Raw genomic sequence first — 220,585 nt, forward strand, 5'->3', positions numbered from 1 at the left:
GCCGCTGTCGATGTCGAAGTCGAAGGTGGCGGGTTCGGCGGGCAGCATCCACGTCACCTGCTCGACGGGGCCGCGCGCCGCCGGTGTGCTGGGGCCGAACGGCAGATCCATGGCGGGGGTCGCGCTGGGTGCGGGGTCGCCGGCGGTGCAGCCGGTCAGCAGCAGGGCGCCAGCGGTCGCGATCGCGAGGATCGCGCCGCGGCTGCGGGTGGGGGTGGTCATCGGTGAGCCTCCATCGGCGTGGTGAGCAGGGGGGTGTGGCGGGAGCCCGGACCGTCGAAGACGTTCCAGGGCAGGATCTCGTACGGGTGGTCGCACGGCGTTCCGTTCGTGACGAAGTAGTCGCCGGTCGTGAGGTCGACGCAGCTGGAGAGCAGGGTCGACCACTGCCGCACCGCCGGACGTCGTTCGTCGGGGTGGGTGCAGACGGATTCGGGGTAGCCCAGGTGGTCGGACATGGCCGCGTGGATCCGTGCGAGCGCCTCGTCGCGCCCGGTTGCGGAGCGCACGTGCTCGAGGCCCTGCCGCGCCCGCGGCACGCGGAACAGGGAGTCGGCCGAGACGGGCCGGTAGCGGCCGGCGAGCTGGGGCGGCACGGAGGCCTGGTAGTGGTTGCCGTGCACCAGCAGACCCGCATCGGGGTAGACCCAGTCCACCCCGGCGGGCGTGATCTCGAGGTCGATCGAGAAGCCCGAGCGATCGGTCAGCAGTGCGTTGCTCGAGATGTGCGGCGTCGTGCGGACCAAGGTGTTGATCGCGTCGGGCAGTTCGCTCTGGTTGAGCGTCATGCGGCGGATGAAGGTCTGCGGGAGTCCGACCGTGCGGTCGAAGCGTCCGCCGAGGCCGTTGGCGTTCAGTGCGAGCCCGGCCGAGTTCACGCCATGTCGGCCGATCTGGCCGGCCTCCAGCTGCATGATGAGCGTCGGCAGCGGGTCCTGCACCACGCGCACCACGACGACGGTGGGTTGGGTGAGCGTCCGCCAGTCCCAGTTCTGCCCGGCGTAGACATGTCCGTCGCCCGAGGCATCCGCCGTGATCGAGAAGCTGGTGCAGCCGTCGGAGGCGTCGCGCTCGTCCTCTTCGGCGTCGGAGGCAGGCGTGCCGGTGGCCCGCTTCGACGAGGCCTGGTCGTAGATGATCTCGCCCCTGAGGTTCAGGACCATGAGGTCGAGCAGGTCGCGCCCGCTGCCCGCGGCGAGGCCTTCGAGCTCGGTGACGAGGTCGGGCGCGGCGTCGCGGCAGCGCGCGATCCAGGCCGTGGCGTGCTCGCGGGCGGCGGTCCAGGTGAGTCCGGCCTGCTGGCCGAACGCCTCCTCGTAGTAGCCGACGGCCTGGTCGATGAGGTCGGCGGCGCCCTCGCCGTACTGCGTGCCGCGCTCGAAGGGGGTGCCGCTCACCTCGAGGGTGCGGATGCTGGTGCTCGTCATCGGGCGACGTGGACCTCCCATGCCGGATACGATGAGCCCGGCTTCAGTGTCGGAATGTTTGTTACGAGTTAGGATGCTCGTGAAATGGATGATACGCAGAACGCACCCGCTGTAACAAGCGATACGCGAAATCCGGGCGTGATCGAACTGCGGACGCGTGTGCGCACCGCCTGGGACGGACTGTCCCGCGCCGAGCAGGCCGTCGGCGGCCTGCTCGCGGGCAGCACGGCCGAACGGATCCTCTTCGCCACGGCTGCCGAGCTCGGCACCGAGACCGGCACCAGCAATGCGACCGTGATCCGCACCCTGCAGAAGCTCGGCTACGCGGGCCTCGCCGAGGTCAAGCGACACGTCGCCGCCCCGTTCACCGAGGCGGTCGCCCCGGAAGAGCGGGTCAGGCAGCGACTCGACCGCGCGGGCGAGGATGTCGGCCGGATCGCCGAGAGCGTGTGGAACGAGGCCCACGACCAGCTCGAGCTGGCTCGCCGCTCGCTCCCGGTCGAGGACGCCACGGCCGCCGCCTCCCTCATCGCCCGGGCGGGACAGGTCTACACCTACGGCGTCGGCGCCTCGACGCTCGCCGCCGCGCATCTGGCGCTCCGACTCGGACGCGCCGGTCGCTCGGCGCGGCATCTGGACGCCGACGGCTTCCGGCTGGCCGATGGGCTGCTGCCCCTCCGCTCCGGCGACGTCGCCGTCGTGTTCGCGCCCGGGCGGGTCAATCCCGAGGTGGAGACCATCATCGGCCGCGCGCGCGAGGTCGGCGCGCAGGTGGTGCTCGTCACCGATGAGCTGCGCGATCGGCTCGGCTCCCGCGTGGCCGTCTCCCTGCACGCGCCGCACACGCCCACGGGGCTCACCGCCGAGGTGCTCGCCTCGATCCTGGTGGGCGACGTCCTCGCCCAGGTCGTGTCGGCGATGTCCCCGGAACTCGCCGTCGAGACGTCGCACACCCTCACGGTCCTCCGCAGCCGGCTCGGCTACTGACGGCGTCCACCTCTCCACACGCCGGCACGCCGGGGCGGTCGGCCGGGCCGCTCGCCCGCGGGCGGCGCCGTCGGCCCCCGTCGTTACACTCGAACGGATGACCCCCCGCGCCGATTCCGACCCGATCGACCCGCCATGGCTCGATTCCGGCGAGTGGGTGCCAGACGACCTCGTCCCGCCCGACGAGGACGACTGGGTTCCACCGCCCGACCCCGAGTTCCACCGGCCGGTCGCGAGCCGCGGCGGAGCGGGCGCGGCAACCGGGCAGGCCACCGGCGTCGCGCCCGCCCGGTTCGACGACCCGCTCGAGGCGCTCCGCACGGTCTTCGGCTACGACGCGTTCCGCGGCGACCAGGCCGAGATCATCGAGCATGTCGCGGCCGGCGGCGACGCCGTCGTGCTCATGCCGACGGGCGGCGGCAAGAGTCTCTGCTACCAGGTGCCCGCCCTCCTCCGCGAGGGCACCGGCATCGTGGTCTCACCGCTCATCGCGCTCATGCACGACCAGGTCGACGCGCTCGTGCGCAACGGCGTCCGCGCGGCGTACCTCAGCTCGAGCCAGCAGCCGGCCGAGCGCGCCGACGTCGAGCGGCGTTACCTCGCCGGCGAGCTCGACCTGCTGTACGTCGCGCCCGAGCGCCTGAACACCGAGTCGACGCTGCAGCTCATCGGTCGCGGGAAGGTCGCGCTCTTCGCCATCGACGAGGCGCACTGCGTGTCGCAGTGGGGGCACGACTTCCGCCCCGACTACCTCGCCCTCTCGGGCCTCGCCGAACGCTGGCCCGACGTGCCGCGCATCGCGCTCACCGCGACGGCGACCGAGGCCACGCACCGGGAGTTGACCGAGCGACTCTCGCTCGGCCGTGCCCGGCACTTCGTGGCGAGCTTCGACCGGCCGAACATCCAGTACCGCATCGCCCCGAAGCTCGAGGTCCGCAAGCAGCTGCTCGACTTCATCCGCACCGAGGGGCGCGACGCCGACGGTCGACCGGTCGCCGGCATCGTCTACGCGCTCTCGCGGGCGAGCACCGAGCGCATGGCCGACTACCTCCGGCAGCACGGCATCGACGCGGTCGCGTACCACGCCGGGCTCGACGCCGAGGTGCGCCGCAGCACGCAGGAGCGGTTCCTCCGTGAAGACGGCGTCGTCGTGGTCGCGACCATCGCCTTCGGCATGGGCATCGACAAGCCCGACGTGCGGTTCGTCGCGCACATCGACCTCCCGAAGTCCGTCGAGGGCTACTACCAGGAGACCGGCCGTGCGGGCCGCGACGGGCTGCCCGCCACGACGTGGCTCGCCTACGGCCTGCAAGACGTCGTGCAGCAGCGGCGCATGATCGACGAGAGTCCGGGCGACCTCGCGTTCCGGCGGCGGCTCGCGGCGCACCTCGACGCGATGCTGGCCCTCTGCGAGACGGTCGCGTGCCGCAGGCAGAACCTCCTCGCCTACTTCGGCCAGGCGAGCGAGCCCTGCGGAAACTGCGACACCTGCCTCGAGCCGCCGGCGTCGTGGGACGGCACGGTCGCGAGCCAGAAGCTGCTCTCGACGATCGTGCGGCTCCAGCGCGAGCGCAACCAGCGCTTCGGCGCCGGCCAGCTCATCGACATCCTCCGCGGGAAGCAGACGCCGCGCATCGAGCAGTACGGGCACGACCGGCTCGCGACGTTCGGCATCGGTCAAGAGCTGAGCGAGCCGCAATGGCGGGGCGTCGTCAGACAGCTGCTCGCCCAAGGGCTGCTGCAGTCGGTCGGCGAGTACGGCGTGCTGACGCTGACGGATGCCTCGGCCGAGGTGCTCACGGGCGCGCGCACCGTCGCCTTCCGCACCGAGCCCGATCGGCCCGTCCGGGGGTCGTCCCGCCGGTCGGCGGCGCCGGCATCCGCCGACCTCGAGCCGGCGCAGGCCGAGCTCTTCGAGGCGTTGCGCGCCTGGCGCGCCGCGGAGGCGAAGGAGCAGGGCGTTCCCGCCTACATCGTCTTCGGCGATGCGACCCTCCGCGCGGTCGCGGTGGCGAAGCCGACCGCGCTCGGAGAACTCGACGGCATCACCGGCATCGGGCAGAAGAAGCGCGAGGCCTACGGCGAGGCGCTGATCCGGGTGGTCGCCTCCGCTCGATAGCATGGCGCCACCGTCACCGGGAGGCGCCATGTCGCAGCAGTTCGGACCACAACGACCCATCGGCGTGACCATCGTCACCGCCCTCGTCTGGATCGGCGGCGTGCTCGACGTGCTCGCCGGCATCCTGTTGCTCGTGGCGTCGGCCGACGCTGCGGCGGCAGACGCCTTCGGCGGGACGGCAGGGCTCGTGACGGCGGCGATCGCCACCATCCTCGTCGGCGTGATCTCGATCGTGATCGGCTTCGGGCTGCTGCGGGTAACCCCGTCTCCCGAATCGCCGTCACGGTCATCGAGGCGATCTCGATCGCCATGTCCATCATGCTGGCGGTGATGCAGCCGGCGAGCCTGCTGAGCGAGCTCCTCAGTATCCTCGTCGCCGTCGCCGTGATCGCGCTGCTCTACACGCGGGAGTCCACGCGGTTCTTCAAGGATCTCGCGCCCGACGAGCCCGATGTCGACGCGCGCTGAGCCGGGCGCGCGGTTCTCGCCGCCCGGTGCCCGCACCCGCTAGCATCTGGCCAAGGGGGCGTCGCGCCGCGCGACGCGGGGGAGGATCCCATGGCTGATCGTTCGCTTCGTCCGGCCGGGGTGACGGTGGTCGCCGTCATCGCCTGGATCTCGGGCGCGCTCGACATGATCTCGGGCATCATCATGCTGTTCATGCTGCCGGTCGCGTCCGTCGTCGAGCAGTACGGCGGCAGCGGGCAGCTGCTCGCCGCGGCGATCGGCTCGATCATCGTGGGCCTCATCACCGTGATCGTGGCGGGGGGACTCCTGAACGGCAACCAGGCGGCCCGGATGATCGTCACCGTCCTGCAGGTGTTCTCGATCATCGGCTCGCTGTTCTTCGCGATCGCGTACCGCGAGACGCCGACGGCGTGGACCGAGTGGCTCGGCATCCTCGTCGCGGTGGTCGTGCTCATCCTGCTGTGGTCGCGGAAGGCGAGCGCGTTCTTCCGCAGCTGAGGCGCTCGGCCCGCCGCCCGGGCTTGTGGATCGTCCATGGTGCGGCTGTACCGGTTTTGTAGAGCCTCCACAGGCGTCAGCGATGACGTCCGAGGCCGGTTTGTAGGGCCGTGACCGACGTTTGCCGTGGCGTCGCACGCCCGTCCTACGTTGGAAGACGGCCACGAACGCTCATGGAGGACTTCCGATGGTAGACACGGCATCCCGTACCGAGACCGCCTCGCCGGAGGCGAGCGTCCCGCCCGTCCCCGGCAAGGCGGCGAGCGCACCGGTCCCCGCACCGCCGGCTTCGGCCCGTCCGTCGGGACCGACCGTCGATGTGGCGGCCCTCGGCCGCCAGCTGCTCGGCACGTGGGCCGATATCCGGCTCGAGGCGCGCGAGCGCGCGGCGAAGCCCGACCTGCAGCGCATCGAGGGCCAGACGATGGCCGAGCACCGCCAGCGGGTGTACGAGCAGCTGAAGATCCTCGTCGAGCACGGCGCCGTGCAGAAGGCCTTCCCCAAGTCCCTCGGCGGGCAGGACGACCACGGCGGCAACATCGCCGCGTTCGAGGAGCTCGTCATCGCCGACCCGAGCCTGCAGATCAAGTCGGGCGTGCAGTGGGGTCTGTTCGGTGCCGCCGTGCTCCACCTCGGCACCCAGACGCACCACGAGCGGTTCCTGCCGGCGATCATGTCGCTCGAGGTGCCCGGCGCGTTCGCGATGACGGAGACGGGGCACGGGTCGGATGTCGCGGCGATCGGCACCACCGCCACGTACGACGAGGCCACCCAGGAGTTCGTCATCAACACGCCCTTCCGCGGAGCATGGAAGGACTACCTCGGCAACGCAGCCGTCCACGGTCAGGACGCGGTCGTCTTCGCGCAGCTCATCACGAAGGGCGTGAACCACGGTGTGCACGCCTTCTATGTGCACCTGCGCGACGCGGACGGCGAGTTCCTGCCCGGCGTCGGCGGGGAGGACGACGGACTGAAGGGCGGCCTCAACGGCATCGACAACGGCCGGCTGCACTTCACCGACGTGCGCGTGCCGCGCGACTACCTGCTGAACCGCTACGGCGACGTCGCGCCCGACGGCACGTATTCCAGCCCGATCCAGAGCCCTGGCCGGCGCTTCTTCACGATGCTCGGCACGCTGGTGCAGGGCCGCGTCTCGCTCGACGGCGCCTCGACGGCCGCCGCGGCGATGGCGCTGACCATCGCGATCCGCTACGGCACGCAGCGCCGGCAGTTCAACGGCGCGAGCGAGACTGACGAGGAGGTGCTGCTCGATTACCAGCGGCACCAGCGGCGTCTGCTGCCGAAGCTCGCCACGGTGTACGCGCAGACCTTCGCGCACGACGAGTTCCTGGTGAAGTTCGACGCCGTCTTCTCGGGCAAGGCCGCGAGCGATGAAGACCGCGAAGACCTCGAGACCATCGCGGCGGCGCTGAAGCCCCTGTCGACCTGGCACGCGCTCGAGACGTTGCAGGAGGCGCGCGAGGCGTGCGGCGGCGCGGGCTTCCTCGCCGAGAACCGTCTGGTCGGCCTCCGGCAGGACCTCGACATCTACGTCACCTTCGAGGGCGACAACAACGTGCTGCTCCAGCTGGTCGCGAAGCGGCTGCTGACGGACTACTCCAAGCAGTTCAAGGAGGCGGGCTTCGGCGTGCTCGCGCGGTACGCCGTCGGGCAGGCCGCCGACAAGGCGCTGCACGGCGTGGGCCTCCGCCGGCTCGGCCAGAACCTCTCCGACCTCGGCTCGACGGCCCGCTCCGTGACCGGGCTGCGCGACGAGCAGACCCAGCACGAGCTGCTCGCCGACCGCGTCGAGACGATGATCGCCGAGATCGCCGGCCGCCTGCGCGAAGCGCGGAAGCTGCCGAAGGCCGATGCGGCCGCCGTGTTCAATCGCAACCAGAACGAGCTCATCGAGGCCGCCCGCGCCCACGCCGAACTGCTGCAGTGGGAGGCGTTCACCCGCGCGCTCGGCCGCACGACGGATCCCGGCACGAAGCAGGTCCTCACCTGGGTGCGCGACCTGTTCGGCCTCGGGCTCATCGAGAAGCACGCGGCGTGGTACCTCATCAACGGACGGCTCTCGCCGCAGCGGGCGCAGGCGGTGACGGCGTACATCGACCGCCTCCTCGAGCGGCTGCGTCCGTACGCGCTCGACCTGGTCGACGCGTTCGGGTACACCGACGAGCACCTGCGGGCGAAGATCGCCTCCGGTGCCGAGCAGGCGCGTCAAGACGAGGCCCGCGCCTACTACGCGGAGCAGCGCCGGGCGGGCACGCTCCCCGTCCCGGAGAAGAAGGCCAAGGCGAAGAAGTAGCGCGAGGCGGCGACCGGGGCGCGATGCGGCAGACTGAGGCCGTGTCGCGCCCTGTCCGTGTCCTCCTCGCCGTCCTCGGCGTGCTCGCGCTGCTGGTCGTCGTGTTCCTCGTCTACGCGCACACCGTGATGATGGGCGAGCGCCCCGCCGCGCTCCGCGCGTGGACGGACGACGCGGTCGAGATCACCTCGACCGAGACGGGCATCGTCATCGCGCCGGTCGAGGGCGACACGGGCGAAGGGCTCGTGTTCGTGCCGGGCGCGAAGGTCGACCCGTACGCGTACCTCGACAAGCTCGCCGGCGTCGCCGAGGCATCCGGACTCACCGTCGTGATCACGAAACCGACCCTCAATCTCGCGTTCTTCGACACGCGACCGCTCGCGGCGTTCACCGCGCTCGCACCCGAGGTCGACCGCTGGTACGTCGGCGGCCACTCCCTCGGCGGGGTGCGGGCCTGTCAGTTGGCGGCGGATGAGGAGGCTGTCGGGCTCATCCTGTTCGGCTCGTACTGCGCCACCGACCTCTCCGAGTCCGACCTCCGAGTGCTGAGCGTGTCGGGTACCGCCGACGGGCTCTCGACACCGGCGAAGATCGACGCCGCCAGCGGGCTCCTCCCGGCCGACGCCGTGTTCACCGAGCTCGAGGGCGTCAATCACGCGGACTTCGGCGATTACGGGGCGCAGCCCGGCGACGGCGCATCCGGCGTCGATGACGAGACGGCGCGCCGGCTCATCGCCGAGGCGGTCGCCGACTTCGTCGACTGAGACCTCCGCGGAGCGGAGCGTCGCGGCTACTCGGCGGGCGGCTTCATGATGGCGCCCGCCGCGACGCCGACGACGACGCCGGCCGGCAGCCACAGCCAGAACCCGGTCCAGAGGCTGATGCCGACGCCCACGAGCAGGCCGACGATCGCGCCGACGATGAGCTGCGTGCGTCGCGCCCGCGACATGGGTTCGGCCATGCCGACAGCCTACGCCGCGGCATCCCGTCAGATGAGGCCGAGCTCGCGCACCGCGTCGCGTTCGTCGGCGAGCTCGGCGACGGATGCCGCGATCCGGTCGCGCGCGAACGCGTCGAGCTCGAGCCCGGGGACGATCCGCCAGGCGCCGCCCTCGCTCGTCACCGGGAACGACGAGACGAGGCCCTCCGGCACACCGTACGAGCCGTCGGAGACGACGGCCGCGCTCGTCCAGCCGCGGTCGCCGGTGCCGAGCACCCAGTCGCGCACGTGATCGATCGTCGCCGAAGCGGCCGAGGCCACCGACGAGGAACCGCGGACCTCGATGATCTCCGCGCCGCGCTTCGCGACGCGCGGGATGAACTGCTCCTCGAGGTGACGCCTCGCCCCCTCGACGCCGCCGAACCGCTCGGCGAGCAGCTCCGGCACGGGCCGGCCGCCCGACGTGGCGTGCGAGACATCCGGGAACTGGGTCGCCGAGTGGTTGCCCCAGATCGCGACATCGCGGATGCCCCGGACCGGGGCGCCGAGCGCCGCGGCGAGCTGGCCGAGCGCGCGGTTGTGGTCGAGCCTCGTGAGCGCGGTGAACCGGTCGGCGGGGACATCCGGCGCGTTGGACCGCGCGATCAGCGCGTTGGTGTTCGCCGGGTTGCCGACCACGACGACGCGCACATCGGATGCCGCGTGGTCGTTGATCGCCCGGCCCTGCGGGCCGAAGATGCCGCCGTTCGCGGCGAGCAGGTCGCCCCGCTCCATGCCCGGTCCGCGGGGACGCGCGCCGACGAGCAGGGCGAGGTTCGCGCCGTCGAACGCGGTCGCGGCGTCGTCGGTGACGTCGACGGCGTCGAGCAGGTCGAACGCGCCGTCCTGCAGTTCGAGGGCCGCGCCCTCGGCCGCGCGCACGCCCTGCGGGATCTCGAGCAGGCGGAGGCGGACGGAGGTCTCCGGCCCGAACATCGCGCCTGACGCGATGCGGAACAGCAGCGCGTAGCCGATCTGGCCTCCGGCGCCGGTGATGGTGATCGTGACGGGTGCCTGGCTCATACCGCGAGCCTACGCCGGGCACTCCGAGGCGGCCTCTACCGTTGCGGCATGAGGGACCTCTATCCGGAGATCGAGCCGCTGGAAACCGGCATGCTCGATGTGGGCGACGGCCAGCACATCTACTGGGAGGTCTCGGGCAACCGCGACGGCAAGCCGGTCGTCTTCCTGCACGGCGGCCCCGGTGGCGGCACGACGCCCGAGCACCGCCGGCTGTTCGACCCCGAGCGCTACCGCATCGTGCTCTTCGACCAGCGCGGCTGCGGGTTCTCGATCCCGCACGCCTCCGAGCCGGCCGCCGACCTGTCCGCCAACACCACCTGGCACCTCGTCGCCGATATGGAGCGACTGCGCGACCACCTCGGCATCGAGCGGTGGCAGGTGTTCGGCGGGTCGTGGGGCAGCGCCCTCGCCCTCGCGTACGCCGAGACGCATCCCGAGCGGGTCACCGAGCTCGTGCTCCGCGGCATCTTCACCCTGCGCCGCTCGGAGCTCGACTGGTTCTACGAGGGCGGCGCCGCCGCGATCTACCCCGACCTCTGGGAGGACTTCGTCGCGCCCGTGCCGCTGCTCGAGCGCGCGCACCTGATCGAGGCGTACGGGCGGCTCCTGTCGGATCCCGACCCTGAGGTGCACCAGCCGGCGGCCATCGCCTGGTCCCGGTGGGAGTCGTCGACGATCACCCTGCTGCCCCAGGTCGAGAACATCGCGAAGTTCACCGCACCCGAGTACGCGACGGCGTTCGCTCGCATCGAGAACCACTACTTCCGGCACGGGGGCTGGTGGGACGAGGGGCAGCTGATCCGCGACGCCGAGCGGTTGCGCGGCATCCCGGCGGTGATCGTGCAGGGCCGGTACGACCTCTGCACGCCCGTCATGACCGCGTGGGACCTACATCGTGCCTGGCCGGAGGCGGAGCTTCGGATCATCGGCGACGCCGGCCACGCGTTCGACGAGCCCGGCATCCTCGACGCGCTGATCGAGGCGACCGACCGGTTCGCGGGCGGATACACCGGCGATGCGCGGCCCGCGGCTGCGACGGCCGCCTTCGGAGACCAGCGATTCGACGGTGACGCCGGCGATGAGGCGGATGATTCCGACGGGGCCGCGGACGATCTCGACGACGATGCGGATGACGCCGAGGCCGACGATGACGACGACGACGATGACGATGACGACGATGACGACGACGACGCCGGCGATGACGACGACGAGGATGACGACGCCGACGCCGCCGGCGACGACGACGATGACGATGACGACGATGACGATGACGACGACGACGACCTCGTCAAGGCCCGGCGCCGGGAGGACGACGACGAGTAGCGTCGTGGCATGACGTTCAACCCGAACTCCGACATCTCGGGCGGCAGGACGAGCCACCGGGGCCGGAACACGGGCCTCGCGCTCGGCGGCGGAGGACTCGGCGTGATCGCGCTGTTCGTGATCTCGCAGTTCCTCGGCGTCGACCTCACGGGGCTCGCCGGCGGCGGCGGTCAGCAGGCGGCGCCCGACACCGAGCTCGAGCAGTGCCTCACCGGCGAGGACGCGAACGAGCGCGTCGACTGCCGGATGAAGGGCGCGGCCGCGTCGCTCGAGGTCTACTGGTCGGCCGCGGCGCCCGAGCAGCTCGGCATCGCGTACCAGGCGCCGCAGCCGGTCGTGCTGTTCGACCAGTCGACGACGACGGGCTGCGGCGGTGCGACGAGCGCGACGGGGCCGTTCTACTGCCCGCCCGACCAGACGATCTACCTCGACGTGACGTTCTTCGACGAGCTCGAGAGCCGTTTCGGGGCGAGCGACGGACCGCTCGCCGAGATGTACGTGCTCGCCCACGAGTGGGGCCACCACGTGCAGAACCTCGCGGGTATCCTCGAGGCGGCGCAGGACGGCCAGACGGGCCCGACGTCGAACGGTGTGCGCGTCGAGCTGCAGGCCGACTGCTTCGCGGGCGCCTGGGTCGCGAACGCGGCCCAGACGACCGACGACCAGGGCGTGTCGTTCCTGCAGCCGCCCACGCAGGCGCAGATCGATCAGGCGCTGAGCGCGGCGGCGGCGGTCGGCGACGACCGGATCCAGGAGACGACGCAGGGCCAGGTGACGCCGCACACGTTCACGCACGGCACGAGCGAGCAGCGTCAGCGCTGGTTCTCGATCGGCTACGAGCAGGGTGCCGCGGCGTGCGACACCTTCCGCGTCGACGGCTCGGAGCTGTAGGCCGGGCCGTGCTCGCGGCGGCTATGCGGAAGGCAGCGCCGATGCGATCGCCTGACCGAGCTGCACGGGCTTGGTGAACTGCGGCCAGTGGCCGGTCGGCAGATCGATGTAGTCGACCTGTGCGACCCGCGCGAGTTCGGCGACCCAGGGTTGACCGGCCGCGATCGCCTCGATCACCATAGCGCTCGGGAACTCGCACGCGATGACGGTGACGGGTACCTCGAACCGGCGCTCGTCGGTGAGGCGCATCGGATCGCTCGCCACGCGAGCGGGCTCCGGGACGGCGCGGGCACGGAACGCGGCCCGGAGCTCGTCGTCGAGGTCGACGAGATCGGCGTCGTCGAAGACCGACCAGTCGGGCAGCGGCACCTCGCCGTCGACGACGGGAAGCGCATCGTTGATGGACTCGCCCTCACCGAGAGGGCCTGCGTCGACGTAGACGATCTTCGCGATGCGGTCGGGGCGGGCGTCGGCGACGCCGTGTGCCACGGGCCCTCCGCCCGAGTGGCCCACCAGCGCCACCGGCCCGTCGAGTCGGTCGACGAGATCGACGACCGCCGCGATGTGGTCGGCGAGCCCGATGCCCGAGCGGTCGGCGTCGACCGACTCGAGGCCGGGCAGGGTGACGGGGTGGAGCCGGTGACCGGTCTCGTCGAGGACCGGGGTCACCTGCTCCCACGAGGAGGCGTCGAGCCAGAAACCGGGGATGAGGATGACGTCCATGCGCCGACGCTATCCGGTTCTGCCGACACGGCGGACACCACCGGCCCGGGCACCGGCGGCTCGCCCGACGAAGGCGCCGAGACAGCCCGCCGCGGCGCCCCCGCGGCCAGCACCGCGATGCCCGCCGCGAGCACCGCGAGCCCGACCCACGCCGCGACCGGGAGCTGCTCACCGAGCAGGAGCACCCCGAGCAGTCCGGCGGTGAGGGGCTCGGCGAGCGTGAGGGTCGAGACCGTCGCGGGTGCGAGGCCGCGGAGGCCGGCACCGAAGAGCACGTAGGCGAGGGTCGTGGTGACCAGGCCGAGCCAGAGCGCCATGGCGATCCCCGGGCCGGTGCCGAGCCACGAGGCATCCGTCATCGCGAGCACGGGAGCGCTCGCGACCGCGGCGACGCCGAACAGGGCGCCCACGCTGCCCGTCGAGCTCCAGCCCCGGTCGATGAGCGTCTTCGCGGCGATCGTGTAGACCGCGTACGACGCGCCGGCGCCGACCGATGCGGCGAGACCGAGCGGATCGGCCGGGGCGCCGACGCCGTCGGTGGCGAGCGCAAGGATCAGGACCCCGGCGGTGGCGATCGCGGTGGCGACGAGCCACCGGGGTCCGGGGAATCGTCGGGAGAGCGCCCAGTCGAGCGCCCCGGTGAGGACGGGCGCGGAACCGAGGGCGACGACCGTGCCGACGGCCACGCCGTTCGCGGCCGTGCCGGCGAAGAACGCGGGCTGGTAGGCCACGACGCCCGCGCCGCCGACGGCCACGACGAGCCAGGTGGGGATGCGGCGGACGCCGCCGGGCGACGGCGCGGCGGGTGTCCCGTCCGCGCGGCGCCGTCGCCCGGCGACGAGCTGGAGGCCGGCGATGAGCGCGAGCGCGCCACCGCCGATGACGAGTCGCGCCGCGCCGATCGAGAGCGGATCGGCGTCGGGTCCGAGCGCCTGGGCCGTGCCCGTCGTGCCGAAGCACACGGACGCCAGCAGGACCGCGAGGACGAAGCGCATGCCGGGATTGTTACACAATCTGCGGCTGTCCGCACCGGCGCGCACTGTGCCACACTCGAATCCGGGGAACGATCGGGGGAATCGTGACGGATCCGCGCGCGCCGGAGATCCGGACCGCCGCGCCCCTCCGCCCCACGGGACTCACCGCCGACGAGGTCGCCGAACGCGTCGCCGACGGCCGGGTGAACACCGCGACGGATGCCTCGAGCCGCAGCATCTGGTCGATCCTCCGCGCGAACGTCTTCACCTTCTTCAACGCCATCGTCCTCGCGGGGTTCACGCTCCTCCTGGTGCTCGGCTACTGGCAGGATGCCCTGTTCGGGCTCGCCGCGATCGGCAACGCGGTCGTCGGCGTCGCCCAGGAGTACCGCGCGAAGCGCGCGCTCGACCGGCTCGCGCTCCTCCACGCGCCGCGGGCGCGGGTGGTCCGCGACGGCGTCATCCAGGAGATCGACGTGCGTCGCGTCGTGCTCGACGACGTGCTCGTCGTGCGGTCGGGCGACCAGGTCACGGCCGACGCCGCCGTGCTCGACTCGACCAGGCTCGAGGTCGACGAATCGCTCCTCACGGGCGAGTCGGAGCCGATCGACAAGGAGCCGGGCGATGCGCTCCTGTCGGGCTCCATCGTGGTCGGCGGCGAGGGCCTCGCGCGGGTCACGGCCGTCGGCGAGGCGGCGTTCGCCGCGCGGCTCACGGCCGAGGCGAAGCGGTTCTCGCTCGTGGCATCCGAGCTGCGCACCTCGATCGACCGCATCCTGAAGTGGATCACCTGGGCGATCCTGCCGATCATGCTCGTCGTCGTGAACGCGAACATGCAGGCGGCCGGCGGCTGGGAGCACGCGATCAGCACGGGGGAGTGGCGCGAGGCGGCCGTGGCGTCGGTCGCGGCGGTCATCGCGATGATCCCGCTCGGCCTCGTCCTCATGACGAGCATCGCCTTCGCCGTCGGTGCGATGAAGCTCGGTGCGCATCAGGTGCTCGTGCAGGAGCTGCCGGCCGTCGAGGGCCTCGCCCGCGTCGACGTGATCTGCCTCGACAAGACCGGCACGATCACGAGCGGCGAGGTGCGCTTCGACGGCGCGCACCCGCTCGGGCGCGACCTGCCGGCCGGTTGGGAGCTGGCCCTCGCGTGGTACGGCGCCGACCCCTCCGCGAATGCGACCGCGAGATGCCTCGCCGACGAGTACACGGATGCCCCGCCCCGGACGATCGAGCGGATCGAGTTCTCGTCCGCCCGGAAGTGGAGCGCCGTCGCGCTGGAGTCGCCCGCGAGCGGCACCTGGGTGCTCGGCGCCCCCGAGTTCGTCTTCACCGGCGCCGCAGCTGCGGGGGCGGAGGCATCCGCCGCGCTGGCCCTCGCGACGGAGCTCGCCGCCACCGGCCGGCGCACGTTAGTGCTCGCGCACTCGCCCGCTTCGCTCGACGCGGCGGCCGCAGAGGCGGCGGTGCTGCCCGCGGACCTCCGCCCCGCCGTGCTGCTGACCTTCCGCGAGGCGGTGCGCCCCGACGCGGCATCCACGCTCCGCTACTTCGCGCAGGAGGGCGTCGGCGTCCGCATCATCTCTGGCGACAACCCGCTCACCGTCGCCGCCGTCGCCCGCGATGTCGGCCTCGACGCAGGGCGCGGCTTCGACGCGCGCGACCTGCCGGACGATCCCGACGAGCTCGGCCGCGTGCTCGACGAGCACCTCGTCTTCGGCCGTGTGACGCCGTCGCAGAAGCGCGAGATGGTGACCGCCCTGCAAGGTCGAGGGCACACGGTCGCGATGACCGGCGACGGCGTCAACGACGCGCTCGCCATCAAGGAGGCCGACCTGGGCATCGCGATGGAGTCCGGCTCGGCCGCCACGAAGGCCGTCGCCCGCATCGTGCTGCTCGACAGCCGGTTCTCCCACCTGCCGGGTGTCGTCGTCGAGGGCCGCCGCGTCATCGCGAACATCGAGCGCGTCTCGATGCTCTTCCTTTCCAAGACCAGCTACGCCATCACCATGTCGGTGCTGTTCGGCATCCTGCTCTGGCCATTCCCGCTGCTGCCGCGGCAGCTCTCCGTCACCGACGGGCTCACCATCGGCATCCCGGCGTTCCTGCTCGCGCTGCTGCCGAACGCGCGCCGCTACGTCCCGGGGTTCCTGAAACGCTCGCTCTCGTTCGCGATCCCCGCCGGGCTCGTCGTCGCGGGGGCGATCGCGTACGTCTCGGGGCATGCGCGCGCCCTCGGCGAACCCGAGGAGGCGGTGCGCACCGCGAGCATGGTGACCCTCGCCCTCGTGGGGCTGTGGATCCTCACCGTGCTGTCGCGGCCGTTCACCTGGATCAAGGCGGGGGTCGTCCTCGCGATGGTCGCCGGTCTCGTGCTCGTGCTCACCGTGCCGATCGCGATCGAGTTCCTCGAGCTCGTGATGCCCGCGCCCGACACGCTCATCGACATGGCGATCGCGGTGCCCGTGTCGTGGGTGCTCATCGAGGCCATCGGATTCTGGCATCGCCGGCGGTTCGGGACGGCGTCGGAGATCGCCGAGCCCGAGCGGCGGCGGCGCGGCGACGGGCCCGGGGCCGCCGCGGGCAGCTGAGCGCCCGGGGCATCCGCTCGCCGCTCGTTCTGCGCCCGCATTCGGCACGGCGCCGCGTCATCCTCCATACTTTCGAGGGGCTGGTTTCCGGGGGCCTGAGCGAGGAGGAGCATGCGCGCGGTGCGCTACGCCGGGTTCGGCGCCGAACCCGAGGTCGTCGAGGTCGATCGCCCCACCTGCCCGCCGCGCGGCGCCGTCGTGCGCGTACGCGCTACGGGCCTCTGCCGGAGCGACTGGCACGCCTGGATGGGGCACGACGACACCGTGCGACTGCCGCACGTGCCGGGTCACGAGTTCGCCGGCGAGGTGATCGAACTCGGCTCGGAGGTCTCGCCCGACAGCGGGTGGGCGGTGGGCGACCGCGTCACCGCTCCCTTCATCAGCGCGTGCGGGCGCTGCTCGCAGTGCCGGTCGGGCAACGAGCAGGTCTGCGACGCGCAGGAGCAGCCCGGCTTCACGTACTGGGGTTCGTTCGCCGAAGAGGTCATCGTGCACGAGGCCGAGATCAACCTCGTCCGGCTGCCCGATGCGCTCGGCTTCGTCGAGGCCGCCTCCCTCGGCTGCCGGTTCGCGACCGCGTACCGCGCCGTGGTCACCCGCGGGCGGCTCCAGCCGGGCGAGCGCATCGCCGTGCACGGCTGCGGCGGCGTCGGGCTGTCGGCCATCATGATCGCCGTCGCCGCGGGCGTCGAGACCTACGGCGTGGATGTCTCGGATGCCGCGCTCCAGGCGGTCGAGAAGCTCGGGGCCATCCCGGTGCAGGGCGGTGAGGGCGCCGCCGAGCGGGTGCGCGAGGTCAGCGAGGGCGGCGTCGAGCTCTCGATCGACGCGTTCGGCAGCATCGAGACTTCGCTCGCCTCGGTGCGGAGCCTCCGCAAGCGCGGCCGGCACGTGCAGATCGGCCTCATGACCGGGGATGCCGCGCTCGCCGCGATGCCCATGGACGCCCTCATCGCCGGCGAGCTCGAACTGCTCGGCAGCCACGGCATGACGGTGCGCGAGTACCCCGAGATGCTGGGCGCCGTGGCGAGCGGCGCGTTCCGACCCATCGAACTGGTCGGGCGCACCATCCGCCTCGACGACGTGCCCGCCGCGCTGGCGGCGATGGGAACGGGCGGCGGCGGGTCGGGCATGACGGTCGTCGAACTCGTCTGAATCCACAGCCCGAGGAATTCACAGCCGCCCGGCATACCGCACCAGGTAGGCTGGCCCTATCTACAGCGGGCGGTCGCCCGTGAACACACCGGCTGGGAAGTCGCAAACAGGCCGGATATCGATCATCCCCCTCTCCACCGCCGGAGCCACCGGCACCCTCAGCACCACCGCAGCGGTGCTCGGATCAGTACGGGCGACGAAGCCCGGGTCCGGAGCGCCGAACCCCACGCAGAGCTACACCGCCCTCTCCCGCGTCGTCCGCGAGTCGGGTCTGCTGCGTCGCGCCCACTGGTTCTACCTCACGATCTTCTCCGTGCTCGTGCTGGCGCTCGCCGGCACCGTGGCCGGCATGGTGCTGCTCGGCGACAGCTGGTTCCAGCTGCTCATGGCCGCGGCGCTCGGCATCGTCTTCACTCAGTTCGCCTTCCTCGCGCACGAGGCATCCCACCGCGCGGTGTTCACCTCCGGCCCCGCGAACGACCGCGCCGGCCGGCTCCTCGCCGCGTTCGTCGGCATGAGCTACGCGTGGTGGATGCACAAGCACACCCGCCACCACGCCAACCCGAACCGCATCGGCAAAGACCCCGACATCGAGTTCGACACGATTTCGTTCACCGAGGAGTCCGCGGCGAAGCAGCGCGGCGTGATCGCCTGGATCACTCGCCGGCAGGGCTACCTGTTCTTCCCGCTCCTGCTGCTCGAGGGCGTGAACCTGCACGTCACGAGCGTGCGCACACTGTTCGCCAAGCGCCGCATCGACGGCCGCGCGCTCGAGCTCTCGGTCATCGGGGCCCGTTTCGCGGTGTACCTCGGCCTGGTGTTCTGGCTCATGCCGTTCGGCATGGCCTGCGCCTTCCTCGGCGTGCAGCTTGCCGTCTTCGGCGTGTACATGGGGGCCTCGTTCGCCCCGAACCACAAGGGCATGCCCATCGTGCCGGCCGACGTGAAGCTCGACTTCTTCCGCAAGCAGGTGCTCACCTCGCGCAACATCTCGGGCGGCGTGTGGGCGAACGCGCTCATGGGCGGGCTCAACTACCAGGTCGAGCACCACCTGTTCCCGAGCATGGCCCGGCCGTACCTCGGGCGCGCGCGCCAGATCGTCCGCGAGTACTGCCAGACGACCGGCACGCCCTACACCGAGACGACGCTCGTCGCCTCGTACGGCATCGTCATCCGCTACCTCAACCGGGTCGGCCTCGCCGCCCGCGACCCGTTCGACTGCCCCATGGTCGGACAGTTCCGCCGGACCTGATGGCCGGCGCCCAGAGACCTCCCCGGCGGGGCCCCGCCGGGGAGCAGCCGTGCCCACCCTCCGGGGCGGGTGCGACGGTTCCGCATCTCGCGGACCGAAGAACACGAAGGAAAACAACATGACCACCGGAACCGTCAAGTGGTTCAACGCCGACAAGGGCTTCGGCTTCATCACGCCGGACGACGGCACGAGCGATGTGTTCGCGCACTTCAGCGCGATCACGACGGGGGGCTTCCGCACCCTCGAGGAGAACCAGCGCGTCGAGTTCGACGTCGAGCAGAGCCCCAAGGGCCTGCAGGCTGCGAACATCCGCGTTCTGCCGTAAGTCGTGACCGGTCGGCCGGCGGAGCATCCGCCGGCCCACTCACGACTCGCATCGAAGGCCGGCCCATGTGGCCGGCCTTCGTCGTGCCGGCGGGTGCTACCGCAGCAGCGCGCCCGCGCTCGCGCCCGCGCTCAGCGCGAGGGCGCTCGTCGCGGCCGGTGCGGCCGCGGGTCGCCGGGCGGGGTAGGGCCCACCCGGCGCCATGGGGGTATGTCCGGGTGGGCGGCTTCGGTTCTTGCGTTCCCGATTTCGGCGCGCCGGTACCTCCCCGGAACGCGCCTGCGTTGCTATGGTGGGAAACGCCATCCGGAGCGGCGGCGGCTGGGATTCGGGTTCCCGAGCCACCTCGGTACCCTCACGGGTGGACGACGGAGATCGAAGGCGGGGGCGAAGCCTCGGTTTCCGCTACAGACGCGCGACCCAGAGGGCAACGCGCCATCGGCGTCATCCGCGACCCAACTCGCGCGGCCGCCGGTGGCCGGGCCGGTGATTCCCCTCACCGGCCCGGCGGCCCTCCACTGTGGTGCCGCGGGCGAGTTGCTAGCGGACGGGCGCGCTGCTCCGCCCCTGACGCGCGCCGCTCAGCTCCGCGTCGAGCGTCTCCTGGGCGACTCGCATGCCATCGGCGTACACCGGCTGCTGCAGCCGGGTCCACATCTCCGCCTCTTCGACGACCTCGACCTGCGTCTGCACCCACCAGATGTTGCCGAACGGATCCCGGACCCGCCCGCCGCGCTGCCCGAACGCATTGTCGCTCAGCGCGGTGATCACGGTGCCGCCCGCCGCGACCGCCCGCTCCACCGCCGCATCGGCGTCCGAAACCCAGACGCGCAGCAGACTCGGGAGCGCCGGCCATTCGGGCCGCCGGTCGAACGCGAGGACGACGGTGTCGCCGATGCGGATCTCGGCGTGCCCGATGCCGCCGTCCTCGGTTCGCACCCGGGCGAGCTCCGCGCCGTCGAAGACCTCGGCGATGAAGTCGAGGAGCGCCCCCGTGTCATCGGTGACCAGCCACGGTGCGACGGTCGTGTAGCCCTCGGGCTGGAAAGCGGTGCGTGCGTTCATCGAGCTCCTCCTGGGTGATCGTGTGTGCTCGTGCATCACGGTAGAAGCCGATTCGGACAGGTTTCGGCCGGAATGGCGGTCGGTGTGCCGCCGTGCGGCGGCAAGCTCGAATGTGGGGCGCGGTTGCCACGCACCTCTCTGCCCGGCTAGCCGACCTTCACGAGCATCTTGCCGATATTGGCGCCGGTGAGGACGCCGAGCAGCGCGACCGGCGCGTTCTCGATGCCGTCGACCACCGTTTCGCGGGTGCGGAGCGAGCGGTCGGCGAGCCATGGGATCGCCCGGCCCAGGTACTCCGGCAGCAGGTCGAAATGCGACGTGACGAGCATGCCCCGCAGCGTGACTTCCTTGGTGGACGCCTCGTAGAGGTTGTTCGGGCCGGTCGGTGATTGGGCGAGGTTGTACTGGCTCACCGCGCCGACCATCGCCACTCGGCCGTGCGGCCGCATCCGCCCGATTCCGGCTTCCAGTTGGGCTCCGCCCACGTTGTCGACGAACACATCGACGCCGCCGGGTGCGAGCTCGGCGAGGCGTTCGCGGACGTCATCCGCGCGGTAGTCGATCGCTGCGTCGTATCCGAAGTCCTCGACCAGGGCTTGTGACTTCGCCGCCCCACCCGCGGAGCCGATGACTTGTGCGGCGCCGAGGAGGCGAGCGAGCTGCCCGGCGACGCTGCCCACGGCTCCGGCAGCCCCCGAGACGAAGACGACGTCACCCTGGTGCACGGGGGCGATGCGGGTGAGCGCTGCGTAGGCGGTCAGGCCGGTGGTGCCGAGGGGGCCGAGGTACGCCGTCTCGGGAACGTCACCGACGTCGATCGGCGTCGCGTGGGCGCCGGGGAGCACCGAATGCTCACGCAGGCCGGCGAAATGGCTGACTCGGGTTCCCACGGGAAGCTCCACGGATCGGGATTGGATGATCTCGCCGACGGCACTGCCCTCGAGGGCCGCGTGCAGCGGGAAGGGGGCGATGTAGGAGGGCGTGTCGTTCATGCGGCCCCGCATGTACGGGTCGACGGACAGCCACGTGTTGCGCACGAGCACTTCGCCGGGCGCGAGGCTCGGAATCGGTGCGGACACGAGCGCGAAGTCGCGGTCGCTCGGCTCGCCGATCGGGCGGTTCACCAGGTGGAGCTGCCGGGTGTGAGGCGTCATGTCCGTGCCTTTCGTGTGCCGCACTGAGCGGCGATCAGGGTGTTCGTCAACTGCTTGAGTGGATCAAGTAATCACACGGAACCACAGTTGCTTGAGCAAATCAAGTAGTTCGCGTAATCTGGCAGCATGACGGGTTCCCTCACGCCGACGGCATCCGGTCTCGACGACGTGCTCTACGAATTCGTCGATTCCTATGACCGGGCCTACGAGGCGGCCGCGGCGAGCCAGCAGCTCAGCGTCGCTCAGGTCTGCGTGCTCATCCGGCTCGACGAGCGCCGCGGAATGAGCGGGCTCGCGAAGGAACTCGGGTGCGACGCATCCAACATCACTCAGATCGTCGCCCGTCTCGAGGCGCGCGGACTCGTCGTCCGGGAACCGGACCCCGCAGACGGCAGGGCGCGGCTGATCGCTCGCACGCCGGACGGCGATGCGGCCAGCGCGCAGTTCGACGCGGCCTTCGCCTTCGCGCGCGAAGCTCAGAGCCGGCTGACGGCAGACGAGCAGGACCACCTCGCGGTGCTGCTGCGCAAGGCCATGGGCGGCTGATCGCCCCGCGAGTCACCCGCGATCACTCAGCGGGGGAAGGCTGAAGGAGCTCCTCGCCGTGCTCGTGCGCCCACGATGCCAGGGCTTGCAACGGCCCGTCATGAAAGCTCTGCCCGAGCGGGGTGAGTTCGTACGACATGCCTGGCGGGTTCCGAACCTCACGGCGCACGATGAGATTCGCCTCGCTCAACCGCGTGAGCGCTTCGGTCAGAGGCTTGTCCCTGACCTGACCGATGGTCCTCAGCAGCTCCACGCGGCGACGCGGACCCGATCCGAGGGCAGCGAGCACGACGCCATCCCACCGATGGCTGAGCACATCCGTCGCCGCCCGGACGTGACAGTCGGCGACTCGGTCATCCCCGCGCGAAACCTCGGTCATGCTTCCATCCTGGCTGCCGAGGGCACACCGTTCGGTGCGTGGGCCGGTTCGTACCGTGGACCACATGACACACGCAGGACACTCGCAGCCCTCCACGCTCAAGATCGCCATTCTCGGCACGGGTAACGTGGCTCAGGCGCTCGGCGCGAAATGGGCAGCTCACGGCCACGAGATCACCATCGGCGGGCGATCCATCGAGAAGGCCCGGGCGGCAGCCGCCGCGATCGGGTGCGGGGTGGCACCGTCTCTAGTGGCGCCCGCGGTGGAGGGCGCGGACGTCGTCCTGCTCGCGGTTCCCTGGGCAGCGGTGGACGACGTGCTCGCGCAGGCCGGCGCGCCGACCGGGGCGCTGGCGTCTCAGACGATCATCGACCCGACCAACCCCGTCGCGCACGGTGTCGGTCGCCATCTGCTCGCAACCGGTTCCGCCGCCGAGCACATCGCTTCGCACGCCCCAGGAGCGCACGTGGTGAAAGCCTTCAATGTGCATCCCGCGACCTACTGGGATCAGGCGACCCCGCGCGATGTCGTCACGATTGCCGGAAGCAGTCGCGAGTCGCTCGAGCTTGCGGGCATGCTCGTGCGGCACGTCGGCGCGACTCCGCACCCGCTCGGCGGCCTCGATCGCGCGCGACAGCTCGAAGAGTTCGCAGCAACGGTGATCGCGCTGGCGTTCGGCGGCATCGATCCGAAGTCCTCAGTTCCCGGGAGCCACTGACCCGCCACCGTCGCGTGCGTCAGCGTGCCAACCTGTCGCTTGCCCCGCTGCCCCGCACCGAGTCGTCCGCGGCCGCCGCCGCCAGCACGGCGGCGAGGCCTTCACGCAGATCGTCGACGAAGAAGTCCGGTACCTCCAGCGAGGGGAAATGCCCTCCGGCGTCGGGCTCGCACCATCGGACGATGCCGCGGAAGCGCTGCTCCGCCCACGGACGTGGGACCTTCTCGATGTCTTCGGGGTAGATCGTGATCGCCGCCGGCACATCGACGACGAGCTCGGGATCGATCCTGTTGACTCCGCCGTGGCTTTCGGCATAGATCCGCGCGGCCGAGGCGCCGGTGCGTGTGAGCCAGTACAGCGTGACGTCGGCGAGCAGGGTGTCTTTGTCGATCCGCTCGAACGGCGACGCGTCGGTGTCACTCCACGCGGCGAACTTGTCGAGGATCCAGGCGAGCAAGCCCACGGGTGAGTCGACGAGCGAATACCCGATCGTCTGCGGTGCGGCCGCTTGCTGCTTCGCGTACGCCGCTTGGCCGCCACCCCAGAACGTGCCGGTCTCCTCGACCCACTCTCGTTCGACGTCGGTGAGTCCGTCCGTCGACAAGCCCGGAGGCGCCTGCGCCAGCGTGGTGTGGATGCCGAGGACGTGATCGGGATGCCTCGCGCCGAGCATGGTGGTGATCACTCCGCCCCAGTCGCCGCCGTGAGCGAGGAACCGGTCGTAGCCGAGGCGGCCCATGAGCGTCACCCAGGCGCCCGCGATCTTCTCCATTCCCCAGCCGGTGGTCGTCGGCCGCTCGCTGTACCCGAACCCGGGCAAGGATGGAGCGACGACGTGAAATGCCGGAGCGCTCGGGTCTTCGGGGTTCGCCAGGTCGTCCATGACGTGCAGGAACTCGAAGATGCTGCCCGGCCAGCCGTGCGTGAGGATCAGCGGGCGGGCATCCGGGCGCCGGGATCGATGGTGCAGGAAGTGGATGCCCAGCCCGTCGATGACGGTGCGGTACTGCCCGATCTCCGCGAGGCGCGCCTCGAACGGCCTCCAGTCGAACGCGGTCCGCCAGTAGTGCACGAGCTCGGTGAGATCGGCGAGCGGAACGCCTTGGCTCCACCGGGCAGAACCCGAGGTCTCCGGGTCGACGGTCTCCGCCTCCGGGAAGCGCGCGTTGGTCAAGCGGGTACGGAGGTCGTCGAGGTCCGCTTCCGGCGTGGTGGCTTCGAACCTCTGCACGCTGTCGTCCACGGGGCTCCTCTCGAGTTCGACCCGCGAGCAGGATGAGCTCGCGTGAGCTCGGCTCGCGTCGCGAGACCGGCTTCCCGGCGACGGTATCCGAGCCCGCCCGATCCGTTCCAGCCTCGGCGACCCGCTGGTGTGGTGTGAGATCATCATCGGATGCCGAGCGCACGGGACATCGTCACGTTCTCAGACAGTCCGCCGCCGCCCGGGGCGAGCCCATGGGTCGCGGGCGCGGAGGCGCGCGACGGCGACATCGCCATCGTCGAACCGGATGCCTCGTGGCCGGAGGCGTTCTCCCGCATCGCGGACCTCGTGCAGGACGCACTCGGCCCGCGGGCGTTGCAGATCGAGCACGTCGGGTCGACCTCGGTGCCGGGCCTGCCGGCGAAGCCGATCATCGACGTCGATGTGATCGTCGCGAACCCGGCTGACGAAGCCTCCTGGCTCCCCGCTCTTGAGGCCAAGGGCTTCGTGCTCACCGTGCGCGAGCCGTGGTGGCACGAGCACCGCTGCCTGCGGCACGCCGCCCCTCGCACGAACGTCCATGTGTTCGGGCCCGATGCGCCCGAGCCCTGGAAGCACCGGATCTTCCGCGATCACCTGCGGCGCGACACCGTCGACCGCGATCTGTACGCCGCGGTCAAACGCGAGACCGCCGCCGACGCCAACGCGCACGGCGAGACCGTGATGCAGTACAACGCCCGAAAGCAGGCCGTGATCCGTGAGATCTACGACCGTGCGTTCCGCGCCGCCGGTCTCGCGGGCGCAGGAAGCGTCTCGATCAGCTGATCGATCTCGCGGTCCGTGTTGAAGTAGTGCACGGAGGCGCGTACCACGGCGGGGAGGCCTCTGTGCTCGAGGTCGAGACGGGCGTATTCCATGACGGAGACGCTGGTGTTGATGCGCTGCTCAGTGAGCCGGCTCTGCACAGTGTGCGGGTCGATTCCGTCGATCGTGAATGTCACGATTCCGCAGGTCCGGTCACCGCGATCGTGGACCTGGATGCCGGGTAGCTCGGCCAATCGCTGTCGCAGGGTGTCGGCGAGCGTGCTGGCGCGTTCTTCGATGTCGGAGAGTCCCCAGGATCGCGCGTACGCGACGGCCTCGCCGAGCCCGATCTTCGCGGCGACGTTCGTCTCCCAGTTCTCGAACCGGCGTGCGTCCTCCCGGATGCGGTATCCATCCGGCGTCGTCCACGTGGCTGCGTGGAGGTCGAGGAACGGTGGTTCGAGCGCCGTGATGAAGTCGCGCCGAATGTACGCGAAACCCGTGCCCCGTGGGCCTCGGAGGAACTTCCGGCCCGTGGCGGTCAGGAAATCGCAGCCGATCTCGGTGACGTCGATGGGCATCTGTCCGACCGATTGGCACGCGTCCAGCAGGTAGGGCACACCGTATGCGCGCGCGAGGTCGCCGACCTCTTTCGCCGGATTGACGAGACCACCCTGGGTAGGGATGTGGGTGATCGCGATGAGTCGCACGGGTCCCGTGGTCGGTGCTTCCAGTCGTCGACGGAGATCGTCGATGCTGAGCTGACCGGTCTCGTCGTCGTCGACCGGTTCCACCACGACGCCAGTGCGGGCCGCGATCTGAAGGAATGCGATCACGTTGCTGGCGTACTCGGCCCGTGAGGTGAGGATGCGGTCGCCGGCTCGGAAGGTGGAGGCGAGGGCGTAGAAGACCATGTCCCAGGCACGGGTGGCGTTCTCGACGATGGCGATCTCATCGCGGTGGCATCCGATCAGCGCCGCGATCTCGTCGTAGGCCCGCTCGATCCTGGGGGACGCTTCTGCTGCAGCTTCGTATCCGCCGATCTCGCTCTCGCGGCGCAGGTGGTCGATGACGGCATCGGTGACCTGTCGCGGTGGAAGCGAGGACCCCGCGTTGTTGAAGTGGGCGACGTTCCGCACCCCGGGGGTGTCGACACGAGCGAGTGCGACATCGATGGCCATGCTGGTCTACTCCTGTCGTTCCGTTGGGGGTGGGGATGATTGTGCCGCCTTGAGTGCCGTCAGGTGAGCCCGGGTCAGGGCGGCGGCTCGGGCGGGATCTGCGTCGGCGATCGCCCGCACGATCTCTTCGTGCACCTCGTGATCTTCGCCCGGCACGCCGGCGTCGCAGGTCGTCGCGTTCGATGGCAGGTCGAGCATGTCGATCATGGCCTCGCGCATGCGTGGCGTGAAGCCGTCGAAGAACTCGAGCAGCACGGCGTTGTGGGCCGACGCCACGATGGCGCGGTGAACCACGCTGTCGGCGTCCACGTACTGGGCGGTCGTCTGCCCTGGCGTGATCCGCCGGGCGAGCGCCTCGTGCATCGCCCGGATGTCGGATGAGGTGCGCCGCTCCGCGGCGAGCGCAGCAGCCTCGGTCTCGATGGCGATGCGCCCCTCGATGACGGCGACGATGTCCGCTCTGCGCAGAAGGAGACCCCAGTTCTCACTCGCGTCAGCAGCCGCGACGAAGACTCCTGCTCCCTGCCGCGTCTGAAGCACGCCCCGGCCGGCCAGCTGTCGGATCGCCTCTCGAACAGTCGAGCGGCCGACGCCGAGCTGCGGTGCCAACGTCGTCTCACCCGGGAGCTTCCCACCGACCGGCCACTCGCCCGACGCGATCCGCTCGAGGAGCAGATCGGCGGCTTGATCCGCCAGTGACTTGCGTTGTACGGAGACCATGGCGGGCACCTCAGCCCGCCTCGTCGGTGACGTCCACGCTCGCCCGACCCGCGGCCCGCCTGTGTCCTGCGTGTCTCGAACCTTCCATGCCCGAGACACTACCTGTCTACTTGTCTGAGGTGTGCTAGTTTCTCGAGAAACAGCCTCGGCCTGCCCTCTCTGAGCCGAGCGGAGCGGAGACACTCTCATGAGCGGCCACACCTCGGATCGGCCCCGTCCGCCGGTGCAGTTCCGTGCCGCGGTGCCGGCCGATGCGGAGCGGATCGCACAGATCTGGGAGCCCGGCTGGCACGCCGGTCACGACGGCCACGTGCCCGAGTCGCTGAGCCTGCTGCGGACGTCGGCGTCGTTCCGCGAGCGAGCGGCGCGCATGATCGACTCGACACGTGTGGCGGTGGTAGACGACGAGATCGTCGGCTTCACGGTGTGCTCAGGCGACGAGATCGAGCAGGTCTACCTCGCCGAGGAGGCCCGCGGGAGCGGGATCGCCGGGCTGATGCTCGCCGACGCGGTGCGGGTGGTGCGCGCCGCCGGCCACGCCGAGCCGTGGCTCGCGGTGGCGAGCGGGAACGCGCGGGCCCGACGCTTCTACGAGCGGCAGGGCTGGCGCGACGCCGGCCCCTTTGCCTACGACGCGCAGACGGAGCACGGCACGGTGCCCGTCTCGTGCCACCGCTACGTGCTCCCGGCAGTCGTCACTCACTAGCGGGCCGGGTCGAGCGGCGGGATGCTCTCGATCGCGCACACGAGCATCGGCAGGTCGGGGTCGCCATCGGCGCTAGGGGCGTGAGCGCACGAGCCGGTGCATCCCCTCGCCCGACATCGGGCGGCCGAGCAGCCATCCCTGCCCGCGATCGCACCCGAGCCGGCGTACGCGCTCGAGTTGCTCCTCGGTCTCGATGCCCTCGGCGACCACCCGGATGCCCGACCGGTGCGCGACATCCACCGCGCGTGACATGGTCTTTAGCGCCTCGGGGGAGTCGTCGCCCACGAGGGTGCGATCGAGCTTGACCTCGGTGCCGTGCAAGCGGCGCAGCTGCGTAATGGATGCATGTCCGGTGCCGAGGTCGTCCACGGCGATGCCGACGCCGATCGCCCGGAGTGGGCCCAGGCGACGCAGCACCGGCGCGATGTCGGTGACGGCGCGCGACTCGGTGATCTCGAGCGTGAGCACGCCGCCCTGCCTCGTGTAGCGGCGCAGGCACTGCACGAGCCACTCGGTGAATTCGCGCGTCTCGAGCTGCACGGGGGACACGTTCACGGAGAGGTCGATCGGATCCTCCGGCGTGGACCACTCCGCCAGCGCCCGGCAGCACTGCTCCGCCATATAGCGGCCGATCTCGTCGATCAGGCCGGTGTCCTCGGCGACCGGGATGAACTCGTCCGGCGGGATCAGGCCCCATTCAGGATGCTTCCACCGGCACAGTGCCTCGGCGCCGACCACCCGGCCGGTGGCGAGGTCGACCTGCGGCTGGAAGACGGCGAAGATCTCGTCGCGGTCGACGGCGCCGCGGAGCGCGGACTCGAGACTTCGCACACCTCGAAACTACGGCACGCGAGTGCAGGGTTTCGCCGCTCGGTCGCGTGGCGTCGTCGGATCCATCACACGGAATTGACACCCGCACGCCGCCCGGCGATCATTCCTCCATGCCCAACCCCCAGAGTGCCTCCGCCCCTGAGGCACCAGCCCTTCCCCGGCTGACGTCGTGCGGGCTCATCGCGATCGATCCGCAGGGGGCGATCGTCGACACCAACCCCGTGCTCCTCGACTGGCTGGGCAGCGACCGCGCGGATGTCCTGGGGCGGCCGCTCGAGAGCATCCTCCAGTTGCGTATGCCGCTTGCTGGCGGTGACGGGATGGTGCCGACCGACGCGACCCTGCACGGCGCGTCGGGTATCGTCCGCCCGGTCGTGATCGGCGCCATCGAGGGTGTGGCGGCTGGCGGCGGAATGCAGATCGCTGTCTACGACGTGTCGGCGCGCTCCGCGTTCAGGCTCGGCTTCCGCGGCGCCGAGGCGAAGACCGAACGTGGTCGCCAGCGACTGCAGATCCTCCTGAACTCGTCGGTCGGGTTCGCCGAGACCCGTTCGGAGACCGATGCGGCCGAGCTCCTCGTCGATGTCGCGCAGCGTGCTTTCGCGGCGACCTTCGTGAGCGTCCACCTGCGCGAGCCCGACGGCATCGTCCAGGTGGCGGGCGTCAATCCGCTCGCCGGCAACTGGCCGAAGGACTTCCGCCCCGCCGGGACGGTCACGCTCCTCAATGGCGGCGTGCTCGTCGTCCGGACGCCCGACGACGCCGACGCCTATGTGCCCGGCGTCGGCATGAGCGACGTCTACCGCAGGTCTGGCATCGAAGCCGCGATCTCATCGCCGCTCCGGTACAAGGGCGACGCGCTCGGTTCGATGATCTGCTACTTCGACCACCCGCGCGAGTTCGACGACCAGGCCGCGCCGCTCGCCGAGGCCCTGTCTGGCCAGGCCGCTCAGGCGATCACGCGCATCCGGCTCGAGGAGACGCTCCGGCGCGCCGCCATGCACGACGAGGTGACGGGCCTGCCCAGCCGGCGGCTGTTCGAGGAAGACGTCAACCGGGCGCTGCTCAACGACTTCGCGGCGCTGGCCGTGCTCTTCATCGACCTCGACGGATTCAAGTCCGTGAACGACCGGATGGGACATGCATCCGGCGACTCGCTGCTCACCGAGGTCGGCGCGCGTCTGCGCGGAGTCATCCGCGAACGCGACGTGCTCGGCCGGTTCGGAGGCGACGAGTTCATCGCGGTCGCGGAGATCGATCGGCCTGAGGATGCGCTCGCGCTCGCCGAGCGCATCCGTGTCGCCGTCGCCGAGCCCTACGACGACCTGCCGGCCGACCTGCGCATCACCGCCAGCATCGGCGTGGTGACGATCGAGGGTTCCGGCGAGCCGATCGTCATCGACCAGCTCATTCGCACGGCTGACCACGCGATGTACGAGGCGAAGATGGCCGGCGGCGATCGGGTCGCCGCGCTCAATGTGCGGTCGGCGCGGCAGCGGGTCGAGTAGGGGCTGCTGCGTTCCTGCAGCTCTCGCCGTCTCTTGCGTTGTGCCGCCTGTGAGCGCGAGCGCGAACGACTGCGCGAAGTGTCCGTATCTGAGGATGCCGGCTCTGCCCGTTCGCTTTCGCGCATTTGATGGCACGTTGATGGCGCAGGTTTGGCACCGATGGGCCGTGAGCTATCTGCTGTCGCGAGCCCAAGCGGTGATGATTCCTGAGGCTCCGAGGGTCGACCCTTTGCTCACCCAGAATGCGATGTAGTCCGGATCGCCCCGTACGCCGGGCACACCCTCTGCGTCGATGATGCAGATCGCCGCGAAGGTCTCCTCGTCAACCGGGAGGGCGTCGGCCCAGCCCTCGACAGTCTGAACCTCAGTTCCCACCTGGCGCACTTCTGAGGCGGGCGATTCGATGGCAGCCAGCAAGCGGTGGCCTCCCAAAGTCGAGTTGCATTCGTCGACCGCGCGACGCTCAAGCGTGGCGTCGGCGAATGCTGAACGAAGCAGGTCTGACTCCATCGATTGAGCGGTGCAGCCTGCGAGACCGATGGCCGCGACTATCGCGATGGCCGCCAGTCGAGAGTGCTGCACCCCGCCAACGTACAGATAATTGACCCCGGGTATCACTATTCATGGAGGCTGAGCGCGCAGTGACAGAGTTGGTGCCGGCGCCAGGATGGCATGAAGACCCCGAGACGTCGGATGTAGAACGTTGGTGGGACGGCACGCGCTGGTCGGATACCGAGTTCCGTCCGAAGCCTGACCAACGCGGGACTGCCGGAAGCCGCTGGTGGCGAGGACCCCGTCCCTGCCGCGCGAGCTGCGCCGAGCCATCGGGTAGGCGCCGCCAAATGACCCCACCTTCGATGAACCCCTGCTGCCCTTCGGGCGGCGGGGGTTCTTCTTTTGCCAGTCTCATCTCCTCGGAGGGACGTTGACGCAGTGCCACCATACCGAAGGCTACGGGCCTAACCTTTGGTATACTCGAACCATGCCTTCAGATCCCGCCCGTCCGACCGAGCAGCCCACCTCGGCCGCGTGGCCGCCGCTCGACTACGAACAGCACCCCTGGGTACGCAGCGGAGATGAGCTCGGGTCGAGGCGGGCGCTGCGTGCAGCACGAGGGGACTACCTGGCGGCCGTCCCGCCGTTCGTCGCGGATGCTCGGGTCGCGCTCGAGGCAGAGACTCTTGCGCTGGCGGACGATGCGAGCCAGGAGCTCGCGCGCTTCGACGCAGAGGCCGGGATGATCGCAGCGCCCTTCGCGTCGATCCTTCTGCGCACGGAGTCGGCATCGAGCTCCGAGGTCGAGAACCTGACCTCGAGTGCGAAGCAGGTCGCCCTCGCGGAGATCGGCCAGGCGAGGTCTGAGAACGCGCGCCTCGTCGTCGCGAACGTGCGCGCCATGCGCGCCGCGATCAGCATGGCCGACCGCCTCGACGAAGCCTCGATCCTCGCGATGCACGACGCGCTGCTGCGCGAGAGCGCACCCGAGTACGTGGGGCGCTGGCGCGACGAGCAGGTCTGGATCGGAGGCGGCAGCATCTCGCCGCACGCGGCGACGTTCGTGCCGCCTCACCACGACCTGGTCCCCGCGCTCATGGGCGACCTCGTGGCGTTCGCCGCGCGCACGGACGTGCCGGTGCTCGTGCAGGCTGCGATCGCGCATGCGCAGTTCGAGACCATCCACCCGTTCCCCGACGGCAACGGCCGCACCGGGCGAGCGCTGCTACAGGGCATGCTGCGTCACGGCGGACTCACCCGGAACGTCGCCGTGCCCGTGTCAGCGGGTCTTCTGCGAGACACCGATGGCTACTTCGCTGCGCTCACTGCGTTCCGGGCCGGCGACCCCGACGCCATCGTCATCTCGGTCGCCAACGCGGTGTTCGGTGCGGTGCAGAACGGCCGCCGGCTCGTCGAGGACATCCAGGCGGCGGTGGCGGGCTGGGACGAGCGGGTGACCGCCCGCAGCGACTCCGCGGTGCACCGCGTGAAGCGCTACCTGCCGATGCAGCCGGTCGTGAACGCGAAGACTGTCGCCCAGGAACTCGGAATCAGCGACGTCGCAGCGCAGAACTCCATCGACCGGCTCGTCGACGCCGAGGTCCTCACGAAGATCAGCGAGGGCCGGCGCAACCGACTCTGGCAAGCAGGCGAGATCCTCGCTGCACTCGACGCCTTCGGTGAACGAGCACGACGCCGGCGCGGCTAGACCGTGTCTTCTAGCCGCCGACGCTAGAGGCCGGTCTCTCGGAGGATGACGCCACTACATGGCGTCGGCTCGCAGTGCGTCTTTACCGCCGGAGACGCGGACCGGGACAACGAAAGCGCCCCCTCTCCAGAAGGAGAGGGGGCGCTTTGACGTGGGGCCGGTTACAGCGAGGAGGTGCGTTCGTTGGCGCCGCGGATGACGAACGCGACGACGATGAGGCCTGCCGCGCCGGCGAGCATGAACACCGGTGAGGCGAGCCGGACGCGCTTGCACCCGCTCCGTGTCCGACGTTCGCGCTAGCGTCACCTCATGAGCAACCTGTGCCCAGACTGCGGCCGCGAGCGCGGCGCCGAGCAGGTGCATCTTGGCCGAGACCGCTTTGGCGCGCCGGTGCTTTCACCCGAGCGTCCGAGCCGGTGGTGCGAGCCGTGCCACATCGGCATCGACCCGGATTCGGAGTGGCCACGCCCGATGCGGCCAGAGTTCCAGGGCCTGCCTCTCACTACTTGCGGCTTCGCGATCCTTCCCGACGGCGAGCTCATCCCGCCACGGGAGCTGTACTGAGCGCCCGTACGATCGAGTCATGCGCCTCATCGGTACCATTCGCCCCACCGCCACGACCGAGCTCGCGTAGGCCTACGACTCGTCGGGGTCGTCCGGTTCCGCGACGAGCTGGAGACCATCACCGGCGTACCCCACCTCGGAAAGACGCTTGAGCCAGTTCCGGTTCAGTCGCGGAGTGCGGTTGCTCGCGTACTCGAACATCACCTGCACCGAAGGTCCGAAGATCATCGTCTTCTGCGCCCCATCGGCGCTCAGCGTCAAGCTGAACGTCTCACCCCTCCGAAGCTTGTCCACCATGACGGCCTGCAAATGCGCCAACGGTCGATCGGGAACATCGATCTTCCGTGCGCCGTAGATCAGTTTCCCCATGCCCGCACGCTACGCACGCGAACGAGTTGCGGTTACCCCCTTGACTTCGCCGAGCAAGGCCTCAGCAGAGTGAGGTGCGCCGGAGTCGACGGGCCATGGGCCTATGTCGCCCGTCACCTAGCTACTCCGTACTGGTGGTACGCGGGCGCTCTATTGAGCACATCGGAGAGCCTCGCGCCATCCCATGCTGATTCGTGCGCCGCACGTTCTTCAGGTTGATGTCGCTGAGTCAGGGGTTCGCCCGGCGGGCACGTTGTCGGATGATCCCGAAAATGAGAGTGCCGATGAACAGCACGATTCCGATGATGGCGAGCCACAGAAGGCCTTCGAAAACGAAGCCGACGATTGACAGCACCGCCCATGCCACGAGCAAGATTACGAGTACCGTCCACATGGGGCCGACGATACTCCGATCCGCTCCGAAATGTAGGAATTCTCAGATCCTGTGGGTTGAGTGACCGGAGTCAGGTGCCGGCGTAGGCTGCGAGCGTGCAGGTTCGGCACGCGGCAGTGGTGTACAACCCCGTCAAGGTGCGCCTTGGCGAGTTGCGGCGAGCGGTTCAACGGCACGAGAGCAGCGCAGGGTGGGCTCCCTCTCGCTGGTATGGGACTGCGGCCGACGACTCAGGGCGAGAGGCGGTCGAGGACGCCCTCGCGGGGGAACCTGCCGTGCTGATCGTCGCCGGTGGGGATGGAACCGTTCGGGTGGCGTGCGCTGCGGCCCATCCGCTGGGGGTGCCGGTGGCGCTGGTTCCGGCAGGGACGGGAAATCTCTTGGCGCGGAACCTCGGGGTTCCCCTGAACGATGTCCATGGGGCTGTCGCAGTCGCGTTTACCGGCACGATGCGCGAGGTGGATGTTGCCGTCGCTCTCCTCGAGGATGGGGAGGGCGGGCGCCGCACGGAGACGTTCATGGTGATGGCGGGTATTGGTCTGGATGCGGAGATGGCGGATAGCACCAGCGCGTGGGCGAAAAAGCGCATGGGGTGGGTTGCCTATGTGCCGCCTATCGCCCGCTCGATCGGCGCGCACCGACTGTTTCGGCTGCACTACCGGGTGGACCGCGGCCGCACGCGTTCCGCGAGCGCGCACACGGTCATCGTTGGCAACTGTGGCACCCTCACGGGCAATATGCTCCTGATCCCCGCGGCACGGGTCGATGATGGGCTGCTCGACGTTGTCCTGCTCAGCCCGAAGGGCAGATTCGGGTGGGCAGGCATCGGCGCACGTCTTGCTGCACAGGGTTTCGCGCGTGGGTCTCGTTTGGGAGCCAGGCTTCTCGAACTCGCGCCTGACGTTCAGGCTCTGAACTATGCGCAGGGCCAGCAGTTCGATGTCCGGTTCGACACGCCGCATGCCGTCGAGTTGGATGGCGACCGTTTCGGTCTCGTAGCTCGTGCTCGTATCACGGTGCGCCCGGGCGCACTGAAGCTCTGCGTCTCGGCGCAAGCACACGGACCGGAAACCGAGACCGCCGCGCCCTGAAACTGTGAGCGCGCACATGTTGGGCGACCATACTCTGAAAATGAAGAACAATCAGCAAGATTCGGTCGGCGACACAGCCACCGGTGCGGAGCCAACAGGTGTCCGTAACGCAGCATTCTGGGCGCATCTCGGCGCCAATCCGGAGGGCCCCGACCGATGGGCCAAGGCATCGCGCGTATCGTGGTCACCCCTCGGGACGCCGGTGTTCTCATGAACACCGCCGAGAGCCTCGCGCTCTCGCACGTCCTCGTGACGGAGCTTCCGGTCACTCTCGGGACCGTCGGCGCTCCCGCCCGGTACGACGTCGCGGCCGTGTTCACGAGGCGCCCAACGACGACGGAACTGCGCCTGCTCACCGAACCCTCCGTTGAAGCGAAGCTCGTCGAACGCGGCTACCCGACGGTGTCGCTCCGCGCCGCGGACCGCCGTCTCATCATCGGCAGCACCAGCCTCACCGAACTGAGCAACGGCCTCGGCCCACTGATCGGGCAGATCCTCAGCGACATCAGCTCCGAGGCGGCCGACGAGCAGGGGCACCGCGATGCGGAGGCCGCCACACTTCTCCAAGAGGAAGCCGCCCGCGCCGCCGCCATCGTTCACGCGGCCGAGCAAGTCGACTTCCGCCCTCACGCTTCGCAGTATCACTGAGCAGGCGATCACCATGTCGAAGCATCGAAAGACCCCCGAAGGCGCGCGAGCCGACCAGCGGTGGGAAACCGATGGCGGGGCCACCCCACCCGAACAGGTAGCGGACGCCGGACACACTCCGGGGAGTTCTGCGGCCGAGCGGCGGGAACGGCGGTGGCAGACCGCGAACGACGGGCACTGGCACCACGCTGGCTATAGCGACGACACGAAACGCCGTCAGATCAAGGACTGATCATGTCCGAAACGCGCACCACCCGAGCATCCGCACGAACCCCGAGCAGTGAGTTCACCGAACTCGCGCAACAGATCAGAGACGCCGGGCTCATGCGACGCCGCTACGGCTACTACTGGACCAAGCTCATCCTCGTTCCCGTCGTCATCGGCGCCGCGATTGTCGTGTTCATCTGGATCGGCGACAGCTGGTGGCAGATGTTCACCGCCGCGATCTTCGCCTTCCTCTTCACACAGACCGCGTTCCTCGGCCACGACGCCGCCCACCGGCAGATCTTCCGCTCCGGCCGCTGGAACGACTGGGTCAGCCTGATCATCGGCGACCTGTTCATCGGGATGAGCTACGGCTGGTGGCAGCACAAGCACACCCGCCACCACGCCAACCCGAACCGCATCGGGTCGGACCCCGACATCGAACTCCCCGTCGTCGCCTTCACCCCAGAACAAGCGACCCGTCCACGACCAGCGCTCATGCGCTGGGTAATCGCCCACCAAGGCGTGTTCTTCTTCCCGCTCCTCCTATTGGAGGGCCTCTCGCTGCACGCTTCGAGCGTGCACCGCGTCCTCATGCGCGAAAAAGTGCAGCGCAGGCCGGTCGAGATTGCGTTCCTGACCGTCCGCCTCCTCGGCTACCTCACGCTCGTCATCCTCGTACTCTCACCCGACAAGGCCGCCGTCTTCCTCGCGATCCAGCTCGGGCTATTCGGTGTCTACATGGGCATGTCGTTCGCGCCGAACCACAAGGGAATGCCGCTCGTGCCCGCGGGGTTGAAGCTCGACTTCCTCCGCCGCCAGGCCCTGATGAGCAGGAACATCCGAGGCACCCGCCTCCTCGACTTCGCGATGGGAGGACTGAACTACCAGATCGAACATCACCTGTTCCCCTCGATGCCCAGGCCCCACCTCCGACGTGCAGCACCCCTGATCTCGAAGTACCTGACCAGCCACGATGTCCCATACACGCAGACGACGCTCTGGCGGTCCTACGCCATCGTCTTCCACTACATCAACCGCGTCGGGCTCGGCGAACGCGACCCCTTCGAATGCCCCCTCCTCGCCCAACGCCAACACCTCGGCGCTTCCTAGACCGGGACCGGTCCAGCGATGCCCACGTTCGTGACTACGAAAGCGCCCCCTCTCCAGAAGGAGAGGGGGCGCTTTGACGTGGGGCCGGTTACAGCGAGGAGGTGCGTTCGTTGGCGCCGCGGATGACGAACGCGACGACGATGAGGCCTGCCGCGCCGGCGAGCATGAACACCGGGGAGGCGAGCGGGGCAAGCGGCCCGGCGGTGCCGTGCCCGACTGCGAAGGTCGAGAAGTCCCACAGGCCGTGGAGCACCATGGCCCAGATCAGGGTGCCGGTCGTGCGGCGGAGGATGTAGAACACGGTGCCGCCGAGGAACGCCATGCCGACCTGGGTCATCGTGAGGTCGAGGCCCTGTCCGCCGAGCGCGTTCGTGAGGTGCATGACCGCGAACGCTGCTGTGCTGATGAACCACACCCATCCCTCGTGGAGTCGGCTGCGCAGGCCGACGAGCAGCAGGCCGCGGGTCGCCATTTCCTCGGTGAAGCCGACCAGCAGCAGGACGATCGACGCGGCGAAGAAGCCGAGGTGATGAGTGGGATGACGAGCTGGAGGAAGAGGTCTTGAGGCGGATGGGGGAGTTGCGCGGTCGAACGCTTCCGCGCGCAGAGAAGGACGCGCACTTCGAGCAACTCCTGGACCAGTCGCAGATGCCTCCTGTGCCGACGGGGCGGATCCCCGCCGTCGGTGGTGCGGGCAGCTTGGCCGAGGAGCGGGCGGCGAAGAAGCTCGGGATCGGCGTCCCCGAACTTCGACGGCTGGCGCTCGGGCTCTGGTCGCGACCCCTCGAGGAGGAATCCTTCTGGCGGGCAGGTGTCGATAGCACGCCTCAGGCGCGTGGCCGAGTCACTCGCGTGCTTGTGAACGAGATCCGTGAATCTATGGGAAAGGAGCACTGATGGCTCGACCCAGGACAGCTATCGGGACGTACGGCATGATCAATGTGATCGAGGTGTCGCCCGGCAAATGGCGGGCGCGCACGCGATACCGATTCGCCGATGGAAAGGCCCGTCAGGTTGAGAAATACGGACCGAGCAGTGCGAAGGCGATCGCTGCGCTGAAGCAGGCGCTCACAACCGTCGAAGCGGATCGAGGTGGTGAGCTCAAGCCGACGACAACCCTGCGCGTCCTCGCGCAGATGTTCCTTGACGCGAAGCGCGATGTCGGGCGGTCGGAGGGCACCCTTGAGACCTACGGCTATGCCGTCACCGCGCACATCGTGCCAAGGATCGGCGACCCCACCGTCGCCGAAGCCAAGCCGGCCCGTCTGCAGCCCTTCCTCAACCGCGTTGAGAAGGAGAGTGGGGCCGGGGCGGCGAAGAACTGCCGCTCTACTCTGAGCGGGATGATGTCGATGGCTGTGGTCAATGGCGCGATCGAAAAGAACCCCGTGCGTGAGCTGGAGCGTATCTCCCGACCAAAGGGAAAGATGCGCGGTAGCGCGGCCATCCCGATCGATGAGCTGCCGAGCTTTCTCGCCAAGATCCGTTCTGACGCGGACCTCGAGAAATGGGACACCATCGAGCTGATCGAGTTCATGCTGTGCTCAGGCTGGCGCGTCGCGGAGGCGTGCGGCCTCGATATCGCCTCAGTGGACCTCGCCGCCGGCACTGCCGCCGTCGAAGCCATCAACGTCCGCGTCAAAGGCAAGGGGATCGTGCGCCAGGAGTTCCCAAAGACCGAGAAGTCCGCACGGGTCACCCCGCTGCCGGCGCAGACCGTGGAGCTGCTCCGGCGGCGACACGAGCGGCTGCGGGAGTTCACCACGCTGCTCTTCCCGACGCCCCTGATGCGCCTGCGCGACCCTTCGAACACGCAGCGTGAGATCCGAGACCGGCGCGAAGCACTCGGCTACCCCGAGCTCTCCACGCACTCGTTCCGCAAGACTGTGGCTACGATCCTTGACAAGGAAGGGCTGTCCGCCACCGAGATCGCCGATTACCTCGGCCACGAGAATCCGTCGATGACCCAAGACGTCTACATGAACACCCTGAAGGGATCCACGAAGGCTGCTGAGGTGATGGGGCGGCGGCTCGATGGGATGATTTGAATGTGCGGGGTTTGCGCGGAGTGTTCGACGGTTAGAAAACAAAAACCCCCGGTAAACCGGGGGTTAAGTGGCTCCGACCGGCATCGATCCGGTGACCTTTCGATTTTCAGTGAGCCTGGGCGGTTTTCGGCACTGTTCCTATGGTTGCGATATCGCGCTGATCAGGGATTCCGCGAAATCGTCACAGTTGGTTTCAGTTGCTTTTCGGGCCATTAATGGCCCTTTAATGGCCCAGACTTGGCGCGGATTCGGACGGCGGTCGACCCAAGCGAGCGATTCGGGCCGACCAGTCGAGCTGCATGCCGCGTCCGAGTGTCATCCCGATCCGGCATGCCCAATTCGGCTGCATCGATTGTCATCCGACACCGCTCGCCTCGTAGCCGTCGCGCGGCGGCGCGACCCGCACTACAACTGCCGCGGCTCACATTCCTCAAGCAGCAGAAAGTTGGAAATGTTTCCCTGGAGTATGGTGACGACACCATGACCAGACGACCAGCTCTGTCTGAGACGCATCCCGAACTTGCGGCGCAGTGGGACTACGAGGCGAACGGGTTCGGCCCGGACGCGGTCACGGCTGGCTCGAACATGAAGGCTTCTTGGGCGTGCGAAGTCGGGCCGTTGCACCGATGGCGCGAGTCCGTCTCGAACCGTTCCCGTGGCGGAGGCTGCCCGTACTGCTCTGGCCGACGCGCCCTCGCTGGCTTCAATGACCTGGCGACCACGCACTCCGGTCTTGTCGAGGAGTGGGATTTGGCTGTGAACGAGAAGGCGCCCACTGATGTGCGCCCTGGCTCGAAGTATGAGGCTGCGTGGGTTTGCCGCGTGCATGTGCAGCACCGGTGGCGGTCTCGGGTGAGCGCGCGAGCACTCCAGGGTCAGGGGTGCCCCGTCTGCGCGGGGAAGAAGGTCATCCGCGGTGTGAACGATCTTGCGGCCACGCACCCTCACCTCGCCGCAGAGTGGGCGGATGAGAACCCCTTACCCGCCACGCAGGTGGTCGCTGGCTCGAACCGTCGCTTCTCATGGGTTTGCTCAGTTGATCCTCGCCACCGCTGGGAGGCAACGCTGAACAACCGCAGTAGTGGTAGTGGCGGGGGTTGTCCGGTATGCGCGGGGAAGAAGGTCATGCCGGGCGTGAACGACCTTGCCACGAGCCGGCCGGACGTCGCCAAGCTATGGCACCCGTCCGCGAACTCTTCGGCACCGGAGGGCGTCACTGCGGGCTCGAGCAAGGTGGCGTGGTGGGTGTGCCCAAAGGATGCCCGCCACCGTTGGCAGCGACCTATCACGAGCCAAGTGCAATCCGGTGCGTACTGCCCGGTATGCGAGGGCCGTATCGCGATCGCCGGCGTCAACGACCTCGCGACCGCCCGCCCCGACCTCGCCGCGCAGTGGGATCCTTCCAACGCGCTCGCTCCCGAGGAGGTGACTACCGTGACGAGCAAGATAGTTGGCTGGGTGTGCCCGGCACACACCGAACATCGATGGCGGGCAAGAGTGGGCGATCGTGCCAAGGGTTACGGCTGCCCGATTTGCTCAGGCCGCCGCGCCTTCGCTGGTTTCAATGACCTCGCCTCCCGGAATCCTGGCTTGGCGGCCGAGTGGGACCCTGCGAACCCGATCCGGGCCGACCAAGTCACGTTCTCGTCCGCGCGGAAGGTGAACTGGATCTGCCCGAATGACGCGCGCCACAAGTGGCTGGCGAGCGTGAACAGCCGCAATAGCGGTGGCGGGCGCGGCTGCCCTTTCTGCGCCGGAAAGCGCATACACGTGGGCAGCATGGACCTTGCCACGACGCATCCGGACGTCGCTGCGGCGTGGGACCGGGAGAGGAACACGAGAACGCCCCAGCAGGTGACCGCGGGGTCCGGATATCGTGCCCACTGGGTGTGCGTCGTGGATCCCGAGCACCGCTGGCAGACGTCGGTTTCGAACCGAGCGCTCGGGGGGAACGAGTGCCCGGAGTGCTCGCGCCGTGTGGCATCCCGGATCGAGCGGGTCCTGTTTGAGGCGCTGGCCGATCATCTTGACGCTCCGGCGCACGGCCGGAAGGTGCCGGTGCCCTGGGGGCCGCAGACCGCAGCCGAGTTGGACATATCCGGCAGCTATCGAGGAGCACCGGTTGCGATCGAGTACGACGGACTCGCGTGGCACGAGAACCGTGCCGATGTGGACATCGCGAAGACGACCGCGATCCTTGAAGCCGGCTACTTCGTTGTGCGCATTCGGCAGGGCGAGCTCCCGCATCTTGAGCTCGAGCACCCGAGGCTCCTGCAATTGGACTATAGATACCGGTCCGGCACCGACGACAGGCTCGCGCTCTTTCTTCAGCCGACCGTCGCGACCATCCTCAAATGGCTGGAGGCGCAGACCACGCGTTCGCCGGAACCTTCGCCTACAGGCGATGTCGCCTCACCCGCCGATTTACCTCCCATGGGCGAGGCATGATTAGTCCTGTTAGGAACCCTGAGGCTCCGCCGGCAGCCACGCTTCCATACACTGATCCCGCACTCGACGCACTTGGTTGGGCTCGATGGTAGGCAGCACCGACAAACGGCACCACGTCCCAGCGGCGTGCATCGGCTACTTCTCGGAGACACCGAAAGCAATACGTCGAAAGAGCATGGTCGCCGTGCATCGATTCGTTCCCGATGTGAACTTCATGGCACGGGCCGAAAACGTCGGCTTCTCGCGTGACATCTATCGCGGCTCGCCGTTCCCCGAAGGAGGCTGGGATAACGACAATTACTTCGCCACCTTCGAGAAGATGGCACACAAAGAGGTCGATCGCATAGGGAGCAGCCCCAGCGGGGCCATCCCTGCTGATGACTGGATCCGAGTCGCTGCGTACGTGACCAGCCAATTCGCCAGGGCCCCCGACCTCGAACTCTCACTCGACGTTCTTGCCGAGGAAATGGGTATGTCTCGCGAGAACATGGATGTCGGCTACCTCATGAATCTCCCACGGGTCGGGAGCGCCGTGCTGCGAGCCCGATGGGAGTTCGTTCGCTCACCGAGCATCGATTTCATTCTGAACGATCGCGCTATTGCGGGCATCCGCTACGGCGATTGGGACTCGTTCGGGTATTTCGTACCCCTTCGCAAACGATTTGGCATTCGACTTGCAGGAGGCCCTTTTTCCAAGCGGATCACTCGGGTCAACGGCGAATGGAAGATCGAGATCCCGATTGTAGATCTCGAGGACTTTCAGGTCGAGCAACTCAACAGGTGGACATGGTGTGGAGGAGTCGCGGAGGTTTACGGGCCCTCCATCGAGCACCTTGACCATGTTCGTGCGCAGGTCAGCGCCGGCTCGATGTGGGATGACGTTCGTGAGATTGCCCGCAGAATTGAGGGTGCCTCGATGCTGACGCTGAGCAACAGCCAGCGTGTTGCGGATGAATGGCTACTCCCAAGTCTCATGGGAGGCATTAAGGAGCCGGAGCAAGGCATCGAGAACGTCCACCTCTCGGTGTAGGGCTCCAGATCGCCCGCTCCGGTAGCCCATTGCTGTCCTACTCGTGAGCGACCTGCTAGGGGAGCGCGTGCCCTACGGTTGTCGCATGGAAAGGCAAATGTGAACACAGAGGCGCTAGTCAAGTTGGTCAACCTCCAGCTCATCAACAACGACGCTGAGTTCGTGGCGGCTAACGAAATGCCCGTGGGACCCTTCGGCACTTCGGTGTTTGGGTCCATCAAGGGCTACCCGGTTCGGCTGGATTTCGTGATCAACCCTGCGAACGATCTGCGGGCAGTGCACCTCTTTGACCTAAGAACGAAAGCGCTTCTTGCTGAGCGGCTGATGTCTCGTACTTTTGACGAAGCGATCGAGGCGTATCCCTGGGCAGCGACAATTGCCACACTCGTTCTGACCTGACGTCAGTCCGATAGGGATCCGCTTCCGGCACACTCGCATGCCTGCCGCCCGCGGCCCGTTAGCGTCGAACCTACACCTCATCGGCTGAGGCCAACTTCCGGCATACGCCCGGCCGCGATGTTCCGATCGAATCCGGTACCGCCCGGCAGACGTGCCGTAGTGGTCGAGAGGCCGCGCACAGACTCGCGCGCAGCGGCCGTCGCGGTCGCGAGTCCGCGGTCGGCGCGATCGCGTTCCAGCGCGAGTACGAACTGTTCTCGCGCGTCATAGAGATCAGTCGCAATAACGTGCAGTCGGTTGGCATTACGTCCGCGAGTCATGCCTACATATACGCCCGCCGCATCCATGGCATCCTCGAGGATCGTGTGCGACTCGGGAACAGTCGCGCCTTGCATCCCGTAGGCGGTAGAGGCGTACGCCAGATGAGTGTGCTCGGCGACGTACTCCGACGGCAGACGCACAGTGCGTTGTCGCCGACAGCCGGAGCGTTCCTTCGCCCATACTGCGCCGTCGTCGCCCACGCCCTGGACGGTCCATGTCTGTCGATTCGCCACGGCTAGGTTGGAGTCGTTCTCCCGGGTTTGGATCACATCGCCGCGTCCGATTCTCAGACCGTCGCTGCCGGTCGCGGTGTGGTGGTCGTCGACGTGGCCGGTGAATACCTGTTCGTCGCGGATGCGCGCGTTCACGTCGCGCGCTTCGTCGATTGTCGCGACAGTCACCGCATCTCCGATACGCAACTCACGTGCGAGCGTTTCGCGTAGGGCATCCGGGCTTTCATGGATCACGACAAGGCCGAGCGCACGAAGACGGTCGAACAGGGATGCCGGATGCTCCCCGCGTCGCATCTGCACAGTGAGCGCGGCATACGCGGGGTCGCTGAAACGGTGCACGGCCATCATTCGGTGCACGCGCGGGAGCAATTGCGCTGCAATGTCGAGCACGCCGCCGCGACCCACCGCGGCGAGCTGCGCCCGATCGCCGACGAGCGCGAGCGTGGAGCCGTACTCGTCGGCGACGGTTAGGAGCGCGAGCGCGGTGTCCTGGTCGAGCATGCCGGCTTCGTCGACGACAATTCGCTCACCGCGGGCGAGCCGAGAGGATGCCGCGGGGCCTCCGTAGGGCGCACCGGTCTGTGGATCGCGCTCACCTATGGCGAGACGAGTCCAGACGCCGTCGCGATTCCAGCGCCAGCCGTGCTCGTGCACCAGCTTCGCGACGCTGTCGGCCGCAATCCCGAGTTCCTGGTGCGCGACATCCGCCGCCTTCTTCGTCGGCGTGACCACCCGCGTTGCACGACCCTGTGCAGCAGCCGTCGCGATCGCGGCGGCCAGCATCGTGGTCTTGCCCGCGCCCGCGGCGCCCTCCACGACAACGAGTGGGTCGGCGGACGCGACCGCGGCGGCGGCCCTCGCCTGCGCTGGATCCAGCCTCAGCCGTCGTACGATGCGGTGCACGTCGGGCGGACGGTTTCGAGACTTGGTTGCACGCGCACTCAGGAGATCGCGCAGCCGGGTCTCGCAGGCGATGACGCGCACGCTCGTCAGGTGAGCGACGTGCTCGGGGCGTGGGGCGTCCGGCGCAAGAACGGACAAGCAGTCCTCACTCGCCAACCGAGTCGCGAGCATGATCACCTCGCGCAACGGTCGCGGGGCGGATCGCACGCCTGCCTCCGTGATGATGCGCGTGACGTGGTCTTGGATGTCGTGCACCGTCCAGGTGGATGCGGCCGCAGCGCACCGGTCGAGTGCTCGGGATGCGACATCCTGAACGCGAAGCTCATCCAGCGCAATCGGCGGGCGCGCTGGCGCGCGCTCGAGATCGGAGCGGTATCCGGCATCCTAGAGTTCTGATCGCCAAGCCGACTCGCATCCGAGCTTGGTCGGCTTCTTGTGCGGCCGCCCGTGGTCCCACGCCATCGCGGTGAGACGCGCCAGCGCAGCCGGTCCGGGCTCCTCGTCGAGATGCGCGCGACGCCAGTCCTTCTCGAACTGCGAAAGGTTGCGCGCGACCTGCTCGGCTCGCTTGCTCATCACCGCATTGAACGGCTGCAACTCGGCGACCTCGCCGGTGACGGGATCGAGCGTGAGCCCGTGCGCGTCGAGGGCGGCCGCGAGCTGCGGATGTGCAGCGATGACCGCCGTGCCGAGCGAGCGGATCGCGCCCTGCTGTCGGAAGAGTGCCGCCGTGTCGAGGGCGCGCCACGCGGTTTCGGCCCACACCCTCGTGCCGACCTGGAAGTGGATGTGGCGGTGCGGATCGCCGGCGCGCGATGTCTTGTGCGAGACGGCGACGGTCTCGAATTGTTCGATCGGCACCACCCGCTGCGCGCCGCGCGGTCCGACCCGAGTGACGGAGTGCTGACCGAGCCAGGCGCGGATCTCTGCGACCGCGTCGCGCTGGGCGGCATCGAGCGCTTCGGATACCTCGTGGTGCAGTGCAGCCGCGATCGACAACGACTTGGGCGCATTCACGACCATCTCCGCGAACCGCGGCGAGCCATGACGACCGTCGCCGGGTAGGCGGGGCTTGCCCATCGACTCGCCGGTCAGTGGGTTGACCCAGTCGACCCACTGCGCGTACTCGTCGGGCGTCAGTGCGCCCTCGCCGATGACCTCGCCGGTACGGCCTACGACCGAGAACTCGGCGAGGGCTGTCCCGCCCTCGAGGTAGTACTCGTCAGCGCGCGATCGATCCGACTCGAGGTAGCGGCGCGCGTCTGCCCCGGAACCCCGGTACAGGATCACACCGCCCTTCATCGCCGCCCTCCGAGCTAGCTCAGGTTCTTGCAACTATCTACGGTAGCAAACGTCCATTCAGGAATGGCGGGCACGTAGCAAGGGAACGTATTTCTGAGCTGACGAAAGCGGAGCGGATCGTCCGGCTGGCCGCGCCCTGCGGTATCGACCGTGCAGTCAATCGTGCAGCGGTGGCCGCGGGAGGTAGGCGATGGCGATGCTCGCGGGCGGAGCCTACGGCCTCTACCCACCAGGCAGCCGCGAGCTCCTGGAACGAAGCGGAGACCTCGTCCTGCTCGATGGCGCTGATGCCGCACCGACCGAGTGGCGGTTCCTCGCTCGCGACCGTATCCGGGGGCGCCTTGTCCGGCGAAACGTCATCGTCGAAGCCGGCGGCCGTTCGAGCGCGCTCAACGTCGCTGCACGCGCCGCCCAGCTGGATCGGCGTGGTCGGAATGGTACCCGACCCCGTGACGAGCGCAGCAAGCGTCGGAAGCCACTGCCATTAGCGAAGACGTCGCCCCCGGGGTCGCTGACCCCCTGCTTGAACGGAGAAGGGCAGTTGAGCGCCCTGCAAAGGATCGCTTGTTCGACGTCTCGGCGCGCGCCAGAGCTTCCTTGTAGGTCCTCGCAGAACGGACTCGGGGTCCAAGGCGGTTCACCAATGATGCAGAGCGCACTCGGCAATTCGACGTAAGGGCCGCCAGGCCGGTCCGGCTAATGGTACGCGTTGGCCCACTTGGCTCGGGTACGTTGAACGACCTTACGAGCTCCACTCTGGTTCATCCTCCAGCGCGCGACGGCCAAGCTGACCTCATAGGCGTCTGCAGCCTGTTCGTCCGTCGCGTTCGCGCGGGCGAGGCGGAACGCTCCGTCGTACGGGATGAGTATCTCTCCGGAGAGCCAATCCGCTTCGGCTTCTTGGTCGCCGCCCAGTCCGCATTTTCTCTCGTCCGAGAAGGAGAGTCCGAACTGGTGTTCAAGGACGACATGAGCGAGCTCGTGACACATGGTGGTGCGCCTTCGTGTCTGGGGTTGCGCATCGTTCTCCAGAATCACGACGCCCCCGCCATGTGGAATGAGAGCCCCGGACAGAGCGCTCCCGTCCGCCTTCAGGAAGTGATCGCGCGCCGCGCCGTCGAGGGCGCTGAGCTGGACGACAGGGACTCCGTACTCAGAGGCGAAGGCGTACGGGTCAAACGGTGCGTATGCGTCGGTGCCGATTTCGGCTCGTAGCTCGAGCGCGAGGCGTCTGGCCTCAGCCTTGAATCCACGGCGCACGAGTCATCCCTGTGCCCGTGCGTGCCCGACAGCTAGACCGATGACCTGCTCCAAGTACTTGACGTCTGTCTCGCTGAGGTCCTTCCTTGCGCGCAGAAGGGGGGCAAGCTGGGCCATGAGGTCGGGCTCGCGCGAGTCAGCGGAGCTGTTGTCACTGTCACGGTCGAAGAACTGCTCGGCAGGGAGCCTGAGCCACGCGACGATCGTCGCGAATCCGTCGGTGTCGGGCTTCAACCCGTTGCCGAGCCTGGAGAGCAACGACGGACTTACGCCGATCTCACCTGCCAAGGCCCGCCAGGACAGCCCTCGCTCCTGACGGGCGGCGTCCAGTGCCGAGTGCAGCGCGGCCGTGTTGATCGTTGTCTTGGCCATGCCTCCAGTGTGTCACATCCGAAACGGTTCGTCGCCTATGACACGGGGTGTGTTAGAATTGAAACGCGGCGTCGGATGTGGAACGAAGGAGGTGCAGAATATGGCAGGCAAGCGAGGACGTAGCGCCATCCCGGGACGGTTCGTCAAGCAGTCCACGGTCAAGCGGCACTCCAAGATCACGACGAACGAGAGCACTGGCAAGGGCGGCAAGAAGAAGTAGAAGGAGAAAGTTGGCAATGAGACGCAAGTTTCGACCGGCAGCGATGTCGGCGGCGGTGGCTACTGTGATTCGCAATGGATGGCCCGACCAGGAGAACGATCATGAGCGTGACTGACGCCTTCAATACCTTCCAGGAGGTCGTGAACGCCGACATCACATCCGTCCGCGAGGCTCGCGCTCGACGCGACCTTTTCAAGAACGCCTTCGGCGCCGAGGACGACGTGAAGGAGGTCGTCGCGTCCGGATCGCTCGCGCGAGGGACGCACAAGGACCCGATCCACGACGTCGATGTGATCGTCGTCTTCGATCAGGACGCGCACCCCGATTGGGGAACGCCAGGAGACTCTGCCGCGGATGCGCTCAACTACACCCGCGAACGTGTGAATACGCTCCTCGGGTCAACCAACGGCACCTACGACAAGGCCGTCCGGCTGGCGCGATGGCGTAACCATGCAGTCAAGTGCTTCCTCGACGACCCTGACGATCCTAATGCGTTCACTGTTGACGCGATGCCGGCGCTCAGGCGCGACGGGAAGCTCTTGATCCCTGAGGCGCTCTCGGAGGACTGGGTTTCCTGCGACCCCGAGTTCCTTATCGCCGAGGTCGCGAAGAGGCACGCGGCGTGGAACAAGTTCGCTGGGACAGTTCGGATGCTCAAGTGGTGGGCTGCGGAACAAGATACAAAGATCAAGTCCCTCGTCATGGAAGTTCTCGCGCTCGACTTCCTGCCCACGGACGTCAATCAGCCCGCGGCGATCAAGCAGTTCTTCGTCAGCGCTTGCTACTACATCGAGGGCGGGAACGAGGTCGTCGATCCCGCCTACCTATGCGGGCCTATTCAGCCTGACGTCGACTACGGCGAGCTCGTCGAGTGCCTGCGGGCGGCACGAGACAATGCCATCAAGGCGTTCCAGGCTCAGGCGAACAACGACACTGGCTCCGCTATCAAGTATTGGGGGGAGGTCTTTGGTGACGACTTCCCGAAGCCCCCCGCCTCAACCGCGAACCCGGCACCTGCGATACTGCCGGCGACGCCTCGTCCAGTGAAGGACACCCCCCAGGGATGAATCGTGAGCCAGGACTGGACCGTGGTGCAAACACCGGGCCACTCGATCCCGTCCTCTGGATCGTCAGCGAGCCTGGCCGGCTAGCACGGGACCGGGACGAGATCCGTGCGTTCGCACCCCGGCTGGAGTACAAGAGCCCGACAAGCGATTTGCCACACGGTGGATGGATCGGCGCGCTTCCGCGTTGGCCCTTTGATCGGCCGCAGCCCGAAGGTCTCAATGAACTACTCGGCGACGATGCCTTCCATGTTCTCGTCGCCTATTCGGCAGCGCATCCAATGGTGCCCCCTGCCATCTACTCGCTTGACCCGGAGCCGACGATCTGGGAGCAGACACAATCGGCGTGGCATGTAGCGCCGGGCGGATCGCTTTGTCTGCTTCAGAGTGACGGCGGCTGGCAACCTGAAGCGAGCCTCACTGAGCTGTTAGCGAAGGCTTCCGGATGGCGGATCGAGTACGGCTTGATGAAGGCCGGGGTGATCGATCAGATGTCAGTGAATGGCATCGTGTCCGACCCTTCGTATGACCACCTCATCGTGCAGGCAGCCGCAGCAACGGGAGCAGCCGACGAGGGAGATTCTGATGCCCCAGCATGACCCATATATCGTGGTGCCACGAGACGCGATTGACAAGATCGCAGCATCCGCGCTTTCGGGCGGGGCGCTAGTCCTGCGCCGTGTTCCTGCGGACAATATGTACGTTGTCCGGACCGTGGAGACCGCCAAAGACATGCGGCTACCAGCAGACATTCCAGGCGAATACGTCGCGCTGCGTTCAGGGGATCCTCACCATGCTGCCCAATGGATCAGAGTGGCAGCGAACGATGCCCAGATTCACCATCTCTTCCTCTCCAGACGTCCCCAAGCTTTCATCGAATTCGCCAAGTTCAAGGAGATGGTGCCCGGTGTTTCCGACCCCGGAAACGGCCTTGGCATCGTTATTACTCACGACCCTGATCTTCCGCCGGAGCTTGTAGAAGCGGGCGCTTTGGAGTTCGCGGGATGGGCGGTCCGCCGAAGCGGCGTGCACCCGATCCATATCGAAGTCGAACCAGAAGTTATCGGATTGGAGCAGTTGACCGGCAAGTGGCCGATCGAACAACTCGCCGCTAACAGCGTCATGGTCGTGGGCTGCGGCAGCATTGGTAGCGCAGCAGCGGAGGCACTCGCCGGATTTGGAGTCGGGCGTGTAGAACTGCTCGATCCTGACCGGTTCCTCTGGCACAACATGCTGCGGCACGCCCTCGGAACTGAGAGCGTGGGGCGGTACAAGGTTGCGGCGATGAAGGATCACCTCGCCCGCCGTTGGCCGGAACAGACCGTAGTTGCCCACCAACTCGACGTTGTTGCCGATGCTCACTACGCTCGCCCCATCGTCGACAGAGTCGATCTAGTGCTCTGCGCTGCGGACGGCATCGCTCCCCGGCGCGTCGTCAGCCACCTCGCCCGTCGCGCGAACAAGCCAGCGATCTTGGCCTGCGTGCTTGACAACGGCTCGATCGGAGAAGTCATCCGGCTGCGTCCCACTCCCCGGTTCGGATGCCTCCTCTGTCTTCGCCAACACCTCGCAGCTCAAGGCGCTATGGACGCTGAGGCAGATCAAGAACTCGACTACGGAACCGGACGCGTACACCAGCCGATGGCCGCCGTTCCTCCCGATCTCCGGCAGGTCGGAACGTTTGCCGCGAAAGTGGCAGTCGCGACGCTACTCGAATCACTCCATGGCGATCACACTCAGAGGATTCCCGGTGAACACGCAGTCATCGGTCTCCGACCGACGGGCGACCTCGCAGCGCCGTTCAACGTTGGCGAAGTCGGAGACGTTCGCTGGTCGTCCATCCCTGGGCCACGACCGTCATGTGCGACCTGCTCTGCAGAATGAAAGTTCGAGGAATCGTGCCCGCTGTCTCCATTACTGACGCCGCACTGACCGCGATTACGCGCGAGGCCCCACGATCCCTTGACGGACTCGAAACTGGAGGGATCCTGCTCGGAACCGACACGGCGGACGGCGTCCTAATAAGGCACGCCGGCGATGCCGGGCCTAGCGCCGCACGCGGCGAACGCACATTCCTGCGCGACCTCGACCATGCTCGACAGTTCGCGGAATCAGCTTGGGTGGAAGATGGCAGCCAGTGGATAGGTGAATGGCACACCCATCCCACTGGAGAACTCGCCCCCAGCGATGTCGACCTCAACTCCTACATGCGGCATCTACACGACCCTGACCTGGGCTTTGACCAATTCGTCGCCATCATTGCTGGGCTCGACTCCTCTTCGCGCATCATTGTTTCAACGTGGCTGATCGAACGGAATCGGTTCCGGCCAGTGCCACTGATGCGGTTACTCGATGATTCTCCTGAACAGAGAAACACCACCATCGAGGCCACGACCGAGATTAACGCCAAGCCCTACGATCGTGAGGAAACGCTTTGATCTCCGACGCCGCTCGTCCAGAACCATCCGATCCAGTCTTCATCTCATATCGGCAGAAGGACGGGACGGACATCGCCGCGGAACTAGCGTGGCTCTTGCGGACCGCCGGAGTCCCTGTCTGGCGCGATCGAGACGATCTGCCCCCAGGCGACACCGAGGCCCGGCTCAAGCAAGCGATCGCTGCCGGTATTTCCGGCGGCGTCCTCGTAATTACACCCGATGTGGCGAACAGCAGAGTCGTCAAGACGCTGGAGGCACCCCATCTCCTCGCGCTACACGACAACCACGAGGTGTTCGCGCTCGGCATCGCAAACTCAGTCAAGACAGAAGACGGAACAACGGACTATGACGCGCCGGATGGACTCCTAGACCGTCGCCCCGGTACGTTGAGCGGCGTCGATCAGCACCCCGCTGACCGCGATGGCCTGCTTGTGTTGATACGAGGCTTGGTCTGGCATCGAATCGCCTCTCTTCGAGAGCAAATCCAGACTACCGACCAGACGTTCCACTTGAGCCTCCAGACCAGGAATACGCCGCAGGTCTATGACCGCACTGGTGATGAGCTTGATATCCGGCTCAGACCCTCTAGCCACGAGCGTCTTCCGAGCGCCGAAGGGCTTCGAGACCTCAAAGACACCATCGGGTTCCTTCCAGATGCTGTGACACGCTCAAGTGCGCATCGAATCCGTGTTCAAGGAGGCGCCCATCTCTCCGTAGCTTTCGCCGTGGGAGCAGCACTCCCATCGTCACGAATCGGGCACATGGACGTGATCGACCAACAGGGCGTCTCCTGGGCGAGCGATGGCGAATCCCGTTTCACCGCTCAGCCGCAAGTGCGGATCACAGCCGAGGGGAGCAATCCCTCAGCGATCACGTCGGGCCGCGCAGCCGTGGCTGTGTACGTGGATCTACTTCCGCAACGGAGCGATGCCGCGTTCGCTCGGTATCTCGAAGACAGAGCCCCGTTCCTCGCCGCCTGGCGCCACCTAACGAGCGCGAACGACACACTTATCGAACCTTCGGAGGCTGGCTTGATCGCCGCTGATGTTGCCGCCCACATCCGTGGGCTTTCCAACGACAACTCAAACGCGGAGATACACCTCCTCCTGCGTTGCCCGTTCTCGCTGGCGCTTCTCATCGGGCGGTTAACCAACACGCTCCGGTTCGTCGTCTACGAGTGGGACGACTCAGAGCCCACCGAGGGAGATGACTACCGCGCAAGGTACGTGCCGACACTTCGGGTTCGCACATCGGCCAGCGCAGGCGTCATCGAGGAGGTCTTGATCTAAGAGCAAGCTTGATAACTCTCTGGAAAGGTTCGCCGATCTCATCCGCTGCCCGAGGGCCCCTGTTGGGGTGCTCGTCGTCACTGCCTAGCGGCGGTGCACAACTCGTGTGCCAGTGATCCAGCGCCTCCACGCTTGCGGTGACTCATGCGCGCGAGAGTCCGCAAGTCGGCCGCCTGCCGTTCGTCTTCGCGATCCCTGGGTTCGCAGGAACCCAATAAATGGGCGGGTGGGCGTGGACCTGCACGGTGAAGTCGCGATCACGGTGGCGTCAACTGCAAAACTGAGCGCCGCCAGTACTGCACCGTGGCCTACCCAGCCCGTCCTCGCCGACCCGGGGGAAGTAGCCCGCGCTCTCTCGCCTTCGTCACCCACCCTTGTGCTGTCGACAGCGCCACTGTGTTCAGCGCCGCCATAGTCGCGCTCGGATTTGCATCGCCCTGCTGAGTCAGCCGGCCGTGCTGCAGTGCAACCAGCTCGTAGAAATCGGGCACCTTCTTCGGGTCGCCGAGCGGCTTGAGCAGATCGCGCTCGCTGACCTTCCGCCCCGACGGCAGAACGATCTTCCCCCCGGTGATCGTCTCGGTACGCTTCATCGCGAACAGGCGCTTGTTGATCGCGGCCTCGATGCGGGCAGTCGGCAGTTCGCGCAGGAGCTGGCTCGTGATGGGGTCGCCCGGGCGCCAGGGCAGGTAGATCACGCCGGTGATACGCACCTCTTCGGGTACGGCGAAGAGGTGCCGCTGCAAACGGATCATCACGCGGGTGTGCGTGGCCTCGTGCTCGAGGTAGCGCCAGCGGCCATCAGCGGTCTCGTTCTGATCGGAATCCTCCGGAGTGCCCTGGTCGTCGTACCCGAGCACCGCGTCGATCTGATCGCTCGCGTCGTCGTCTCGCTCGCCGGGGAACCGGTTCGGCAGGTACCAGCCCTCGGGCAGGTCGTCCTGCACGAGCAAGCCGTCGAAGGATTGATCGCCTGGACGCGCGACAGAGTTGCTCATACGGCAACTCTAGCCACGACCTCAGATAGTTGCCGAAACATGAGCCTTGATGGTAATCTCAGATACCTGCAAATAGCCGCGTTCCGAAGCGAGGCGCGGGGCTGGTTGGAAGGGGTTCGTCATGGTCGACACCGCTTGGAAGGTCCAGTACTTGAACCGCGCCGAGGCGGCCGAGCGGTGCCGCATCCCGGTCTCGAGCTTCGACAAGCTCAGGCGCGACGGCCTGATTCCCGAGCCCGACGCGCACATGGGCAAGCACTTGCTCTGGAGCGCCGACACCATCGACGAACTCCTCGCACGCGGCGGCACGGAGACCTGATGGCCGGTCGGCCGGGCAGGGACTCCCCGACGCGGTTCGATCCGCGCACGGGTCGGCCGCTGCCCGAGGGCATCCGCTGGCGCACCGACAGGCAGCGGTATCAGGTCCGCGTCGTTGGACCGGGCGTGGACGGGGGAGCGGCCGAGCGATCGCGGATGTTCCTCACCCTCGCCGAGGCCAAGCGAGAACTCGCGAAGATGGTCGCCGGTCGCAACCCGAACGGCTCCATGACGCTCGAGCAGTGGCACGAGAAGTACTGGCCGGCGATCGAGTCATCCGTTCGCCCGGCGACCGCGCGCGGCTACGGCGTGGCCTGGCGGCTGCGTGTGAAGCCGAGCCTCGGTCGGCAGCGGCTCGAGGACATCACGTCGCCGATGATCGAGTCGGCGATGGTCGCGTGGTCGGGCGGAGCATCCGCGAAGAACGACGCGCTCGCCGTGCTGTCGCGCCTCCTCGATGGTGCGCGTCGCTCTCGGTTCATCGACTACAACCCCGCGCGTGAGGTCAAGCGCCCGAGCATGCGCGAGTCGGTCTCGCCGATCTCGCGGGCGTTGACGCTCGACCAGGTTCGCACGCTGCTCGAGTTCGTACCCGAGGGTGCCTATCGCAACTATGTCGCCGCGCTCGTCTACACGGGGATGCGCGCCGGTGAAGCTACCGCGCTCCGCGTCGGCGACGTCGACTTCGAGCGCGGCATCATCCGCGTCAGCCGGTCGCTCAGCCCAGGGCAGCGCGGCGAACTGATCGAGCAGTCGCCGAAGAGTCACAATTCGCGCGAGGTCCCGCTGATCGACGCGCTGCGCCCGTACGCCGAGCAAGCCGCGCGCGGCAAGCAATTGAGCGACCTGCTGTTCTCTGGCCCCGATGGCGGACGGCTCACGAACCACAACGCCCGCCGCGGTGTCGACTGGGAGGCACTGCGCAAGGCGATCGGCCGGCCCGACCTCCGAGTCCACGACCTGCGGCACACATTCGCGACGATCCTGTTCGACGCCGGCGCCAGCGCGCCCGACGTGCAGGCGACGCTCGGCCACTCGAGCCTGCAGATCACCGAGCGGTACTCACGCGCTCGCGAGGGCGTCGCGCTGCGCGCCGGCGCAGCCCTCGACCAGATGCTCGGCGAGGCGGACACGGCTGACAAGAAGAAGGCATCCAAGACGAAGCAGCGCAAGACCACCGAAATGGCCCGCAGGCCGACCCACGCCGACCTTAATGGCCCATTAATGGCCCGCCCTCAGGACAGGCCCGACACGATCGGCCGATAGAACGAAAAACCCCCGGTCTCCCGGGGGTTTCGATTGTGGCTCCGACCGGCATCGATCCGGTGACCTTTCGATTTTCAGTCGAACGCTCTACCAACTGAGCTACAGAGCCTCGAGGCGTGAATGCCTCGTGTTAAGGAGAAAGCCCCTTCTCTCGAAAGGGCTTGTCGCCTGAGCGACCCTGACGGGACTTGAACCCGCGACCTCCGCCGTGACAGGGCGGCACGCTAACCAACTGCGCCACAGGGCCTCGTAATGAGACTGTTCAATTATATTCGCCGTTCAGCGTGACCCCAACGGGATTCGAACCCGTGCTGCCGCCGTGAAAGGGCGGTGTCCTAGGCCGCTAAACGATGGGGCCGGGGGTTTGTGACTCGCACAACCACCGAGAGCCAAGCATACGTGGTGCCCGCCGAGATTCCAAAACGAGGCCGCGGCCGTGCTGCGCCCGGGCGCGTCGCGCGCGTGAGCGGCAACGCGCGAGGCATCCGTGCGCTCTTCCGCCACGCCGGGGGAGTGGCCGCGGAATGCGTGCGTGTGCATGCGAGTGTGGGCTTCGAACGCCTGCTCGAGAGACGGCGCGGGGGCCCGACCCTGCGTGGACGGGGAACCATGGACCGAACCACTGCACACCGGCCGAACACGACCCGCCGACGGCGGCCTACGGGGCGCCGCCGGCTGATGCGGCGTGCCGTCGCGGGCATTGCCGCGGCCGCGCTGGCCGTCAGCCTGCCGCTGGCGCAGCCGGGCTCGCCGGCGGTCGCCGCCACGTATCCCAGCTGGGACGAGCTGCAGGCGGCCAAGGCGAACACCGCCGCCGGGGCGGCCGCGGTCGAGAACATCATCGCCCTCATCGGCCAGCTCGAGGTGAACGTCGAGACGACCCGCGCCGAGGCCGAGCGGCGCATGGTCGAGCTCATGGAGGCGCAGGACCGCTACGACGACGCGGTGCGGCGTGCCGACGAGATCCAGGCGCAGGCGGATGCCTCGGCCGCCGAGGCCGACACCGCGAAGCGCAACGCGGGCCAGGTGGCGGCGCAGCTGTACCAGACCGGCGGCAACGACCTCGGGGCGAGCCTCATGTTCGACTCGGGCAACGCGCAGTCGACCGACAAACTGCTGGCCAAGCTCGGCAGCATGGACAAGATGGTCGAGCGCACGTCGGCGATCTACCAGCGCGCGCAGGAGCAGGCGAACACGGCGAAGTCGCTCGGCGCCCAGGCCGAGCTCGCGCAGGCCGAACGCGAGAAGCTGCGCGTCGCCGCCGAGGAGGCGCTCGCGGCCGCGCAGGAGGCGCAGGCCGCGGCCGAGGCGGCGCTCGCGGAGTCGCAGGCGAAGAAGACCGAGCTCGAGGCGCAGCTAGCGTTCCTCCGCGACGTCGAGGCGAAGACCACCGCCGCCTACCAGGAGGGCGAGCGGATTCGCCAGGAGGAGGAGCGGAAGCGCCGCGAGGAGGCGATGCGCGCGGGTGCGCCGGGCGCGGTCGCGAGCTCCGGCTGGGCGCGCCCGGCGGCCGGTCGCATCACCGACGGCTTCGGCCCCCGCGAGGTCATCTGCGGCGGCGGCGGATGCTCCGGCGGCTATCACTACGGCTACGACATCGGCACCGGCTGTGGCGCGCCGATCTACGCGGCGAACAGCGGCGTGGTGACCATCGCCGGGTACACGGGCACGTACGGCAACTACGTGAAGATCAACCACGGCGGCGGCATCTCGACCGGCTATGCCCACATCCGCGAGGGCGGAATCCTCGTCGGCAACGGCCAGTGGGTCGATGCAGGACAGCACATCGCGTGGAGCGGCACGACCGGAGCATCCACGGGCTGCCACCTGCACTTCGAGGTCTGGAACGGCGGCACCCGGATCAACCCCGGACCGTTCATGGCCGACCGGGGGGTGGGCCTTGGCTGAGCACCGCACCCGCCCCGTCTCGCGCGTGAAGCCCGCGACGTTGTTCTCGAGCGTCGCGATCGGCGCCGTCACCGCCTCGGTGGCCGCCGCGGGCGGGCCCGCGTACGCCGCTCCCGACTACCCGTCGTGGTCGGAGATCGAGCAGGCGAAGCAGAACGAGCAGGCCAAGCAGGCCGAGATCGCGAAGATCGAGGAGCTGCTCGGCGGGCTTCGCGCGAGGGCGCAGGAGGCCACCGAGGCCTCGATGATCGCCGCCGAACAGCACCGCAACACCCTCCTCGAGCGTGACGAGGCGCAGGCGCGCGCGGAGCAGCTCGGGAAGCAGGCCGACGAGGCCGCCGCCGTCGCCGAGATCTCGCGCATGCGGGCGGGCCTCGTCGCGGCGCATCTCGCCAAGCGCGCCGACGGCGGGCTGACGAGCGAGCTGGCGTTCTCGGGCGACCCCGACGGACTGCTCAAGCAGCTCGGCACCGCCTCCAAGCTCGGCGAGCACTCGCAGGCGCTCTACGACCAGGCACTGGCCGACAAGAACTCGGCCGAGGCGCTCGGGCGGCAGGCCGAGAAGGCGACGGCCGAACGCGAGCGACTGGCGAAGCTCGCCGAGGAGCAGGCCGAGGCGTCGAGGGTTGCGGCCGAGGCATCCATGGCGGCGGTTGCGGAGCAGGAGCAGCGTTCGGCGCAGCTGTACGAACAGCTCGCACTCTTGAAGGACACCACGGCGGAGCTCGAGCGACAGCGCGCCGAAGGCCGCGCACTGGAGGCCGCCGAAGAGGCGATCCGCAACGCGCCCCCGGCTCCAGCCCCCGCGCCCGCCCCGGCACCCGCCCCGGGCGACGGCGGCGGCGCCCCGGCTCCGGCCCCGAATCCGCCGCCGAACCCCGCGCCGCCGAATCAGAACGCGGTCGAGACGGCGATCGCCTTCGCGAGCGCCCAGCTCGGCAAGCCCTACTCCTCGCCCGGCGACTCGTACAACACCTGGGACTGCTCGGGCCTCACGCTCGCCGCGTACCGCGCCGCCGGCATCTCCATCGGCACCCACTCGGCGACGAACCAGTACTACACGCTCGCCGGCCGGGGCAAGGCGATCTCTCCGAGGGACGTCCAGCGCGGCGACCTGCTCTTCTGGGGCGGGGGCGGCAGCTACTACCACGTGGCGATCTACCTCGGCGGGGGCAAGATCCTGGAGGCGCCGGACTACGGCAAGACGGTGCGCATCTGGCCGGTCTGGGGCTCGCCGTCGGCGGCGGCCCGCCCCGCGGGCTGACCCGCCAGTTGGATGACGAAGGGGCGCGAACCACACGGTTCGCGCCCCTTCGTCGTGTCGATCAGTGACCGGGGTACGCCTCGATCGCCTTCTGGATCAGCGCCTCGGCCTCGGCGGCGTTCGCCCAGCCCTCGGTCTTGACCCACTTGCCGGGCTCCAGGTCCTTGTAGTGCTCGAAGAAGTGCTCGATCTCCTTCTTCGTGTACTCGGGGATCGAGTCGACGTCCTGGATGTGGTTCCAGCGCGGGTCGCCCGCGGGCACCGCGATGACCTTGGCATCGCCGCCGCCGTCGTCGGTCATGTGGAAGACGCCGACGGGGCGCACCTTCACGCCGACGCCGGGGAAGAGCGGGTACTCGAGCAGCACGAGCACGTCGAGCGGGTCGCCGTCGTCGCCCAATGTGTTCTCGAAGAAGCCGTAGTCGGTCGGGTAGACGAAGCCGGTGTAGAGCACGCGGTCGAGGAAGACCCGGCCGGTCTCGTGGTCGACCTCGTACTTGTTGCGGCTCCCCTTCGGGATCTCGATGACGGCGGTGTACTCGCCCATGTGGTGCTCCTGTCGGTGAAGTCGGTGACGGTGACGTCGGGCCGGCCGCCCTGCGGGGGCGCGCGATCGGCGGAATAAGGTTACCGTGATGCCCTCAGACGACCAGACGGATGCCTCGCGCCGCCCACGGCTGACCCCGGCGATGGCCGACGTGCGGCGGGCCGTGCGGGCCGTGCTGCCGAGCGCCGCGCCTGCGTCCGCGCAACGCGCCGCAGCATCGGATGCCTCCGTCCCCGAGCCGCTCGTGCTCGTCGCGCTCTCCGGCGGGGCGGACTCGCTCGCGCTCGCCGCGGCGGCCGCGTTCGAGGCGCCGCGCGCGGGCTGGCGTGCCGGTGCGGTCGTCGTCGACCACGGCCTGCAGCCGGGCTCGGCGGATGCCGCCGAGCGGGCGGCGCAGGCCGCGCGTGGGCTTGGGCTCGCCCCGGTCGTCATCCGCCGGGTCGTGGTCGCGTCGGATGGTGACGGGCCCGAGGCATCCGCTCGTGCCGCCCGCTATGCGGCGCTCGACGCGGTCGCCACCGAGACGGGCGCCGCGATGGTGCTGCTCGGCCACACGCTCGACGACCAGGCGGAGACCGTGCTGCTCGGCCTGGCGCGCGGATCGGGCGGGCAGAGCCTCTCGGGCATGGCCTCGCGCTCGGGCCGGTACGCGCGGCCGCTGCTCGGCATCCGTCGCGCGACGACCTGGCAGGCGTGTCTCGATGCGGGCCTGGAGCCGTGGGACGACCCGCACAACGCCGACCCCGCGTACGCGCGCGTCCGCGTGCGCGCGCGTGTGCTGCCCGTCCTCGAGGCCGAGCTCGGCCCCGGCATCGCCGAGGCGCTCGCGCGCACGGCCGAGCAGCTGCGAGAAGACGAGCAGGCGTTCGACGCCCAGATCGAGGAGTTCATCGAGGAGGTGTGCGAACCCGCCGAGGCGGGCATCGCGGTCTCCGTCGGATGGCTCGCCGCGAACCCGGCGGCCCTCCGCCAGCGCGTGCTCCGCCACGTCGTCGGCAGCGAGTTCGGCGTCTCGCTCACCCGCGCGCAGACGCTCGAGGTCGCCCGGCTCGTCACCGACTGGCACGGTCAGGGGCCGATCGACCTGCCGGGCGGCATCCGCGCGACCCGGGCCGGACGGCACCTCGTCTTCTCCACCACCGGCTCGGCCGAGGTCCTCCCGCACGACCACTGAGACGCCCGAGCAGCGCGCCTGCGAGGAGACCGCGCACGGCCACCCCTTCGTCACGGCGTAGGCTCGTGGCATCCGTTCGCCGATCACGACAGGAGCACCGGATGTACGCGCGCGAGATCGAGGCCGACCTGACCGAGGTCCTCGTCACCGAGGCCGAGATCCACGCGAAGCTCGCCGAGCTCGCCCGCCGCATCGAAGCCGACTACGAGGGGCGCGACCTGCTGCTCGTCGGCGTGCTGAAGGGCGCCGTCATGGTCATGGCCGACCTCGCCCGCGAGCTCCGGCCGCACGTCAACATGGACTGGATGGCCGTCTCGAGCTACGGCACCGGCACGAAGTCCAGCGGCGTCGTGAAGATCCTGAAGGACCTCGACACCGACCTCACCGGCCGCGACGTGCTCATCGTCGAGGACATCATCGACTCGGGGCTCACCCTCAGCTGGCTGCGCGAGAACCTCGAGTCCCGCGGTGCGGCGAGCGTCGAGATCTGCGCGCTGCTGCGCAAGCCGGATGCCGCGAAGGTCGACGTCGATGTGCGCTACCTCGGCTTCGACATCCCGAACCAGTTCGTCGTCGGCTACGGCCTCGACTACGCCGAGCGGTACCGGAACCTCCGCGACGTCGCGATCCTCGCCCCGCACGTCTACTCCTGAGGCCGAACCGGCCCGTCGCCCGCACCGGCCGGGCGAGCTGAGGGGGCCTCGCGCCCACAGCGAACATACGGCCTGCGCCCAGCGCCGCGACGGTAGCCTTGCAGGACCATGAACATGAAGAAGATCCTGCGCGGGCCGATCATCTACATCCTGCTCGCGATCGTCGCCGTGTGGATCGGTTCGAGCCTCATCACCGCGTCGGGCTTCCGCCAGGTGTCGACCCAGGAGGGCCTCGACCTGCTGAACGACGGCAAGGTGGCCGCCGTGAAGATCGTCGACGGCGAGAACCGGGTCGACCTCACCCTGAAGAAGGCCGACGAAGAGCTCGGCTCGCAGGTGCAGTTCTACTACGTCACGCCCCGCGGCGCCGACGTGATCGAGGCGGTCAACGACGCCAAGCCGGCCGACGGGTTCAACGACGAGGTGCCCCAGCCGAACTGGTTCCTCTCGATGCTCGGCATCCTGCTGCCGCTGGTGCTCATCGGCCTGTTCTTCTGGATCATGCTCTCCGGCATGCAGGGCGGCGGAAACCGGGTCATGCAGTTCGGCAAGTCCCGCGCGAAGCTCGTCTCCAAGGAGAGCCCGAAGGTCACCTTCGACGACGTGGCCGGCTCCGACGAGGCCATCGAGGAGCTCCACGAGATCAAGGAGTTCCTGAAGGAGCCGGCGAAGTTCCAGGCCGTCGGCGCCCGGATCCCGAAGGGCGTGCTGCTGTACGGCCCTCCCGGCACCGGCAAGACGCTGCTCGCCCGCGCCGTCGCGGGAGAGGCGGGCGTGCCGTTCTACTCCATCTCGGGCTCCGACTTCGTCGAGATGTTCGTCGGCGTCGGCGCGAGCCGCGTGCGCGACCTGTTCGAGCAGGCCAAGCAGAACGCGCCCGCGATCATCTTCGTCGACGAGATCGACGCCGTTGGCCGGCACCGCGGTGCGGGCCTCGGCGGCGGCCACGACGAGCGCGAGCAGACGCTGAACCAGCTGCTCGTCGAGATGGACGGCTTCGACCCCAAGACGAACGTCATCCTCATCGCGGCGACCAACCGCCCCGACATCCTCGACCCGGCGCTGCTGCGCCCCGGCCGCTTCGACCGGCAGATCGGCGTCGACGCGCCCGACCTCAAGGGCCGGCAGAAGATCCTCGAGGTGCACGCCAAGGGCAAGCCGCTCGCGAAGGGCGTCGACCTCGAGGTGCTCGCACGGAAGACGCCGGGCTTCACCGGCGCCGACCTCGCGAACGTGCTGAACGAGGCCGCGCTGCTCACCGCCCGCTCGAACGCGCAGCTCATCGACAACCGCGCCCTCGACGAGGCGGTCGACCGCGTCATCGCCGGCCCGCAGCGGCGCTCGCGCGTCATGAAGGACAAGGAGAAGCTCATCACCGCGTACCACGAGGGCGGCCACGCCCTCGCCGCGGCGGCGATGAACTACACCGACCCCGTGACGAAGATCACGATCCTCCCGCGCGGCCGGGCCCTCGGCTACACGATGGTGCTGCCGCTCGAAGACAAGTACTCGGTCACCCGCAACGAGCTGCTCGACCAGCTCACCTACGCTATGGGCGGCCGCGTCGCCGAGGAGATCGTGTTCCACGACCCCTCGACGGGCGCCTCGAACGACATCGAGAAGGCCACGTCCACGGCGCGGAAGATGGTCACCGAGTACGGCATGTCGGCCAACGTCGGCGCCGTGAAGCTCGGCCAGTCGCAGGGCGAGGTGTTCCTCGGGCGCGACATGGGCCACCAGCGCGACTACTCCGAAGAGATCGCGGAGAAGGTCGACGCCGAGGTGCGGGTGCTCATCGAGCAGGCGCACGACGAGGCGTGGCAGGTGCTGAACGACAACCGCGACATCCTCGACAAGCTGGCCGCCGAGCTGCTCGAGCACGAGACGCTCGACCACAACCAGATCGCCGAGATCTTCAAGGACGTCAAGAAGCTGCCCGAGCGGCCCCTGTGGCTCTCGAGCGACAAGCGCCCCGTCTCCGACATCCCGCCGATCACCTTCCCGCAGGAGAAGATGCCGATCGACCAGGGTGCGGTCGACGGCGGCGTGGACTCCGGCGACACGCCCGTCGAGGAGCCGGCCCCCAAGCGCAAGCCGCGCTCGAACCCGCGCCCCGCGACGGCGTAGGCTTCCGACTCGACAGAAGGGTGCCATGGCCGAGGTCGACGCCGCCCGCATCGAGCGCGCGGTGCGTGAGATCCTGCTCGCGATCGGGGAGGACCCCGAGCGCGCCGGGCTCGCGCGCACGCCCGAGCGGGTCGCCGAGGCGTACGCCGACTTCTTCGGCGGCCTCGCGATCGACCCGGTCAGCCACCTCCGCGACGCCGTGCCGGTCGACTCGGCCCTCCGCGACGGCGGCGCCGACCATGGTGTGCCGGCGACGGGCGACGCGGTCGTGCTGCGTGACCTCGCGTTCCGGTCGGTGTGCGAGCACCACCTGCTGCCGTTCGTCGGTACCGCGCACGTGGCCTACCTGCCCGGCGACCGCGTCGTCGGGCTCGGACGCATCCCGGCCGTGGTCGACACCCTGGCGCGACGGCCCCAGCTGCAGGAGCGGCTCACCGAGGAGATCGCCGACGCGCTCGTCACGGGCCTCGACCCGCGCGGGGTCCTCGTGATCCTCGACGCGCAGCACCGCTGCGTGACCACGCGCGGGGCACGGCAGGAGCGCAGCTCGACCATCACGATCGCGAGTCGCGGGGCGCTCGCGGAGCCCGCCGCGCGCGCGGAGATCATCGCCCTCATCGGCGCCGGCGGCGCCGCGGGAGCCGCCGGGGCGCGCGATGCCTGAGCTGGGCATGACTGAACGGGCGCTGCCGCTCGTCATGGGCGTCGTGAACGTCACCCCCGACTCGTTCAGCGACGGCGGGCGCTGGTTCGACGCCGAGGCGGCGATCGCGCACGGCGTCGAGCTCGTCGCGCAGGGCGCCGACCTCGTCGACGTCGGCGGCGAGTCGACCCGCCCGGGCGCGGCCCGCGTCGAACCCGAGGAGGAGCTCCGCCGAGTGGTGCCCGTCATCCGGGAGCTCGCCGGCCGAGGCATCCGGGTGAGCGTCGACACGATGCGCGCCGCCACCGCAGCGGCGGCCGTGGAGGCGGGCGCCGAGATCATCAACGACGTGTCGGCGGGCCTCGCCGACGAGGCCATGGCCGAGATCGCTGCGGCGACCGGCGCCAGGTACGTGGCGATGCACTGGCGCGGCCACTCCGACCGGATGGATGCGCTCGCCGAGTACGCCGACGTGGCGCGCGAGGTGCGCGACGAACTGTCCGCACGCGTCGACGCCCTCGTCGCGGCGGGTGTCGCGGCCGACCGGCTCATCCTCGACCCCGGGCTCGGATTCGCCAAGCGCGGCGAGCAGAACTGGGAGCTGCTCGCCCGGCTCGACGAGCTGCAGGCGCTCGGGTTCCCCGTGCTGGTCGGCGCATCGCGCAAGCGATTCCTCGGTGCGATGCTGCCGGAGGGCGCCCCCGTCGAGGAGCGCGACCTGCCGACCGCGGTCGTGAGCGCCCTGTCCGCCGAGGCGGGGGCCTGGGCCGTGCGCGTGCACGATGTGGTCGCCACGCGACGCGCGCTCGACGTGGTCGGGGCATGGCAGAGTGGACGACGTGGCTGACCGGCGCGATCGCATCACCCTCACGGGGCTGCGGGCGAACGCGCACCACGGCGTGTTCGACTTCGAGCGCGAGCACGGCCAGGTGTTCGTGGTCGACGTCACGGCGTACCTCGACCTCTCACCGGCAGCGGCGGGAGACGATCTCGAGCGGACCGTGCACTACGGCGATCTTGCCGAGGCGGTCGTCGCCGCGGTCGAGCGCGACCCGGTCGACCTCATCGAGACGGTCGCGGAGCGAGTGGCGGCGGTCGTGCTCGGCTACGCCGCGGTGACCGAGACCGAGGTGACCGTGCACAAGCCGGATGCCCCGATCGCGGTGCCGTTCGGCGACGTCGCCGTCACCGTCGTGCGAGGCCGGTCATGACGCGGGCGATCGTCGCCTTCGGAGCGAACCTCGGCGACCGGGAGGCGACCATCGCCCAGGCGGTGCGCGACCTCGCGGAGACCGACGGCGTCGAACTGGTCGCGGTCTCGCCGGTCTACGAGACGCCCGCGATCAAGGATGCCGGCGTCGACCATGACGCACCCGGATACCTCAACGGCGTCGTCTCCGTCGAGACCGAGCTCGCGCCGCACGAGCTGCTCGACCGGCTCCTTGCGATCGAGCAGGCGCACGGCCGGGTGCGCACCGAGCACTGGGGCGATCGCACCCTCGACCTCGACCTCATCGACGTCGGCGGGCTCGTGCTCGCCGACGAGCGGCTGACGCTGCCGCACCCGCGCGCCTGGCAGCGCGCGTTCGTGCTCGCGCCGTGGCTCGACATCGAGCCCGAGGCAGAACTGCCGGGCTTCGGCCCGATCCGGGCGCTGCGCGAGCGAGCCGACGACGAGGTGCACCGGCGATGAGGCGCACGCATCCGTCGGCCGTCGTGGCGTGCCTCGTCGCGGGCGCGGTCGTGGGCTACCTCGGCGATCTCCTCCTCGTCACCTCCGGTGCGAACGCCCTCGTCCCGCCGCTGTCGCTGCCGATCACCCTCGTGGGCGTCGCGATCATCGTGGTGCTGCTCGCCTGGCCCATCCGGCGGGCCGTCACGGGCGCATCCAAAGCGAGGGTCGACCCGTTCCGCGCGATGCGCGTGGCGGTGCTCGCGAAGGCGTCGAGCCTCGCCGGCGGACTGCTCGCCGGCCTCGGCCTCGGCATCGCCCTGTTCCTCGCCACCCGGGCTGTCGTGCCCAACCCGGGAATGATCTGGCTCGCCCTCGCCACCGCGATCGGCGCAGCGCTGCTCCTCGCGGGCGGGCTCGTCGCGGAGTGGTTCTGCACCCTCCCGCCCGACGATCCCGACGCCGAGCGCGAGGAGCACGCCCGGGCGTGACCGGGGGCGCCGCTGCGTACGATGGGGACGTGACTGACGCAGCCGAGCGCGACCCCGGGGCCCCGACGATCGAGGAGCCGGAGGCCGCGGCATCCTCGCATGTCGACACGGACTGGCGGCGCGTCTCGCCGAAGTACGTCGTCGTCGAGGTCATCGGCTCGCTCATCGGCGCCGCGGTGCTCGTCGCGGTGATGCTGCTGGCCTACTTCCTGGCCGATCAGGAGTGGGCGCTATGGGTGGCCGTCGCTGGCGGCGCGATCGCGCTGGTGTCGATCGCCTTCGAACCGCGCCGGGTGCGCTCGATCGCGTACCGGCTGCGTGAGGACGACCTCGTCTTCCGTCGCGGCATCATGTTCCAGCGGCAGGTCGCGGTGCCGTACGGCCGCATGCAGCTGGTCGACATTACCCGCGGGCCGGTCGCGCGTGCGCTGGGCCTCGCGGACCTGAAGTTCGTGACCGCGGCTGCGGCGACGGCGGTCACGGTGCCCGGCCTCCCGGCCGAGGAGGCCGATCGGCTGCGCGACGAGCTCGTGGCGCTGGCCGAGACCCGGCGGGCCGGACTGTGAGCGCTCCGGCGCCCCAGCGACCGCCCTCGCCCGGCCCCGCTGCCGGCCCGCGGACGACCGACCTCGCCGACGGCGAGTGGCACCGGCTGCACCCGGCGAGCCCGTTGCTGCGCGGCGGCCTCGCGCTGCTCGCGATCCTCGGCTTCGTCATCGCGAACCTCCGCGAGCGGCTCGTCGAGATGTTCATCCCGGTCTTCGCGCCCGACCTCGGCGGCGAGTTCGATCGCGAGTTCGGCGAGTGGCAGGGCGACTGGGCGAACGACCCCATCGGCGGCATAGTGCTGAACGGGCTGGTCGGCTGGGCGCTCGCCGGTGTGGCGCTCGCGATCGTGCTCATCGTCGGCGGGTTCTGGCTCTCCTGGCGCATGCACACCTTCCGCATCACGGGTGAGGCGGTCGAGGTGCGCAGCGGCATCCTGTTCCGTTCGCACCGCAGCGCCCGCCTCGACCGCATCCAGGGCATCAACGTGCAGCGCCCGCTGTTCGCGCGACTCTTCGGCGCCGCGAAGCTCGAGGTGTCGGTGGCCGGGCAGTCGGGCAACGTCCAGCTCGCCTACCTCGGTTCCGCGCTCGCCGACGGGCTCCGGGCCGACATCCTCCGCCTCGCGTCGGGCGCACGCGCCGCGAAGGCCGCGGCCCTGCACCCGGGATCGGATGCCTCCGGCCCGGCCGCCGAGGTCGCCACGGAAGTCGGCGCCGGGGGCGGGCTTGGCGCCGAGACATCCGGGGCTGCGGCCGAGCCGCGCGGGCGCGTCTCCGAGCTCGTCGGGCGCCGCGTCGACGAGTTCCTCGCGCCCGAGCTCGACCCCGATCTCGCGCCGCCCGAGTCGGTCGTGCACATCCCGCTCGGCCGCATCATCGGCTCGACGGTGCTCGGCGGGGCGATGCTCTGGGCGCTCGTGCTCGTCGCCGTGCTGGTCGTCGGTGGTGCGACCGGCCAGTGGTGGGTGCTGTTCAGCTTCATCCCGGCCCTCATCGGCCTTGTGAGCTACGCCTGGTCGCGCATCACGAAGTCGCTGCGCTACTCCATCGCGGGCACCCCCGACGGCGTCCGCATCGGGCACGGGCTGCTCTCCACCGGCAACCAGACGCTGCCGCCGGGGCGGGTACACGCGATCGAGGCGACGCAGTGGCTGCTGTGGCGGCCGTTCGGCTGGTGGAGCGTGCGCATCAACGTCGCGGGCCAGTCGGTCTCGGCGGGCAATGACGCGGCGCAGCGGACGCTGGTGCTCCCGGTCGGCACCATCGAAGACGTCCGCCGGGTGCTCGGGCTGCTGCTGCCCGCGCATGCCGACGCGCTCTCGCACGAGTTCGCGGCGACCCTCACCGGTCGCGGTGCGGACGGCGGGTTCCTGCCCGCGCCGCGCCGGTCGGCGTGGCTGCACCCGTTCGCGTGGCGCCGCACCGGCTGGGCCGAGCGCGACGGGGTGGCGTGCATCCGACGCGGCGTGCTGCTGCGCGGCCTCGTGCTCGTGCCGCTGGCCCGGCTGCAGTCCGTCGCGATCCAGCGGGGGCCGGTGCGACGGATGCTCCGCCTCGCCTCGGTGCGGCTGCACACCGTCGCGGGGCCCGTCACCGCGACGCTGCCCGCCGTCGACGCGGCGGACGCGGAGCGGGTGTTCGAGTCGGTCGCGAGCGAGGCGGTGCGCCGGGCGGCGATCGACACGAGCGACCACTGGGGCGTGACGACGGGGGCCGAGCGTGGCTGACCGGCCCGGCCGGCTCGGGGTGGGCGTCATCGGCGCCGGCCGGGTCGGCGCGGTGCTCGCGGCGGCCCTCGGCGGGGCCGGTCATGCGATCACGGGTGTGGCCGCGGTGTCCGACGCGAGCCGGACGCGGGCGGACGCGATGCTGCCGGGCGTGCCCGTGCTCGCGGTGCCCGAGATCGTCGAGCGCAGCGAACTGGTGCTGCTCGCCGTGCCCGCCGATGAGCTCGAGGGGCTCGTCGCGGGTCTCGCGGCGGCAGGGGTGTGGCAGCCCGGCCAGCTCGTGCTGCACACGGCTGCGCGCTTCGGCACGGCCGTGCTGGAGCCGGCGCTCCGCGCGGGCGGCATCCCGCTCGCGGCGCATCCGGTCATGAGCTTCACGGGCACCTCGATCGACCTGGCCCGGCTGGCGGGCACGTGGTTCGCGGTCACGGCGCCCGCGCCGGTGCTCCCGATCGCGCAGGCGCTCGTCGTCGAGATGGGCGGCGAGCCCTTCCTCGTGGCCGAGCACGACCGTCCCGCGTATGCCGAAGCCATCGACACCGCCGTGTCGTTCTCGACCGCGATCGTCGATCAGGCGAGCGAGCTGCTCGGCGGCATCGGCGTCGGGCGGCCAGGCGCGGTGCTCGCGCCGCTCGTGCGCAGCGCCGTCGAGAACGCCCTCGCACGCCACGACGAGGGCCCCGGCCCCGACGGCGCGGGTACGATCGACGGGGCCGGGGTCGTGCGGCCGCCAGGAGGTGCCGAGTGATCGAGGCGGGTTCGGCCACCCGCGTGGTGGGCGCCATCGCCGAGCTGCGGGCGCTCCTCGCCGAGCGGCGTGCGGGCGGCGCATCCGTCGCCCTCGTGCCGACCATGGGGGCCCTGCACGACGGCCACCTCGCGCTCGTGCGACGCGCGAGCGAGCTCGCGGACGTCGTCGTGGTGTCGATCTTCGTGAACCCGCTGCAGTTCGGTCCCGGGGAAGACCTCGACCGGTACCCGCGCACGCTCGACGCCGACGTCGCCGCGCTCGAGGGCCTGCAGGTCGACGTCGTCTTCGCGCCGACCGTGGCCGAGATGTATCCGTCGGGGCCGACCTCGACCCGCGTCGTCGCGGGCGAGGTGGGGGCGCTGTACGAGGGCGCTTCCAGGCCGGGGCACTTCGACGGCATGCTCACCGTGGTGGCGAAGCTGTTCCACATCGTCCAGCCCGACGTCGCCTGCTTCGGCCAGAAGGACGCCCAGCAGGTGTTCCTCGTCTCGAGCATGGTCCGCGACCTCGACGTGCCGCTGTCGATCGAGGTGGTGCCGACGGTCCGCGAGGCCGACGGGCTCGCGCTCTCCAGCCGCAACCGCTACCTGTCCGCCGACGACCGGCGCGCGGCCCTGGCCCTCTCGGAGGCGCTGCGCGCCGCCGATGCCGCCGCCGCGCAGGGCGTCGACGAGGTGCTCGCCGAGGCCGAAGCCGCGTTCGGCGCGCACGAGGCCGTGCAGCCCGACTACCTCGTGGTGGTCGATCCCGCGACGTTCCTGCCGGTCGAGTCGGGCGCCACTGGCGACGCGATCGTGCTCGTCGCCGCGCGCGTCGGCAGCACCCGCCTCATCGACAACGCCCGCATCCGGCTCGGCTGAGGCGGGGGCGACCCGACGCGGCGCGATCGGCCGGAACGAGGCATCCGCCCGCACCGATCGGCCGCGCAGGCGGCGGCAAGTAGGCTGGTGACGCACGTTTCCGCCCGACGAGAGAGAACGATGGCCGACACGCAGACGGATGCCGCACCCGAGCCCACCGCGGAGGAGATCTCCGAGCAGAAGGCCGTGCGACTCGCCAAGCGCGACCGCCTCAACGACGGCGCCGACCTCGGCGGCGGCGCGTATCCGGTGAGCCTGCCCATCACCGCGACGATCCCCGAGGTCCGCGACCGGTTCGTCGGCCTCGGCGTCGACGAGGCGAGCGGCGAGACGGTCGGCCTCGCCGGCCGCGTGGTGCACCTGCGCAACACCGGCAAGCTGTGCTTCGCCGCACTGCAGTCGGGCGACGGCAGCCGCATCCAGGCCATGGTCTCCCTCGCGGAGGTGGGCGAGGAATCGCTCGCGGCGTGGAAGGAGCTCGTCGACCTCGGCGACCACGTGTTCGTCTCGGGTGAGGTCATCACGAGCCGCCGCGGCGAGCTGTCGATCATGGTGAAGGAGTGGCGCATCGCCGCGAAGGCCGTGCTGCCCCTGCCGAACCTGCACAGCGAGCTGTCCGAAGAGACCCGCGTGCGCAGCCGGTACCTCGATCTCATCGCCCGCGAGCAGGCCCGGCGCAACGTCGTCGACCGCGCCAAGGTGAACGCGAGCCTCCGCCAGACGTTCGCGGGCCGGGGCTACATCGAGGTCGAGACCCCGATGCTGCAGGTCATGCACGGCGGGGCATCCGCGCGCCCGTTCGTGACCCACTCGAACGCCTTCGACACCGAGCTCTACCTCCGCATCGCGCCCGAGCTGTACCTCAAGCGCGCCGTCGTCGGCGGCATCGAGCGGGTGTTCGAGATCAACCGCAACTTCCGCAACGAGGGCGCCGACTCCACGCACTCGCCCGAGTTCGCGATGCTCGAGGCGTACCAGGCGTACAGCGACTACCACGGCATGGCCGAGCTCACCCAGTCGCTCGTGCAGGACGCGGCGCTCGCCGTGTCGGGCTCGCACGTCGTCACCTGGGCCGACGGCACCGAGTACGACCTCGGCGGCGAATGGGCGCGGATCTCGATGTACGGCTCGCTCTCCGAGGCGGTCGGCGAGGAGGTCACCCCCGAGACGCCGATGTCGCGGCTGCGCGAGCTCGCCGACGACGCGGGCATCGAGATCGACCACCCGCTGCCAGGCAAGTTCGTCGAGGAGCTCTGGGAGCACCACGTGAAGCCCGGTCTGGTCGCGCCGACGTTCGTCATGGACTTCCCGCTCGACACGTCGCCGCTCGTGCGCTGGCACCGCGACGTCCCGGGCGTCGTGGAGAAGTGGGACCTCTACATCCGCGGGTTCGAGCTCGCCACGGGCTACTCCGAGCTGGTCGACCCCGTCGTGCAGCGCGACCGGTTCGTCGAGCAGGCGAAGCTCGCCGCGGGCGGCGACCCCGAGGCGATGCGCCTCGACGAGGAGTTCCTGCGCGCCCTCGAGTTCGGCATGCCGCCGACCGGCGGCATGGGCATGGGCATCGACCGCCTCCTGATGGCGATCACGGGGCTCGGCATCCGCGAGACGATCCTCTTCCCGCTGGTGAAGTGACGGATGCCTCGAACGAGCGGATGGCGCGCATGAACGACTACCTCCCCAAGAAGGAACTCGAACCCGACCCCGACCCGAGGCGTCCGTCGAACACGCGGCTCGCGATCTGGATCATCGTCGGGGCGATCGGGCTGTACCTGCTCGGTTCGGGGATCTGGGGCATCGTCACTGCCGGCTGACGGCGGCGGGGCATCCATCTGGCGGATTCGCAGGCCGACCCGGCTGTCCTGAGGGCATCCATCTGGCGGATTCGCAGGCCGACCCGGCTATCCTGAGGGGACTATGGACGATTTCTGGGCCAACGCGATCTGGTCGCTGGCGCCGACCGTGCTCATCGGGCTCCTCTTCTGGTTCATCATGCGCGCGATCCTGCGCGCCGACCGCACGGAGCGCGACGCCTACGCCCGGATCGAGGCCGAAGAGCGTGCCAAGCTCGGCCGGGAACGTCCGGCGAGCTAACCCGGCATGGGGCAGTCGGGGGCGGAGTGGGGGCTGATCCTCGCCGGCGTGCTCATCGCGATCGATCTCGTGATCCGCGTCGTCGCCGTCATCGTCGTGCCGCGGAACCGCCGGCCGACGGCGGGGATGGCGTGGCTGCTCGCGATCTTCTTCATCCCGTTCCTCGGGGTGCTGTTCTTCCTCCTCATCGGCAACCCGAAGCTGCCGAGGCATCGGCGTGAGAAGCAGGCCGAGGTCGACCGGTTCATCCGCGAGTCGACCCACGGTGTCGAGCGGGTGAGCGACAGCGCCTCGTGGCCGGCCTGGTTCGAGGGCGTCGTGCGCCTGAACCGCAACCTCGGCGCGATGCCGCTGATCGGTTCGAACAGCGCGAGTCTCATCGGCAGCTACCAGGGGTCGCTCGACGCGATGACCGACGCGATCCGCGACGCGAAGCGGTACGTCCACGTCGAGTTCTACATCCTCGCGCTCGACCGCACCACCGCGCCCTTCTTCGATGCCCTCGCCGACGCGGTGTCGCGCGGCGTGGAGGTGCGGGTGCTGCTCGACCACGTGGCATCCCTTCGGGTGAAGGGGTACCGGCGCACCCTGAAGCGGTTGAGCGAGATGGGCGCCGAGTGGCGGTTCATGCTGCCCGTGCAGCCGCTCAAGGGCAAGTATCAGCGGCCCGACCTCCGCAACCACCGGAAGATCCTCGTCGTCGACGGCGAGGTGGCGTTCATGGGCTCGCAGAACATCATCGACCGCAGCTACAACAAGCGGGGCAACCTCCGCCGCGGGTTGAAGTGGCAGGAGCTCGTGGTCCGGCTTGAGGGCCCCATCGTGACCGGCCTCGACGCGATCTTCGCCACCGACTGGTACCTCGAGACGGGCGACGCGCTCACCCGCGACGAGATCGTCGGCTTCGACCAGCCGGGGGAGGCGCAGAACCTCGACTGCCAGGTCGTGCCGAGCGGACCAGGCTTCCAGAACGAGAACAACCTCAAGCTCTTCCTCGCGCTGCTGTACGCGGCGAAGGAGCGCATCATCATCACGTCGCCGTACTTCGTGCCAGACGAGGCGATGCTGCGCGCCATCAGCGGAGCGACCCAGCGCGGCATCCACGTCGAACTGTTCGTCTCCGAGATCGGCGACCAGGCCCTCGTCTACCATGCCCAGCGCTCGTACTATGAGGCGCTGCTGCGCGCGGGGGTCAAGATCTTCATGTACCAGGCGCCGTACATCCTGCACGCCAAGCACTTCACGATCGACGACGACGTCGCCGTCATCGGGTCGAGCAACATGGACATCCGTTCGTTCGAGCTGAACATGGAGGTGTCGCTGCTCGTGCGGGGCGCCTCGTTCGTGCGCGAGATGCGCGAAGTGGAGGCCCGCTACCGGCGCGACAGCACCGAGCTCACGCTCGACGACTGGATGCGCCAGCCGCTGCGCTCGACCGTGCTCGACAACCTCGCGCGGCTCACCTCGGCACTGCAGTAGCGCGCTACGAGCGGGGCTTCAGCCGCACCGTCGGCAGCTCGGGCGCGGGCAGCGCCGATCCGTCGTACCCATCGACGGTGCCGAAGCGTCCGTCGGGGTTGTCGCGACCGATCACGTCGGCCTGCCATTCGCGGCGGAACGCCGCGACCTCGTCGTGCGTGCGGCCGATGAAGTTCCACCACATCACGAGCTCCTCGACGAACGGCACGCCGCCGAGGAGGATGACCCGCACCGGGGCATCCGTCGCCGTCAGCCGAACGCCCTCGTGACCGGTCGGGAGGTAGCCGAGCTCACTCCACGCGAGCGTCTCGGCGTGGCCGGTCTCGGCGAGCGGGTCGGCATCGTCGGGGCGGTCGTCGTCCTCGCCGTCGAGCGGCGGGACGGTGACGCGCACGGGTCCACGATCGACGAGCACGCCGTGCTCGAACGCGGGGTCGAGGTCGATCCACGCCTCGCCGCCCGCGGGCAGTTCGATCTGCGCGCCGACGAGCGGGGAGAACAGCGTGACGGATGCCTCGCCCCCGAGCCCGGGGAGGGAGCCCGCGAACACTCGCACGCGGGCGTCGTCGACCACGACCTCCTCGGTCTCGGCATGCTCGAAGAACGGCAGGGTTCCGCGCGAGGCGTCGGGAAGCGCGACCCACAGCTGCACGCCGTGCAGCCTGCGGGTGGCCGGGGTCGACACCTCCGAGTGCGAGATCCCGCGACCGGCGGTCATCAGGTTCACAGCGCCGGGGCGGACGAGCTCGACGCTGCCCGTGGAGTCGCGGTGCTCGATCTCGCCCTCGAAGAGCCAGCTCACCGTCTGCAGACCCGTGTGCGGGTGCGGTGGTACGACCATGCCGCCGGTCGCGGCGACGTCGTCTGGGCCGTAGTGGTCGGCGAAGCACCAGGCGCCGATCGTGGTGCGCCCGCGCTGGGGGAGCGTGCGGCGGACCTGCATCGCGCGGGGCCCGCCGAGGGGCACGTCGCGCGGCTGCAGCACGGCGATCATCGGCCGGCGCGCGACGTCCGGCGGGCAGAGCAGTTCGACGGGGTCGCGCTCGAGGTTGCTCATGCCCGAATCCTACGCGCGACGGGCACGGGCTCGGCCGGCCCGAACCGGTACGATTGCCGCATGGCTTCCACCTCGCTTCGTCGCGCCGTGCTCGCTGGTGCCGCGCTCACCTCCGTGTTCCTGCTCGCCGCGTGCGCGCCCCCGAAGTCTCTGGTGGAGAGCTACCCAGGCGAGCCTCGCGTCGAGCACGTCGTCGAGGAGGACGAGGAGGCCGCCGCGGAAGAAGACGAGCACCCCGCAGCCGACGGCGAGCCGTCGGCCGTGTGGCTCGGGCAGGGCGGCCAGCTGGCCGTCACCCTGTTCGGGTCGTCGACGTGCCCGCCGGTCGGCACGCGCATCAGCGTGGTCGAGCCGCTCAGCGAGGGCAACATCGTCGAGATCGAGACGAAGGACTACGGCGATGGCATGTGCACCGCCGACCTCGTGCCCTACACCTCCGTCTTCTGGACGCCGATGAACGTCGGCCCGACCTCGCCGCTCACCGTCCGCGTCGCGGGCACCGAGATCGAGGTCCCGGTCAAGTAGCCTCCGCCGCCCGACGGCGGACGAGCAGGTCGCCGACCTCGCAGTCGAGGGCGTCGCAGATCGCCTGCAGCGTCGAGAAGCGGATGGCTCGTGCCCGGTCGTTCTTCAGCACGCTGAGGTTCACCACCGTGACGCCGACGATCTCGCTGAGGCGCGCGAGCGTCATCCCGCGCTCGGCGAGCAGCTCGTCGAGCCGGCAGTGGATGTCGAGGCCCTCGTCGGCGTCGGCCGGGGCCATCAGACGAGCCCCTCGGTCTCGCGCTGGAGGCGCTCGCCGATCTCGAACGCCCCACCGATCGCGCCGAGCGCGAGGATGGCCCACAGCGCGGTGAAGTCGGTCGAGAAGATGATGCCGTCGTAGGTGTACTCGCTGACGGCCGAGAGCGCGCCGTTCACGCCCATGGTGGTGAACAGGCCGCCGACCGCCCAGCCGACGATGAGGGTGACCGCCGCGGCCAGCACGAGGCGCACGTTCGCGCGAGCGAACGCGCGGCCGCGCGCGACGTTCCAGGCGAAGAATGCCAGCAGCGCGATCGCGGCGATGCCTGTGGCGCCGGTGACGATCGGCTGGGCGACCAGCGCGAACTGCGTCGCGGCAGCGGGCTGCGGGACGGTGACGACGGCGCGGTCGACGTCCACCTCGACCGGGGCGCCGTCGGGGCCGATCGGCAGGGTGGCCTGCTCGCCGACGAACGGCACGAGCACCGGGACATCCGTACCCGGCAGCACCTCGATGAGGCGGGAGGTCGCCGCCCACGCGGTGACCGCGACGCCGATGGCGGCGATGACGACCGTGGCGTACATCGCCGCTCGGTCGCTCCGGCTGAGACGGGTCTCGGTGGTGAGGGACATCCTGGCTCCATATCGAAATTCGATACCAACGAATATCGATACGGTAGCGCTCGGCGACCTCCGAAGTCAACGAGCGCTGCGCCCACGGCGAACACGGGCCCACGGGGCATCCGACCTGTTTACGCTCGATGTAACGACGCCGCACCTACCCTGCGCGCAAGGAGTTGAGCATGTTCGAGAGATTCACCGACCGAGCCCGTCGGGTCGTCGTCTTGGCGCAGGAAGAAGCCAAGATGCTGAACCACAACTACATCGGCACCGAGCACATCCTGCTCGGTCTCATCCACGAGGGTGAGGGCGTCGCCGCGAAGGCGCTCGAGTCGCTCGGCATCTCGCTCGACGCCGTGCGCGAGCAGGTGCAGGACATCATCGGTCAGGGCCAGCAGCCGCCGACCGGGCACATCCCCTTCACGCCGCGCGCGAAGAAGGTGCTCGAGCTGTCGCTCCGCGAGGCCCTCCAGCTCGGCCACAACTACATCGGCACCGAGCACATCCTGCTCGGCCTCATCCGCGAGGGCGAGGGCGTCGCCGCCCAGGTGCTCGTCAAGCTGGGTGCCGACCTCAACCGCGTGCGGCAGCAGGTCATCCAGCTGCTCTCCGGCTACCAGGGCAAGGAGCAGGTGCAGGTCGGCGCGAACGACCAGGTCCAGCCGCAGGGCGGCTCGCAGATCCTCGACCAGTTCGGCCGCAACCTCACGCAGGCCGCGCGCGAGTCGAAGCTCGACCCGGTGATCGGGCGCGAGAAGGAGATCGAGCGGGTCATGCAGATCCTCTCCCGCCGGTCGAAGAACAACCCCGTCCTCATCGGCGAGCCCGGCGTCGGCAAGACCGCCGTCGTCGAGGGTCTCGCCCAGGCGATCGTCAAGGGCGAGGTGCCCGAGACCCTGAAGGACAAGCAGCTCTACTCGCTCGACCTCGGCTCGCTCATCGCGGGCAGCCGGTACCGCGGCGACTTCGAAGAGCGGCTGAAGAAGGTCACCAAGGAGATCCGCACGCGCGGCGACATCATCGTCTTCATCGACGAGATCCACACCCTCGTGGGTGCGGGCGCGGCCGAGGGCGCGATCGACGCGGCCAGCATCCTGAAGCCGCTGCTCGCCCGCGGCGAGCTGCAGACCATCGGCGCCACCACGCTCGACGAGTACCGCAAGCACTTCGAGAAGGACGCCGCGCTCGAGCGCCGGTTCCAGCCCATCCAGGTCGCCGAGCCGAGCCTGCCCCACGCGATCAACATCCTGAAGGGGCTGCGCGACCGCTACGAGGCGCACCACAAGGTATCGATCACCGACGGCGCCATCGTCGCTGCGGCGAACCTCGCCGACCGCTACATCAGCGACCGCTTCCTGCCCGACAAGGCCATCGACCTGATCGACGAGGCCGGCGCACGCCTGCGCCTGTCGATCCTCTCGTCGCCGCCCGAGCTGCGCGAATTCGACGAGAAGATCGCCGTGGTCCGCGCCGCGAAGGAGACGGCCATCGAGGAGCAGGACTTCGAGAAGGCCGCGTCGCTGCGCGACGAGGAGAAGAACCTGCTCGGCGAGCGGCTCCGCCTCGAGAAGCAGTGGAAGTCGGGCGACGTCAAGACGACCGCGGTCGTCGACGAGGGCCTGATCGCCGAGGTGCTCGCGCAGGCCACCGGCATCCCGGTGTTCAAGCTCACCGAGGAGGAGAGCTCGCGCCTGGTCTTCATGGAGAAGGCGCTGCACGAGCGCGTCATCGGCCAGGAAGAGGCGATCGCCGCCCTGTCGAAGACGATCCGCCGCACCCGCGCCGGCCTGAAGGACCCGAAGCGTCCGTCGGGGTCGTTCATCTTCGCCGGCCCCACTGGCGTCGGCAAGACCGAGCTGGCCAAGGCGCTCGCGGAGTTCCTCTTCGACGACGAGGCCGCGATGATCTCCCTCGACATGTCGGAGTACGGCGAGAAGCACACCGTCTCGCGACTGTTCGGCGCCCCTCCCGGGTTCGTCGGCTTCGAGGAGGGCGGCCAGCTCACCGAGAAGGTGCGGCGCAAGCCGTTCTCGGTCGTGCTGTTCGACGAGATCGAGAAGGCGCACCCCGACATCTTCAACTCGCTGCTCCAGATCCTGGAGGAGGGCCGCCTCACCGACGGCCAGGGCCGCGTGGTCGACTTCAAGAACACCGTCATCATCATGACGACGAACCTCGGCACGAAGGACATCTCGGGCGGGCCGGTCGGCTTCCAGGTCGAGGGCGACACCCGCACCGGGTACGACCTCATGCGCGCGAAGGTGAACGAGGAGCTGAAGAAGCACTTCAAGCCCGAGTTCCTGAACCGCGTCGACGAGATCATCGTCTTCCCGCAGCTCACGAAGGACGAGCTCCTGCAGATCGTCGACCTGTTCATCAAGCGGCTGAGCGAGCGCATGCTCGACCGCGACATGACGATCGAGCTCACGCAGGCGGCCAAGGAACGGCTCATCGAGGTCGGGTTCGACCCGGCGCTCGGCGCCCGACCGCTCCGCCGCGCGGTGCAGCACGAGGTCGAAGACCGCCTGTCGGAGAAGATCCTGCACGGCGAGCTCAACTCGGGCGACCACGTGCACGTCGACTTCCAGGGCGGCGAGTTCGTGTTCACGACCACGCAGCGCGCGCTGCCGGTCGGAGTCGGCGTCAACGCCGGCGCCGCGCTCGGCACGGGGTCGGCGACGCCCGACCTGGCTGCGGCGTCGGGCGAGTAGCACCGGTCAGCGACCACGAGAGGGGCGGATGCCGCGAGGCATCCGCCCCTCTTTCGTACCCGGCCGGCGAGCCGCGCCGGAGCCCGGCCCGCGCATACGATGGTCGGATGACCGGATTCCAGGTGCGCCGGGCGCGCACGAGCGACGTGGTGAAGATCGTCGACCTCGTGGAGCCGCTGGTGCAGCGACGAATCCTGCTCGGCAAGGAGCGCGTCGACCTCTACGGGTCGCTGCAGGAGTTCGTCGTCGCGGAGAGCGACGAGGGCGAGCTCATCGGCTGCGGCGCCCTGCACGTCATGTGGGAGGACCTCGGCGAGGTTCGCACCCTCGCCGTCGCCGACGGCTGGCTCGGGCGGGGCGTCGGGCATGCGCTGCTCGACGCGCTCGAACGCGACGCGCGGGAGCTCGGCCTCAGCCGGCTGTTCTGCCTGACGTTCGAGGTCGGCTTCTTCAGTCGGCACGGCTTCGAGGACATGGGTGCCGAGACCGTCGATCCCGAGGTGTACGCCGAGCTCGTCCGCTCGCACGACGAAGGCGTTGCCGAGTTCCTCGACCTCGCACGCGTGAAGCAGAACACCCTCGGCAACACCCGGATGCTGAAGCTGCTCTAGCGCGAATCCGAGCGCGAGCTGAGCGTTGCTCGGCACGCCGTCGCGATGCCACGGCCCGCGCCGACGGTGGACGTACCCTGTGCACATGTCGACGAACCGCACGCCACCCGGGCGGCTCTCGCCCGCGGTCTACCGCCGCAGACGGCTCGTCGTGCTGCTCGGCGTCGTGGCCGTCATCGTGGCGGTCGTGCTGATCATCGTGCGCCCGGGCGCGAGCCAGGGCGATGAGAAGGATGCCTCGCCGACGACGGCGCCGGAGACGACCGGACCGGCCTCGACAGGAGCGGCGACCACCGCCATCCCCACGGAGCCCGCGGCGGCCGACGGCGACGCCTGCACGGATGCCCAGGTGCTCGTGGAGGCCGTGACCGACAAGACCGAGTACGGCGCCGGCGAGCAGCCGCAGCTGTCGGTGACGATCACCAACACCGGGAAGAACGCCTGCGTGCTGAACGCCGGCACGAACGCCCAGGTCTTCACGATCACGAGCGGCGAGGAGGTCTACTGGACCTCCACCGACTGCCAGGTCGACGCGATCGATGCGGAGGTCCTCCTCACTCCCGGCACTCCGGTGTCCTCCAGCGTGCCGCTCATCTGGGACCGCACGCGCTCGAGCACCGAGACCTGCGACGGCGCGCGCGAGGCCGTCCCGGCCGGCGGGGCGTCGTACCACCTCGCGGTGACGGTCGACGGCTTCGAGTCCGCCGAGCGGAAGCAGTTCCTGCTGTACTAGCGAGGTCAAGCCCCTTGCCGCTTCCTGATCCGCCGAGGATGCTCCGGCGAAAGGGAGGTGGTTCCGATGACCACGAACGAATCGTCGATGCGAGACGCGTCGCGCCGGAACTCCTACGCGGAGAGCGCCGTTCAGAAAGCGGCGCTGATCGTGGGGATCGTGTTCCTCGTGGTGGGCATCGCGGGGTTCATTCCCGGGCTCACGACGAACATCGAGGAGCTCCAGTTCGCCGGGCATGCGTCGGGAGCGCTGCTGCTCGGCCTCTTCCAGGTGTCCGTGCTGCACAATCTCGTGCACCTGCTCTTCGGCATCGCCGGCGTCGCGTTCGCAGCGTCCTTCTCGGGCTCGCGGAACTACCTCATCTGGGGCGGTGTGATCTACGCCGTGCTGTGGGTGTACGGGCTGTTCCTCTCCGGCGACCACCCGGCGAACTTCGTGCCGTTGAACGCCGCGGACAACTGGCTGCACTTGGTGCTCGCGGTCGGCATGGTGCTGCTGGGCCTGCTCCTCGGACGCCGCACGACCGGCGCGGACGCCAGGGCCGCGGCCCGGTAGGCATCGGTCCGCGGACATCGCCCGTCGCCATCGCCCGTCGACACCGCCCGTCGCCGCCGCCCGGACGCGGCGGCGATAGGCTGGAGCCCATGGCAGGCAAGGCGCGAAAGAAGCCCTCGGAGCCCGTGGAGTTCCGTTCGCAGGCGCTGGCCGAGGCGCTGGAGCGCCAGGACATGGCCGCCGTCGCTCTGGCGCTGCGGCACGGGAACACCGTCGTGCCGCTGATCAAGCCCGGCCCCCGCGACCGGCCCCTCGACGGCGGCGAGGTGTGGACGTACCGCGACCCGAACACGGGCGAAGTGGCGCTGCTGCTCTTCAGCGACGCGGCCCACAAACCGGCGAACCTGCCGCCCGCGGTGGGCTTGCAGAGCCCCGCGTGGCTGAAGTCGTTCCTCAGGCGCTACGAGTCGACCATCACGACGGTGTTCCTCGACATCGCCGGGCCGCATCCGATGCAGGCGCCGCCGGCAGAGCTGCTGAAGGCGCTCGAGGCCTAGCCGCAGCCGCGCCTCAGAACGCGGCGTCGAGCTCGCGTTCGCGCGGGCTCGAGGCGGCGATCATGGCGTGGTCGACGGCAGCGCGCACGCTGCCCGCCTCGACATCGAGGATGGTCGAGTAGCCCAGTCGGGATGCCTCGGCCGTGCGCTGCTTGGCCGCGGCCACGGGCCGCACCTCGCCGGCGAGGCTGATCTCGCCGAAGGCGGCCAGTTCGTGCGGCACCGCGCGATCGCGGACCGCCGAGGCGATGGCCACGGCGATCGCGAGGTCGGCCGCGGGTTCGACGAGCCGCACGCCGCCGACCGTCGAGACGTACACGTCGTGCTCGGCGAGCTTGCGCAGCCCGGCGCGGCGCTCGAGGACGGCGAGGATCATCGCCACGCGCGAAGGGTCGACGCCGTTCACGACCCGGCGCGGCTGCGGCGCCTTGGACTCGACGACGAGCGCCTGGACCTCGACGGGCAGCGCCCGCCGGCCCTCGAGGGCGACCGTGACGCAAGTGCCGCTCACGGCCGCACGGGAGCGGCTGAGGAAGAGCCCGGAGGGGTCGGGGACCTCGGCGATGCCGTCACCGGTCATCTCGAAGCAGCCGACCTCGTCGGTCGGGCCGAACCGGTTCTTCAGCGCGCGGACGAATCGGAGGGCCGTCTGCCGATCGCCCTCGAACTGGCACACGACGTCGACGAGGTGCTCGAGCAGGCGCGGCCCGGCGATCGTGCCGTCTTTGGTGACGTGGCCGACGATGAGGACGGGGAGCTGGCGCTCCTTCGCGACGCGGATGAGGGTGGACGCCACCTCGCGCACCTGACTGGGCTGGCCCGGCAGACCGTCGGACAGGGAGCTCGAGACGGTCTGCACCGAGTCGACCACGAGCAGGTCGGGCGCGACCTCGTCGACCTGGCCGAGGATGGTCGCGAGATCGGTCTCCGCGGCGAGGTAGAGCTCGGGGGAGAGGGCGCCCGTGCGCCCGGCGCGGAGGCGCACCTGCGCGGCGGACTCCTCGGCGCTGACGTAGAGCACACGCCGTCCGCCCGCGGCCGCGCGGGCGGCGACCTCGAGGAGGAGCGTGGACTTGCCCACGCCCGGCTCGCCGGAGAGCAGGATCGCGGCGCCCGCGACGATGCCGCCGCCCAGCACCCGGTCGAACTCGCCGATGCCGCTCGGCCGATGGGCGGCGTCTTCGATCTCGACCTCGGCGATGGGCCTCGCCCGGCGCGCGCCCGTGGGGGCGACGGGCTTCAGCGCCCTGGTGAGCCCGGTGGGCTCGGCGACGTCGATGACGGTGCCCCACTGCTGGCACTCGCCGCACCGGCCGACCCACTTCACGGTGCTCCACCCGCATTCGCTGCAACGGAAGGAGGATGCGGGTTTGGCCATGCGCCGAGGCTACCGGGCGCCGCCGACACCCGAGGCCGGGTGTCCTGGCGTGGTCAGGCGGCGGCCGCCAGCGACGCCCGGAGAGCGACCTCATCCGCGCCGCGTTCCAGGAGCACGCGCTCCACCGCGGGACGGAACGCCTCCGCCCACACGCGGTAGCCGTCGTCGTTCGGGTGGAACATGTCGCGGGCGAACTGCGTGAGGATGCCGCGCAGGCCCTGCCGCCTCGTCAGCGCGTGCAAGGGTACGACCGTGAGGCCCCGTTCGCGCGCGGCGGCGCGGAGCATCCGGTTCGCGTGGGCCACCTTGCGCTCGTTGTGCGGCAGGTGGAAGCACGGCAGGTCGGCGACGATCGCGTGCGCGGGCACGGCGTCGAGGATGTCGCGGATGTTGCGCTCGAAGGCCGCCGGATTCCAGTCGGCGATGTCGTTCGCGCCGATCGAGACCGTGACGAGGTCGGGTTCGCGGCCGCCGAGGTCGAGCGCGGCGAGCCGCGGCAGCTGGTCGCGGACGGCGAGGGCCGTCGTGGCTCCGGAGACGCTCAGGTTCACCGCATGCACCTCGCGGCCCGTGAGCGCTGCGGCGTGCTCGGCGAGGAGGCCGACGTAGCTGCGGTCGGGCCGGCTCGCGCCGATGCCCTGGGCTGCGCTGTCGCCGATGGCGACGTAGACGAGGTCGCCGCCCGCGGCGGCGCGGCGGCGCCACCACTTCGAATGCACGGGCAGCGTGTCGTTCAGCGTCGACCGGTGCTCCGCCACGAGCGACCGGTACCGCGGCACGCCGACGGTGCCGAGGAGGGTGGCCGACGCGAGGCGCAGGCCCTCGCCGAGCCGACCGGATGACGCAGGACGCAGGAACACGGCTCGAAGGTAGGCCCGTGGGCTGCACGGCCGCTGCGGAGCTGCTGCACGTCGCCTGAGAGCCCGGGGCGGGGCATCCGTTCGTTTTGCCTGATACGAGCGCTTCGCCTAAGATCGTTCCCGGTACCGTGTCCGAGCGGCCGAAGGTGCAACTCTCGAAAAGTTGTGTGCGTGAAAGCGCACCGTGGGTTCAAATCCCACCGGTACCGCCACCGAAACCCCCTCGCACCGAGGGGGTTTCGTCGTCAGAGGCGCTCCGCGCCCGGATCGGCAGGGGAGGCGCGATGCTCACGCTCATCGGCGAACTCCTGCGGCTGCTCCAGGTCACGACGGGGCTGCAGCTCGGGCTCGACGCGGGCCTGGGGCTCGCGCTGCTCGGCGCCGCCGCGGTCGCCGTGCTGGTCGTCGCAGCCCGGTCGGTGCCGGGCCTGGTCGCCGCCGATCCCACCCGAGCCGCGCTCCGGCTGCGGCAGACCGCCGACCCGTGGCGGCTGCTCGCCCAGAGCGATCCCGACGCGCCCGGTCGGCCGCGTCCCAGGGCGCCGGGCCGGGGCATCCCGGCCGCATAGTCGCCGCGCGCTGCGCCGCACCCGACCGGGGTGCCGCGCGTCGGGCGACCCCACGGCCAGACGGATGACCCGGCCCCGCCGTGCCGCGCGCTCGCGCGCCCGGCGGAGGTCCCGCCCGACCGCAAGGAGCCTCGCTCATGGACCTCTACTCGTTCCCGCCCATCGCCGCCGTCCTCGACGGCGCCTACACCCTGCTCATGGCCCTCGCCGGCCTTCTCGATCCGCTCATCGGCGTCACCAGCGCCGCGGCGGCCATCGTGCTCGTGACGGTGATCGTCCGCGCGGTGCTCATCCCCACCGCCGTCTCGATGGCGAAGGGCGAGCAGGTGCGCGCCCGCCTGGCGCCCAAGCTGCAGGCGCTGCGGCAGCGCCACCGCGACAACCCCGAACGCCTGCAGCGCGAGCTCGCGAAGCTCTACGCCGACGAAGGCACCTCGCCGCTCGCCGGCTGCCTGCCGATGCTGGTGCAGGCCCCGGTCGTCGGGGTCATCTACGCCCTGTTCATCCTGCCGAGTGTGAACGGCCACGCGAACGCGCTGCTCACGGAGACGCTGGGCGGCGTTCCGCTCGGCTCGAGCCTCGCCGGCGAGGCGGTCCACGGCACCCTCGGCTGGCCGGACGCGCTGGTCTTCGGCGGGGTCATCCTCCTCATCGCGCTGATCGCCGAGGTGACGAGGCGCGTGCTGCGCCCGCCCGTGCCGCCGGCGGCAACCGCCGCGGCTGCCGCCGGCCAGGCGGGGAAGCCCGGCACCCCCGCCACGTCGGGGCCTGCGGGAGCGCTCGCCGCGCCGGGCGTCGCGCGCGCCCTCGGGTTCCTCCCGTACGCGACCGCGGTCGTCGCCGTCTTCGTTCCCCTCGCTGCAGGCCTCTACCTCGTCGTCACGGTCGCGTGGACGCTGGTGCAGCGGATGGTCCTCCGCCGCCGGTTCCCGCTCCCCGAGCCCCCCGCGGCGCCGCAGCCGGCCGCCGGAGCCGCGCCATAGCGGGCGGGACGTTCGGCGCGCAAGGGGTTGTCGCCTTGTCCGCGGGAGTGGTTGGTTAGGGACATCCGATCGAAGGAGTTCACATGAGTTTCCTCGGCTTCCTGCTCCTCGGCCTCATCGCCGGGGCCATCGCCAAGCTGATCCTGCCCGGCAAGCAGGGCGGCGGGTGGTTCATCACGCTGCTGCTCGGCGTCGTCGGCGCTCTGCTCGGCGGATGGCTCGGCAGCCTCATCCTGAACCGTCCGCTCACGGAGTTCTGGGATCTCGGAACCTGGCTGCTCGCGATCGCGGGGTCGATCATCGTCCTGCTGATCTACGGCCTGATCGTCGGTCGTCGCAGCCGCTCCGCGACCTGATCCACGTGCACTGCGAACGGCCCCGGCCCACCGGCCGGGGCCGTTCGTCGTGTCGGCGGTGCCTCGCCGGCGTCCGCGGGATGCGGCGCCGACGAGCCCGTCAGGCGCCGGCCAGCTCGACGAATCGCCGCAGGATCTGCTGCGGCACCGTGACGGATGCCTCCGCCAGGCGCCGCTGCACGGCGACGAGCTCGCTCGCGGGGAAGTAGCCGTGGTGCCGGTAGACGAGGGCCCGTGCGGCGAAATCCGCGGGAGTGACCTCGGGATGGAACTGCGTGGCGTACACCGCGGCGCCCACCCGGTACAGCTGCACCGGGCACGTGGCCGATGAGGCGAGCAGCGACGCCCCCTCTGGCAGCCGGCTCGTGGACTCCTTGTGCGCGACGAGCGCGTCGAACCGGTCGGGCAGGCCCCGCGTGAGCGGGTCGAGCCGCCCGGCGGCCGTGAGCGCGATCTCGACGGGCGCGGCCGGCTCGGGATGCTCCGTTCCGGTCGCGCCGCCCAGCACGCGGGTGAGCACGCCGATGCCGTAGCAGGTCAGCATCACCGGCAGGTCGTGCGCGATGCCGTGCCGGGCGAGTCGTTCGAGGTCGCCCTCGACCCGCCGCTGCACCGGGTGCTTCCCGGTCTCGGGGGTGGTGACGTTGTACGGGCTGCCCCCGACCATGACCCCCGCGTAGTCGCCGAGGTCGACGGCGCTCAGCGGGTCGACGTCGAGGCGGAGGTGGTCGAGCCGGTCGGCGGGAAGGCCCGTCGCGCGGCGGAACGACTCGTATTCGGGTCCGACGGCCTCGACCTCGGGCCGTGCGGAGAGGAGCAGGAACCGGCTCACCGGCGCCGGCCCTTGCCGCGCCGACCGGAGCCGGACCCCGACGAACGACCACGCCGGTCGCCGCGTCCGGCGCTCCGCCCGCCGCCGCGGGATCCGGATGCCCCGCCGGAGGCTCCGCCCGACGTCCGTCCGGTGTCGCGCCCGGCGCCGCCCCGCGGCGCTTCGGCCGCCCCGCCGGCGTCCGCGCCGCGCGAGCTGCGTGCCGACCGGCCGCGCACGACGCCGACGAACTCCTGGATGTCGTCGTCGTCGCGCTCGACCGGCCACACCAGGGCGATGCGCGTCGGTTCGGCATCCGTCACGGGCACGGCGACGACGTCGCGCCGGTGGTGCAGGCGGGCGACGCCATGCGGCAGGACCGCATAGCCGGTGCCGGCCGCGACGAGTTCGACGGTCATCGCGGCATCGGGCTGCACGGGCGCCGCGGACTCGTCGGCGAGGTCGGCGCGCGTCACGCCGTCGGCCTCCGCGAGGGCGTGCTCCTTCGGGAGCACCGCGACCGGGACCTCCTCCCACAGCGGGATGACGTGCAGGCCCTCGGTCGCGACCGGCAGCCGCACGAAGGCGAGGTCGTGCTCGCCGGCGAGGAGCGCGTCGAGCTGCACCGCCTCGTCGACCCGCGTCGCCTCCAGCGGGAGGTCGGGCCGGCGCTCCGCCCAGGTGCGCAGCCAGCGGCCGGGGCTCACGCCCGCGACGTAGCCGAGCCTCAGGGTCATCCGTTCAGGCTATCGGCTACCGTATGAGGGTGAGTCAGTCCATGAAGCCCGAGACCGCGGCGAAGAAGCTCGGCATCCTCCTCGAGGCCGCGCCCGAGTCGTTCCGCGAGGGCCCGGTCACGCGCGACGAGCTCGCCGCGCTGCAGGCCGACCCGCCCGAGTGGCTGGCCACGCTCCGGCGCGAGGGCCCACACCCCAAGCGCGTGGTGGCCGAGAAGCTCGGCATCTCCAACTCCGGGCTCGCCCGCTCCGGCATCACCGAGCCGCTCACCACGGCCGAGATCAAGGCGCTGCTCGCGGCTCCGCCGGAGTGGCTCGTCGCCGAACGCGCGACGCAGGCGCAGGTGCGCGCCGAGAAGATCCGCGTCGCCGAGCGCGACGCCGAACGCGCCCGCCGCGCCGCCGATCAGGAGTAGCGGGCCCGCAACCACGCGACCAGGTCGCCCAGCTCCCGCTCGGACACCGAGTGGCCGAGCCCCTCGTAGATGCGGGCGTCGACGTCGGCGTGCGCCGGCAGCCACGCCTGCGTGAGCGCGACCTCCTCCGCGGGGATCACCTCGTCGGCCGTGCCTCTGCCCCAGAACACCGGCGGACGCACCTCCGCGAGACGGGCGTCCCCGGCTCGATCACCGGGGAGTGCGAAGCCCGCCAGCGTCGCCGCGAAGCCGAACCGCTGCGGATCGCGTCGGAGCAGCTCGAGCGCCATCGCCCCGCCCTGGGAGAAGCCCACGAGACCGACGGATGCCACGTCGGGAGCGACACGGTCGAGCCAGTCGACGATCGCGGTCGTCGCGGCATCCGCCTGCCCCAGCGCACGCCGCGCATCGGTGCCGGCCAGATCGAACCAGGCGTGCCCGTAGTCGGCGGCGATGGGGGCCCGCAGCGATGCGATCACCGGCTCCAGCGGCAGGTACGGCGCGAGCCCGAACAGGTCGCCCTCGTGCGAGTTGTAGCCGTGCAGGAGGACGAGGAGGGGCCGGCCGACCCGGTCGGCCGGACCGGCCGACCACAGGACGGCGTCGTCGTCGATGCGCATCCGGGCATCGTACGCCACGGCGCCGGCGCACGGGTGGGGCAGAATCGTCGCATGAGCGTGCGGACTCCCGACCCCGACTGGCGCGACGACGACGAGCCCTCGGCCCGGCCGCAGGGCAACCCGGGCTGGCTCACCGACCTCGAGCTCGCCGAGGTGCGCGGCCGTCTGCCGCTGCTCTACGTCGAGGCCGTGCCGGTCCGCGTCGACGGGCTCGGCCAGGTCACCGAGGTGGGACTCCTGTTGCGCGCGAACGCGGTGGGCGAGATGACCCGCACCCTGGTCTCCGGCCGCGTGATGTACGGCGAGACCGTGCGCGACGCGCTCTTCCGGCACCTCGAGAAGGATCTCGGCCCCATGGCGTTCCCGCTGCTTCCCGCGAGCCCGCTCCCGGCCGCCGTCGCCGAGTACTTCCCCCTGCCCGGGATCAGCCCCTTCACCGACGAGCGTCAGCACGCCGTCTCGCTCGTCTACGTCGTGCCCGTCACGGGCACGTGCGAGCCCAGGCAGGACGCCCTCGAGGTCACGTGGATGCCGCCGGAGGAGGCCGCCGGGCTCACCGTCGGCGCCGAGCTCGAGGGCGGGCGCGGCGTGCTCGTCCGGCAGGCGCTCGCGTCGGTGGGCGCACTGCGCTGAGCCGCCGGCGCGCCGGCGCACTCGGCAGCGCCGACGCGAGTGTCGGTCAGGCGGTCAGCGGACCAGCCGCACCTCGTGGATCTCCTCGCCGAGGAACGGCTGCACCTGCTCCGCGCCGTCGGCCGTGAAGCCGTTGCGCGCGTAGAAGCGATGCGCGCGCGGGTTGTCGGAGGCGACCCACAGATACACCGGGTCGGTGCCCACCGCCGCGTCGAAGAGCTGCTGGCCGATGCCCGTGCCGTGGTACGCGTCGAGCAGGTAGATGAAGTACAGCTCCCGGTCGCGAGGCGGGTTCTCGTCGCGGGCCGGGCCGGAGCCCACGAAGCCCACGATCTCGCCGTCGACGAGGGCGGCGAACTGCGAGTACTCCTCGCCGCGCGCGGCGAGGTGGGTCCAGAGCTCGGCCATGCGTCGGGGCGAGAGCTTCTCGAAGGCGGCGGCGCTGATCAGGTGGTCGTAGGTCTCGTGCCAGCAGGTCGCGTGGACCCGGCCGAGGGCCTCGACATCGGAGTCGCGGATGGGACGGACGACGGCGGCAACGACATCGGTGCTCATGCCGACAGGCTAGGCCAGCCCTCGCGTGACGCGAAATCGGGCGTGAACCGGATGCCTCGTCCGGACATACCCATGCAGCCGGGCTCGCGGGGGCGGAGAGCCGGCAGGTCACGGGGACCGGTGGCAGGGAGTCTGGAAAGGCGGACGATGAGGAGCCGTTTAGGCTGGTCGGACCATGTCGACGCAGGAGCGATCCGACGCGGCGCTGTGGCTGGAGGCGACCTCGGGCACGGCGTCGGCGTTCGGCGAGATCTACGACCGCTACCGCACGCGGGTGTTCCGCGCTGCGTACGGCGCGGTGCGGCACGTCGATGACGCGGAGGACATCGTGGCGATCGTCTTCCTCGAGGCCTGGCGGAAGCGCGACGGCGTGCGCTTCGTCGACGGGTCGCTGCTGCCGTGGCTGCTCGTCGTGACGCACAACGCCACCCGCAACGTCGCGCGGTCCAAGCGTCGCTGGGGCCGGCTGCTCGCCAAGGTGCCGCCGGCCGAGCACGCGGCCGATCCCGCCGAGCAGGCCGGGCGGCGCATCGACCTCGACCGTTCAGGTGGAGCGCTGCGCGGTGCGCTCGGCCGGCTGAGCGCCGACGAGCGCCGCGTCGTCGACCTCTGCCTCATCGAGGAGCTGCCCACGGCGGCCGTCGCCGCGGTGCTCCACGTGCCGGAGGGCACGGTGAAATCCCGGCTGCACCGGGCGAGGCGGAAGCTCCAGCGGGAGCTCGGCGGCGTCGACGGATCCCTCGCGGCACTCGACGGGGTGGAGACGGCCCGCGGCGACCCGGCGCCGCCACCGCCCTCCGCGCTGCGCCTGCCGCCCGCGGCCCCGCCGCTGACATCCACGCTCGCACCCGACCTGGAGGCCACCTCGTGAGCGAGCCGCAGGGCCTGCGTCCCGACCGGGACCGTGCCATCCGCAGCATGCTGCTCGACCATGTCGCGGCCGAGCCCGCCGAACGCACCGTGCGTCGGCGGCGCACCCGCATCGCCTGGGCCGGAGCCGGCGCCCTGGTGCTCGGCGTGGCCGCCACGGCGGGTGCCGTGCTGCTGCAGCCGGGCGCGGTCGAGGACACCTCGGTCGTGTTCTGCCTGAGCGCGGCCGAACGGCTGCCCGACGGCGGCTACCCCGGCTCCAGCGCGGTCGTCGCCGACAGCGGCGACGGGCGCGCGGCCGACGCCATCCAGCTGTGCCGCGACATGTGGGCCCAGGGCGTGCTCGAGTCCGGCTTCGATCCGACCGCGGCGACGACCTCGCCCGGACAGGTGCCCGACGCGCTGCAGACGTGCGTGCGCAGCGACGGTGTCGCCGCCGTCGTGCCGTCGGATCGACCGTCGATCTGCGCGGCGCTCGGGTTGGCTCCGCTCGAGGAGTGAGGCGCCGAAGCGCTCGGAACGCCCGGCGACCTGGGAGGAACGCTTACCCGTACTGCCCGGCGGGACGGAAGACGAGGGCGCTCACCCGGTCGTTCCACGAGGACAGCCCGCCGCACCACGGCGTGCAGTTCAGGCGGCTGCCGCCGTACGAGGCGTCGGTGTACATCGTCACCCAGCACCCGTTGAGGCCCCCGCCCGAGCTGATCGCGTCGTTCCACCCGGCCGGCAGCGACGGGAATCCGAAGGTCGAGCCCGCGCAGGCGTTCGCACCCCAGAAGCTCAGGCTGCCGCCCCCGCCGCCGGCGTCCTGGTAGACGCGGCCGATCAGCGTGCTCGACGCGAGGGCCGCATCGACGCTGCGCGCCGCCGACGCCCGCCCCTCGAGGAACGCGTCGACCTCCGGCTCGGTCGCGAAGCATGTGGGCTCGGCGGCGGTCCCGTCGACGAGCGGGTCGCCGGCCGCGTCGAGCTCGACCGCCTCGACCACGCAGTGCTGCTCGCCCTGCGGTGCCGGTCGGCCGTCGCGACCCGTTCCCGCGGGTGCGGCGTGCGCGGCGCCCGAAGCGGCCAGCGCGAGCAGCACGCCCGCCACGGCGCCGATGCGGATGCGGTGCATGGAGTTCCTCCCGTCCAGCGGCTCGGGGTGGGCCGCTGACGGGGAATGTCCGGGAGCGGCATCCGGGTTCCCGCGCGGCGAGCGTGAACCGTCCTGCGGGTGCCGGACATCACCTGACGAGTGGATCGGGAGGTGCCATGCGACGAGTGCGAACCGCGGTGGGCGTGGCGGCCGTCATGGCCGGCATGCTCATCGCGTCGGCCCTGATCATCGGGGGCGAGATCGGGCGCGCATTCGTCGACGCGCACTAGGCGGGTGGGAGTGGGCCGCGCGACGCTGGGGGGCGTCGCGCGGCCCTCGCCGTCAGGAGCGCACGGATGCCGCGGGGGTCAGCCCTGTGCGCGGCGGTTGGTCCGAGCGCTGCGGTTCGGCGAGACGACGTCGCCCATGCGGATCGGCCGGGCGGTGCGGCCGGCCTTCTGCCCGCCGCCCTTCTGCGCGCCCGACTTCTGGCCCTGACGCGTGCCACCCTGCGCGGGACCGCCGTGCGAGGGGCCGCCGTGCGACGGGGCGCCGTGTGCGGCATTGCCGTGCTTCGGCCGACCCGCGCCGGCCTCCGCCGGACGGCCGGACCGGTCGCGACGAGGCGCAGCGGCCTCGCCCTGGCGCTGGCCGCCGCGCGCGTCGCGCGCCTGGCGCTTGCGCTGCGCGTTCGCGCCCTGCGACCGGCCGCCGCCCTGCTGGACGGGCGCCTTCGGCGCGGGCTTCACGTACGGCGCCACATCGCCGACGAGCGCGGTCACCTCGGGCGAGGCGGGCGTGACGCGGCGGGGCGCCACGGCGATCTCGGCCTTGCGCAGCAGCTTCTTCAGGTCGTCCATCTGCTCGGGCAGGGCGATCGTCACCACGTCGCCCTCGCTGCCCGCGCGCGCCGTGCGGCCCGACCGGTGCAGGTACGCCTTGTGCTCGACGGGCGGGTCGACGTGCACCACGAGCTCGATGTCGTCGACGTGCACACCGCGGGCCGCGACATCCGTCGCCACCATCACCCGCACCGAACCGTCGCCGAACGCGGCGAGGTTGCGGTCGCGCTGCGGCTGCGACAGGTTGCCGTGCAGGTCGACCGCCGGGATGCCCTGCTCGGTGAGCTTCTTCGCGAGCTTCTTGGCCTGGTGCTTGGTCCGCATGAAGAGGATGCGCCGGCCCACGCCGCTCGCGAGCGTCTTGACGAGCTCGTTCTTCGCGTCGGTGCCCTCGACCGCGAACACGTGGTGGGTCATCGCCGCGACCGGCGAGTGCGCCTCGTCGACGGAGTGGAGCACCTCGTTCTGCAGGTAGCGCTTCACGAGCTTGTCCACGCCGTTGTCGAGCGTCGCCGAGAACAGCAGGCGCTGGCCGCCGCGCGGAGTCTTGTCGAGGATGCGGGTGACGACCGGGAGGAACCCGAGATCGGCCATGTGGTCGGCCTCGTCGAGCACGGTGATCTCGACCGCGTCCAGGTGCGCGAAGCCCTGCTGGATGAGGTCTTCGAGGCGACCCGGCGTCGCCACGACGATGTCGACGCCGGCGCGGAGCGCCTCGACCTGGCGCTTCTGGTTGATGCCGCCGAAGATCGTCGTCGCCTTCAGTCCGTACGCCGCGGCGAGCGGCTCGATGGTCTGGGTGATCTGGGTCGCGAGCTCGCGGGTCGGTGCGAGCACGAGCCCGAGCGGCTGGCCCGCGCGGCGGGCGCCGCCGGCGAGCAACGTGCCGAGGCGGGCGACCATGGGCAGCGCGAACGCGATGGTCTTGCCCGAGCCGGTCTTGCCGCGGCCGAGCACGTCGCGACCCGCGAGCGTGTCGGGCAGGGTGTCGGCCTGGATCGGGAACGGAGTGGTCTTGCCGTCGGCTTCGAGCACGGCGACGAGGGGAGCGGGCACGCCGAGCGTGCGGAAGGTGAGGTCGGTCACAGGGAGTGGTGCCTTTCCTGGCAGGGGCTGCCGCCGCGAACCGTCGCGGGGGAGCATGGCGAAGTCGCCGGTCGGCGAATCCGTTCGCCGTATGAATGAGTCATCGGGCCCGAAGCCCGGAAGCGTTCTACGACGCGGGCGGCGCGGTCGTCGCGCACACCGTGGTCGAGCATAGCCCATGGGTCTGCGAGGACGCCGAGCGCACGCGGTCCGGCGGCCGACGCGCCGCCTCGCACGCGTGCCGACCGGGCGTCAGCGCGGCATCCGCTCGCCGACCGGAATCTCCTCGCGAACCGTGTTGCCCGCCTGGGCCAGCGGGCACGACCACGACGGGTCGTAGGCGCACGACGGGTTGTACGCGAAGTTGAAGTCGACGACGATCGCGTCGTCGCCCGCACCCGGGCCGAGATCGGCGCCCTTCATGGTGTCGAGCAGGTAGCGTCCGCCGCCGTACGTACCGCCGGGCGCACCGGCGAGGCCGTCTTTCACCGGGAGGAACAGGCCGCCGGCGTAGCCGGCGACGCGCCACAGGTCCAGCGTGCCCACCGCCGGCACCCGGACGGTGCCGACGAGCACGAACGGGATCGGGCCGTCGGTCGCCGAGTCGACGACGAGCCGGGCCGGCTCAGCCGGGCGGCGCACCTCGAGCTCGAAGCGCCAGTCGGGGTCGTACCTCGTGACGGTGAGGCCGGTGAACCTCGCCCGGTCGTCGGGCAGCAACGGCGATTGCGGATGCCCCGCGAACAGCTCGTCGCGGCCCGATCGCCACAGCTCGTGGCCGGCCGCGGGGTCTCGGACGCTCAGCTGCCGGACGCCCGCGTACAGCCCGGCCACGCGGCGCCGCCAGTCGGCGAGCTGCAGGGCCCCGAGCGTCGCGCTCATGCGGCGGCCTCCGCATCGGCCGTTCCGGGCGGGTCGTACGACCAGCCGGGAGCGAGCGCACGGAGTCGGGCGCCCCGCCACTGCCAGAACGCCCACGTGGGATACCAGAGGGCGGCGTCGAACGCCGGGTTGCCGCTCGACGCGACGAGCCGGTCGCGGTAGAGCGCGCGTCCGTCGGGCGTGGCCGAGATCGCCATCCGGTGGTCCCAGGTCGAGAACGCCGAGAGCGGCCCGCTCAGCGCGCCGCCTCGGTCGCGGAGCATGCGGACCCCGGCGGGCACCGCCGAGGGGTAGGCGATGTCGACGACCTCCTCGCCGGCCGGCCACCGCCGGAAGGCGAGCGCGCGGAGGCGGTGCCGGCCCTCGGGCCAGGTGGTCGGCAGCCCCTGGGGCTCGAGGGAGTCGAGGTCGAGCCACGGGGCGACCACCTCGCGGAGCACGGCGGGCGAGCGGATCGCCCGCCACGCGGCGTCGGCCGGGCAGTCGAGGGTCAGCTTCAGGAGCACCCGCATGGACCGAGCGTACGGCTCGGGGACCGGTTCCGCCGAGCGCCACCGCCGATTCGCGGGCGATGTCCATGCGCGCGCCATAGACTCCCCGCCATGTCCGACGCTGCGTGGTGGGTGCCGTCGCTGGTCGTGTTCGGGGCGGCGGCGGTCGGCGCCGTGCTCGCCGCCGCCGCGGCCCGGCGAGCGGTCGCGCATCGCCGGCGGGACGCCGTGGCGGCGTCCCGCACCGCGGAGCTCGAGGCGAAAGGGCTCATCGTCCGAGCCGACGAGACCGTCCGGGAGGCGCGGCGCGAAGCGGCCTACGCCGAGGCCCAGTTCGGCGAGGCGGCCGCGGCGAGGCTCCGCGCCGCGGTCGAGCGCGCCGAAGCGCCCCTGCGGGAGGCCTTCCTGCTGCAGCAGCGACTGGATGACTCCGAGCCCGACACCGCCGCCCGCCGACGTGAATGGAGCCGGCGGATCGCGGACGGCTGCCGCACGGCCATCGCCATCGTGGAAGCCGCGCAGGCCGAGCTCGTCGCAGCGCGTGCGGCCGAGCGCGGCGTGGCCGACGAAGCGCCGGTGCTGCGCGAGCGCATCGCGGGGATCGAGCGCCGGCTCGTCGACGCGGACGCCGCGCTCGCGCGGCTCGGCGAGCGGTTCGCGCCGTCGGCCCTCGCCGTCGCACGGGCCGACCGCGATCGGGCTGCCGGAGCGGTCGCGGGCGCCGCAGCCGCGCTCGCCGAGGCGGTCGCGCTCCAGGCCGCGGCCCGGCCGGCGGCGCCGCAGCTCGGCCGCGCGCAGGCGTCGGCCGAAGACGCCGAGCGCCTGCTCGCATCGGTCCAGCGTGTCGAGCTGCACCTCGCCTCGGCCGTCGACGAGGCCCGATCCGAGCGGGCCGGGCTCGACGCCGACCTGGTCTCGGCGCGACGGGAGCGCGACGACCTGGCCGGCGGCCCTGATGCGGCCGAGCCGGGTGTCGCCCGCGCCGCAAGCGAACTGGGGGAGGCCGTGCGGGCCGCCGCGGATCTGCTCGGCGAGCCGGCTCCGGCGCTCGACGATCCGGAGAGCCGGCGCGACCGACTTCGCGCCGTCCGTGATCGGCTCGACGCCGCCAGAGCCGAGGCGCGCCGGGCCGCAGGGCGGCTCGACGGCGCGCGGACGGCGCTCGGCGGAGCGATCGCGGTCGCCGAACGCGCGGTGGACGTCGCGCGCGGCCTCGTCGAACGCGGGCGGGGCACCGTCGGAGCGGATGCGCGGACCCGGCTGGCGGAGGCGGAACGTCAGCTGATGGCAGCTCGGCAGGAACCCGATCCCGTCGCAGCGCTCGACGCCGCACGGCGCGCGGCGGCGAGGGCCGCCGATGCCGAGGCACTGGCCAGGTACGACGGATCGCTCGGCTGAGCGCCGCTAGCCTGAGGGCATGAGCACGTATCCGCCCGCTTCGCAGGGGAAGTACCAGGTCCGCTTCGACCGCGGCGAGGCCGGACTCGCCCGGATCGCCGGGGGTGCCGACGTCGTGGTGTGGATCGACGCGCTCGAGGAGGCATCCGGCGGCGGACCGGTCGCGCCGTCGACCGGTGCGGTCCCCGAGGCCGCGGCGATCGTCGCGGCGGGCCTCCGGGATGCCGCCGCGGTCGCGCGGTGGATCCTCGACGAGCAGGAGCGGCTCGGGCGGCGGGCGTACCTCGCGCTCGTCGTCGCGGCCGACGGCGGCGGCGTGCCCGTGCCCGACCTCCTCGCCGCCGGTGCCGTGGTGGATGCCCTGATGGAGCTCGGCATCGACGACACCTCGCCCGAGGCCGCCGTCGCGGCCGCCGCGTTCGGCGGGCTGCGCCGCGCCGTGCGCCACCTCACCGGGGCGTCGGCGCAGGGCCGGCAGGCGCTCGCCGACGGCGTCGCCCCCGAACGGCTGCACGAACTGGCCTCGCTCGGGTCGAGTGAGACCGTCCGCGTGCTCCGGCCGGGAGCCGAGCGCTAGTCCGCCTCGCCGCCTCGCCGGCCGCCCGCGTCCGCCGTGCTCGGCGGTCAGGCCGCCCGTTTGGCCTGTGCGCCCTTCCGGGCTCGGTGGGCGCGCACCTTCGCGCGGTTGCCGCAGCGCTGCATGGAGCACCACCGCCGGCTCGCCGCGCGCGAGGTGTCGAGGTAGACGATGTCGCAGTCGTCCGCGCTGCAGCGGCGGATGCGCTCGAGGTTGGCGGGCGAGAACAGGTCGACCGCGTCGCGCGCGATCGTCGACAGCGCCTGCGGCACGGTCTGGACGGATCGACCCGCCTGGCGAGAGCCGCCCGGGAGGGCGGGCGGGATGTCGGGGGTGGCCGCGTACAGGTTCACGATGTCGACGTCCGCCGCGGGCAACGCCTCGTCGCGGCTGGCGGCCAGGGCGAGTGCGCTGATCGAGTCGCGGAGCGCGACGGCGTCGAAGAGGTCGCGCGAGCGGGCGGCGCCGACCGCGACCGGAAAGCGCTCGCGCAGCCAGGCGGTGAGGTCGTCGGGACCGTGCAGGCGCTCGCCGGCGGGTGCGGCGCCCCCGACCGGGCCGGTGTAGGCGAAGTCGAGCGCGAACGAGCCGGAGTCGAACCACCAGCGCTGCCCGTCGGGGCTGTCGATCCACTGGCCGACGGGAATGGAGACGGTGGAGACGGGCACGTAACCATGTTAGTGGGTTAGTGCGGCGGACTCATGCCGCGCGCGGCATGCGGGCCGGCCGGGCGGATGACCTGCGGCGCCGCGTGGTCTCGCGTCCATCGGAGGAGCCGGGAACCCTGGGGCTCAGCGGGCCAGGCCGGCGGCGCTCGCGGCCCGACGGCGCATGGCCGCGGTGATCTCGCGGCGCTGCCAGACGATGAGGTTCGCGCGGTCGAAGCCGCGTCGGCAGAGCCCGCAGCTGAGCGGTCGCACTGGCTCACGATAGCGGTAGTGCACATGCCCGGCCGGACACCGGCCGACCCAGGGCGCGAGCTCGTCGACGACCTCGCCGTCGTGCGTGCGCCGGCCGACGTAGCCGATCGATGCGGCGACGTGGCGCCATTTCGGCCCATGGCCCGCACGCGGACCGGCAAGCGCATGGGCCACCTCGTGCAGCAGCACCTGATGGATCTCGTCGTCGCCGTACCTCGCGGCGAGGTAGCGCGACACCGAGATGCGCTTCGCCGTGTAGTTGCAGAGCCCCGCGCGTTTCTTCGCGTGGTCGAAGCCGAAGCTCCATTCGGCGGGATCGAGGTGCATGACGATGAGGGCCTCGGCCCATCGTCGAACCCGATCAAGATCCGCCATGGCGCAAGGATATCGCCGGCCGCCCACTCAGGGCAGGGGGCGCAGCCCCACGCGGAGCATCCGGTCGTCGCCCGCGGCCGGCGAGCCGCGCCCGTCGGTGTTGTTCGTGAGGAACCAGAGCTCGCCCTCCGGGCCGGGCACCACGTCGCGGATCCGGCCGAACTCACCGGCGAACCACGGCGTCGCGACGGGAGTCACCGCCGCCCGGCCGCCGGCCGGCGCGACCCCCGACAGTGGGGCGACCGTCCACAGCCGCTCCCCGCGGAGCGCGGCGAGCACCGCGGTGTCGCCGACGATCGCGAGCCCGCTCGGGCTCGCCTCCGACGTCGGCCACTGCACGACGGGATCGGTGAAACGCGCATCGCCCGCCTGGCCCTCGACGATCGGCCACCCGTAGTTCCCGCCGCGCGTGACGAGGTTCAGCTCGTCCCAGGTGTTCTGGCCGAACTCCGCCGCCCACAGCCGGCCGTCCGCGTCCCAGGCGAGGCCCTGCGGGTTGCGGTGGCCGATCGAGTAGGCGTGCGTGCCGAACGGGTTGCCGGGCGCCGGCGCGCCGTCGGGGGTCATGCGGAGGATCTTCCCGGCGAGCGACGCCGGATCCTGGGCGGCCTCCCGCTGTCCGGCATCGCCCGTGGTGGCGTAGAGGAACCCGTCGGGCCCGAAGGCGATGCGCCCGCCATTGTGGTTGCCCGCCTTCGGGATCCCCGTCAGCACGGGCTCGGGCGAGCCGAGCGTGTACGAGCCCGGCCCCCCGCTGAGGGGCATCCGGACGATGCGGTTGTCGGCCTCGGAGGTGAAGTATGCGTAGACTGCCGCCTCCTGGCTGCCGTCCCCTGGCCGGAAGGCGAGCCCGAGCAGGCCGCCCTCGCCGCCGGGTGCGACGCCCGGCACCTGGAGAACCGCGCGCGCCGTGCCGCCCGTGACCTCGAGGATGCGGGCCGAGTCGCGCTCGCTCACGAGCGCGCCGCCGTCGGGCAGCCGGAGGATCGACCAGGGGGCGTCGAGTCCTGCGGCGAGTTCGGCGACCGCGCCGTCGGGGGCAAGCGCGACCGGCGCCGGCGAAGGGGTGACCGGAGTCGTCGTGGCCGGCGCGGACGTCTCGGGTTCGGTCGGTGCGGCGGTGGGCGTGGCGTCCGGACCGCCGGCGACGCAGGCGGCGAGCAGCGCGAGGAGCGGCAGCGCGGACGCGGCGGCGAGCGCGGGCGGGGTTCGGCGCGTGCGGCGGCGCGGCGCCGACGCACCGCCGGGGAACGTCGTGCGCGGCGCGAGCCGGCCGGGTCGGTGCATCCTCGCCTCCCCGCTTCGATCCGATGCGGTCGGCTCCAGTCTGACGCGCTCCGCGCGAGAATGGCAGGGTGGCGAGCATCGACCTGAACAGCGACCTCGGCGAGGCCGTGGGAGACCGCGTCGTCGGCGACGACGAGGCGATGTTCCCGCTGATCACGAGCGCCAACGTCGCGTGCGGGTTCCACGCGGGCGACGCGGCGGTGATGCGCGCGAGCGCGGAGCGATCGGTGGTGCACGGCGTCGTGCTGGGCGCCCATCCCGGCTACCGCGACCCAGCGGGGTTCGGTCGCCGCGAACTCGAGGTGCCGCCCGCGACCATCGCGGCCGAGCTGCTCGCCCAACTCCGCGCCCTCGAGGAGGCCGCGCGCGAGACGGGCGCCCGCATCCGGTACGTCAAGGCGCACGGCGCGCTGTACCACCGGCTCGGCGTCGACGACGACGCGGCGGCGGCCTACGTCGACGCCGTCGCCGCCTTCGACCCGGGGCTCACCCTCCTCGGTGCGCCCGCCACCGCGCTCGAGCGACGTGCGCTCGCCGCGGGCCTCCGTTTCGCGCGCGAGGCCTTCGCCGATCGCGGGTACCTCCCCGACGGCCGGCTCGTCCCGCGCGGCGAGCCCGGTGCCGTGTGGACCGACCCCTCGGCGGTCGCCGACCGTGCGGTGGAGCTCGCGACGACGGGAACGGTCCGGGCCGCGGACGGCACCGTCGTCGTGCTCGGGCCCGACTCGCTCTGCCTGCACGGCGACACTCCGGGCGCGGTGGAGCTCGCCCGCCGGGTGCGCGAGGCACTCGCCGGGGCCGGCGTCGAGGTGCGGGCGTTCGCATGAGCCGACGCCTCCTGCCCGCGGGCGACGCCGCCCTCCTCGTCGAGTGCGACGATCTCGACGAGGTGCTGGCGCTCCACGACGCGCTCGCCGCGGATGCTCCGCCCGGCCTCGTCGAGCTCGTCCCCGCGGCCCGCACGCTCCTCGTCGCGGTCGATCCGGCGCAGCTGCCGCTGGAGTCGGCGGCCACGTGGGTGCGCCGGGCGCGGACGCAGGTCGCGGATGCCTCGGCACCCGCGCCGATCGCACCCGTCGTGGTGCCCGTGCGGTACGACGGCGGGGATCTCGCGGGCGTCGCCGAGGAGCTCGGCCGCTCGCCGGAGGCGCTCATCGCGCAGCACACCGCCGCGCGCTGGCGGGTGGCGTTCATCGGCTTCGCGCCCGGGTTCGGCTACCTCGTGAGCGAGGACTGGCCGTACGAGGTACGCCGCCTCGACGCGCCGCGCACCCGCGTCCCGGCCGGGTCGGTCGGGCTCGCCGGCGCCTTCGCGGGCGCGTATCCGCGGGCGAGCCCCGGCGGCTGGCGCCTCGTCGGGCGTACGGATGCCCCGCTGTGGGACGAGTCCGCCGACCCGCCGGCGCTGCTCGTGCCCGGCCGATCGGTGCGCTTCGAGGCGGTGCCGGGATGACGCCGGAGCAGCAGGCCCGGGCACAGCACGGGGGCCGGCCCCGCGCGCTCCTCGTCGAGCACTCCGGACCGTCGGCCCTCGTCGAGGACCTCGGCCGGTCGGGGCTCGCGCATCTGGGCGTCGCCGGGTCGGGCGCGCTCGACCGGGCCGCCCTCACCCTCGCCAACCGGCTCGTCGGCAACCCCGCCGGCGCGGCCGGCCTCGAGCTCCTCGGCGGCGGCTTCGCCGCGCGCTTCTCGGGCACGCACTGGTTCGCGGTGGCGGGGGCATGGGGCGACCTCCGCCTCGACGGCCGTCGGATCGCCCCGTACACGGCGGCGCGGGCAGCCGACGGCGCCCTGCTCGAGCTCGGCGCGCCGGAGCGGGGCATCCGGTACCTGCTCGCGGTGCGCGGCGGCTTCGACGAGCCGCCGGTCCTCGGTTCCCGCTCCCGCGACACGCTCGCGGGGCTCGGACCCGCGCCAGTCAGCGCCGGCCGGGTGCTGCCGATCGGCGTCGAGCCCGAGGCATCCGTGCCCGTGCTCGACCAGGAGGCGGCGTTCCCGCCGCCCGTCGAAGCCGTGACCCTCGGTCTGCTGCCGGGACCGCGGGCCGACTGGCTGACGCCGGCCTCGCTCGCCGGGCTGGTCGACGGCGAGTGGCGGCTCTCGCCCGACTCCGACCGCGTCGGCGCACGACTGGAGGGCCGCCCTCTGCATCGTCATGCGGGGGAATTGCCGAGCGAGGCGACCGTGCCGGGGGCGATCCAGGTGCCCCCGTCGGGATCGCCGACGATCCTGCTCGCCGACCGGCCGGTCACGGGCGGGTATCCGGTCGTCGCGGTCGTCGACCCGGCCTCGCTCGATCGGCTCGCGCAGGTGCGGCCGGGGCAGGCGGTGCGCTTCCGGCACGTGTAGGCGCGACGGAGCAGCGAGGGCAGCTGGAAAATTCTCTTCACACTCGGGCTGGATCGTGGAAGTATCTTCCGCAATGCACTGCTGACGCGGCCCGGCCGACCATTGACGCACGGCCGGGGCGCGGACCACCGCCGGCCGATGGAGGATCGATGACGACCACCCCGCATGACCCAGCCCCAGCCCGCCTCGACCGCCGGGGGTTTCTGACCCTCGCCGCCGCGGGCGTCGCCGCCTCGGCGTTCACCGTCACGGTGGGCACGCTGCACGCCGCGCCCGCCCGTGCCGCCGAAGCGGGCGCCGCTGCGCAGGCGACCGCCGCGTTCGCCCCGCGCAAGCGCGAACTCCGCGCGATGTGGATCTCGTCCGTCGTGAACATCGACTGGCCGAGCCGGACCGGGCTCAGTGCCGACGAGCAGCGCGCCGAGTTCTTGCACTGGCTCGACGTGGCCGAGCAGTTCAACCTGAACGCCGTCTTCGTGCAGGTGCGCCCCACGGCCGACGCGTTCTGGCCGAGCCCGCTCGAGCCGTGGTCGCAGTACCTCACGGGCGTCCAGGGGCAGGACCCCGGCTACGACCCGCTCGCCTTCATCGTCGAGGAGGCCCACCGTCGCAACCTCGAGCTGCACGCCTGGTACAACCCGTACCGCGTCTCGATGGGCGCCGACCCGTCGACGCTCGTGCCCGAGCACCCCGCCCGCGTGCACCCCGAATGGATCTGGGCGTACGGCGGGAAGCTCTACTTCGACCCGGGCCTGCCCGAGACCCAGGAGCACATCCAGCAGGCCATCCTCCACTCCGTCGAGCACTACGACCTCGACGGCGTCCATTTCGACGACTACTTCTACCCGTACCCCGTCGCGGGCCAGACGATCCCCGACGCGGCGACGTTCGCCGCCCACGGCGCCGGCTTCGACGACATCGCCGACTGGCGCCGGCACAACGTCGACACCTTCGTGCGCTCGATCTCCGAGCGCATCAAGGCGCTGAAGCCGTGGGTGAAGTTCGGCATCAGCCCCTTCGGCATCTGGCGGAACAAGGCCAGCGATCCGCTCGGGTCGGAGACCGGCGGCTCGCAGTCGTACGACCTGCAGTTCGCCGACACCCGGAAGTGGGTGCTCGAGGGCTGGCTCGACTACATCAACCCGCAGATCTACTGGCAGTTCGGCCTCGCGGTCGCCGACTACGCGAAGCTGGCACCCTGGTGGGCCGACGTGGCGGCGACATCCGGCACCCATCTCTACATCGGCGAGGCGCTCTACAAGGTGACGTCCGGCGTGTTCACCGACCCCGCCGAGCTGTCGAACCATCTGACCTTCGACCGCGAGCTCGACGCGTCGGGGCGGCCGGTGCACGGCAACGTGTACTTCTCCGCGAAGCACGTGCCGGCCGACCCGAAGGGCTCGATGTCGCGCGTGCTGGCCGACCACTACTCGCGTCCGGCGATCGTGCCCGCCATGGAGTGGCTGCCCGCGACCGCCGTGCGCGAGCCGGTCCTCGCGCACGCGAAGCGGGCGGGCGCCGGTATCGAGCTGCAGTGGTCGGATGCCGCGCCGCCGTCGCGCCGCGCGACATCGTTCGCCGTGTACCGCGCCGAGGGCGCCGAGGGCCCGATCGACATCGAGGACGCCCGGAACCTCGTGGGCACCGTCCGGGCCGCCTCGGGCGTGGTCCAGCGCTTCGTCGACGAGACCGCGGCGCCGGGCACCGCGTACCGGTACGCCGTCACGGCGCTCGACCGGGTGTGGAACGAGTCGGCGCCGAGCGCGGTGAAGCGCGTCGGCGGCGAGTGACGCCCGTCGCCGTGAGTCCCGTCAGCGGCTGAGGAACACCGAGCGCGCGGGCGGCGGGCTCGGCACGGCCGTCGCGTCGGTGACGATCCGCGCGCCCGCCTCGAACCGGCGGAGCTCGTCGCCCTCGACGAGCTTCGCCGGCGCGGGATCGCTCGCGAGCAGACGGGGCATCCGGTCGAACGGCAGCGGCGCGGCCGACGCGTACATCACGACGTTGCCGAACCGGCGACCCTTCAGCATCGTCGCGTCGGCCGCGATCGCGACGTGCGCGAACACGTGCGAGAGGGTCGCCGCCTGCGACCTGGCGAACGCGAGGCCGGCGCCGTCGGCGACGTTCACAGCGAGGATGCCCCGCGCGGAGAGCCGCGGCACGAGCAGGCCGTAGAACTCCGCGCTCGTCACGTGCGCGGGGGTGCGGGCGCCCGAGAAGATGTCGACGACCGCGAGATCGACGGCGCCGTCGAGCCCGGCGGGCAGCTTCGCGAGCACGTCGCGCGCGTCGCCCGTGCGCACGCGGATCTGCGCGCCGCGCGGCAGCGGCAGGTGCTCGCGCACGAACGCGACGAGGTCGGGCTCGAGCTCGACGACCTGTTGGCGCGATCCCGGCCGGGTGGCCGCGACGTAGCGCGGCAGCGTCAGGGCGCCGCCGCCGAGGTGCAGCGCGGTGATCGGCTCGCCGGCCGGCGCGACGAGGTCGGCCGCGTGGCCGATGCGGCGCACGTACTCGAACCCGAGCCACTCGGGCCGGTCGAGCTCGACGTGCGACTGCGGGGTGCCGTCGACGTACAGGGTCCACGACCCTGGCGACTGCCGCGACTCCTCGAGTCGGGCGAGATGGCCGCTCGCGGCGAGCCGGCGTTCGGGTGCGGACACGGATGCCACGCTACCGCGCCGTCCGGTGGGGCAGCCCGGTGCCGGCCCCGGCCACGACGTGGCGCGAGCTCAGCAGGCGCTCCAGAGCACGAAGTCGAGGCGCGGGCCCGCCAGGACGTCGGCGGGGTGGGGGCCGCGCTCTCGCAGGCGCTGCTCCAGCCCGTCGGGCACGCCCGCGGGCGCGACGACCAGCACCGCGTTGCCCTCCTCCGCGCCGCTCACCACCGCCGGGTCCCCGGCGACCAGCAGCACCGCCTCCGGCCGCACCCGCGCGGTCGCACGGGCCAGGTGCCGAAGCCGGCCGAGCCCGGCGGCGTCGGCCACGTTGGCGGCGAGGACGCCGCCGGGGGCGAGCCTGCCGAGCGCGTCGGCGAGGAACCCGGGCTCGGTCGTGAACGCGGGAGGCTCGAGGCCCGTGTAGAGGTCGAGCACCACGAGGTCGAACGACGCCGGCGCGAGGGCCGGCAGTGCCGACGAGGCATCCGTCACCGAGATCGCGACATCCGAGCCCGAGGCGAGCGGCAGGCGGTCGAGCACCTGGCGCACGAGCTCGGCGTCGTGCTCGACGACGACCTGGTGGGACCCCGGCCGAGTCGCCTCGACATAGCGGGGGAGCGTCAGGCCGCCGCCGCCCAGGTGGAGCGCGCGGATCGGCTGCCCCGGCAGCCCGATCGCGTCGATCACGTGGCCGATGCGTCGCACGTACTCGAAGAACAGCCGGGTCGGGTCGGCCGGGTCGACGTGGGACTGCGCGTACCCGTCGACGAGGAGCGTCACGCCGCCGGCGATGCCGTCGACGTCGAACTCGATGCCGCTGGTCATGTCATCGTGGCGGGGTCACCGTGCGGCACGCTCGGGGCGCGGCGCCGCCTCGAAGGCGTCGAGCGCCGCGGTCAGGAGGGCGTCGCGGTCGAGACCGGTCGCGGCGACGAGGCGGCCGATCCGCTGCTCGAGCGGAGATGCCGCTGCGTCGGCGGCGGCCGGCCGGGACCGGAGCAGCGCGGCGATCACGGGCAGCGCGATCGTGCCGAGGCCGTCGACGATGGCGGCGATGCCGAGCGCCCGCCAGTATTCGTCCGACGACGGCCAGACGGTGAGCACGGGCAGCAGGATCATGACGGCGACGACCGCGATGGCGGCCAGGGTGACGCCGAGCGCCACACGCACCGCGAGCTCTCGCCGGCCCGCGAGGAGCAGCAGCAGATTGGCGTGGGCGAGGCTCACCGCGGCGACGCCCGCGATCAGGAATCCGCGGCTCACCCAGCCGATCCACGGGTCGGTCTCCGGCGACCACGGAACCCAGATCGTCACCACCCCGAGCACGAGGGCGAGCGCGCTGACGGCGAGTCCGACGAATCCGACCACGCGCACGGCACGCCCGACGATCGCGAGGTGGCAGAGCACCACGCCGCTGAAGCCCGCGACGAGCAGGGTCGTCAGGAGGACCATGAGCTGCGCATCGCCGAACCGGGAACCGAGCAGCACGAGGATGCCGATGACGGCGGCGACCCCGAGCGCGACGACCAGGACGATGACGGCGCCGCGACGCACGCCGCGCAGTCCCGGCGTGGCGGGAGAGGGTCGCCCTCCAGCGGTGCGGGGCGGGGCATCCGTCGCTGGTGTTGCGGACGCGGGATCGGGCATCTGAGCTCCTCGTGGTGGCGGCGGGGTGCACCAAGAATGCCCGTTCGCAGGCGGTCGCAACAGAGGCGCGCGCAGGTTATACCCGACATCGCGGAACAAATCAAGAATTCGACTGGACATGGCGCGTCGCATCGCATATAGTTGAGGTTTGCGCTCCCAGACCCAACTTGCCTTCATATTGCGGTCGGCTTCCTGCGAGCCCGGTGCCATTCGGCCACCTGGTTCCGCAACCGTCTGAGGGGTCCACTCCACCACCATCGACAGTGAACCGGCCCGACGGGCCCTGGAGGTCATTTCCTTGGCTGCTGCGCGCAACGCAACCACGCCCAACCCCAAGAACGGACGAGGTGCGAGCCGCCTCTCCTTCGCGAAGGTCACCGATACCCTCACGGTACCCGACCTGCTCGCTCTCCAGACGGAGAGCTTCGACTGGCTCGTCGGCAACGATGCGTGGAAGGCGCGCGTCGCTGCTGCGGTCGAGGAAGGTCGTCAGGACCTTCCCGAGGCCACCGGCCTCGAGGAGATCTTCGAGGAGATCTCGCCCATCGAGGACCTCGGCGAGACCATGCAGCTCTCGTTCACGAACCCCGAGCTCGAGCCGCCGAAGTACACGATCGACGAGTGCAAGGAGAAGGGCAAGACCTACTCCGCTCCGCTGTACGTCAACGCAGAGTTCATGAACCACCTCACGGGTGAGATCAAGACCCAGACGGTCTTCATGGGCGACTTCCCCCTGATGACCCCCAAGGGCACCTTCGTCATCAACGGCACCGAGCGCGTCGTCGTCTCGCAGCTCGTCCGCTCGCCCGGCGTCTACTTCGAGCGCACGCCCGACAAGACCAGCGACAAGGACATCTACTCCGCTCGCGTCATCCCGAGCCGCGGTGCCTGGCTCGAGTTCGAGATCGACAAGCGCGACCAGGTCGGCGTCCGCATCGACCGCAAGCGCAAGCAGTCGGTCACGGTGTTCCTCAAGGCCCTCGGCCTCACCTCCGAGGAGATCCTCGAGGAGTTCGCCGGCTACGAGTCCATCGCCCTCACCCTCGAGAAGGACAACATCCTCACGAAGGAAGAGGCGCTGAAGGACATCTACCGCAAGCTCCGTCCGGGCGAGCAGGTCGCCGCCGAGGCCGCGCGTGCGCTCCTCGACAACTTCTACTTCAACCCGAAGCGCTACGACCTCGCCAAGGTCGGCCGGTACAAGATCAACCAGAAGCTCGGCCTCGAGGCCCCGCTGACGGACTCGGTGCTCACGGTGCAGGACATCGTCGCCACGATCAAGTACCTCGTCGCCCTGCACGAGGACCGCCCGACGCTGCCCGGCCGCCGCGGCGGCAAGGATGTCGAAATCCGTCTCGACGTCGACGACATCGACAACTTCGGCAACCGTCGCATCCGCGCCGTCGGCGAGCTGATCCAGAACCAGGTCCGCACCGGTCTGTCGCGCATGGAGCGCGTCGTCCGCGAGCGCATGACCACGCAGGACATCGAGGCCATCACGCCGCAGACCCTGATCAACGTGCGACCCGTCGTCGCCGCGATCAAGGAGTTCTTCGGCACCTCGCAGCTGTCGCAGTTCATGGACCAGAACAACCCGCTCGCGGGGCTGACCCACAAGCGCCGCCTCTCGGCGCTCGGCCCCGGCGGTCTCTCGCGCGACCGCGCGGGCGTCGAGGTCCGCGACGTCCACCCCTCGCACTACGGCCGCATGTGCCCGATCGAGACGCCGGAAGGCCCGAACATCGGCCTCATCGGCTCGCTCGCGTCCTTCGCGCGCATCAACTCGTTCGGCTTCATCGAGACGCCGTACCGCAAGGTCGTGAACGGCAAGGTCACCGAGCAGATCGACTACCTGACCGCCGCGGAGGAGGACGACTTCATCGTCGCCCAGGCCAACGCGCCGCTCACGAAGGACTCGCACTTCGCCGAGGACCGCGTCCTCGCGCGCAAGAAGGGCGGCGAGGTCGACCTGTTCCCCGCGGACGAGATCGGCTACATGGACGTCTCCCCGCGCCAGATGGTGTCGGTCGGCACCTCGCTCATCCCGTTCCTCGAGCACGACGACGCGAACCGCGCCCTCATGGGTGCGAACATGCAGCGCCAGGCCGTGCCGCTGCTGCGCAGCGACTCGCCGTTCGTCGGCACCGGTATGGAAGGCTACGCCGCGATCGACGCCGGCGACGTGATCACGGCCGACCGGTCGGGTGTCGTCACCGAGGTCTCGGCCGACTCGGTCACCGTCCAGCTCGACGAGGGCGGCACGCAGACCTACTTCCTGCGCAAGTTCGACCGCTCCAACCAGGGCACGAGCTACAACAACCGCGTCATCGTCTCGGCGGGCGACCGCATCGAGGCCGGCGAGGTCATCGCCGACGGTCCCGCGACCGACAACGGCGAGCTCGCGCTCGGCAAGAACCTCCTCGTGGCGTTCATGCCGTGGGAGGGTCACAACTTCGAGGACGCGATCATCCTCAGCCAGAACCTGGTGAAGGACGACGTCCTCTCCTCGATCCACATCGAGGAGTACGAGGTCGACGCCCGCGACACCAAGCTCGGCAAGGAGGAGATCACCCGCGACCTGCCGAACGTAAGCCCCGACCTGCTCGCCGACCTCGACGAGCGCGGCATCATCCGCATCGGCGCCGAGGTCCGCCCCGGCGACATCCTCGTCGGCAAGGTCACGCCGAAGGGCGAGACCGAGCTGTCGGCCGAGGAGCGGCTGCTCCGCGCGATCTTCAACGAGAAGAGCCGCGAGGTCCGCGACACGTCGCTGAAGGTGCCCCACGGCGAGCAGGGCACGATCATCGGCGTCAAGGTGTTCGACGCGCAGGACGGCGACGACGAGCTCGGCTCGGGCGTCAACCAGCGCGTGGTCGTCTACATCGCCCAGAAGCGCAAGATCACCGAGGGCGACAAGCTCGCCGGACGCCACGGCAACAAGGGCGTCATCTCGAAGATCCTGCCCGTCGAGGACATGCCGTTCCTCGCGGACGGCACCCCGGTGGACGTCATCCTGAACCCGCTCGGCATCCCCGGCCGCATGAACTTCGGCCAGGTCCTCGAGACCCACCTCGGGTGGATCGCGAAGCAGGGCTGGAAGGTCGAGGGCAACCCGGCCTGGGCCAAGCGTCTCCCGAAGGAGGCCCACGAGGCCGCCCCCGGCACCAAGGTCGCGACCCCGGTGTTCGACGGCGCCCTCGAGGAGGAGATCGCGGGTCTGCTCGACTCGACGCTGCCGAACCGCGACGGCGAGCGGCTCATCGACTCGACCGGCAAGACGCAGCTCTTCGACGGTCGTTCGGGCGAGCCCTTCCCGTACCCGGTCTCGGTCGGCTACATGTACATCCTGAAGCTGCACCACCTCGTCGACGACAAGATCCACGCGCGCTCGACGGGCCCGTACTCGATGATCACCCAGCAGCCGCTCGGTGGAAAGGCGCAGTTCGGCGGTCAGCGCTTCGGCGAGATGGAGGTGTGGGCGCTCGAGGCGTACGGCGCCGCCTACGCCCTGCAGGAGCTCCTCACCATCAAGTCCGACGACATCCTCGGCCGCGTCAAGGTCTACGAGGCGATCGTCAAGGGCGAGAACATCCAGGAGCCCGGCATCCCCGAGTCCTTCAAGGTGCTCATGAAGGAGATGCAGTCGCTGTGCCTGAACGTCGAGGTCCTCTCGGCCGACGGCACCGCGGTCTCGCTCCGCGACACCGATGACGAGGCCTTCCGCGCGGCGGAGGAGCTCGGCATCAACATCTCCGCGCGCTTCGAGTCGTCGAACATCGACGAGATCTAAGCCAGGCACGAAGAACGACTTCAGGAAACTTCTCAAGGAGAGAAATTGCTCGACGCAACCACATTTGACGAGCTTCGTATCGGCCTGGCCACCGCTGAGGACATCCGCAAGTGGTCCTACGGTGAGGTCAAGAAGCCCGAGACGATCAACTACCGCACGCTGAAGCCCGAGAAGGACGGTCTGTTCGGCGAGCAGATCTTCGGGCCCTCCCGCGACTGGGAGTGCGCCTGCGGCAAGTACAAGCGGGTCCGCTTCAAGGGCATCGTCTGCGAGCGCTGCGGCGTGGAGGTCACCAAGTCCTCCGTCCGCCGCGAGCGGATGGGCCACATCGAGCTCGCCGCCCCGGTGACGCACATCTGGTACTTCAAGGGTGTGCCGAGCCGCCTGGGCTACCTGCTCGACATGGCGCCGAAGGACCTCGAGAAGGTCATCTACTTCGCCGCCTACATGGTGATCGACGTCGACGACGAGGGTCGTCACGCCGACATGCCGGGCCTCGAGAATGAGCTGCGGCTCGAGATCAAGACCATCGGCGACCAGCGCGACGCGCGCATCGCGACGCTCATGGCCCGCAAGGAGGAGGAGCTCGCCGCACTCGAGGCGGAGGGCGCCAAGTCCGACCAGAAGAAGCGTGCCGAGGCCGCCGCCGACAAGGAGATGGCCCAGGTCCGCAAGTCCGCCGACGAGCAGATCGCGCACCTCGAGCGCGTGTGGGAGGACTTCCGCACCCTCAAGGTCGGCGACCTCAAGCCGGAGGACTCGGTCTTCCAGGAGCTGCAGGACCGCTTCGGCATGTACTTCGAGGCCTACATGGGCGCCGAGGCCATCAAGAAGCGCCTGCTGAGCTTCGACCTCGCGGCCGAGGCGGAAGACCTGCACCTGCAGATCGCCGAGGGCAAGGGTCAGAAGAAGATCCGCGCCATCAAGCGTCTGAAGGTCGTCAACTCCTTCCTCCAGACCGGCAACTCGCCGGCGGCGATGGTGCTCGACGTGGTCCCGGTCATCCCGCCGGAGCTCCGCCCGATGGTGCAGCTCGACGGCGGCCGCTTCGCGACCTCCGACCTCAACGACCTCTACCGTCGTGTGATCAACCGCAACAACCGTCTCCGTCGACTCCTCGACCTCGGCGCGCCCGAGATCATCGTCAACAACGAGAAGCGGATGCTGCAGGAGGCCGTCGACGCGCTGTTCGACAACGGCCGTCGTGGTCGCCCCGTCACGGGCACCGGCAACCGGGCGCTGAAGTCGCTCTCCGACATGCTGAAGGGCAAGCAGGGCCGGTTCCGCCAGAACCTGCTCGGCAAGCGCGTCGACTACTCGGGCCGTTCGGTCATCGTCGTCGGCCCGCAGCTGAAGCTGCACCAGTGCGGTCTGCCGAAGCAGATGGCGCTGGAGCTCTTCAAGCCGTTCGTGATCAAGCGCCTCATCGACCTCAGCCACGCGCAGAACATCAAGGCTGCCAAGCGCATGGTCGAGCGGTCGCGCCCGCAGGTGTGGGACGTCCTCGAGGAGATCATCCGTGAGCGCCCCGTGCTGCTGAACCGTGCGCCCACGCTGCACCGTCTCGGCATCCAGGCGTTCGAGCCGCAGCTGGTCGAGGGCAAGGCCATCCAGCTCCACCCGCTCGTCTGCGCCGCGTTCAACGCGGACTTCGACGGCGACCAGATGGCCGTGCACCTGCCGCTGTCGGTCGAGGCTCAGGCCGAGGCCCGCATCCTGATGCTCGCCTCGAACAACATCCTGAAGCCGTCCGACGGTCGTCCGGTGACCCTGCCGTCCCAGGACATGATCATCGGTCTGCACCACCTCACGACGGAGAAGCCCGGCGGCGCCGGCGAGGGCCGCGCGTTCTCGTCGATCGCCGAGGCGATCCTGGCGTTCGACCAGAACCGCCCGGGCCGCCACGAGCTCGACCTCGGCGCCAAGGTGAAGATCCGCCTCGAGGGGCTGCACTTCGCCGAGGGCACCGAGCCCGAGGGCTTCGAGGCCGGCAAGCCGTTCCTCATGGAGACGACCCTCGGCCGCGCCCTCTTCAACGAGGCGCTGCCGGTGGACTACCCGTACTTCAACCAGCAGGCCGGCAAGGGGCAGATCTCGCAGATCGTCAACGACCTCGCCGAGCGCTACCCGAAGACCGAGGTGGCCGCGACGCTCGACCGGATCAAGGACGCCGGCTTCCGCTGGGCGACCCGTTCCGGCGTGACCGTCGCCCTGTCGGACATCGTCGAGCTCCCGCAGAAGCGCGAGATCGTCTCGAAGTACGAGAAGCAGGCCGCGAAGGTCCAGGGTCAGTTCGACAAGGGCCTCACGACCGACCTCGAGCGTCGTCAGGAGCTCATCCAGATCTGGACGAAGGCCACCGACGAGGTCGCCAAGGCCATGCAGGAGGAGTTCGGCTCGAACCCGGAGAACACCATCAACCGCATGGTGACCTCCGGTGCCCGTGGTAACTGGCTGCAGGTGCGCAACATCGCCGGTATGCGAGGCCTCGTGAACAACCCGAAGGGTGAGATCATCCCTCGCCCGATCATCTCCTCGTACCGCGAGGGCCTGTCGGTGGCGGAGTACTTCATCGCCACGCACGGTGCCCGCAAGGGCCTCGCCGACACGGCGCTCCGTACGGCGGACTCGGGCTACCTCACGCGTCGTCTGGTGGATGTCTCGCAGGACGTCATCATCCGCGAGGACGACTGCGGCACCACGAAGGGCCTCGAGCTGCCGATCGCGGCGGTCGACGCCTCTGGCGAGCTCGTGCGCGACCCGAACGTCGAGAACTCGGTGTTCGCCCGGTCGCTCGCTGCCGACGCGGTGAACGCCAAGGGCGAGGTCATCGCCGAGGCGGGCTCCGACGTGGGCGACGTGCTCATCGACAAGCTCGTTGCGGCGGGGGTCGAGTCGATCCGCGTGCGTTCGGTGCTGACCTGCGAGTCCGCGGTCGGCGTCTGCGCGGCCTGCTACGGCCGTTCGCTCGCGACCGGCAAGCTGGTCGACCTCGGTGAGGCCGTCGGCATCATCGCGGCCCAGTCGATCGGTGAGCCCGGCACGCAGCTGACGATGCGTACCTTCCACACGGGTGGTTCGGCCTCGGCGGACGACATCACGCAGGGTCTGCCCCGCGTGCAGGAGCTGTTCGAGGCGCGCACCCCGAAGGGCGCGTCGCCGATCGTGGAGGCCGCCGGCCGCATCACGATCGACGAGACCGAGAAGCAGCGCAAGGTCATCCTCACGCCCGACAACGGCGACGAGCCGATCACGTACAACGTGCTCAAGCGTTCGACGCTGCTCGTCGAGGACGGCCAGCACGTCGAGCTCGGCCAGCAGCTGATCGCCGGCACGGTCGACCCGAAGGAGGTCCTCCGGGTCAAGGGCGTGCGCGAGGTGCAGAAGCACCTGGTGAACGGCGTGCAGGACGTCTACCGCTCGCAGGGTGTGCCGATCCACGACAAGCACATCGAGGTCATCGTGCGTCAGATGCTGCGCAAGGTCACCGTCGTCGACCACGGCGACACCGACCTGCTGCCGGGTGAGCTCGTCGACCGTTCGCGGTACAACGAGATCAACCGCGCCGCGCTCACCGAGGGCAAGAAGACGGCTTCGGCCCGTCAGGAGGTCATGGGCATCACCAAGGCCTCGCTCGCGACCGAGTCGTGGCTGTCGGCCGCGTCCTTCCAGGAGACGACCCGCGTGCTCACGCAGGCCGCCATGGAGGGCAAGTCCGACCCGCTCGTCGGCCTCAAGGAGAACGTGATCATCGGAAAGCTGATCCCGGCCGGCACCGGCCTGGCGAAGTACCGCAACGTCACGGTCGAGGCCACGGAGGAGGCGAAGGCGGAGCGGTACCCGAACCGCATCTTCGCCGACGACGCGGCGTTCAGCGAGGGCGACCTCAGCTTCGTCGACTTCGACGCGTTCTCGAGCGACGACTTCACGCCCGGCAACTACAGCTAGGCGAGTGAGTCGCGAAGGGCCCCGGGGTGTTCCCCGGGGCCCTTCGGCGTCTCCGAGGCTCGGTCCGTCGCCCGCCGGTCGGCGGCGGGAACGCGGGCGGGCGATCGGATGCCTCTGGCGCCAGGCCGTCGCGGACGTTAGCATCCATCGACGCGCCCCAAGACCCGCCCCGACCGAAAGGCCCGCGATGACGCAGGACCCGCCCGCCTCCGGAGTGCCGATCGGGCGCCGGCCCGTGTTCTGGCTGGTCGTCGCGGCGGCGGTCGTGCTGCTCGCGGTGGTCGTCGTGGGCATCGTCATCGGGCCGGGCCGCGGGGGTCCCTCGGCCGATGCGGGCGCCTCGGCACCGCCGACCGGGTCAGCGGCGGATGACGCGACCGCAGCGCCCGCGACGGATGCTCCGGCGTCCACGCCGCCGTCCGGCACGGCGCTGCCGTCGGACTGCGCCGAGATCTACACGAAGGACTGGTCGGGCGAGTTCGCGCCGCTGGTGCTGAACCCGGCCTGGACGCTCGAGCCGGAGAGCGGCGTCCACCGCGGCTCGCGCGATGCAGACGCGGTCGCGTTGCTCGATTCCACCGTCGTGCTCGAGTGCGCGTGGGGCCACCCGAACGGCGGCTCCGACCGGGGGCTCACCACCAACCTGGCCCGGGTCACGCCCGAGCAGGCGGGGGCCATGTCAGGGGCGTTCGCCGCGGCAGGGTACTCCTGCTACGAGGAGCTCGGCGGGACGCGGTGCGTCACCGAGACGCCGCCCTCGCCCGACGGCCAGGCCGGCGAATCGCACTTCTTCCGCGACGACGTCTGGATCGCGACCCTCTGGGTGAACACCGGCCCGGACGGGTACACCCACGACATCGTGACGGCGATCTTCGGCTGAGCGAAGCGCCGCGCCGCCTCCGGGGCCCGGGGGCGGCCCGTTGCTAGCATGGGCCGACCACGGGTGCGAGGGGTGCCCGGAAGGAGCGCGATCATGACGAGCACGGATGGCCGCGACGCAGGCCGTGACGAACCGGTGGACGCCGGCGCGACGCCGCCCGAGGAGCACGTCGAGGACACGCCGGTGACGGATGCCTCGACCGATGAGTCCCGACTCGCTGCGGGGGAGCCCGCTGCGGGCGAGCCGTCCGGAGCGACGCGCGTCACCGAGACGGAGTCCGTCGTCGAGACCGACGACGGTGCGGTCGTGCAGGACACCGTGGTGATCGAGTCCGACCCCGACGCCGACGCGCAGGCTCGGTTGGACGCCGCCGTGCAGCGGGCGAACGCGGTGGATGTCGCATCCGACGATGCCACGCCCGAGCCGGTCCCGGCCGACTCGGTGCGCCGTGAGACGTATGTGCCGCCCGCTGCGGCCGGCGCGGGCCTCGGCGCCGCGACGCTCGCGGGCGAGCAGCCGGCCTACCAGGCGCCGCAGACCGTCTACGTGCAGGCGCCCACGCCGCCGAAGGCGCGCAGCAACCGCGGCTTCGGGGTGCTCGTCGCCCTGCTCGGCACCGTCGCGTTCGCGGCGCTCTATGCGGGCGTGGCGTACCTGCTGATCAGCTACTACGGCGTCGGCCGCGGGGACGGCGCCGACGCGTTCGTCGGCTTCGTCATGCAGCCGGTGTACTGGGTGCCGGTCATCGCGTTCTTCATCGGCTTCGCCGTGCTCACCGTGATCGTGAATCGCGGTGGCTGGTGGGCGTACGCGGTGTTCGGGCTCCTGGTCGCCGTGTTCGTGTACTTCTCGTACATCGGGGCGGCGCTGCTGACCGTGAGCGCGTGGACGCTCACGCCCGAGCAGGCGGTCGACTTCGTCAACCAGCGCTGGCTCGATCCGTTCGCGGTGGCCTCGTTCATCATCGCGCGCGAGATCCCGATCTGGCTCGGCGGCTGGATCGCCGCCCGAGGGCGCACCGTCACCGAGCGGAACCGGCTCGCCATGGAGGCCTACGACCGCGAACTCGCCGCCGGGCCGCGCCCGATCCGCTGAGCCGACTCGATCTGCTGAACCGACCCGATCCGCTCAACCGACCGGATCCGCTGAATCGGGCCGGGCCGGCCGCGGTCAGGGTCGGCGAGCCGCGTCAGCCCTCGGGGCAGGGCAGCGCAGCCGCCGCTGCGGCGAGGTCGGGCTCGACGCCCCACTCGGCGAACGTGAAGACCGCGTCGCCGGTCTGGTCTGCGGCGGTGAACGTGCGCGGCAGGGCCGGACCGAACCGCTCGACCGTCATCACGCCGACCGGCGCCTCGCCCTCGCCGATGACGACCTCGAGCACGTCCTCGTCGCCCGCGGGTGCGGCGACGGAGAGCTCGCCGCCCTCGAGCAGGGCCGCGACGATCTCGACGGGATCGAGCATGGGAGCCCACCGGTCCACGAGCGGTTCCGCGCCCACGGTGCACACGACCGTGTCGGCGGTGCCCGGCGAGCCGATCGACTCGGCGTAGGCGGCGTTGCCCCGGACTCGCGAGCTGCCCTCGTCGATGACGACGGTCGCCTGCGCCGCGCCGGCGGAGAGCTGGCCGGTCAGCACACCGGCGTGCCCGCGCAGGTCGATGGACAGGGTCCGACCGCGCACCGGGTCGGCTTCGGGATCCGGCTGCGTCGTCTCGGTGAACGTCCCGGTCACGTGGACGGATCCGCCACCGCGTGCCGCCTCGACGATGAGGTCGCGCAGTTGGTCGTCGGGCGCGAGCCAGAGGCCGTTGCCCTGCTCCGGGTCGTAGTCTTCGAGCTCGATACCGGGCGGCGCGGTCGGCTGGGGGGCGGCCGAGGCGCAGCCGGTGACGGAGGCGAGCGCGAGCGCGGTCGCGAGGGCGCCCGTGGCCCGGCGTGCGGCTCGTGGCCGCATCAGGCCCCCGCGTCCGCCGCGCAGACGCCGGCGCCGCGCTGCGACTCGAGCGCCTGGGCGTCGAGGGTGACCTCGGCCGATTCACCGGCGGGCCGCACCACGAAGCAGGTGGCGTCGTCGTAGAGCCCGAGTGCGCTCGGGATCCACGCCTCCGTGCCCCGGACGAGCTGGGTCAGGTCGACCGCCTCGCCGTCGGCATCGACGGCGTAGAGGGCGTACGCGGCGTCGGGTCCGCCCCAGTCGAGGTGCAGGTAGGCGCCTTCGGAGGTCGCCGCGAGCCCGCTCACGCGGACCGAGTCGTCGGTCAGCGCCGAGACGATCCACCAGGTCACCGCCGCTCCCAGCGCGAGGATCGTGAGGATGCTCGAGACGAGGAACGCGGGATGCCGCCACCAGCGCCGCTCGCGTGCCGGCGCGTCCGCGAGCTCGGGCAGCACGGTCGAACCGTTGCCGAGCGCGCGCGCGCCCGCGTGGCCGCCGAGCACCGGCTGACCGGGAGCACGGCCGACGACGGCGCGACCCGTGGGCGGCATGAGCCGATCGGTCATCGCCGTCCCTCCTCGTCGCGCTGGCCGGCGGCGCCGACCGCGTACCATGCTATATCGGTGCGCGAGGTCGGTCTCGGCGTGCGGGGAGGAGCAGGGTGAGTCGGGGTGCACGGCTGACGGCGCTCGCCGTCGCGCTGCCGCTCGCGTGGGCCGCGCTCGCCCTTCCGGCCGCAGCCGACGATGCGCTCCCGGAACCTCCCGGCGGCGCCGACGTCGAGGTGCCGTACCTCGAATCCGTGAAGATCGAACCCGCGCCGCCGTGGCGGATCGCCGACTGCGCGGTGCCGCTCGCCGCAGGTCCCCTCGTGACCTCGTGCGACGAGACGGGCCTCACCCTCGCGGCGCCCGACTACGACCCCGAGGCGGGCATCATCGTGGTGCCGGTGCCGCTCACCGATGGATCCGTGTCGATGACCGTGTCGTACCGGGCGCATCTCGCACCGCCGCCGGCACCCGCCCTCGCACCCGCGGCGACGGCCCGCCCGGTGGCGGCGGGCAGTCTGCTCCGCGTGCCGCTGTCGGAGCTCGGGCTCACCTGCACGAGATGCGGCGAGGGCATCCGCGTCCGGGCGGGCGCGATCGACCCGTCGCGTGCGGGCAGCGCCTGGGCGACTCCGACGCACCTCGTCTTCCGCGCCGCATCCGACTTCACGGGGCCCGCCGAACTGTCCATCCGCGTCGTCGACGAGTTCGGGTCGAGCACCGAGGCGACGATCCCGATCGGCGTCTACCGAGCCGGGCCCGACCCGCTCATCGCCCTCGACGTCTTCGCGCCGATCGGCGCCGACGGCACCGCCGAGATCGACCTCGGTCAGCTGGCATCCTCGCTCGGCGACGCCGACGTCGCCTTCGTCGGCTGCGGGCGAGCCATCCACGGCTCCGTGAGCTGCGACCCCGACGGCCGCGCGCACTACGCCGGCGGAGGAGCGGTCGACCAGTTCGGCTTCCTCGTCACCGCCGACGGCGAACAGGCCGCCGGTTCGATCACGCTCGTGCCTGAGGCATCCGACCTGCCCGATGGTGGCCCCGTGCCCGTCGCGCCCGTCGGCGACGGCGAGGAGCCCACCCTCACCGTCTTCGTGCCCCCGCCCCCGGTCGAGCACACCGACCGCGGCGGCGCGTTCGACCCGCTCATCGCCGTCCTCGACCGGGTGGGTGCCCGGTGACCATCCCTGAAAGGCAGGCCCCATGAGCCTCCGACTCACGCTCGACCAGCGCGCCGGCGAAGCCGGCGGTTCGTGGATGCTCGACGTCGACGAGGGCACGACCGTCGGCGAGGTCGCCGAATCGCTCGGCGTCCCGCCTGAGACCCTCGGCGCCGACCCCGAGGGTGCGACGCCGCTGGCCGACGGACCCGTGCTCTCGGGCGCCGAAGTCCCGCAATCGGCGCCTGCCGAGCTGCCGGCCGGCACCCTCAGGCTCGAGGTCGTCGGGGGCCCGTTCGCGGGCGACTCCGTCGCCGTCGCCCGCGGCGCCGCGGTGACGGTCGGAAGCGGGGCATCCGTCAGCCTCTCGATCGCGGACCCGGCGCTCGCCGCGCACCACGCGACGATCACGCTGTCCACGGATGCTCCGGGTCTCGGCGGTCGTCCCGCGCCGCTCACCGCCACGGTCGAGCCGGCCGACGGAGCCGAGGTCTGGATCGACGGCGTCGCGATCGACGCGCCGACCACGATCGTCCCCGCCGACATCGTGCAGGTCGGCTCGAGCATGCTGCGGCTGGGCGTCGCGCCCGTCAGCGACGCCGACCTCACCCGCGACGCGCTCGGCGACCGCGGCTTCAACCGCCCGAGCCGGATCCGGCCGGCGGCCGACCAGCCGGTGGTCACCCTCCCCGGCGACAAGCCCGACGACCCCGACCAGTCCCCGATGCCCTGGCTGTCCGCCGTCATCCCGGTCGTGCTCGGCGTCACCATGGCCATGGTCTTCCAGCGCCCGATCATGCTGCTGATGGCCGCCGCCAGCCCGATCATGGTGATCGGCTCGTTCCTCACCAACCGGAAGCTGGCGAAGAAGAAGGGGCTGAAGACCGAGCAGCAGTGGATCGACGAGGTCCACGCCGCCGAGCGCCGCATCGAGGAGCTCGCCCGCCTGCAGCGGATCGAGTCGTGGTATCGACTGCCCGACCCGGTGGTGCTCTTCGACATCGCCACCCGCCCGCTGTCGCGCCTGTGGGAGCGCCGCCGCTCCGACGCCGACGCGCTCGCACTCCGCGTCGGGGTGACGGAGGTCGCCCTCGACGTGCGCTTCGAGGGCGGCGGCAAAGATCGCGCGCTGCCGCGTCGGGTCGGGGTCGCCCCCGTCCCCGTGGCCGCCGACCTCCGCTCGGGCCCGCTCGGCATCGCCGGCCCCGCCGACGCCGCGCGGAACCTCGCGCGCGCCATCGTCGCCGGCTGGGCGACGCTGCGGTCGCCGCGCGACGCCGAGCTCGTGCTGCTCTGCCCCGACGACACCGAGGCCGAGTGGGGCTGGGTGCAGTGGCTGCCGCACGCGCAGCCCGCCGGTGCGGTCGCCGCCGTCGGCAACACCGACGACACCCGCCGCGAGCGGCTGCGTGAACTCTCCGAACTCCTCGACCTGCGGATGCGCATCGCCGGCCAGCGCGGCGCCGAACCGCCGAACGACGTGCTCGTCGTGGTCGACGGCGCGCGGAAGCTGCGCATGCTGCCCGGCATGGTGCAGCTGCTCGAACACGGCGCGAAGCACGGCATCCACGTCGTCGCCATCGACTCCGAGCGGGCGCGGCTGCCCGAGGAGGCCAAGAGCGTCGTCGCGATCGACCCGGGCGACCCCGCCGTCGCGCGCGTCGAGACCGGCACCGACTACCACCCCGTCGTCCTCATCGACGGGCTCTCCGTGCCGCGCAGCGAGCAGCTGGCCAGGAGCCTCTGCTCGCTCCGGCACGTCAGCGGCGTCGGCGACGACGCCATGCTGCCCACCGCAGTGCGCTTCGCCGACCTCATGCAGCTCGACCTCGACGACCCCGAGCCGATCGTCAAGCGCTGGCAGCTGCAGCCGCGCAACACCTTCGTCGTCGTCGGGGCGACCGGCGAGGGCGAGTTCGCCGTCGACATCTCCCGCGACGGGCCGCACGCCCTCGTCGCCGGCACCACCGGGTCGGGCAAGTCCGAGTTCCTGCAGGCGCTGGTCGTGAGCCTCGCGATGGCGAACCGTCCCGATGCGCTGAACTTCGTGCTCGTCGACTACAAGGGCGGCTCGGCCTTCGCGGACTGCGAGCGGCTGCCCCACACCGTCGGCATGGTGACGAACCTCGACGCCCGTGAGACCGAGCGCGCGCTCGCCTCGCTCGACGCCGAGCTGAAGCGGCGCGAGAAGGTGCTGCGCGACATGAACGCGAAGGACGTCGACGCGGCCTGGGCGAAGGACGCCGACACCGCGGCCCGCCGTGGGCTCGCGCGACTCATGATCGTCATCGACGAGTTCGCCGAGCTGCGCACCGAGCTGCCCGAGTTCATCGACGGCCTCGTCCGGATCGCCCGCGTCGGCCGCTCCCTGGGGGTGAACCTCGTCCTCGCGACCCAGCGCCCCTCGGGCGTGGTCACGCCCGAGATGCAGTCCAACATCAACCTTCGCGTGGCGCTGCGCGTCACCGATCGCACCGACTCCTCCGACATCCTGGGGTCCGGCGAGGCCGCGCTCATCAGCCCGACGACGCCCGGCCGCGGCTACGTCCGCACCGGGCCGTCCTCAGCCCCGGTCGCGTTCCAGACGGCCCGAGTGGCCGGCATCCGGCCCGGCGTGCAGCGCAGCGTCAAGGTGCTGCCCCGCAAGGCCGCGCTGATCTGGGAGCAGCTGGGCTTCCCGGCGAAGTACCCGAAGACTGCCTCGTCGCACGCGCAGAACACCGACCACGACGACACAGACCTGCGCGCCATCGTGAACCTCATCACCGCGGCGACGCAGCAGCTCGGCATCCCGAAGAACCCGTCGCCGTGGCTCGTGCCGCTGCCCGCGGTGCTCCCGCTGGAGAAGTTCCAGGACCAGCCCGTCCGCGAGGGATCGATCGTCCTCGGCCTCGAGGACGTGCCCGCCGACCAGGCGCAGCGCAGCCTCACCTGGAGCGTCGAGGACGGCTCGCACGTGCTCTTCCTGGGCGGCGCGCTCTCCGGGCGCACGACCGCGCTCCGCACGGTGCTCGGCCAGCTCGTGCAGGAGTTCTCGCCTGCCGACCTGCACCTCTACGTCATCGACTTCGGCAACGGTGCGCTGCTGCCCCTCGTGGATGCCCCGCACACGGGCGCCGTCGTCACCCAGCTCGACTCCGACCGCCTGCCGCGGCTCGTCCAGCAGCTGCTGGAGGAGCTCGGGCGCCGTCAGGCCGTGCTCTCCTCCGCCGGCGTGGGCCACATCTCGGAGCAGCGCGCCCAGAGCTCGCCCGAGACCCGGCTGCCGTACGCCGTGGTCGCGGTCGACGGGTGGGAGCGCATGCTCTCCACGATGAACCCCGACCAGCTGGTGACCTTCCGCGACCAGTTCATGCGGGTGCTTCGGGAGGGCCCGGCCGTGGGTGTGCGCGTCGTCATCACGGGCGACCGGGGCATCACGGGCGACAAGATCATCTCCTTCATCGACGAGCAGTACGTGCTGCCGATGCGCGACATCGCCGATTACCGGACCGCCGGCATCCTCGCCAGGGACATCCCGCTCGATCTCGCCCCAGGCCGGGTGCTCTTCGGCGCGGCCGGCGCGGAGGCGCAGCTCGCGGTGCTCGTCCGCGACACCAGCGGCGAGGCGCAGACGACCGCGCTCCGGCGCATCGTCGAGCAGGTCCGCGATCACTTCGACCAGTTCCCGCAGCTCGCCGCCATGCCGCGCCCGTTCCGGGTGGACCCGCTGCCCGGTCACTTCGCGCTCACGAGCGCCTACGAGCTGCCGCTCGGCGAGTCCGGTCCGGCCGACGGCCCGGTGGTCGCGGTCGGCGGCGACCTGCTGTCGCGGTTCACGCTCGACTGGCCGGCCGACGGCGGCTTCATCGTCACCGGCGGCCGGAAGTCAGGCCGCTCCTCGGCGCTCGCGGCGATCGTCCACCAGCTCGCGTGGCGGAAGACGCCGCTCGTCGTCGTGTCCGGGCGGGAGTCCATCCTCACCGAGGTCGCAACCGCGCACGGCATCCAGGTGATCTCGAGGGGAGACCTCACGCCCCCCGAGCTCGATCCGATCCTCGACGCCGCCGGCGAGTTCGTCACGGTCGTGGTCGACGACGCCGAGCAGCTGAAGAACGCCCCGATCGAACATGCGCTCACGGGAGCGAAGCATCGGGCCGTCTTCATCGTCGCCGCGGATTCGGAGTCCCTGTCGACGCTGTTCGGCGGGCCGATCGTCGAGGCGAAGCGTTCGCGGCGGGCGCTCGTGCTGCGGCCCGAATCGGCCATCATGGGCACCCAGGCCGTCGGCACCGCGATCCCGAAATTCATGCTCGGGCGGGGCACGCCGGGTCAGGCCGTCCTGACCACGCCGTCGGGCTGGCTGCCCGTGCGGGTGCCCGACATCCGGCAGTGAACCGGGCCGGTCCGACCGGCGCCGCCCGCACGTAGACTGGGCCGGGCAGTGCCCGGCGCGACCGGGCCGCACGCCCGCCGAGAAGGGGATGATCCGAGTGGCTTCTGCCCGCTGCGTGTACTGCGACGCCACGCTGCAGCCGAACAGCATGTACTGCGTCGAATGCGGTCAGCTGATTCCGCAGACCTCGAGCACACCGCCGGTCCCGGCGCCGTTCGCCGGCGCGAAGCCGGCGCCCGCGGTGCGTCCCGACGCGGCACCGGTCGTCGTCGGTGCCAGGCCCGAGCCGGTGCCGCTGCCGCGGACGCTTCCGTGGCAGCAGCCCGGAGCGCGCAACGAATCGGCGGCTCCGGTCACGCCCGAACCGGCCGCGCCCGAGGTCGTGGAGCGCGTCGAGCTGCAGTTCTCGACCGGGCAGCGCGTGATCGTCGAAGGCGCCGCCGTCATCGGGCGGAAGCCGGCCGACACCGCGCTGGCGATGGGCGCCCGTGCCGTCGAGGTGCAGGACGACACCCGGTCGGTCTCGCGCGTGCACCTGTTCCTCGAGGTCGCCGGCGGGCGGATCACCGTGGGCGATGCGGGCTCGGCGAACGGCTCGCGCGTCGAGCGCGCCGGTCGCGAGATCCCGCTGGAGAGCGCGGGCACGCGCGTCGCGGTCGAGGTCGGCGACGCGGTCTGGATCGGCGACCTGCGCTTCGTGATCCAGCCCGCGTAGGGTCATCCGGCCCCGCGTCGCCCTGGGTCGCAGCCCTCAGCGGCGGCGGTGAGGCAGCGCGCTCAGTCGCTGAAGAGGCCCGACACGAAGCCGTTCACGATGGTCTGGCTCGCCCGTGCGCCGTAGTGGTCGATCTCGAGGCGGCTGATGGCCTCGTACGCGTTGCCGGTGAGCCGGGCGAGGGGGAGCGGCCGCCAGTCGCGACCCGATCGCGCAGAGACGCCCACGTAGGCGAGGCCATCGGCCTTGGCCAGCCACACGGCGAATACGACGTCGCCGCGGACCGAGACGGGCAGCGGCAGGTACTGGCGAGGGTCGCCGGTCGCGAGGCGGTCGAGCACCGCGGATGCCTCGTGCGCCGGAAGCGCGAGATACGACGACGCCCGCTGCACCAGCGGCGCCCCCGTCGCGACCCGCTCCCACCGGTACGACCAGGCGAGGAGCCACACGAGGCCGCCGACGACGGCGAGGGCGCTGAGCAGCACCGCGCCCGGCGCGACCGCGCCGCGCAGGCCCGCGCGCCGGCCCTGGAAGTCGGTCGAGAGCTCGACGAGTGCGTCGTATCCGACGATGCTTGCCACGAGTGCGACCGCTCCGACCGCGAGCAGGACGATCGAGGCGATCATCTGGCCGCGCGAGCGCACCCGCCGCACCTCGCCGGGCGCGGCATGGAAGGCCGCCTCCTGGGGCTCGCTCATGCGTTCGCTCCCTTCTCCACCGGCCACTTGCGGTCGAGCATCGGTCCCCTCCAGGAGATGTACGTGAAGACGCGGTCGAAGCTGCGGGCCGGGATGCCTCGGCGCTCGGCCTCGCGGATCAGGATGCCCGCCGCCTGGTGGGCGCTCGCATCGTCGAGTACCGCGTCGAGCATCAGCGGCACGAGACCGCGGCGCCTGCCGTCGAACTCGTCGAACAGGGTCACGCGTTCCGATCCCTTCGCACCCCGGAACGCGGCACGCAGCGCCTCCCCGTCTCGAACGCCGAGCTCGCACAGCAGGGTCGGGCTCCCGGCACGCACGGTGGTGCGGGCGATCGGACCGATCAGCGGGAGGCGCTGGATCCGTCCGGTTCGTGCTCGATCGTCGGCGACGCCGACGAAGACGACCTCCGACCACGTCACGAGGGGGGCGCCGGCCAGGCGCACTCCGGCGTCGCTGATCGCCAGGGCGACGCCGTCGCCGGCGACCAGCAGGCCGAGCGCACGGCGTCGGCGGTGGGCGAGCACGGCCGAGGCGGCGGCAGCGGCCGCACCGACCACGGCGATCGTGACGGTGAACCAGCCGAAACCCTCCCCGGCGGCCCACACGGCGAGCCAGCAGAACAGTGCGGTGACGACGACGCTGACCACGAGGATGCCGACGTTGAGCCGCTCCGCCGTGGACACCTTGCCACGGTCGACGTGCGCCAGATACTCGCCCTGCACCCCGGCCTCCCCTCTCGCCCGCCGCGCGCGCAGCGGGGCGCCGACAGCCTACCCGGCGCGATCCGAGGCCGCCCACCCGAGGCGGGCGGGGAGGGGAGTTCTCCCCATCGGCAAATCACCGCACGACCGGTAACGTGTTCGAGGCACAGGGAATTCGGAGCATCCGCTCCCACTCGTGCGCGTTCGAGACATCCAATTACGGAGGAAATCATGGCGGAGATCCGCGTCACGTCCGACTCTCTCGCCGGTGTCGCCGGCCAGCTCTCGAGCGGCTCGCAGTCGATCGAGTCGCAGCTGTCGAACCTCAAGTCGCTGGTCGAGGGCCTCATCTCGGGCGACTGGTCGGGCACCGCGTCGCAGAGCTTCAACGAGCTCTACTCGCAGTGGGACCAGGCCGGTCTCCAGCTGAAGGAGTCCCTGCAGGGCATCAGCGACCTGCTGAACCAGGCGGCGCTCTCCTACGAGGACAGCGAGAACGCCATCGCCGGCACGTTCAACGGCTGACACAGATCGGGCAGATGCCGGCGTGCGGACCGCACGTCGGCATCGCGTTCAGGGGCTAGGGGTCCGCAATGGTCTACTTCAAGGTTCGCGCCGACTCGCTCAGCGAGGTCGCTGCGCTGATCGGCAACGTCATCGTGACGTTCGACTCGAATCTCGCGTCGGCCGACGGCGTGGTCGGCCGCGTGGCAGGCACGACGTGGGTCGGTGAAGACGCCGAGAAGTTCGGTGAGAACTGGGCCTCCTTCATGACCATGGCCTCGCAGGTCCGGCTCGCGCTCACCGCGCTCCAGCAGGGTCTGATCGCGGCCGACGGCACGTACACCCGCACCGAGACGAGCCTGCGCGGCAGCTTCCGTCAGGGCTCGCAGGGCCTCGTCACCGTCCGCAGCTCCTCCGCCGGCCTCGGCAAGCGTGTCTCGAGCGGCGAGGAGAAGGCCGAAGACATGGCTGAGTTCTTCGGTCGCGACTACGCCGGTGACGACGAGGTCGAGCAGTTCGGCGGCGGCATGCTCGGACGGCGGACGGCGGCCGGGCAGGCCACCGGCGGCGGCTCGGGCGATTCCGATGGCGACGGCGACGACGACTCGATCGGCCAGGGCGTGTTCCGCCTCGGCGCCGACGGCGAACCGGACCCCGACGCCTACGTCGAGGTCGACATCGATCTGCCCGGTTTCGACGGGCTCGTGTTCGACGGCGTCGGCGCGGCGCCGGCCGGCGACATCCAGGGGGAGGGCGACCGTGTCTGAGCAGCAGGCCGATACGACCGAACTGCGCGAACTCGTGCAGACCATGAACGAGCTCGTGGGCTACTGCTCCGCGCTCAAGCAGGGTGCGAGCGGGTTCGCCTACATGCTCCCCGCCGAATGGCAGGGCCCGGCGATGCAGGCCTTCCTCGGATCGTTCACCGCCTGGGCGGTCGGCGCCTCGGCGCTCGAGCAGACGGCCGAGGGCCTCAAGAAGCAGGCCGAGGCGTCCTCCGATTCGTACTCGAAGACCATCGAGTCGCTCGACACGTCGTGGTCGAAGATCCAGTCCAACCTCGGGTGACCGGGCCGTCGAGCCCGGCTGAACGGAGACCATCTCATGAAGTTCCGCGATGAATTCTTCTCACGCGAGGACCGCTACTCCCTCGGCGTCGAGGAGGAGTCGGGCCGGTACTACGCCTCCTTCCCGGTGAGCAACGGCGTCGTCGACTACGAGGAGTACTACGAGCTCACCCCCGAGCAGTACGCGAGCTTCCTCGCCGACCCGGCGGCGGCAGTCGCCTTCGTCGAATCCTGCCGCCGTCACGAGCACGACGAACTCCTCCTGCAGAAGCCCGGCTGGAATCGCGGCACGCCGATCTGAGCGATCGCCCGCGCCGATCACACCATCCCCGCCTCAGAACCGACACTCGGATAGGACTCCCGATGACCCAGGTGAAGCTGGACCCCGCACGCCTCGTGCAGGACGGCGATGACCTCTACCGCATCGCGACCACGCTCGACAGCGCGGCCGACACGCTCCTGGCGACGCTCAACGGCTGCGGCGGCATGGCCGGCGATGACAACGCGGCCGAGGAGTTCTCCCAGGGCGCGGAAGGCTACGACGCGCTCGCCGGTCCCATGATCGACGGCGTCAAGTCGCACAGCAACGCCCTGCGGCTCGTCGACGCCGCGCTTTCCAACACGGCCCGCGCCTATGACGCGGCGCAGAAGCCCGGCGCCGGTCTCGACCCCGCGACGGCGCGGCCGGGTGAGGCGACGGCGTACATCGACCAGTCGAAGGCGAACCCGAGCGACGCGCTGGGTCCGGGCTGGCCGGGGCCGCTGGGAGAGTTCCAGGAGCTCATCGAATGGGGCCTCGCCCAGGTCGGCGTGGTCATCCCGACCGGCGATGAAGACAAGCTGCAGACCGCGGCGGATGCCTGGGGGAACTTCGCCTCGAGCATCCAGTCGGCGAAGTCGAGCGTCTCCTCGAGCTTCACGAACGTGTCGGCGGCCACCCTTCCGCAGAAGGGCGCGATCCTCTCGTGCCGGTCGAGCATCGTGAGCGGACTCGAGCAGATGCGCCAGAGCGCGGACGCGATGGAGCAGTGGATCCGCGACTTCCGCACGCAGCTGCGCCAGATGCGCGAGGAGCTCGGCTGGTTCCTGAAGCAGATGGCGATCGAGATCGCCGCCGAGCTGGCGATCGGCGGTCTCCTCAGCGTGGTGACGGCGGGCCTCGGTGCGCTCGCGACCGCCGCGAAGGTCGGCCACACGGTCGTGCGCTGGTGCATCAAGATCGCGAAGCTCATCGAGAAGCTGAAGACATTCCTCAAGGGCATCCGCGGCCTCAAGGGCCGCCTCGTGCGCGGCGGCCTTCGTGCGGCCAAGGAGGGCCTGCAGGCCGGTCTGGCGTCGTCCATCTCGGTCACGATCGTGAACGCGGCGCGTGCCGACGAGAAGGACTACAAGGCGCAGGATGTCGGCACGGCGTTCGTCTCGGCGTTCGCCGGCGGCGCGGTCGCCTCCCCCGTCTCGCGGACGCTCGGCGGCAAGGGCGGTCCGGGCATGCGCGCCGGTGCGCGCCAGATCGGCGGCGAGACCGTCGCGGGCGCCACCGACGGTCTCGTCAGCTCCGGCGTCGAATCCGGGATGACCGGACAGGAGTTCAACCCCATCTCGGGCATGGTGCTCGGTGCGCTGCTCGGCGGCGGCATGACCGCGGGCGGACGCGGCATCAGCGCGCTCCGCCCTGGCGGATCCGGTGGCGGCGTGACCACGCCCGATGCAGGGGTCACCACGCCCGACGGAGGGCCGACGCCCGGAAGCGGCGGTTCCGGTTCGTCCAACTCCGGTGGCGGTGCAGGCCCGGTCGACGTGTCGAACGACGCGCCCACGCCAGGGGCGGGCGACGCAGGCAGCGGCACCGCCGACGGCGGCGGCAGCGTCGACATCCCGACCGATGCGCCCACCGGCGGCAGCGGCGACGCGGGGGGCTCCGGAGCCGGTGACTCAGGTGCCCCGGCTGACAGCGGCGCCGGTGCTCCCACCGACAACGGTGGTGCGCCGGCTGACAACGGTGGTGCGCCGGCTGACAACGGTGGTGCGCCGACTGGCAACGCCGGTGCGCCGGCTGACAACGCCGGTGCGCCGGCTGACAACGCTGGGGCGCCTGCTGACAGCGGTGCTGGCGCTCCGGCAGACGGCGGCAGCGCTCCGGCCGATGGTGCGGGCACGCCCGCCGACAACGGCGGCACCCCGGCCGAGACCGGTGGGGCGCCCGTCGACGCGAACTCGCCCGCCGAATCGACGACGGACGCGGGCGGCGCGGACCGGACCGGCACCGACGCGCCGGCCGCGGCTGCGGCCGGTGGCGCCGCCGCGACTCAGCCAGGGAGCGGCAACGGGCCCGATGCCGGCGACGGAACCCTCGTCGACACCGCACGCGACGGCGATGCCACAAGCACCGACTCGAGCGCTGCCGACTCGAGCGACCCCGACTCGAGCGGCCCCGACTCGACCGCCGCCGACTCGAGCGACCCCGACTCCAGCCCTGCCGACTCGAGCGACGCCGCGTCGACAGATCCCGCCGACGCCGGCTCCGCCGACTCCACCGACTCCACCGTCCCCGACGAGATGGCGGCGACGCCGGTTCCGGTCGACTCCGGCCAGGCCCGCCTCGACGAGGTGCTCCCGGAGGACGTCCGCGACGCCATCATCGCGACCGAGAAGGGCTCGCGCCCCGACCCCGAGACCTACCTCCCGGCGGATCACATCGCGCAGCACCTCGCCCGCTTCGAGGGCGGCGCGACGCGCTTCATGACGCAGTCGAACCTCGACAAGTACGGCATCGCACAGCGCGACGGCACCGCGTTCGTCATGCCGAAGCAGGAGGTCGACGCGCTGATCGAGCGGACCGGCGGCGACCCGCGTGCCATGGAGGACGCGCTGGGTCTGCCGGAGGGCTTCTTCGACTCCGGCGTCGTCCGCGTCGACATCGCCGCGCCCGATGAGGCCGGGCTCCGGATGCCGTCGGGCAACGAAGCCGGCGCGAACGACCAGTGGCTTCCCGGCGGCATGCTCCCTGGCGACTTCTCCGAGGCGGTCATCGACGGCGGCACGCTCACCGAGGGCGACTACACGGTCTCGAGCCTCGACCGCGGCGACGCCCCTGATGCAGCAGTGGCCGGCATCGGCGGAGCGGCGGTCGCGGCCGGCGCGGCCGCGCTCATCGGAAAGCCCGGGTTCCTGCCCGCTCACACGCCCGGAGGAGCGACGCCTGCGGCGCCGAAGCCCGCCGGTCCGAGCACCGGTTCCCGCGGCAACGCGCCGGCCCAGGCCGGCACCGCGCCCCAGGGCTCGCAGTCGGTCGCACCGGAGGCGGGCTCGCAGGCCGACGGCCAGGGCCCCGACTCGCAGGACACCGACACGCAGGCCCCCGACTCGCAGGACACCGACACGCAGGCCCCCGACTCGCAGAGCACCGACGCGCAGAGCCCGGACCCGCAGGCGCCTGACGCTCAGGCGGCGGGCGACGGCAACGCCCAGGCCGACGCTGCTGACGGCACGACCGAGGACGGTACGCAGCACAACCGCAGCGAGCGCACGCTCGACGAGGTCCACCAGGCCCTGAACGACATCAACCCGCACTACGACCCGTCCGACCCGGCCAACGGCTATGCGACGAACTGCGGCAACACGTCGGCGAACCTGAACGACTTCCTGAACGGCGACTCGAGCTCCGAGGCATCCACCGGGACGCTCGACGTGCCCGACATGGAGGCGCGCACCGGCAACCCGCAGACGCCGATGACGCCCGAGCAGATCGAGGCGAGCCTGCGCGAGATGGGCGCCGGATCCCACTGCGTGGTCGGCATCGACCGGTCCACCGGCGATGGCCACTGGTTCAACGCCTACTTCGACGGCACCACGGTCTGGTCGCTCGACGCCCAGAACGGCACGATGTCGCCGTGGCCGCCGGCCGAGCCCAACGCCACCAACTGGGATGCCTCGATCCGTCCCGAGCACGTCGTGAACCCCGACGGTTCGAAGCCGAACGACGCGGACGCCACCGCGGATGCCGCAGTCGCCGGCACGCCCGCAGCGCCTGTGTCGACCGCCCCGTCGGGCGCGACGTCGACCACCCACGCGGGGGCCCCGGCCGACGGTTCGGCACCCGAGGGCTCGGATGGCGCTGCGACCGACGGCGACCGGAGCGGTCGCCGCTGGCCGAAGTGGACGCCGCCGGCGAACCGCGTCGACCCGTCGTTCGCCTCAGACGGCTCGGACGGGGCCGGGACGACCTACAACGGCTACCAGATTCCCGAGCTGACGCCCGAGATCCGCCAGCAGCTCGACGCGCTCGCTGCGCAGCAGGACTCGCCCATCGTGAAGAACGACGACGGCTCCTACTCGCTGAAGACCGCCATCGAGGTCGACGCGTTCAACCGCCAGGATCCGACCGTCCGCGACAACCCGAACCACGACTGGGCCGAGTACCAGCGTCAGGTGGGCATGCAGCAGCAGGGCCTGAACAACCTGACGATCGCCGAGTGGCGGCACAACGTCGAGTTCTATGAGCAGTACAACCGGGTCGCCAAGAGCGAGCAGGACGCGGCGATCAAGGCCCTGAAGAAGACCGGCGTCCCGTACACGAAGCCCGCGGTGCTCCACGGCCCCGATCAGGTCGCCGGCGGACGTGCCGACCGCTTCGACGGCGCAGGCGACCTCGGCATCAACAGCTCCCTCGGCAGCCAGTGGCAGCACCGCATCGACGATCTCCGTCAGGATGTCGCGGATGCGATGACGGACATCCCGAAGGAGCTCCGCGCGCATGTCAAGCTGAACGTCGAGCTCGGCGCTCACAACCTGCAGACGGGTGTGGACGCGTCGCAGGCGACCCTGACAGCGGCTCAGCCGGTCACGTCGGGGCCGAACACCGCGACCCCGGCCGGGTCCGGCGCGACGGGGTCCGCGCCGTCGTCAGGGTCGACCCGCACCGGTGCCGTACCCGAGTCGTCGGTTCCTGCCTCGTCGTCGGTTCCTGCGTCGTCGTCGCCCGAGGCGTCGCCCGCGCAGCCGTCGGAGGCGGCGCCCAGCACGGTCGGCGACTCCACCGCCTCGGACGCCGACTCCGCCACGGAGCCCACCTCCGAGACCGAGCCGGAGTCCACCTCCGAGACGGACACGGATTCCGCGACGGAACCCGGCGTCGGGACCGAACCCGGCACCGACTCGGAAGCCGACGGCGCCGCGACGAATGAGCCGGCCCAGTCGCCTGTGCCGGCGACCATCCACCACCAGTTGCTCGACGAGGCGTTCCCGCACCTCCTCGCGCCCGAGTCGCGAGCGGATGCGATCCACGTCGTGAACCGGCTGGGCTTCGACGTGGATCCGAGCCGGTTCCGGATGAACTGCCACTATGTGGTCAACGCGCTCGAGCTGCGCTTCCGCGGGTACGACGTGATCGCGAGCCCCACGGTTCAGGGCAGCGAAGTCGACGGGGGAACGGGCGCGGTCGCGTCGCGCGGCGAAGGCCGCTTCCCGGTCGCGATCGCCGCCGACTGGGTGCAGGCCGACGGCAGCCGGCGCGACTTCGAGTCGCTGAGCGACTACGAGGGCGACAGTCCCATGTCCGCCCTCGAAGACCTCACCGCCTCGTGGCCTGAGGGCGGCCGCGGCTTCATCCTGGGCTACTGGAAGCAGCCCGGTCTGGGCGGCCACATCTTCACCGTGGTGAAGGAAGCCGACGGCGTGAAGCTGTACGACGGCCAGGTCAACGATGCCGACGCCTCCCACTACCTCGACGACATGCATTTCAACGAGACCTCATCGGCGCCGTGGAAGGACCTCATCGTCCTGCGCGTCGACGACCTGGTTCCCACGAGCGAGGTGCTGAAGACGTCGAAGCCGTGGACCACGCCCGAGTACGACCTGCTGATCGAGTGGAAGGACGCGGCCGATCCGTCCGCGCTGCCGCAGCAGATGATCGATCGGGAGATCGCTGCGAACGAGCGGTGGCGCGCCCGCAACGACGAGCTCATTGCGGATCTCGTCGCGAAGCTCAATGACCCGGCGACCAGCTCGTCAGAGGCGAATCGTCTGCACAGCGACATCTTCGTGCTGCGCCAGCAGAACGTGCGGCTCGAGCAGGGCCTGGTCCAGTTCAAGCTCGAGCTGGCCTCCGCGAAGCAGGCGGCGCAGCAGCCTCCGGCACCGCCGGTCGCGAGTGCTCCCAGCAGCGAGCCCGCCGCCGCCGGCGCTCCGATCGGCAGGGGGCATATCGTGACCAACGGCCCGGGTGACGACTTCGAGGACGACGAGGACGACGAGGAGCGCACCGGGCGCGCCATGTCCGGGCGAGGATAGGAACCATGTTGACGATTCAGGAGGCACGCCGAGCCCTCGAGCGGCACTTCGCCGAGCACCCACCTGCCGTCTCGGGTGATCTCTACATCGGCGACGGCTGGTACGAAGACGAGCAGGACTACCTTCCGGAGTGGGGGTCGCGTCAGTTCCTCGTCGACGGGAACCCGTCGTTCGGCCGTCTGGACAACCTCGCCATCTTCATCGACAAGCACACCGGTGCCGTCCGGGAAGACTACGTCACCCCGAATCTCAAGAAGATCCGGGGCATGCGGCCGGTCGGCTCCGGCGCCTGATCTCCTGACCCCGTGACGCCCGGTTGGTCCGCGTTGCCGGGCGATAGGCTCATCTGAGAATCCGAGCAGGAGGAGGAGGAGCGGTGCTCGACGAGGCGACCGGACGGTTCATCGACCAGGTGCGGGTGCTCCCGCCCGAGGCGCTCGCGGCCGCGTTCGACCGGGCGGTCTCGCTTCGCCGTGCGGGAGGTCGCGAGGCGAGCAAGGCGCTGAAGCCGTCGGCGGTCGAGAACTCCGAACTCGAGCGCGCAGTCCGAGACCTCCTCCTTCCCCGTGCGGACGAGCTGAACGGCTTCCGCGACGGACTGCACGCCGACGCGAAGAGCGCCGTGGTGATCGCGGGGCGTGCGGTCATGAAGCCCGGGCAGTTGACGGCCGAGCAGTACGACGTGCTCGTGACGCCGTTCCGGGAGGCCGGCGTCGAGGTGCCGACCCACTCGCGGTAGTCCCCGCTCGAGTGACGCTGCCGGCATGCTGATGTCGAACGAGGCCCATCCGTCTTCGACGATCGGCGGACTGGACGACCTGCGCAGTGAGCGGCCGAAGCGCCGGCTCGCGGGCCCTGCGAGGATGGCGCCGTGGTGACCATTCAGGAGGCACGCCGAGCGCTCAAGGGCCACTCACGCAGAATTTCACGAAGCGTCGATCTCGCCCGCGTGCCTGCCCCACCCGCACTCCTGCTGCGACATGGGGAGCGCTCCCCATTCCATCGCCCGGCCGGCTGGGTAGACTTCCCCGGGTGGCCGAGCGCCCCTGCCACGAGGCATCCCCGCGTCGATCGCGCCGCGCGCGACGAGCTGAGCAGACCCACCTGAGGAAGGCCCACGCATGACGAGGTTCCGGAGTTTCGACCCGGTCGCCCCCATCTCCGACGAGACGATCCAGGCCTTCTCCGCCCGGGTGCCCGCCGAGGTCGCCGACTTCTGGCGCACGCACGGCGCCGGCTTCGTCGGCGACGGCTACTTCCGGTTGGTCGATCCGGCGCGTGCCGCTGCGATGCTCGAGGGCGTCTTCGGCCTGCCCGAGGGTGCGGTGGTGCTGTTCACGACCGCGCTCGGCGACCTCGTCGTGCACGCGAACGGGTTCTACCTCGTGATCAAGTCGCGCTGGGGCGCGATCGACGTCGTCGACGGGGCGAGCGTCGACGACCTGGTGGCGCTCATCGAGGATCCCGCGCAGCGCGAGGTCGCCTGGGAGTGGCAGCCGTATCCGGCCGCGCGCGACCGCGACGGCGTGCCGGGCTTCGAACAGTGCTACGGGTTCGTTCCGCTCCTCGCGCTCGGCGGCTCGCCCGACCCGGCGAACCTGCAGCTCGGCGGCCTCTACGAGCACCTCGCCGTCATCGCGCAGCTCGCCGGCCAGCCGCAGGTGCGCCGCCACCTGCAGACCGCCGGCGCGGCGCCCGCCGAGGACTCCGTGACGGATGACTCGGGCGACGGCCCGCTCGTCGAGTTCGGCCGCTCGCTCTTCGCGAAGCTCGCCGACGACCCGAAGCTCAACATCATCGAGCTGCCCGACGGCCTCGGCGTCTGCCTGGTGCACGCGGCGCGCGGCGGCGGCAAGATCTACGTGGCGCCCGACCGGTCGGTGCTGTTCGTGGGGTCTGCGGTCGACTTCGAGGCGGGCCTCGGCGCGTTCCGCGACGGCGTGCGCACCCCGCTCGAGAAGTTCGACATCGACCGAGGCGGGCAGGCCTGATGGCCGAGACCCTCGAGCGCCGCTGTGAGCGGCTGCGCCAGCCCGTCACCGAGCTCGTCGCGACGAGCCTGTCGGCGGCCTACCGCCCCCAGGATTTCCCCGAGCTCCTTCGGGCGATCTCGGTCGTGCGGGGCATCCTCGCCGAGGACGCCTCAGGACTGCCCGACGGCGCGTTCCGTTCGTGGCTGCCCACCGCGCTCGACAACCTCGACCGCATGCGCGACGCGGTCGAGGCGGGCGATGCGGCGAAGTCGTACGCGATCCTCACCGACAAGACCGACGGCTTCATCCGGCTGACCGACGGCTGCGCCGGCTTCCCCGGCTGGGAGCGCGCCTGAGCGGAGCGGGCCTAAGCAGAGCCGCTGAGCCCGGCGTTCGGTGCTGAGCGCGCGTACCCTCGGAGCATGGACCAGTCGCGAACGAACGCCTGGGTCGTCGCGGGCTTCGCCGCGGCCCTCGATCTCGCGGTCGTCGTGTGCGCGTACGGGTTCGTGAGCCTCCTCGCGGACGTCGAGGTCGTCTCCGATCCGGCGGTCGGCGTGCTGGTGGTGCCGGCGGCGGTCGGGGCATCCGTCCTGGTGCTGCTCGTGACCCTCGGCCTGCGGCTGCGCCGGCCGGAGCGGATGGCGCTCACCGTCCTCCTCTCGGCGGTGCTCGCCTGGCTGGTGTTCGTCGTCGTCGCCATCATCGGGCACCTGCTCGGCACGACGGGCAGCGTCCTCGCGAGCGTGCTGTTCGGTGCGGGCCTCGGCATCGGCTGGTTCGGGCTGCTGATCCCGGCGGCGGCGGCGCTGGTCGCCTCGCTCGCCGTGCTCGTCGCGCGCGGCAGGTCGGGCGGCATGGACCGCCCGCGCTGGCCGTGGGAGCGCGACGACGAGTGAAGAGCTCGCGGCGCGCGGCCATTCGACCGCCGGATGCCCCGGTCCAGGCGCCTCCCGCAGTATCGTGAACTCCCGTGGAGGGCTCGATCGAGGCGCGCGTGAGCCACGAGGTCGACCGCTGGCTGCAATGGCTGCCGCGGTGGCGGCCCGGCACGCACCGCGGCCGGGTGCGTCTCTGCCAGAAGTGCTTCGGGTCGCCGATCCTCGCGGCGGCCGGCCTCGACGTCGACGTGCCGCATCCCGTGCAGCACGCGTTCTCGATGCGGATGAAGGGCATCATCGACGCCGCCGTCGACGACTACACGGCGCGGAACCTCCCGATGCTCCACCGCGAGATCCGGCTCGCCGAGGAGCGGAAGGCCAAGCGCCACTATCGCGCGGGGGAGGGGCTCGACCCCGAGTTCCGCGGCCTCGAGCTCGACCCCGAGCCGGTGCCGGACCAGCCGTTCCTCTTCACCCTCACGGGCCTCGAGGCGGATGCCGCGGCCGAAGCCGCCGAGCCCGCGCCGAGGCCGTTCACGCCGGAGGAGAAGGACGCGCTGCGCGAGGAGGTGCGGCTCGCCGACGAGTTCGCCAAGCAGCTCGGCCGGCGCATCTGCGTGGAGCTCGCCCAGCACCGTCGCCGGATCGGCAACGCCGTCGAACGGCTCGTGGAGCCCCAGGTCGCCGAGCTCCTGGCCGACCTCGAACGCGAGCTCGACGCCCCAGGATGGCCGGGCTGACGTTCGCGCCGCCGACCGCCTCCGCCGTGCGCGAACACGGGGCTGCGGCATCCGTCGTCATTTGACCGCGAGGTTACGCGGCATTACCATTGATCGGGTGTGCGCTGTGCCGCGCGCCTGCCTCATGCCCGGGTCACCGGCCGACGCAGGATCGATCATCTCGCACACCAAGGGCCTTCCGCCCCCACGGCATACCCACCACGCAACAGGCTCCGCGGTTCCGCGGTGCCGGTGGGTCGTGATGTGAAACCCATCAACGCTGTCACCGTGCAGCACCAACAAGGAGAAGCAGTGCCAACCATTCAGCAGTTGGTCCGCAAGGGTCGCTCGCCCAAGGTCACCAAGACCAAGGCGCCCGCCCTGAAGGCCAACCCCCAGCAGCGCGGCGTGTGCACGCGTGTGTACACCACCACCCCGAAGAAGCCGAACTCGGCGCTCCGCAAGGTCGCCCGTGTGAAGCTCTCGAACGGCACCGAGGTCACCGCCTACATCCCCGGTGAGGGCCACAACCTGCAGGAGCACTCGATGGTGCTCGTGCGCGGCGGTCGTGTGAAGGACCTCCCGGGTGTCCGCTACAAGATCATCCGCGGCGCGCTCGACACGCAGGCCGTGAAGAACCGCAAGCAGGCTCGTAGCCGCTACGGCGCGAAGATGGAGAAGAAGTAATGCCTCGCAAGGGTCCCGCTCCGAAGCGCCCCGTCGTCGCCGACCCGGTGTACGGCTCGCCGGTCGTCAGCCAGCTCGTCAACAAGATCCTCATCGACGGCAAGAAGGACCTCGCCCAGCGCATCGTCTACGAGGCGCTCGAGAACGTGGCGAACAAGTCCGGCCAGGACGCCGTCGCGGTCCTGAAGAAGGCCCTCGACAACGTGCGCCCGACCCTCGAGGTCCGGTCGCGCCGCGTCGGCGGCTCGACCTACCAGGTCCCCGTCGAGGTCAAGCCCCACCGCGCGAACACCCTGGCGCTGCGCTGGCTCACCAGCTACGCCAAGGCCCGTCGCGAGAAGACCATGACCGAGCGTCTCACCAACGAGATCCTCGACGCCTCGAACGGCCTGGGTGCCGCGGTCAAGCGCCGTGAAGACACCCACAAGATGGCCGAGTCGAACCGCGCCTTCGCCCACTACCGCTGGTAGCGGGCCGAGCGGATGCCGCAGGCCCAGGCCCGCGGCATCCGCTCACCCTCATCGTCCCTTCCTGAACCATCCGGAGGAACCCCGTGGCACAAGACGTGCTCACCGACCTCAACAAGGTCCGCAACATCGGCATCATGGCCCACATCGATGCCGGCAAGACCACCACCACCGAGCGCATCCTGTTCTACACGGGCGTGAACCACAAGATCGGCGAGACCCACGACGGCGCCTCGACGACCGACTGGATGGAGCAGGAGAAGGAGCGCGGCATCACGATCACGTCTGCCGCCGTGACCTGCTTCTGGAACAAGAACCAGATCAACATCATCGACACGCCCGGCCACGTCGACTTCACGGTCGAGGTCGAGCGGTCGCTGCGCATCCTCGACGGTGCCGTCGCCGTCTTCGACGGCAAGGAGGGCGTCGAGCCCCAGTCCGAGACGGTGTGGCGTCAGGCCGACAAGTACAACGTGCCGCGCATCTGCTTCGTCAACAAGATGGACAAGCTCGGTGCCGACTTCTACTTCACGGTCGACACGATCGTCTCGCGCCTCGGCGCGAAGCCGCTCGTGATCCAGCTGCCCATCGGCGCCGAGAACGACTTCGTCGGGGTCATCGACCTCGTCGAGATGCGTGCGCTCGTGTGGCCCGGCGACGCCAAGGGCGACGTGACCATGGGCGCCAAGTACGAGGTGCAGGAGATCCCGGCCGACCTCAAGGAGAAGGCCGAGGAGTACCGCCAGCAGCTGCTCGAGACCGTCGCCGAGACCAGCGACGAGCTGCTCGAGAAGTTCTTCGGCGGCGAGGAGCTCACGGTCGCCGAGATCAAGGGCGCGATCCGCAAGCTCACCGTCAACAACGAGATCTACCCGGTGCTCTGCGGGTCGGCGTTCAAGAACCGCGGTGTGCAGCCGATGCTCGACGCGGTCATCGACTACCTCCCGAGCCCGCTCGACGTGCCGCCCGTGCAGGGCCACGACGTTCGCGACCCCGAGAAGATCATCGAGCGTCACGCCGACGCGAACGAGCCCTTCGCGGCCCTCGTGTCGAAGATCGCCGTGCACCCCTTCTTCGGTCGTCTGACCTACATCCGCGTCTACTCGGGTCACCTCGACTCGGGCGCGCAGGTCATCAACTCGACCAAGCAGAAGAAGGAGCGCATCGGGAAGATCTTCCAGATGCACGCCAACAAGGAGAACCCGGTCGACTCGGTCACCGCGGGCAACATCTACGCGGTCATCGGCCTCAAGGACACGACCACGGGTGACACGCTGTGCGACCCGAACGACCAGATCGTGCTCGAGTCGATGACCTTCCCCGAGCCTGTCATCGAGGTCGCCATCGAGCCGAAGACCAAGGCCGACCAGGAGAAGCTCGGCACGGCGATCCAGAAGCTCGCCGAGGAGGACCCGACCTTCCGCACCGAGCTCAACCCCGAGACGGGCCAGACCGTCATCAAGGGCATGGGCGAGCTGCACCTCGACATCCTGGTCGACCGCATGAAGCGGGAGTTCAAGGTCGAGGCGAACGTCGGCAAGCCCCAGGTCGCCTACCGCGAGACCATCCGTCGCGCGGTCGAGCGTCACGACTACACCCACAAGAAGCAGACGGGTGGCTCGGGCCAGTTCGCGAAGATCCAGTTCGCGCTGGAGCCGCTCGAGGTCACCAACGAGAAGACGTACGAGTTCGAGAACAAGGTCACCGGTGGCCGCGTTCCCCGCGAGTACATCCCCTCGGTCGACGCGGGCTTCCAGGACGCGATGCAATACGGCATCCTCGCCGGCTACCCCATGGTGGGCGTCAAGGCGATCCTGCTCGACGGTGCCGCGCACGACGTCGACTCCTCGGAGATGGCGTTCAAGATCGCGGGCTCGATGGGCTTCAAGGAGGCCGCTCGCAAGGCGAACCCCGTCCTGCTCGAACCGCTGATGGCCGTCGAGGTCCGTACTCCCGAGGAGTACATGGGCGACGTCATCGGCGACCTGAACTCGCGCCGCGGCCAGATCCAGTCCATGGAGGACGCCGCCGGCGTGAAGGTCGTGCGTGCGCACGTCCCGCTCTCGGAGATGTTCGGCTACATCGGCGACCTGCGGTCCAAGACCTCGGGCCGCGCCGTGTACTCGATGGAGTTCGAGAGCTACGCGGAGGTCCCGAAGGCTGTCGCCGACGAGATCGTCCAGAAGAACAAGGGCGACTAGCCCTGCCCGCACGGCCCATCCGGGTCGCGTAACATATCAACACAACCCCGTAGCCGACCGAGCGCAATCCGGCGCTCGGCGAGGCTGCATGAGTCCTGAGGAGGACCCACAGTGGCTAAGGCCAAGTTCGAGCGGACCAAGCCGCACGTCAACATCGGCACGATCGGTCACGTCGACCACGGCAAGACGACGCTCACCGCCGCCATCTCGAAGGTGCTCGCCGACAAGTACCCGTCGGCCACCAACGTGCAGCGCGACTTCGCGTCGATCGACTCGGCTCCCGAGGAGCGCCAGCGCGGCATCACGATCAACATCTCGCACGTCGAGTACGAGACGCCGAAGCGCCACTACGCGCACGTCGACGCCCCGGGTCACGCCGACTACATCAAGAACATGATCACCGGTGCGGCTCAGATGGACGGCGCGATCCTCGTGGTCGCGGCGACCGACGGCCCGATGGCCCAGACGCGTGAGCACGTGCTGCTCGCCAAGCAGGTCGGCGTGCCCTACCTGCTCGTCGCGCTGAACAAGGCCGACATGGTCGACGACGAGGAGATCCTGGAGCTCGTCGAGCTCGAGGTGCGCGAGCTGCTCTCCTCGCAGGGCTTCCCCGGCGACGACGCTCCGGTCGTCCGCGTTTCGGGCCTCAAGGCGCTCGAGGGCGACGAGAAGTGGGTCCAGTCGGTCCTCGACCTCATGGACGCCGTCGACGAGTCGATCCCCGACCCGGTGCGCGACAAGGACAAGCCGTTCCTCATGCCCATCGAGGACGTCTTCACCATCACCGGTCGTGGCACGGTCGTCACGGGTCGCGCCGAGCGCGGCACGCTGAAGATCAACTCCGAGGTCGAGATCGTCGGCATCCGCCCGACGCAGAAGACCACGGTCACGGGCATCGAGATGTTCCACAAGCAGCTCGACGAGGCCTGGGCCGGCGAGAACTGCGGTCTCCTGCTCCGTGGTACCAAGCGTGAGGACGTCGAGCGCGGCCAGGTCGTCGTGGCCCCCGGCTCGGTCACCCCGCACACGAACTTCGAGGGCACCGCGTACATCCTCTCCAAGGAGGAGGGCGGGCGTCACAACCCGTTCTACGCGAACTACCGTCCGCAGTTCTACTTCCGCACCACCGACGTCACCGGCGTCATCACGCTGCCCGAGGGCACCGAGATGGTCATGCCCGGCGACACCACCGACATGACGGTCGAGCTCATCCAGCCGATCGCCATGGAGGAGGGCCTCGGCTTCGCCATCCGCGAGGGTGGCCGCACGGTCGGCGCCGGTACCGTCACGAAGATCATCAAGTAATCTCCGCGACTGCGACCTGAACGGGGGTCGGGCCTTCGGGCCCGGCCCCCGTTTCGTGTCCCCGGGGCCGCCGTGTGACGCGCAGGTTGCGCGGAGCGGAGGCATCCGTGTCGATTCGGAGCATTCTCGGAGGCTCGCGTTCCGCGTCGACGTAGCCTGAGAGGTGATGGGGGCTCAGCAGTCGACGCATTCGCGAAGCGCGGTCCGCCCGGAGATCCAGGCGCTCCGGGCGATCGCCGTCAGCGCCGTCGTCCTGCATCACGGCTGGCCCGCGGTCGCCCCGGCGGGATACATGGGCGTCGACGTCTTCTTCGTCGTCTCCGGCTTCCTCATCACCGGTCTCCTGCTCCGCGAGCACGAGCGGTCCGGGCGGATCTCGCTCGGACGCTTCTACCTGCGCCGAGCCCGACGCATCCTGCCGGCGGCGGTCGTCGTGCTCGCCGCCGTCTCCGCGGCGACGGTCGCGTTCGTGCCGAAGACCGAGTGGTTCCAGTGGTTCCGCGAGATCGTCGCGAGCGCCCTGTATGTCGAGAACTGGCAGCTCGTCGCCGACTCGCAGAACCCCGCACGCGACGACCTCGCGTCGACCCCGGTGCAGCACTACTGGTCGCTGTCGGTCGAGGAGCAGTTCTACCTCGTCTGGCCGCTGCTGCTCATCCTCGCGCTCTGGTTCGCTGCGAAGCGCGGGCGTGGCGCGACTCCGACCCTGCTCATCGCGCTCGGCGTCGTGACCGCCGGCTCCTTCGCTCTGTCGGTCGCGACGACGGCGGCCGACCACAACATCGCGTACTTCTCGACCCTCACCCGGACGTGGGAGTTCGGCGTCGGCGGGCTCCTCGCCGTCGCCACGGCGCACGGGCGCGCCTCCGGCACACCGGCGCTTCGCGCGGCCGCCTCGTGGGCCGGATTGGCGCTCATCGCGCTGCCGATCCTCGTCTTCCACGACGAGGCCGCGTTCCCCGGCCTCGTCGTGCTCCTGCCGGTCGCGGGCGCCCTCGCGGTCATCTGGGCGCGCATGCCGCAGCCGCGCTGGTCGCCAGCTGCACTCCTGAGGCTCGCCCCCGTCCAGTGGACGGGCGATCTGTCGTACTCGCTGTATCTCTGGCACTGGCCGATCATCATGCTCGCCCCGTACGTCACCGGCATCCCGAGCCCGCCGTGGATAATGGTGCTGCTCGTCGTGCTCTCGTTCGCGGTCTCCGACCTGTCGAAGCGGTGCATCGAGGACCCGTTCCGGCGCCAGGGCACCCGCCTCGGCTCACGTCCGGTGCTGCTCCTCGGCGGACTCGCGGTCGCGATGGCCCTCGTCGTCGGCGCCGGGACGGTCGCGCCGGGGGTCGCCCGGGACCAGCTCGCGTGCGAACGCGACGGGTGAGTGCCGGAGGACGCTCAGGCTGGGGAGGCGGCCGCCACATCGACCACCTCGAGGTCGAGCTCGACCGAGTCTCCGATCGAACGCGCCACCGTGCAGCCGCGGTCGACCGCGCGGGTGATCGTCTGCACCAGGCGCTCGCGCTCCTCGGGTGCGAGCGACGCGAGCTCCAGCAAGATCTCCTCCTCGATGCGCGTGTAGCGGTTCGTCTCGGGGTCGGACTGCCCGTGCGCCCAGATGGTGATCGGGACGTCCTCGCCGAGCCGGCGCGCGGTGACGACATCGGCGCTGAGGCCGGTGCATCCGATGAGCGCGAGCTTCAGCAGCTCGCCCGGGGTGAAGTGCTCGCCCTCGAGCTCGGAGCCGCCGATGCGGACGGTGGCGCCCCGCTCGTTCATGCCCTCGTAGACCCGCGGCGCAACACGCGTCACCGATACGCTGCCCGGTCCGATCCGATCGCTCACCCGGTGCGCGACATCCGCCATCTGCGGCCTCCTGACTGCTCGACTGCCCCGATTCCATCACGCCCGCGACGAGCAGGCTGGGAGTCCGCCGGGCGCGACACGCCCGGGTTGCACGGATGTCCCCGATATGGCAAACTCGTTGAGTTCAACATTTCGAACGGCGTGCCGTGCTGCGTGCCGTTCGAATCACTGCCAGGCAGTGCATAACCACCGGGCCCCGCGAGGGGTTCCAGGGTCAGGTTAGGCCGCGGGCAGCAGAACACGACAACCGACACCCACACCAGACGGGGAGACCCGTGTGCGTCGGCGCGGGCGACACGCCCGAGCGCGGGGGTCGGTGGCTCGGGGTCGAGCGTGTCGAGGCCACCGCGGCTGTGCTCATGCAGAGCAGCGGGGTGCCTTCGACAGGCTCGATCAACAGCCGTTGACAGCAGAACAGTGGTGCTCCATACCAGCAGTGCTACGCGGCGTCCAATGCCCTCGGAAGGGGTACGACGCCTTGACAGAGAGAGAGTCAGCAATGGCGGGACAGAAGATCCGCATTCGACTGAAGTCGTATGACCACGAGGTCATCGACACCTCGGCGCGCAAGATCGTCGACACGGTGACCCGCGCGGGCGCCACGGTCGTCGGCCCCGTGCCGCTTCCGACCGAGAAGAACGTGGTGTGCGTCATCCGCTCGCCCCACAAGTACAAGGACAGCCGCGAGCACTTCGAGATGCGCACCCACAAGCGCCTGATCGACATCGTGGACCCGACGCCCAAGGCCGTCGACTCGCTCATGCGCCTCGACCTCCCGGCCGACGTCAACATCGAGATCAAGCTCTGAGGTATCTGATGTCCATCGCTACCAAGAACGTGAAGGGCCTGCTCGGCACGAAGCTCGGCATGACGCAGGTGTGGGACGAGAACAACAAGCTCATCCCGGTCACCGTCATTGAGATCGCTCCGAACGTGGTCACCCAGATCCGCACCGCCGAGAAGGACGGCTACGAGGCCGTCCAGATCGCCGCCGGCGCGATCGACCCGCGCAAGGTCACTCAGCCGCTCCAGGGTCACTTCAAGGCCGCAGGCGTCACGCCGCGCCGCCACGTGACCGAGGTCCGCACCGCGGACGCCGCCTCGTACGAGGCGGGTCAGGAGCTCACCATCGAGGGCACCTTCGAGGCCGGCCAGCTGGTCGACGTCGTCGGCACCTCGAAGGGCAAGGGCTTCGCCGGTGTCATGAAGCGCCACAACTTCAAGGGCGTCTCCGCCTCCCACGGTTCGCATCGCAACCACCGCAAGCCCGGCTCGATCGGTGCTTCGTCGACCCCCAGCCGTGTCTTCAAGGGCATGCGCATGGCCGGTCGCATGGGTGGCGAGCGCGTGACCGTGCTCAACCTCCGCGTGCACGCCGTCCACGCCGAGAAGGGCCTGCTGCTCGTCAAGGGCGCCGTCCCCGGTGCGCGCGGCCGTCTCGTGTTCGTCCGCAACGCTGTGAAGGGGGCGTAGTCCATGGCTACCGCCAACACCATCGACGTCCTCGACGTCACCGGCAAGAAGGCCGGTACGGTCGAGCTGCCCGCCGAGCTCTTCGACGTGCAGACCAACGTTCCGCTGATCCACCAGGTCGTCGTCGCCCAGCTCGCCGCCGCGCGCCAGGGCACGCACAAGACCAAGAACCGTGGCGAGGTCTCGGGCGCCGGGCGCAAGCCGTTCAAGCAGAAGGGCACCGGCCGCTCGCGTCAGGGCTCCATCCGCGCTCCCGAGCACACCGGCGGTGGCATCGTCCACGGTCCGGTGCCGCGCGACTACTCGCAGCGGACCCCCAAGAAGATGATCGCCGCGGCTCTGCTCGGCGCGCTCTCCGACCGCGCCCGCGGCGGCCGCATCCACGCGGTCGAGGGCTTCGCGGCCGGCGACGTGGCGAAGACCAAGGACGCCGTCGCGCTCCTCGGCAAGATCGCCCCCGCGAAGCGCTTCCTCGTGGTCCTCGGCCGCGACGAGGAGTTCTCGGAGCGCGCCGTCCGCAACATCCCGACCGTGCACGTGCTGCCGGTCGACCAGCTCAACGCCTACGACGTGGTCGTCTCCGACGACATCGTCTTCAGCACCGCCGCGCTCGAGGCGTTCGTCGCCGCCAAGCAGGCGAAGAAGGAAGAGGTCTCCGCATGAGCGCCGCTCACAACAAGGACCCGCGCGACATCATCATCGCGCCCGTCGTCTCGGAGAAGAGCTACGGCCTGATCGACGAGGGCAAGTACACGTTCATCGTGGACCCCCGCTCGAACAAGACCGAGATCAAGCTCGCCATCGAGAAGATCTTCAACGTGCAGGTCGCGTCGATCAACACGCTGAACCGTCAGGGCAAGACCCGTCGCACCCGGTTCGGCATCGGCAAGCGCAAGGACACCAAGCGCGCGATCGTCACCCTCAAGTCCGGTTCCATCGACATCTTCACCGCTGTCGGCTGAGGAGCGTAGAGAAAACATGGCTATTCGCAAGTACAAGCCCACGACCCCGGGCCGTCGCGGCTCGTCGGTCGCCGACTTCGCCGAGATCACGCGCTCGACGCCCGAGAAGTCCCTGCTGAAGCCCCTGTCGAAGACCGGCGGCCGCAACAACCAGGGCCGGATCACCACCCGCCACATCGGCGGCGGCCACAAGCGCCAGTACCGCGTCATCGACTTCCGTCGCAACGACAAGGACGGCGTGCCCGCCAAGGTCGCGCACATCGAGTACGACCCGAACCGCACCGCGCGCATCGCGCTGCTGCACTTCGTGGACGGCACCAAGCGCTACATCATCGCTCCCGACAAGCTGAAGCAGGGCGACCCGATCGAGTCGGGCCCCGGCGCCGACATCAAGCCGGGCAACAACCTGCCGCTGCGCAACATCCCGACCGGTACCGTCGTGCACGCGATCGAGCTCCGTCCCGGCGGCGGCGCCAAGCTCGCCCGCTCGGCCGGCGCCTCGGTGCGTCTCGTCGCGAAGGACGGCCCCTACGCCCAGCTCCGCCTGCCCTCTGGCGAGATCCGCAACGTCGACGCGCGCTGCCGCGCGACGATCGGCGAGGTCGGCAACGCCGAGCAGTCGAACATCAACTGGGGCAAGGCCGGCCGCAAGCGCTGGAAGGGCGTGCGCCCGACCGTCCGCGGTGTCGCGATGAACCCGATCGACCACCCGCACGGTGGTGGTGAGGGCAAGACCTCCGGTGGTCGTCACCCGGTGAGCCCCTGGGGTCAGCCCGAGGGCCGCACGCGTCGTCCCAACAAGGAGAGCGACAAGCTCATCGTCCGTCGTCGTACCGTCGGCAAGAAGCGCAAGTAGGAGTAAGAGAAGATGCCTCGCAGTCTCAAGAAGGGCCCCTTCGTCGACGAGCACCTGCTTCGCAAGGTCGTCGTCCAGAACGAGGCGGGCAGCAAGAACGTCATCAAGACGTGGTCGCGTCGCTCGATGATCATCCCGGCCATGCTCGGGCACACGATCGCCGTGCACGACGGCCGCAAGCACATCCCGGTGTTCGTCACCGAGACCATGGTGGGCCACAAGCTCGGAGAGTTCGCCCCCACCCGCACCTTCCGTGGTCACGTGAAGGACGACAAGAAGGGCCGCCGCCGCTAGTCGCGGTGGCGTAAGGAGGAAAGAAATGGTGGAGTCGATCGCCCGCGTGCGACACATCCGCGTCACCCCCCAGAAGGCTCGTCGCGTCGTCAACCTGATCCGCGGCAAGCAGGCTCAGGAGGCCCTCGCCATCCTGAAGTTCGCGCCCCAGGGCGCGAGCGAGCCGGTGTACAAGCTCGTCGCTTCGGCCATCGCGAACGCTCGCGTCAAGGCCGATGCCACGAACACCTACCTGGACGAGCAGGACCTCTACATCAGCCGCGCATTCGTCGACGAGGGCACCACCCTCAAGCGATTCCAGCCGCGCGCGCAGGGTCGTGCCTTCCGAATCAACAAGCGCACGAGCCACATCACCGTTGTGCTCGCCACGCCCGAGGAGGGTACGAAGTAATGGGTCAGAAGGTCAACCCGTACGGCTTCCGTCTCGGCATCACCACCGACCACGTGTCGCGGTGGTTCTCCGACTCGACGAAGCCCGGTCAGCGCTACGCCGACTACCTCGCCGAGGATGTCAAGATCCGTCGCCTGCTCCAGACGTCGCTCGACCGTGCCGGCGTCTCGCGCATCGAGATCGAGCGCACCCGCGACCGCGTCCGCGTGGACATCCACACGGCCCGTCCCGGCATCGTGATCGGCCGCCGCGGCGCCGAGGCCGAGCGCATCCGCGCCGACCTCGAGAAGCTCACCGGCAAGCAGATCCAGCTCAACATCCTCGAGGTGAAGAACCCCGAGGCCGACGCCCAGCTCGTCGCGCAGGGCATCGCCGAGCAGCTCTCGGCTCGTGTGGCGTTCCGCCGTGCGATGCGCAAGGGTCTGCAGGGCGCGCAGCGCGCCGGCGCCAAGGGCGTCCGGATCCAGGTCTCGGGCCGCCTCGGCGGCGCCGAGATGAGCCGGTCGGAGTTCTACCGCGAGGGCCGGGTGCCGCTGCACACGCTCCGCGCGAACATCGACTACGGCTTCTACGAGGCCAAGACCACCTTCGGCCGCATCGGCGTGAAGGTCTGGATCTACAAGGGCGACATCACCAACAAGGAGCTCGCGCGCGAGCAGGCGGCCCAGAAGCCGTCCCGCGAGCGCAGCGACCGTCCCCGCCGCGACCGTGCCCCGAAGGCCGAGCCGGTGGCAGCAGGAGTTGAGGCATAACCATGTTGATTCCCCGTCGAGTCAAGTACCGCAAGCAGCACCACCCCGGCCGTTCGGGCCAGGCCACCGGCGGCACGAAGGTCACCTTCGGCGAGTTCGGCATCCAGGCCCTGACCCCCGCCTACGTGACCAACCGTCAGATCGAGTCCGCTCGTATCGCCATGACGCGTCACATCAAGCGTGGCGGCAAGGTGTGGATCAACATCTACCCCGACCGTCCGCTCACGAAGAAGCCCGCCGAGACCCGCATGGGTTCCGGTAAGGGCTCGCCCGAGTGGTGGGTCGCCAACGTCAAGCCGGGCCGGGTCCTCTTCGAGGTCTCCGGCGTCTCCGAGCAGCTCGCTCGCGAGGCGATGACCCGTGCCATCCACAAGCTGCCCCTCAAGGCACGCATCATCAAGCGCGAGGAGGGCGACGCATAATGGCCGTCGGAACCAAGGGGCTCGAGTCCGTCGAGCTCGACACGTTTGAAGACGAGCGTCTCGTCGACGAGCTGAAGAAGGCCAAGGAAGAGCTGTTCAACCTGCGCTTCCAGGCGGCCACCGGTCAGCTCGAGAGCCACGGCCGCCTCCGCGCGGTCAAGAAGGACATCGCCCGCATCTACACCGTGATCCGCGAGCGCGAGCTCGGGATCCGTGCGACGCCGGCGCCCGTCGAGGCGGCTCCCGCCGAGAAGAAGACGAAGAAGAAGGCCAAGGCCGAGGCTGACGCCCCGGCCGAGGCCGCCGAGACGAAGGAGGCCTGATCATGGCTGAGACCAAGAAGGCTACGGCCGAGGTCGCCGAGACGGCCTCGCACCGCCCCTACCGCAAGGTGCGTCGCGGGTACGTCGTCAGCGACAAGATGGACAAGACCATCGTCGTCGAGGTCGAGGACCGCGTGAAGCACCCGCTGTACGGCAAGGTCATCCGCCGCACCTCCAAGGTGAAGGCCCACGACGAGCAGAACACCGCCGGCATCGGCGACCTGGTCGTCATCTCGGAGACCCGTCCGCTCAGCGCCACGAAGCGCTGGCGCCTGGTCGAGATCGTCGAGAAGGCCAAGTAAGCCTCGCGCTTGCTTGAGAGAAGGAATCCAGAATGCTTCAGCAGGAATCGCGCCTCAAGGTGGCTGACAACACCGGCGCCAAGGAGCTGCTCACGATCCGCGTTCTCGGTGGTTCGAAGCGCCGGTACGCCGGCCTCGGCGACGTCATCGTCGCGACCGTCAAGGACGCCATCCCCGGCGGCAACGTGAAGAAGGGCGACGTCGTCAAGGCGGTCGTCGTCCGCACCGTGAAGGAGACCCGTCGTCCCGACGGCTCCTACATCAAGTTCGACGAGAACGCAGCGGTGATCCTCAAGAACGACGGCGAGCCCCGTGGCACGCGCATCTTCGGGCCGGTCGGCCGTGAACTGCGCGACAAGAAGTTCATGAAGATCATCTCGCTCGCGCCGGAGGTGCTGTAACCATGGCGAACATCAAGAAGGGCGACCTGGTCCAGGTCATCTCCGGCCGCAGCCAGGCCCGCGGCGGCGACCGCGGCAAGCAGGGCAAGGTCATCGAGGTGCTGGTCGACCAGAACCGCGTCGTCGTCGAGGGCGTGAACTACGTCACGAAGCACGTGCGCGTCGGCCAGACGCAGCGCGGCTCGAAGACCGGCGGCATCGAGACCCACGAGGCCCCGATCCACGTCTCCAACGTCGCGCTCGTCGACCCCGAGACGAAGAAGCCGACCCGCGTCGGCTTCCGCACCGAGACCGTCACCAAGGACGGCGTCACCAAGACGGTCCGCGTCCGCTACGCCAAGAAGTCAGGTAAGGACCTGTAATGACCGACACCGCAACTGCTGCGCCGGCTGGCAAGATCCAGCCGCGCCTGAAGCAGAAGTACCAGACCGAGATCACCGCGGCCCTCACCGAGGCGAACGGCTATGCCAACCCGCACCAGGTGCCCGGCCTCGTGAAGATCGTGGTCAACATGGGCGTCGGCGAGGCGGCCCGCGATGGCAAGGTCATCGACGGCGCGATCGCGGACCTCACCAAGATCACCGGTCAGAAGCCGCAGGTCACGAAGGCCCGTAAGTCGATCGCCCAGTTCAAGCTGCGCGAGGGTCAGCCCATCGGCGCCCACGTGACGCTGCGCGGCGACCGCATGTGGGAGTTCCTCGACCGTCTGCTCTCGCTCGCCCTGCCTCGGATCCGCGACTTCCGCGGCCTGTCCGACCGGCAGTTCGACGGGAACGGCAACTACACGTTCGGTCTCACGGAGCAGTCCGTGTTCCACGAGATCGACCAGGACAAGATCGACCGCGTCCGCGGCATGGACATCACCGTGGTGACCACCGCCAAGACGGACGACGAGGGTCGCGCGCTGCTCAAGGCGCTCGGCTTCCCGTTCAAGTCGGCCGACGCCGCCTCCTAGAGACTGCTGTAGTAGGCTCTACGAGTTTGTGCCGGGGCCGTGCCGGGTCCGCGAGGATCCGGCCGGCCCGGGCCTTCGGCGGTTCGCATCCGCGTTCCGCCACCACCACAGGTCAGTCCCCGTGGAACGGGTCCTGAAACCTGGTGAACGTAAGGAAACACACGTCATGACGATGACCGACCCGGTCGCTGACATGCTGACGCGCCTTCGCAACGCGAACTCGGCGCACCACGACACCGTGTCGATGCCGCACTCGAAGCTCAAGGCGCACATCGCGGAGATCCTGAAGAACGAGGGCTACATCGCCGGCTTCGAGGTCACCGACGCGCGCGTGGGAAAGACCCTCACGCTGCAGCTGAAGTTCGGCCCGAACCGCGAGCGTTCGATCGCGGGCATCAAGCGGGTCTCCAAGCCCGGCCTCCGCGTGTACGCGAAGTCGACCGAGCTGCCCAAGGTGCTCGGCGGCCTCGGCGTCGCGATCCTGTCCACTTCCAGCGGTCTGCTCACCGACCGCCAGGCCGAGAAGAAGGGCGTGGGTGGGGAAGTCCTCGCCTACGTGTGGTAGTTCCATGTCACGTATCGGACGACTCCCCATCGACATCCCCGCCGGCGTCGACGTCAAGATCGACGGCCAGGCCGTCTCCGTGAAGGGCCCGAAGGGCGAGCTCGCGCTCGTCGTCGCGGCCCCCATCGAGGTCAAGCTCGAGGAGAACCAGGTCCTCGTCACCCGGCCCGACGACGAGCGCGCTTCGCGTTCGCTGCACGGCCTGACGCGCACTCTCATCGCGAACAACATCATCGGCGTGACCCAGGGCTACTCCAAGGCTCTCGAGATCGTCGGCACCGGCTACCGCGTGGCCCAGAAGGGCTCGGCCGTCGAGTTCGCGCTCGGCTTCTCGCACCCGGTCACCGTCGAGGCGCCTGCGGGCATCACGCTCACGGTCGAGGGCAACAACAAGCTCACCGTCTCGGGCATCGACAAGCAGGCCGTCGGCGAGACCGCCGCGAACATCCGCAAGATCAAGAAGCCCGAGCCCTACAAGGGCAAGGGCATCCGCTACGCCGGCGAGGTCGTGCGTCGCAAGGCCGGAAAGGCTGGTAAGTAATCATGGCTGTGAAGAGCAAGTCGGCTGCGCGCTCGCGCCGCCACACCCGCCTTCGCAAGAAGATCGTGGGCACCGAGGTGCGTCCGCGCCTCGTCGTGACCCGTTCGGCCCGCCACGTGTTCGTGCAGGTCGTCGACGACAGCAAGGGCCGCACCGTGGCCAGCGCGTCGACGATGGAGGCCGACCTCCGTGCGTTCGAGGGCGACAAGACGGCCAAGGCCCGCAAGGTCGGCGAGCTCGTCGCCGAGCGTGCCAAGCAGGCCGGCATCGAGGAGGTCGTCTTCGACCGCGGCGGCAACAAGTACGCCGGTCGCGTCGCGGCGATCGCCGAAGGAGCGCGAGAGGCAGGGCTGAACCTGTGAGCGACAACAACGTGAAGGAGACCGAGGTGACCACCGCAGAGGCACCCGTCGAGACGGCCGCGTCCAGCGAGCCGCAGCGCAACGAGCGCGAGGGTCGCCGCGGCGGTGGCCGTGACCGCGGCCAGGGCCGCGACCGCGGTGGCCGCGACGCCGACAAGAGCCAGTTCCTCGAGCGCGTCGTGACCATCAACCGCGTGTCGAAGGTCGTCAAGGGCGGTCGCCGCTTCAGCTTCACGGCGCTGGTCGTCGTGGGCGACGGCAACGGCCTGGTCGGCGTCGGCTACGGCAAGGCGCGCGAGGTCCCGACGGCGATCTCGAAGGGCGTCGAGGAAGCGAAGAAGAACTTCTTCCGCGTCCCGCGCGTGGCCGCGACCATTCCGCACCCCGTGCAGGGCGAGGCCGCAGCCGGCGTCGTGCTGCTCCGTCCGGCGTCCGCCGGTACCGGTGTCATCGCCGGTGGTCCGGTCCGCGCCGTGCTCGAGTGCGCTGGCATCCACGACGTTCTGAGCAAGTCGCTCGGCTCGTCGAACACCATCAACATCGTGCACGCCACGGTGGAGGCGCTGAAGCAGCTCGAAGAGCCGCGTGCCGTCGCCGCCCGTCGTGGTCTCGACTACGACGAGGTCGCCCCGGCCCGTCTCCTGCGTGCCGAGGCCCAGGCGGCCGAGGCCGCCGCAGCAGCGAAGGCAGGTGCCTGATGGCCAAGCAGCTCAAGGTGACCCAGATCAAGTCCAAGGTGAGCGAGAAGCAGTACCAGCGCGACACGCTCCGCAGCCTCGGGCTGAAGCGCATCGGCGACTCCGTCGTCCGTGAGGACACCCCGCAGAACCGCGGGTACGTCAAGACGGTCGCCCACCTCGTGAAGGTTGAGGAGATTGACTAATGGCTGACGAGAAGAAGGACGCCGTCGCCGAGGGGACTGCCAAGCAGGCTCCGGCGAAGAAGGCGGCCGCGAAGCCCGCCGCCGAGAAGTCCGAGAAGGCGCCCGCCAAGAAGGCGCCGGCCAAGGCTGCGGCGGCGAAGGCCGACGACGCCAAGGCCGAGAAGGCTCCCGCCAAGAAGGCCTCGGCCAAGAAGGCGGAGCCGAAGGACGCCGCCGAGCGGCGCGAGCCGGTCCTGAAGGTGCACCACCTGCGTCCCGCGCCCGGTGCGAAGAAGGACAAGACCCGCGTCGGCCGCGGTGAGGGTTCCAAGGGCAAGACCGCCGGTCGCGGCACCAAGGGCTCGAAGGCCCGCACCACGGTGCGCCCCGGCTTCGAGGGCGGCCAGCTTCCGTACCACATGCGTGCGCCGAAGCTCCGCGGCTTCAAGAACCCGTTCCGCGTCGAGTACCAGGTGGTCAACCTGGACAAGCTCGCCGAGCTCTACCCGAAGGGCGGCGACGTGACCGTCGCCGACCTCGTGGCCAAGGGTGCCGTCCGCAAGAACGAGCGCGTCAAGGTGCTCGGCAACGGCGACATCCAGGTCAAGCTCACCGTCTCGGTCGACAAGGTCTCGGGTTCCGCCGAGCAGAAGATCGTGGCGGCGGGCGGCTCGGTCAAGTAGACCGCTGCACCACAACGAGTTCGAGCCTGTCGGGACCTCGCGTATGATTCACGGGGGTCTCGACAGGCTCGAGCCGCATATGGACTGACTCCACGACGGAGCTACAGGAGGACGAGTGTTCAACGCCATCGGGCGCATCTTCCGCACCCCCGATCTTCGGAGGAAGATCGGCTTCACCCTGGGCATCGTCGCCCTCTTCCGCCTCGGCTCCTTCATTCCCGCGCCGTTCGTGGACTTCACGAACGTGCAGGCGTGTCTCGTCTCGGCACAGGGCTCGGCCTCCGGCCTGTACGAGCTCGTCAACGTCTTCTCCGGCGGCGCGCTGCTCCAGCTGTCGATCTTCGCGCTCGGCATCATGCCGTACATCACGGCGTCGATCATCGTCCAGCTCCTGCGCGTCGTGATCCCCCACTTCGAGACCCTGTACAAGGAAGGCCAGGCCGGTCAGGCCCGGCTCACCCAGTACACGCGGTACCTCACGATCGCCCTCGGCGTGCTGCAGTCCACGACGCTGATCACGGTGGCTCGCAGCGGCGCGCTGTTCAGCGGCGCCTCCGCCCCCGAGTGCTCGCAGCTCATCACGAACGACGCCTGGTACGCCATCCTCCTCATGGTCATCACCATGACCGCCGGCACCGGCCTCATCATGTGGATGGGCGAGCTCATCACCGAGCGCGGCATCGGCAACGGCATGTCCCTCCTCATCTTCACCTCGATCGCGGCGACCTTCCCCGGCTCGCTCTGGGCGATCGGCATCTCGCGCGGCTGGAACACGTTCGCGGTCGTGCTGCTCATCGGCCTCGTGGTCGTGGTCGCCGTCGTCTTCGTCGAGCAGTCGCAGCGGCGCATCCCGGTGCAGTACGCGAAGCGCATGGTCGGCCGGCGGACGTACGGCGGCAACAACACGTACATCCCGATCAAGGTCAACATGGCGGGCGTCGTGCCGGTCATCTTCGCCTCGTCGCTGCTGTACCTGCCGGCCCTGATCGCCCAGTTCAACCAGCCGGCGGCCGGCGAGGAGCCGCAGGCCTGGGTCGTGTGGATCCAGAACTACCTCACGCAGGGCGACCACCCGCTCTACATGCTGCTGTACTTCCTGCTCATCGTCGGGTTCACGTACTTCTACGTGGCGATCACGTTCAACCCCGACGAGGTGTCGGAGAACATGAAGAAGTACGGCGGCTTCATCCCCGGCATCCGCGCCGGCCGGCCGACCGCCGAGTACCTCGACTACGTGCTCACGCGCATCACGTTCCCGGGCTCCCTGTACCTCGGTGCGATCGCGCTCATCCCGCTCATCGCGTTCGCGCTCGTGGGCGCCAACCAGAACTTCCCGTTCGGCGGTGCGTCGATCCTCATCATCGTGGGCGTCGGCCTCGAGACGGTGAAGCAGATCGACGCCCAGCTCCAGCAGCGACACTACGAAGGACTTCTGCGATGACGGCTGCCACCACCCACGCCAGGTTCCTGATCGTCGGCCCCCAGGGGTCCGGCAAGGGCACGCAGGGCGTAGTGGTCGCGTCGGCGTTCGGAATCCCGCAGGTCGCGACCGGCGACATCTTCCGTGCGAACGTCGCAGGCGGGACGGAGCTCGGCAAGCGCGTCCAGGCGATCATCGAGGCCGGCGACCTGGTTCCCGACGAGCTCACCAGCGAGCTCGTGCGCGACCGGCTGTCGCAGCCCGACGCGGCATCCGGGTTCCTGCTCGACGGGTACCCGCGCAACCGCGGGCAGGTCGCCGACCTCGACGCGTTCCTCGGGTCGCGCGGCGAGCAGCTCGACGCCGTCATCGAGCTGGCCGTCCCGCGCGCGGAGTCGATCGCCCGGCTCCGGCAGCGCGCGATCGAGCAGGGCCGCACGGACGACACCGAAGAGGTGATCTCGAACCGGCTCGCGATCTACGAGCGCGAGACCGCGCCGATCCTCGACGACTACCGGGCGCGCGACCTCGTCGTGCGCATCGACGGCGTCGGCTCGCTCGACGAGGTCACCGCGCGGATCTTCGAGGCGCTCGCCGTCCGCGGGTTCGCGGCGGCGCACCCGGGCACGCCCGCTACGGCCTGACCGTCCGCGTGTTCCGCAAGTCGATCTACAAGTCGCCGGCCGAGCTGCGCGCGATGCGCGCTGCCGGGCTCGCGACGGCGGCCGCCCTCGCGGAGGCGCGTCGGCTGCTGCGGGTCGGCGCGACGCCGCTGGAGTTGGACGCGGCGGCCGAGCGGGTCATCCTGTCGCATGGCGGCCGCTCGAACTTCAAGCTCGAGCCCGGCTACCGGCACGCCCTCTGCGTCTCGGTCGGTGACGACGTCGTGCACGGCATCCCCGGCGACCGGGCCTTCCGCCCGGGCGACATCGTGTCGGTCGACGGCGGCGCCGAGGTCGACGGGTGGAACGGCGATGCCGCATTCACCGTCGTCCTGCCCGACCCGTCGCGTCCGGAGGTGGTCGCCGCGCGGGAGGAGCTCGCCCGCGTCACCGAACACGCGCTCTGGACCGGGGTCGCGGCACTGGCCGGCGCGAAGCATCTCAACGAGGTCGGCGCGGCCATCGAGGACGCGGTGCGCGCTGAGGGCGACTACGGCATCCTCACCGACTACGTCGGCCACGGCATCGGTCGTTCGATGCACGAAGAGCCGCCGGTGTTCAACTATCGCGTCGAGCGGCGCAGCCCCGCGGTGAAGCCGGGCCTGGTCGTGGCGATCGAGCCCATGCTCGTGGCCGGGTCGATCGAGACGTTCGTGCGCGACGACGAGTGGACCGTCACGACGGCCGACGGGGCGGATGCCGCGCACGTCGAGCACTCCGTCGCCGTGCACGACGGCGGCGTGTGGGTGCTCACGGCGGAGGACGGCGGTCGGGCGGCGCTCGAACCGTACGGCGTCGTGCCGGTGCCGATCGCGTAGCCGCCCGGGACCCGCCCGTCGCCGCCGACGCGCTCCCGCGCCTCAGCGCCCGCCGGGCTCCTCGGCCTCCATCAGCCGGGCGAGTTCGGCGACGAGTCCGGTGTGATCCGTCGCACCGCGCACCAGGCGCAGGACGTTCGCGCGGTCGGAGAAGGTCTCGACGAACTGGTCGAAGATCTCCTGGAACTCCGCCCGACCGCTGTCGGCGAAGGCGATGAACGCGACGACGTGCACCGGCGTGCCCGCCCAGTCGATGGGCACCTCGTCGACGGCGATGGCGATGGCCGTGCGCCGGGCCGTCATCGACATCGCGTGCGGCACGGCGAGGTGCTCGGCGAACGCCGTGGACGACATGCGCTCGCGGTCCACGGCACCCTCGACATAGGCCGGATCGATCACACCGCCGGCGACCAGGCGCTGGCCGAGCAGACGGATGACGCCCTCACGGTCGAACCCCCTGAGCCCGCGGACGAAGAACTCCGGCTCGATGGTCTCCGCCAGCCGTGCCGCGAGTCTGGCGGTGCGCCGCGCGCGCCGGATCCGCGCGACCTCGGCCCGCACGCGCTCGAGCTCATCCGGCGTGGGCAACGGGGAGACGAGCACGAGCCGCTGCACCGCGCCCACGGGCGGCACGACGGCGACGACGAGGTCGGCGTGCGGGGCATCCCGAGCCGTACCCGACTCGACGACGACGCCGTCGCCCGCCGTCTCGCCGACGCGCGCGACGAGCGCGTCCACGAGCCCGTGGTAGGCCGGCGCGTCGACGACGATGCGCACCTCGTCGCCTCCGGAGCGCCGGCGATCGAGGTGCGCCCCGAGGTGCATCGCGAGGTAGGCGATCTCGTCGTCGTTGACCGCGATGCCCTCGCGGCGGCCGAGCTCCGCGGCCACGTAGACCGCCAGTTCGTAAATGAGCGGGTACGCGGACTTGATCTGCGCGGTCAGCGGGTTCCGGGAGAACGCCCGGTCGACCGAGCGCTCGGCGAGATTGTCGACGTGGAGCGCGAGGCGTTCGATGAAGTCGTCGTCGGTGAGGTCGACGAGATACTCGGATGCCGCACCGCGGACGATCTCGCGGACGACGCCGCTCCGCGGCGACCCGGTGGCCCTGTCGAGCGCTGCCGGGTGCTCGACGTCGTCCGCGCTGCGGTCTCCGCCGTCGTCCGCGGAGTGGAGCCGGGTCGCGGCGCGCACGCGCAGCAGGCGGCCGAGGTGCGTGCGGTCGGCGGCGGGCAGACGCACGCCGAGATGCGACTCGACCAGGTCGCCGAGGAGGCCTTCGAGGGCGTCGGGCTCCGCGTCGGCGACCTCGTCGAGCCGTCGGTTCCGCGAGACCCGGTCGGCGGCGATCGAGACGTGCAGCAGCACATCGTCGAGCGTGTACTCGTTCGGCGCGTATCCGGCGACGCGCAGCTCGGCCACGAGGGCGTCGCGGAGGCCCGGCAGCTCGGGGAACCGCCGCCGCAGGGCGTCCACGGCCAGCCGTCCGCGCGTGGACTCGTCGCGCAGGAGATCGCCGAGCAGGCGTCGTCGAGCGAGCTCCGGGCCGGTGAGGGCGACCGTCGGGCCCCGGCGCTCCAGCGAGAGCTGCGTCCCGCCCAGCCGCGTTCGCACACGCGCGAGATCGCCGTCGAGCGTGGACTCGCTCACGTGGAAGGCCTCGGCCGTCTCGAAGACGTCCAGCCCGTCGTCCGCGTCGACGAGCAACCGGATGAGCCGCGCAGCGCGCGCCTCGGGTCCCTCGGGTGCACGCGGGGCATTCGCCGCACGCTCCGATCGCGCGGCGAGTGCCGCACGATCGAGCCGGTAGCCCTGCGGGCCGGACCGCACCACGGCGGATCCGCCGTTGGCCTGCGCCACCCACGAGCGCACGGTGCGCGTCGTGACGGAGAGCCGGCCGGCGAGCTCGGCAGCGGTGATCCAGCCGTCGACCCGCGACAGCTCGTCGAGGAGTCGCTGCCATCGCTCGGCCACGAGGTCAGTCAACCACCGTCGCGGGGCCGCGTCGCGGCATCCGGCGAGGATTTCCGGGGGAGCGGAAGCGATTCCGGTGGCGAGGCCGGCCTCACCGGGAGCAGGATCGACACAGCGCGGCGAACCGTCCGCGCGTGATCGACGGCGACCGGCAGGAGGCGACGATGCGGATCCTCATCGTGTGCGGCGCCGGCGCATCGAGCACCTTCGTCGCCGTGCGGCTGCGCCGAGCGGCCGCGGCGCGCGGCCTCGAGGTGCAGGCCGTCGCGACGAGCGAAACCGGGCTCGCCTCCGCGCTGCCCGGATCGGACGTGCTGCTCGTCGGCGCGCACCTCTCGGATCGCCTTCCGGCGATCCGCGACCTCGCGACGGCCGAGTCGGTGCCCGTCGCGACGCTGCCCGAGTCCGCTGCGGCGGGCGACGGGTCGGCGACCCTCGACCTCGCGCTCGAGTTCGCTGGAGCGAGGCCATGACCGGTCGGCGCGTTCCCCGGTGGGATGCCGCGGGCTATGGTGAACGAGGGAACGGACACCAGCGACGGGAACCGGGAACATGGTGGAACGCACAGTTCGGATCGGATCGACCCACGGCCTGCACGCCAGGCCGGCCAAGCTCTTCACCCAGGCCGTCGCGTCATCGGGATCGAGTGTCACGATCAGCAAGGCGGGCGGTGCGCCCGTCAACGCGGCGAGCATCCTCTCCGTCATCGCGCAGGGCATCGACCACGGCGACGAGGTCACCCTGCTCGTCGAGGGCGGTGACGAACAGGCCGTGCTCGACCGGCTCGTCGAACTGCTCGGCACCGATCACGACGAGTAGGCGTCCGTCGCCCGTCGACACGAACGGGAGGACAGCGTGAACGAGATCCAGGGCACGGGCATCGGTCAGGGGGTGGCCGTCGGGCCGGTGGTGCGGATGGCGGAACGGCTGCCCGAGCCGGTCGACCGGCCGAGCCACCTCGACCCGGCCCGGGAGGAGGAGCGCGCGCGGGCGTCGCTCTCCGTCGTCGCCCAGGATCTTCAGCGCCGCGGTTCGCTGGCCGGCGGGGCCGCGAAGGACGTGCTCGAGGCGCAGGCGATGATGGCCGAGGACCCGACGCTCGTCGAGGACATCGTGAAGCGGCTGGGTGAGGGCAAGACCGCCGAGCGGGCGGTGTACGAGGCGTTCGCCGCGTTCCGCGAGCTCCTCGCCGGGATGGGCGGGTACCTCGGCGAGCGTGCCGCCGACCTCGACGACGTCTCGCAGCGCGTCGTCGCGCACCTGCTGAAGCTCCCCGCGCCGGGCGTGCCGAACCCCGGCCACCCCTTCGTGCTCGTCGCCAGGGACCTCGCGCCCGCCGACACCGCGCTGCTCGATCTCGGACAGGTGCTCGGCCTCGTCACCGTCGACGGCGGGCCGACGTCGCACACGGCGATCCTCGCGAGGGAGAAGTCCATCGTCGCGGTCGTCGGTGCGGCGGGCGCCGCCGAGCTCGCGGACGGCGACAGTGTGATCGTCGACGCGGAACGAGACGTCGTGGTCGCCTCGCCCACGGCCGTCCAGGTCGCCGAGGCCCGTGCGCGGATCGCCGAGCATGCGGCCGCGGCCGCGGCACCGGTGACGCCCGGCGCACTCGCGGACGGGACCGCCGTGCCGCTGCTCGCGAACCTCGGGTCCGCCGACGGTGCCGCCGAGGCCATCAGGCTGGGCGCCGAAGGCGTCGGACTGTTCCGCACCGAGTTCCTGTTCCTCGACGCCGACCGGGCGCCGAGCGTGGCCGAGCAGCAGGAGCAGTACACCCGGCTGCTGGCCGCCTTCCCCGGACGGAAGGTCGTCGTGCGGGTGCTGGACGCCGGCGCCGACAAGCCCCTCGCCTTCCTCAACGACGCGCCCGAGGAGAACCCGGCCCTCGGGCTGCGCGGCATCCGCTCGCTCCGGCACGCCGAGACGATCCTCCGCGAACAGCTCACCGCGCTCGCCGCGGCCGACGCCGCGACCGACGCCGAGCTCTGGGTGATGGCGCCGATGATCGCCACGGTCGAGGAGACCCGCTACTTCACCGCGCTCGCCGCGGACCTCGGCATCCGCGTCGCCGGGGTGATGGTCGAGGTGCCCTCGGCGGCGCTGCTCGCCGAGCAGGTGCTCGATGTCGCGGCGTTCGCCTCGATCGGGACGAACGACCTCACGCAGTACACGATGGCCGCCGACCGACTGCTCGGCACCGTGGCGAACCTGCAGGATCCGTGGCATCCGGCGGTGCTGAAGCTCATCGCCGAGGTCGGCCGCGCCGGCGCGGCCACCGGCAAACCCGTCGGTATCTGCGGCGAGGCCGCCGCCGATCCGCTCCTCGCCGTGGTCCTCGTGGGCCTCGGCGCCACCAGCCTGTCGATGTCCCCATCGGCACTCGCAGACGTCCGCGCCTCCCTCGCGCGGTACGGCCTGGACGACGCACGCGCGATCGCCCGGGCTGCCCTGGCCGCTGAGGGAGCGGCCGAGGCGAAGCAGGCGGCCCGCGAGGCCGCCGAGTCCAGCACGACCGTCCACCCGGCACGGGAGACCGCGCCGTGACCAGCAGAGAGGCATCACGATGACGACGACGTCACCGGACACGAAGCGGCCTGGGGGAGCCCGCGTCGCAGTCCAGAAGTTCGGCACCTTCCTCAGCGGCATGATCATGCCGAACATCCCGGCCCTCATCGCGTGGGGCATCATCACGGCGTTCTTCATCCCGGTGGGGTGGACGCCGAACGCCGACCTCGCGACCCTGGTGTTCCCGGTCATCCACTACCTGCTGCCGATCCTGATCGCCTACACCGGCGGCCACATGGTCTACCAGGTGCGCGGCGGCGTCGTGGCCGCGATCGCCGTGCTCGGCGCCATCGCCGGGTCCGACCTGCTCGTCGACCAGTTCAACGCCACGCTGCCCGAGGGCGACGCGCCGCTCGGCTACGTCCACATGTTCATCGGCGCGATGATCATGGGCCCGCTCGCGGCGTACACGATGAAGTGGCTCGACCGACTGTGGGACGGCCGCATCAAGGCCGGCTTCGAGATGCTCGTCAACATGTTCTCCGCCGGCATCTGGGGCTTCGTGATGGCCGTCGTCGGGTTCTACCCGGTCGCCTGGCTCGTGAACGGCATCATGACGGTCCTCGGAAACGGCGTGAACTGGCTCATCGAGACGAACCTGCTGCCGCTCACGAGCATCATCATCGAGCCCGCGAAGGTGTTCTTCCTCAACAACGCCATCAACCACGGCGTGCTCACGCCGCTCGGCACCCAGGAGGCCGCCGACACGGGGCAGTCCATCCTGTTCCTGCTCGAGGCGAACCCCGGGCCCGGCGTCGGCCTGCTGCTCGCATTCACGCTGTTCGGCATCGGTGCGGCGCGCGCCACCGCCCCGGGCGCCGCGGTCATCCAGTTCTTCGGCGGCATCCACGAGGTGTACTTCCCGTACGCCCTCATGAAGCCCGTGCTGATCCTCGCCCTCATCGCCGGCGGAATGACGGGCGTCACCACGAACATGCTCCTGGGCGGTGCGCTCAGGGCACCGGCCGCACCAGGCAGCATCATCGCGGTGCTCGCGCAAACGGCGGCCGGCGCCTACGTCGCGGTCATCCTCTCGGTCGTGCTCTCGGCCGCGGTGACCTTCGTCATCGCCTCCGTGATCCTGCGGGCGTCGCGGAAGCGCGACCTCGCGGCCGAGGCGGCGGGCGGCGACGCGTTCGGCGCCGCGATCGACCGCACCACCGAGGCGAAGGGCAAGCAGTCCGCCTACCTCGACGGCCTCCGGGCCGAGGGCATGGAGGACGTCGAAGAGGCCGGAGTCCTCACCGCCGCGACGCTCGGCGACAAGCGCATCGAGCACGTCGTGTTCGCCTGCGACGCCGGGATGGGCTCGTCGGCCATGGGCGCGAGCGTGCTCAGGAACAAGATCAAGAAGGCCGGCATCGAGGGTGTCACCGTGGTCAACACGGCGATCGCGAACCTCGACCCATCGGCGGATCTCGTGATCACGCAGAGCCAGCTCACCGATCGTGCCCGGCAGCAGACGCCCGACGCGCTGCACGTCTCGGTGGACAACTTCATGAACTCCCCGAAGTACGACGAGGTCGTCGACCTCATCAAGTCGAGAGGGGCTCGCTGACGCGACGGGCCGCGGACGCCGGGGGAGCGTCCGCGGCCCGCCCGTCGTGCGCCGCGAGCACCGGTCGACCCGATCCCGAAAGGACCAAGACATGACCGAAGAGATCCTGGCGCCCGGCGCGGTGCGCATCCTCGACCGGGTCGCCGATCGCGACGCGGCGATCCGGCAGGCGGGCGAGATCCTCGTCGAGGCGGGCGCCGTGCGCCCCGAGTACGTCGACGCGATGCTCGAGCGGGAGGCGTCGGTGTCGACCTACATGGGCAACCTCCTCGCCATCCCGCACGGCACGAACGAGGCGAAGGACGCGATCCTCCGCTCGGCGCTGTCGTTCGTGCGCTACGAGGAGCCCGTCGACTGGGCGGGCGACGAGGTGCGGTTCGTGGTGGGCATCGCCGGCATCGGCGACGAACACCTCGAGATCCTCTCGAAGATCGCCATCGTCTTCTCCGACGAGGACGAGGTCGCCGGCCTGCTCGCTGCTGGCAGCCCCGACGAACTCCGCGCCCGGCTCTCGGCGGTCAACGACTGATGCTCGCCGTCCACTTCGGCGCGGGCAACATCGGCCGCGGCTTCGTGGGGCTGCTGCTGCACGAGTCGGGGTACGACGTCGTGTTCGCCGACGTCGACCGCGCGCTCATCGACCGGCTCGAGGCATCCGACTCGTACACGGTGCACGAGGTGGGGCCGGGTGCGCGCGACCATCGCGTCGACCGGTTCCGCGCCATCGACAGTGCGACGGATGCCCCCGCTCTCGTCGCCGCGCTCGCCGCAGCGGACGTGGTGACCACCGCTGTCGGGCCGCGCGTGCTCCGCTTCATCGCCCCCCACGTGCTCGAGGGGCTCCGCGAGCGAGCGGCCGACGTCCCGCCGGTCGCGGTCATGGCGTGCGAGAACGCGATCAACGCCACCGACCTCCTCCGCGACGAGATCGCCGCGCTCACCACGCCGGACGAGTGGGCCGAGCTGTCGCGGCGCGCGGTCTTCGCCAACACCGCCGTCGACCGGATCGTGCCCGGCCAGCCGGCGGACGCCGGCCTCGACGTCACCGTGGAGACGTTCTTCGAGTGGGCGATCGAGCGCCCGCCGTTCGGCGACGCGCCTCCGCCCATCGCGGCGGCGCACTTCGTCGACGAGCTCGCCCCGTACATCGAGCGGAAGCTCTTCACCGTGAACACGGGGCACGCGTCGATCGCGTACGCGGGCTTCGCCGCGGGCCATCACCGCCTGAGCGATGCGCTCGCAGACCCGGCCGTGCGCGCGATGGTCGAGTGCGTGCTGGCCGAGACCAGCTCGCTCATCGTCGCCGAGCGCGGCTTCAGCGCCGAGGAGCAGAACGCGTACCGCGCACGCATCCTCGAGCGCTTCGCGAATCCCGAGCTCCCCGACACCGTCGAACGCGTCGGCCGTCAGCCGTTGCGGAAGCTCTCGCGCAAGGAGCGCTTCATCGAGCCGGCCGCCCGGCTGGCCGCGCGCGGCGAGCCCGTCGACGGCCTCCTCGAGGCGGTCGGCGCGGCGCTGCGGTTCGACGTGCCCGACGATCCCGAGAGCACCGAGCTGCGGCATCTGCTCGCGAGCCTCTCCCCGGAGGAGTTCGTGCGGGAGGTCACGGCGATCGAGGCGGAGCATCCGCTCTTCGCGCGTCTCGTCGCAGTCGTGGCCGACGCCCAGTCGGAGGCGATTGGCGATTCGGCAACGGATCGCCTATAGTAGACCCTTGGTGTTTTGCACGCCCGGTTCGGCGTGCCCGACGACCTGTCTCGACGGGCCGACGGAGGTCCCGAAGGGTGCCAGGGCATCATCGCACGACTGATCATCCCGAACCCAAGCGATAGTGAGGCTATGGCCAAGAAAGACGGCGTCATCGAGATCGAAGGCTCGGTCATCGAGGCACTCCCGAACGCGATGTTCCGTGTGGAGCTCACGAACGGGCACAAGGTGCTCGCCCACATCTCAGGCAAGATGCGCCAGCACTACATCCGCATCCTCCCCGAGGACCGCGTGATCGTGGAGCTGAGCCCCTACGACCTGACCCGCGGGCGCATCGTCTATCGCTACAAGTAAGGGCTGTTCGGAAAGTAACGGCCCGCGGCACCCCGCGGGCACGAGGACAGCGAACGAAGGAACACGACTGTGAAGGTCAACCCCAGCGTCAAGCGCATCTGCGACAAGTGCAAGATCATCCGCCGCCACGGCCGCGTCATGGTGATCTGCGAGAACCCGCGCCACAAGCAGCGCCAGGGCTAGTCGCCGCGCTCGCGGGCGCGTCCGCACGCGCCCGCCCCGCGACTCACAACTGAACACATCGGCAACGCCAGAATCCGTTCGCGGAGGACACCTCGGGAGGAGGCCCGGGCACCGGCGTTGCTCCACACCTCCACTCACTCACAGGAGAAGCCACCATGGCACGTCTGGCAGGAGTCGACATCCCGCGCGAGAAGCGCGTGGAGATCGCACTGACCTACATCTACGGCGTCGGCCGCACTCGCGCGCTGCAGACGCTCGCGGAGACCGGCATCGACGGGAACATCCGCGTCCGCGACCTCACCGACGACCAGCTCGTCGCCCTCCGCGACTACATCGAGGGCAACTACAAGGTGGAGGGCGACCTCCGCCGCGAGGTGGCCGCCGACATCCGCCGCAAGGTCGAGATCGGCTCGTACGAGGGCATCCGGCACCGCAAGGGCCTGCCCGTCCGCGGCCAGCGCACCAAGACCAACGCTCGTACCCGCAAGGGCCCGAAGCGCACCGTCGCCGGCAAGAAGAAGCCCGGCCGCAAGTAACCGCTCGTCGCCAGATCTAGGAGATTTCGAACATGGCAGCACCCAAGGCGGCTACTCGCAAGCCGCGCAAGAAGGAAAAGAAGAACATCGCCGTGGGCCAGGCCCACATCAAGTCGACGTTCAACAACACCATCGTGTCGATCACCGACACGACCGGTGCCGTGATCAGCTGGGCGTCCTCGGGCGGCGTCGGCTTCAAGGGCTCGCGCAAGTCGACCCCGTTCGCCGCGCAGCTGGCCGCCGAGTCGGCCGCCCGCCAGGCGCAGGAGCACGGCATGAAGAAGGTCGACGTCTTCGTGAAGGGCCCCGGCTCGGGCCGCGAGACCGCGATCCGCTCGCTCCAGGCGGCGGGCCTCGAGGTCGGCAGCATCACGGATGTCACGCCGCAGGCGCACAACGGCGTTCGTCCGCCGAAGCGTCGCCGCGTCTAACGCTCCGAAGCCCTCGCCGGCCGGCGCCCATGCGGCGCCGGCCCGGCGTGGGGCAGACGTTCTCTCTCTCAACTCAAGAATCCTCAGCATCGCGAGGCGTCATATAGCGGACGCCCTGCCGAAAGGAATCCAACCGTGCTGATCGCACAGCGCCCGACGCTCACCGAAGAGAACATCTCGGAGTTCCGTTCGCGGTTCGTGATCGAGCCCCTCGAGCCGGGCTTCGGCTACACCCTGGGCAACTCGCTCCGTCGCACCCTCCTCTCCTCCATCCCCGGCGCCGCCGTGACGAGCATCCGCATCGACGGCGTGCTCCACGAGTTCTCGACCGTCCCGGGCGTGAAGGAGGATGTCACCGAGATCATCCTCAACATCAAGAACCTGGTCGTCTCCAGCGAGCACGACGAGCCCATCACCGCCTACCTGCGCAAGCAGGGCGCCGGTGAGGTCACCGCAGCCGACATCTCCGCTCCGGCGGGGGTCGAGGTGCACAACCCCGACCTCGTCATCGCGACCCTCAACGACTCGGCGAAGTTCGAGCTCGAGCTCACGATCGAGCGCGGCCGCGGCTACGTCTCCGCCAGCCAGAACCGCAACGAGTACTCCGAGGCCGGCCAGATCCCGGTCGACTCGATCTACTCGCCGGTGCTCAAGGTCACCTACCGCGTCGAGGCGACGCGTGCCGGTGAGCGCACCGACTTCGACCGCCTCGTGGTCGACGTCGAGACGAAGGCGGCGATCTCGCCGCGCGACGCCATCGCATCGGCCGGCCGCACCCTGGTCGAGCTGTTCGGCCTCGCCCGCGAGCTGAACACCGCAGCCGAGGGCATCGAGATCGGGCCCGCCCCGGTCGACGCCGTGCTCTCGAGCGAACTCTCGATCCCGATCGAGGACCTCGACCTGTCGGTGCGCAGCTACAACTGCCTCAAGCGCGAGGGCATCAACACGGTGTCCGAGCTCGTCGCCCTGTCCGAGTCGCAGCTGATGAACATCCGCAACTTCGGTCAGAAGTCGGTCGACGAGGTCAAGGACAAGCTCACGGAGATGGGTCTGTCGCTGAAGGACTCGGTCCCCGGTTTCGACGGCGCCCACTTCTACACGGGCTTCGACGACGAGAACTAGGCCGTAGCGCCCGCCAACCCCCACTACCTGGAGACAACGAACCATGCCGAAGCCCACGAAGGGCCCCCGCCTCGGAGGCGGACCCGCGCACGAGCGGTTGATGCTCGCGAACCTCGCCGCCGCGCTGTTCACGCACAAGCGCATCACGACCACCGAGACGAAGGCGAAGCGGCTCCGCCCGGTCGCCGAGCGTCTCGTCACCTTCGCCAAGCGCGGCGACCTGCACGCCCGTCGCCGCGTCCTCTCGGTGATCGGCGACAAGTCGGTCGTGCACGAGCTGTTCGCGGTCATCGCGCCGCAGGTGGCCGACCGTGAGGGCGGCTACACCCGCATCACGAAGATCGGCAACCGCAAGGGCGACAACGCGCCCATGGCGGTCATCGAGCTCGTCCTCGAGCCCGTGACCCCGAAGCAGCGCGCCGCGAAGCCCGCCGCCGAGGCGCCGGCTCCCGCTGCCGAGGAGCCCGCGGAGGCTCCTGCCGAGGAGACCGTCACCGAGTCGGAGGCCGCGGTCGACGAGGCCGCCGGCGCCGAGGCCGCTGAGGCCGAGGCTCCCGCCGAGGAGAGCGTCGAGGCCGAGGCGAAGTAACGCCGAACCCGAGAACGGGTCCCGTGTCCACCGGGCACGGGGCCCGTTCGTCGTTTCTCCGGACTCGGCGGCGGGTTCGATGGTCGCGATGCCTGGGGCCCCGGCGCGCGTGCCGCCGGTCGTCCGGCCGATACGGTGGCCGGCCCGTAGGCTGGACGGGTGGACGAGCGGGCGGCGGTCGAGAGCGCGGAGACCGTTCGCATCCGGCTCGCCATCGCGTACGACGGCGCCGGCTTCGCCGGTTGGAGCCGGCAGCCGGGGCTGCGCACGGTGCAGGGTGTGCTGGAGGAGGCGCTCGCGATCCTGTTCCGGCGCGCCGGAGTCGCCCCGAGGCTGACGGTCGCCGGACGGACGGACGCCGGCGTCCACGCCCTCGGACAGGTCGCCCACCTCGACGTGCCGGCCGACGCGTTCGACGCCGTCACGCGGGCGCGTCGGGGAGATGCCGCGGCCGGCCGGAGCAGCGATCCCGGCGGGGTGCTCGTCCGGAGGCTCACGGGCATCCTCGGGGCATCCGACGCCGACGTGGTCGTCTCACGGGCCGAGCCCGCACCCGACGGGTTCGACGCGCGGTTCTCCGCGATCTGGCGGCGATACGAGTACCGGGTGGCGGACGCCGCCGCGATTCGCGACCCGCTCGCGCGCGGGCGCACCGTCTGGCTGCCGCGCGACCTCGACGAGGCGGCGATGGATGCCGCTGCCCGGTCGTTGACTGGCCTCCACGACTTCGCGGCGTACTGCAAGCCGCGCGAGGAGGCGACCACGATCCGAACCCTGCAGGACTACCGGTGGTCGCGCCGCGAGGACGGCGTGCTCGCGGCCGAGCTCCAGGCCGATGCCTTCTGCCACTCCATGGTGCGTGCGTTGGTCGGCGCCTGCGTGGCCGTCGGCGAGGGCCGGCTCGACCCGGACGACCCGGCGCGGCTGCTCGCCGCGAGGGAACGGACGAGCGCGTTCAAGGTGATGCCCGCCAAGGGGCTCGTGCTCACCGAGGTGGGGTACCCGCCGGACGCCGAGCTGGCGGCGCGGGCCGAGCAGACGCGGGCTCGCCGCGAATTGCGTGTCGACGGGGTCATCGGCTAAACTCTCCCTTTGGTGCCGTCACTGCGCGGCATCCGAAGTTGAGCCCTCCACCGTGGCATTCGTCCGCATCGCGGCCGAATACCCAACGGAGCGGGATTCACGAACCCCTCACTCGATCAGAAAGCAGCACTCCTGTGACGCGCACTTACACCCCGAAGCAGAGCGAGATCCAGCGCGACTGGCTCGTCATCGACGCCACCGACGTCGTGCTCGGCCGCCTCGCCAGCCACTCCGCCGCCCTCCTGCGCGGCAAGCACAAGGCGATCTTCGCGAACCACGTCGACACCGGCGACTTCGTGATCATCGTCAACGCCGACAAGGTGGCCCTCACCGGTCAGAAGCTCGAGCAGAAGAAGGCGTACCGCCACTCCGGCTACCCGGGCGGTCTCAAGGCCGTCGGCTACGCCGAGCTCCTCGAGAAGAACCCCGTCCGCGCCGTCGAGAAGGCGATCCGCGGCATGCTCCCCAAGAACTCGCTCGGTCGCCAGCAGCTGAAGAAGCTGAAGGTCTACGCCGGCCCGGAGCACCCGCACGCGGCTCAGCAGCCGAAGCCGTACACCCTCACCCAGGTCGCCCAGTAAGCCCCGGCGCAGACGCGAAAAAGGATTCAGACACCACCATGGCGAAGATCGCAGACCAGATCGACCAGGCTCCTGAGAGCTACACGACCGAGACGCCGGCCTCGGAGGCCGCCTCGGCTCCCCGCCCCGTGCTGAACGTCTCGGGCGCGGCCGTCGGCCGCCGCAAGGAGGCCATCGCGCGCGTGCGCGTCGTCCCCGGCTCGGGCAGCATCACCGTGAACGGCCGCGAGTTCGCGGACTACTTCCCGAACAAGCTCCACCAGCAGCTCATCACCGACCCGTTCACCGTGCTCGAGCTCACCGGCTCGTACGACGTGATCGCGCGCATCACCGGCGGCGGCCCCTCCGGCCAGGCCGGCGCGCTGCGCCTCGCGATCGCCCGTGCACTGAACGAGATCGACCGCGAGAACAACCGTCCCACGCTGAAGAAGTCCGGCTTCCTCACGCGCGACGCCCGCGTCATCGAGCGCAAGAAGGCCGGTCTCAAGAAGGCGCGCAAGGCTCCGCAGTTCTCGAAGCGCTAGTCGCTGCGAGCTGCTGAGATGCCTCGGCTCTTCGGAACCGACGGGGTCCGGGGCCTGGCCAACCGTGAACTCACGGCTGACCTGGCCCTGGGCCTCGCCCAGGCGGCTGCGGCCGTCCTCACCCGGGGTCGCCACGCCGACGCGATCCGCGCGGCCGGGCGCCGCCCCGTCGCCGTGCTCGCGCGCGATCCGCGCGTCTCGGGCGAATTCCTCTCGGCCGCCGTCGCCGCCGGCCTCGCCTCGTCCGGCGTGGACGTGCTCGACGCGGGCGTCATCCCGACCCCCGCGACCGCGTTCCTCATCGACAGCATCCGCGCCGACTTCGGCGTGATGGTGTCCGCCTCGCACAATCCGGCGCCCGACAACGGCATCAAGTTCTTCTCGTTCGGAGGCACGAAGCTGCCCGACGAGGTCGAGGACCGCATCGAGAGCTTCCTCGGCCGGCAGAAGCTCGCCCCGATCGGCGACGGCGTCGGACGCATCCGCCGCTTCTCCGATGCGGAGGACCGCTACGTCGTGCACCTGCTCGGCACCCTTCCGAACCGACTCGACGGGCTCAAGGTCGTGCTCGACTGCGCCCACGGCGCAGCGTCCGGCGTCTCGCCCGAGACGTTCAAAGACGCCGGCGCGGAGGTCGTCGTCATCGGCGCCGATCCCGACGGCGTGAACATCAACGACGGCGTCGGCTCCACGCATCTCGAGCCGCTGCAGCGCGCGGTCGTGGAACACGGCGCCCATCTCGGCATCGCTCACGACGGCGACGCGGACCGCTGCCTCGCCGTCGATGCAGCAGGCAACGTCATCGACGGCGACCGGATCATGGCGATCCTCGCGCTGTCGATGAAGGAGCGGGGCACGCTCACCGACGACACGCTCGTCGTCACGGTGATGTCCAACCTCGGACTGAAGAAGGCCATGGCCGAGCACGGCATCCGCGTGCTCGAGACCAAGGTCGGCGACCGCTACGTCCTCGAGGCGCTGGGCGAGCACGGGCTCGCCCTCGGCGGCGAGCAGTCGGGCCACGTCATCATGAGCGAGTTCGCCACCACCGGCGACGGCGTGCTGACGGGGCTGCACCTCGCGGCCGAGCTCGTGCGCACCGGGAAGTCGCTCGCCGAGCTCGCCTCGGTCATGACGGTCTACCCGCAGGTGCTCGTGAACGTCCGCGGCGTCGACCACCACGCGCTCGGCGGCGACGCCGACATCGCAGAGGCTGTTCGCCGCGCCGAGGCCGAGCTCGGCGATTCCGGGCGGGTGCTCCTGCGTCCGTCGGGCACCGAGCCCATGGTGCGCGTCATGGTCGAGGCCGCAGACCAGGAGGCGGCCGAGCGGCACGCGAACGCCCTCGCCGAGGTCGTCCGCGAGCGCCTCAGCAGCTGACGCCGCCACGGCACGGGCGTGGCGCCCGCCGTCCGCCGAGTCTGAGCCGGTGCCGCGTCAGAGCTTGCGCAGCAGCACGCTGGAGACGGTGTGATCGGCGTCCTTGCGGAGCACCAGCGACGCTCGCGAACGCGTCGGCCGGATGTTCTGCAGCAGGTTCGGCTCGTTGATGGTCCGCCAGATCTCACGCGCGCGGGCGCGAGCCTCGTCCTCGGAGAGCGAGGCGTAGCGGTGAAAGTAGGACTTCGGGTTGGCGAACGCGCCGCGCTGGAGCTTCAGGAACCGCTCCTCGTACCAGCGCGCGATGTCGGTGGTCCGCGCGTCGACGTAGATGGTGAAGTCGAAGAGGTCGCTCACGGCGAGCCGGTGCCCGGGCGCCGGCGGTTGCAGCACGTTCAGGCCCTCGACGATGAGCACATCGGGCCGGCGCACCGTGATCTGCGCGTCGGGCACGATGTCGTAGGCGAGGTGCGAGTAGAACGGGGCGCGCACCTCCGCGGCGCCCGACTTCACCTCGCTGACGAAGCGGAGCAGCGCCCGCCGATCGTACGACTCGGGGAAGCCCTTCCGGGCCATGAGACCCCGGCGCTCGAGCTCCGCGTTCGGAAAGAGGAACCCGTCGGTCGTGACGAGCTCGACGCGCGGCGTGTGCTCCCACCGGGCGAGGAGCTCCCGGAGCAGGCGCGCGATGGTCGACTTGCCGACGGCGACGGAGCCGGCGACGCCGATCACGAACGGGGTCGACTCCGTCCGTTCGCGCAGGAACTCGCTGGTCACCCGGTGCAACGCCTTCGTGCCGCCGACGTAGAGGTTGAGGAGCCGGGAGAGCGGCAGGTACACCTCCGCCACCTCGCGGGGGTCGAGCGGCTCGCCGAGGCCGCGCAGCTGCACGATCTCGGTCTCGGTGAGCGGCGCGGGCATGGAGGGGGCGAGTGCGGCCCAGTCCGCGCGGTCGAGCTCGATGAACGGCGACACCTGCGCGGACGACGAGCCCTGGCGATCCAGCACCACGACAGTCTAGTGGCGGCGGCTCGCGGTCTTCGGGGCCGTCTCGCTCTCGGCGGGCGCCCATCGGCGCGCCGCTAGGATCGAGCGCATGTGTGGAATCGTCGGATACGTCGGTGAGCGTGAGAGCCTCGACGTCCTGCTGAGCGGCCTGCGCCGTCTCGAGTACCGTGGCTACGACTCGGCGGGCGTCGCCGTCATCGACGACGGCGGGAGCCTCGAGACCGCCAAGCGCGCCGGCAAGCTCCAGGTGCTCGCCGACGAGCTCGCTCGTCACCCCCTGGCGGGCGGTGGCACGGGCATCGGGCACACCCGGTGGGCGACGCACGGCGGTCCCACCGACCGCAACGCGCACCCGCACCTCGGCGACGAGGGCCGGCTCGCGCTCATCCACAACGGCATCATCGAGAACTTCTCCGAGCTGAAGCAGGAGCTGCTCGCCGAGGGCTTCGCCTTCGAGTCCGAGACCGATACCGAGGTCGCCGCCGTGCTGCTCGGCCGCGAGGTCCGCGCCACGGGCGACCTGCGCGAGGCGTTCCGTCGCACGGTCGCCCGCCTCGAGGGGGCGTTCACGCTCCTCGCCGTCCACCGCGACGAGCCGGGTCTCGTGGTCGGCGCCCGGCGCAACTCGCCCCTCGTCATCGGCCTCGGCGACGGCGAGAACTTCCTGGGCTCGGACGTCGCGGCGTTCGTCGAGTACACCAAGCGCGCGCTCGCCATCGGGCAGGACCAGATCGTCGCGATCACCGCTGACGAGGTCACCGTCACCGACTTCGACGGGACGCCCGTCGAGGTCGAGCCCTTCGAGGTCGCCTGGGACGCATCGGCGGCCGAGAAGGGCGGCTGGTCGTCGTTCATGCGCAAGGAGGTGCAGGAGCAGCCGGAGGCGGTCGCGAAGACCATCCTCGGTCGCATCGCCGACGGCCAGGTCGTGATCCCCGAGCTCGAGACCTTCGGCGACGACCGGCTCCGGAGCATCCGTCGCATCACGGTGATCGCGTGCGGCACCGCCGCGTACGCCGGCATGGTGGCGAAGTACGCGATCGAGCAGTGGGCCCGCATCCCCGTCGAGGTGGAGCTCAGCCACGAGTTCCGGTACCGCGAGCCCGTCCTCGACGAGGACACGCTCGTCGTCTCCATCAGCCAGTCGGGCGAGACGATGGACACGCTCATGGCCGTGAAGTACGCGCGTGAGCAGGGCGCCAAGACGCTCTCGATCTGCAACACGCAGGGCGCGACCATTCCGCGCGAGTCCGACGGCGTCGTCTACACGCACGCCGGACCCGAGGTGGCGGTGGCCTCGACGAAGGCGTTCGTCGCGCAGATCACGGCGCTCTACCTCTTCGGGCTCCACCTCGCGCGGGTGCGCGGGACGCTCGACGAGCGGGCGCTCGCGGAGCAGCTCGCCGAGCTGCAGGCGGTCCCGGCCAAGCTCGAGGAGGTCCTCGGCGAAGCCGACCGCGTCGCCCAGCTCGCGCACTGGATGGCCGACACGCGTTCCGTGCTGTTCCTCGGGCGGCACGTGGGCTACCCGATCGCGTTGGAGGGTGCGCTGAAGCTCAAAGAGCTCGCGTACATCCACGCCGAGGGGTTCGCCGCGGGTGAGCTGAAGCACGGCCCGATCGCGCTCATCGAGCCGGGTCAGCCCGTGTTCGTGGTGGTGCCGAGCCCGCGCGGGTCGGCGGCGCTGCACCCGAAGGTCGTCTCGAACATCCAGGAGATCCGGGCGCGCGGGGCCCGCGTGATCGCGATCGCCGAGGCGGGCGACGCGGCGGTGCTCCCGTTCGCCGACGAGGTCATCCGCATCCCGCTCGCGGCGCCGCTGTTCGAGCCGCTGCTCGCGGTCGTGCCGCTGCAGGTCTTCGCCATGGAACTGTCGCAGGCCAAGGGTCTCGACGTCGATCAGCCGCGGAACCTCGCGAAGTCCGTGACGGTGGAGTGACGGAGCCGACGTGATCGCGGGGATCGGGGTCGACGTGGTCGACATCGCGCGGTTCGAGCGCTCGCTCATCCGCACCCCGCGACTCGTCGACCGCCTGTTCGCTGAGAGCGAACGCGGGCGTCCGGCTCGTTCGCTCGCCGCGCGCTTCGCCGCCAAGGAGGCCCTGATCAAGGCGCTCGGCGGGCCGGCGCTCATGCGCTGGCACGACATGCGCATCGTGCAGGATGCCGCGGGCAACCCCGATTTCGCGCTCTCGGGCGCGCTCGCCGACCATGTCGCGAGTCTCGGCATCGACCGCGTGCACCTGTCGATGAGCCACGACGCGGGCATCGCGAGCGCGTTCGTCGTGCTGGAGCGGGTGGCCGACGGTGCTGCCTCCGCCGAGGGGAAGGCCGGCCGATGACGGATGCCGCGTCGCGAAGGCCCTTCCGCGAGGCCGTCGTCGACCTCGGCGCGGTGCGCGCCAACCTCGCATCGATCGCCGAGCGGGTGCGTCCCGCGCAGGTGATGGCCGTCGTGAAGGCCGACGCCTACGGCCACGGGGCCGTGCCGGTCGCCCGGGCGGCCGTGGCCGCCGGGGCGGACTGGCTCGGCACGGCCGACCTCGGCGAGGCGCTGGCCCTGCGCGATGCGGGCATCGATGTCCCGCTCCTCGCGTGGCTGCACGACCCCGAGCCCGACTTCGCCGGACCCGTCGAACGGGATATCGATCTCGGCATCTCCTCGGCCGACCAGCTGCGCCGGGCAGCGGAGACCGCCGACCGCGTGGGCCGGCCGGCGTCCGTGCACTTGAAGATCGACACCGGCCTCAGCCGCAACGGCGTGCCTCCCGAGGACTGGGATGCCTCGGCGGCGCTCGCCGCCGAGCTGGAGGCGCGCGGCCTCCTCCGGGTGCGCGGCGTCTTCAGCCATCTCGCGAACACCTCGGCCGAGGAGGATGCCGCGCAGCTCGCCGCGTTCGAGCGGGCGCTCACCGCGGCCGAACTGGCCGGGCTCGCGCCAGAGGTACGGCACATCGCCTCGACGGCCGCGGCGCTCCGGCTCCCGGCCGCGCGGTACGACCTCGTGCGCATCGGCATCGGCGGGTACGGCGTGCCCCCCTACAGCGACGGCACGACGGCCGCCGACCTGGGGCTCCGGCCGGCGATGACGCTCCGCGGCCGGGTCGCCGCGGTGCGCCGCATCGACGCGGGCACCGGGGTCTCGTACGGCCACGCCTGGCGCGCCGAGCGGCCGACCACACTCGCGCTCATCCCGCTCGGGTACGGCGACGGCGTGCCACGTCAGGCTTCCGGTCGCGGGGAGGTGCTGCTCCGCGGACGCCGCCGACGCGTCGTCGGACGCATCGCCATGGACCAGTTCCTCGTGGATGTGGGCGACGACCAGGTCGCGGTCGGCGACGAGGTCGTGCTCTTCGGCGACCCGGCGACCGGTGCGCCGTCGGCGGACGACTGGGGCGATGCGGCGGGCACCATCGGCTACGAGATCGTCACGCGCATCGGCCCGCGGGTGCCGCGCACCTACGTGGGAGGCGTGTGATGCGCCTCGACATCCCCGACACGGCCGCGATGGAGGACTTCGGCCGGTCGCTCGGCCGCGAGCTGCGTGCCGGAGACCTCGTGATCCTCACCGGCCCGCTGGGGGCGGGCAAGACGACGCTCACGCGCGGCATCGGCGAGGGCCTCGGCATCCGAGGGCCCGTGCAGTCGCCGACCTTCGTGCTCGCCCGGACCCATCCGAGCCTCGTCGGCGGTGCGCCGCTCGTCCACGTCGACGCCTACCGCCTCGGCTCGGCGGCTGAGCTCGACGACCTCGACCTCGACTTCGACCGCTCGGTGGTCGTGGTCGAGTGGGGGGCGGGCCTGCTCGACGGAGCGAGCGAGTCGTGGCTGGAGCTCGTCATCGAGCGCCGGCGAGGCGGTACCGGGGAGCACGCCGGCACGGACGAGGCCGCGCTCGACGACGAGGCGCTCGATGACGACGAGCCCCGCACACTCACCGTGACGGGCTACGGCCCCCGCTGGGCCGGCACCGGGTACGCCGCCGACGCGTGACGCGCGCGCGCCCGAGGCGCAGCGCCGGGGCCGTCTCGCCCTCGTCGCCGACCCTTCCGGCCGACGGGTCCGCCCTTCCGCGCAGCGCCTAGGCTTGGAACATGCTCCTCGCGATCGACACGTCCACCGGCACGTCCGTCGCCGTGGTGGATCGCGACGGCGGCGTCCTCGCCGAGGTCTCGACCGACGACCCCATGCGGCACGCTGAGGCGATCGGTCCGTTCATCCGCGACGCGCTCGCCGAGGCCGGCATCGTCCCGTCGCGGTTGTCGGGCGTCGCCGCGGGCATGGGGCCCGGCCCGTTCACGGGCCTGCGCGTCGGCATCGCCGCCGCGCATGCCTTCGCGCTCGGCATCGCCCGCCCGGTCGTGCCGGTGCCGAGTCACGACGCGGTCGCCTGGGCGTGGTACGAGGCCGGGGGAACGGGTGCGCTGCAGGTCGTGACCGACGCCCGGCGCCGCGAGTCCGCGGTGTCGGAGTACGACGGCCTCGACGACGCGGGGCTCCCGGTGCGGGTCGCAGGCCCCATGCTGGCGCCCCGCGACGAGGTGTCGCCGGCGCGGGGCATCCGCTTCGACGCGGAGCTCGTGCCGGCCGGCGCGGTGGGCATGCTCGCGGAGCTCGCGTTCGCCGCCGGCCGGCTGCCGCTCGCCGCCGACGAGCCGATCTACCTGCGCGCACCGGACGTCACGCCCTCGCCAGGCAAGCGGGTGCTGCGATGAGCCGGATGCTCCGCCGCGCGCGGCTCGACGATCTCGCGGCGGTGATGGAGCTCGAGCGAGCCACGTTCACCGACGATGCGTGGCCGGAAGACGCGATGCGGCGCGAGTTCGAGAGCCCGCACGGGTACTACCTGGTGGTGGTCGACGACGCGGCACCGGAGGTGATCCTCGGGTACGCGGGGCTCCTCGCGGGGCGCGGCAGCGGCGAGGGAGACATCCAGACCATCGCCGTCGCGTCCGATCTCCGCGGGCAGGGCGTCGGCCGAACGCTGATGCAGGCGCTCATCGCCGAGGCGAGGCGCCGCGGCGCCGAGCGGCTCTTCCTCGAGGTGCGCGCCGACAATCCCGTGGCGCGCGCGCTCTACGACTCGCTCGGGTTCGTCGAGATCGGCGTGCGTCCGCGCTACTACCGCGGCGGCATCGACGCCGTCCTCATGCGACTGGACGTCCCGGAGCCCGTGACCGCGCCCGCGTCCCCTCAGGAGGCACCGTGAACCGTGAGGCTCCGCTCGTGCTCGGCATCGAGACGAGCTGCGACGAGACGGGTGTCGGCATCGTCCGGGGCACCGAGCTGCTCGCCAACGCGATCGCCTCCTCGATGGATGAGCACGCCCGATACGGGGGAGTGGTGCCCGAGGTGGCCGCCCGCGCGCACCTCGAAGCACTCGGCCCCACGATCCGCGCGGCGCTGGCCGAGGCATCCGTGTCGCTCGACGAGCTCGACGCGGTGGCCGTGACGAGCGGTCCCGGCCTCGCCGGTGCCCTCATGGTGGGTGTGGGCGCGGCGAAGGCGCTCGCGCTGTCCCTCGGCACGCCCCTGTATGCCGTCAACCACCTGGTCGGCCATGTCGGCGCCGATCTGATCGGCGAGGATGCCCCGCTCGAGACGCCGACCGTGGCGCTGCTGGTCTCGGGCGGGCACACCTCGCTGCTGCTCGTGCGCGACCTCGTGAGCGATGTGGAGCTGCTGGGCGAGACGATCGACGACGCGGCCGGCGAGGCGTTCGACAAGGTCGCGCGCCTGCTCGGCCTGCCGTATCCCGGCGGGCCGGAGATCGATCGGGCCGCGGTCGGCGGCGACCCCGACGCCATCAGGTTCCCCCGCGGACTGACGAAGCCGAAAGACCTCGAGCGGCACCGCTACGACTTCAGCTTCTCGGGGCTCAAGACGGCGGTCGCCCGCTGGGTGGAGCAGCGCGAGGCCGCGGGCGATCCCGTGCCGCTGGAGGATGTCGCGGCCGGCTTCCGCGAGGCGGTGGTCGACGTGCTGGTCGGCAAGGCGCTCGCGGCGTGCGCCGACCTCGGCGTGCCGAGACTGCTCCTCGGCGGCGGCGTGGTCGCGAACGCGCGGCTGCGCGAGGTGGCGCAGCAGCGAGCGGATGCCGCGGGCGTCGCGCTGCGCATCCCGCCGCTGCGGCTCTGCACCGACAACGGCGCGATGATCGCCGCGCTCGCGGCGAAGCTGGTGATGGCCGGGCACGAGCCGTCCGGACTGGGGTTCGGCGCCGACTCGACGCTGCCGGTGACCCGGATCCGGGTCTGACCGGTCCCGGCCGGCGTCCTCGCGTCCCGTCGGTCCGTCGCGGTATGGTGAGGCGATACCGAGGGTGTCGCGCGCCGACCGGCGCCCGTCGTGAGCCGTGGGGCCGCGGCGATCACGCATCCACGCATGAGGGGACCATCACCGTGACCGATCCCAACACTCCCGAGCAGCCCGGAGCCGGCGTCCCGCCCACGCCGCCCGCCGCTCCCGCCTACGGCGCGCCCGCGCAGCCGTCCGCTCCGGCCTACGGCGCCCAGCCCGCCTACGGCGCTCCCGCCTACGGCTCGGGTGCGCCCGCGACCAAGACGAACACCCTCGCGATCGTCTCGCTCATCGCCTCGATCGCGGGCATCGTGGTCGTCTACTTCATCGGCTCGGTGGTCGGCGTCATCTGCGGTCACATCTCGCTGAACCAGATCAAGAAGACAGGCGAGCAGGGCCGCGGCATGGCGATCGCCGGCCTGATCGTCGGCTACGTCGGCATCGCGCTGTCGATCATCGCCGCCATCGTGCTCATCTCGCTCAGCGCGTGGCTCTTCTCCACGTACCCGAACGAGATCACCTACTGACCACCGACGTCACGAGCTGGAGAACGACATGACCGATCCCAAGCAGCCGGGCGACGAGCCCGAGGTCCCCGCCGGCAGCGTGCCCGAGGCGGCGACGCCCGACGTGCCCGAGGTGCCGAGCGCGCCCGAGCCGCCGGCGGCCCCTGAGCCGCCCGCGGCGCCCGAGCCGCCCGCCCCGCCGGCGCCGCCGTCGTACGGCACCACGCCGCCTCCGCCTCCGCCCGCCTACGGGCAGCCGGCCTCGGCGGCGCAGCCCGCCTACGGCTCGCAGCCGGCGTACGGCTCGCAGCCCGCGTACGGCTCGCAGCCCGCGTACGGAGACCAGCAGGCGTATGGCAGCGGAGCGACCCCGCCGCCGGCGTACGGCTCGGCGCCGTACGGCACCGCGCCCTCCAAGCCGACCGCGGTCTTCAGCCTGATCTCGCTCATCGCGGGCATCGTGGGCGTCGTCTTCTCGCTCGCCGTGGTGTGGATCCCCGTCGTGGGCGGCATCCTGCAGCTGTTCATCCCGGCCGCGGCCGTGGTGCTCGGCTTCATCGGCCGCTCGAAGGAGCCGCACGCCAAGGCCATGTGGCTGACCGGCATCATCCTCGGCTTCGTCGGCATCGCCATCGGCCTGCTGTCGATCGTGCTGTGGGCCGTCGCGCTCGCCTCGTTCGACTCGTACCAGTACAACTACTGAGCGTCGCGCCATGAGTGACGAGCGTCAGGGGGTCCCGCCCGAAGGCGGGGCTCCCGGCTCGTCCCGCGACGGCCCGGGGCCGGATCTGCTCGCGCCGTACCGGCCCGGCGGCCCGACGTTCCAGGCCGACCCCGCCGTGCGGGAGGTCGAGGAGCAGTTCGACACCGGGCGGCTGCAGCAGCTGCCGACCGGTCAGCTCCTCCTCGTGCATCGACCAGGCGCCCCGGTCGCCGAAGCGGCGGCCGCCACCGACGAGGTGGAGGAGCAGCGACGCGTCTACAGCTGGGTCGGGGCGGTCGTCGGCTCGATCGGCGCACTCGCGTCGCTCTTCGTCGGATGGATGCTCCCGCTCGCCATCGCCGCGATCGTGTTCGGCGTGCTCGGCCTGCGGCGCGAGGAGCACGGGCGTACGCTCGCGTTCGTCGCCATCGGCACGGGCATCACCGGCCTCGTCTTCTCGGCCGTGTGGATCGGCTACTACGCCATCGTCTACGGCGCGCTCCCGGCCTAGTCAGCTTCGCTCGACGAGCAGCGTGACGCGCTGACCGAGCTCCTTCGTGACGACGATGGTCGCCGCCTCGTCGCCCTTGGGCTTCAGCCGCGTGCGCAGTGCCGCGGGGTCAACATCGACGCCGCGCTTCTTGATCTCGAGGCTTCCGATGCCCCGGCGCGCGAGCTCCTGGCGGAGCTGCCGCTCGTCGTTCGGCAGCCGGTCGAGCACGCGGAACCCCCGCGCGAACGGGGAGTCGAACGCCCGGTCGGCGGTGACGTAGGCGATGCCCTCCGAGAGCATCCAGCCTCCGTTCGCGCGGGCGAGATCTCCGATGAGCCGCGCGCGGATGACCGCGCCATCGGGTTCGTACAGGTACTCGCCGAGCGGCCCGGCGGGCGCGTCCTCGGTGTCGGCCGCCGCGGTGAGCTCGGCGGCATGGTCGCCACGGATGACGAGGGCTGAGCGGCCGACTCCCGGCCGCGCCAGCGGCCCGAACCAGACCGCGAGCTCGAGGACGTCGCCGTCGACCGAGACCCACTGCGCCTCCGTGCCGGCGGGCACGACGTCGCGGTCGGTGCCTGGGCCGAGCTTCACGCCCACCGCCATCCGCTGGGCCAGCCCGAACGCGAAGTCGAGGCCGGGGCTGTACGCGCTGGGGTGCGCGATGCGGGCGGCGGTGCGGCCGCGCGAGGTCGTCCGGCGTGCCGGATCGAGCCAGGCCCCACCGATGCCGCCGAGGGCGACCTCCTCGGCGCGGGCGTGCAGCACGCTCGCCCGCGGGAAGGGCGTCAGGTTGAATGCGGCGATCGCGGCCGTCACCTCGTCGGCGTCGGCCGCGGTCACCTCGAGGTCGACCGCGGCGAAGGCGAGCGCGTCGCCGCCGATGCCGCAGCCGAGGTCGGCGACGTGGCCGATGCCGGCGCGGGCGAAGCGGCCGGCATGGAGCGCGGCCACCTGGAGGCGCGTCGCCTGCTCGAGTCCGGCTTCGGTGAAGAGCATGCGTTCGGCGAACACGCCGAACTTCGCGCGCGCCCGGTGCCTGAGCTTCGCCTGGCTGAGGACGGCGGCGACGAGGGCGGGGGAGTGGCCGCGCTTGCGCAATTCGGCGACCGTGCGGACGACGTCGGCCTTCGAATCCCATTCCGGCAGCGAGTCGAGCAGCCGGAGGCCCTCGGGCGAGAGGAGTTCGACGAGCTCGGCGCGGTCCACCCGGCCACGCTAGCACCGCGGTCGCGAGGCATCCGCTCGACGAACCATTGGCACTCACGTTGCATGAGTGCCAGAGACTGCCTACACTCGTGTTAGCACTCTCAGCGTGAGGCTGCTAACCAAGTCTTCGTCTAGAAAGAGGTCAACCGTGTCGGTTTCCATCAAGCCGCTCGAGGATCGCATCGTCATCAAGCAGGTCGAGGCCGAGCAGACCACGGCGTCTGGTCTGGTGATCCCCGACACCGCGAAGGAGAAGCCCCAGGAGGGCGAGGTCGTCGCGGTGGGCCCCGGCCGCATCGACGACAACGGCAACCGCGTCCCGCTCGACGTCGCCGTCGGCGACCGCGTGCTGTACTCGAAGTACGGCGGCACCGAGGTGAAGTTCGGCGGCGAGGAGTACCTCGTGCTGTCGGCTCGCGACGTGCTGGCGGTCGTCGTCCGCTAATCGGTCGACCGCTTTCCCGAGGCCCGGGCGTCCACACGACGCCCGGGCCTCGTCGTGTCCCGCCATCGCGCCCACGTCGCCGGGCGGGCGTAGGCTTTCCCGGTGCGCACCCCCTCCACCACCGAGCCGCCCGGCGGCTCGACGCAGAGCGCCATCAGCCGGTCCGGCCTGCTGTTCGCGATCTCGGCCTACGTGCTGTGGGGCGTGCTGCCCATCTACTTCCTCGCCCTCGAACCGACCGGTCCGTTCGAGATCGTCGCCTGGCGCATCCTGCTGTCGTTGGTGTTCTGCGCCCTGCTCATCATGGTGACGCGGGCCTGGCGCACCTTCATCGCGTTGCTCGCCGACCGTCGCGTGGTCCTCACCATGGGCCTCGCCGGCGTGCTGATCTTCGTCAACTGGCAGACCTACGTCTACGCCACGCTCTCGGGGCAGGTCGTGGAGGCGGCGCTCGGGTACTTCATCAACCCGATCGTGACCGTCTTCCTCGGGGTCCTGGTGCTCCGCGAGCGGCTGAACGCGACGCAGTGGATCGCGGTGGGCATCAGTCTGGTCGCCGTCGTGGTGCTCGCCGTCGGCTACGGCCAGCTCCCGTGGATCGCCCTCGTGCTCGCGTTCTCGTTCGGCGTCTACGGGCTCATCAAGAAGCGGGTGGGGCCGAAGGTCGACGCGGTCTCGGGGCTCACGCTCGAGACGGCGTGGCTCGCTCCGGTCGCGGTCGTCCAATTGATCGTCGTCGCCTCCACGACCGGGCTGACGCTCGGCCAGGGCGGCGCCTGGCACACCGTGCTCCTGCTCCTGGCCGGAGCCGTCACGGCGGTGCCGTTGCTGCTGTTCGCCGCGGCCTCGCGCCGGCTCCCGCTCATCCACATGGGCTTCATCCAGTACTTCGCGCCGTTCATCCAGTTCATCGTGGGGGTGTTCGTGCTCCACGAGCCCATGCCGCCCGGGCGATGGGTCGGATTCGCGCTCGTGTGGGTCGCGCTCGTGGTGCTGACGTTCGACCTCGTCCGGGGAGCGCGCGCCGCGCGCAGGCAGGTCGCCGCGCTCACCTGAGCCGGCCCGCGCCGGAGCTCGATCGTTGCGTCGAAGCTCGGCCGCGGTCACCGATCGTGCGTCGGACGCGCGAATGTGTCGGAAATGTAACGCTTCCCGGGTGTTACCGGGTTGTGATCGGGATGCCTTGTTGCGGTATGCGGCCCGGAACTACTGTGACAGAACGGCGCGCCGCGAGGCGTGCATCGAACCATTCCTTCAGTCCCAAGGAGCAACATGAGCGTTTTCGGCACATCCCGACCCGCTCGTTCGCGCGGAAAGGTCTGGACGGGCGTCGCGGTCACCGCGGCCAGCGCCCTCCTGCTCTCCGCCTGCGCGAGCGGCGAGCCCGAATCCGGCGGCGAGAGCCAGGGCCCCCGCGACGAGCTGGCGCTCACCATCGGCACGGCGCTGCCGCAGACCGGCAACCTCGCCTTCCTCGGCCCGCCCGAGGAGGCCGGTGTGGCGTACGCCACGTCGCAGATCAACGAGGTGTCGGACACCACCGGGCTCTCGCTCGAGGTCGTCTACGGCGACTCCGGCGACACCGACAACAAGGCCTACGAGACCGAGATCCCCCGCCTCCTCGGCGAGGACGTCTCCGCCATCATCGGCGCGGCCTCGTCGGGCACGTCGCTGCAGTTCATCGACCAGGTCGTCGGCGCCGGCGTCATCCAGTTCTCGCCGGCCAACACGTCCGACGCGTTCACGACGTACGACGACAACGGCCTCTACTTCCGCACCGCACCGTCCGACGTCCTCCAGGGCGAGGTGCTCGGCAACCTGATCGCCGAAGACGGCAACCAGACGCTGGGCCTCATCGTGCTGAACGACTCGTACGGCACCGGTCTCGCGAAGTACGTGACCGAGGCGTTCGAGGCCGCGGGCGGCGAAGTCGTGGCCGCGCCGACCTACAACACCGGTGACACCACGTTCGACGCCCAGATCAGCGAGGTCCTCGCGGCCGACCCCGACGCGATCGCCCTGATCACGTTCGACGAGGTCACGACGATCCTCCCGGGTCTCTTCGGGCAGTTCCCGGCCGACAAGCTGTACTTCGTCGACGGCAACCTGAAGAACTTCTCCGACGCCGGGTTCGCTCCGGGCTCCCTCACGGGCGCGAAGGGCACCCTGCCCGGCCTCTCGATCGACTCGATCTCGGACTTCACCTCCGAGCTCGACGCCTTCCTCGAGGAGGAGGGCACGCCGGCGCTCGAGGACTACAGCTACGCGGCTGAGTCCTTCGACGCGACGGTGCTGCTCGCGCTGGCGTCGCTCGCGGCGAACTCGACCGACCCGGCCGACATCGCAGAGAAGCTCATCGAGGTCTCCGGCGGCGAGGGCGACGGCGAGAAGTGCACCACCTACGCCGAGTGCGCCGAGATCATCGTGGGCGGCGGCACCGCCGACTACGACGGCATCTCCGGTCCGATCACCTTCGACGAGGTCGGCGACCCGACCGAAGCGTCGATCGGCATCTACCAGTACGCCGAAGACAACACGTACGCGGCGTACGAGGGCTGATTCAGCCCGACCCGAACACGGGCCCCGGTCTTCGGACCGGGGCCCGTTTCGCGTGCGCGAGGCAGCGGTCGGCGCCTGCCGGGAGTCGCGTGGCACTGCCCGGCGGCTGACGCGTCCGGCGGCTGGCCAGCCTCGCGGCCGGCGAGCCCGGCGGCTGGAGAGCCCAACGGCTGGGCGAGCGCGGCGCGGGAAGCGCAGAGCGCGATCAGGAGGGAGCCCGCGAGCACAGGGCGCGGTGAGCGCAGAGTGCGCGGTTCGGCACCGAGCGCGGGAGCGCAGGGCGCCTCGCTGCCGGCGAATGAGGCACGCGGCTCGATGCGGACGGCTGCCCGGCTCGGGAGCTCGCGTCCAGCACGAGGCGTCCCGGAAGGCACGCCGGAGCGCATCGGTCGCGGCGCTCGCCGAGCGGACGGTGGCCCACCCTCCCGCGAACGACGAAGGGCGGGCCGCGCCGAAGCGCGACCCGCCCTCGTGGAGCGGCGTCGGTCAGGTGCCGAGCGTGCCGAGGTATAGCTCGGTGACCTTCGGATCGTTCAGCAGGTCGCGCCCGCTGCCCGTGTAGGCGTCGCGGCCCTGGTCGAGGACGTATCCACGGTCGCAGATCTGCAGGCAGCGCCGCGCGTTCTGTTCGACCATGATGCACGTCACGCCGGCCTTGTTGATCTCCGAGACGCGGATGAACGCCTCGTCTTGACGGACGGGCGACAGGCCGGCCGACGGCTCGTCGAGCAGGAGCACCTTCGGGTCCATCATGAGCGCCCGGCTCATGGCGACCATCTGGCGCTCGCCGCCCGAGAGCGAGCCGGCTCGCTGCTTCAGCCGCGAGCCGAGCTCCGCGAAGATCCCGGTGACGAACTCGAGGCGTTCCTTGTACACCGACGGGCGCTGGAACAGGCCCATCTGCAGGTTCTCCTCGATGGTGAGGCTCGGGAACACGTTGTTCGTCTGCGGGATGAACCCGACGCCGCGTGCGACGAGCTTGTTCGCCTTCAGGCCCGTGATGTCCTCGCCCTCGAGCGAGATCCGGCCGTCGCGGACGTTCACCTGCCCGAAGATCGCCTTCAGCAGCGTCGACTTGCCGGCGCCGTTCGGGCCGATGATGCCGATGAGTTCGCCCTGGTGGGCGACGAGCGAGCAGCCGTTCAGGATGTTCACGCCCGGGAGGTATCCCGCATGCACGTCGTCGACCACGACGACGGGCGTCGCGGTCGTCGTGGCGGCTCCGGTCTGGTTCGCGGTCACTGGTCCTTCTCCTCGAGTTCGGCGAGCCCGTCCTCCGCGAGGGTTCCCGCGTCGACCTGGGTCGACGCCGAGGCATCCGTCGTCGGATCGGCTTCGGAAGCGGTGAAGCGGCCGGTCACGACGCCCAGGTCGAGCTCCTGGTGAGCACCGAGGTACGCGTCGACGACGGCCGGGTCGCGCATGACCGTGTACGGGTCGCCCTCGGCGACCACGCGGCCCTCGGCCATGACGACGACCCAGTCGGCGATGTGCCGCACCATGTGCATGTCGTGCTCCACGAAGAGCACGGTCATGCCCTCGTCCTTCAGGTCGAGGATGTGGTCGAGCAGCGACTGGGTGAGCGCCGGGTTGACGCCCGCCATCGGCTCGTCGAGCATGACGAGCTTCGGCTGGCTCATGAGGGCCCGCGCCATCTCGAGCAGCTTCCGCTGGCCGCCGGACAGGCTCGCCGCGAAGTCATTCGCCTTGGTGTCGAGCTTGAACTTCGCGAGCAGGCGCATGGCGCGCTCCTCGATCTCGGCATCCTGTCGGCGCCACGCGGCGGGGATGAGGCTCGACCAGAAGCGCTCGCCGCGCTGCTCCTTGGCGCCGAGCTTCATGTTCTCGAGCACGGTGAGCAGGCCCAGCGCCTTGGTGAGCTGGAACGTGCGGACCTGACCCATGCGGGCGACCCGGTAGGCGGGCACGCCCGACAGCGACGTGCCGTCGAACGTCCACGAGCCCTCGTTCGGCTTGTCGAAGCCGGTGAGGAGGTTGAACAGCGTCGTCTTGCCGGCGCCGTTCGGCCCGATGAGCGCGGTGATGGCACCCCGGGGGATCTCGAGGTGGTCGACGTCCACCGCCGTCAGGCCGCCGAACGTGCGGCGCACGCCGTCGGCGACGATGATGGGGTCGATCTTGGCGACCCCGGGCTTCACGTCGCCGACGTGGAGCCCGGTGGTCTTCGGGCGGGGCGTCGGCGCCGTCGCGGGCGCCGCCGTGGGCTCGTTCGGAGCCGGGAACTCACTTGACAAAGGTCAGCTCCTTCTTGTTGCCGAGGATGCCCTGCGGCATGAAGATCACCAGCAGCATGAGCGCGACACCGACGAGGATGAAGCGCAGCGTGCCCGCCTGGATCTGCGACATGAACGGCAGGACACCGGCCTGGACGAGTGCCGGCAGGAAGTTCGACAGGAACGTCTGCAGCACCCAGAAGATGAGCGAGCCGAGCAACGGCCCGAACACCGTGGCCGCGCCGCCCAGCAGCAGCGCCGTCCAGACGAAGAACGTGAGCGAGGTCACGTACACGCCGGGGCTCGCCGCGCGGTCGAGCGCGTAGACGATGCCGCCCGCCGCGGCGAGCACGCCGCCGAGGACGAGGGCCTGCATCTTGTACGAGAAGGCGTTCTTGCCGAGGGCGCGCACGGCGTCCTCGTCTTCGCGGATGCCCTTCAACACGCGGCCCCACGGGCTGCGCATGAGCATCCAGACGACGAGCACGGCGATCGCGAGGGTGACGAGGCCCATGATGCGGACCCACCACTCGTTCGCGGTGTACGTCCACGGGCCGAACCCGTACGTGCCGGTCGGGATCGGGTTCGCGTCGCGGAACGAGCTCTGGTACCCCGAGAGCCCGTCGGCCGAGCCGGTCACGTCGTCGAACGCCGTGGTGAGGAACAGCAGGCGCACGACCTCGGCGGCCGCGATGGTCACGATCGCGAGGTAGTCGCCGCGCAGCCGCAGCGTCGGGACGCCGAGGATGAGGGCGAACACCGCCGCGGCGACGAGGCCGACGAGGATCGCGAGCCACCACGGGAACCCGAAGGTGAGCGACGAGATCGCGTAGCCGTACGCGCCGATCGCCATGAAGCCGGCGATGCCCATGTTGAGCAGGCCCGCGTAGCCGAAGTGCACGGCAAGGCCGAGCGCCGCGAGGGCGTAGCCGATGGTCGCCGGGCTGAGGATCGACGACAGCGAGTTCGAGAGGATCTGAAGCCAGTCCATGGTGCGCGCCTACCCGATTCTCTCTCGACGGCCGAGGATGCCCTGCGGCCGGAACAGCAGGATGACGATGAGGATGACGAGGGCACCCGCGTACTTGAGGTCGTCAGGGATCCAGAGCCCCGACACCTCGACGAGCACGCCCACGATCAACGAGCCGATGAGCGCGCCGAACGCCGTGCCGAGCCCGCCGAGGGTCACCGCCGCGAACATGAGCAGCAGCACCTGCGCGCCCATGTCCCACTTGATGCCCGGCCGGTAGTACGCGTACAGCACGCCCGCGAGGCCCGCGAGCCCGCCGGCCACGATCCACACGATGCGGACGACGTGGTCGACGTCGATGCCGGATGCCGCCGCGAGCGAGGAGTTGTCGCTGATCGCGCGGGTGGCCTTGCCGAGCCGCGAGTAGGTCAGCCAGAGCGCGAAGCCGACGATCACGAGGATCGAGATGATGATCGAGGCGATGTCGATCCAGCTCAGCTGCACCGGCCCGAAGGACATCTTCGGGTCGGAGGCGTACGGCAGCTGCGTGGTGCCGCCGCCGATGAAGAACTGGTAGAGGTAGCGCAGCGCGAGCGAGAGGCCGATGCTGACGATCATCAGCTGGACGACGCCGACGCGCTTGCGTCGCAACGGCCGCCAGAGGATGACGTCGAGCACGAGCCCGAGCACGGCGCTCAGCACCACCGCGAGCGGCAGCCCGATCCAGAGCGGCAGCGCGAGCGCGCCCGCGCTGACCAGGAACGAGGCCGCGACGGCGCCGAAGGTCACCATCTCGCCGTGCGCGAAGTTCGAAATGCCGGTCGTGCCGAACACGAGCGACAGGCCGACGGCCGCGAGACCCAGCATGAGTCCGAAGTTCAGGCCCTGTACGAGTCGCTGCAGGAACTGGTCCCACACGCTCGTGACGTTGCGCTCGCCCTCGCCGATGAAGAAGTTCACCGTGACCCGGCCTCCGGCGCCGACGGTGACGTCCTTCTCGTTGGGGCTGTCATCGCCCTCCTCGACGACGGCGATGCCCTCGGGCAGCGTCTCCTCGTCGAGGGTGACGGTGTAGTCGGCGTTCTTCTCGGGGACGCCGACGCGCCACTGGCCGTTCTCGTCGGTCTCGACCTCCTGCTCACCCCCTGGGCCGTCGATGACGAGGACGACGCCCTCGAGGGGCTCGCCGTCGAGTTGGACATTGCCGCTGATGCGGAACGGATCGTCCTCGTCGGCGGCCGCGGGGCCCGCTGAGAGCATCAGCAGGGCGATCACGGCGGCCATCGCGGCGAGGAACACGCCGATCAGCCGGAGCAGGCGTCCCGGTGGGGACGCGACGACAGGGGATGGGGATCTCACGAAACCTCCAGTCGGGACACCACGGCTCGACGTCGGTCCCGTCGGCCGTGAAGGAGACGCTATGAGCGTAGTGTGTCGGCGGTGTTTCGTCGGCGCGTCAGACGACAACCGCGGCCGAATCGTGAGAAACGGATGCCTCGCGCGCAAGGATCGCGCGCGGGAATACTCGCGCAGCCCGGGCGATTACAATCGGTACACACCGCGCGAGGCAGATCCCGTCGGCGCCGGTGTCCCCGGATGCCGATCACGCGGACGGCACCTATCGAACAGCGGAGGCGCGCCCACATGGACCAGCACGACCCCTTCGGATTCACGGGTCTCACGTACGACGACGTGCTGCTCCTGCCGGGGCGCACCGACGTGATCCCGAGCGAGGCCGATACGAGTTCGCGTCTGACCCGCCGCATCACCGTGGCGACGCCGCTGCTCTCGGCCGCGATGGACACCGTGACCGAGGCCCGCATGGCGATCGCCATGGCGCGCCAGGGCGGCATCGGCATCCTGCACCGCAACCTCTCCATCGCCGACCAGGCCGACATGGTCGACCGGGTGAAGCGCTCCGAGTCGGGCATGGTCTCCAACCCGGTGACGACGTCGCCCGAGGCATCCGTCGCCGACGTCGACCGGCTGTGCGCGACGTACCGCGTGAGCGGCCTGCCCGTCGTCGACGACGACGGCATCCTCGTCGGCATCATCACGAACCGCGACATGCGCTTCGTCTCCGACTTCGAGAAGGCGTCCACCAAGGTCTCCGAGGTGATGACGAAGGCGCCGCTGATCACCGGCCGCGTCGGCATGAACCCCGACGAGGCCCTCGCGATCTTCGCGCAGCACAAGGTCGAGAAGCTGCCCCTCGTCGACGAGGCGGGCCGACTGACCGGACTCATCACCGTGAAGGACTTCGACAAGTCCGAGCAGTACCCGAACGCGACGAAGGACTCCGAAGGGCGCCTGCGCGTGGGGGCCGCGATGGGCTTCTTCGGCGACGCCTGGGAGCGCGCCGAGGCGCTCCGCGACGCCGGCGTCGACGTGCTCGTCGTCGACACGGCGAATGGCGAGTCGGCCGGTGTGCTCGACATCATCCGCCGGCTGAAGGCCGATCCGACCTTCGCCCACATCGACGTCATCGGCGGGAACGTGGCGACCTACGAGGGCGCCAAGGCGCTCGTCGACGCCGGCGCGGACGCCGTGAAGGTCGGCGTGGGCCCCGGCTCGATCTGCACCACGCGCGTCGTCGCGGGCGTGGGCGTGCCCCAGATCACCGCCGTGTACGAGGCATCCAAGGCCACCCGGCCCGCCGGCGTGCCGCTGATCGCCGACGGCGGCCTCCAGTACTCGGGCGACATCGCGAAGGCGCTCGTCGCCGGCGCCGACACGGTCATGCTCGGATCGCTCCTGGCCGGCACGGCGGAGAGCCCGGGCGAGCTGGTCTTCCAGAACGGCAAGCAGTTCAAGACCTACCGCGGCATGGGCTCGCTCGGCGCGCTGCAGACCCGTGGCAAGAAGACGTCGTACTCGAAGGACCGCTACTTCCAGGCCGATGTGCCGAGCGACGACAAGCTGATCCCCGAGGGCATCGAGGGCCAGGTGCCGTTCCGCGGGCCGCTGTCGGCCGTCGCGTACCAGCTCATCGGCGGCCTGCGCCAGTCGATGTTCTACGTCGGCGCCCGCACCGTGGAAGAGCTGAAGACCAAGGGCCGCTTCGTGCGGATCACGCCGGCGGGCCTCAAGGAGTCGCACCCGCACGATGTGCAGATCGTCGTGGAGGCGCCGAACTACACCCGCTGACGGTCAGCGCGGCGCGGCGGAGCCGCGACGTCCTCGCGTTCCAGCGCGCGGCGATCGTCTCAGCGTGCGTCGGCGAGTCGCGTGATCGCCTCGCCGAGCACCTCGGGCGAGCAGGCGAAGTTGAGTCTGGCGTGCCCGCGTCCGGCGGATGCCCCGAAGTCGGGCCCGACGCCGAGTGCGACCCGCGCCTGTTCGAGCGCGTACGCCGCCGGGTCGTCTCCCCACCCGAGGGCGGAGAGGTCGAGCCAGGCCAGGTAGGTGGCGTCGGGCATGCGGTAGCGGACGCCCGGCAGCTCGTCGGCGAGGAGATCGGCCAGCAGCCGGCGGTTGTCGTCGAGGCTCGCGAGCACGCCGTCGAGCCACGTGCCGCCGTGCCGGAACGCGGCGACGGAGGCGATCGAGCCGAACTGGCTCATCCGCCACTCGACCTCGTACGGGAAGCCGGCGCGCACGCGGTCGCCGCGCTCGCTCGCCGTGACGACCAGGGCGGCCTTCAATCCGGCGATGTTGAACGCCTTCGTGGCGGCCGTGACGGCCACGCCGACCTCGCGCGCGGCATCCGAGACCGTCAGGAACGGCGTATAGGGCGTGGCGGGCTGGGAGAGCGGGCCGTGCACCTCGTCGCTGACGACGGTCGCGCCGTGGCGCTCTGCGAGCTCGGCGAGCGCGCGAAGGGTGCCGGCGTCGTGGACGTGGCCGATGGGGTTGTGCGGATTGCAGAGCAGCACCGCGCGCGCCCCGGCCTCGAGTGCGGCGTCGATGCCGGCCAGGTCGACCGACCACCCCTCGTCGATGCCGCCGAGCATCGGCACCTCCACGACCACGCCCCCGGCCTCGGGCACCAGGTCGAAGAACGGGGGATAGATCGGCGGCATGATCACGACGCCCTCGCCCGGCTCGACCACCTGGCGCAGCACCTCGACGATGCCCATGCTGACGTCCGCGGTGCAGGTGACGCGGCCGGGGTCGACGTCCCACCCGAGTCGCGCGGCGGCGAACTCCTGGAACGCCTCGGCCACGGGCCGGCTGCCGGAGATGTACCCGGTGTCGGAGCGGCGGATCGCCGCGTGCAACGCGTCGGCGATCGGCTCGGCGAGCGGGTAGTCCGTCTCGGCGACCGGCAGCGGCAGCACATCCTCGGGGTAGAGGCGCCACTTCGCGCTGGTGCGGGTGCGGAGGAGGTCGATGGGGTCTGCCGGCACGCGATGCATCCCTCCATCCTGCCCCGTCCGCTGGCGAGCGGCATCCCGCACCGGTAGTCTGATCGGCTGCCCGGTCGCACCAGGCGGCGCGGCCCGCGATCGCGCGCGCCGCCCACCGAATGGATGCTTCGCATGGGATTCCTCGACGTCAACGGCGTCTCCTTCTCGCTGCCGGACGGCCGGCCGCTGCTCGCCGACATCGCCTTCCGCGCGACCGAGGGGCGGACGACCGCGCTCATCGGCGCGAACGGCGCAGGCAAGACGACGCTGCTGCGGATCATCCGCGGCGAGCTCCGTCCCGACGAGGGCAGCGTGCAGGTCGACGGCGGACTCGGCGTGATGGACCAGTTCGTCGGCACCGGACGCGTCGTCGCGGGCGTCGACGCCACGGTCGGCGGACTCCTCGTGTCGGTCGCGCCCGCGCGGATCCGCGACGCGGCCGTCGAACTCGAGGCGGCCGAGGCGGCCATCATCGACCGCGACGACACCGCGAACCAGATGCGGTACGCCGCCGCGCTCGCCGAGTACGCCGAAGCGGGCGGCTACGACCAGGAGGTCGTCTGGGACCACTGCACGATGGCTGCGCTCGGGGTGCCCTGGGAACGCGCGCGGTGGCGCGACCTCGGCACGCTGTCGGGCGGCGAGCAGAAGCGGCTGGCGCTCGAGGCGCTGCTGCGCGGGCCCGAGCAGGTCCTGCTGCTCGACGAGCCAGACAACTCGCTCGACGTGCCGGGCAAGCGCTGGCTCGAGCAGCAGCTGCGGCAGACGCCGAAGACCGTGCTGCTCGTCTCGCACGATCGAGAGCTCCTCGCGCGCGCGGCCGACCGCATCGTGACGCTCGAGGCGAGCCCGGCCGGCAGCAGCGCGTGGGTGCACGGCGGCGGGTTCGAGGGCTACCACGACGCGAGGGAGGCGCGCTTCGAACGGCTCGACGAGCTGCGCCGCCGCTGGGACGAGCAGCACCAGCAGCTGAAGACGCTGGTGGCGACGCTCAAGGTCAAGGCGACCTACAACGACGGCATGGCGTCGCGGTACCAGGCCGCGCTCACGCGGCTGCGGAAGTTCGAGGAGGCCGGTCCGCCCGAGGAGCGCCCGCCGGCGCAGGCCGTCTCGATGCGGCTGCGCGGCGCGCGCACGGGCAAGCGTTCGGTCGTCGTCGAGCGGCTCGAGCTCACCGGGCTGATGAAGCCGTTCGACCTCGAGGTCTGGTACGGCGACCGGGTGGCGGTGCTCGGCTCGAACGGGTCGGGCAAGTCGCACTTCCTCCGGCTGCTCGCCGCGGGCGGCACGGATCCCGACCCGATGCAGGGCCACGTCACCGATCAGGGCGAGCGGCTCGTCCGCGAGGCGCCCGTCTCGCACACGGGCCGCGCGGTGCTCGGCGCGCGCGTCGTGCCCGGGTGGTTCGCGCAGGGGCACGAGCTGCCGGAGTTGCGCGGGCGCACGCTGCTCGACATCCTGCACCGGGGCGACGCGAACCGGGACGGGATGCCGCGCGAGCAGGCGAGCTCGGCACTGGACCGGTACGGGCTCGCGGCGTCGGCGCTGCAGGTGTTCGACACGCTGTCCGGCGGACAGCAGGCGCGCCTGCAGATCCTCCTGCTCGAGCTGTCGGGCGCGACGCTGCTCCTGCTCGACGAGCCGACCGACAACCTCGACCTGGTCTCCGCCGAGGCGCTGGAGGACGCGCTCACGCGCTTCGACGGCACGGTGCTGGCGGTCACGCACGACCGGTGGTTCACGCGGGGCTTCGACCGGTTCCTCGTATTCCGCTCCGACGGCGAGGTCGTGGAATCCGACGCACCGGTCTGGGACGAGCAGCGAGTGGTGCGCGCACGGTGAGGGGCGGCCCCGGGCGCGTCGCCGGGCCGTTGGGTAGGGTTGTCGGGTGACCCAGGAGATCGAGATCGGCCGCTCAAAGCGGGGCCGCCGCGTCTACGCGTTCGACGACATCGCGATCGTGCCGAGCCGGCGCACGCGCGACCCCGAGGACGTCTCCGTCGGCTGGTCGATCGACGCCTACCAGTTCGACCTGCCGTTCCTGGCCGCACCGATGGACTCCGTGGTCTCGCCGACGACGGCGATCATGATGGGCCGGCTCGGTGGGCTCGGCGTGCTCGACCTCGAGGGACTCTGGACCCGCTACGAGAACCCCGAGCCCGCGCTCGCCGAGATCCGCAACCTCGAGCCCGGCCGGGCCACGGCCCGCATGCAGGAGCTCTACTCCGAGCCGATCAAGCCCGAGCTCGTGACGGCGCGGCTCGCCGAGATCCGCGCGGCCGGCGTCACGGTCGCCGGGGCGCTCTCGCCGCAGCGCACGCAGGAGCTGTACGAGACGGTCGTGGCCGCGGGCGTCGACCTCTTCGTCATCCGCGGCACCACGGTCTCGGCCGAGCACGTGTCGAAGAACCAGGAGCCGCTGAACCTCAAGAAGTTCATCTACGAGCTCGACGTGCCGGTGATCGTGGGCGGGGCGGCGACGTACACGGCGGCCCTGCACCTCATGCGCACGGGCGCGGCGGGTGTGCTCGTCGGCTTCGGCGGGGGAGCGGCGTCGACGACGCGCGCGGCCCTCGGCATCCACGCCCCCATGGCGACCGCGGTCGCCGACGTCGCCGGCGCGCGACGCGACTACCTCGACGAGTCGGGCGGGCGTTACGTGCACGTCATCGCCGACGGCGGCGTGGGGGCGTCGGGCGACATCGTGAAGGCCATCGCGTGCGGCGCCGACGCGGTCATGCTGGGCGCGGCGCTCGCGCGGGCGACGGATGCCCCGGGCGGCGGCTGGCACTGGGGCGCCGAGGCGCACCACCCCAAGCTGCCGCGCGGTCAGCGCGTCCAGGTCGGCCAGGTCGCGTCCCTCGAGGAGATCTTCTACGGGCCCTCGCCGAACGCCGACGGCACCGCCAACCTCGTCGGGGCCCTGAAGAAGTCCATGGCGACGACCGGCTACTCCGACCTGAAGGAGTTCCAGCGGGTCGAGGTCGTCGTCGCGCCCTACCAGGGCGTCTGAGGCGGTCCGCGCGTCCGTGGCATCCATCGGTGGCCTCGGGTAGCGTGGAGAACGCGAGCGGCGCCGGCCGTGGCGTCGCCGGAATGGGGGCGACGATGGCCGTGGTCAAGTCGGTGGCACGTTCGACGAAGCTCGGACCCGAGGAGCGCGAGGCGGCGATCGCCCGGCTCAAGGAGAAGGAGCTCGACATCCTCGTCGTGGGCGGGGGCATCGTCGGCACGGGCGCCGCGCTCGACGCGGTCACGCGGGGCCTGTCCACGGGCCTCCTCGAGGCGCGGGACTGGGCGTCGGGCACGTCGAGCCGGTCGTCGAAGCTCGTGCACGGCGGCATCCGGTACCTCGAGCAGCTGGACTTCCGGCTGGTGCGCGAGGCGCTCATCGAGCGCGGTCTGCTGCTGCAGCGCATCGCGCCGCACCTCGTGAAGCCGGTGCGTTTCCTCTACCCGCTGAAGACACGGGTGTTCGAGCGGTTCTACGTCGGCGCCGGCATGATGCTCTACGACATCTTCAGCTACTCCGGCGGCCGCCCGCCCGGGGTGCCGCACCACCGCCACCTGTCGAAGCGTCAGGTGATGCGGGCCATCCCGTCGCTCGCGCCCAACGCGCTCGTCGGCGGCCTGACCTACTACGACGCGCAGGTCGACGACGCCCGCTACGTCGCGAGCCTCGCCCGCACGGCGAGCTTCTACGGCGCCCACGTGGCGAGCCGGGTGAACGTCGAGGGCTTCCTCAAGGTCGGCGAACGTGTGGTCGGGGTGAAGGCGCACGACCTGCAGACCGGCGAGCACTTCGAGATCCGGGCGAAGCAGGTGGTGAACGCCACGGGCGTCTGGACGGACGACACGCAGCGCATGGTGGGCGAGCGCGGCACCTTCAAGGTCCGCGCGTCCAAGGGCATCCACCTCGTCGTGCCGCGCGACCGCATCCAGTCGGCGATGGGCATGATCTTCCGCACCGAGAAGAGCGTGCTCTTCGTCATCCCCTGGGGGCGGCACTGGCTCATCGGCACGACCGACACCGACTGGAACCTCGACAAAGCGCACCCCGCGGCGACCGCGGCCGACATCGACTACCTGCTCGAGCACGTGAACCGGGTGCTGAACATCCCCCTCACGCGTGAGGATGTCGAGGGCGTGTACGCCGGGCTCCGCCCGCTCCTCGCTGGCGAGAGCGAGGAGACCTCGAAGCTGTCGCGCGAGCACGTCGTGGCGCACACCGTGCCGGGGCTCGTCGTCGTGGCCGGCGGCAAGTGGACGACGTACCGGGTCATGGCGAAGGACGCGATCGACGCGGCCGCCGACGCGCTCGACGGGAAGGTGCCGCCGTCGACGACGCAGGACATCCCGCTGCTCGGTGCCGAGGGCTACCAGGCGGCGTGGAACAAGCGCGGCAAGATCGCTCGCGCGTTCGGCGTGCACAAGGTGCGCATCGAGCACCTCCTGAACCGGTACGGCACGATGACCGACGACCTGCTCGACCTGATCCGCACCGATCCGTCGCTCGGCGAGCCGCTGCCGGGGGCCGACGACTACCTCGGCGCCGAGGTCGTGTACGCCGCGACCCACGAGGGGGCGTTGCACCTCGACGACGTGCTCGCCCGCCGCACCCGCATCTCGATCGAGGCGTGGGACCGGGGCGTCTCGGCGGCACCGGTCGCGGCGAAGCTCATGGGCGGCGTGCTCGGCTGGGACGAAGCGCGCGAGCGACTCGAGGTCGAGCGCTACCTGCAGCGGGTCGAGGCCGAGCGCGCCTCGCAGGAGCAGCCGGACGACGAGTCGGCCGACCGTGTGCGACTCGAGGCGCCGGATATCGTGAAGGTCGACTGAGCCGCGGCCCGCGCTCTCGGCGCTCGCCCGGGTTCGCCGCCCGGCGCGCCGGTAGACTGGCGAGCGCAGCCGAGTCGAGGAGTCGTGAGCCCATGGTCGAAGTCCGGCGGGTCGACCTGCCCGGCGTGGGCGTGTTGCACTCCTTCACCACGGCCGGCGGCGTCGAGGTGTCGGTGATCGCCCACCGGACGGGCTCTCGCGACCTCATCACCCGGCTCTACGGCGAGGAGCACGCGGTGCCGAGCCTCCGGCTCGAAGACGAGGAGGCGCGCACGCTCGCCGATCTGCTGGGCGGCACGCGCATCGTCGAGTCGATCGCCGAGCTCGACGATCTGCCGGGCGTGCCGATCAACTGGATCGGCGTGGACGCCGACGACGCGCTCGCCGGACACCGGCTCGGCGAGGTCGCCGTGCCCGAGGGCGTCACGATCGTCGCCGTCGTCCGCGACGACGACGCGACCCCGGCGCCGGCCCCCGGGCGGGTGCTCGAGCCCGGCGACCTGCTGGTCGCGGTCGGCCCCGAGGACGGCGTGCAGCGGCTGCGCCGCGCCGTCGCCGAGGGACCCGGCGAGGGGCTCTCCGACTGATGCTCCGCATGATGCTGCGCCCGCGCTGGGTGCTCGCGCTGGTGGCCGCCCTCGCCGTCGCGGCCGCGTTCGCGCTCCTCGGCCAGTGGCAGGTCGAGCGTGCGGTCGAGCAGGCGACCGTCGTCGAACGTCCGACCGAGCAGGTGCGGCCGCTCGAAGGACTCGTCGAGCCCGACCGTCCGACGCCGCAGGCGGCGACGGGGCAGATGGTCGAGGTGGCCGGCAGCTTCGTGCCGGGCGACACGCTGCTCGTCGACGGGCGGCTGAACGACGGCGAGAGCGGCACCTGGGTGGTCGCGCACCTGGAAGTGACGGATGCCCCCGCAGGCGGTCTGCCCGTCGCGCTGGGCTGGGCCGCCGACCGCGAGGATGCGGCCGCCGCGGCCGAACGGTTCGAGGCATCCATCGACGAGGGAGCGGTCGTGACCGTCACCGGACGGTTCCTGCCGAGCGAGGCCCCGATGCTGCCCGAAGACGACGCCGATCCGCAGCAGATGAAGACCGTCGCCGTCGCGCAGCTCATCAACCGGTGGGCGGACTACGACGACCGTCCGGTGTACTTCGGCTACGTGACGTCGGCGGAGCCCGCCGATGGGCTGGTGGCGATCGTGTCGCCGCCGCCCGAGCAGCAGGCGGAGCTGAACTGGCTGAACGTCTTCTACGCGGTGGAGTGGGTCGTCTTCGCGGCGTTCGCGATCTACCTCTGGTACCGGCTGGTCCGCGACGCGGTGGAGCGCGAGCGGGAAGAGGCCGAGCAGGCCGCCGCGGATCGCGCGGCGACCGCCCCGACGGGGCCGGCGGAGTAGTCGACCGGAGCGGCCGAAGCGCCGCGCTCAACCGCCGAAGGCGGCGAGGAACTCGGGCGCGGGCTCGATCTCGGTGATCACGTCGACGAGCACGCCGCCGGGATCGCGCACGATGACGTGGCGCTGACCGAAGGGCTCGTCGCGGAGGGCCTGCACGACGGGGACTCCGGCCGCCGTCAGGCGCGCGGCGACCTCGTCGACGTCGTCGAGCTCGAGGTTCACGAGCACCCCGGCGGCGGGTATGCCGTATCCGGCCGGCACGGATTCGTGCGCGGGGTCGAGCAGGGCGAGCTCGTGGCCCGACTCGGGGTGGCGGAGACTGACGTACCAGTCGGCCTCGAACGTCGCGGCGAAGCCGAAGTGTTCGCGGTAGAAGGCGGCGCTTGCGGCGACGTCGGTGGTGCAGAGGACGGGGTAGCAGCCGGTCGGCATTAGCTGGCTCCTTGGAGTGGGTGGCAAGATACATACAGTCTGTATGTGTGTACATCGTACGGTGACGTACAGTTCGTATGTCAAGTGCCGGATCCACGGGCAGCATCCCGACCGAGCCCGGGGAAAGGAATCGAGTGGCCACCAAGCTCGAGCAGCGCGACCGCACCCGCGCGGAACTGCTGCGCATCGCGACGCAGCGATTCGCCGTGCACGGATACGCCGGCGTCGCCCTCGAAGACCTGGTCGCGGAGGCGGGGCTCACCCGCGGAGCGCTCTACCACCACTTCGGCAGCAAACAGGGCCTATTCCGTGCCGTCGTCGAGCGCGCGCAGTTCGGCGTCGCAGAGGCCGTCGAGGCCGCGGCGACCGGCACGACGACACGCTCGCCGACTTCCTCGCCGGGTGCCGCGCCTTCCTCGAGGCCAGTCTCGCGCCCGAGGTCCGGCGCATCCTGCTCATCGACGGCCCCGCCGTGCTGGGCTGGGGCGATTGGCGCGAGGGCGACCTCGAATCGAGCGCGATGCTGCTCGACGCCGGCGTCGCAGAGCTCGCCGAGGCCGGCCTCATCGAGCCCCGCGCGCTCGGCACCGTGACCACGATGGTGTCCGGGGCGCTGAACGAGGTCGCGCTCGCGAACGCCGGTGCCGCCGACCCCGCGCGCGAGATCGACGAGGCGGTCGAGCTCCTCCGCCGCATGCTCGCCGGCCTCGCGCCGACCGCTGCGCCCGCGGCGGCCGGCGCCGCGTAGACTTGTTCCCATGCCCCTCGAGCCGAAACTCGCCGATCTGCCGCGCATTCGCGGGGCCCTGAAGTTCTACCAGGTCGCCTCGGTCATCACCGGCGTCATGCTGCTGCTGCTCTGCGCCGAGATGCTCCTGAAGTACGTGTGGCACCTCGAACTGTTCGCCTTCGGCCCGAACGGCCTGTTCAGCTTCGAGCCGGTCGTCGAGACGGCCACCGGCCTCGAGTCCACCGGCATCGGCGCGAACCTCTCCACGGGCATCCTCATCGCGCACGGCTGGTTCTACGTCGTCTACCTCTTCAGCGACTTCCGGCTCTGGAGCCTCATGCGCTGGCGGTTCCCGCGATTCATCCTCATCGCCCTCGGCGGCATCATCCCCTTCCTCTCGTTCTTCCTCGAGGGGCGCATCGCCCGCGAGGTGAAGGCCTACCTGGCCCGTCGCGAGGCGGAGGCCGCGGCCGCGGTCGAGGCATCCGACGCCCACGACGGCGGGGCTCCCGCCGGCACCGACCCGACCACCGTGGAGGCCGCCCAGTGAGCACCGCACCGTCGAACCACCCCGCGCCCTCCGAGGACGGATCCCCGAACGGCACCGAGCACCGCCCCGTGCTCGTCGTCGACTTCGGCGCGCAGTACGCGCAGCTGATCGCGCGGCGCGTGCGCGAGGCATCCGTGTACTCCGAGATCGTGCCGCACACGATCACGGCCGCCGAGGTCGCGGCCAAGAACCCCGTCGGCATCGTGCTCTCCGGCGGACCGAGCTCGGTCTACGAAGACGGTGCGCCGGCGCTCGACGAGGGCATCCTCGAACTCGGCGTGCCGACCCTCGGCATCTGCTACGGCTTCCAGGTCATGGCGCGTCAGCTCGGCGGCGAGGTCGCGCACACGGGCCTCCGCGAGTACGGGTCGACCGAGACCACCGTCCGCGCCGACGACGGCAACGCCCTCCTCGGCGGCCAGCCCGAGCATCAGGTCGTGTGGATGAGCCACGGCGACTCCGTCGCGGTCGCCCCCGACGGCTTCGAGGTGCTCGCCTCGACCGCCTCGACGCCGGTTGCGGCGTTCGCGAACGACGAGAAGAAGTTCTACGGTGTGCAGTGGCACCCCGAGGTCAAGCACTCCGAGTACGGCCAGGACGTCATCGTGAACTTCCTGCACCGTGCGGCCGGCATCCCCGCCGACTGGAACCCCGGCAACGTCATCGCCGAGCAGGTCGAGCGCATCCGCGCCCAGGTCGGATCGGCCCGCGTCATCTCGGCCCTCTCAGGCGGCGTCGACTCGGCCGTGTCCACCGCGCTCGTGCAGCAGGCGGTCGGCGATCAGCTCACCGCGGTCTTCGTCGACCACGGCCTGCTGCGCAAGGGCGAGCGGGAGCAGGTGCAGCAGGACTACGTCGAGGCGACGGGCGTGCGCCTGGTGACGGTCGACGCGGCCGACACCTTCCTCGACGCGCTCGCCGGGGTCACCGACCCCGAGGAGAAGCGCAAGATCATCGGCCGCGAGTTCATCCGCGCCTTCGAGCAGGCCGAGCGCGACCTCATCGCCGAGGCCGCCGCGGAGGGCGAGCCGATCCGCTTCCTCGTGCAGGGCACGCTCTACCCCGACGTCGTCGAGTCGGGCGGCGGCACCGGCACGGCCAACATCAAGAGCCACCACAACGTCGGAGGGCTGCCCGAAGACCTGCAGTTCGAGCTCGTGGAGCCACTGCGCACCCTCTTCAAAGACGAGGTGCGCGCGATCGGCCGCGAGCTCGGGCTGCCCGAGGCGATCGTCGGCCGGCAGCCCTTTCCGGGGCCAGGCCTCGGCATTCGCATCGTGGGCGAGGTCACCCGTGATCGTCTCGATCTGCTCCGCGAGGCCGATGCCATCGCGCGCGAAGAGCTGAGCAAGGCGGGCCTCGACCAGGAGATCTGGCAGTGCCCCGTCGTGCTGCTCGCCGACGTCCGCTCCGTGGGCGTGCAGGGCGACGGCCGCACGTACGGGCACCCGATCGTCCTGCGCCCGGTCTCGTCGGAAGACGCGATGACGGCCGACTGGACGCGTCTGCCCTACGACGTGCTCGCGAAGATCTCGAACCGCATCACCAACGAGGTGCGCGAGGTCAACCGCGTCGTGCTCGACGTCACGTCGAAGCCGCCGGGCACCATCGAGTGGGAGTGAGCGCGAAGGCGCGGACCATCGGGTCCGCGCCTTCCGCGTTCATGACCGAAGATTTTTCCGGGCGATGTCGATCCGGCGCATTCCCGTTCGACGTCTGGAATGAGAGGGTCGAATGGCGACCCCGACCAGGAGGAGACACCGATGTCGAAGTACATGCTCATCATGCGCGCGGACGACCAGGGCGTGCAGGCCTACCAGGACATCCCGTTCGAGCAGGTCATCGAGGCCATGGGGAAGTACAACGAGTCCATGATGAAGGCCGGTGTCCTGCTCGCCGGCGAGGGACTGTCCGACGCGAGCGAGGGCTTCGTGGTCGACTTCTCCGGCGAGACGCCGCTCGTCACCGACGGCCCGTACGGTGAGACCAAGGAGCTGTTCAACGGCTTCTGGATCATCGAGGTGGCCTCGAAGGAGGAGGCCGCCGAGTGGGCGAGCCGCGCCCCGCTCGGACCGGGCGCGTACCTCGAGGTGCGCCGCGTGACCGACGAGTCCGACTTCCCGCAGGACAACGAGTGGATCCAGAAGGAGGCCGGCTGGCGCGAGGAGCAGGCCGAGCGCGCCGCGCAGCCCTGAGACACCCACCGGAGACGACGAGACGAGGCCCCCGCTCGATGACGGATGCCGCCGCCCCGGAGCGCCGCGCGGACGAGGAGTCCGCGCGGCGCGCGGTCGCGGCCGTCTGGCGCATCGAGTCCGCCCGCATCGTCGCCACCCTCACGCGCCTGGTCGGCGATTTCGGCCTGGCCGAAGACCTCGCACAGGAGGCGCTCCTCGACGCGCTCGCCCAGTGGCCGGCCGAGGGCGTGCCGCGGAACCCGGGAGCCTGGCTCACCGCGGTCGCCAAGCGCAAGGCGATCGACGGCTGGCGGCGACGGGAACGGTACGACGAGCGGCTCGCGGCGATCGCCCACGACCTCGAGACGGAGCAGCAGCGGGCCGCGGATGTCACGCCGTGGGACCCCGACGCCATCGACGACGACGTGCTGCGGCTGGTGTTCGTGGCGTGTCATCCGGTGCTCTCGCGCGAAGCGCGGGTCGCGCTCACCCTGAAGGTCGTCGGCGGCCTCACGACGGAGGAGATCGCGCGGGCGTTCCTCGTGCCGACCTCGACGGTGCAGCAGCGCATCGTGCGGGCGAAGAAGACCCTCGCCGACGCCGGGGTCGCGTTCGAGGTGCCCGCCCGCGACGAGTTCCCGGCCCGGCTCGGCACCGTGCTCGGGGTCCTCTACCTCGTCTTCAACGAGGGCTACGCCGCGAGCTCGGGGGAGGAGTGGATGCGTCCGGAGCTCAGCCGCGAGGCGCTGCGGCTGGCGCGGGTGCTGGCTGGTCTGGTGCCGCGCGAGCCCGAGGTGCACGGCCTCGTCGCGCTGATGGAGTTCACCGCCGCCCGGTTCCCGGCCCGCGTCGACCGCGACGGCGCGCCGATCCTGCTGGCCGATCAGGACCGCACGAAATGGGACCGCTCGGCGATCACGCGAGGTCGCGCGGCGCTCGAGCGCGCCGATGCGCTCGGACGCGGGCGCGGCGCGTACGCGCTCCAAGCGGCCATCGCGGAGCAGCACGACCTCGCCGTCTCGGTCGAGGAGACGGACTGGCCGGCGATCGTCGCGGTGTACGACGCGCTGGCGCAGCTGACCCCGTCGCCGGTCGTGGAACTCAACCGGGCCGTCGCGGTGTCGATGGCCGACGGGCCGGCGGCAGGCCTCGCCCTCGTCGACGGGCTCGCCGCCGACAAGCGGCTCGCGCTCTCGCACCTGCTGCCGAGCGTCCGCGGCGAGCTGCTCGCCCGCCTCGGCCGGCGCGACGAGGCGCGGACGGAGTTCGAGCTGGCGGCCGAGCGCGCCGAGAACGCCCGGGAGCGGGCGGTGCTGCTCGCGAAGGCGGCCGCGCACCGCTGACGGCGGTCGACGACGAGTAGAAGGCGAGCGGATGCCTCCCGCGAACGCGGAACGGGCCGCCCCGGGAGGGGCGGCCCGTTCGCGATCGGTTCGGCCTGCGGCCGGACGCCTCAGTCGCTCGACTGGGCGATGGCGAGGATGCGCAGGATCTCGAGGTACAGCCAGACGACCGTGACCATGACGCCGAAGGCGCCGGTCCAGGCGTACTTCTTCGGGGCGCGGTTGCGCACGCCCTGCTGGATGAAGTCGAAGTCGAGCACGAGCGAGTACGCCGCCATGATCACGACGAGCACGCCGATGATGATGCCCCACGGGATGCCGAAGATCTCGGCGCCGCGGAGGCCCCACGGGTCGTCGGTCGCGCCGAAGAGCATCAGACCGAGGTTCACGAGGGAGAACACGGCGTAGCCGACCATCGCGATGAGGAAGATCTTCGTCGCCCGGGCCGAGGCGCGGATCTTGCCGGAGGCGAAGAGCGCCAGAGTCACGCCGACGACGACGAGCGTCGCGATGACCGCCTGGCCGACGATCCCGCCGCCGAACTGCAGCTCGTACCACTGCGAGATCGCGCCGACGAAAATGCCCTGCACGGCGGCGTAGGCGAGGATCAGCGCGGGCGAAGGCTCGCGCTTGAAGGCGTTCACGAGGCCGAGGACGAACCCGACGAGCGCCGCGCCGATCCAGAGCCAGGGCATGCTGACGGCCGTGAACCAGCCGATCGCTGCGCCGACGAGGAGCACGCCGAACGACAGGGCCGACTTCGCGAGTGCGTCGTCGTAGGTCATGACCTCACGGTCGGGCAGCGTCGTGGGACGCTCGTACATCTCCTGCAGCTCGGACGCGGAGACGTCCTGCGCGGCGGCGACGGCCCCCTGCTTCGAGAATGCCTCGTTGCGTGAGAAGGCGGGGTTGTCGAGAGCCATTGCTGTGGTTCCTCTGCTTTCGGCGGTCGTCGGGTGGAGGGGAATCACGCGAGCCCGATGCCCGCGCGATCCCAATCTACCGGGTGATACCCGTGACAACGCCGTGAGATTCCGCGCCATTCCGCGGACCGTCGCGAACTCCGTGGATACGCTGGGGCCATGCTCCGCGACCTCGCCTCCCGGCCGCTCGTCATCGGCCACCGAGGCGCGCCCGGCTACCGCCCCGAGCACACCGCGGCATCGTACGAACTGGCGTTCGCGCTCGGCGCCGACGCCGTCGAGCCCGACATCGTCGCGACGCGGGACGGCGTGCTGGTGCTCCGGCACGAGAACGAGATCAGCGGCACCACGGATGTCTCGAGCCGGCCCGAGTTCGCGGCCCGGCGCACCACCAGGGAGATCGACGGAACACCTCTCACCGGGTGGTTCACGGAGGACTTCACCTGGGCCGAGCTGTCCTCCCTCCGCGCCACGGAGCGCCTCGGTGCGCTCCGCCCGCTCTCGGCGAGCTTCGACGGGCGATACCCCGTCATCCGGTTGCGCGATCTGTTCGACCTCGTCGATCGCGCCGCCGACGAGCAGGGGCGGATGCTCCGGATGGTCGCCGAGTTCAAGCACGCGAGCCATTTCGACGCCCTCGGCCTGCCGCTCGACGAACTGTTCGCCGCCGAGCTCGATGCGGCGGGCTGGGGCCGGGGCGACGAGCGCCTCGTCATGGAGGCGTTCGAGCCGACGCTGCTCGACCGGCTCGGGGCCCGGGGCATCCGCGGCTCCCGCATCTTCCTGATCGACGCGACCGGCGCGCCCTGGGACCTCGTGCTCGCGGGCGGCCGGTCCGCGACCACGTACGACCACTTCGTCACCGAGGCGGGGCTGCTCTCACTCGCCGGCCGCTTCGACGGCGTCAGCGTGGGCAAGGGCCGGCTGCTCGCCGACCCGCCCGCCGGCGACCGCGCGGAGGCGCGGCCGCTCACCGGCGCGGATCTCGTCGACGCCGCCCACTCGGCCGGACTCGAGGTCTACACCTGGACGCTCCGCCCCGAGAACCGCTTCCTCGCGAAGGCCGCTCGCCGTGGCGGCTCCCGCGCCGGGATCGGCGACTGGCCGGGGGAGTTCGCCCGGATCATCGGGACCGGGGTCGACGGCGTCTTCCTCGACCACCCCGACCTCGGCGTCGCGGCCAGGGACGGATTCGAGGGCGCGGCCGACGGGTGAGACGTGCGGGCGTCGATCAGTCCCGGCGCGCGCCGGGACGGGTGACCCCGCTCGAGACCGACCTCACCACGGCCGCCGCCACTGGAACGACTGCTCGGGATCGCCGCCGCTCGACGTCCACAGCTGCTGCAGCTCGGCGCGGGCCGCCTCGTCCGGGCCGTCGGGCTCGGCCACCCGGATCTGGACGGTCTGCCCCTCGACGACGTCGCCGTGGGGCCCGTCGGCCCGGAACGCGATCTGCGAGACGGGCGCATCGGCCTCGGTGATGCCGGGCCACCCCGACAGGCTCGCCACGAACGCGGCCTGCTGGTCGAACTCCTGCTCGTCGATCGCTCCGAGACCCCAGTCGCCGGACCACCGCTGCTCGCCGTCGCCGGAGAACCACACGACGACCGTCCGGAAGTCGTCGGGATATCCGAGGACCAGGGTGTGCACCTCGTCGAGCACGTGCTTCGCCGCGTCGACGGACATGCCCTGCTCGGTGTCGACCGTCACATCGATGCGGTCCACCCACGCACCCGAGACGCCGTCGACGGCCTCGAGCTGCTCGGCGAGGTCGGCACGCAGCTCCTCGCGCTGCTCTTCCGCCGAGGGCGCGCACCCCGCGAGCGCCAGGGCGGTAGCGGCGGCGAGCAGGAGGGCGGGGAATCGGCGCACACGGACCATCCTCTCCAACTTCGTCGTCGCAGGCCAAACGCGGTCGCGCCGGCGGACGGCGGCCCGGGCCGGAGAGATGTCGGCCGTCGCGCCTAGACTTGACGGGACATGACCCTCATCCTCGACCCCGACGACCCGGCCGGCTGGCGCGAGGCGTCCGACCACGCCGGCACCGCCGAAGATCCGCTCACGGCGGGGCTGAACCCCCAGCAACGCGAGGCGGTCGAGTACCGCGGCCAGGCGCTGCTGATCGTCGCGGGCGCGGGGTCCGGCAAGACCCGGGTGCTGACGCACCGGATCGCGAGCCTCATCCAGAGCCGAGAGGCCTGGCCCAGCCAGATCCTCGCGATCACCTTCACCAACAAGGCCGCCGCCGAGATGCGGGAGCGCGTCGAGGCGCTGCTCGGCGAAGGGGCATCCGGCATGTGGATCTCGACGTTCCACTCGGCGTGCGTGCGGATCCTGCGCCGGGAGGCGGAGTCGATCGGCCTCAGCTCCACGTTCACCATCTACGACTCGGCCGACACGCGTACCGTCCTGAAGCGCATCATCAAAGAGCTCGACGCCGACACCATGGGCTTCACGCCCGCGAGCGCGCAGGCGAAGATCTCGAAGCTGAAGAACGAGCTGGCCGACGTCGAGTCGTACGCGCGGAACGCGAACACCAACGATCCGCAAGAGGTGATGTTCCTCGAGATCTTCCGGCAGTACACGCGCCGGCTGCGGGACGCCAGCGCGCTCGACTTCGACGACCTCATCGCCGAGACCGTGTACCTCTTCCGGGCGTTCCCGAAGGTCGCGGCGCTCTACCAGCGCCGGTTCCGGCACATCCTCGTCGACGAGTACCAGGACACCAACCACGCCCAGTACGCCCTCATCCGCGAACTCACGCGGCCGGTCGAGAAGCCGATCGTCGACGAGCTCGACGCGCATGGCGTGCTCGTCCGCGGGCTCGTCGACCGCAACGGCGAGATCCCGGGGGCCTCGCTCACCGTCGTCGGCGACTCCGACCAGTCGATCTACGCCTTCCGCGGTGCCGACATCCGCAACATCGTCGAGTTCGAGCGCGACTTCCCAGGCGCGAAGGTCGTGCTGCTGGAGCAGAACTACCGGTCGACGCAGAACATCCTCTCGGCGGCGAACGCCGTCATCTCCAACAACTTCGACCGCAAAGACAAGAAGCTCTGGACGGCCGACGGCGACGGCGAGAAGATCGTCGGCTACACGGGGTACACGGCCCATGACGAGGCGCAGTTCGTCGCCGACGAGATCGAGGCGCTGCACCGTGCGGGCGTCGCGTACCGCGACATCGCCGTGTTCTACCGCACCAACGCGCAGACGCGTGCACTGGAGGAGATCTTCGTGCGCTCGGCGCTGCCGTACCGGGTGGTCGGCGGCACCAAGTTCTACGAACGCGCCGAGATCAAGGACGCGATGGCCTACCTCATCGCGGTGGCCAACCCGCTCGACGAGCTCGCGCTCCGACGCATCCTCAACACGCCGAAGCGCGGCATCGGGCCGGCCACCGAGACGACCATCGCCCAGTTCGCCGAGCAGAACGAGCTCACCTTCCGCCAGGCGATGCGCCACGCCCGCGAACTCGGCCTCGGGCCGAAGGTGACGGGCGCGATCACCGCGCTCGCCGATGTGCTCGACGAGGCCGCCGCGATGCTGGTGCCCTCGCAGGCGGGCATCGAGGCCGGCACCAACGAGGGAGCCGCGAAGGTCTCCGACGTCCTGGTCTTCCTCATGGAGCGGTCGGGGCTGCTCGACGCCCTCCGCACGAGCCGCGATCCGCAAGACGAGACCCGGGCCGAGAACGTCGAGGAGCTCGTGGCCCAGACGCGCGACTTCGACCGCGAGAACCCGCAGGCCACGCTCGTCGACTTCCTGACGCAGGTCTCGCTGGTCGCCGCGGCCGACGAGCTCGACGATGCGTCGGGCACGGTGTCGCTCATGACCCTCCACACGGCGAAGGGCCTCGAGTACCACGCCGTCTTCCTCACAGGCCTCGAGGAGGGGCTGCTGCCGCACCAGATGTCGGCGTCCGAGCCCGGCGGCCCCGCCGAGGAACGGCGGCTGTTCTACGTCGGCATCACCCGGGCCCGCCAGCGGCTCTACCTCTCGCTCGCGATGAGCCGGGCGCAGTTCGGCGAGGTCGCCGTGGCGATGCCGAGCCGGTACCTGCAGGAGATCCCCGAGGAGCTCATCGACTGGAAGCAGTCGCCCGGCATGGCGACGAGCCGCGGCGGCACGCAGCCTCGGGCGCTGAACGCCCGTCGAGGGGGGCCGGGCAACGCCTCGGGCGGCGCGTGGGGCACGCGCGGCCGCGATCTCGAGCGCTTCAGCGTCACCAAGAGCACGGCGGCGAAGACCGAATGGGCCAACCGTGTCACCGGCACCGTCCGCGACAACGGCGACCTCACGCTCGAGCCCGGCGATCGCATCCGGCACACCGACTTCGGTGAGGGCCGGGTGACCCAGGTCACCGGCGAAGGAACCAAACGCATCGCCCACGTCAGCTTCGACACCGCGGGGGCGAAGAAGCTGCTCATCAAGATCGCCCCCATCGAGAAGCTGTCGGCGGGCTCGTGAGCTGGCCGGTTCGCGCGAGTCGCGTCGTCTACGAGAACCCCTGGATCCGCGTCCTCGAAGACGACGTGGTGCGGCCGGACGGCGGCGAGGGCATCTACGGCGTGCTCGAAGTCCGGCACACGGCCGTCTTCGTGGTCGCCGTCACCGACGCCGACGAGGTGCTCCTCGTCACGGTCGACCGGCACACCGTCGGCAGCTCGATCGAGGTGCCCGCGGGCGGCACCGACGGCGAGGATCCGCTCGTCGCCGCCCGGCGGGAGCTGCTGGAGGAGACCGGGTTCGAGGCCGCCGAATGGCGCGAGATCGGGCGGATGACCGCACTGAACGGCATCAGCCGTGCGCCCGAGGTGGTGTTTCTCGCCACCGGGCTCACCCGGGCCGCATCGGCCGACGGCTCGCAGGCCGAGGAGGGCATCAGCGAGGTGCGCGCCGTGCCGTGGGCCGAGGCGATCCGGCTCCTGCGCGAGGGGGAGATCACCGACGGCGAGACCGTCGCGGCGCTCATGTACGCGGCGATCGCGCTCGGCAAGCTGTCATGACGGAGGCCGCCCCGGCTGCGCAGCCCGCACCGTGGTGGCGTGACGTGCGAGCGCTGGACCTCGAGGTCGCCGCGCGCGCCGCCGTCGCCGCCGTGGTCCCGCTCGCGATCCTCGTGGCGACCGGTCAGGTCGAACTCGCGCCGTACGCCGCGTTCGGCGGCATGACCGCGATCTTCGGCCGCGGCGAGGCCTACCGAGGCCGGCTGCGCACGGCCACGGTCGCAGCGATCGGGCTCGTCGCGAGCGTGGCCATCGGCGTCGGGGCCGCGCTCGCCGGCGGCAGCGTGCCGGTCGTCGCGCTCGCGCTCGTCCTCGTGCTCATCGCGGGCGTCCTGACGGTCAACGTGGCGCGGCTCAGCCCGCCCACACCGCTGTTCTTCGTCTTCGCGGTCCTCGTGTGCGCGAGCGTGCCGACCCCGCCGGGCGAGGCGTGGCTGCGCATCGGCGTGACCGCCGCGGCGGCGGCGTTCGCCTGGGCGCTGAGCCTCTCGGGGTGGGTGCTCCGCCGCTTCGCCGGGCGGGAGACATCCCGTTCGCGGTTCAAGCCGCTGCGCCGCGCCGAGCCGGTGCGGTGGCAGGCGCTGCACGACGCGGTCGTCTGGCGCACGATCGCCCAGCACGTAATCGCCGGGCTGGTCGCGGGCGGCGCGGCGATCGCGCTCGGCATCGGGCATCCGTACTGGGCCGTCGTGAGCGCGGCCGCGGTGATCCCGCCCGCGGGCGCCGCGCACTCGGTCTCGCGCGCCTGGCACCGGGTCGCCGGCACGCTCGTCGGAGTCCTCGTGACGGGCCTGATCCTCTGGCCCGATCCGCCGGTGTGGGTGCTCGTGCTCATCGTCGCGATCGCGCAGTTCGGCGCGGAGGTCTTCGTCACCCGCCACTACGGCACGGCGCTCGTGTTCATCACGCCGCTCGCCCTCGTGGTCGCGCATCTGGCGCAGCCGGTGCCGGTGGGGTCGTTGCTCGTCGATCGCGCCGTGGAGACCGTGCTGGGCTGCGCGGTCGCGATCGTCGCCGTGCTCGCGGCCCGCGCCCTCAGCGCTCGAGGCGCGCGATGAGCGCCATGGCGTCGAAGGGTGCCCGAACCTTCGCGTCGTTGTCGAAGTAGACGTACGCGTCGCGTCCGGCGGCGAGGTGGTCGCGCACCCACTCCGCCCACCGGTCGAGCGATGCGTCGTCGTAGCCCGACGCGTACAGCTCCTCCTCTCCGTGGAGGCGGGCGTAGGCGAAGCCGGCGGTCGTCGCGGTCAGTCTGGGGTAGCGCCCGGCCGTGTCGGCGACGACGGACGCGACATCGTGGCGAGCGAGCAGATCGGTCCACGCCGTCGTCTCGAAGCTCGGGTGGCGGACCTCGACGGCGTGTCTCAGGGGCCTGCCGGCCGCCTCCGAGCCGGGGTCGACGGCGAACCACGAACGACCCTCCATCCGCTCGTCGTGGCGGGCCGCGAGTTCGGCGGCCGCACCGACCGTGCGGGGCAGCCGGGCGAGGAACGCGTCGAGCAGCGCCTCGTCGTACGCGAGCGTCGGCGGCAGCTGCCAGAGCACGGGGCCGAGCGTGCCGTCGAGAGCGAGCACGCCGCTCGCGAAGAAGTTCGCCAGCGGAGCGTCGACGTCGCCCAGACGTTTGATGTGCGTGACGAACCTCGGCCCCTTGACGGCGAAGACGAAGCCCTCGGGCACGGTGTCCCGCCAGCTGGCCCAGGCGGTCGGGCGCTGCAGCGAATAGAACGAGCCGTTGACCTCGATCGAGGTCAGGCGCTCGGAGGCGTAGGCGAGTTCATCGGCCTGGCGGAGGCCCTTCGGGTAGAACGCCCGACGCCACCTGGGATAGACCCAGCCGGAGATGCCCACGTAGGCGCGGGCTGCGTGGGGCGTGGCATCCGACATGCCGACCAGTGTCGCAGTGGCGGGCGACCCGGGGAACGGGGTGGACAGGCGCGCCGGGCCGTGCGTGCGAGGGCTCCGTCGCGCCCGACCGCCGCGGCGTGCCTGCGCCGGTTCGGCGGCGTCATCCGATCGGAGTACCATGGCAGACGGCCCGTGCCGATATCTCGACATCGAGAGAGTTCGAGGCCGGGTCCTCACCCCACCATCCCTGCGCGAGACCCGCGCGGACCGATTGGAAGCAGAGCGTGGATCTTTACGAGTACCAGGCCCGAGACCTCTTCGAACAGTACGGCGTGCCGGTGCTCCCGGGCATCGTGGCCGACACCCCCGAAGAGGCCCGCGCGGCGGCCGAGAAGCTTGGCGGCGTCGTCGTGGTCAAGGCCCAGGTGAAGACGGGCGGCCGCGGCAAGGCCGGCGGCGTCAAGGTCGCGAAGACCCCCGACGAGGCGGAGGCCGCGGCCCGTGCCATCCTCGGCCTCGACATCAAGGGCCACGTCGTCAAGCGCGTCATGATCGCGGGCGGCGCGCGCATCGCGCAGGAGTTCTACTTCTCCGTGCTGCTCGACCGGGCCAACCGGTCCTACCTCTCGCTCACGAGCGTCGAGGGCGGCATGGAGATCGAGCAGCTCGCCGTCGAGAAGCCCGAGGCGCTCGCCCGGGTCGAGGTCGACCCGATCGCCGGCATCACGCTCGAGAAGGCCAAGGAGATCGCGGCCGCCGCGAAGTTCCCGGCCGAGCTCGTCGACCAGGTCGCCGAGGTCTTCGTGAAGCTCTACGAGGTGTACGCCAAGGAGGACGCGACGCTCGTCGAGGTCAACCCGCTCATCCTCGACGAGGACGGCAAGATCATCGCCCTCGACGGCAAGGTCACGCTCGACGACAACGCCGAGTTCCGGCACGCCGGCCACGCCCTCCTCGAAGACAAGGCCGCGACCGACCCGCTCGAGGCGAAGGCCAAGGAGCTCGACCTCAACTACGTCAAGCTCGACGGCGAGGTCGGCATCATCGGCAACGGCGCGGGCCTCGTCATGTCCACGCTCGACGTGGTCGCCTACGCCGGTGAGAACCACGGCGGCGTGAAGCCGGCGAACTTCCTCGACATCGGCGGCGGCGCATCGGCCGAGGTCATGGCCAACGGCCTGTCGATCATCCTCGGCGACCCGCAGGTGAAGGCCGTGTTCGTCAACGTCTTCGGCGGCATCACCGCCTGCGACCAGGTCGCGAAGGGCATCGTCGGCGCGCTCGCCGAGCTCGGCTCGACGGCGAACAAGCCGCTCGTCGTGCGCCTCGACGGCAACAACGTCGTCGAGGGCCGGCGCATCCTCGAGGAGGCGGCGCACCCGCTCGTCACCCTCGCCGAGAACATGGACCAGGGCGCCGACAAGGCCGCCGAGCTGGCGAACGCGTAAGGGACGTAGAGAGAAATGACGATCTTCCTCAACAAGGACTCCAAGGTCATCGTCCAGGGCATCACCGGCGGCGAGGGCTCGAAGCACACCGCGCGCATGCTCGCGGCGGGCACGCAGGTCGTGGGCGGCGTGAACGCCCGCAAGGCCGGCACCACGGTGCTGCACAAGGACGCACAGGGCGCCGACGTCGAACTGCCCGTGTTCGCGAGCGTCGCCGAGGCGATCGCCGAGACCGGCGCCGACGTCTCCATCGCGTTCGTGCCGCCGGCGTTCACGAAGGACGCCGTGATCGAGGCCATCGACGCCGAGATCCCGCTCCTCGTCATCATCACCGAGGGCGTGCCCGTGCAGGACTCCGCCGAGTTCTGGGCGTACGCCAAGGAGAAGGGCGAGAAGACGCGCATCATCGGGCCGAACTGCCCGGGCATCATCAGCCCCGGCGAGTCGCTCGTCGGCATCACGCCCGCGAACATCACCGGCAAGGGCCCGATCGGCCTCGTGTCGAAATCGGGCACGCTGACCTACCAGATGATGTACGAGCTGCGCGATCTCGGCTTCTCGACCGCGATCGGCATCGGCGGCGACCCGATCATCGGCACCACGCACATCGACGCGCTCGCCGCGTTCGAGGCCGACCCCGAGACGAAGGCGATCGTCATGATCGGCGAGATCGGCGGCGACGCCGAGGAGCGCGCGGCCGACTTCATCAAGGCCAACGTCACGAAGCCGGTCGTCGGCTACGTCGCGGGCTTCACCGCCCCCGAGGGCAAGACCATGGGCCACGCCGGCGCCATCGTGTCGGGCTCGGCGGGTACGGCGCAGGCGAAGAAGGAGGCCCTCGAGGCCGCCGGCGTGAAGGTCGGCAAGACGCCGTCCGAGACCGCCAACCTCCTCCGCGAGGTCTACGCCGCGCTCGGCGAGTAACTCCGGCTCACGACGACGGCCCCACGGGTTCGCCCGCGGGGCCGTCGTCGTGTGCGGGGGCATCCGGCGCCGGTCGGTCGTACGCTGGGGTGGTGACCGGCGAGCGGGATGCCACCGACGAGCAGTCGATGCCGAGCGGGGCTGCGGCGGATGTCGCGGCGCGCGTCGTCCGCGCGAGCTTCGCGACCGAGGAGTCGGTGTACGGCGTCATCCTCGTGGCCGGCATGATCGTCGTCGCGGGCGCACACGCGGCCAGTTCTTGGAGCGTGTTCTGGACGGTCGCGGTGACCGTGGTCGTCTTCTGGGCCGCGCACGTCTACGCCGGCACCGTCGCCCATCACGGCCTCGACCACGACCGGGTGATCGGCATCGGCGAGTCGTTCCGGGCGGCGCTTCGCCGTTCGGTGGGGCTGCTGGCGTCGGCGGCGATCCCGTCGCTGATCCTCCTCGCGGGGGCGACGCGCGCGATCGACGATGCCGCGGCGATCTGGATCGCACTGTGGTCGGGCGTCGCCGTGCTCGCCGTGCTCGGCTGGATCGCGTTCCAGCGACGCGGGGCGGCCTGGCCGATCCGACTGCTCGGCGCGCTCGCGACCGCCGCGTTCGGCCTCGTCATGATCGTGTTGAAGGCGTTCGTGCACTGAGCCGGTTTCCGGCACTAGGGTCGTGCCAGGGGGGATCATGGCGAAGCTCACGGTCGAGGAACTGGAGGCGCGCCTGGCGCGGCTCGAGGAGGAGAACGCGGCGCTCCGGGCGGCTGCGACGGAGGCGACCGGCCCGCCTGCCGAAGGAGCGACCACGGCGGTCGTCGTGGATGCCGGGGGCGGGCGCCGGCGCTCCGGCCGATGGCGCTCCGTGCTCTCGGCGGTGCTCGTGGTGCTGGCCCTCGTGCTGATGCCGGTCGCGGCGATCAGCGCATGGGCGCGGCTCGAGCTCGTCGACACCGATCGGTTCGTCGCGACCTTCGCCCCGCTCGCCGAGGACCCGGCGGTGCAGGCCTACGTCGCCGACACCGTGACGACGGCCATCGACGAACAGGTCGACCTCGAGGGACTCACCTCCGACGTGTTCGACGGTGTCCGCTCGCTCGGCCTGCCGCCCAGGGCCGAGCAGGCGCTCGCGTTGCTCGAGGGGCCGGCGGCGCAGGGCCTGCAGGCGCTGGTGAGCCAGATCGTCGACCGCATCGTCACGTCCGAGGAGTTCGCCGACCTCTGGGCCGGTGCGCTGCGCGTCTCGCACCAGCAGGCGATCGCCGCCATCCAGGGCGATCCCGACGCGGCGCTCGAGATCGGTGCGACCGGCGAGCTCAGCATTCAGCTCGGACCCGTCATCGACGCCGTCAAACAGCGGCTGATCGACCGTGGCATCGGCTTCGCCGAGGCGATCCCGCCGATCGATCGCAGCATCGTCATCGCCGAGTCCGACGCGTTCACGCTCGTGCAGACCGTCTATGCGCTCGCCGTGGCGGTCGGCACGTGGCTGCCCTGGGTCGTGCTCGCGATGCTCGTCGCGGGAGTGCTCGTCGCCAGGCGTCGGGCGAACGCCGTCGTATGGACGGCCGCCGGCTTCGCCCTCACCGCGGCCCTGTTCGCCGCAGGCGTCGGCATCGGCCGCCTGTTCTTCGTCGGCACCGTGAGCCCGTCGATCATGCCGTCGGCCGCCGCCGACGCGCTGTACGAGCACGTCATCGCCACGCTGCGCTCCACGATCGTGGCCGCGCTCGTGCTCGGCCTGCTCACCGCGGTCATCGCCTGGTGCGCGGGCCCGAGCCGTCCGGCGCGGTCACTGCGCCGGTTCTCGACCGCGGCGTTCGGCGCGGTGCGCGGGGCGGGCGAACGGTACGGGGTGACGACGGGCGCCTTCGGTCGATGGCTGGATCAGTGGCGGACGGCCCTCTACGTCGTCATCGCCGTGGTCGCCGCGCTCGTCGTGCTCGTCTCGCGCCCGCTGACCACCGGCACCGTGGTCACGACGGTGCTCGTCGCGCTGCTCGTGCTGCTGCTGGTGGAACTGCTGCGCCGGCCGGCCACCGACATGCCGGTCGCCGACATGCCGGTCGCCGATGTGCCGTCGGCCGACCGTTCGGGCGATGACCTGCCGGCCGAGGCATCCGTCGTGGGAGGGACCGGCCGCGCGACCTGAGCGCGCCGTGCAGTGCCGCGCCGCACGTCGCGCCGTCGGCCGCGCTCGCGGCCGATAGGCTCGCGGGTGCAATGACTCGCCTGACCTGTGCCCTGCTCGCCGCGCTCGAGGCGGTCGTCGCGGCGCTCATCGGGCTCGGCATCGCGCTGCTGCCGCTCCTGCTGCTCTGGTCGGTGCACTTCGGGCTCGCCGTCGACCTGCCCGTCTTCCTCCGCGCGGCCGCCGACGTCTGGCTCCTCGGGCACGGCGTCGACCTCACCGCCCAGCTCGACCCGGTGACCGCCGGCCGTCTCGCGCTGCCCGGCGCCGGCGACCCGTTCGCCCTCACCATCGCGCTGCTCGGCTTCGCGCTCGTCACCGTGCTCTTCGCCCGTCGAATCGGTCGCCGCGCGGCCACGGCCGGCCATCCGTTCGTCGGCGCGCTCGCCGCCGTCGTCGTGACCGGCGCCGTGGGCGGCGTGCTGGCCGCGCTCGCCGGCCACCCGGCGGCGCAGCCGTCCACGTGGCAGGCCGTCGTCCTCCCGGCGTTCGTCGCCGGTCTCGGGGCGGCCGTCGGCGCGTCGTACGAGACGCTGCGCGCCGAGGCCGCCGAGCGACCGGATGCCTCGCCAGGGGCGCTGCTCGCCAGGTGGCGCGAGCTGCCCGAGCTTCCGCTGGCCGCGTCCCTCGCCGCGGTCCGCATCGGCGCCGGGGCGGCGTTCGGCATCCTCGCCGTCGCGGCCGGGCTCGTCGTGGTGCTCCTCATCGCCGACTACGCCACCGTCGTGGGGCTCTCGCAGGCGCTCGGCGCGGGCGCCGACGGCGGGCTCGCCATCACGGTGGCGGAGCTCGCACTGCTGCCGAACGTCGTCGTGTGGGCGGCATCCTGGCTGCTCGGACCCGGCTTCGCACTCGGCGAGGGGACCACGGTCTCGCCGACCGGGACCCTGCTCGGCCCGGTGCCCGGGGTGCCGCTCGCCGGTATCCTGCCGCCCGAAGGCGCGTCTCTCGGCATCGTCTGGCTCATCGTGCCGCTCGTCCTCGGCTTCGCGGGGGCCACGTTCGCCTGGCCCTGGCTCGTACGGACGCCCGGGATGCGGGTGCGGTCGTGGTGGATGCCCGTCGCCGTCTCGGCGGCGGCCGGCGTCGTCGCGGGGCTCGTGCTGGGCCTCCTCGCCTGGTGGTCGGGCGGCGCCGTCGGGCCGGGCCGGCTCTCGGTCGTCGGCCCCGACCCGCTCCCCGTCGCGGGCATCGCCGCGCTCACGGTGTTCCTCGGCTCGGTCGCGGGCGCGTTCACCGCTCGCGCCGTCCCGCGGCATCCGCTCGGCGCATCGCGCGTCGACGCGGCCGACTGGCCCGAGGACGACGACCTGTCCGCGACCGACCGGTTCGAGGCATCCGACCTCGCGGGCCCCTCGGGCACCGGCCGCGGCGCGCCGTGACCTGCCGGTAGGCTCTGAGGGTGCTCAAGCTCGTCGTGCTGATCTCGGGCGGCGGTTCGAACCTCCGCGCCCTCCTCGAGGCCGCTGAAGACCCGGAGTATCCCGCCCGGGTGGTCGCGATCGGCGCCGATCGCGACGCCGACGGGCTGGCGCTCGGCGAGGAGTACGGCATCCCGGCGTTCACCGTGCCGTTCACCGCCTACGACAGCCGCGACGCCTGGGGCGAGGCGCTCATCGAGGAGATCCGCCGGTGGGAGCCCGACCTCGTCGTGCTCTCCGGCCTCATGCGCCTCGTTCCCGACGCCGTCGTCGAGGCGTTCTCGCCGTACCTCGTGAACACCCACCCCGCGTACCTGCCGGAGTTCCCCGGGGCGCACGGCGTCCGCGACGCGCTCGCCGCCGGCGTGACGCAGACCGGCGCGAGCCTCATCGTCGTCGACACCTCCGTCGACGGCGGGCCCATCATCGCCCAGGAGCGCGTGCCTGTGCTGCCGGGCGACACCGAGGCCACGCTGCACGAACGCATCAAGCCCGTCGAACGCCGCCTGCTCATCCAGGCGGTGCGCGACATCGCCACCTCGCACCTCGACCTGAAGGAGCTCACCGCATCATGAGCGGCCCCAGCCACGACCCGAGCCTCTACCGCCACCGCGACCGGGTGCCGGTGCGCCGGGCCCTCGTCGCGGTGAGCGACAAGCGCGGGCTCGTCGAGCTCGCGACCGCCCTCGTCGAGGCGGGCGTCGAGATCGTCTCGACGGGCGGCACCGGCCAGGCGATCGCCGCCGCCGGCCTGCCCGTGACCCAGGTGGCCGACGTCACCGGGTATCCCGAGCACCTCGACGGGCGCGTGCGCACCCTGCACCCCGGGGTGCACTCGGGCCTCCTCGCCGACCTGAGGCTCGCCGATCACGAGCGTCAGCTGGCGGAGCTCCGGATCCAGCCGTACGAGCTCGTCGTGGTGAACCTCTACCCGTTCGCCGAGACGGTCGCCTCCGGAGCCGAGGGCGACGCGGTGGTCGAGCAGATCGACATCGGCGGGCCCGCGATGGTGCGCGCCGCCGCAAAGAACCACGCGAACGTCGCCGTCGTGGTCTCGCCCGACCGGTACGACGAGATCGCCGCGGCCGTCGCCGCCGGCGGCACGACGCTGGACGAGCGCCGCGCGCTCGCGCGCGAGGCGTTCCGGCACACGGCGTCGTACGACATCGCGGTGGCGTCATGGATCGGCAGCGCCGTCGCCCCCGACCAGCCCGCCGACGTGTCGCCGTTCCCCGCCTGGATCGGCGGGTCGTGGGTGAAGGACGCCGACCTCCGGTACGGCGAGAACTCGCATCAGCGCGCGGCGCTCTACGCCGCGCAGTCGGCGCCGGCCCCCGGCATCGCCCAGGCGACGCAGCTGCACGGCAAGGAGATGTCGTACAACAACTACGTCGACGCCGACTCGGCCGTGCGCGCCGCGTTCGACTTCGCCGAGCCCGCCGTCGCCATCATCAAGCACGCCAACCCGTGCGGCATCGCGGTCGCGGCCGCCGGCGCCGACGACCCCATCGCCGACGCCCACCGGCGCGCGCACGAGTGCGACCCGGTGTCGGCCTACGGCGGCGTGATCGCGGCGAACCGCGTCGTGACGCGCACCATGGCCGAGACGGTCGCGGGCATCTTCACCGAGGTGCTCGTGGCCCCGGGCTTCGAACCCGAGGCGCTCGAGGTGCTCACCGCGAAGAAGAACCTCCGCCTCCTCGTGCTGCCCGACGGCTTCGCGCCGACCGCGGTGGAGCTCCGGCAGGTCTCCGGCGGGCTGCTCCTGCAGGAGGCCGACCGGCACTTCGCGGACCCCGCCGAGTGGACGCTCGTGGCCGGCGACCCCGCCGACGAGCAGACCCTCGCCGACCTCGCTTTCGCCTGGACCGCGTGCCGGGCCGTGAAGTCGAACGCGATCCTGCTGGCCTCGGGCGGGGCATCCGTCGGGGTGGGCATGGGTCAGGTGAACCGCGTCGACTCGTGCCGCCTCGCCGTCGAGCGCGCGGGGGAGCGGGCCGCCGGAGCGGTGGCGGCATCCGACGCGTTCTTCCCGTTCGCCGACGGGCCGCAGATCCTCATCGACAGCGGTGTGCGCGCGATCGTCCAGCCCGGCGGCTCGATCCGCGATGACGAGGTCATCGCTGCGGCGCAGGCCGCCGGCGTGACGATGTACCTCACCGGAGAGCGCCACTTCTTCCACTGATCGTCACCCTGATCCGACGGCCGACCCGGCGGTACCCTTGAGGTGAGGCGCTCACGAGGCGCCGCGGCCCCGTTCCGCCCACGAGGCGGAGAATCAGGAGTACCGATCGATGTCGATCACCCACGCACCCGCCAGCCCCGCCACAACGGCGTCCGCCACCCCGGCGCCCGCCGCGTCGGCACCCACCGTCGTCCCGCTGCCCGACCAGGCGCCCGACCACGAGCGCGTGCTCATCACGCGCGGCCCCCGCTCGGGTCTCACCGTCGTCGTCGCCGTGCACTCCACGGTGCTCGGGCAGGCCCTCGGCGGCGCCCGCCTGTGGCGCTACCCCCACTGGACCGACGCGCTCGCCGACGCCCTCCGCCTCTCCGAGGCAATGACCCTGAAGAACGCCGCTGCGGGCCTGAACCGCGGCGGCGGCAAATCCGTGATCCAGGTGCCGCCGGGCGTCGAGCTCGACGACGACCTGCGCCGCGCCGCCATGCTCGACCTCGGCGACGCGGTCGAGTCGCTCGGCGGCGCGTACATGACCGCCGAGGACGTCGGCACAAGTGCCGAGCTCATGGCCGTCGTCGCCGAGCGCACCGCCCACGTCTGCGGCCTCCCGCCCGAGCAGGGCGGCGTCGGCGAACCCGCGGACGCGACCGCCGCCGGCGTCCACGCGGGCCTCGTCGCGACCCTCGAGCACGTGACCGGCAGCCGCGACGTCGCCGGCCGGCACGTCGTCGTCGCCGGCCTCGGCCAGGTGGGCGGACGGCTCGCCCGCCGGCTCGCCGCCGAGGGTGCGCGGCTCACCGTCACGGATGTCGCGGACGGCAAGCGCGCGCTCGCCGACGAGCTCGGCGCCGAGTGGGTCGACCCGGCCGACGCGCACCGCGTGGAGGCCGACGTGTTCGCGCCCTGCGGACTCGGCGGCGTGCTCACCCCCGAGGTCGTGAGCGAGCTCCGGGTCCGCGCCGTCGTGGGCGCCGCCAACACGCAGCTCGCCGCACGCGAGGTCGCCGGGCTGCTCCGCGACCGCGGCATCGTCTGGGCGCCCGACTTCGTCGTGAACGCCGGCGGCGTGGTCTACCTCGACCTCGCCTCGACGCCAGGGGTGGAGGCATCCGAACTGGACGCCCGCATCGCGGGCATCGGCGACGTCATCGGGCGGGTCCTGCGAGACGCGGATGCCTCGGGCGAGACGACGCTCGTCGCCGCGGAGCGGCTGGCTGCCGCCCGGCTCGACCGGGCTCGCGCCGAGCGGAGCTGAGCTCCCTGCGGGGCGCGGCGGCCGACCGGTCGCCGCGCCCCGCCGATAGGCTGGGCGGATGACGTCCCCCGCGCCATCCTCCCAGCCCGACCGCGCCCGGTTCCGTCCCGCGACCACCCCCGGCCGCCGCGCGGGCGCGGCGATGCTGTCGGCCGCCGCCGTCGCCCTCGTCGCGTTCGCGACCGCCACCCTCGCGCTCTTCATCGGCAATGGGCAGTCGCCCGACGTCTTCGGACAGGTCGCCGGGCACTTCCTCGCCACGGCCCTCATCGCCTGGGCGCTGCTCGCCGTCGCCAACGCGGTCGGCGCGACGCGACGCTGGTTCCTCGCACTCGCCGCGGGCTTCGCCTCCGGCGTGCTCGCCGCCCTCCTCGGCACCTCGTGGACGGTGCTCGCGGGCGGACGGGGCGCGACGCCCGAGCTGTTCGTCTTCGTGCTCGGCTCGCTCGTCAGCCTCAACCTCGTGTTCATCCTCGTCGTCATGGCCGCCGAGGTGTTCCTCGCCCCCCGCGTGCAGCGCGGCGTGCTCGGCTTCGTCCCGGCCCGCGCACCGCGCCGCATCGCGCTTGTGCGGATCCCCGCGTCGAACCTCGCCGAGGGCGAGCTGACCCACCGCGACCGGGTTCCGGTCGACCAGGCCAAGGCCGACGACCAGTGGGACAACTACTGCGCGGCGCTCGTGGCCGAAGGCTGGGAGACGCTCGAGGTCGACGCAGCGCCCGACCTCGCCGACTCGGTCTTCGTCGAGGACGCGGTGGTCATGTTCGGCGACCTCGCGGTGCTCACGAGCCCCGGCGCCGAGTCCCGACGCGGCGAGATCGAGGGCGTCGAGCGCCTCGTGCGCACCATCCCCGGCGTCACGGTCGAGCGGATCCAGCAGCCCGGCACCCTCGACGGCGGCGACGTGCTGAAGGTCGGCTCCACCGTGTACGTCGGCGCGTCGAGCCGCACGAACGCCGAGGGCATCCGGCAGCTGCGAGCGCTGCTCGCGCCGCACGGGTTCACCGTCGTGGCCGTGCCGGTCACGAAGGCGCTGCACCTGAAGAGCACGGTCACGGCGCTGCCCGACGGGACGATCATCGGTCACCCCGACCTCGTCGACGAGCCGTCGCTGTTCCCGCGGTTCCTTCCCGTCCCCGAGCCCGAGGGCGTCGCCGTCGTCGAGCTCTCCGACGAGACGCTGCTCATGTCGGCGTCGGCGCCGCGCACCGCGGCGATGCTCGCCGGCTTCGGCTACCGCGTCGTCACCGTCGACATCTCGGAGTTCGAGAAGCTCGAGGGCTGCGTCACCTGCCTCTCGGTCCGCGTGCGCTGAGTGCTCGTGCGCGTGCGCGTGCGCTGAGCGCGCGTGTGCGGAGCGGGCCTCGGCTCAGGCCGCGCGCCCGTCGTGCAGGGCGATGACCCGGTCGGCCCGGCCGACGAGGGCCGGGTCGTGCGTCGTGACGACCGCGGCGACGCCGTGGGCGTGCACGAGATCGACGATGAGATCCATCACCGTGGCCGCCGTGCCGCTGTCGAGCTGCCCGGTCGGCTCGTCCGCGAGCAGCACCTGCGGCCGCGCCGCGAGCGCGCGGGCGATGCCCACCCGCTGCTGCTGACCGCCGGACAGCTCGTACGGGCGCTGCTCGGCGTGCCCCGCGAGACCGACGAGCTCGAGCACCTCGGCCACGCGCCGATCGCGTTCGGCGGGGGCCATCCGCTGCAGCCGCAACGGCACCTCGACGTTCTCGGCGGCCGAGAGGACCGGCACGAGGCCGAACGACTGGAACACGACGCCGAGGCGGTCGCGACGCACGTTCGCGAGGTCGTCCTCGCCCATGGCCGAGAGCTCGAGGTCGCCGAGGTGCACCGTTCCCTCGGTCGGGCGGTCGAGGCCCGCGAGAAGGTTCAGCAGCGTCGTCTTGCCCGCACCGGACGGACCGGTCACGACGAGCAGCTCGCCTGGCGAGACCTCGAGGGAGACCCCGTCGACGGCGCGCACCGAGCCCGCGCGGCTCTCGAAGACGCGGGTCACGGCATCGGCGCGGAGCGTGCTCATCGCTGGTCCTCCTCGGACGACGGGACGGCTGCGGGGCGGGCGGCGTCGGGGCGGGCGCGGGCGGGGCCGGCCGCGTCGGGCCCCGCGGCGTCGTGGCCGGCGCCGTCGTGGCCCGGGAACACCGAGACGTGGTCTGGCTCGAGCGCCAGCCGGACCCGCTCGCGCAGCTGCAGACTCTCGACGAAGTCGTGCGGCAGCTGCAGCCGGCCGACCCGGTCGAGGACCGCGAACTCCTCCGCGATCGCCTGCTCGTCGCCGTGCTCGTCGACGCGGGTCGAGCGCAGCACCTCGGTGGAGGTGCGGCCGTCGCGGATCTGCACCGTGCGGCGGACGTGGTCGGACACCGTGGGGTCGTGGGTGACGATGAGCGTCGTCACGCCGAGTGCGTCGTTCACGCCGCGCATGGCCTCCAGCACCTCCACGCTCGTGGCTTCGTCGAGCTCACCCGTCGGTTCGTCGGCGAGGAGCACGAGCGGGCGGTTCGCGAGGGCGACCGCGATCGCGACCCGCTGCTGCTGACCCCCTGAGAGCTCCGCCGGCCGGCGATCGGCGAGATCGGCGACGCCGAGGAGGTC

General features: G+C 70.8%; 231 protein-coding genes, 4 tRNA genes and 3 pseudogenes (2 of these 238 running past the window's edge). 175 read left to right on the forward strand and 63 right to left on the reverse strand.

The window, feature by feature from the left end; all coding sequences use genetic code 11:
• On the reverse strand, positions 1-222 hold the start of the coding sequence (locus ABIQ69_RS03500; RefSeq protein WP_350349020.1) for an ABC transporter substrate-binding protein. The gene continues 1,422 nt to the left of window position 1, outside the view; 222 of the gene's 1,644 nt are visible here — the first part of the coding sequence; its start codon is at positions 220-222; the stop codon falls past the left edge of the window.
• Positions 219-1,427 carry a C45 family peptidase gene (locus ABIQ69_RS03505; protein ID WP_350349021.1) on the reverse strand — a complete coding sequence of 403 codons (1,209 nt, stop codon included), beginning with the start codon at positions 1,425-1,427 and terminating at the stop codon, positions 219-221. Before ABIQ69_RS03505 ends, ABIQ69_RS03500 begins: the two co-directional genes overlap by 4 nt.
• Positions 1,428-1,511: 84 nt before the next feature.
• Between ABIQ69_RS03505 and ABIQ69_RS03510 the strand changes: the two genes are divergently transcribed.
• The 7 genes from ABIQ69_RS03510 to ABIQ69_RS03540 all read left to right on the forward strand — a co-directional run bounded on the left by ABIQ69_RS03510 (position 1,512) and on the right by ABIQ69_RS03540 (position 8,577).
• Entirely contained in the window at positions 1,512-2,414 is a 903-nt protein-coding gene (locus tag ABIQ69_RS03510; RefSeq protein WP_350349022.1) for a MurR/RpiR family transcriptional regulator, read from the forward strand.
• Between the two features lie 97 nt (positions 2,415-2,511).
• Positions 2,512-4,533 carry a DNA helicase RecQ gene (recQ, locus tag ABIQ69_RS03515; RefSeq protein WP_350349023.1) on the forward strand — a complete coding sequence of 674 codons (2,022 nt, stop codon included), beginning with the start codon at positions 2,512-2,514 and terminating at the stop codon, positions 4,531-4,533.
• Between the two features lie 28 nt (positions 4,534-4,561).
• Entirely contained in the window at positions 4,562-4,864 is a 303-nt protein-coding gene (locus ABIQ69_RS03520) for a hypothetical protein (RefSeq protein ID WP_350349024.1), read from the forward strand.
• A complete protein-coding gene (locus ABIQ69_RS03525; protein WP_350349025.1) occupies positions 4,843-5,001 on the forward strand; it encodes a hypothetical protein in 159 nt (52 codons plus the stop codon). The genes ABIQ69_RS03520 and ABIQ69_RS03525 overlap by 22 nt, the downstream gene beginning before the upstream one ends.
• A 90-nt stretch (positions 5,002-5,091) precedes the next feature.
• Positions 5,092-5,499, forward strand: coding sequence for a hypothetical protein (locus ABIQ69_RS03530; RefSeq protein ID WP_350349026.1), 408 nt, complete (start codon positions 5,092-5,094; stop codon positions 5,497-5,499).
• A gap of 187 nt (positions 5,500-5,686) precedes the next feature.
• Positions 5,687-7,813, forward strand: coding sequence for an acyl-CoA dehydrogenase (locus tag ABIQ69_RS03535; protein WP_350349027.1), 2,127 nt, complete (start codon positions 5,687-5,689; stop codon positions 7,811-7,813).
• Positions 7,814-7,854: 41 nt separating this feature from the next.
• Complete coding sequence (locus tag ABIQ69_RS03540; protein ID WP_350349028.1) at positions 7,855-8,577, forward strand: alpha/beta hydrolase; 723 nt, start codon at positions 7,855-7,857, stop codon at positions 8,575-8,577.
• A 26-nt stretch (positions 8,578-8,603) separates the two neighbouring features.
• Here ABIQ69_RS03540 and ABIQ69_RS03545 read toward each other — a convergent pair whose 3' ends face one another.
• Both ABIQ69_RS03545 and ABIQ69_RS03550 read right to left on the reverse strand, forming a co-directional pair.
• Complete coding sequence (locus tag ABIQ69_RS03545) at positions 8,604-8,774, reverse strand: HPP family protein (protein WP_350349029.1); 171 nt, start codon at positions 8,772-8,774, stop codon at positions 8,604-8,606.
• Between the two features lie 27 nt (positions 8,775-8,801).
• On the reverse strand, positions 8,802-9,815 hold the full coding sequence (locus ABIQ69_RS03550; RefSeq protein ID WP_350349030.1) for a malate dehydrogenase: 1,014 nt from the start codon (positions 9,813-9,815) through the stop codon (positions 8,802-8,804).
• A gap of 48 nt (positions 9,816-9,863) precedes the next feature.
• Between ABIQ69_RS03550 and pip the strand changes: the two are divergent.
• Both pip and ABIQ69_RS03560 read left to right on the forward strand, forming a co-directional pair.
• Positions 9,864-10,814, forward strand: a pseudogene (gene pip / locus ABIQ69_RS03555) (prolyl aminopeptidase); the annotation flags it as partial.
• 333 nt (positions 10,815-11,147) lie between these two features.
• A complete protein-coding gene (locus ABIQ69_RS03560; protein WP_350349031.1) occupies positions 11,148-12,029 on the forward strand; it encodes a neutral zinc metallopeptidase in 882 nt (293 codons plus the stop codon).
• 21 nt (positions 12,030-12,050) lie between these two features.
• On the opposite strand, the gene ABIQ69_RS03565 is transcribed toward ABIQ69_RS03560, so the two are convergent.
• Both ABIQ69_RS03565 and ABIQ69_RS03570 read right to left on the reverse strand, forming a co-directional pair.
• Positions 12,051-12,752, reverse strand: coding sequence for an alpha/beta hydrolase (locus ABIQ69_RS03565; RefSeq protein ID WP_350349032.1), 702 nt, complete (start codon positions 12,750-12,752; stop codon positions 12,051-12,053).
• The gene (locus ABIQ69_RS03570) at positions 12,695-13,747 is read right to left on the reverse strand and encodes an EamA family transporter (RefSeq protein ID WP_350349033.1); all 1,053 of its coding nucleotides are present in this window, start codon (positions 13,745-13,747) and stop codon (positions 12,695-12,697) included. The genes ABIQ69_RS03565 and ABIQ69_RS03570 overlap by 58 nt, the downstream gene beginning before the upstream one ends.
• 83 nt (positions 13,748-13,830) lie before the next feature.
• Between ABIQ69_RS03570 and ABIQ69_RS03575 the strand changes: the two genes are divergently transcribed.
• The 4 genes from ABIQ69_RS03575 (at position 13,831) to ABIQ69_RS03590 (ending at position 19,049) form a co-directional block, all read left to right on the forward strand.
• Complete coding sequence (locus ABIQ69_RS03575) at positions 13,831-16,317, forward strand: HAD-IC family P-type ATPase (RefSeq protein WP_350349034.1); 2,487 nt, start codon at positions 13,831-13,833, stop codon at positions 16,315-16,317.
• A 111-nt stretch (positions 16,318-16,428) separates the two neighbouring features.
• Positions 16,429-17,472, forward strand: coding sequence for a zinc-dependent alcohol dehydrogenase family protein (locus tag ABIQ69_RS03580; RefSeq protein ID WP_350349035.1), 1,044 nt, complete (start codon positions 16,429-16,431; stop codon positions 17,470-17,472).
• 175 nt (positions 17,473-17,647) lie between these two features.
• Positions 17,648-18,724, forward strand: a complete 1,077-nt coding sequence (locus ABIQ69_RS03585; RefSeq protein ID WP_350349036.1) for an acyl-CoA desaturase — start codon at positions 17,648-17,650, stop codon at positions 18,722-18,724.
• A gap of 118 nt (positions 18,725-18,842) precedes the next feature.
• Entirely contained in the window at positions 18,843-19,049 is a 207-nt protein-coding gene (locus tag ABIQ69_RS03590; protein WP_350349037.1) for a cold-shock protein, read from the forward strand.
• 540 nt (positions 19,050-19,589) lie between these two features.
• Here ABIQ69_RS03590 and ABIQ69_RS03595 read toward each other — a convergent pair.
• On the reverse strand, positions 19,590-20,114 hold the full coding sequence (locus tag ABIQ69_RS03595; protein ID WP_350349038.1) for a VOC family protein: 525 nt from the start codon (positions 20,112-20,114) through the stop codon (positions 19,590-19,592).
• Between the two features lie 146 nt (positions 20,115-20,260).
• On the reverse strand, positions 20,261-21,268 hold the full coding sequence (locus ABIQ69_RS03600; protein WP_350349039.1) for an NADP-dependent oxidoreductase: 1,008 nt from the start codon (positions 21,266-21,268) through the stop codon (positions 20,261-20,263).
• 168 nt (positions 21,269-21,436) lie between these two features.
• On the opposite strand from ABIQ69_RS03600, the gene ABIQ69_RS03605 reads away from it, so the two are divergent.
• On the forward strand, positions 21,437-21,814 hold the full coding sequence (locus ABIQ69_RS03605) for a MarR family transcriptional regulator (protein ID WP_350349040.1): 378 nt from the start codon (positions 21,437-21,439) through the stop codon (positions 21,812-21,814).
• Between the two features lie 22 nt (positions 21,815-21,836).
• On the opposite strand, the gene ABIQ69_RS03610 is transcribed toward ABIQ69_RS03605, so the two are convergent.
• Positions 21,837-22,193 carry a helix-turn-helix domain-containing protein gene (locus ABIQ69_RS03610; protein ID WP_350349041.1) on the reverse strand — a complete coding sequence of 119 codons (357 nt, stop codon included), beginning with the start codon at positions 22,191-22,193 and terminating at the stop codon, positions 21,837-21,839.
• Positions 22,194-22,257: 64 nt separating this feature from the next.
• Between ABIQ69_RS03610 and ABIQ69_RS03615 the strand changes: the two genes are divergently transcribed.
• Entirely contained in the window at positions 22,258-22,911 is a 654-nt protein-coding gene (locus ABIQ69_RS03615; protein WP_350349042.1) for an NAD(P)-binding domain-containing protein, read from the forward strand.
• A gap of 19 nt (positions 22,912-22,930) precedes the next feature.
• Here the strand turns inward: ABIQ69_RS03615 and ABIQ69_RS03620 are convergent, their stop codons facing one another.
• A complete protein-coding gene (locus ABIQ69_RS03620; RefSeq protein ID WP_350349043.1) occupies positions 22,931-24,154 on the reverse strand; it encodes an epoxide hydrolase family protein in 1,224 nt (407 codons plus the stop codon).
• Between the two features lie 150 nt (positions 24,155-24,304).
• On the opposite strand from ABIQ69_RS03620, the gene ABIQ69_RS03625 reads away from it, so the two are divergent.
• Positions 24,305-24,937, forward strand: a complete 633-nt coding sequence (locus tag ABIQ69_RS03625) for a GrpB family protein (protein ID WP_350349044.1) — start codon at positions 24,305-24,307, stop codon at positions 24,935-24,937.
• Here ABIQ69_RS03625 and ABIQ69_RS03630 read toward each other — a convergent pair.
• Together ABIQ69_RS03630 and ABIQ69_RS03635 are read right to left on the reverse strand one after the other, a co-directional pair.
• Entirely contained in the window at positions 24,877-26,097 is a 1,221-nt protein-coding gene (locus tag ABIQ69_RS03630; protein ID WP_350349045.1) for an aminotransferase class V-fold PLP-dependent enzyme, read from the reverse strand. The two genes, ABIQ69_RS03625 and ABIQ69_RS03630, sit on opposite strands and share 61 nt — an antisense overlap.
• 6 nt (positions 26,098-26,103) lie before the next feature.
• Entirely contained in the window at positions 26,104-26,817 is a 714-nt protein-coding gene (locus ABIQ69_RS03635; RefSeq protein WP_350350067.1) for an FCD domain-containing protein, read from the reverse strand.
• Positions 26,818-27,004: 187 nt separating this feature from the next.
• Here ABIQ69_RS03635 and ABIQ69_RS03640 point away from each other — a divergent pair, with 187 nt between their 5' ends.
• Complete coding sequence (locus ABIQ69_RS03640; RefSeq protein WP_350349046.1) at positions 27,005-27,523, forward strand: GNAT family N-acetyltransferase; 519 nt, start codon at positions 27,005-27,007, stop codon at positions 27,521-27,523.
• Between the two features lie 72 nt (positions 27,524-27,595).
• Here ABIQ69_RS03640 and ABIQ69_RS03645 read toward each other — a convergent pair whose 3' ends face one another.
• Entirely contained in the window at positions 27,596-28,354 is a 759-nt protein-coding gene (locus ABIQ69_RS03645; RefSeq protein WP_350349047.1) for an EAL domain-containing protein, read from the reverse strand.
• A 47-nt stretch (positions 28,355-28,401) separates the two neighbouring features.
• On the opposite strand from ABIQ69_RS03645, the gene ABIQ69_RS03650 reads away from it, so the two are divergent.
• Entirely contained in the window at positions 28,402-29,862 is a 1,461-nt protein-coding gene (locus ABIQ69_RS03650; protein WP_350349048.1) for a diguanylate cyclase, read from the forward strand.
• Between the two features lie 171 nt (positions 29,863-30,033).
• Here ABIQ69_RS03650 and ABIQ69_RS03655 read toward each other — a convergent pair whose 3' ends face one another.
• Positions 30,034-30,444, reverse strand: coding sequence for a hypothetical protein (locus ABIQ69_RS03655; RefSeq protein ID WP_350349049.1), 411 nt, complete (start codon positions 30,442-30,444; stop codon positions 30,034-30,036).
• Positions 30,445-30,485: 41 nt separating this feature from the next.
• Between ABIQ69_RS03655 and ABIQ69_RS03660 the strand changes: the two genes are divergently transcribed.
• The 3 genes from ABIQ69_RS03660 to ABIQ69_RS03670 all read left to right on the forward strand — a co-directional run bounded on the left by ABIQ69_RS03660 (position 30,486) and on the right by ABIQ69_RS03670 (position 32,629).
• The gene (locus tag ABIQ69_RS03660; RefSeq protein WP_350349050.1) at positions 30,486-30,791 is read left to right on the forward strand and encodes a DUF2510 domain-containing protein; all 306 of its coding nucleotides are present in this window, start codon (positions 30,486-30,488) and stop codon (positions 30,789-30,791) included.
• A gap of 53 nt (positions 30,792-30,844) precedes the next feature.
• Positions 30,845-32,065, forward strand: coding sequence for a Fic family protein (locus ABIQ69_RS03665; RefSeq protein ID WP_350349051.1), 1,221 nt, complete (start codon positions 30,845-30,847; stop codon positions 32,063-32,065).
• 309 nt (positions 32,066-32,374) lie between these two features.
• Positions 32,375-32,629: a hypothetical protein gene (locus ABIQ69_RS03670; protein ID WP_350349052.1), complete on the forward strand. Its 255-nt coding sequence runs from the start codon at positions 32,375-32,377 to the stop codon at positions 32,627-32,629.
• 72 nt (positions 32,630-32,701) lie between these two features.
• On the opposite strand, the gene ABIQ69_RS03675 is transcribed toward ABIQ69_RS03670, so the two are convergent.
• Positions 32,702-32,998 carry an ATP-dependent DNA ligase gene (locus ABIQ69_RS03675; protein WP_350349053.1) on the reverse strand — a complete coding sequence of 99 codons (297 nt, stop codon included), beginning with the start codon at positions 32,996-32,998 and terminating at the stop codon, positions 32,702-32,704.
• Positions 32,999-33,182: 184 nt separating this feature from the next.
• Between ABIQ69_RS03675 and ABIQ69_RS03680 the strand changes: the two genes are divergently transcribed.
• The 4 genes from ABIQ69_RS03680 to ABIQ69_RS03695 all read left to right on the forward strand — a co-directional run bounded on the left by ABIQ69_RS03680 (position 33,183) and on the right by ABIQ69_RS03695 (position 36,448).
• A complete protein-coding gene (locus ABIQ69_RS03680; RefSeq protein ID WP_350350087.1) occupies positions 33,183-33,347 on the forward strand; it encodes a hypothetical protein in 165 nt (54 codons plus the stop codon).
• Between the two features lie 164 nt (positions 33,348-33,511).
• Complete coding sequence (locus ABIQ69_RS03685) at positions 33,512-34,483, forward strand: diacylglycerol kinase family protein (protein ID WP_350350068.1); 972 nt, start codon at positions 33,512-33,514, stop codon at positions 34,481-34,483.
• A gap of 156 nt (positions 34,484-34,639) precedes the next feature.
• On the forward strand, positions 34,640-35,131 hold the full coding sequence (locus ABIQ69_RS03690; RefSeq protein ID WP_350349054.1) for a hypothetical protein: 492 nt from the start codon (positions 34,640-34,642) through the stop codon (positions 35,129-35,131).
• A gap of 324 nt (positions 35,132-35,455) precedes the next feature.
• Entirely contained in the window at positions 35,456-36,448 is a 993-nt protein-coding gene (locus ABIQ69_RS03695) for an acyl-CoA desaturase (RefSeq protein ID WP_350349055.1), read from the forward strand.
• A gap of 88 nt (positions 36,449-36,536) precedes the next feature.
• On the opposite strand, the gene ABIQ69_RS03700 is transcribed toward ABIQ69_RS03695, so the two are convergent.
• The gene (locus tag ABIQ69_RS03700; protein WP_350350069.1) at positions 36,537-37,259 is read right to left on the reverse strand and encodes a CPBP family glutamic-type intramembrane protease; all 723 of its coding nucleotides are present in this window, start codon (positions 37,257-37,259) and stop codon (positions 36,537-36,539) included.
• A gap of 85 nt (positions 37,260-37,344) precedes the next feature.
• Between ABIQ69_RS03700 and ABIQ69_RS03705 the strand changes: the two genes are divergently transcribed.
• The 5 genes and pseudogenes from ABIQ69_RS03705 to ABIQ69_RS03725 all read left to right on the forward strand — a co-directional run bounded on the left by ABIQ69_RS03705 (position 37,345) and on the right by ABIQ69_RS03725 (position 42,373).
• A complete protein-coding gene (locus ABIQ69_RS03705) occupies positions 37,345-38,496 on the forward strand; it encodes a site-specific integrase (RefSeq protein ID WP_350349056.1) in 1,152 nt (383 codons plus the stop codon).
• 480 nt (positions 38,497-38,976) lie between these two features.
• Positions 38,977-39,594: pseudogene (locus ABIQ69_RS03710) on the forward strand (zinc-ribbon domain-containing protein); the annotation flags it as partial.
• A gap of 27 nt (positions 39,595-39,621) precedes the next feature.
• Positions 39,622-40,944, forward strand: coding sequence for a zinc-ribbon domain-containing protein (locus ABIQ69_RS03715; RefSeq protein ID WP_350350070.1), 1,323 nt, complete (start codon positions 39,622-39,624; stop codon positions 40,942-40,944).
• A gap of 85 nt (positions 40,945-41,029) precedes the next feature.
• Positions 41,030-41,974 (forward strand): hypothetical protein, encoded by a 945-nt coding sequence (locus tag ABIQ69_RS03720; protein ID WP_350349057.1) that lies wholly within the window; start codon positions 41,030-41,032, stop codon positions 41,972-41,974.
• Between the two features lie 123 nt (positions 41,975-42,097).
• Positions 42,098-42,373: a hypothetical protein gene (locus tag ABIQ69_RS03725; protein WP_350349058.1), complete on the forward strand. Its 276-nt coding sequence runs from the start codon at positions 42,098-42,100 to the stop codon at positions 42,371-42,373.
• A gap of 77 nt (positions 42,374-42,450) precedes the next feature.
• Here ABIQ69_RS03725 and ABIQ69_RS03730 read toward each other — a convergent pair whose 3' ends face one another.
• From ABIQ69_RS03730 to ABIQ69_RS03745, 4 genes are all read right to left on the reverse strand, one after another.
• Entirely contained in the window at positions 42,451-44,085 is a 1,635-nt protein-coding gene (locus tag ABIQ69_RS03730) for an AAA family ATPase (RefSeq protein ID WP_350349059.1), read from the reverse strand.
• A gap of 129 nt (positions 44,086-44,214) precedes the next feature.
• Complete coding sequence (gene mobF, locus ABIQ69_RS03735) at positions 44,215-45,132, reverse strand: MobF family relaxase (protein ID WP_350349060.1); 918 nt, start codon at positions 45,130-45,132, stop codon at positions 44,215-44,217.
• 696 nt (positions 45,133-45,828) lie between these two features.
• Positions 45,829-46,392, reverse strand: a complete 564-nt coding sequence (locus ABIQ69_RS03740) for an ImmA/IrrE family metallo-endopeptidase (RefSeq protein WP_350349061.1) — start codon at positions 46,390-46,392, stop codon at positions 45,829-45,831.
• A gap of 3 nt (positions 46,393-46,395) precedes the next feature.
• Positions 46,396-46,764 carry a helix-turn-helix domain-containing protein gene (locus ABIQ69_RS03745; RefSeq protein ID WP_350349062.1) on the reverse strand — a complete coding sequence of 123 codons (369 nt, stop codon included), beginning with the start codon at positions 46,762-46,764 and terminating at the stop codon, positions 46,396-46,398.
• A 321-nt stretch (positions 46,765-47,085) separates the two neighbouring features.
• Between ABIQ69_RS03745 and ABIQ69_RS03750 the strand changes: the two genes are divergently transcribed.
• The 5 genes from ABIQ69_RS03750 to ABIQ69_RS03770 are packed head-to-tail and all read left to right on the forward strand — an operon-like array spanning position 47,086 to position 51,775.
• Positions 47,086-48,051 (forward strand): nucleotidyltransferase domain-containing protein, encoded by a 966-nt coding sequence (locus tag ABIQ69_RS03750; RefSeq protein WP_350349063.1) that lies wholly within the window; start codon positions 47,086-47,088, stop codon positions 48,049-48,051.
• A complete protein-coding gene (locus ABIQ69_RS03755) occupies positions 48,048-48,647 on the forward strand; it encodes a hypothetical protein (protein ID WP_350349064.1) in 600 nt (199 codons plus the stop codon). Before ABIQ69_RS03750 ends, ABIQ69_RS03755 begins: the two co-directional genes overlap by 4 nt.
• A complete protein-coding gene (locus ABIQ69_RS03760) occupies positions 48,634-49,932 on the forward strand; it encodes a ThiF family adenylyltransferase (protein WP_350349065.1) in 1,299 nt (432 codons plus the stop codon). Before ABIQ69_RS03755 ends, ABIQ69_RS03760 begins: the two co-directional genes overlap by 14 nt.
• Positions 49,908-50,486 (forward strand): Mov34/MPN/PAD-1 family protein, encoded by a 579-nt coding sequence (locus ABIQ69_RS03765; RefSeq protein ID WP_350349066.1) that lies wholly within the window; start codon positions 49,908-49,910, stop codon positions 50,484-50,486. Before ABIQ69_RS03760 ends, ABIQ69_RS03765 begins: the two co-directional genes overlap by 25 nt.
• Positions 50,483-51,775, forward strand: coding sequence for an SAVED domain-containing protein (locus ABIQ69_RS03770; RefSeq protein ID WP_350349067.1), 1,293 nt, complete (start codon positions 50,483-50,485; stop codon positions 51,773-51,775). Before ABIQ69_RS03765 ends, ABIQ69_RS03770 begins: the two co-directional genes overlap by 4 nt.
• A gap of 308 nt (positions 51,776-52,083) precedes the next feature.
• On the opposite strand, the gene ABIQ69_RS03775 is transcribed toward ABIQ69_RS03770, so the two are convergent.
• Complete coding sequence (locus ABIQ69_RS03775; RefSeq protein ID WP_350349068.1) at positions 52,084-52,773, reverse strand: hypothetical protein; 690 nt, start codon at positions 52,771-52,773, stop codon at positions 52,084-52,086.
• Between the two features lie 121 nt (positions 52,774-52,894).
• On the opposite strand from ABIQ69_RS03775, the gene ABIQ69_RS03780 reads away from it, so the two are divergent.
• Together ABIQ69_RS03780 and ABIQ69_RS03785 are read left to right on the forward strand one after the other, a co-directional pair.
• Positions 52,895-53,092, forward strand: a complete 198-nt coding sequence (locus ABIQ69_RS03780) for a hypothetical protein (protein WP_350349069.1) — start codon at positions 52,895-52,897, stop codon at positions 53,090-53,092.
• Positions 53,092-54,357 carry a tyrosine-type recombinase/integrase gene (locus tag ABIQ69_RS03785; protein ID WP_350349070.1) on the forward strand — a complete coding sequence of 422 codons (1,266 nt, stop codon included), beginning with the start codon at positions 53,092-53,094 and terminating at the stop codon, positions 54,355-54,357. The genes ABIQ69_RS03780 and ABIQ69_RS03785 overlap by 1 nt, the downstream gene beginning before the upstream one ends.
• A gap of 36 nt (positions 54,358-54,393) precedes the next feature.
• Here the strand turns inward: ABIQ69_RS03785 and ABIQ69_RS03790 are convergent.
• The 3 genes from ABIQ69_RS03790 to ABIQ69_RS03800 all read right to left on the reverse strand — a co-directional run bounded on the left by ABIQ69_RS03790 (position 54,394) and on the right by ABIQ69_RS03800 (position 54,715).
• Positions 54,394-54,466, reverse strand: a tRNA-Phe gene (locus ABIQ69_RS03790).
• 64 nt (positions 54,467-54,530) lie between these two features.
• Positions 54,531-54,604: transfer RNA gene (locus ABIQ69_RS03795), tRNA-Asp, on the reverse strand.
• A gap of 38 nt (positions 54,605-54,642) precedes the next feature.
• A tRNA-Glu gene (locus ABIQ69_RS03800) sits at positions 54,643-54,715 on the reverse strand.
• Positions 54,716-55,035: 320 nt separating this feature from the next.
• Between ABIQ69_RS03800 and ABIQ69_RS03805 the strand changes: the two genes are divergently transcribed.
• Together ABIQ69_RS03805 and ABIQ69_RS03810 are read left to right on the forward strand one after the other, a co-directional pair.
• Positions 55,036-56,265, forward strand: a complete 1,230-nt coding sequence (locus ABIQ69_RS03805) for a M23 family metallopeptidase (RefSeq protein ID WP_350349071.1) — start codon at positions 55,036-55,038, stop codon at positions 56,263-56,265.
• Positions 56,258-57,529 carry an NlpC/P60 family protein gene (locus ABIQ69_RS03810; RefSeq protein ID WP_350349072.1) on the forward strand — a complete coding sequence of 424 codons (1,272 nt, stop codon included), beginning with the start codon at positions 56,258-56,260 and terminating at the stop codon, positions 57,527-57,529. Before ABIQ69_RS03805 ends, ABIQ69_RS03810 begins: the two co-directional genes overlap by 8 nt.
• 61 nt (positions 57,530-57,590) lie before the next feature.
• Here the strand turns inward: ABIQ69_RS03810 and ppa are convergent, their stop codons facing one another.
• The gene (gene ppa, locus ABIQ69_RS03815; protein ID WP_350349073.1) at positions 57,591-58,076 is read right to left on the reverse strand and encodes an inorganic diphosphatase; all 486 of its coding nucleotides are present in this window, start codon (positions 58,074-58,076) and stop codon (positions 57,591-57,593) included.
• A gap of 88 nt (positions 58,077-58,164) precedes the next feature.
• On the opposite strand from ppa, the gene tilS reads away from it, so the two are divergent.
• The 16 genes from tilS to cls all read left to right on the forward strand — a co-directional run bounded on the left by tilS (position 58,165) and on the right by cls (position 72,295).
• The gene (tilS, locus tag ABIQ69_RS03820) at positions 58,165-59,250 is read left to right on the forward strand and encodes a tRNA lysidine(34) synthetase TilS (RefSeq protein WP_350349074.1); all 1,086 of its coding nucleotides are present in this window, start codon (positions 58,165-58,167) and stop codon (positions 59,248-59,250) included.
• 101 nt (positions 59,251-59,351) lie between these two features.
• Complete coding sequence (gene hpt, locus ABIQ69_RS03825; protein ID WP_350349075.1) at positions 59,352-59,903, forward strand: hypoxanthine phosphoribosyltransferase; 552 nt, start codon at positions 59,352-59,354, stop codon at positions 59,901-59,903.
• A gap of 108 nt (positions 59,904-60,011) precedes the next feature.
• Positions 60,012-62,030 (forward strand): ATP-dependent zinc metalloprotease FtsH, encoded by a 2,019-nt coding sequence (gene ftsH, locus ABIQ69_RS03830; RefSeq protein WP_350349076.1) that lies wholly within the window; start codon positions 60,012-60,014, stop codon positions 62,028-62,030.
• A gap of 25 nt (positions 62,031-62,055) precedes the next feature.
• Positions 62,056-62,694, forward strand: a complete 639-nt coding sequence (gene folE, locus ABIQ69_RS03835; RefSeq protein ID WP_350349077.1) for a GTP cyclohydrolase I — start codon at positions 62,056-62,058, stop codon at positions 62,692-62,694.
• Positions 62,695-62,701: 7 nt separating this feature from the next.
• Positions 62,702-63,520, forward strand: coding sequence for a dihydropteroate synthase (folP, locus tag ABIQ69_RS03840; protein ID WP_350349078.1), 819 nt, complete (start codon positions 62,702-62,704; stop codon positions 63,518-63,520).
• The gene (folB, locus tag ABIQ69_RS03845; protein ID WP_350349079.1) at positions 63,513-63,884 is read left to right on the forward strand and encodes a dihydroneopterin aldolase; all 372 of its coding nucleotides are present in this window, start codon (positions 63,513-63,515) and stop codon (positions 63,882-63,884) included. The genes folP and folB overlap by 8 nt, the downstream gene beginning before the upstream one ends.
• Entirely contained in the window at positions 63,881-64,366 is a 486-nt protein-coding gene (gene folK, locus ABIQ69_RS03850; protein ID WP_350349080.1) for a 2-amino-4-hydroxy-6-hydroxymethyldihydropteridine diphosphokinase, read from the forward strand. The genes folB and folK overlap by 4 nt, the downstream gene beginning before the upstream one ends.
• On the forward strand, positions 64,363-64,836 hold the full coding sequence (locus ABIQ69_RS03855) for a DUF3180 domain-containing protein (protein WP_350349081.1): 474 nt from the start codon (positions 64,363-64,365) through the stop codon (positions 64,834-64,836). The genes folK and ABIQ69_RS03855 overlap by 4 nt, the downstream gene beginning before the upstream one ends.
• 68 nt (positions 64,837-64,904) lie before the next feature.
• Positions 64,905-65,402 (forward strand): PH domain-containing protein, encoded by a 498-nt coding sequence (locus ABIQ69_RS03860; RefSeq protein WP_350350071.1) that lies wholly within the window; start codon positions 64,905-64,907, stop codon positions 65,400-65,402.
• Positions 65,399-67,111, forward strand: a complete 1,713-nt coding sequence (locus tag ABIQ69_RS03865; protein ID WP_350349082.1) for a PH domain-containing protein — start codon at positions 65,399-65,401, stop codon at positions 67,109-67,111. Before ABIQ69_RS03860 ends, ABIQ69_RS03865 begins: the two co-directional genes overlap by 4 nt.
• Positions 67,104-67,859 (forward strand): DUF2520 domain-containing protein, encoded by a 756-nt coding sequence (locus ABIQ69_RS03870; RefSeq protein WP_350349083.1) that lies wholly within the window; start codon positions 67,104-67,106, stop codon positions 67,857-67,859. Before ABIQ69_RS03865 ends, ABIQ69_RS03870 begins: the two co-directional genes overlap by 8 nt.
• Positions 67,856-68,722, forward strand: coding sequence for a pantoate--beta-alanine ligase (gene panC, locus ABIQ69_RS03875; RefSeq protein ID WP_350349084.1), 867 nt, complete (start codon positions 67,856-67,858; stop codon positions 68,720-68,722). Before ABIQ69_RS03870 ends, panC begins: the two co-directional genes overlap by 4 nt.
• Positions 68,723-68,842: 120 nt before the next feature.
• Complete coding sequence (gene lysS, locus ABIQ69_RS03880) at positions 68,843-70,357, forward strand: lysine--tRNA ligase (protein ID WP_350349085.1); 1,515 nt, start codon at positions 68,843-68,845, stop codon at positions 70,355-70,357.
• A gap of 29 nt (positions 70,358-70,386) precedes the next feature.
• Positions 70,387-70,536, forward strand: coding sequence for a hypothetical protein (locus ABIQ69_RS03885; RefSeq protein WP_350349086.1), 150 nt, complete (start codon positions 70,387-70,389; stop codon positions 70,534-70,536).
• A gap of 103 nt (positions 70,537-70,639) precedes the next feature.
• The gene (locus ABIQ69_RS03890; protein ID WP_350349087.1) at positions 70,640-70,816 is read left to right on the forward strand and encodes a hypothetical protein; all 177 of its coding nucleotides are present in this window, start codon (positions 70,640-70,642) and stop codon (positions 70,814-70,816) included.
• Between the two features lie 6 nt (positions 70,817-70,822).
• Positions 70,823-72,295: a cardiolipin synthase gene (gene cls / locus ABIQ69_RS03895; RefSeq protein WP_350349088.1), complete on the forward strand. Its 1,473-nt coding sequence runs from the start codon at positions 70,823-70,825 to the stop codon at positions 72,293-72,295.
• Between the two features lie 4 nt (positions 72,296-72,299).
• On the opposite strand, the gene ABIQ69_RS03900 is transcribed toward cls, so the two are convergent.
• Positions 72,300-73,352, reverse strand: coding sequence for a pirin family protein (locus ABIQ69_RS03900; RefSeq protein ID WP_350349089.1), 1,053 nt, complete (start codon positions 73,350-73,352; stop codon positions 72,300-72,302).
• Between the two features lie 60 nt (positions 73,353-73,412).
• Between ABIQ69_RS03900 and ABIQ69_RS03905 the strand changes: the two genes are divergently transcribed.
• A complete protein-coding gene (locus ABIQ69_RS03905; protein ID WP_350349090.1) occupies positions 73,413-73,877 on the forward strand; it encodes a hypothetical protein in 465 nt (154 codons plus the stop codon).
• Here ABIQ69_RS03905 and ABIQ69_RS03910 read toward each other — a convergent pair.
• Both ABIQ69_RS03910 and ABIQ69_RS03915 read right to left on the reverse strand, forming a co-directional pair.
• Complete coding sequence (locus ABIQ69_RS03910; RefSeq protein WP_350349091.1) at positions 73,870-74,115, reverse strand: helix-turn-helix transcriptional regulator; 246 nt, start codon at positions 74,113-74,115, stop codon at positions 73,870-73,872. The two genes, ABIQ69_RS03905 and ABIQ69_RS03910, sit on opposite strands and share 8 nt — an antisense overlap.
• Positions 74,115-74,729, reverse strand: a complete 615-nt coding sequence (locus tag ABIQ69_RS03915) for a hypothetical protein (protein ID WP_350349092.1) — start codon at positions 74,727-74,729, stop codon at positions 74,115-74,117. The genes ABIQ69_RS03910 and ABIQ69_RS03915 overlap by 1 nt, the downstream gene beginning before the upstream one ends.
• Before the next feature lie 170 nt (positions 74,730-74,899).
• On the opposite strand from ABIQ69_RS03915, the gene ABIQ69_RS03920 reads away from it, so the two are divergent.
• The 5 genes from ABIQ69_RS03920 to ABIQ69_RS03940 all read left to right on the forward strand — a co-directional run bounded on the left by ABIQ69_RS03920 (position 74,900) and on the right by ABIQ69_RS03940 (position 79,824).
• A complete protein-coding gene (locus tag ABIQ69_RS03920) occupies positions 74,900-77,428 on the forward strand; it encodes an ATP-dependent Clp protease ATP-binding subunit (protein ID WP_350349093.1) in 2,529 nt (842 codons plus the stop codon).
• Between the two features lie 107 nt (positions 77,429-77,535).
• Complete coding sequence (locus ABIQ69_RS03925) at positions 77,536-78,039, forward strand: amino-acid N-acetyltransferase (protein ID WP_350349094.1); 504 nt, start codon at positions 77,536-77,538, stop codon at positions 78,037-78,039.
• Between the two features lie 85 nt (positions 78,040-78,124).
• Positions 78,125-78,772, forward strand: a complete 648-nt coding sequence (locus ABIQ69_RS03930) for a hypothetical protein (protein WP_350349095.1) — start codon at positions 78,125-78,127, stop codon at positions 78,770-78,772.
• A gap of 66 nt (positions 78,773-78,838) precedes the next feature.
• Positions 78,839-79,327: a DUF4383 domain-containing protein gene (locus ABIQ69_RS03935; protein WP_350349096.1), complete on the forward strand. Its 489-nt coding sequence runs from the start codon at positions 78,839-78,841 to the stop codon at positions 79,325-79,327.
• Between the two features lie 89 nt (positions 79,328-79,416).
• Positions 79,417-79,824 carry a dehydrogenase gene (locus ABIQ69_RS03940; RefSeq protein ID WP_350349097.1) on the forward strand — a complete coding sequence of 136 codons (408 nt, stop codon included), beginning with the start codon at positions 79,417-79,419 and terminating at the stop codon, positions 79,822-79,824.
• A 13-nt stretch (positions 79,825-79,837) separates the two neighbouring features.
• Here ABIQ69_RS03940 and radA read toward each other — a convergent pair whose 3' ends face one another.
• Together radA and ABIQ69_RS03950 are read right to left on the reverse strand one after the other, a co-directional pair.
• Complete coding sequence (gene radA, locus ABIQ69_RS03945; protein WP_350349098.1) at positions 79,838-81,202, reverse strand: DNA repair protein RadA; 1,365 nt, start codon at positions 81,200-81,202, stop codon at positions 79,838-79,840.
• A gap of 53 nt (positions 81,203-81,255) precedes the next feature.
• On the reverse strand, positions 81,256-82,062 hold the full coding sequence (locus ABIQ69_RS03950) for an SGNH/GDSL hydrolase family protein (protein ID WP_350349099.1): 807 nt from the start codon (positions 82,060-82,062) through the stop codon (positions 81,256-81,258).
• Positions 82,063-82,184: 122 nt separating this feature from the next.
• On the opposite strand from ABIQ69_RS03950, the gene ABIQ69_RS03955 reads away from it, so the two are divergent.
• The 4 genes from ABIQ69_RS03955 to ABIQ69_RS03970 all read left to right on the forward strand — a co-directional run bounded on the left by ABIQ69_RS03955 (position 82,185) and on the right by ABIQ69_RS03970 (position 83,970).
• A tRNA-Ser gene (locus ABIQ69_RS03955) sits at positions 82,185-82,274 on the forward strand.
• 72 nt (positions 82,275-82,346) lie between these two features.
• Positions 82,347-82,631: a DUF6412 domain-containing protein gene (locus tag ABIQ69_RS03960; protein ID WP_350349100.1), complete on the forward strand. Its 285-nt coding sequence runs from the start codon at positions 82,347-82,349 to the stop codon at positions 82,629-82,631.
• 137 nt (positions 82,632-82,768) lie between these two features.
• Positions 82,769-83,614, forward strand: a complete 846-nt coding sequence (gene yidC / locus ABIQ69_RS03965) for a membrane protein insertase YidC (protein ID WP_350349101.1) — start codon at positions 82,769-82,771, stop codon at positions 83,612-83,614.
• Between the two features lie 83 nt (positions 83,615-83,697).
• Complete coding sequence (locus tag ABIQ69_RS03970; protein ID WP_350349102.1) at positions 83,698-83,970, forward strand: GlsB/YeaQ/YmgE family stress response membrane protein; 273 nt, start codon at positions 83,698-83,700, stop codon at positions 83,968-83,970.
• Positions 83,971-84,070: 100 nt separating this feature from the next.
• Here ABIQ69_RS03970 and ABIQ69_RS03975 read toward each other — a convergent pair whose 3' ends face one another.
• Both ABIQ69_RS03975 and ABIQ69_RS03980 read right to left on the reverse strand, forming a co-directional pair.
• Positions 84,071-84,802, reverse strand: coding sequence for a glutamine amidotransferase (locus ABIQ69_RS03975; RefSeq protein WP_350349103.1), 732 nt, complete (start codon positions 84,800-84,802; stop codon positions 84,071-84,073).
• Positions 84,799-85,518 carry a LysR family substrate-binding domain-containing protein gene (locus tag ABIQ69_RS03980; protein ID WP_350349104.1) on the reverse strand — a complete coding sequence of 240 codons (720 nt, stop codon included), beginning with the start codon at positions 85,516-85,518 and terminating at the stop codon, positions 84,799-84,801. Before ABIQ69_RS03980 ends, ABIQ69_RS03975 begins: the two co-directional genes overlap by 4 nt.
• 23 nt (positions 85,519-85,541) lie before the next feature.
• Here ABIQ69_RS03980 and ABIQ69_RS03985 point away from each other — a divergent pair, with 23 nt between their 5' ends.
• The gene (locus tag ABIQ69_RS03985) at positions 85,542-85,934 is read left to right on the forward strand and encodes a DUF5997 family protein (protein ID WP_350349105.1); all 393 of its coding nucleotides are present in this window, start codon (positions 85,542-85,544) and stop codon (positions 85,932-85,934) included.
• On the opposite strand, the gene ABIQ69_RS03990 is transcribed toward ABIQ69_RS03985, so the two are convergent.
• Positions 85,925-86,554 carry a dienelactone hydrolase family protein gene (locus ABIQ69_RS03990; RefSeq protein ID WP_350349106.1) on the reverse strand — a complete coding sequence of 210 codons (630 nt, stop codon included), beginning with the start codon at positions 86,552-86,554 and terminating at the stop codon, positions 85,925-85,927. The genes ABIQ69_RS03985 and ABIQ69_RS03990 overlap by 10 nt on opposite strands.
• A gap of 51 nt (positions 86,555-86,605) precedes the next feature.
• On the opposite strand from ABIQ69_RS03990, the gene ABIQ69_RS03995 reads away from it, so the two are divergent.
• Positions 86,606-87,187: an NUDIX hydrolase family protein gene (locus tag ABIQ69_RS03995; protein WP_350349107.1), complete on the forward strand. Its 582-nt coding sequence runs from the start codon at positions 86,606-86,608 to the stop codon at positions 87,185-87,187.
• 54 nt (positions 87,188-87,241) lie between these two features.
• Here the strand turns inward: ABIQ69_RS03995 and ABIQ69_RS04000 are convergent, their stop codons facing one another.
• Positions 87,242-87,742: a GNAT family N-acetyltransferase gene (locus tag ABIQ69_RS04000; protein ID WP_350349108.1), complete on the reverse strand. Its 501-nt coding sequence runs from the start codon at positions 87,740-87,742 to the stop codon at positions 87,242-87,244.
• A gap of 175 nt (positions 87,743-87,917) precedes the next feature.
• On the opposite strand from ABIQ69_RS04000, the gene ABIQ69_RS04005 reads away from it, so the two are divergent.
• Together ABIQ69_RS04005 and ABIQ69_RS04010 are read left to right on the forward strand one after the other, a co-directional pair.
• A complete protein-coding gene (locus tag ABIQ69_RS04005) occupies positions 87,918-88,613 on the forward strand; it encodes a sigma-70 family RNA polymerase sigma factor (protein ID WP_350349109.1) in 696 nt (231 codons plus the stop codon).
• Positions 88,610-89,113, forward strand: coding sequence for a hypothetical protein (locus ABIQ69_RS04010; protein ID WP_350349110.1), 504 nt, complete (start codon positions 88,610-88,612; stop codon positions 89,111-89,113). Before ABIQ69_RS04005 ends, ABIQ69_RS04010 begins: the two co-directional genes overlap by 4 nt.
• Before the next feature lie 43 nt (positions 89,114-89,156).
• On the opposite strand, the gene ABIQ69_RS04015 is transcribed toward ABIQ69_RS04010, so the two are convergent.
• The 4 genes from ABIQ69_RS04015 to ABIQ69_RS04030 form a co-directional block, all read right to left on the reverse strand.
• Entirely contained in the window at positions 89,157-89,729 is a 573-nt protein-coding gene (locus tag ABIQ69_RS04015) for a peptidase inhibitor family I36 protein (protein WP_350349111.1), read from the reverse strand.
• Positions 89,730-90,058: 329 nt separating this feature from the next.
• Positions 90,059-91,618: a DEAD/DEAH box helicase gene (locus ABIQ69_RS04020; protein ID WP_350349112.1), complete on the reverse strand. Its 1,560-nt coding sequence runs from the start codon at positions 91,616-91,618 to the stop codon at positions 90,059-90,061.
• A 252-nt stretch (positions 91,619-91,870) separates the two neighbouring features.
• Positions 91,871-92,500, reverse strand: coding sequence for a DUF1684 domain-containing protein (locus ABIQ69_RS04025; protein ID WP_350349113.1), 630 nt, complete (start codon positions 92,498-92,500; stop codon positions 91,871-91,873).
• The gene (locus ABIQ69_RS04030; RefSeq protein WP_350349114.1) at positions 92,497-93,012 is read right to left on the reverse strand and encodes a hypothetical protein; all 516 of its coding nucleotides are present in this window, start codon (positions 93,010-93,012) and stop codon (positions 92,497-92,499) included. The genes ABIQ69_RS04025 and ABIQ69_RS04030 overlap by 4 nt, the downstream gene beginning before the upstream one ends.
• 90 nt (positions 93,013-93,102) lie before the next feature.
• On the opposite strand from ABIQ69_RS04030, the gene ABIQ69_RS04035 reads away from it, so the two are divergent.
• The gene (locus ABIQ69_RS04035; RefSeq protein WP_350349115.1) at positions 93,103-94,389 is read left to right on the forward strand and encodes a hypothetical protein; all 1,287 of its coding nucleotides are present in this window, start codon (positions 93,103-93,105) and stop codon (positions 94,387-94,389) included.
• 19 nt (positions 94,390-94,408) lie between these two features.
• On the forward strand, positions 94,409-94,966 hold the full coding sequence (locus ABIQ69_RS04040) for a hypothetical protein (RefSeq protein WP_350349116.1): 558 nt from the start codon (positions 94,409-94,411) through the stop codon (positions 94,964-94,966).
• A gap of 47 nt (positions 94,967-95,013) precedes the next feature.
• Here the strand turns inward: ABIQ69_RS04040 and ABIQ69_RS04045 are convergent, their stop codons facing one another.
• The 3 genes from ABIQ69_RS04045 to ABIQ69_RS04055 form a co-directional block, all read right to left on the reverse strand.
• Positions 95,014-95,634 carry a CGNR zinc finger domain-containing protein gene (locus ABIQ69_RS04045; protein WP_350349117.1) on the reverse strand — a complete coding sequence of 207 codons (621 nt, stop codon included), beginning with the start codon at positions 95,632-95,634 and terminating at the stop codon, positions 95,014-95,016.
• 123 nt (positions 95,635-95,757) lie between these two features.
• Positions 95,758-96,261, reverse strand: coding sequence for a SprT-like domain-containing protein (locus tag ABIQ69_RS04050; RefSeq protein WP_350349118.1), 504 nt, complete (start codon positions 96,259-96,261; stop codon positions 95,758-95,760).
• Between the two features lie 27 nt (positions 96,262-96,288).
• Entirely contained in the window at positions 96,289-97,548 is a 1,260-nt protein-coding gene (locus ABIQ69_RS04055) for a PQQ-dependent sugar dehydrogenase (protein ID WP_350349119.1), read from the reverse strand.
• Between the two features lie 68 nt (positions 97,549-97,616).
• Between ABIQ69_RS04055 and ABIQ69_RS04060 the strand changes: the two genes are divergently transcribed.
• From ABIQ69_RS04060 to ABIQ69_RS04075, 4 genes are all read left to right on the forward strand, one after another.
• Positions 97,617-98,375, forward strand: a complete 759-nt coding sequence (locus ABIQ69_RS04060) for a 5-oxoprolinase subunit PxpA (protein ID WP_350349120.1) — start codon at positions 97,617-97,619, stop codon at positions 98,373-98,375.
• On the forward strand, positions 98,372-99,001 hold the full coding sequence (locus ABIQ69_RS04065) for an allophanate hydrolase subunit 1 (protein ID WP_350349121.1): 630 nt from the start codon (positions 98,372-98,374) through the stop codon (positions 98,999-99,001). The genes ABIQ69_RS04060 and ABIQ69_RS04065 overlap by 4 nt, the downstream gene beginning before the upstream one ends.
• On the forward strand, positions 98,998-99,897 hold the full coding sequence (locus ABIQ69_RS04070; protein WP_350349122.1) for a biotin-dependent carboxyltransferase family protein: 900 nt from the start codon (positions 98,998-99,000) through the stop codon (positions 99,895-99,897). The genes ABIQ69_RS04065 and ABIQ69_RS04070 overlap by 4 nt, the downstream gene beginning before the upstream one ends.
• Positions 99,898-100,046: 149 nt before the next feature.
• Entirely contained in the window at positions 100,047-101,687 is a 1,641-nt protein-coding gene (locus ABIQ69_RS04075; RefSeq protein ID WP_350349123.1) for a family 10 glycosylhydrolase, read from the forward strand.
• A 21-nt stretch (positions 101,688-101,708) separates the two neighbouring features.
• Here ABIQ69_RS04075 and ABIQ69_RS04080 read toward each other — a convergent pair whose 3' ends face one another.
• The 3 genes from ABIQ69_RS04080 to ABIQ69_RS04090 all read right to left on the reverse strand — a co-directional run bounded on the left by ABIQ69_RS04080 (position 101,709) and on the right by ABIQ69_RS04090 (position 104,204).
• Positions 101,709-102,560: a fused MFS/spermidine synthase gene (locus ABIQ69_RS04080; protein WP_350349124.1), complete on the reverse strand. Its 852-nt coding sequence runs from the start codon at positions 102,558-102,560 to the stop codon at positions 101,709-101,711.
• A gap of 69 nt (positions 102,561-102,629) precedes the next feature.
• Entirely contained in the window at positions 102,630-103,382 is a 753-nt protein-coding gene (locus tag ABIQ69_RS04085) for a fused MFS/spermidine synthase (protein ID WP_350349125.1), read from the reverse strand.
• 15 nt (positions 103,383-103,397) lie between these two features.
• Entirely contained in the window at positions 103,398-104,204 is an 807-nt protein-coding gene (locus ABIQ69_RS04090) for a hypothetical protein (RefSeq protein WP_350349126.1), read from the reverse strand.
• 298 nt (positions 104,205-104,502) lie between these two features.
• Here ABIQ69_RS04090 and rpoB point away from each other — a divergent pair, with 298 nt between their 5' ends.
• From rpoB to ABIQ69_RS04110, 4 genes are all read left to right on the forward strand, one after another.
• Positions 104,503-107,994, forward strand: a complete 3,492-nt coding sequence (gene rpoB / locus ABIQ69_RS04095; RefSeq protein WP_350349127.1) for a DNA-directed RNA polymerase subunit beta — start codon at positions 104,503-104,505, stop codon at positions 107,992-107,994.
• Between the two features lie 45 nt (positions 107,995-108,039).
• Positions 108,040-111,942: a DNA-directed RNA polymerase subunit beta' gene (gene rpoC / locus ABIQ69_RS04100; protein WP_350349128.1), complete on the forward strand. Its 3,903-nt coding sequence runs from the start codon at positions 108,040-108,042 to the stop codon at positions 111,940-111,942.
• A 187-nt stretch (positions 111,943-112,129) separates the two neighbouring features.
• Positions 112,130-112,822, forward strand: coding sequence for a hypothetical protein (locus tag ABIQ69_RS04105; protein WP_350349129.1), 693 nt, complete (start codon positions 112,130-112,132; stop codon positions 112,820-112,822).
• A gap of 93 nt (positions 112,823-112,915) precedes the next feature.
• Positions 112,916-113,917 carry a hypothetical protein gene (locus tag ABIQ69_RS04110; protein WP_350349130.1) on the forward strand — a complete coding sequence of 334 codons (1,002 nt, stop codon included), beginning with the start codon at positions 112,916-112,918 and terminating at the stop codon, positions 113,915-113,917.
• Positions 113,918-114,011: 94 nt separating this feature from the next.
• Here the strand turns inward: ABIQ69_RS04110 and ABIQ69_RS04115 are convergent, their stop codons facing one another.
• Positions 114,012-114,776: a hypothetical protein gene (locus ABIQ69_RS04115; RefSeq protein ID WP_350349131.1), complete on the reverse strand. Its 765-nt coding sequence runs from the start codon at positions 114,774-114,776 to the stop codon at positions 114,012-114,014.
• Complete coding sequence (locus ABIQ69_RS04120; RefSeq protein WP_350349132.1) at positions 114,776-115,324, reverse strand: hypothetical protein; 549 nt, start codon at positions 115,322-115,324, stop codon at positions 114,776-114,778. The genes ABIQ69_RS04115 and ABIQ69_RS04120 overlap by 1 nt, the downstream gene beginning before the upstream one ends.
• Before the next feature lie 95 nt (positions 115,325-115,419).
• Here ABIQ69_RS04120 and ABIQ69_RS04125 point away from each other — a divergent pair, with 95 nt between their 5' ends.
• The 3 genes from ABIQ69_RS04125 (at position 115,420) to ABIQ69_RS04135 (ending at position 121,559) form a co-directional block, all read left to right on the forward strand.
• Complete coding sequence (locus tag ABIQ69_RS04125; protein WP_350349133.1) at positions 115,420-116,490, forward strand: hypothetical protein; 1,071 nt, start codon at positions 115,420-115,422, stop codon at positions 116,488-116,490.
• Positions 116,491-116,512: 22 nt separating this feature from the next.
• Positions 116,513-120,844 (forward strand): FtsK/SpoIIIE domain-containing protein, encoded by a 4,332-nt coding sequence (locus tag ABIQ69_RS04130; RefSeq protein ID WP_350349134.1) that lies wholly within the window; start codon positions 116,513-116,515, stop codon positions 120,842-120,844.
• 97 nt (positions 120,845-120,941) lie between these two features.
• Entirely contained in the window at positions 120,942-121,559 is a 618-nt protein-coding gene (locus tag ABIQ69_RS04135) for an FHA domain-containing protein (protein WP_350349135.1), read from the forward strand.
• A gap of 62 nt (positions 121,560-121,621) precedes the next feature.
• Here ABIQ69_RS04135 and ABIQ69_RS04140 read toward each other — a convergent pair whose 3' ends face one another.
• Both ABIQ69_RS04140 and ABIQ69_RS04145 read right to left on the reverse strand, forming a co-directional pair.
• On the reverse strand, positions 121,622-122,257 hold the full coding sequence (locus ABIQ69_RS04140) for a hypothetical protein (protein ID WP_350349136.1): 636 nt from the start codon (positions 122,255-122,257) through the stop codon (positions 121,622-121,624).
• Positions 122,254-122,982 (reverse strand): hypothetical protein, encoded by a 729-nt coding sequence (locus ABIQ69_RS04145; protein ID WP_350349137.1) that lies wholly within the window; start codon positions 122,980-122,982, stop codon positions 122,254-122,256. Before ABIQ69_RS04145 ends, ABIQ69_RS04140 begins: the two co-directional genes overlap by 4 nt.
• Before the next feature lie 210 nt (positions 122,983-123,192).
• Between ABIQ69_RS04145 and ABIQ69_RS04150 the strand changes: the two genes are divergently transcribed.
• From ABIQ69_RS04150 to ABIQ69_RS04225, 16 genes are all read left to right on the forward strand, one after another.
• Positions 123,193-123,486 (forward strand): WXG100 family type VII secretion target, encoded by a 294-nt coding sequence (locus ABIQ69_RS04150; protein ID WP_056010942.1) that lies wholly within the window; start codon positions 123,193-123,195, stop codon positions 123,484-123,486.
• A gap of 68 nt (positions 123,487-123,554) precedes the next feature.
• A complete protein-coding gene (locus tag ABIQ69_RS04155) occupies positions 123,555-124,232 on the forward strand; it encodes a WXG100 family type VII secretion target (protein ID WP_350349138.1) in 678 nt (225 codons plus the stop codon).
• A complete protein-coding gene (locus tag ABIQ69_RS04160; protein ID WP_350349139.1) occupies positions 124,225-124,533 on the forward strand; it encodes a hypothetical protein in 309 nt (102 codons plus the stop codon). The genes ABIQ69_RS04155 and ABIQ69_RS04160 overlap by 8 nt, the downstream gene beginning before the upstream one ends.
• Before the next feature lie 36 nt (positions 124,534-124,569).
• Complete coding sequence (locus ABIQ69_RS04165; RefSeq protein ID WP_350349140.1) at positions 124,570-124,833, forward strand: hypothetical protein; 264 nt, start codon at positions 124,570-124,572, stop codon at positions 124,831-124,833.
• Between the two features lie 62 nt (positions 124,834-124,895).
• A complete protein-coding gene (locus tag ABIQ69_RS04170; protein WP_350349141.1) occupies positions 124,896-130,820 on the forward strand; it encodes a polymorphic toxin type 15 domain-containing protein in 5,925 nt (1,974 codons plus the stop codon).
• Between the two features lie 5 nt (positions 130,821-130,825).
• Positions 130,826-131,113, forward strand: a complete 288-nt coding sequence (locus ABIQ69_RS04175) for a hypothetical protein (protein WP_350349142.1) — start codon at positions 130,826-130,828, stop codon at positions 131,111-131,113.
• Between the two features lie 83 nt (positions 131,114-131,196).
• Positions 131,197-131,559 carry a hypothetical protein gene (locus ABIQ69_RS04180; RefSeq protein WP_350349143.1) on the forward strand — a complete coding sequence of 121 codons (363 nt, stop codon included), beginning with the start codon at positions 131,197-131,199 and terminating at the stop codon, positions 131,557-131,559.
• A gap of 382 nt (positions 131,560-131,941) precedes the next feature.
• Positions 131,942-132,811, forward strand: a complete 870-nt coding sequence (locus tag ABIQ69_RS04185) for a T6SS immunity protein Tdi1 domain-containing protein (protein WP_350349144.1) — start codon at positions 131,942-131,944, stop codon at positions 132,809-132,811.
• Positions 132,811-133,149: a hypothetical protein gene (locus ABIQ69_RS04190; protein WP_350349145.1), complete on the forward strand. Its 339-nt coding sequence runs from the start codon at positions 132,811-132,813 to the stop codon at positions 133,147-133,149. Before ABIQ69_RS04185 ends, ABIQ69_RS04190 begins: the two co-directional genes overlap by 1 nt.
• Before the next feature lie 66 nt (positions 133,150-133,215).
• Positions 133,216-133,692, forward strand: coding sequence for a DUF6121 family protein (locus ABIQ69_RS04195; protein ID WP_350349146.1), 477 nt, complete (start codon positions 133,216-133,218; stop codon positions 133,690-133,692).
• Between the two features lie 74 nt (positions 133,693-133,766).
• On the forward strand, positions 133,767-134,414 hold the full coding sequence (locus ABIQ69_RS04200; protein WP_350349147.1) for a spermidine/putrescine ABC transporter substrate-binding protein: 648 nt from the start codon (positions 133,767-133,769) through the stop codon (positions 134,412-134,414).
• A gap of 291 nt (positions 134,415-134,705) precedes the next feature.
• Positions 134,706-135,080 (forward strand): 30S ribosomal protein S12, encoded by a 375-nt coding sequence (gene rpsL, locus ABIQ69_RS04205; protein ID WP_022889720.1) that lies wholly within the window; start codon positions 134,706-134,708, stop codon positions 135,078-135,080.
• Entirely contained in the window at positions 135,080-135,550 is a 471-nt protein-coding gene (rpsG, locus tag ABIQ69_RS04210; protein ID WP_121477586.1) for a 30S ribosomal protein S7, read from the forward strand. Before rpsL ends, rpsG begins: the two co-directional genes overlap by 1 nt.
• A gap of 83 nt (positions 135,551-135,633) precedes the next feature.
• Positions 135,634-137,748: an elongation factor G gene (gene fusA / locus ABIQ69_RS04215; protein ID WP_350349148.1), complete on the forward strand. Its 2,115-nt coding sequence runs from the start codon at positions 135,634-135,636 to the stop codon at positions 137,746-137,748.
• Positions 137,749-137,859: 111 nt separating this feature from the next.
• Positions 137,860-139,053 (forward strand): elongation factor Tu, encoded by a 1,194-nt coding sequence (gene tuf, locus ABIQ69_RS04220; protein WP_350349149.1) that lies wholly within the window; start codon positions 137,860-137,862, stop codon positions 139,051-139,053.
• A gap of 166 nt (positions 139,054-139,219) precedes the next feature.
• Positions 139,220-140,428 carry an acyltransferase gene (locus tag ABIQ69_RS04225; protein ID WP_350349150.1) on the forward strand — a complete coding sequence of 403 codons (1,209 nt, stop codon included), beginning with the start codon at positions 139,220-139,222 and terminating at the stop codon, positions 140,426-140,428.
• A gap of 14 nt (positions 140,429-140,442) precedes the next feature.
• Here the strand turns inward: ABIQ69_RS04225 and ABIQ69_RS04230 are convergent, their stop codons facing one another.
• The gene (locus ABIQ69_RS04230; protein ID WP_350349151.1) at positions 140,443-140,823 is read right to left on the reverse strand and encodes an OsmC family protein; all 381 of its coding nucleotides are present in this window, start codon (positions 140,821-140,823) and stop codon (positions 140,443-140,445) included.
• A gap of 586 nt (positions 140,824-141,409) precedes the next feature.
• On the opposite strand from ABIQ69_RS04230, the gene rpsJ reads away from it, so the two are divergent.
• The 23 genes from rpsJ (at position 141,410) to map (ending at position 153,954) form a co-directional block, all read left to right on the forward strand.
• Positions 141,410-141,718 (forward strand): 30S ribosomal protein S10, encoded by a 309-nt coding sequence (gene rpsJ / locus ABIQ69_RS04235; RefSeq protein WP_017201594.1) that lies wholly within the window; start codon positions 141,410-141,412, stop codon positions 141,716-141,718.
• An 8-nt stretch (positions 141,719-141,726) separates the two neighbouring features.
• The gene (gene rplC, locus ABIQ69_RS04240; protein WP_350349152.1) at positions 141,727-142,383 is read left to right on the forward strand and encodes a 50S ribosomal protein L3; all 657 of its coding nucleotides are present in this window, start codon (positions 141,727-141,729) and stop codon (positions 142,381-142,383) included.
• Positions 142,384-142,386: 3 nt separating this feature from the next.
• On the forward strand, positions 142,387-143,046 hold the full coding sequence (gene rplD, locus ABIQ69_RS04245) for a 50S ribosomal protein L4 (protein ID WP_350349153.1): 660 nt from the start codon (positions 142,387-142,389) through the stop codon (positions 143,044-143,046).
• Positions 143,043-143,345 (forward strand): 50S ribosomal protein L23, encoded by a 303-nt coding sequence (rplW, locus tag ABIQ69_RS04250; RefSeq protein ID WP_127794248.1) that lies wholly within the window; start codon positions 143,043-143,045, stop codon positions 143,343-143,345. Before rplD ends, rplW begins: the two co-directional genes overlap by 4 nt.
• A 16-nt stretch (positions 143,346-143,361) precedes the next feature.
• Positions 143,362-144,201, forward strand: coding sequence for a 50S ribosomal protein L2 (gene rplB, locus ABIQ69_RS04255; RefSeq protein ID WP_350349154.1), 840 nt, complete (start codon positions 143,362-143,364; stop codon positions 144,199-144,201).
• Between the two features lie 12 nt (positions 144,202-144,213).
• Positions 144,214-144,495, forward strand: coding sequence for a 30S ribosomal protein S19 (rpsS, locus tag ABIQ69_RS04260; RefSeq protein ID WP_022889728.1), 282 nt, complete (start codon positions 144,214-144,216; stop codon positions 144,493-144,495).
• 25 nt (positions 144,496-144,520) lie between these two features.
• Positions 144,521-144,886, forward strand: coding sequence for a 50S ribosomal protein L22 (gene rplV / locus ABIQ69_RS04265; protein ID WP_127794246.1), 366 nt, complete (start codon positions 144,521-144,523; stop codon positions 144,884-144,886).
• Complete coding sequence (gene rpsC / locus ABIQ69_RS04270) at positions 144,886-145,638, forward strand: 30S ribosomal protein S3 (protein WP_148733811.1); 753 nt, start codon at positions 144,886-144,888, stop codon at positions 145,636-145,638. Before rplV ends, rpsC begins: the two co-directional genes overlap by 1 nt.
• Before the next feature lie 2 nt (positions 145,639-145,640).
• A complete protein-coding gene (rplP, locus tag ABIQ69_RS04275) occupies positions 145,641-146,060 on the forward strand; it encodes a 50S ribosomal protein L16 (RefSeq protein ID WP_350349155.1) in 420 nt (139 codons plus the stop codon).
• Positions 146,060-146,383 (forward strand): 50S ribosomal protein L29, encoded by a 324-nt coding sequence (gene rpmC, locus ABIQ69_RS04280; protein WP_350349156.1) that lies wholly within the window; start codon positions 146,060-146,062, stop codon positions 146,381-146,383. Before rplP ends, rpmC begins: the two co-directional genes overlap by 1 nt.
• A gap of 2 nt (positions 146,384-146,385) precedes the next feature.
• Positions 146,386-146,685, forward strand: a complete 300-nt coding sequence (gene rpsQ / locus ABIQ69_RS04285) for a 30S ribosomal protein S17 (protein WP_350349157.1) — start codon at positions 146,386-146,388, stop codon at positions 146,683-146,685.
• Positions 146,686-146,717: 32 nt separating this feature from the next.
• Positions 146,718-147,086, forward strand: a complete 369-nt coding sequence (gene rplN, locus ABIQ69_RS04290) for a 50S ribosomal protein L14 (RefSeq protein ID WP_350349158.1) — start codon at positions 146,718-146,720, stop codon at positions 147,084-147,086.
• Positions 147,087-147,088: 2 nt separating this feature from the next.
• Positions 147,089-147,448, forward strand: coding sequence for a 50S ribosomal protein L24 (gene rplX / locus ABIQ69_RS04295; RefSeq protein WP_350349159.1), 360 nt, complete (start codon positions 147,089-147,091; stop codon positions 147,446-147,448).
• Complete coding sequence (rplE, locus tag ABIQ69_RS04300; protein WP_350349160.1) at positions 147,448-148,041, forward strand: 50S ribosomal protein L5; 594 nt, start codon at positions 147,448-147,450, stop codon at positions 148,039-148,041. The genes rplX and rplE overlap by 1 nt, the downstream gene beginning before the upstream one ends.
• Positions 148,042-148,207: 166 nt before the next feature.
• Entirely contained in the window at positions 148,208-148,606 is a 399-nt protein-coding gene (rpsH, locus tag ABIQ69_RS04305; RefSeq protein WP_350349161.1) for a 30S ribosomal protein S8, read from the forward strand.
• Between the two features lie 4 nt (positions 148,607-148,610).
• Positions 148,611-149,147, forward strand: a complete 537-nt coding sequence (gene rplF / locus ABIQ69_RS04310; protein ID WP_350349162.1) for a 50S ribosomal protein L6 — start codon at positions 148,611-148,613, stop codon at positions 149,145-149,147.
• A gap of 2 nt (positions 149,148-149,149) precedes the next feature.
• Complete coding sequence (gene rplR, locus ABIQ69_RS04315; RefSeq protein ID WP_350349163.1) at positions 149,150-149,509, forward strand: 50S ribosomal protein L18; 360 nt, start codon at positions 149,150-149,152, stop codon at positions 149,507-149,509.
• Between the two features lie 26 nt (positions 149,510-149,535).
• Entirely contained in the window at positions 149,536-150,207 is a 672-nt protein-coding gene (gene rpsE / locus ABIQ69_RS04320) for a 30S ribosomal protein S5 (protein ID WP_350350072.1), read from the forward strand.
• Positions 150,207-150,392, forward strand: coding sequence for a 50S ribosomal protein L30 (rpmD, locus tag ABIQ69_RS04325; RefSeq protein ID WP_067948559.1), 186 nt, complete (start codon positions 150,207-150,209; stop codon positions 150,390-150,392). Before rpsE ends, rpmD begins: the two co-directional genes overlap by 1 nt.
• The gene (rplO, locus tag ABIQ69_RS04330) at positions 150,392-151,054 is read left to right on the forward strand and encodes a 50S ribosomal protein L15 (RefSeq protein WP_350349164.1); all 663 of its coding nucleotides are present in this window, start codon (positions 150,392-150,394) and stop codon (positions 151,052-151,054) included. Before rpmD ends, rplO begins: the two co-directional genes overlap by 1 nt.
• A gap of 115 nt (positions 151,055-151,169) precedes the next feature.
• Entirely contained in the window at positions 151,170-152,495 is a 1,326-nt protein-coding gene (gene secY, locus ABIQ69_RS04335) for a preprotein translocase subunit SecY (protein WP_350349165.1), read from the forward strand.
• Entirely contained in the window at positions 152,492-153,118 is a 627-nt protein-coding gene (locus tag ABIQ69_RS04340; protein WP_350349166.1) for an adenylate kinase, read from the forward strand. The genes secY and ABIQ69_RS04340 overlap by 4 nt, the downstream gene beginning before the upstream one ends.
• Positions 153,119-153,126: 8 nt before the next feature.
• The gene (map, locus tag ABIQ69_RS04345) at positions 153,127-153,954 is read left to right on the forward strand and encodes a type I methionyl aminopeptidase (RefSeq protein WP_350349167.1); all 828 of its coding nucleotides are present in this window, start codon (positions 153,127-153,129) and stop codon (positions 153,952-153,954) included.
• A 42-nt stretch (positions 153,955-153,996) separates the two neighbouring features.
• Here map and ABIQ69_RS04350 read toward each other — a convergent pair whose 3' ends face one another.
• Positions 153,997-155,928, reverse strand: a complete 1,932-nt coding sequence (locus tag ABIQ69_RS04350; RefSeq protein WP_350349168.1) for a PTS sugar transporter subunit IIA — start codon at positions 155,926-155,928, stop codon at positions 153,997-153,999.
• A gap of 134 nt (positions 155,929-156,062) precedes the next feature.
• Between ABIQ69_RS04350 and ABIQ69_RS04355 the strand changes: the two genes are divergently transcribed.
• The 16 genes from ABIQ69_RS04355 (at position 156,063) to glmM (ending at position 168,544) form a co-directional block, all read left to right on the forward strand.
• On the forward strand, positions 156,063-156,401 hold the full coding sequence (locus ABIQ69_RS04355; RefSeq protein ID WP_350349169.1) for a hypothetical protein: 339 nt from the start codon (positions 156,063-156,065) through the stop codon (positions 156,399-156,401).
• Positions 156,402-156,480: 79 nt separating this feature from the next.
• The gene (locus ABIQ69_RS04360; RefSeq protein ID WP_350349170.1) at positions 156,481-156,747 is read left to right on the forward strand and encodes an HPr family phosphocarrier protein; all 267 of its coding nucleotides are present in this window, start codon (positions 156,481-156,483) and stop codon (positions 156,745-156,747) included.
• 36 nt (positions 156,748-156,783) lie between these two features.
• Positions 156,784-158,475: a phosphoenolpyruvate--protein phosphotransferase gene (gene ptsP, locus ABIQ69_RS04365; protein WP_350349171.1), complete on the forward strand. Its 1,692-nt coding sequence runs from the start codon at positions 156,784-156,786 to the stop codon at positions 158,473-158,475.
• Positions 158,476-158,494: 19 nt separating this feature from the next.
• A complete protein-coding gene (locus tag ABIQ69_RS04370; RefSeq protein ID WP_350349172.1) occupies positions 158,495-160,054 on the forward strand; it encodes a PTS mannitol transporter subunit IICB in 1,560 nt (519 codons plus the stop codon).
• A 91-nt stretch (positions 160,055-160,145) separates the two neighbouring features.
• Positions 160,146-160,583 carry a PTS sugar transporter subunit IIA gene (locus tag ABIQ69_RS04375; protein ID WP_350349173.1) on the forward strand — a complete coding sequence of 146 codons (438 nt, stop codon included), beginning with the start codon at positions 160,146-160,148 and terminating at the stop codon, positions 160,581-160,583.
• Positions 160,583-161,761 carry a mannitol-1-phosphate 5-dehydrogenase gene (locus ABIQ69_RS04380; protein WP_350349174.1) on the forward strand — a complete coding sequence of 393 codons (1,179 nt, stop codon included), beginning with the start codon at positions 160,583-160,585 and terminating at the stop codon, positions 161,759-161,761. Before ABIQ69_RS04375 ends, ABIQ69_RS04380 begins: the two co-directional genes overlap by 1 nt.
• A 132-nt stretch (positions 161,762-161,893) precedes the next feature.
• Positions 161,894-162,115, forward strand: a complete 222-nt coding sequence (infA, locus tag ABIQ69_RS04385; RefSeq protein ID WP_011186713.1) for a translation initiation factor IF-1 — start codon at positions 161,894-161,896, stop codon at positions 162,113-162,115.
• 69 nt (positions 162,116-162,184) lie between these two features.
• Positions 162,185-162,298 (forward strand): 50S ribosomal protein L36, encoded by a 114-nt coding sequence (rpmJ, locus tag ABIQ69_RS04390; RefSeq protein ID WP_092668570.1) that lies wholly within the window; start codon positions 162,185-162,187, stop codon positions 162,296-162,298.
• Between the two features lie 155 nt (positions 162,299-162,453).
• Positions 162,454-162,834 (forward strand): 30S ribosomal protein S13, encoded by a 381-nt coding sequence (rpsM, locus tag ABIQ69_RS04395; protein ID WP_350349175.1) that lies wholly within the window; start codon positions 162,454-162,456, stop codon positions 162,832-162,834.
• 32 nt (positions 162,835-162,866) lie between these two features.
• Complete coding sequence (rpsK, locus tag ABIQ69_RS04400; RefSeq protein ID WP_127794222.1) at positions 162,867-163,265, forward strand: 30S ribosomal protein S11; 399 nt, start codon at positions 162,867-162,869, stop codon at positions 163,263-163,265.
• 135 nt (positions 163,266-163,400) lie between these two features.
• A complete protein-coding gene (locus tag ABIQ69_RS04405; protein WP_350349176.1) occupies positions 163,401-164,387 on the forward strand; it encodes a DNA-directed RNA polymerase subunit alpha in 987 nt (328 codons plus the stop codon).
• Positions 164,388-164,430: 43 nt separating this feature from the next.
• Positions 164,431-164,976 carry a 50S ribosomal protein L17 gene (rplQ, locus tag ABIQ69_RS04410; RefSeq protein ID WP_350349177.1) on the forward strand — a complete coding sequence of 182 codons (546 nt, stop codon included), beginning with the start codon at positions 164,431-164,433 and terminating at the stop codon, positions 164,974-164,976.
• Between the two features lie 159 nt (positions 164,977-165,135).
• Positions 165,136-166,059, forward strand: a complete 924-nt coding sequence (gene truA / locus ABIQ69_RS04415) for a tRNA pseudouridine(38-40) synthase TruA (protein ID WP_350349178.1) — start codon at positions 165,136-165,138, stop codon at positions 166,057-166,059.
• Positions 166,060-166,193: 134 nt separating this feature from the next.
• Positions 166,194-166,640, forward strand: coding sequence for a 50S ribosomal protein L13 (gene rplM / locus ABIQ69_RS04420; protein ID WP_350349179.1), 447 nt, complete (start codon positions 166,194-166,196; stop codon positions 166,638-166,640).
• A gap of 38 nt (positions 166,641-166,678) precedes the next feature.
• Entirely contained in the window at positions 166,679-167,164 is a 486-nt protein-coding gene (rpsI, locus tag ABIQ69_RS04425; protein WP_350349180.1) for a 30S ribosomal protein S9, read from the forward strand.
• 18 nt (positions 167,165-167,182) lie between these two features.
• Entirely contained in the window at positions 167,183-168,544 is a 1,362-nt protein-coding gene (gene glmM / locus ABIQ69_RS04430; protein ID WP_350349181.1) for a phosphoglucosamine mutase, read from the forward strand.
• A gap of 57 nt (positions 168,545-168,601) precedes the next feature.
• On the opposite strand, the gene coaA is transcribed toward glmM, so the two are convergent.
• Positions 168,602-169,552 carry a type I pantothenate kinase gene (gene coaA, locus ABIQ69_RS04435; protein WP_350349182.1) on the reverse strand — a complete coding sequence of 317 codons (951 nt, stop codon included), beginning with the start codon at positions 169,550-169,552 and terminating at the stop codon, positions 168,602-168,604.
• A gap of 88 nt (positions 169,553-169,640) precedes the next feature.
• Here coaA and glmS point away from each other — a divergent pair, with 88 nt between their 5' ends.
• The 10 genes from glmS (at position 169,641) to ABIQ69_RS04485 (ending at position 177,572) form a co-directional block, all read left to right on the forward strand.
• Complete coding sequence (gene glmS / locus ABIQ69_RS04440) at positions 169,641-171,491, forward strand: glutamine--fructose-6-phosphate transaminase (isomerizing) (protein WP_350349183.1); 1,851 nt, start codon at positions 169,641-169,643, stop codon at positions 171,489-171,491.
• A gap of 10 nt (positions 171,492-171,501) precedes the next feature.
• Positions 171,502-171,894 (forward strand): holo-ACP synthase, encoded by a 393-nt coding sequence (locus tag ABIQ69_RS04445; protein WP_350349184.1) that lies wholly within the window; start codon positions 171,502-171,504, stop codon positions 171,892-171,894.
• Complete coding sequence (gene alr, locus ABIQ69_RS04450) at positions 171,891-173,030, forward strand: alanine racemase (protein WP_350349185.1); 1,140 nt, start codon at positions 171,891-171,893, stop codon at positions 173,028-173,030. Before ABIQ69_RS04445 ends, alr begins: the two co-directional genes overlap by 4 nt.
• A complete protein-coding gene (tsaE, locus tag ABIQ69_RS04455) occupies positions 173,030-173,545 on the forward strand; it encodes a tRNA (adenosine(37)-N6)-threonylcarbamoyltransferase complex ATPase subunit type 1 TsaE (protein WP_350349186.1) in 516 nt (171 codons plus the stop codon). Before alr ends, tsaE begins: the two co-directional genes overlap by 1 nt.
• 101 nt (positions 173,546-173,646) lie before the next feature.
• Positions 173,647-174,267 carry a tRNA (adenosine(37)-N6)-threonylcarbamoyltransferase complex dimerization subunit type 1 TsaB gene (tsaB, locus tag ABIQ69_RS04460; protein ID WP_350349187.1) on the forward strand — a complete coding sequence of 207 codons (621 nt, stop codon included), beginning with the start codon at positions 173,647-173,649 and terminating at the stop codon, positions 174,265-174,267.
• Positions 174,264-174,761 carry a ribosomal protein S18-alanine N-acetyltransferase gene (rimI, locus tag ABIQ69_RS04465; RefSeq protein ID WP_350349188.1) on the forward strand — a complete coding sequence of 166 codons (498 nt, stop codon included), beginning with the start codon at positions 174,264-174,266 and terminating at the stop codon, positions 174,759-174,761. Before tsaB ends, rimI begins: the two co-directional genes overlap by 4 nt.
• Positions 174,758-175,810, forward strand: coding sequence for a tRNA (adenosine(37)-N6)-threonylcarbamoyltransferase complex transferase subunit TsaD (gene tsaD, locus ABIQ69_RS04470; RefSeq protein ID WP_350349189.1), 1,053 nt, complete (start codon positions 174,758-174,760; stop codon positions 175,808-175,810). Before rimI ends, tsaD begins: the two co-directional genes overlap by 4 nt.
• A gap of 143 nt (positions 175,811-175,953) precedes the next feature.
• Entirely contained in the window at positions 175,954-176,379 is a 426-nt protein-coding gene (locus ABIQ69_RS04475) for a DUF4190 domain-containing protein (protein ID WP_350349190.1), read from the forward strand.
• A 28-nt stretch (positions 176,380-176,407) separates the two neighbouring features.
• Positions 176,408-177,061 (forward strand): DUF4190 domain-containing protein, encoded by a 654-nt coding sequence (locus ABIQ69_RS04480; RefSeq protein WP_350349191.1) that lies wholly within the window; start codon positions 176,408-176,410, stop codon positions 177,059-177,061.
• A gap of 10 nt (positions 177,062-177,071) precedes the next feature.
• Complete coding sequence (locus tag ABIQ69_RS04485) at positions 177,072-177,572, forward strand: DUF4190 domain-containing protein (protein WP_350349192.1); 501 nt, start codon at positions 177,072-177,074, stop codon at positions 177,570-177,572.
• On the opposite strand, the gene ABIQ69_RS04490 is transcribed toward ABIQ69_RS04485, so the two are convergent.
• Positions 177,573-178,763, reverse strand: coding sequence for an SAM-dependent methyltransferase (locus ABIQ69_RS04490; RefSeq protein ID WP_350349193.1), 1,191 nt, complete (start codon positions 178,761-178,763; stop codon positions 177,573-177,575).
• Between the two features lie 148 nt (positions 178,764-178,911).
• Here ABIQ69_RS04490 and groES point away from each other — a divergent pair, with 148 nt between their 5' ends.
• The 3 genes from groES to ABIQ69_RS04505 all read left to right on the forward strand — a co-directional run bounded on the left by groES (position 178,912) and on the right by ABIQ69_RS04505 (position 181,767).
• Complete coding sequence (gene groES / locus ABIQ69_RS04495; protein WP_350349194.1) at positions 178,912-179,208, forward strand: co-chaperone GroES; 297 nt, start codon at positions 178,912-178,914, stop codon at positions 179,206-179,208.
• Positions 179,209-179,310: 102 nt separating this feature from the next.
• A complete protein-coding gene (gene rarD, locus ABIQ69_RS04500) occupies positions 179,311-180,264 on the forward strand; it encodes an EamA family transporter RarD (RefSeq protein ID WP_350349195.1) in 954 nt (317 codons plus the stop codon).
• 216 nt (positions 180,265-180,480) lie between these two features.
• Entirely contained in the window at positions 180,481-181,767 is a 1,287-nt protein-coding gene (locus ABIQ69_RS04505; protein WP_350349196.1) for an ABC transporter substrate-binding protein, read from the forward strand.
• A 486-nt stretch (positions 181,768-182,253) separates the two neighbouring features.
• On the opposite strand, the gene ABIQ69_RS04510 is transcribed toward ABIQ69_RS04505, so the two are convergent.
• From ABIQ69_RS04510 to ABIQ69_RS04525, 4 genes are all read right to left on the reverse strand, one after another.
• Positions 182,254-183,009 carry an ABC transporter ATP-binding protein gene (locus ABIQ69_RS04510; protein ID WP_350349197.1) on the reverse strand — a complete coding sequence of 252 codons (756 nt, stop codon included), beginning with the start codon at positions 183,007-183,009 and terminating at the stop codon, positions 182,254-182,256.
• Positions 183,006-183,926: an ABC transporter ATP-binding protein gene (locus tag ABIQ69_RS04515; RefSeq protein ID WP_350350073.1), complete on the reverse strand. Its 921-nt coding sequence runs from the start codon at positions 183,924-183,926 to the stop codon at positions 183,006-183,008. The genes ABIQ69_RS04510 and ABIQ69_RS04515 overlap by 4 nt, the downstream gene beginning before the upstream one ends.
• Positions 183,927-184,011: 85 nt before the next feature.
• The gene (locus tag ABIQ69_RS04520) at positions 184,012-184,992 is read right to left on the reverse strand and encodes a branched-chain amino acid ABC transporter permease (protein WP_350349198.1); all 981 of its coding nucleotides are present in this window, start codon (positions 184,990-184,992) and stop codon (positions 184,012-184,014) included.
• Between the two features lie 9 nt (positions 184,993-185,001).
• Positions 185,002-186,231: a branched-chain amino acid ABC transporter permease gene (locus tag ABIQ69_RS04525; RefSeq protein ID WP_350350074.1), complete on the reverse strand. Its 1,230-nt coding sequence runs from the start codon at positions 186,229-186,231 to the stop codon at positions 185,002-185,004.
• Between the two features lie 384 nt (positions 186,232-186,615).
• On the opposite strand from ABIQ69_RS04525, the gene guaB reads away from it, so the two are divergent.
• Positions 186,616-188,118 (forward strand): IMP dehydrogenase, encoded by a 1,503-nt coding sequence (gene guaB / locus ABIQ69_RS04530; RefSeq protein ID WP_350349199.1) that lies wholly within the window; start codon positions 186,616-186,618, stop codon positions 188,116-188,118.
• A 59-nt stretch (positions 188,119-188,177) separates the two neighbouring features.
• Here the strand turns inward: guaB and ABIQ69_RS04535 are convergent, their stop codons facing one another.
• Positions 188,178-189,329, reverse strand: a complete 1,152-nt coding sequence (locus tag ABIQ69_RS04535) for an aminotransferase class I/II-fold pyridoxal phosphate-dependent enzyme (RefSeq protein WP_350349200.1) — start codon at positions 189,327-189,329, stop codon at positions 188,178-188,180.
• Between the two features lie 123 nt (positions 189,330-189,452).
• Here ABIQ69_RS04535 and ABIQ69_RS04540 point away from each other — a divergent pair, with 123 nt between their 5' ends.
• From ABIQ69_RS04540 to ABIQ69_RS04560, 5 genes are all read left to right on the forward strand, one after another.
• Complete coding sequence (locus tag ABIQ69_RS04540) at positions 189,453-191,162, forward strand: ATP-binding cassette domain-containing protein (RefSeq protein WP_350349201.1); 1,710 nt, start codon at positions 189,453-189,455, stop codon at positions 191,160-191,162.
• 46 nt (positions 191,163-191,208) lie between these two features.
• Positions 191,209-192,333 carry a GuaB3 family IMP dehydrogenase-related protein gene (locus ABIQ69_RS04545; RefSeq protein ID WP_350349202.1) on the forward strand — a complete coding sequence of 375 codons (1,125 nt, stop codon included), beginning with the start codon at positions 191,209-191,211 and terminating at the stop codon, positions 192,331-192,333.
• A gap of 95 nt (positions 192,334-192,428) precedes the next feature.
• Positions 192,429-194,159 (forward strand): glycerol-3-phosphate dehydrogenase/oxidase, encoded by a 1,731-nt coding sequence (locus ABIQ69_RS04550; RefSeq protein WP_350350075.1) that lies wholly within the window; start codon positions 192,429-192,431, stop codon positions 194,157-194,159.
• 92 nt (positions 194,160-194,251) lie between these two features.
• Positions 194,252-194,746 (forward strand): TrkA C-terminal domain-containing protein, encoded by a 495-nt coding sequence (locus ABIQ69_RS04555; RefSeq protein ID WP_350349203.1) that lies wholly within the window; start codon positions 194,252-194,254, stop codon positions 194,744-194,746.
• Complete coding sequence (locus ABIQ69_RS04560) at positions 194,746-195,552, forward strand: SURF1 family cytochrome oxidase biogenesis protein (RefSeq protein WP_350349204.1); 807 nt, start codon at positions 194,746-194,748, stop codon at positions 195,550-195,552. Before ABIQ69_RS04555 ends, ABIQ69_RS04560 begins: the two co-directional genes overlap by 1 nt.
• A gap of 27 nt (positions 195,553-195,579) precedes the next feature.
• Here ABIQ69_RS04560 and ABIQ69_RS04565 read toward each other — a convergent pair whose 3' ends face one another.
• A complete protein-coding gene (locus ABIQ69_RS04565; RefSeq protein ID WP_350349205.1) occupies positions 195,580-195,984 on the reverse strand; it encodes a VOC family protein in 405 nt (134 codons plus the stop codon).
• 77 nt (positions 195,985-196,061) lie between these two features.
• Here ABIQ69_RS04565 and ABIQ69_RS04570 point away from each other — a divergent pair.
• From ABIQ69_RS04570 to ABIQ69_RS04595, 6 genes and pseudogenes are all read left to right on the forward strand, one after another.
• Positions 196,062-196,289, forward strand: a pseudogene (locus ABIQ69_RS04570) (helix-turn-helix domain-containing protein); the annotation flags it as partial.
• Positions 196,289-196,732: a hypothetical protein gene (locus tag ABIQ69_RS04575; RefSeq protein WP_350350076.1), complete on the forward strand. Its 444-nt coding sequence runs from the start codon at positions 196,289-196,291 to the stop codon at positions 196,730-196,732. The pseudogene ABIQ69_RS04570 and the gene ABIQ69_RS04575, both read left to right, overlap by 1 nt.
• Positions 196,733-196,742: 10 nt before the next feature.
• Entirely contained in the window at positions 196,743-197,264 is a 522-nt protein-coding gene (locus ABIQ69_RS04580) for a DUF3817 domain-containing protein (RefSeq protein ID WP_350349206.1), read from the forward strand.
• Positions 197,265-197,332: 68 nt separating this feature from the next.
• On the forward strand, positions 197,333-198,886 hold the full coding sequence (gene guaA / locus ABIQ69_RS04585) for a glutamine-hydrolyzing GMP synthase (protein ID WP_350350077.1): 1,554 nt from the start codon (positions 197,333-197,335) through the stop codon (positions 198,884-198,886).
• Positions 198,887-199,027: 141 nt separating this feature from the next.
• Positions 199,028-199,459: a YciI family protein gene (locus ABIQ69_RS04590; RefSeq protein ID WP_350349207.1), complete on the forward strand. Its 432-nt coding sequence runs from the start codon at positions 199,028-199,030 to the stop codon at positions 199,457-199,459.
• A gap of 38 nt (positions 199,460-199,497) precedes the next feature.
• Positions 199,498-200,784: an RNA polymerase sigma factor gene (locus ABIQ69_RS04595; RefSeq protein WP_350349208.1), complete on the forward strand. Its 1,287-nt coding sequence runs from the start codon at positions 199,498-199,500 to the stop codon at positions 200,782-200,784.
• 110 nt (positions 200,785-200,894) lie between these two features.
• Here ABIQ69_RS04595 and ABIQ69_RS04600 read toward each other — a convergent pair whose 3' ends face one another.
• Positions 200,895-201,707, reverse strand: coding sequence for a Bax inhibitor-1/YccA family protein (locus ABIQ69_RS04600; protein WP_350349209.1), 813 nt, complete (start codon positions 201,705-201,707; stop codon positions 200,895-200,897).
• 159 nt (positions 201,708-201,866) lie between these two features.
• Between ABIQ69_RS04600 and ABIQ69_RS04605 the strand changes: the two genes are divergently transcribed.
• The gene (locus ABIQ69_RS04605; RefSeq protein WP_350349210.1) at positions 201,867-202,922 is read left to right on the forward strand and encodes a glycerophosphodiester phosphodiesterase family protein; all 1,056 of its coding nucleotides are present in this window, start codon (positions 201,867-201,869) and stop codon (positions 202,920-202,922) included.
• 63 nt (positions 202,923-202,985) lie between these two features.
• On the opposite strand, the gene ABIQ69_RS04610 is transcribed toward ABIQ69_RS04605, so the two are convergent.
• Complete coding sequence (locus ABIQ69_RS04610) at positions 202,986-203,579, reverse strand: hypothetical protein (protein WP_350349211.1); 594 nt, start codon at positions 203,577-203,579, stop codon at positions 202,986-202,988.
• A 108-nt stretch (positions 203,580-203,687) separates the two neighbouring features.
• Here ABIQ69_RS04610 and ABIQ69_RS04615 point away from each other — a divergent pair, with 108 nt between their 5' ends.
• From ABIQ69_RS04615 to ABIQ69_RS04625, 3 genes are read left to right on the forward strand one after another with little or no spacing between them, the layout of a single operon-like run.
• Positions 203,688-206,174, forward strand: a complete 2,487-nt coding sequence (locus tag ABIQ69_RS04615) for a UvrD-helicase domain-containing protein (protein WP_350349212.1) — start codon at positions 203,688-203,690, stop codon at positions 206,172-206,174.
• Positions 206,171-206,713, forward strand: coding sequence for an NUDIX hydrolase (locus tag ABIQ69_RS04620; RefSeq protein WP_350349213.1), 543 nt, complete (start codon positions 206,171-206,173; stop codon positions 206,711-206,713). Before ABIQ69_RS04615 ends, ABIQ69_RS04620 begins: the two co-directional genes overlap by 4 nt.
• Positions 206,710-207,771: an FUSC family protein gene (locus tag ABIQ69_RS04625; RefSeq protein ID WP_350349214.1), complete on the forward strand. Its 1,062-nt coding sequence runs from the start codon at positions 206,710-206,712 to the stop codon at positions 207,769-207,771. The genes ABIQ69_RS04620 and ABIQ69_RS04625 overlap by 4 nt, the downstream gene beginning before the upstream one ends.
• Here the strand turns inward: ABIQ69_RS04625 and ABIQ69_RS04630 are convergent.
• A complete protein-coding gene (locus ABIQ69_RS04630; RefSeq protein ID WP_350349215.1) occupies positions 207,749-208,600 on the reverse strand; it encodes a DUF72 domain-containing protein in 852 nt (283 codons plus the stop codon). The genes ABIQ69_RS04625 and ABIQ69_RS04630 overlap by 23 nt on opposite strands.
• A gap of 245 nt (positions 208,601-208,845) precedes the next feature.
• On the opposite strand from ABIQ69_RS04630, the gene sucC reads away from it, so the two are divergent.
• The 9 genes from sucC to ddaH all read left to right on the forward strand — a co-directional run bounded on the left by sucC (position 208,846) and on the right by ddaH (position 219,287).
• A complete protein-coding gene (sucC, locus tag ABIQ69_RS04635; RefSeq protein WP_350349216.1) occupies positions 208,846-210,009 on the forward strand; it encodes an ADP-forming succinate--CoA ligase subunit beta in 1,164 nt (387 codons plus the stop codon).
• A 15-nt stretch (positions 210,010-210,024) separates the two neighbouring features.
• Entirely contained in the window at positions 210,025-210,933 is a 909-nt protein-coding gene (gene sucD / locus ABIQ69_RS04640; protein ID WP_350349217.1) for a succinate--CoA ligase subunit alpha, read from the forward strand.
• A 92-nt stretch (positions 210,934-211,025) separates the two neighbouring features.
• Positions 211,026-211,577 carry a hypothetical protein gene (locus tag ABIQ69_RS04645; protein ID WP_350349218.1) on the forward strand — a complete coding sequence of 184 codons (552 nt, stop codon included), beginning with the start codon at positions 211,026-211,028 and terminating at the stop codon, positions 211,575-211,577.
• 37 nt (positions 211,578-211,614) lie between these two features.
• Positions 211,615-213,075, forward strand: coding sequence for a hypothetical protein (locus ABIQ69_RS04650; RefSeq protein WP_350349219.1), 1,461 nt, complete (start codon positions 211,615-211,617; stop codon positions 213,073-213,075).
• A 71-nt stretch (positions 213,076-213,146) separates the two neighbouring features.
• Complete coding sequence (locus ABIQ69_RS04655) at positions 213,147-214,496, forward strand: DUF6350 family protein (protein WP_350349220.1); 1,350 nt, start codon at positions 213,147-213,149, stop codon at positions 214,494-214,496.
• Between the two features lie 20 nt (positions 214,497-214,516).
• Positions 214,517-215,110 (forward strand): phosphoribosylglycinamide formyltransferase, encoded by a 594-nt coding sequence (purN, locus tag ABIQ69_RS04660; protein WP_350349221.1) that lies wholly within the window; start codon positions 214,517-214,519, stop codon positions 215,108-215,110.
• Positions 215,107-216,720 (forward strand): bifunctional phosphoribosylaminoimidazolecarboxamide formyltransferase/IMP cyclohydrolase, encoded by a 1,614-nt coding sequence (purH, locus tag ABIQ69_RS04665; protein ID WP_350349222.1) that lies wholly within the window; start codon positions 215,107-215,109, stop codon positions 216,718-216,720. Before purN ends, purH begins: the two co-directional genes overlap by 4 nt.
• Before the next feature lie 109 nt (positions 216,721-216,829).
• A complete protein-coding gene (locus tag ABIQ69_RS04670) occupies positions 216,830-217,972 on the forward strand; it encodes a Glu/Leu/Phe/Val dehydrogenase dimerization domain-containing protein (RefSeq protein WP_350349223.1) in 1,143 nt (380 codons plus the stop codon).
• Between the two features lie 58 nt (positions 217,973-218,030).
• Positions 218,031-219,287 carry a dimethylargininase gene (gene ddaH / locus ABIQ69_RS04675; protein ID WP_350349224.1) on the forward strand — a complete coding sequence of 419 codons (1,257 nt, stop codon included), beginning with the start codon at positions 218,031-218,033 and terminating at the stop codon, positions 219,285-219,287.
• Between the two features lie 54 nt (positions 219,288-219,341).
• Here ddaH and ABIQ69_RS04680 read toward each other — a convergent pair whose 3' ends face one another.
• Complete coding sequence (locus ABIQ69_RS04680) at positions 219,342-220,010, reverse strand: ABC transporter ATP-binding protein (RefSeq protein ID WP_350349225.1); 669 nt, start codon at positions 220,008-220,010, stop codon at positions 219,342-219,344.
• Positions 220,007-220,585: the 3' portion of an ABC transporter ATP-binding protein gene (locus tag ABIQ69_RS04685; RefSeq protein ID WP_350349226.1), read on the reverse strand. 417 nt of this gene lie beyond the right edge of the window; 579 of the gene's 996 nt are visible here — the last part of the coding sequence; the start codon falls outside the window, past its right edge; the stop codon is at positions 220,007-220,009. Before ABIQ69_RS04685 ends, ABIQ69_RS04680 begins: the two co-directional genes overlap by 4 nt.

Origin of the sequence: Agromyces sp. G08B096 (assembly GCF_040267705.1) — a bacterium.
In the GTDB taxonomy this organism is placed as follows: Bacteria; Actinomycetota; Actinomycetes; order Actinomycetales; family Microbacteriaceae; genus Agromyces.

What these genes read in the sequence shown, in the direction of transcription:
- ABIQ69_RS03505 (WP_350349021.1), bottom strand. Translation starts at nt 1,427, where the DNA reads ATGACGAGCACCAGCATCCGCACCCTCGAGGTGAGCGGCACCCCCTTC.
- ABIQ69_RS03510 (WP_350349022.1), top strand. Translation starts at nt 1,512, where the DNA reads ATGGATGATACGCAGAACGCACCCGCTGTAACAAGCGATACGCGAAAT.
- recQ (WP_350349023.1), top strand. Translation starts at nt 2,512, where the DNA reads ATGACCCCCCGCGCCGATTCCGACCCGATCGACCCGCCATGGCTCGAT.
- ABIQ69_RS03520 (WP_350349024.1), top strand. Translation starts at nt 4,562, where the DNA reads ATGTCGCAGCAGTTCGGACCACAACGACCCATCGGCGTGACCATCGTC.
- ABIQ69_RS03525 (WP_350349025.1), top strand. Translation starts at nt 4,843, where the DNA reads ATGTCCATCATGCTGGCGGTGATGCAGCCGGCGAGCCTGCTGAGCGAG.
- ABIQ69_RS03530 (WP_350349026.1), top strand. Translation starts at nt 5,092, where the DNA reads ATGGCTGATCGTTCGCTTCGTCCGGCCGGGGTGACGGTGGTCGCCGTC.
- ABIQ69_RS03535 (WP_350349027.1), top strand. Translation starts at nt 5,687, where the DNA reads ATGGTAGACACGGCATCCCGTACCGAGACCGCCTCGCCGGAGGCGAGC.
- ABIQ69_RS03545 (WP_350349029.1), bottom strand. Translation starts at nt 8,774, where the DNA reads ATGGCCGAACCCATGTCGCGGGCGCGACGCACGCAGCTCATCGTCGGC.
- ABIQ69_RS03550 (WP_350349030.1), bottom strand. Translation starts at nt 9,815, where the DNA reads ATGAGCCAGGCACCCGTCACGATCACCATCACCGGCGCCGGAGGCCAG.
- ABIQ69_RS03560 (WP_350349031.1), top strand. Translation starts at nt 11,148, where the DNA reads ATGACGTTCAACCCGAACTCCGACATCTCGGGCGGCAGGACGAGCCAC.
- ABIQ69_RS03565 (WP_350349032.1), bottom strand. Translation starts at nt 12,752, where the DNA reads ATGGACGTCATCCTCATCCCCGGTTTCTGGCTCGACGCCTCCTCGTGG.
- ABIQ69_RS03570 (WP_350349033.1), bottom strand. Translation starts at nt 13,747, where the DNA reads ATGCGCTTCGTCCTCGCGGTCCTGCTGGCGTCCGTGTGCTTCGGCACG.
- ABIQ69_RS03580 (WP_350349035.1), top strand. Translation starts at nt 16,429, where the DNA reads ATGCGCGCGGTGCGCTACGCCGGGTTCGGCGCCGAACCCGAGGTCGTC.
- ABIQ69_RS03590 (WP_350349037.1), top strand. Translation starts at nt 18,843, where the DNA reads ATGACCACCGGAACCGTCAAGTGGTTCAACGCCGACAAGGGCTTCGGC.
- ABIQ69_RS03595 (WP_350349038.1), bottom strand. Translation starts at nt 20,114, where the DNA reads ATGAACGCACGCACCGCTTTCCAGCCCGAGGGCTACACGACCGTCGCA.
- ABIQ69_RS03600 (WP_350349039.1), bottom strand. Translation starts at nt 21,268, where the DNA reads ATGACGCCTCACACCCGGCAGCTCCACCTGGTGAACCGCCCGATCGGC.
- ABIQ69_RS03610 (WP_350349041.1), bottom strand. Translation starts at nt 22,193, where the DNA reads ATGACCGAGGTTTCGCGCGGGGATGACCGAGTCGCCGACTGTCACGTC.
- ABIQ69_RS03615 (WP_350349042.1), top strand. Translation starts at nt 22,258, where the DNA reads ATGACACACGCAGGACACTCGCAGCCCTCCACGCTCAAGATCGCCATT.
- ABIQ69_RS03625 (WP_350349044.1), top strand. Translation starts at nt 24,305, where the DNA reads ATGCCGAGCGCACGGGACATCGTCACGTTCTCAGACAGTCCGCCGCCG.
- ABIQ69_RS03630 (WP_350349045.1), bottom strand. Translation starts at nt 26,097, where the DNA reads ATGGCCATCGATGTCGCACTCGCTCGTGTCGACACCCCCGGGGTGCGG.
- ABIQ69_RS03635 (WP_350350067.1), bottom strand. Translation starts at nt 26,817, where the DNA reads ATGGTCTCCGTACAACGCAAGTCACTGGCGGATCAAGCCGCCGATCTG.
- ABIQ69_RS03640 (WP_350349046.1), top strand. Translation starts at nt 27,005, where the DNA reads ATGAGCGGCCACACCTCGGATCGGCCCCGTCCGCCGGTGCAGTTCCGT.
- ABIQ69_RS03660 (WP_350349050.1), top strand. Translation starts at nt 30,486, where the DNA reads ATGGAGGCTGAGCGCGCAGTGACAGAGTTGGTGCCGGCGCCAGGATGG.
- ABIQ69_RS03665 (WP_350349051.1), top strand. Translation starts at nt 30,845, where the DNA reads ATGCCTTCAGATCCCGCCCGTCCGACCGAGCAGCCCACCTCGGCCGCG.
- ABIQ69_RS03670 (WP_350349052.1), top strand. Translation starts at nt 32,375, where the DNA reads ATGAGCAACCTGTGCCCAGACTGCGGCCGCGAGCGCGGCGCCGAGCAG.
- ABIQ69_RS03675 (WP_350349053.1), bottom strand. Translation starts at nt 32,998, where the DNA reads ATGGGGAAACTGATCTACGGCGCACGGAAGATCGATGTTCCCGATCGA.
- ABIQ69_RS03680 (WP_350350087.1), top strand. Translation starts at nt 33,183, where the DNA reads ATGCTGATTCGTGCGCCGCACGTTCTTCAGGTTGATGTCGCTGAGTCA.
- ABIQ69_RS03690 (WP_350349054.1), top strand. Translation starts at nt 34,640, where the DNA reads ATGGGCCAAGGCATCGCGCGTATCGTGGTCACCCCTCGGGACGCCGGT.
- ABIQ69_RS03695 (WP_350349055.1), top strand. Translation starts at nt 35,456, where the DNA reads ATGCGACGCCGCTACGGCTACTACTGGACCAAGCTCATCCTCGTTCCC.
- ABIQ69_RS03705 (WP_350349056.1), top strand. Translation starts at nt 37,345, where the DNA reads ATGGCTCGACCCAGGACAGCTATCGGGACGTACGGCATGATCAATGTG.
- ABIQ69_RS03715 (WP_350350070.1), top strand. Translation starts at nt 39,622, where the DNA reads ATGCCGGGCGTGAACGACCTTGCCACGAGCCGGCCGGACGTCGCCAAG.
- ABIQ69_RS03720 (WP_350349057.1), top strand. Translation starts at nt 41,030, where the DNA reads ATGGTAGGCAGCACCGACAAACGGCACCACGTCCCAGCGGCGTGCATC.
- mobF (WP_350349060.1), bottom strand. Translation starts at nt 45,132, where the DNA reads ATGAAGGGCGGTGTGATCCTGTACCGGGGTTCCGGGGCAGACGCGCGC.
- ABIQ69_RS03745 (WP_350349062.1), bottom strand. Translation starts at nt 46,764, where the DNA reads ATGGCCAAGACAACGATCAACACGGCCGCGCTGCACTCGGCACTGGAC.
- ABIQ69_RS03750 (WP_350349063.1), top strand. Translation starts at nt 47,086, where the DNA reads ATGAGCGTGACTGACGCCTTCAATACCTTCCAGGAGGTCGTGAACGCC.
- ABIQ69_RS03755 (WP_350349064.1), top strand. Translation starts at nt 48,048, where the DNA reads ATGAATCGTGAGCCAGGACTGGACCGTGGTGCAAACACCGGGCCACTC.
- ABIQ69_RS03760 (WP_350349065.1), top strand. Translation starts at nt 48,634, where the DNA reads ATGCCCCAGCATGACCCATATATCGTGGTGCCACGAGACGCGATTGAC.
- ABIQ69_RS03765 (WP_350349066.1), top strand. Translation starts at nt 49,908, where the DNA reads ATGTGCGACCTGCTCTGCAGAATGAAAGTTCGAGGAATCGTGCCCGCT.
- ABIQ69_RS03775 (WP_350349068.1), bottom strand. Translation starts at nt 52,773, where the DNA reads ATGAGCAACTCTGTCGCGCGTCCAGGCGATCAATCCTTCGACGGCTTG.
- ABIQ69_RS03780 (WP_350349069.1), top strand. Translation starts at nt 52,895, where the DNA reads ATGGTCGACACCGCTTGGAAGGTCCAGTACTTGAACCGCGCCGAGGCG.
- ABIQ69_RS03785 (WP_350349070.1), top strand. Translation starts at nt 53,092, where the DNA reads ATGGCCGGTCGGCCGGGCAGGGACTCCCCGACGCGGTTCGATCCGCGC.
- ABIQ69_RS03805 (WP_350349071.1), top strand. Translation starts at nt 55,036, where the DNA reads ATGCGGCGTGCCGTCGCGGGCATTGCCGCGGCCGCGCTGGCCGTCAGC.
- ppa (WP_350349073.1), bottom strand. Translation starts at nt 58,076, where the DNA reads ATGGGCGAGTACACCGCCGTCATCGAGATCCCGAAGGGGAGCCGCAAC.
- tilS (WP_350349074.1), top strand. Translation starts at nt 58,165, where the DNA reads ATGCCCTCAGACGACCAGACGGATGCCTCGCGCCGCCCACGGCTGACC.
- hpt (WP_350349075.1), top strand. Translation starts at nt 59,352, where the DNA reads ATGTACGCGCGCGAGATCGAGGCCGACCTGACCGAGGTCCTCGTCACC.
- ftsH (WP_350349076.1), top strand. Translation starts at nt 60,012, where the DNA reads ATGAACATGAAGAAGATCCTGCGCGGGCCGATCATCTACATCCTGCTC.
- folE (WP_350349077.1), top strand. Translation starts at nt 62,056, where the DNA reads ATGGCCGAGGTCGACGCCGCCCGCATCGAGCGCGCGGTGCGTGAGATC.
- folP (WP_350349078.1), top strand. Translation starts at nt 62,702, where the DNA reads ATGACTGAACGGGCGCTGCCGCTCGTCATGGGCGTCGTGAACGTCACC.
- folK (WP_350349080.1), top strand. Translation starts at nt 63,881, where the DNA reads ATGACGCGGGCGATCGTCGCCTTCGGAGCGAACCTCGGCGACCGGGAG.
- ABIQ69_RS03855 (WP_350349081.1), top strand. Translation starts at nt 64,363, where the DNA reads ATGAGGCGCACGCATCCGTCGGCCGTCGTGGCGTGCCTCGTCGCGGGC.
- lysS (WP_350349085.1), top strand. Translation starts at nt 68,843, where the DNA reads ATGGCCGACACGCAGACGGATGCCGCACCCGAGCCCACCGCGGAGGAG.
- ABIQ69_RS03885 (WP_350349086.1), top strand. Translation starts at nt 70,387, where the DNA reads ATGAACGACTACCTCCCCAAGAAGGAACTCGAACCCGACCCCGACCCG.
- ABIQ69_RS03890 (WP_350349087.1), top strand. Translation starts at nt 70,640, where the DNA reads ATGGACGATTTCTGGGCCAACGCGATCTGGTCGCTGGCGCCGACCGTG.
- cls (WP_350349088.1), top strand. Translation starts at nt 70,823, where the DNA reads ATGGGGCAGTCGGGGGCGGAGTGGGGGCTGATCCTCGCCGGCGTGCTC.
- ABIQ69_RS03900 (WP_350349089.1), bottom strand. Translation starts at nt 73,352, where the DNA reads ATGAGCAACCTCGAGCGCGACCCCGTCGAACTGCTCTGCCCGCCGGAC.
- ABIQ69_RS03905 (WP_350349090.1), top strand. Translation starts at nt 73,413, where the DNA reads ATGGCTTCCACCTCGCTTCGTCGCGCCGTGCTCGCTGGTGCCGCGCTC.
- ABIQ69_RS03910 (WP_350349091.1), bottom strand. Translation starts at nt 74,115, where the DNA reads ATGGCCCCGGCCGACGCCGACGAGGGCCTCGACATCCACTGCCGGCTC.
- ABIQ69_RS03915 (WP_350349092.1), bottom strand. Translation starts at nt 74,729, where the DNA reads ATGTCCCTCACCACCGAGACCCGTCTCAGCCGGAGCGACCGAGCGGCG.
- ABIQ69_RS03920 (WP_350349093.1), top strand. Translation starts at nt 74,900, where the DNA reads ATGTTCGAGAGATTCACCGACCGAGCCCGTCGGGTCGTCGTCTTGGCG.
- ABIQ69_RS03925 (WP_350349094.1), top strand. Translation starts at nt 77,536, where the DNA reads ATGACCGGATTCCAGGTGCGCCGGGCGCGCACGAGCGACGTGGTGAAG.
- ABIQ69_RS03930 (WP_350349095.1), top strand. Translation starts at nt 78,125, where the DNA reads ATGTCGACGAACCGCACGCCACCCGGGCGGCTCTCGCCCGCGGTCTAC.
- ABIQ69_RS03935 (WP_350349096.1), top strand. Translation starts at nt 78,839, where the DNA reads ATGACCACGAACGAATCGTCGATGCGAGACGCGTCGCGCCGGAACTCC.
- ABIQ69_RS03940 (WP_350349097.1), top strand. Translation starts at nt 79,417, where the DNA reads ATGGCAGGCAAGGCGCGAAAGAAGCCCTCGGAGCCCGTGGAGTTCCGT.
- radA (WP_350349098.1), bottom strand. Translation starts at nt 81,202, where the DNA reads ATGGCCAAACCCGCATCCTCCTTCCGTTGCAGCGAATGCGGGTGGAGC.
- ABIQ69_RS03960 (WP_350349100.1), top strand. Translation starts at nt 82,347, where the DNA reads ATGCTCACGCTCATCGGCGAACTCCTGCGGCTGCTCCAGGTCACGACG.
- yidC (WP_350349101.1), top strand. Translation starts at nt 82,769, where the DNA reads ATGGACCTCTACTCGTTCCCGCCCATCGCCGCCGTCCTCGACGGCGCC.
- ABIQ69_RS03970 (WP_350349102.1), top strand. Translation starts at nt 83,698, where the DNA reads ATGAGTTTCCTCGGCTTCCTGCTCCTCGGCCTCATCGCCGGGGCCATC.
- ABIQ69_RS03980 (WP_350349104.1), bottom strand. Translation starts at nt 85,518, where the DNA reads ATGACCCTGAGGCTCGGCTACGTCGCGGGCGTGAGCCCCGGCCGCTGG.
- ABIQ69_RS03985 (WP_350349105.1), top strand. Translation starts at nt 85,542, where the DNA reads ATGAGGGTGAGTCAGTCCATGAAGCCCGAGACCGCGGCGAAGAAGCTC.
- ABIQ69_RS03990 (WP_350349106.1), bottom strand. Translation starts at nt 86,554, where the DNA reads ATGCGCATCGACGACGACGCCGTCCTGTGGTCGGCCGGTCCGGCCGAC.
- ABIQ69_RS03995 (WP_350349107.1), top strand. Translation starts at nt 86,606, where the DNA reads ATGAGCGTGCGGACTCCCGACCCCGACTGGCGCGACGACGACGAGCCC.
- ABIQ69_RS04000 (WP_350349108.1), bottom strand. Translation starts at nt 87,742, where the DNA reads ATGAGCACCGATGTCGTTGCCGCCGTCGTCCGTCCCATCCGCGACTCC.
- ABIQ69_RS04005 (WP_350349109.1), top strand. Translation starts at nt 87,918, where the DNA reads ATGTCGACGCAGGAGCGATCCGACGCGGCGCTGTGGCTGGAGGCGACC.
- ABIQ69_RS04015 (WP_350349111.1), bottom strand. Translation starts at nt 89,729, where the DNA reads ATGCACCGCATCCGCATCGGCGCCGTGGCGGGCGTGCTGCTCGCGCTG.
- ABIQ69_RS04025 (WP_350349113.1), bottom strand. Translation starts at nt 92,500, where the DNA reads ATGAGCGCGACGCTCGGGGCCCTGCAGCTCGCCGACTGGCGGCGCCGC.
- ABIQ69_RS04030 (WP_350349114.1), bottom strand. Translation starts at nt 93,012, where the DNA reads ATGCGGGTGCTCCTGAAGCTGACCCTCGACTGCCCGGCCGACGCCGCG.
- ABIQ69_RS04035 (WP_350349115.1), top strand. Translation starts at nt 93,103, where the DNA reads ATGTCCGACGCTGCGTGGTGGGTGCCGTCGCTGGTCGTGTTCGGGGCG.
- ABIQ69_RS04040 (WP_350349116.1), top strand. Translation starts at nt 94,409, where the DNA reads ATGAGCACGTATCCGCCCGCTTCGCAGGGGAAGTACCAGGTCCGCTTC.
- ABIQ69_RS04050 (WP_350349118.1), bottom strand. Translation starts at nt 96,261, where the DNA reads ATGGCGGATCTTGATCGGGTTCGACGATGGGCCGAGGCCCTCATCGTC.
- ABIQ69_RS04055 (WP_350349119.1), bottom strand. Translation starts at nt 97,548, where the DNA reads ATGCACCGACCCGGCCGGCTCGCGCCGCGCACGACGTTCCCCGGCGGT.
- ABIQ69_RS04065 (WP_350349121.1), top strand. Translation starts at nt 98,372, where the DNA reads ATGAGCCGACGCCTCCTGCCCGCGGGCGACGCCGCCCTCCTCGTCGAG.
- ABIQ69_RS04070 (WP_350349122.1), top strand. Translation starts at nt 98,998, where the DNA reads ATGACGCCGGAGCAGCAGGCCCGGGCACAGCACGGGGGCCGGCCCCGC.
- ABIQ69_RS04075 (WP_350349123.1), top strand. Translation starts at nt 100,047, where the DNA reads ATGACGACCACCCCGCATGACCCAGCCCCAGCCCGCCTCGACCGCCGG.
- ABIQ69_RS04085 (WP_350349125.1), bottom strand. Translation starts at nt 103,382, where the DNA reads ATGACCAGCGGCATCGAGTTCGACGTCGACGGCATCGCCGGCGGCGTG.
- ABIQ69_RS04090 (WP_350349126.1), bottom strand. Translation starts at nt 104,204, where the DNA reads ATGCCCGATCCCGCGTCCGCAACACCAGCGACGGATGCCCCGCCCCGC.
- ABIQ69_RS04105 (WP_350349129.1), top strand. Translation starts at nt 112,130, where the DNA reads ATGACGCAGGACCCGCCCGCCTCCGGAGTGCCGATCGGGCGCCGGCCC.
- ABIQ69_RS04110 (WP_350349130.1), top strand. Translation starts at nt 112,916, where the DNA reads ATGACGAGCACGGATGGCCGCGACGCAGGCCGTGACGAACCGGTGGAC.
- ABIQ69_RS04115 (WP_350349131.1), bottom strand. Translation starts at nt 114,776, where the DNA reads ATGCGGCCACGAGCCGCACGCCGGGCCACGGGCGCCCTCGCGACCGCG.
- ABIQ69_RS04120 (WP_350349132.1), bottom strand. Translation starts at nt 115,324, where the DNA reads ATGACCGATCGGCTCATGCCGCCCACGGGTCGCGCCGTCGTCGGCCGT.
- ABIQ69_RS04130 (WP_350349134.1), top strand. Translation starts at nt 116,513, where the DNA reads ATGAGCCTCCGACTCACGCTCGACCAGCGCGCCGGCGAAGCCGGCGGT.
- ABIQ69_RS04140 (WP_350349136.1), bottom strand. Translation starts at nt 122,257, where the DNA reads ATGAGCGAGCCCCAGGAGGCGGCCTTCCATGCCGCGCCCGGCGAGGTG.
- ABIQ69_RS04150 (WP_056010942.1), top strand. Translation starts at nt 123,193, where the DNA reads ATGGCGGAGATCCGCGTCACGTCCGACTCTCTCGCCGGTGTCGCCGGC.
- ABIQ69_RS04155 (WP_350349138.1), top strand. Translation starts at nt 123,555, where the DNA reads ATGGTCTACTTCAAGGTTCGCGCCGACTCGCTCAGCGAGGTCGCTGCG.
- ABIQ69_RS04165 (WP_350349140.1), top strand. Translation starts at nt 124,570, where the DNA reads ATGAAGTTCCGCGATGAATTCTTCTCACGCGAGGACCGCTACTCCCTC.
- ABIQ69_RS04170 (WP_350349141.1), top strand. Translation starts at nt 124,896, where the DNA reads ATGACCCAGGTGAAGCTGGACCCCGCACGCCTCGTGCAGGACGGCGAT.
- ABIQ69_RS04175 (WP_350349142.1), top strand. Translation starts at nt 130,826, where the DNA reads ATGTTGACGATTCAGGAGGCACGCCGAGCCCTCGAGCGGCACTTCGCC.
- ABIQ69_RS04185 (WP_350349144.1), top strand. Translation starts at nt 131,942, where the DNA reads ATGACGAGGTTCCGGAGTTTCGACCCGGTCGCCCCCATCTCCGACGAG.
- ABIQ69_RS04190 (WP_350349145.1), top strand. Translation starts at nt 132,811, where the DNA reads ATGGCCGAGACCCTCGAGCGCCGCTGTGAGCGGCTGCGCCAGCCCGTC.
- ABIQ69_RS04195 (WP_350349146.1), top strand. Translation starts at nt 133,216, where the DNA reads ATGGACCAGTCGCGAACGAACGCCTGGGTCGTCGCGGGCTTCGCCGCG.
- rpsG (WP_121477586.1), top strand. Translation starts at nt 135,080, where the DNA reads ATGCCTCGCAAGGGTCCCGCTCCGAAGCGCCCCGTCGTCGCCGACCCG.
- ABIQ69_RS04225 (WP_350349150.1), top strand. Translation starts at nt 139,220, where the DNA reads ATGGGGGCTCAGCAGTCGACGCATTCGCGAAGCGCGGTCCGCCCGGAG.
- ABIQ69_RS04230 (WP_350349151.1), bottom strand. Translation starts at nt 140,823, where the DNA reads ATGAACGAGCGGGGCGCCACCGTCCGCATCGGCGGCTCCGAGCTCGAG.
- rpsJ (WP_017201594.1), top strand. Translation starts at nt 141,410, where the DNA reads ATGGCGGGACAGAAGATCCGCATTCGACTGAAGTCGTATGACCACGAG.
- rplC (WP_350349152.1), top strand. Translation starts at nt 141,727, where the DNA reads ATGTCCATCGCTACCAAGAACGTGAAGGGCCTGCTCGGCACGAAGCTC.
- rplD (WP_350349153.1), top strand. Translation starts at nt 142,387, where the DNA reads ATGGCTACCGCCAACACCATCGACGTCCTCGACGTCACCGGCAAGAAG.
- rplW (WP_127794248.1), top strand. Translation starts at nt 143,043, where the DNA reads ATGAGCGCCGCTCACAACAAGGACCCGCGCGACATCATCATCGCGCCC.
- rplB (WP_350349154.1), top strand. Translation starts at nt 143,362, where the DNA reads ATGGCTATTCGCAAGTACAAGCCCACGACCCCGGGCCGTCGCGGCTCG.
- rpsS (WP_022889728.1), top strand. Translation starts at nt 144,214, where the DNA reads ATGCCTCGCAGTCTCAAGAAGGGCCCCTTCGTCGACGAGCACCTGCTT.
- rplV (WP_127794246.1), top strand. Translation starts at nt 144,521, where the DNA reads ATGGTGGAGTCGATCGCCCGCGTGCGACACATCCGCGTCACCCCCCAG.
- rpsC (WP_148733811.1), top strand. Translation starts at nt 144,886, where the DNA reads ATGGGTCAGAAGGTCAACCCGTACGGCTTCCGTCTCGGCATCACCACC.
- rplP (WP_350349155.1), top strand. Translation starts at nt 145,641, where the DNA reads ATGTTGATTCCCCGTCGAGTCAAGTACCGCAAGCAGCACCACCCCGGC.
- rpmC (WP_350349156.1), top strand. Translation starts at nt 146,060, where the DNA reads ATGGCCGTCGGAACCAAGGGGCTCGAGTCCGTCGAGCTCGACACGTTT.
- rpsQ (WP_350349157.1), top strand. Translation starts at nt 146,386, where the DNA reads ATGGCTGAGACCAAGAAGGCTACGGCCGAGGTCGCCGAGACGGCCTCG.
- rplN (WP_350349158.1), top strand. Translation starts at nt 146,718, where the DNA reads ATGCTTCAGCAGGAATCGCGCCTCAAGGTGGCTGACAACACCGGCGCC.
- rplX (WP_350349159.1), top strand. Translation starts at nt 147,089, where the DNA reads ATGGCGAACATCAAGAAGGGCGACCTGGTCCAGGTCATCTCCGGCCGC.
- rplE (WP_350349160.1), top strand. Translation starts at nt 147,448, where the DNA reads ATGACCGACACCGCAACTGCTGCGCCGGCTGGCAAGATCCAGCCGCGC.
- rpsH (WP_350349161.1), top strand. Translation starts at nt 148,208, where the DNA reads ATGACGATGACCGACCCGGTCGCTGACATGCTGACGCGCCTTCGCAAC.
- rplF (WP_350349162.1), top strand. Translation starts at nt 148,611, where the DNA reads ATGTCACGTATCGGACGACTCCCCATCGACATCCCCGCCGGCGTCGAC.
- rplR (WP_350349163.1), top strand. Translation starts at nt 149,150, where the DNA reads ATGGCTGTGAAGAGCAAGTCGGCTGCGCGCTCGCGCCGCCACACCCGC.
- rpmD (WP_067948559.1), top strand. Translation starts at nt 150,207, where the DNA reads ATGGCCAAGCAGCTCAAGGTGACCCAGATCAAGTCCAAGGTGAGCGAG.
- rplO (WP_350349164.1), top strand. Translation starts at nt 150,392, where the DNA reads ATGGCTGACGAGAAGAAGGACGCCGTCGCCGAGGGGACTGCCAAGCAG.
- ABIQ69_RS04340 (WP_350349166.1), top strand. Translation starts at nt 152,492, where the DNA reads ATGACGGCTGCCACCACCCACGCCAGGTTCCTGATCGTCGGCCCCCAG.
- ABIQ69_RS04360 (WP_350349170.1), top strand. Translation starts at nt 156,481, where the DNA reads ATGGTGGAACGCACAGTTCGGATCGGATCGACCCACGGCCTGCACGCC.
- ABIQ69_RS04370 (WP_350349172.1), top strand. Translation starts at nt 158,495, where the DNA reads ATGACGACGACGTCACCGGACACGAAGCGGCCTGGGGGAGCCCGCGTC.
- ABIQ69_RS04375 (WP_350349173.1), top strand. Translation starts at nt 160,146, where the DNA reads ATGACCGAAGAGATCCTGGCGCCCGGCGCGGTGCGCATCCTCGACCGG.
- ABIQ69_RS04380 (WP_350349174.1), top strand. Translation starts at nt 160,583, where the DNA reads ATGCTCGCCGTCCACTTCGGCGCGGGCAACATCGGCCGCGGCTTCGTG.
- infA (WP_011186713.1), top strand. Translation starts at nt 161,894, where the DNA reads ATGGCCAAGAAAGACGGCGTCATCGAGATCGAAGGCTCGGTCATCGAG.
- rpsM (WP_350349175.1), top strand. Translation starts at nt 162,454, where the DNA reads ATGGCACGTCTGGCAGGAGTCGACATCCCGCGCGAGAAGCGCGTGGAG.
- rpsK (WP_127794222.1), top strand. Translation starts at nt 162,867, where the DNA reads ATGGCAGCACCCAAGGCGGCTACTCGCAAGCCGCGCAAGAAGGAAAAG.
- rplQ (WP_350349177.1), top strand. Translation starts at nt 164,431, where the DNA reads ATGCCGAAGCCCACGAAGGGCCCCCGCCTCGGAGGCGGACCCGCGCAC.
- rpsI (WP_350349180.1), top strand. Translation starts at nt 166,679, where the DNA reads ATGGCGAAGATCGCAGACCAGATCGACCAGGCTCCTGAGAGCTACACG.
- glmM (WP_350349181.1), top strand. Translation starts at nt 167,183, where the DNA reads ATGCCTCGGCTCTTCGGAACCGACGGGGTCCGGGGCCTGGCCAACCGT.
- glmS (WP_350349183.1), top strand. Translation starts at nt 169,641, where the DNA reads ATGTGTGGAATCGTCGGATACGTCGGTGAGCGTGAGAGCCTCGACGTC.
- alr (WP_350349185.1), top strand. Translation starts at nt 171,891, where the DNA reads ATGACGGATGCCGCGTCGCGAAGGCCCTTCCGCGAGGCCGTCGTCGAC.
- tsaE (WP_350349186.1), top strand. Translation starts at nt 173,030, where the DNA reads ATGCGCCTCGACATCCCCGACACGGCCGCGATGGAGGACTTCGGCCGG.
- tsaB (WP_350349187.1), top strand. Translation starts at nt 173,647, where the DNA reads ATGCTCCTCGCGATCGACACGTCCACCGGCACGTCCGTCGCCGTGGTG.
- rimI (WP_350349188.1), top strand. Translation starts at nt 174,264, where the DNA reads ATGAGCCGGATGCTCCGCCGCGCGCGGCTCGACGATCTCGCGGCGGTG.
- ABIQ69_RS04480 (WP_350349191.1), top strand. Translation starts at nt 176,408, where the DNA reads ATGACCGATCCCAAGCAGCCGGGCGACGAGCCCGAGGTCCCCGCCGGC.
- ABIQ69_RS04485 (WP_350349192.1), top strand. Translation starts at nt 177,072, where the DNA reads ATGAGTGACGAGCGTCAGGGGGTCCCGCCCGAAGGCGGGGCTCCCGGC.
- ABIQ69_RS04505 (WP_350349196.1), top strand. Translation starts at nt 180,481, where the DNA reads ATGAGCGTTTTCGGCACATCCCGACCCGCTCGTTCGCGCGGAAAGGTC.
- ABIQ69_RS04520 (WP_350349198.1), bottom strand. Translation starts at nt 184,992, where the DNA reads ATGGACTGGCTTCAGATCCTCTCGAACTCGCTGTCGTCGATCCTCAGC.
- ABIQ69_RS04525 (WP_350350074.1), bottom strand. Translation starts at nt 186,231, where the DNA reads ATGCTCTCAGCGGGCCCCGCGGCCGCCGACGAGGACGATCCGTTCCGC.
- guaB (WP_350349199.1), top strand. Translation starts at nt 186,616, where the DNA reads ATGGACCAGCACGACCCCTTCGGATTCACGGGTCTCACGTACGACGAC.
- ABIQ69_RS04535 (WP_350349200.1), bottom strand. Translation starts at nt 189,329, where the DNA reads ATGCATCGCGTGCCGGCAGACCCCATCGACCTCCTCCGCACCCGCACC.
- ABIQ69_RS04540 (WP_350349201.1), top strand. Translation starts at nt 189,453, where the DNA reads ATGGGATTCCTCGACGTCAACGGCGTCTCCTTCTCGCTGCCGGACGGC.
- ABIQ69_RS04550 (WP_350350075.1), top strand. Translation starts at nt 192,429, where the DNA reads ATGGCCGTGGTCAAGTCGGTGGCACGTTCGACGAAGCTCGGACCCGAG.
- ABIQ69_RS04555 (WP_350349203.1), top strand. Translation starts at nt 194,252, where the DNA reads ATGGTCGAAGTCCGGCGGGTCGACCTGCCCGGCGTGGGCGTGTTGCAC.
- ABIQ69_RS04560 (WP_350349204.1), top strand. Translation starts at nt 194,746, where the DNA reads ATGCTCCGCATGATGCTGCGCCCGCGCTGGGTGCTCGCGCTGGTGGCC.
- ABIQ69_RS04565 (WP_350349205.1), bottom strand. Translation starts at nt 195,984, where the DNA reads ATGCCGACCGGCTGCTACCCCGTCCTCTGCACCACCGACGTCGCCGCA.
- ABIQ69_RS04580 (WP_350349206.1), top strand. Translation starts at nt 196,743, where the DNA reads ATGCCCCTCGAGCCGAAACTCGCCGATCTGCCGCGCATTCGCGGGGCC.
- ABIQ69_RS04590 (WP_350349207.1), top strand. Translation starts at nt 199,028, where the DNA reads ATGTCGAAGTACATGCTCATCATGCGCGCGGACGACCAGGGCGTGCAG.
- ABIQ69_RS04595 (WP_350349208.1), top strand. Translation starts at nt 199,498, where the DNA reads ATGACGGATGCCGCCGCCCCGGAGCGCCGCGCGGACGAGGAGTCCGCG.
- ABIQ69_RS04600 (WP_350349209.1), bottom strand. Translation starts at nt 201,707, where the DNA reads ATGGCTCTCGACAACCCCGCCTTCTCACGCAACGAGGCATTCTCGAAG.
- ABIQ69_RS04605 (WP_350349210.1), top strand. Translation starts at nt 201,867, where the DNA reads ATGCTCCGCGACCTCGCCTCCCGGCCGCTCGTCATCGGCCACCGAGGC.
- ABIQ69_RS04615 (WP_350349212.1), top strand. Translation starts at nt 203,688, where the DNA reads ATGACCCTCATCCTCGACCCCGACGACCCGGCCGGCTGGCGCGAGGCG.
- ABIQ69_RS04625 (WP_350349214.1), top strand. Translation starts at nt 206,710, where the DNA reads ATGACGGAGGCCGCCCCGGCTGCGCAGCCCGCACCGTGGTGGCGTGAC.
- ABIQ69_RS04630 (WP_350349215.1), bottom strand. Translation starts at nt 208,600, where the DNA reads ATGTCGGATGCCACGCCCCACGCAGCCCGCGCCTACGTGGGCATCTCC.
- sucD (WP_350349217.1), top strand. Translation starts at nt 210,025, where the DNA reads ATGACGATCTTCCTCAACAAGGACTCCAAGGTCATCGTCCAGGGCATC.
- ABIQ69_RS04650 (WP_350349219.1), top strand. Translation starts at nt 211,615, where the DNA reads ATGGCGAAGCTCACGGTCGAGGAACTGGAGGCGCGCCTGGCGCGGCTC.
- ABIQ69_RS04655 (WP_350349220.1), top strand. Translation starts at nt 213,147, where the DNA reads ATGACTCGCCTGACCTGTGCCCTGCTCGCCGCGCTCGAGGCGGTCGTC.
- purH (WP_350349222.1), top strand. Translation starts at nt 215,107, where the DNA reads ATGAGCGGCCCCAGCCACGACCCGAGCCTCTACCGCCACCGCGACCGG.
- ABIQ69_RS04670 (WP_350349223.1), top strand. Translation starts at nt 216,830, where the DNA reads ATGTCGATCACCCACGCACCCGCCAGCCCCGCCACAACGGCGTCCGCC.
- ddaH (WP_350349224.1), top strand. Translation starts at nt 218,031, where the DNA reads ATGACGTCCCCCGCGCCATCCTCCCAGCCCGACCGCGCCCGGTTCCGT.
- ABIQ69_RS04680 (WP_350349225.1), bottom strand. Translation starts at nt 220,010, where the DNA reads ATGAGCACGCTCCGCGCCGATGCCGTGACCCGCGTCTTCGAGAGCCGC.